The 230,686-nt window shown below is 70.7% G+C and carries 206 protein-coding genes, 4 tRNA genes, 3 pseudogenes and 1 riboswitch (2 of these 214 cut by a window edge); of the genes and pseudogenes, 61 read left to right on the top strand and 152 right to left on the bottom strand.

The features are described 5' to 3' along the window. From O7608_RS07975 to O7608_RS07965, 3 genes are all read right to left on the bottom strand, one after another. Positions 1 to 720, bottom strand: the 5' portion of a protein-coding gene (locus tag O7608_RS07975; protein WP_289210822.1) for an aldo/keto reductase. It extends 261 nt beyond the left edge of the window; only the first 720 of its 981 coding nucleotides appear in the window; its start codon is at positions 718 to 720; its stop codon lies beyond the left edge, outside the window. Positions 721 to 748: 28 nt separating this feature from the next. Further along, positions 749 to 2,419 (bottom strand): ABC-F family ATP-binding cassette domain-containing protein, encoded by a 1,671-nt coding sequence (locus tag O7608_RS07970; RefSeq protein ID WP_289209331.1) that lies wholly within the window; start codon positions 2,417 to 2,419, stop codon positions 749 to 751. 69 nt (positions 2,420 to 2,488) lie between these two features. Then, a complete protein-coding gene (locus O7608_RS07965; protein ID WP_289209330.1) occupies positions 2,489 to 3,103 on the bottom strand; it encodes a class I SAM-dependent methyltransferase in 615 nt (204 codons plus the stop codon). Between the two features lie 75 nt (positions 3,104 to 3,178). Between O7608_RS07965 and O7608_RS07960 the strand changes: the two genes are divergently transcribed. Next, positions 3,179 to 4,198 (top strand): hypothetical protein, encoded by a 1,020-nt coding sequence (locus tag O7608_RS07960; protein ID WP_289209329.1) that lies wholly within the window; start codon positions 3,179 to 3,181, stop codon positions 4,196 to 4,198. Positions 4,199 to 4,207: 9 nt separating this feature from the next. Here O7608_RS07960 and truA read toward each other — a convergent pair whose 3' ends face one another. The 56 genes from truA to O7608_RS07680 form a co-directional block, all read right to left on the bottom strand. Then, a complete protein-coding gene (truA, locus tag O7608_RS07955) occupies positions 4,208 to 5,044 on the bottom strand; it encodes a tRNA pseudouridine(38-40) synthase TruA (protein WP_289209328.1) in 837 nt (278 codons plus the stop codon). Positions 5,045 to 5,211: 167 nt separating this feature from the next. Then, complete coding sequence (rplQ, locus tag O7608_RS07950) at positions 5,212 to 5,736, bottom strand: 50S ribosomal protein L17 (RefSeq protein WP_289209327.1); 525 nt, start codon at positions 5,734 to 5,736, stop codon at positions 5,212 to 5,214. A gap of 34 nt (positions 5,737 to 5,770) precedes the next feature. Then, positions 5,771 to 6,793, bottom strand: coding sequence for a DNA-directed RNA polymerase subunit alpha (locus O7608_RS07945; RefSeq protein WP_282224021.1), 1,023 nt, complete (start codon positions 6,791 to 6,793; stop codon positions 5,771 to 5,773). Positions 6,794 to 6,905: 112 nt separating this feature from the next. Next, positions 6,906 to 7,532 (bottom strand): 30S ribosomal protein S4, encoded by a 627-nt coding sequence (rpsD, locus tag O7608_RS07940; RefSeq protein ID WP_282224022.1) that lies wholly within the window; start codon positions 7,530 to 7,532, stop codon positions 6,906 to 6,908. A gap of 14 nt (positions 7,533 to 7,546) precedes the next feature. Next, entirely contained in the window at positions 7,547 to 7,954 is a 408-nt protein-coding gene (gene rpsK / locus O7608_RS07935) for a 30S ribosomal protein S11 (protein WP_007073011.1), read from the bottom strand. A 61-nt stretch (positions 7,955 to 8,015) separates the two neighbouring features. Continuing rightward, complete coding sequence (gene rpsM / locus O7608_RS07930) at positions 8,016 to 8,396, bottom strand: 30S ribosomal protein S13 (RefSeq protein ID WP_282224023.1); 381 nt, start codon at positions 8,394 to 8,396, stop codon at positions 8,016 to 8,018. Positions 8,397 to 8,642: 246 nt separating this feature from the next. Next, positions 8,643 to 8,756 carry a 50S ribosomal protein L36 gene (gene rpmJ, locus O7608_RS07925; protein WP_012184307.1) on the bottom strand — a complete coding sequence of 38 codons (114 nt, stop codon included), beginning with the start codon at positions 8,754 to 8,756 and terminating at the stop codon, positions 8,643 to 8,645. 88 nt (positions 8,757 to 8,844) lie between these two features. Continuing rightward, the gene (gene infA / locus O7608_RS07920) at positions 8,845 to 9,066 is read right to left on the bottom strand and encodes a translation initiation factor IF-1 (RefSeq protein WP_007073013.1); all 222 of its coding nucleotides are present in this window, start codon (positions 9,064 to 9,066) and stop codon (positions 8,845 to 8,847) included. Between the two features lie 409 nt (positions 9,067 to 9,475). Next, positions 9,476 to 10,036 carry a DUF1707 SHOCT-like domain-containing protein gene (locus O7608_RS07915; protein WP_289209326.1) on the bottom strand — a complete coding sequence of 187 codons (561 nt, stop codon included), beginning with the start codon at positions 10,034 to 10,036 and terminating at the stop codon, positions 9,476 to 9,478. A gap of 84 nt (positions 10,037 to 10,120) precedes the next feature. Next, on the bottom strand, positions 10,121 to 10,969 hold the full coding sequence (gene map / locus O7608_RS07910) for a type I methionyl aminopeptidase (RefSeq protein WP_289209325.1): 849 nt from the start codon (positions 10,967 to 10,969) through the stop codon (positions 10,121 to 10,123). 6 nt (positions 10,970 to 10,975) lie between these two features. After that, the gene (locus O7608_RS07905) at positions 10,976 to 11,629 is read right to left on the bottom strand and encodes an adenylate kinase (RefSeq protein WP_289209324.1); all 654 of its coding nucleotides are present in this window, start codon (positions 11,627 to 11,629) and stop codon (positions 10,976 to 10,978) included. Further along, positions 11,630 to 12,961: a preprotein translocase subunit SecY gene (gene secY, locus O7608_RS07900; protein ID WP_289209323.1), complete on the bottom strand. Its 1,332-nt coding sequence runs from the start codon at positions 12,959 to 12,961 to the stop codon at positions 11,630 to 11,632. It abuts the gene before it with no gap. A gap of 235 nt (positions 12,962 to 13,196) precedes the next feature. Then, a complete protein-coding gene (gene rplO, locus O7608_RS07895) occupies positions 13,197 to 13,640 on the bottom strand; it encodes a 50S ribosomal protein L15 (RefSeq protein WP_282224028.1) in 444 nt (147 codons plus the stop codon). Beyond that, complete coding sequence (gene rpmD / locus O7608_RS07890) at positions 13,640 to 13,822, bottom strand: 50S ribosomal protein L30 (protein ID WP_289209322.1); 183 nt, start codon at positions 13,820 to 13,822, stop codon at positions 13,640 to 13,642. Before rpmD ends, rplO begins: the two co-directional genes overlap by 1 nt. A gap of 28 nt (positions 13,823 to 13,850) precedes the next feature. Continuing rightward, positions 13,851 to 14,465, bottom strand: coding sequence for a 30S ribosomal protein S5 (rpsE, locus tag O7608_RS07885; RefSeq protein ID WP_289209321.1), 615 nt, complete (start codon positions 14,463 to 14,465; stop codon positions 13,851 to 13,853). Between the two features lie 72 nt (positions 14,466 to 14,537). Beyond that, entirely contained in the window at positions 14,538 to 14,933 is a 396-nt protein-coding gene (gene rplR, locus O7608_RS07880) for a 50S ribosomal protein L18 (protein WP_289209320.1), read from the bottom strand. Then, a complete protein-coding gene (gene rplF, locus O7608_RS07875; protein ID WP_282224031.1) occupies positions 14,930 to 15,472 on the bottom strand; it encodes a 50S ribosomal protein L6 in 543 nt (180 codons plus the stop codon). Before rplF ends, rplR begins: the two co-directional genes overlap by 4 nt. 17 nt (positions 15,473 to 15,489) lie before the next feature. Continuing rightward, positions 15,490 to 15,897, bottom strand: coding sequence for a 30S ribosomal protein S8 (gene rpsH / locus O7608_RS07870; RefSeq protein WP_282224032.1), 408 nt, complete (start codon positions 15,895 to 15,897; stop codon positions 15,490 to 15,492). A 77-nt stretch (positions 15,898 to 15,974) separates the two neighbouring features. Next, complete coding sequence (locus O7608_RS07865) at positions 15,975 to 16,160, bottom strand: type Z 30S ribosomal protein S14 (RefSeq protein WP_007465272.1); 186 nt, start codon at positions 16,158 to 16,160, stop codon at positions 15,975 to 15,977. A 3-nt stretch (positions 16,161 to 16,163) separates the two neighbouring features. Beyond that, complete coding sequence (gene rplE, locus O7608_RS07860; protein ID WP_282224033.1) at positions 16,164 to 16,733, bottom strand: 50S ribosomal protein L5; 570 nt, start codon at positions 16,731 to 16,733, stop codon at positions 16,164 to 16,166. Next, positions 16,733 to 17,047, bottom strand: a complete 315-nt coding sequence (gene rplX, locus O7608_RS07855; RefSeq protein WP_289209319.1) for a 50S ribosomal protein L24 — start codon at positions 17,045 to 17,047, stop codon at positions 16,733 to 16,735. Before rplX ends, rplE begins: the two co-directional genes overlap by 1 nt. A 3-nt stretch (positions 17,048 to 17,050) precedes the next feature. Beyond that, positions 17,051 to 17,419, bottom strand: a complete 369-nt coding sequence (rplN, locus tag O7608_RS07850; RefSeq protein WP_123606139.1) for a 50S ribosomal protein L14 — start codon at positions 17,417 to 17,419, stop codon at positions 17,051 to 17,053. Positions 17,420 to 17,552: 133 nt separating this feature from the next. Next, positions 17,553 to 17,843, bottom strand: coding sequence for a 30S ribosomal protein S17 (rpsQ, locus tag O7608_RS07845; protein ID WP_278112100.1), 291 nt, complete (start codon positions 17,841 to 17,843; stop codon positions 17,553 to 17,555). Continuing rightward, positions 17,840 to 18,076, bottom strand: a complete 237-nt coding sequence (gene rpmC / locus O7608_RS07840) for a 50S ribosomal protein L29 (protein ID WP_278112098.1) — start codon at positions 18,074 to 18,076, stop codon at positions 17,840 to 17,842. Before rpmC ends, rpsQ begins: the two co-directional genes overlap by 4 nt. Further along, positions 18,076 to 18,501, bottom strand: a complete 426-nt coding sequence (gene rplP / locus O7608_RS07835; protein WP_123606142.1) for a 50S ribosomal protein L16 — start codon at positions 18,499 to 18,501, stop codon at positions 18,076 to 18,078. Before rplP ends, rpmC begins: the two co-directional genes overlap by 1 nt. Positions 18,502 to 18,504: 3 nt before the next feature. Further along, the gene (gene rpsC / locus O7608_RS07830; RefSeq protein WP_282224035.1) at positions 18,505 to 19,371 is read right to left on the bottom strand and encodes a 30S ribosomal protein S3; all 867 of its coding nucleotides are present in this window, start codon (positions 19,369 to 19,371) and stop codon (positions 18,505 to 18,507) included. Then, a complete protein-coding gene (gene rplV, locus O7608_RS07825; RefSeq protein ID WP_282224036.1) occupies positions 19,371 to 19,889 on the bottom strand; it encodes a 50S ribosomal protein L22 in 519 nt (172 codons plus the stop codon). Before rplV ends, rpsC begins: the two co-directional genes overlap by 1 nt. 37 nt (positions 19,890 to 19,926) lie before the next feature. Then, positions 19,927 to 20,208, bottom strand: coding sequence for a 30S ribosomal protein S19 (gene rpsS, locus O7608_RS07820; RefSeq protein ID WP_278112094.1), 282 nt, complete (start codon positions 20,206 to 20,208; stop codon positions 19,927 to 19,929). A gap of 17 nt (positions 20,209 to 20,225) precedes the next feature. Next, positions 20,226 to 21,065 (bottom strand): 50S ribosomal protein L2, encoded by an 840-nt coding sequence (gene rplB, locus O7608_RS07815; protein WP_289209318.1) that lies wholly within the window; start codon positions 21,063 to 21,065, stop codon positions 20,226 to 20,228. 12 nt (positions 21,066 to 21,077) lie between these two features. Then, positions 21,078 to 21,380: a 50S ribosomal protein L23 gene (gene rplW, locus O7608_RS07810; protein ID WP_278173680.1), complete on the bottom strand. Its 303-nt coding sequence runs from the start codon at positions 21,378 to 21,380 to the stop codon at positions 21,078 to 21,080. Continuing rightward, on the bottom strand, positions 21,377 to 22,036 hold the full coding sequence (gene rplD / locus O7608_RS07805; RefSeq protein ID WP_289209317.1) for a 50S ribosomal protein L4: 660 nt from the start codon (positions 22,034 to 22,036) through the stop codon (positions 21,377 to 21,379). Before rplD ends, rplW begins: the two co-directional genes overlap by 4 nt. Continuing rightward, entirely contained in the window at positions 22,033 to 22,698 is a 666-nt protein-coding gene (rplC, locus tag O7608_RS07800; protein ID WP_282224039.1) for a 50S ribosomal protein L3, read from the bottom strand. The genes rplD and rplC overlap by 4 nt, the downstream gene beginning before the upstream one ends. Positions 22,699 to 22,708: 10 nt before the next feature. Further along, positions 22,709 to 23,017, bottom strand: a complete 309-nt coding sequence (gene rpsJ / locus O7608_RS07795; protein WP_007073037.1) for a 30S ribosomal protein S10 — start codon at positions 23,015 to 23,017, stop codon at positions 22,709 to 22,711. A gap of 404 nt (positions 23,018 to 23,421) precedes the next feature. Further along, entirely contained in the window at positions 23,422 to 24,615 is a 1,194-nt protein-coding gene (gene tuf / locus O7608_RS07790) for an elongation factor Tu (RefSeq protein ID WP_282224040.1), read from the bottom strand. 187 nt (positions 24,616 to 24,802) lie between these two features. Continuing rightward, positions 24,803 to 26,899, bottom strand: a complete 2,097-nt coding sequence (fusA, locus tag O7608_RS07785) for an elongation factor G (RefSeq protein ID WP_289209316.1) — start codon at positions 26,897 to 26,899, stop codon at positions 24,803 to 24,805. A 70-nt stretch (positions 26,900 to 26,969) separates the two neighbouring features. Next, complete coding sequence (rpsG, locus tag O7608_RS07780; RefSeq protein WP_278112081.1) at positions 26,970 to 27,440, bottom strand: 30S ribosomal protein S7; 471 nt, start codon at positions 27,438 to 27,440, stop codon at positions 26,970 to 26,972. 1 nt (position 27,441) lies between these two features. Next, positions 27,442 to 27,816 carry a 30S ribosomal protein S12 gene (gene rpsL, locus O7608_RS07775; protein WP_014440718.1) on the bottom strand — a complete coding sequence of 125 codons (375 nt, stop codon included), beginning with the start codon at positions 27,814 to 27,816 and terminating at the stop codon, positions 27,442 to 27,444. Positions 27,817 to 28,268: 452 nt separating this feature from the next. Next, positions 28,269 to 28,697: a hypothetical protein gene (locus O7608_RS07770; RefSeq protein ID WP_289210821.1), complete on the bottom strand. Its 429-nt coding sequence runs from the start codon at positions 28,695 to 28,697 to the stop codon at positions 28,269 to 28,271. Positions 28,698 to 28,847: 150 nt separating this feature from the next. Then, positions 28,848 to 29,213, bottom strand: a complete 366-nt coding sequence (locus tag O7608_RS07765) for a hypothetical protein (RefSeq protein WP_289209315.1) — start codon at positions 29,211 to 29,213, stop codon at positions 28,848 to 28,850. Positions 29,214 to 29,296: 83 nt separating this feature from the next. Then, positions 29,297 to 33,184, bottom strand: a complete 3,888-nt coding sequence (locus O7608_RS07760; RefSeq protein ID WP_289209314.1) for a DNA-directed RNA polymerase subunit beta' — start codon at positions 33,182 to 33,184, stop codon at positions 29,297 to 29,299. Positions 33,185 to 33,269: 85 nt separating this feature from the next. After that, positions 33,270 to 36,701, bottom strand: coding sequence for a DNA-directed RNA polymerase subunit beta (gene rpoB / locus O7608_RS07755; RefSeq protein ID WP_289209313.1), 3,432 nt, complete (start codon positions 36,699 to 36,701; stop codon positions 33,270 to 33,272). A 623-nt stretch (positions 36,702 to 37,324) separates the two neighbouring features. Further along, on the bottom strand, positions 37,325 to 37,708 hold the full coding sequence (gene rplL / locus O7608_RS07750; protein WP_282224047.1) for a 50S ribosomal protein L7/L12: 384 nt from the start codon (positions 37,706 to 37,708) through the stop codon (positions 37,325 to 37,327). A gap of 46 nt (positions 37,709 to 37,754) precedes the next feature. Further along, positions 37,755 to 38,297 (bottom strand): 50S ribosomal protein L10, encoded by a 543-nt coding sequence (rplJ, locus tag O7608_RS07745; protein ID WP_289209312.1) that lies wholly within the window; start codon positions 38,295 to 38,297, stop codon positions 37,755 to 37,757. A gap of 364 nt (positions 38,298 to 38,661) precedes the next feature. Then, positions 38,662 to 39,378 (bottom strand): 50S ribosomal protein L1, encoded by a 717-nt coding sequence (gene rplA / locus O7608_RS07740; RefSeq protein ID WP_289209311.1) that lies wholly within the window; start codon positions 39,376 to 39,378, stop codon positions 38,662 to 38,664. 130 nt (positions 39,379 to 39,508) lie between these two features. Beyond that, positions 39,509 to 39,940, bottom strand: coding sequence for a 50S ribosomal protein L11 (rplK, locus tag O7608_RS07735; RefSeq protein ID WP_282224050.1), 432 nt, complete (start codon positions 39,938 to 39,940; stop codon positions 39,509 to 39,511). 200 nt (positions 39,941 to 40,140) lie between these two features. Further along, positions 40,141 to 40,902, bottom strand: coding sequence for a transcription termination/antitermination protein NusG (gene nusG / locus O7608_RS07730; RefSeq protein ID WP_289209310.1), 762 nt, complete (start codon positions 40,900 to 40,902; stop codon positions 40,141 to 40,143). A gap of 21 nt (positions 40,903 to 40,923) precedes the next feature. After that, positions 40,924 to 41,316 carry a preprotein translocase subunit SecE gene (gene secE / locus O7608_RS07725; protein WP_289210820.1) on the bottom strand — a complete coding sequence of 131 codons (393 nt, stop codon included), beginning with the start codon at positions 41,314 to 41,316 and terminating at the stop codon, positions 40,924 to 40,926. 137 nt (positions 41,317 to 41,453) lie between these two features. Further along, a tRNA-Trp gene (locus O7608_RS07720) sits at positions 41,454 to 41,526 on the bottom strand. A 168-nt stretch (positions 41,527 to 41,694) separates the two neighbouring features. Then, a complete protein-coding gene (locus tag O7608_RS07715; RefSeq protein WP_289209309.1) occupies positions 41,695 to 42,087 on the bottom strand; it encodes a MaoC/PaaZ C-terminal domain-containing protein in 393 nt (130 codons plus the stop codon). A 1-nt stretch (position 42,088) separates the two neighbouring features. After that, a complete protein-coding gene (locus O7608_RS07710) occupies positions 42,089 to 42,535 on the bottom strand; it encodes a MaoC family dehydratase N-terminal domain-containing protein (RefSeq protein WP_289209308.1) in 447 nt (148 codons plus the stop codon). Between the two features lie 57 nt (positions 42,536 to 42,592). Further along, positions 42,593 to 42,760: a 50S ribosomal protein L33 gene (gene rpmG, locus O7608_RS07705; RefSeq protein ID WP_046567246.1), complete on the bottom strand. Its 168-nt coding sequence runs from the start codon at positions 42,758 to 42,760 to the stop codon at positions 42,593 to 42,595. A 131-nt stretch (positions 42,761 to 42,891) separates the two neighbouring features. Continuing rightward, positions 42,892 to 42,964: transfer RNA gene (locus O7608_RS07700), tRNA-Met, on the bottom strand. A 25-nt stretch (positions 42,965 to 42,989) separates the two neighbouring features. Next, positions 42,990 to 43,062: transfer RNA gene (locus O7608_RS07695), tRNA-Thr, on the bottom strand. A gap of 98 nt (positions 43,063 to 43,160) precedes the next feature. Then, complete coding sequence (locus O7608_RS07690) at positions 43,161 to 45,686, bottom strand: putative bifunctional diguanylate cyclase/phosphodiesterase (RefSeq protein WP_421359041.1); 2,526 nt, start codon at positions 45,684 to 45,686, stop codon at positions 43,161 to 43,163. A gap of 26 nt (positions 45,687 to 45,712) precedes the next feature. Beyond that, entirely contained in the window at positions 45,713 to 45,913 is a 201-nt protein-coding gene (locus O7608_RS07685) for a hypothetical protein (protein ID WP_289209306.1), read from the bottom strand. Positions 45,914 to 47,228: 1,315 nt separating this feature from the next. Next, positions 47,229 to 47,312 (bottom strand) — tRNA-Tyr (locus tag O7608_RS07680). A gap of 148 nt (positions 47,313 to 47,460) precedes the next feature. Here O7608_RS07680 and O7608_RS07675 point away from each other — a divergent pair. Continuing rightward, positions 47,461 to 47,955 (top strand): YajQ family cyclic di-GMP-binding protein, encoded by a 495-nt coding sequence (locus tag O7608_RS07675; RefSeq protein WP_282224057.1) that lies wholly within the window; start codon positions 47,461 to 47,463, stop codon positions 47,953 to 47,955. A 91-nt stretch (positions 47,956 to 48,046) separates the two neighbouring features. Here O7608_RS07675 and O7608_RS07670 read toward each other — a convergent pair whose 3' ends face one another. The 13 genes and pseudogenes from O7608_RS07670 to O7608_RS07610 form a co-directional block, all read right to left on the bottom strand. Then, on the bottom strand, positions 48,047 to 49,351 hold the full coding sequence (locus tag O7608_RS07670; RefSeq protein WP_289209305.1) for an MFS transporter: 1,305 nt from the start codon (positions 49,349 to 49,351) through the stop codon (positions 48,047 to 48,049). Positions 49,352 to 49,553: 202 nt separating this feature from the next. Further along, positions 49,554 to 50,429, bottom strand: a complete 876-nt coding sequence (htpX, locus tag O7608_RS07665; protein ID WP_289209304.1) for a zinc metalloprotease HtpX — start codon at positions 50,427 to 50,429, stop codon at positions 49,554 to 49,556. A 126-nt stretch (positions 50,430 to 50,555) separates the two neighbouring features. Further along, positions 50,556 to 52,106 carry an NADH-quinone oxidoreductase subunit N gene (locus O7608_RS07660; protein WP_289209303.1) on the bottom strand — a complete coding sequence of 517 codons (1,551 nt, stop codon included), beginning with the start codon at positions 52,104 to 52,106 and terminating at the stop codon, positions 50,556 to 50,558. After that, complete coding sequence (locus O7608_RS07655) at positions 52,103 to 53,656, bottom strand: complex I subunit 4 family protein (protein ID WP_289210819.1); 1,554 nt, start codon at positions 53,654 to 53,656, stop codon at positions 52,103 to 52,105. The genes O7608_RS07660 and O7608_RS07655 overlap by 4 nt, the downstream gene beginning before the upstream one ends. A gap of 137 nt (positions 53,657 to 53,793) precedes the next feature. Then, positions 53,794 to 55,560: pseudogene (locus O7608_RS07650) on the bottom strand (NADH-quinone oxidoreductase subunit 5 family protein); the annotation flags it as partial. Positions 55,561 to 55,574: 14 nt separating this feature from the next. Then, on the bottom strand, positions 55,575 to 55,949 hold the full coding sequence (gene nuoK / locus O7608_RS07645) for an NADH-quinone oxidoreductase subunit NuoK (protein ID WP_289209302.1): 375 nt from the start codon (positions 55,947 to 55,949) through the stop codon (positions 55,575 to 55,577). Then, complete coding sequence (locus O7608_RS07640) at positions 55,949 to 56,470, bottom strand: NADH-quinone oxidoreductase subunit J family protein (RefSeq protein ID WP_289209301.1); 522 nt, start codon at positions 56,468 to 56,470, stop codon at positions 55,949 to 55,951. Before O7608_RS07640 ends, nuoK begins: the two co-directional genes overlap by 1 nt. Further along, on the bottom strand, positions 56,467 to 57,033 hold the full coding sequence (locus tag O7608_RS07635; RefSeq protein ID WP_289209300.1) for a NuoI/complex I 23 kDa subunit family protein: 567 nt from the start codon (positions 57,031 to 57,033) through the stop codon (positions 56,467 to 56,469). The genes O7608_RS07640 and O7608_RS07635 overlap by 4 nt, the downstream gene beginning before the upstream one ends. Positions 57,034 to 57,276: 243 nt before the next feature. After that, positions 57,277 to 58,938, bottom strand: coding sequence for a hypothetical protein (locus O7608_RS07630; protein ID WP_289209299.1), 1,662 nt, complete (start codon positions 58,936 to 58,938; stop codon positions 57,277 to 57,279). Then, the gene (nuoH, locus tag O7608_RS07625) at positions 58,935 to 59,900 is read right to left on the bottom strand and encodes an NADH-quinone oxidoreductase subunit NuoH (protein ID WP_289209298.1); all 966 of its coding nucleotides are present in this window, start codon (positions 59,898 to 59,900) and stop codon (positions 58,935 to 58,937) included. The genes O7608_RS07630 and nuoH overlap by 4 nt, the downstream gene beginning before the upstream one ends. Next, positions 59,900 to 60,526, bottom strand: a complete 627-nt coding sequence (locus tag O7608_RS07620; protein ID WP_289209297.1) for an NADH-quinone oxidoreductase subunit C — start codon at positions 60,524 to 60,526, stop codon at positions 59,900 to 59,902. Before O7608_RS07620 ends, nuoH begins: the two co-directional genes overlap by 1 nt. A gap of 10 nt (positions 60,527 to 60,536) precedes the next feature. Next, positions 60,537 to 61,805: an RNA polymerase sigma factor gene (locus O7608_RS07615; RefSeq protein WP_289209296.1), complete on the bottom strand. Its 1,269-nt coding sequence runs from the start codon at positions 61,803 to 61,805 to the stop codon at positions 60,537 to 60,539. A gap of 34 nt (positions 61,806 to 61,839) precedes the next feature. Then, positions 61,840 to 62,190 carry a YciI family protein gene (locus tag O7608_RS07610; RefSeq protein ID WP_289209295.1) on the bottom strand — a complete coding sequence of 117 codons (351 nt, stop codon included), beginning with the start codon at positions 62,188 to 62,190 and terminating at the stop codon, positions 61,840 to 61,842. A 149-nt stretch (positions 62,191 to 62,339) separates the two neighbouring features. On the opposite strand from O7608_RS07610, the gene O7608_RS07605 reads away from it, so the two are divergent. Further along, positions 62,340 to 63,377 (top strand): glucose 1-dehydrogenase, encoded by a 1,038-nt coding sequence (locus tag O7608_RS07605; protein WP_289209294.1) that lies wholly within the window; start codon positions 62,340 to 62,342, stop codon positions 63,375 to 63,377. 133 nt (positions 63,378 to 63,510) lie between these two features. Here the strand turns inward: O7608_RS07605 and O7608_RS07600 are convergent, their stop codons facing one another. Further along, the gene (locus tag O7608_RS07600; RefSeq protein WP_289209293.1) at positions 63,511 to 64,380 is read right to left on the bottom strand and encodes an NmrA family NAD(P)-binding protein; all 870 of its coding nucleotides are present in this window, start codon (positions 64,378 to 64,380) and stop codon (positions 63,511 to 63,513) included. Further along, entirely contained in the window at positions 64,373 to 64,555 is a 183-nt protein-coding gene (locus O7608_RS07595; protein ID WP_289209292.1) for a nuclear transport factor 2-like protein, read from the bottom strand. Before O7608_RS07595 ends, O7608_RS07600 begins: the two co-directional genes overlap by 8 nt. Before the next feature lie 92 nt (positions 64,556 to 64,647). On the opposite strand from O7608_RS07595, the gene O7608_RS07590 reads away from it, so the two are divergent. Continuing rightward, positions 64,648 to 65,214 (top strand): TetR/AcrR family transcriptional regulator, encoded by a 567-nt coding sequence (locus O7608_RS07590; protein WP_289209291.1) that lies wholly within the window; start codon positions 64,648 to 64,650, stop codon positions 65,212 to 65,214. 3 nt (positions 65,215 to 65,217) lie between these two features. Here O7608_RS07590 and O7608_RS07585 read toward each other — a convergent pair whose 3' ends face one another. Beyond that, complete coding sequence (locus O7608_RS07585; protein ID WP_421361448.1) at positions 65,218 to 66,474, bottom strand: DUF2252 domain-containing protein; 1,257 nt, start codon at positions 66,472 to 66,474, stop codon at positions 65,218 to 65,220. A 398-nt stretch (positions 66,475 to 66,872) separates the two neighbouring features. Here O7608_RS07585 and O7608_RS07580 point away from each other — a divergent pair, with 398 nt between their 5' ends. Continuing rightward, complete coding sequence (locus O7608_RS07580) at positions 66,873 to 67,268, top strand: hypothetical protein (RefSeq protein ID WP_289209289.1); 396 nt, start codon at positions 66,873 to 66,875, stop codon at positions 67,266 to 67,268. An 18-nt stretch (positions 67,269 to 67,286) separates the two neighbouring features. On the opposite strand, the gene O7608_RS07575 is transcribed toward O7608_RS07580, so the two are convergent. Further along, complete coding sequence (locus O7608_RS07575; protein WP_289210818.1) at positions 67,287 to 67,898, bottom strand: NADH-quinone oxidoreductase subunit B; 612 nt, start codon at positions 67,896 to 67,898, stop codon at positions 67,287 to 67,289. A 229-nt stretch (positions 67,899 to 68,127) separates the two neighbouring features. After that, a complete protein-coding gene (locus O7608_RS07570; RefSeq protein ID WP_289209288.1) occupies positions 68,128 to 68,805 on the bottom strand; it encodes a hypothetical protein in 678 nt (225 codons plus the stop codon). Between the two features lie 127 nt (positions 68,806 to 68,932). Here O7608_RS07570 and O7608_RS07565 point away from each other — a divergent pair, with 127 nt between their 5' ends. Further along, complete coding sequence (locus tag O7608_RS07565; RefSeq protein WP_289209287.1) at positions 68,933 to 69,589, top strand: hypothetical protein; 657 nt, start codon at positions 68,933 to 68,935, stop codon at positions 69,587 to 69,589. A 9-nt stretch (positions 69,590 to 69,598) separates the two neighbouring features. On the opposite strand, the gene O7608_RS07560 is transcribed toward O7608_RS07565, so the two are convergent. After that, positions 69,599 to 70,767 (bottom strand): IS3 family transposase gene (locus O7608_RS07560; protein WP_421357131.1). Its coding sequence is split into 2 segments (ribosomal slippage): positions 69,599 to 70,512 and positions 70,512 to 70,767, totalling 1,170 coding nucleotides; the frame shifts between segments, so codons are not numbered across the junction. Between the two features lie 64 nt (positions 70,768 to 70,831). Here O7608_RS07560 and O7608_RS07555 point away from each other — a divergent pair. Further along, entirely contained in the window at positions 70,832 to 71,005 is a 174-nt protein-coding gene (locus tag O7608_RS07555; protein ID WP_289209285.1) for a hypothetical protein, read from the top strand. On the opposite strand, the gene O7608_RS07550 is transcribed toward O7608_RS07555, so the two are convergent. The 4 genes from O7608_RS07550 to O7608_RS07535 are packed head-to-tail and all read right to left on the bottom strand — an operon-like array spanning position 70,994 to position 87,079. Then, positions 70,994 to 73,135: a UvrD-helicase domain-containing protein gene (locus tag O7608_RS07550; protein WP_289209284.1), complete on the bottom strand. Its 2,142-nt coding sequence runs from the start codon at positions 73,133 to 73,135 to the stop codon at positions 70,994 to 70,996. The two genes, O7608_RS07555 and O7608_RS07550, sit on opposite strands and share 12 nt — an antisense overlap. Beyond that, entirely contained in the window at positions 73,135 to 79,476 is a 6,342-nt protein-coding gene (locus O7608_RS07545; protein ID WP_289209283.1) for a DEAD/DEAH box helicase, read from the bottom strand. Before O7608_RS07545 ends, O7608_RS07550 begins: the two co-directional genes overlap by 1 nt. Next, complete coding sequence (locus O7608_RS07540) at positions 79,473 to 84,203, bottom strand: class I SAM-dependent DNA methyltransferase (protein WP_289209282.1); 4,731 nt, start codon at positions 84,201 to 84,203, stop codon at positions 79,473 to 79,475. Before O7608_RS07540 ends, O7608_RS07545 begins: the two co-directional genes overlap by 4 nt. Next, complete coding sequence (locus O7608_RS07535; protein WP_289209281.1) at positions 84,200 to 87,079, bottom strand: helicase-related protein; 2,880 nt, start codon at positions 87,077 to 87,079, stop codon at positions 84,200 to 84,202. Before O7608_RS07535 ends, O7608_RS07540 begins: the two co-directional genes overlap by 4 nt. 121 nt (positions 87,080 to 87,200) lie before the next feature. On the opposite strand from O7608_RS07535, the gene O7608_RS07530 reads away from it, so the two are divergent. Beyond that, positions 87,201 to 87,695 (top strand): very short patch repair endonuclease, encoded by a 495-nt coding sequence (locus O7608_RS07530; RefSeq protein ID WP_289209280.1) that lies wholly within the window; start codon positions 87,201 to 87,203, stop codon positions 87,693 to 87,695. Here the strand turns inward: O7608_RS07530 and O7608_RS07525 are convergent. Genes O7608_RS07525 through O7608_RS07515 form a run of 3 tightly spaced genes read right to left on the bottom strand, consistent with a single transcriptional unit; the run spans position 87,622 to position 94,027 of the window. Continuing rightward, complete coding sequence (locus O7608_RS07525; protein WP_289209279.1) at positions 87,622 to 89,370, bottom strand: DUF8724 domain-containing protein; 1,749 nt, start codon at positions 89,368 to 89,370, stop codon at positions 87,622 to 87,624. The genes O7608_RS07530 and O7608_RS07525 overlap by 74 nt on opposite strands. After that, positions 89,370 to 92,438 carry a helicase-related protein gene (locus O7608_RS07520; RefSeq protein ID WP_289209278.1) on the bottom strand — a complete coding sequence of 1,023 codons (3,069 nt, stop codon included), beginning with the start codon at positions 92,436 to 92,438 and terminating at the stop codon, positions 89,370 to 89,372. The genes O7608_RS07525 and O7608_RS07520 overlap by 1 nt, the downstream gene beginning before the upstream one ends. Beyond that, a complete protein-coding gene (locus tag O7608_RS07515) occupies positions 92,435 to 94,027 on the bottom strand; it encodes a sigma-70 family RNA polymerase sigma factor (protein WP_289209277.1) in 1,593 nt (530 codons plus the stop codon). Before O7608_RS07515 ends, O7608_RS07520 begins: the two co-directional genes overlap by 4 nt. Positions 94,028 to 94,394: 367 nt before the next feature. Here O7608_RS07515 and O7608_RS07510 point away from each other — a divergent pair, with 367 nt between their 5' ends. Continuing rightward, positions 94,395 to 95,504 (top strand): DNA cytosine methyltransferase, encoded by a 1,110-nt coding sequence (locus O7608_RS07510; RefSeq protein ID WP_289209276.1) that lies wholly within the window; start codon positions 94,395 to 94,397, stop codon positions 95,502 to 95,504. Between the two features lie 2 nt (positions 95,505 to 95,506). Here the strand turns inward: O7608_RS07510 and O7608_RS07505 are convergent, their stop codons facing one another. The 7 genes from O7608_RS07505 to O7608_RS07475 all read right to left on the bottom strand — a co-directional run bounded on the left by O7608_RS07505 (position 95,507) and on the right by O7608_RS07475 (position 98,877). Next, positions 95,507 to 96,502 (bottom strand): HNH endonuclease, encoded by a 996-nt coding sequence (locus O7608_RS07505; RefSeq protein ID WP_289209275.1) that lies wholly within the window; start codon positions 96,500 to 96,502, stop codon positions 95,507 to 95,509. Positions 96,503 to 96,532: 30 nt separating this feature from the next. After that, on the bottom strand, positions 96,533 to 96,796 hold the full coding sequence (locus O7608_RS07500) for a hypothetical protein (RefSeq protein ID WP_289209274.1): 264 nt from the start codon (positions 96,794 to 96,796) through the stop codon (positions 96,533 to 96,535). 45 nt (positions 96,797 to 96,841) lie between these two features. After that, the gene (locus O7608_RS07495; protein WP_289209273.1) at positions 96,842 to 97,267 is read right to left on the bottom strand and encodes a hypothetical protein; all 426 of its coding nucleotides are present in this window, start codon (positions 97,265 to 97,267) and stop codon (positions 96,842 to 96,844) included. Continuing rightward, entirely contained in the window at positions 97,242 to 97,886 is a 645-nt protein-coding gene (locus O7608_RS07490; RefSeq protein ID WP_289209272.1) for a hypothetical protein, read from the bottom strand. The genes O7608_RS07495 and O7608_RS07490 overlap by 26 nt, the downstream gene beginning before the upstream one ends. Positions 97,887 to 97,897: 11 nt before the next feature. Further along, a complete protein-coding gene (locus O7608_RS07485; RefSeq protein ID WP_289209271.1) occupies positions 97,898 to 98,155 on the bottom strand; it encodes a hypothetical protein in 258 nt (85 codons plus the stop codon). A 10-nt stretch (positions 98,156 to 98,165) separates the two neighbouring features. Then, entirely contained in the window at positions 98,166 to 98,429 is a 264-nt protein-coding gene (locus O7608_RS07480; protein WP_289209270.1) for a hypothetical protein, read from the bottom strand. Positions 98,430 to 98,592: 163 nt separating this feature from the next. Then, positions 98,593 to 98,877 carry a winged helix-turn-helix domain-containing protein gene (locus O7608_RS07475; protein ID WP_289209269.1) on the bottom strand — a complete coding sequence of 95 codons (285 nt, stop codon included), beginning with the start codon at positions 98,875 to 98,877 and terminating at the stop codon, positions 98,593 to 98,595. Between the two features lie 458 nt (positions 98,878 to 99,335). Here O7608_RS07475 and O7608_RS07470 point away from each other — a divergent pair, with 458 nt between their 5' ends. From O7608_RS07470 to O7608_RS07435, 8 genes are all read left to right on the top strand, one after another. Further along, positions 99,336 to 99,764 carry a DivIVA domain-containing protein gene (locus O7608_RS07470; protein ID WP_289209268.1) on the top strand — a complete coding sequence of 143 codons (429 nt, stop codon included), beginning with the start codon at positions 99,336 to 99,338 and terminating at the stop codon, positions 99,762 to 99,764. After that, positions 99,761 to 101,728, top strand: a complete 1,968-nt coding sequence (locus O7608_RS07465; RefSeq protein ID WP_289209267.1) for a hypothetical protein — start codon at positions 99,761 to 99,763, stop codon at positions 101,726 to 101,728. The genes O7608_RS07470 and O7608_RS07465 overlap by 4 nt, the downstream gene beginning before the upstream one ends. Beyond that, on the top strand, positions 101,721 to 103,628 hold the full coding sequence (locus O7608_RS07460) for a hypothetical protein (RefSeq protein WP_289209266.1): 1,908 nt from the start codon (positions 101,721 to 101,723) through the stop codon (positions 103,626 to 103,628). Before O7608_RS07465 ends, O7608_RS07460 begins: the two co-directional genes overlap by 8 nt. 142 nt (positions 103,629 to 103,770) lie before the next feature. Then, a complete protein-coding gene (locus O7608_RS07455) occupies positions 103,771 to 104,721 on the top strand; it encodes an endonuclease domain-containing protein (RefSeq protein WP_289209265.1) in 951 nt (316 codons plus the stop codon). 400 nt (positions 104,722 to 105,121) lie between these two features. After that, positions 105,122 to 105,712, top strand: coding sequence for a hypothetical protein (locus O7608_RS07450; protein WP_289209264.1), 591 nt, complete (start codon positions 105,122 to 105,124; stop codon positions 105,710 to 105,712). Positions 105,713 to 105,798: 86 nt separating this feature from the next. Beyond that, the gene (locus O7608_RS07445) at positions 105,799 to 106,146 is read left to right on the top strand and encodes a hypothetical protein (RefSeq protein ID WP_289209263.1); all 348 of its coding nucleotides are present in this window, start codon (positions 105,799 to 105,801) and stop codon (positions 106,144 to 106,146) included. Next, positions 106,143 to 107,096, top strand: coding sequence for a hypothetical protein (locus O7608_RS07440; RefSeq protein ID WP_289209262.1), 954 nt, complete (start codon positions 106,143 to 106,145; stop codon positions 107,094 to 107,096). The genes O7608_RS07445 and O7608_RS07440 overlap by 4 nt, the downstream gene beginning before the upstream one ends. Before the next feature lie 33 nt (positions 107,097 to 107,129). After that, complete coding sequence (locus tag O7608_RS07435; protein WP_289209261.1) at positions 107,130 to 107,633, top strand: hypothetical protein; 504 nt, start codon at positions 107,130 to 107,132, stop codon at positions 107,631 to 107,633. Here the strand turns inward: O7608_RS07435 and O7608_RS07430 are convergent. Next, positions 107,624 to 107,944 carry an MGMT family protein gene (locus O7608_RS07430; protein ID WP_289209260.1) on the bottom strand — a complete coding sequence of 107 codons (321 nt, stop codon included), beginning with the start codon at positions 107,942 to 107,944 and terminating at the stop codon, positions 107,624 to 107,626. The genes O7608_RS07435 and O7608_RS07430 overlap by 10 nt on opposite strands. Positions 107,945 to 108,004: 60 nt before the next feature. Between O7608_RS07430 and proB the strand changes: the two genes are divergently transcribed. From proB to O7608_RS07410, 4 genes are all read left to right on the top strand, one after another. Beyond that, entirely contained in the window at positions 108,005 to 109,114 is a 1,110-nt protein-coding gene (gene proB / locus O7608_RS07425; protein ID WP_289209259.1) for a glutamate 5-kinase, read from the top strand. 26 nt (positions 109,115 to 109,140) lie between these two features. Further along, positions 109,141 to 110,385, top strand: coding sequence for a glutamate-5-semialdehyde dehydrogenase (locus tag O7608_RS07420; protein WP_289209258.1), 1,245 nt, complete (start codon positions 109,141 to 109,143; stop codon positions 110,383 to 110,385). Between the two features lie 141 nt (positions 110,386 to 110,526). Next, the gene (locus O7608_RS07415; RefSeq protein ID WP_289209257.1) at positions 110,527 to 111,366 is read left to right on the top strand and encodes a helix-turn-helix domain-containing protein; all 840 of its coding nucleotides are present in this window, start codon (positions 110,527 to 110,529) and stop codon (positions 111,364 to 111,366) included. 63 nt (positions 111,367 to 111,429) lie between these two features. Then, the gene (locus O7608_RS07410) at positions 111,430 to 112,011 is read left to right on the top strand and encodes a dihydrofolate reductase family protein (RefSeq protein WP_289209256.1); all 582 of its coding nucleotides are present in this window, start codon (positions 111,430 to 111,432) and stop codon (positions 112,009 to 112,011) included. Positions 112,012 to 112,077: 66 nt separating this feature from the next. On the opposite strand, the gene O7608_RS07405 is transcribed toward O7608_RS07410, so the two are convergent. The 5 genes from O7608_RS07405 to O7608_RS32120 all read right to left on the bottom strand — a co-directional run bounded on the left by O7608_RS07405 (position 112,078) and on the right by O7608_RS32120 (position 119,200). Next, positions 112,078 to 112,851, bottom strand: coding sequence for a prenyltransferase/squalene oxidase repeat-containing protein (locus O7608_RS07405; protein ID WP_289210817.1), 774 nt, complete (start codon positions 112,849 to 112,851; stop codon positions 112,078 to 112,080). A 153-nt stretch (positions 112,852 to 113,004) separates the two neighbouring features. After that, entirely contained in the window at positions 113,005 to 114,165 is a 1,161-nt protein-coding gene (moeZ, locus tag O7608_RS07400; protein WP_289209255.1) for an adenylyltransferase/sulfurtransferase MoeZ, read from the bottom strand. 133 nt (positions 114,166 to 114,298) lie between these two features. Beyond that, the gene (locus tag O7608_RS07395) at positions 114,299 to 115,291 is read right to left on the bottom strand and encodes a DUF3152 domain-containing protein (protein WP_289209254.1); all 993 of its coding nucleotides are present in this window, start codon (positions 115,289 to 115,291) and stop codon (positions 114,299 to 114,301) included. Between the two features lie 150 nt (positions 115,292 to 115,441). Next, complete coding sequence (locus O7608_RS07390) at positions 115,442 to 116,392, bottom strand: DUF3152 domain-containing protein (RefSeq protein WP_289209253.1); 951 nt, start codon at positions 116,390 to 116,392, stop codon at positions 115,442 to 115,444. A gap of 45 nt (positions 116,393 to 116,437) precedes the next feature. Beyond that, a complete protein-coding gene (locus O7608_RS32120) occupies positions 116,438 to 119,200 on the bottom strand; it encodes a hypothetical protein (RefSeq protein ID WP_289209252.1) in 2,763 nt (920 codons plus the stop codon). Positions 119,201 to 119,436: 236 nt separating this feature from the next. On the opposite strand from O7608_RS32120, the gene O7608_RS07380 reads away from it, so the two are divergent. From O7608_RS07380 to O7608_RS07365, 4 genes are all read left to right on the top strand, one after another. Then, positions 119,437 to 120,075 carry a TetR/AcrR family transcriptional regulator gene (locus O7608_RS07380; RefSeq protein ID WP_282224088.1) on the top strand — a complete coding sequence of 213 codons (639 nt, stop codon included), beginning with the start codon at positions 119,437 to 119,439 and terminating at the stop codon, positions 120,073 to 120,075. Between the two features lie 66 nt (positions 120,076 to 120,141). Beyond that, complete coding sequence (locus tag O7608_RS07375) at positions 120,142 to 120,366, top strand: DUF3107 domain-containing protein (protein ID WP_282224089.1); 225 nt, start codon at positions 120,142 to 120,144, stop codon at positions 120,364 to 120,366. Between the two features lie 608 nt (positions 120,367 to 120,974). After that, complete coding sequence (locus O7608_RS07370) at positions 120,975 to 122,771, top strand: DEAD/DEAH box helicase (protein ID WP_289209251.1); 1,797 nt, start codon at positions 120,975 to 120,977, stop codon at positions 122,769 to 122,771. Positions 122,772 to 122,836: 65 nt separating this feature from the next. Beyond that, entirely contained in the window at positions 122,837 to 124,003 is a 1,167-nt protein-coding gene (locus O7608_RS07365) for a class I SAM-dependent methyltransferase (protein ID WP_289209250.1), read from the top strand. Between the two features lie 16 nt (positions 124,004 to 124,019). Here the strand turns inward: O7608_RS07365 and O7608_RS07360 are convergent, their stop codons facing one another. Continuing rightward, positions 124,020 to 124,940: a DUF8832 domain-containing protein gene (locus O7608_RS07360; RefSeq protein ID WP_289209249.1), complete on the bottom strand. Its 921-nt coding sequence runs from the start codon at positions 124,938 to 124,940 to the stop codon at positions 124,020 to 124,022. Between the two features lie 145 nt (positions 124,941 to 125,085). On the opposite strand from O7608_RS07360, the gene O7608_RS07355 reads away from it, so the two are divergent. After that, complete coding sequence (locus O7608_RS07355; protein WP_289209248.1) at positions 125,086 to 126,054, top strand: C40 family peptidase; 969 nt, start codon at positions 125,086 to 125,088, stop codon at positions 126,052 to 126,054. Positions 126,055 to 126,133: 79 nt separating this feature from the next. On the opposite strand, the gene O7608_RS07350 is transcribed toward O7608_RS07355, so the two are convergent. Then, positions 126,134 to 128,452 carry a DEAD/DEAH box helicase gene (locus O7608_RS07350; RefSeq protein ID WP_289209247.1) on the bottom strand — a complete coding sequence of 773 codons (2,319 nt, stop codon included), beginning with the start codon at positions 128,450 to 128,452 and terminating at the stop codon, positions 126,134 to 126,136. A gap of 131 nt (positions 128,453 to 128,583) precedes the next feature. Next, positions 128,584 to 129,732 carry a glycerophosphodiester phosphodiesterase gene (locus tag O7608_RS07345; RefSeq protein ID WP_289209246.1) on the bottom strand — a complete coding sequence of 383 codons (1,149 nt, stop codon included), beginning with the start codon at positions 129,730 to 129,732 and terminating at the stop codon, positions 128,584 to 128,586. A gap of 262 nt (positions 129,733 to 129,994) precedes the next feature. Between O7608_RS07345 and O7608_RS07340 the strand changes: the two genes are divergently transcribed. Next, entirely contained in the window at positions 129,995 to 131,329 is a 1,335-nt protein-coding gene (locus O7608_RS07340) for a TrkH family potassium uptake protein (protein WP_289210816.1), read from the top strand. Then, a complete protein-coding gene (locus O7608_RS07335) occupies positions 131,322 to 131,996 on the top strand; it encodes a potassium channel family protein (protein ID WP_289209245.1) in 675 nt (224 codons plus the stop codon). The genes O7608_RS07340 and O7608_RS07335 overlap by 8 nt, the downstream gene beginning before the upstream one ends. A gap of 60 nt (positions 131,997 to 132,056) precedes the next feature. Here O7608_RS07335 and O7608_RS07330 read toward each other — a convergent pair whose 3' ends face one another. The 3 genes from O7608_RS07330 to O7608_RS07320 form a co-directional block, all read right to left on the bottom strand. Continuing rightward, complete coding sequence (locus O7608_RS07330) at positions 132,057 to 133,853, bottom strand: protein kinase domain-containing protein (protein ID WP_502959184.1); 1,797 nt, start codon at positions 133,851 to 133,853, stop codon at positions 132,057 to 132,059. A 39-nt stretch (positions 133,854 to 133,892) separates the two neighbouring features. Then, positions 133,893 to 135,473, bottom strand: coding sequence for a fused MFS/spermidine synthase (locus O7608_RS07325; RefSeq protein ID WP_289209243.1), 1,581 nt, complete (start codon positions 135,471 to 135,473; stop codon positions 133,893 to 133,895). Between the two features lie 220 nt (positions 135,474 to 135,693). Next, positions 135,694 to 136,755, bottom strand: coding sequence for a coiled-coil domain-containing protein (locus tag O7608_RS07320; protein WP_502959183.1), 1,062 nt, complete (start codon positions 136,753 to 136,755; stop codon positions 135,694 to 135,696). 272 nt (positions 136,756 to 137,027) lie between these two features. Here O7608_RS07320 and O7608_RS07315 point away from each other — a divergent pair, with 272 nt between their 5' ends. Further along, the gene (locus O7608_RS07315) at positions 137,028 to 137,429 is read left to right on the top strand and encodes a DUF2218 domain-containing protein (protein ID WP_289209241.1); all 402 of its coding nucleotides are present in this window, start codon (positions 137,028 to 137,030) and stop codon (positions 137,427 to 137,429) included. Here O7608_RS07315 and O7608_RS07310 read toward each other — a convergent pair. Then, positions 137,426 to 138,130 (bottom strand): TetR/AcrR family transcriptional regulator, encoded by a 705-nt coding sequence (locus tag O7608_RS07310; RefSeq protein WP_289209240.1) that lies wholly within the window; start codon positions 138,128 to 138,130, stop codon positions 137,426 to 137,428. The two genes, O7608_RS07315 and O7608_RS07310, sit on opposite strands and share 4 nt — an antisense overlap. Before the next feature lie 97 nt (positions 138,131 to 138,227). Between O7608_RS07310 and O7608_RS07305 the strand changes: the two genes are divergently transcribed. Further along, positions 138,228 to 138,938 (top strand): NAD(P)-dependent oxidoreductase, encoded by a 711-nt coding sequence (locus O7608_RS07305; RefSeq protein ID WP_289209239.1) that lies wholly within the window; start codon positions 138,228 to 138,230, stop codon positions 138,936 to 138,938. Between the two features lie 16 nt (positions 138,939 to 138,954). On the opposite strand, the gene O7608_RS07300 is transcribed toward O7608_RS07305, so the two are convergent. Genes O7608_RS07300 through O7608_RS07285 form a run of 4 tightly spaced genes read right to left on the bottom strand, consistent with a single transcriptional unit; the run spans position 138,955 to position 143,068 of the window. Continuing rightward, a complete protein-coding gene (locus O7608_RS07300; RefSeq protein ID WP_289209238.1) occupies positions 138,955 to 139,755 on the bottom strand; it encodes an inositol monophosphatase family protein in 801 nt (266 codons plus the stop codon). Positions 139,756 to 139,758: 3 nt separating this feature from the next. After that, positions 139,759 to 140,208: a response regulator gene (locus O7608_RS07295; protein WP_289209237.1), complete on the bottom strand. Its 450-nt coding sequence runs from the start codon at positions 140,206 to 140,208 to the stop codon at positions 139,759 to 139,761. Positions 140,209 to 140,222: 14 nt separating this feature from the next. Further along, entirely contained in the window at positions 140,223 to 141,833 is a 1,611-nt protein-coding gene (locus tag O7608_RS07290) for a sensor histidine kinase (RefSeq protein WP_289209236.1), read from the bottom strand. Beyond that, positions 141,830 to 143,068, bottom strand: coding sequence for a PP2C family protein-serine/threonine phosphatase (locus O7608_RS07285; protein WP_289209235.1), 1,239 nt, complete (start codon positions 143,066 to 143,068; stop codon positions 141,830 to 141,832). Before O7608_RS07285 ends, O7608_RS07290 begins: the two co-directional genes overlap by 4 nt. 258 nt (positions 143,069 to 143,326) lie before the next feature. On the opposite strand from O7608_RS07285, the gene O7608_RS07280 reads away from it, so the two are divergent. After that, positions 143,327 to 145,735: a M28 family peptidase gene (locus O7608_RS07280; RefSeq protein WP_289209234.1), complete on the top strand. Its 2,409-nt coding sequence runs from the start codon at positions 143,327 to 143,329 to the stop codon at positions 145,733 to 145,735. 169 nt (positions 145,736 to 145,904) lie between these two features. Here the strand turns inward: O7608_RS07280 and O7608_RS07275 are convergent, their stop codons facing one another. From O7608_RS07275 to O7608_RS07250, 6 genes are all read right to left on the bottom strand, one after another. Then, positions 145,905 to 148,169, bottom strand: coding sequence for a glycoside hydrolase family 9 protein (locus O7608_RS07275; protein ID WP_502959182.1), 2,265 nt, complete (start codon positions 148,167 to 148,169; stop codon positions 145,905 to 145,907). Positions 148,170 to 148,323: 154 nt separating this feature from the next. Then, positions 148,324 to 149,235, bottom strand: a complete 912-nt coding sequence (rsmI, locus tag O7608_RS07270; protein ID WP_289209233.1) for a 16S rRNA (cytidine(1402)-2'-O)-methyltransferase — start codon at positions 149,233 to 149,235, stop codon at positions 148,324 to 148,326. A 29-nt stretch (positions 149,236 to 149,264) separates the two neighbouring features. Beyond that, positions 149,265 to 150,464, bottom strand: coding sequence for a helix-turn-helix domain-containing protein (locus tag O7608_RS07265; RefSeq protein WP_289209232.1), 1,200 nt, complete (start codon positions 150,462 to 150,464; stop codon positions 149,265 to 149,267). Further along, positions 150,461 to 150,622 (bottom strand): hypothetical protein, encoded by a 162-nt coding sequence (locus tag O7608_RS07260; RefSeq protein ID WP_289209231.1) that lies wholly within the window; start codon positions 150,620 to 150,622, stop codon positions 150,461 to 150,463. Before O7608_RS07260 ends, O7608_RS07265 begins: the two co-directional genes overlap by 4 nt. Before the next feature lie 516 nt (positions 150,623 to 151,138). Continuing rightward, positions 151,139 to 152,293, bottom strand: a complete 1,155-nt coding sequence (locus O7608_RS07255) for a helix-turn-helix domain-containing protein (RefSeq protein ID WP_289209230.1) — start codon at positions 152,291 to 152,293, stop codon at positions 151,139 to 151,141. Positions 152,294 to 152,537: 244 nt separating this feature from the next. Continuing rightward, on the bottom strand, positions 152,538 to 152,906 hold the full coding sequence (locus tag O7608_RS07250; protein WP_289209229.1) for a nuclear transport factor 2 family protein: 369 nt from the start codon (positions 152,904 to 152,906) through the stop codon (positions 152,538 to 152,540). 136 nt (positions 152,907 to 153,042) lie between these two features. On the opposite strand from O7608_RS07250, the gene O7608_RS07245 reads away from it, so the two are divergent. Beyond that, positions 153,043 to 153,483 carry a hypothetical protein gene (locus O7608_RS07245; protein ID WP_289209228.1) on the top strand — a complete coding sequence of 147 codons (441 nt, stop codon included), beginning with the start codon at positions 153,043 to 153,045 and terminating at the stop codon, positions 153,481 to 153,483. 26 nt (positions 153,484 to 153,509) lie between these two features. Here the strand turns inward: O7608_RS07245 and O7608_RS07240 are convergent, their stop codons facing one another. Continuing rightward, positions 153,510 to 154,352: a class I SAM-dependent methyltransferase gene (locus O7608_RS07240; protein WP_289209227.1), complete on the bottom strand. Its 843-nt coding sequence runs from the start codon at positions 154,350 to 154,352 to the stop codon at positions 153,510 to 153,512. Positions 154,353 to 154,415: 63 nt separating this feature from the next. Between O7608_RS07240 and O7608_RS07235 the strand changes: the two genes are divergently transcribed. Genes O7608_RS07235 through O7608_RS07225 form a run of 3 tightly spaced genes read left to right on the top strand, consistent with a single transcriptional unit; the run spans position 154,416 to position 156,537 of the window. Continuing rightward, the gene (locus tag O7608_RS07235; RefSeq protein WP_289209226.1) at positions 154,416 to 155,018 is read left to right on the top strand and encodes a TetR/AcrR family transcriptional regulator; all 603 of its coding nucleotides are present in this window, start codon (positions 154,416 to 154,418) and stop codon (positions 155,016 to 155,018) included. 47 nt (positions 155,019 to 155,065) lie between these two features. Next, positions 155,066 to 155,830, top strand: a complete 765-nt coding sequence (locus O7608_RS07230; RefSeq protein ID WP_289209225.1) for a MerR family transcriptional regulator — start codon at positions 155,066 to 155,068, stop codon at positions 155,828 to 155,830. After that, a complete protein-coding gene (locus O7608_RS07225) occupies positions 155,827 to 156,537 on the top strand; it encodes a hypothetical protein (RefSeq protein WP_289209224.1) in 711 nt (236 codons plus the stop codon). The genes O7608_RS07230 and O7608_RS07225 overlap by 4 nt, the downstream gene beginning before the upstream one ends. On the opposite strand, the gene O7608_RS07220 is transcribed toward O7608_RS07225, so the two are convergent. Then, a complete protein-coding gene (locus tag O7608_RS07220; RefSeq protein ID WP_289209223.1) occupies positions 156,467 to 157,291 on the bottom strand; it encodes an SDR family NAD(P)-dependent oxidoreductase in 825 nt (274 codons plus the stop codon). The two genes, O7608_RS07225 and O7608_RS07220, sit on opposite strands and share 71 nt — an antisense overlap. An 87-nt stretch (positions 157,292 to 157,378) precedes the next feature. On the opposite strand from O7608_RS07220, the gene O7608_RS07215 reads away from it, so the two are divergent. Beyond that, entirely contained in the window at positions 157,379 to 157,975 is a 597-nt protein-coding gene (locus O7608_RS07215) for a TetR/AcrR family transcriptional regulator (RefSeq protein ID WP_289209222.1), read from the top strand. Positions 157,976 to 158,008: 33 nt separating this feature from the next. Here the strand turns inward: O7608_RS07215 and O7608_RS07210 are convergent, their stop codons facing one another. From O7608_RS07210 to O7608_RS07200, 3 genes are all read right to left on the bottom strand, one after another. Then, positions 158,009 to 158,263: a Smr/MutS family protein gene (locus O7608_RS07210; protein WP_278111949.1), complete on the bottom strand. Its 255-nt coding sequence runs from the start codon at positions 158,261 to 158,263 to the stop codon at positions 158,009 to 158,011. Further along, the gene (locus O7608_RS07205; protein ID WP_282224119.1) at positions 158,260 to 158,631 is read right to left on the bottom strand and encodes a tetratricopeptide repeat protein; all 372 of its coding nucleotides are present in this window, start codon (positions 158,629 to 158,631) and stop codon (positions 158,260 to 158,262) included. Before O7608_RS07205 ends, O7608_RS07210 begins: the two co-directional genes overlap by 4 nt. A 134-nt stretch (positions 158,632 to 158,765) precedes the next feature. Beyond that, complete coding sequence (locus O7608_RS07200) at positions 158,766 to 159,518, bottom strand: ROK family protein (protein WP_289209221.1); 753 nt, start codon at positions 159,516 to 159,518, stop codon at positions 158,766 to 158,768. Between the two features lie 39 nt (positions 159,519 to 159,557). On the opposite strand from O7608_RS07200, the gene O7608_RS07195 reads away from it, so the two are divergent. After that, positions 159,558 to 161,219 carry an ABC-F family ATP-binding cassette domain-containing protein gene (locus tag O7608_RS07195; protein ID WP_289209220.1) on the top strand — a complete coding sequence of 554 codons (1,662 nt, stop codon included), beginning with the start codon at positions 159,558 to 159,560 and terminating at the stop codon, positions 161,217 to 161,219. A gap of 158 nt (positions 161,220 to 161,377) precedes the next feature. On the opposite strand, the pseudogene nhaA reads toward O7608_RS07195, so the two are convergent. After that, positions 161,378 to 162,709, bottom strand: a pseudogene (gene nhaA / locus O7608_RS07190) (Na+/H+ antiporter NhaA); the annotation flags it as partial. A 258-nt stretch (positions 162,710 to 162,967) separates the two neighbouring features. After that, complete coding sequence (locus tag O7608_RS07185) at positions 162,968 to 164,929, bottom strand: asparagine synthetase B family protein (RefSeq protein WP_289209219.1); 1,962 nt, start codon at positions 164,927 to 164,929, stop codon at positions 162,968 to 162,970. Positions 164,930 to 165,089: 160 nt separating this feature from the next. Here O7608_RS07185 and O7608_RS07180 point away from each other — a divergent pair, with 160 nt between their 5' ends. The 3 genes from O7608_RS07180 to O7608_RS07170 all read left to right on the top strand — a co-directional run bounded on the left by O7608_RS07180 (position 165,090) and on the right by O7608_RS07170 (position 167,136). Further along, on the top strand, positions 165,090 to 166,454 hold the full coding sequence (locus O7608_RS07180; RefSeq protein WP_289209218.1) for an LCP family protein: 1,365 nt from the start codon (positions 165,090 to 165,092) through the stop codon (positions 166,452 to 166,454). Between the two features lie 127 nt (positions 166,455 to 166,581). After that, positions 166,582 to 166,962: a hypothetical protein gene (locus tag O7608_RS07175; RefSeq protein WP_289209217.1), complete on the top strand. Its 381-nt coding sequence runs from the start codon at positions 166,582 to 166,584 to the stop codon at positions 166,960 to 166,962. 24 nt (positions 166,963 to 166,986) lie between these two features. Beyond that, positions 166,987 to 167,136 (top strand): hypothetical protein, encoded by a 150-nt coding sequence (locus tag O7608_RS07170; RefSeq protein ID WP_289209216.1) that lies wholly within the window; start codon positions 166,987 to 166,989, stop codon positions 167,134 to 167,136. Positions 167,137 to 168,034: 898 nt separating this feature from the next. Here O7608_RS07170 and O7608_RS07165 read toward each other — a convergent pair. After that, entirely contained in the window at positions 168,035 to 169,084 is a 1,050-nt protein-coding gene (locus O7608_RS07165) for a bile acid:sodium symporter family protein (protein WP_289209215.1), read from the bottom strand. Positions 169,085 to 169,198: 114 nt separating this feature from the next. On the opposite strand from O7608_RS07165, the gene O7608_RS07160 reads away from it, so the two are divergent. The 5 genes from O7608_RS07160 (at position 169,199) to O7608_RS07140 (ending at position 176,800) form a co-directional block, all read left to right on the top strand. After that, complete coding sequence (locus tag O7608_RS07160; protein WP_289209214.1) at positions 169,199 to 170,074, top strand: LysR family transcriptional regulator; 876 nt, start codon at positions 169,199 to 169,201, stop codon at positions 170,072 to 170,074. A 100-nt stretch (positions 170,075 to 170,174) separates the two neighbouring features. Further along, entirely contained in the window at positions 170,175 to 171,110 is a 936-nt protein-coding gene (locus O7608_RS07155) for a glycosyltransferase family 2 protein (RefSeq protein WP_289209213.1), read from the top strand. Positions 171,111 to 171,223: 113 nt separating this feature from the next. Then, positions 171,224 to 174,556, top strand: a complete 3,333-nt coding sequence (locus O7608_RS07150; protein WP_289209212.1) for a glycosyltransferase family protein — start codon at positions 171,224 to 171,226, stop codon at positions 174,554 to 174,556. Positions 174,557 to 174,565: 9 nt separating this feature from the next. Further along, entirely contained in the window at positions 174,566 to 175,900 is a 1,335-nt protein-coding gene (locus O7608_RS07145) for a VWA domain-containing protein (RefSeq protein WP_289209211.1), read from the top strand. Then, positions 175,901 to 176,800: a peptidase gene (locus O7608_RS07140; RefSeq protein ID WP_289209210.1), complete on the top strand. Its 900-nt coding sequence runs from the start codon at positions 175,901 to 175,903 to the stop codon at positions 176,798 to 176,800. A gap of 22 nt (positions 176,801 to 176,822) precedes the next feature. Here O7608_RS07140 and O7608_RS07135 read toward each other — a convergent pair whose 3' ends face one another. Then, the gene (locus O7608_RS07135; protein ID WP_289209209.1) at positions 176,823 to 177,551 is read right to left on the bottom strand and encodes a hypothetical protein; all 729 of its coding nucleotides are present in this window, start codon (positions 177,549 to 177,551) and stop codon (positions 176,823 to 176,825) included. Positions 177,552 to 177,599: 48 nt separating this feature from the next. Then, the gene (locus tag O7608_RS07130; RefSeq protein ID WP_289209208.1) at positions 177,600 to 178,742 is read right to left on the bottom strand and encodes a branched-chain amino acid ABC transporter substrate-binding protein; all 1,143 of its coding nucleotides are present in this window, start codon (positions 178,740 to 178,742) and stop codon (positions 177,600 to 177,602) included. A 59-nt stretch (positions 178,743 to 178,801) separates the two neighbouring features. On the opposite strand from O7608_RS07130, the gene O7608_RS07125 reads away from it, so the two are divergent. Beyond that, on the top strand, positions 178,802 to 179,272 hold the full coding sequence (locus O7608_RS07125; RefSeq protein ID WP_289209207.1) for a hypothetical protein: 471 nt from the start codon (positions 178,802 to 178,804) through the stop codon (positions 179,270 to 179,272). Here the strand turns inward: O7608_RS07125 and O7608_RS07120 are convergent. The 4 genes and pseudogenes from O7608_RS07120 to O7608_RS07105 form a co-directional block, all read right to left on the bottom strand. After that, on the bottom strand, positions 179,260 to 180,549 hold the full coding sequence (locus O7608_RS07120) for a sensor histidine kinase (RefSeq protein ID WP_289209206.1): 1,290 nt from the start codon (positions 180,547 to 180,549) through the stop codon (positions 179,260 to 179,262). The genes O7608_RS07125 and O7608_RS07120 overlap by 13 nt on opposite strands. A 22-nt stretch (positions 180,550 to 180,571) precedes the next feature. Then, positions 180,572 to 181,240 (bottom strand): winged helix-turn-helix domain-containing protein, encoded by a 669-nt coding sequence (locus O7608_RS07115; protein WP_289209205.1) that lies wholly within the window; start codon positions 181,238 to 181,240, stop codon positions 180,572 to 180,574. Between the two features lie 55 nt (positions 181,241 to 181,295). Further along, positions 181,296 to 182,360 (bottom strand): annotated as a pseudogene (locus O7608_RS07110) (fibronectin type III domain-containing protein). A gap of 732 nt (positions 182,361 to 183,092) precedes the next feature. After that, on the bottom strand, positions 183,093 to 183,806 hold the full coding sequence (locus tag O7608_RS07105; RefSeq protein WP_289209204.1) for a potassium channel family protein: 714 nt from the start codon (positions 183,804 to 183,806) through the stop codon (positions 183,093 to 183,095). A gap of 261 nt (positions 183,807 to 184,067) precedes the next feature. Beyond that, positions 184,068 to 184,205, top strand: a riboswitch (cyclic di-AMP (ydaO/yuaA leader). Positions 184,206 to 184,207: 2 nt separating this feature from the next. Between O7608_RS07105 and O7608_RS07100 the strand changes: the two genes are divergently transcribed. Further along, positions 184,208 to 185,224 carry a coiled-coil domain-containing protein gene (locus O7608_RS07100; RefSeq protein ID WP_289209203.1) on the top strand — a complete coding sequence of 339 codons (1,017 nt, stop codon included), beginning with the start codon at positions 184,208 to 184,210 and terminating at the stop codon, positions 185,222 to 185,224. A 105-nt stretch (positions 185,225 to 185,329) separates the two neighbouring features. On the opposite strand, the gene O7608_RS07095 is transcribed toward O7608_RS07100, so the two are convergent. The 4 genes from O7608_RS07095 to O7608_RS07080 all read right to left on the bottom strand — a co-directional run bounded on the left by O7608_RS07095 (position 185,330) and on the right by O7608_RS07080 (position 191,881). Then, positions 185,330 to 187,699: a glycoside hydrolase family 65 protein gene (locus O7608_RS07095; RefSeq protein ID WP_289209202.1), complete on the bottom strand. Its 2,370-nt coding sequence runs from the start codon at positions 187,697 to 187,699 to the stop codon at positions 185,330 to 185,332. Beyond that, positions 187,696 to 188,445: an HAD family hydrolase gene (locus O7608_RS07090; RefSeq protein ID WP_289209201.1), complete on the bottom strand. Its 750-nt coding sequence runs from the start codon at positions 188,443 to 188,445 to the stop codon at positions 187,696 to 187,698. The genes O7608_RS07095 and O7608_RS07090 overlap by 4 nt, the downstream gene beginning before the upstream one ends. A gap of 90 nt (positions 188,446 to 188,535) precedes the next feature. Then, the gene (locus O7608_RS07085; protein WP_289209200.1) at positions 188,536 to 189,852 is read right to left on the bottom strand and encodes an ABC transporter ATP-binding protein; all 1,317 of its coding nucleotides are present in this window, start codon (positions 189,850 to 189,852) and stop codon (positions 188,536 to 188,538) included. A gap of 127 nt (positions 189,853 to 189,979) precedes the next feature. Continuing rightward, positions 189,980 to 191,881, bottom strand: coding sequence for a hypothetical protein (locus tag O7608_RS07080; RefSeq protein WP_289209199.1), 1,902 nt, complete (start codon positions 191,879 to 191,881; stop codon positions 189,980 to 189,982). 112 nt (positions 191,882 to 191,993) lie between these two features. Here O7608_RS07080 and O7608_RS07075 point away from each other — a divergent pair, with 112 nt between their 5' ends. From O7608_RS07075 to O7608_RS07065, 3 genes are all read left to right on the top strand, one after another. After that, positions 191,994 to 193,445, top strand: a complete 1,452-nt coding sequence (locus tag O7608_RS07075) for a hypothetical protein (protein ID WP_289209198.1) — start codon at positions 191,994 to 191,996, stop codon at positions 193,443 to 193,445. Between the two features lie 242 nt (positions 193,446 to 193,687). Then, positions 193,688 to 194,674: an anti-sigma factor RsbA family regulatory protein gene (locus tag O7608_RS07070; RefSeq protein WP_289209197.1), complete on the top strand. Its 987-nt coding sequence runs from the start codon at positions 193,688 to 193,690 to the stop codon at positions 194,672 to 194,674. Positions 194,675 to 194,895: 221 nt separating this feature from the next. Beyond that, positions 194,896 to 196,752 (top strand): S8 family peptidase, encoded by a 1,857-nt coding sequence (locus tag O7608_RS07065; RefSeq protein WP_289209196.1) that lies wholly within the window; start codon positions 194,896 to 194,898, stop codon positions 196,750 to 196,752. Positions 196,753 to 196,812: 60 nt separating this feature from the next. On the opposite strand, the gene O7608_RS07060 is transcribed toward O7608_RS07065, so the two are convergent. After that, a complete protein-coding gene (locus O7608_RS07060) occupies positions 196,813 to 197,487 on the bottom strand; it encodes an alpha/beta hydrolase (RefSeq protein ID WP_289209195.1) in 675 nt (224 codons plus the stop codon). A gap of 227 nt (positions 197,488 to 197,714) precedes the next feature. On the opposite strand from O7608_RS07060, the gene O7608_RS07055 reads away from it, so the two are divergent. Further along, complete coding sequence (locus O7608_RS07055) at positions 197,715 to 198,332, top strand: GNAT family N-acetyltransferase (RefSeq protein ID WP_282224147.1); 618 nt, start codon at positions 197,715 to 197,717, stop codon at positions 198,330 to 198,332. A gap of 93 nt (positions 198,333 to 198,425) precedes the next feature. Continuing rightward, the gene (locus O7608_RS07050; protein WP_289209194.1) at positions 198,426 to 199,334 is read left to right on the top strand and encodes an AraC family transcriptional regulator; all 909 of its coding nucleotides are present in this window, start codon (positions 198,426 to 198,428) and stop codon (positions 199,332 to 199,334) included. Here O7608_RS07050 and O7608_RS07045 read toward each other — a convergent pair. The 3 genes from O7608_RS07045 to O7608_RS07035 are packed head-to-tail and all read right to left on the bottom strand — an operon-like array spanning position 199,314 to position 201,624. Next, positions 199,314 to 199,967, bottom strand: coding sequence for a hypothetical protein (locus tag O7608_RS07045; RefSeq protein ID WP_289209193.1), 654 nt, complete (start codon positions 199,965 to 199,967; stop codon positions 199,314 to 199,316). The genes O7608_RS07050 and O7608_RS07045 overlap by 21 nt on opposite strands. A 53-nt stretch (positions 199,968 to 200,020) precedes the next feature. Then, on the bottom strand, positions 200,021 to 201,202 hold the full coding sequence (locus O7608_RS07040) for a glycosyltransferase (RefSeq protein WP_289209192.1): 1,182 nt from the start codon (positions 201,200 to 201,202) through the stop codon (positions 200,021 to 200,023). Continuing rightward, entirely contained in the window at positions 201,199 to 201,624 is a 426-nt protein-coding gene (locus O7608_RS07035; RefSeq protein WP_289209191.1) for a hypothetical protein, read from the bottom strand. The genes O7608_RS07040 and O7608_RS07035 overlap by 4 nt, the downstream gene beginning before the upstream one ends. Before the next feature lie 205 nt (positions 201,625 to 201,829). Here O7608_RS07035 and O7608_RS07030 point away from each other — a divergent pair, with 205 nt between their 5' ends. Continuing rightward, a complete protein-coding gene (locus tag O7608_RS07030) occupies positions 201,830 to 203,476 on the top strand; it encodes a glycosyltransferase family 2 protein (protein ID WP_289209190.1) in 1,647 nt (548 codons plus the stop codon). A gap of 17 nt (positions 203,477 to 203,493) precedes the next feature. Here O7608_RS07030 and O7608_RS07025 read toward each other — a convergent pair whose 3' ends face one another. Genes O7608_RS07025 through O7608_RS07015 form a run of 3 tightly spaced genes read right to left on the bottom strand, consistent with a single transcriptional unit; the run spans position 203,494 to position 210,163 of the window. Then, positions 203,494 to 205,803: a glycosyltransferase family 2 protein gene (locus O7608_RS07025; protein ID WP_289209189.1), complete on the bottom strand. Its 2,310-nt coding sequence runs from the start codon at positions 205,801 to 205,803 to the stop codon at positions 203,494 to 203,496. An 8-nt stretch (positions 205,804 to 205,811) separates the two neighbouring features. Further along, positions 205,812 to 208,010 carry a bifunctional glycosyltransferase/CDP-glycerol:glycerophosphate glycerophosphotransferase gene (locus O7608_RS07020; protein WP_289209188.1) on the bottom strand — a complete coding sequence of 733 codons (2,199 nt, stop codon included), beginning with the start codon at positions 208,008 to 208,010 and terminating at the stop codon, positions 205,812 to 205,814. Continuing rightward, positions 208,007 to 210,163: a DUF5941 domain-containing protein gene (locus tag O7608_RS07015; protein ID WP_289209187.1), complete on the bottom strand. Its 2,157-nt coding sequence runs from the start codon at positions 210,161 to 210,163 to the stop codon at positions 208,007 to 208,009. Before O7608_RS07015 ends, O7608_RS07020 begins: the two co-directional genes overlap by 4 nt. 390 nt (positions 210,164 to 210,553) lie before the next feature. Here O7608_RS07015 and O7608_RS07010 point away from each other — a divergent pair, with 390 nt between their 5' ends. Beyond that, on the top strand, positions 210,554 to 210,760 hold the full coding sequence (locus tag O7608_RS07010; protein WP_282224156.1) for a PspC domain-containing protein: 207 nt from the start codon (positions 210,554 to 210,556) through the stop codon (positions 210,758 to 210,760). A 34-nt stretch (positions 210,761 to 210,794) separates the two neighbouring features. On the opposite strand, the gene O7608_RS07005 is transcribed toward O7608_RS07010, so the two are convergent. From O7608_RS07005 to pdxH, 7 genes are all read right to left on the bottom strand, one after another. Then, a complete protein-coding gene (locus O7608_RS07005) occupies positions 210,795 to 212,747 on the bottom strand; it encodes an arabinofuranosyltransferase (RefSeq protein ID WP_289209186.1) in 1,953 nt (650 codons plus the stop codon). A gap of 63 nt (positions 212,748 to 212,810) precedes the next feature. Beyond that, entirely contained in the window at positions 212,811 to 214,025 is a 1,215-nt protein-coding gene (locus tag O7608_RS07000) for a glycosyltransferase family 2 protein (protein WP_289209185.1), read from the bottom strand. 295 nt (positions 214,026 to 214,320) lie between these two features. Further along, positions 214,321 to 214,908 carry a DUF4230 domain-containing protein gene (locus O7608_RS06995; protein ID WP_289209184.1) on the bottom strand — a complete coding sequence of 196 codons (588 nt, stop codon included), beginning with the start codon at positions 214,906 to 214,908 and terminating at the stop codon, positions 214,321 to 214,323. Between the two features lie 305 nt (positions 214,909 to 215,213). After that, positions 215,214 to 215,525, bottom strand: coding sequence for a type II toxin-antitoxin system VapB family antitoxin (locus O7608_RS06990; RefSeq protein ID WP_282224159.1), 312 nt, complete (start codon positions 215,523 to 215,525; stop codon positions 215,214 to 215,216). 189 nt (positions 215,526 to 215,714) lie between these two features. Continuing rightward, on the bottom strand, positions 215,715 to 216,335 hold the full coding sequence (locus O7608_RS06985; protein WP_289209183.1) for a nitroreductase family protein: 621 nt from the start codon (positions 216,333 to 216,335) through the stop codon (positions 215,715 to 215,717). Further along, positions 216,335 to 217,285 carry an aldose 1-epimerase family protein gene (locus O7608_RS06980; protein ID WP_289209182.1) on the bottom strand — a complete coding sequence of 317 codons (951 nt, stop codon included), beginning with the start codon at positions 217,283 to 217,285 and terminating at the stop codon, positions 216,335 to 216,337. The genes O7608_RS06985 and O7608_RS06980 overlap by 1 nt, the downstream gene beginning before the upstream one ends. An 85-nt stretch (positions 217,286 to 217,370) precedes the next feature. After that, positions 217,371 to 218,030: a pyridoxamine 5'-phosphate oxidase gene (gene pdxH, locus O7608_RS06975; protein WP_289209181.1), complete on the bottom strand. Its 660-nt coding sequence runs from the start codon at positions 218,028 to 218,030 to the stop codon at positions 217,371 to 217,373. A gap of 226 nt (positions 218,031 to 218,256) precedes the next feature. Here pdxH and O7608_RS06970 point away from each other — a divergent pair, with 226 nt between their 5' ends. The 3 genes from O7608_RS06970 to sepH all read left to right on the top strand — a co-directional run bounded on the left by O7608_RS06970 (position 218,257) and on the right by sepH (position 222,058). Then, positions 218,257 to 219,363 carry a citrate synthase 2 gene (locus O7608_RS06970; RefSeq protein WP_289209180.1) on the top strand — a complete coding sequence of 369 codons (1,107 nt, stop codon included), beginning with the start codon at positions 218,257 to 218,259 and terminating at the stop codon, positions 219,361 to 219,363. 220 nt (positions 219,364 to 219,583) lie between these two features. Beyond that, positions 219,584 to 220,711, top strand: coding sequence for a phosphoserine transaminase (gene serC / locus O7608_RS06965; RefSeq protein WP_289209179.1), 1,128 nt, complete (start codon positions 219,584 to 219,586; stop codon positions 220,709 to 220,711). 279 nt (positions 220,712 to 220,990) lie between these two features. Next, positions 220,991 to 222,058, top strand: coding sequence for a septation protein SepH (gene sepH / locus O7608_RS06960; RefSeq protein ID WP_289209178.1), 1,068 nt, complete (start codon positions 220,991 to 220,993; stop codon positions 222,056 to 222,058). 31 nt (positions 222,059 to 222,089) lie between these two features. Here sepH and O7608_RS06955 read toward each other — a convergent pair whose 3' ends face one another. From O7608_RS06955 to O7608_RS06945, 3 genes are all read right to left on the bottom strand, one after another. Next, entirely contained in the window at positions 222,090 to 223,421 is a 1,332-nt protein-coding gene (locus O7608_RS06955) for an MFS transporter (RefSeq protein ID WP_289209177.1), read from the bottom strand. Positions 223,422 to 223,496: 75 nt separating this feature from the next. Next, on the bottom strand, positions 223,497 to 223,928 hold the full coding sequence (locus O7608_RS06950; RefSeq protein WP_289210814.1) for a MarR family winged helix-turn-helix transcriptional regulator: 432 nt from the start codon (positions 223,926 to 223,928) through the stop codon (positions 223,497 to 223,499). Positions 223,929 to 224,120: 192 nt separating this feature from the next. After that, positions 224,121 to 225,584, bottom strand: a complete 1,464-nt coding sequence (locus tag O7608_RS06945) for an NCS2 family permease (RefSeq protein ID WP_289209176.1) — start codon at positions 225,582 to 225,584, stop codon at positions 224,121 to 224,123. Between the two features lie 279 nt (positions 225,585 to 225,863). Here O7608_RS06945 and O7608_RS06940 point away from each other — a divergent pair, with 279 nt between their 5' ends. Next, entirely contained in the window at positions 225,864 to 226,091 is a 228-nt protein-coding gene (locus O7608_RS06940) for a DUF2530 domain-containing protein (RefSeq protein ID WP_289210813.1), read from the top strand. Here O7608_RS06940 and O7608_RS06935 read toward each other — a convergent pair. Continuing rightward, positions 226,060 to 226,851 (bottom strand): DUF3027 domain-containing protein, encoded by a 792-nt coding sequence (locus O7608_RS06935; protein WP_289209175.1) that lies wholly within the window; start codon positions 226,849 to 226,851, stop codon positions 226,060 to 226,062. The two genes, O7608_RS06940 and O7608_RS06935, sit on opposite strands and share 32 nt — an antisense overlap. A gap of 139 nt (positions 226,852 to 226,990) precedes the next feature. Here O7608_RS06935 and O7608_RS06930 point away from each other — a divergent pair, with 139 nt between their 5' ends. Genes O7608_RS06930 through O7608_RS06920 form a run of 3 tightly spaced genes read left to right on the top strand, consistent with a single transcriptional unit; the run spans position 226,991 to position 230,364 of the window. Further along, entirely contained in the window at positions 226,991 to 228,823 is a 1,833-nt protein-coding gene (locus tag O7608_RS06930) for an MFS transporter (RefSeq protein WP_289210812.1), read from the top strand. A 19-nt stretch (positions 228,824 to 228,842) separates the two neighbouring features. After that, complete coding sequence (locus tag O7608_RS06925; protein ID WP_289209174.1) at positions 228,843 to 229,505, top strand: futalosine hydrolase; 663 nt, start codon at positions 228,843 to 228,845, stop codon at positions 229,503 to 229,505. Position 229,506: 1 nt separating this feature from the next. Further along, on the top strand, positions 229,507 to 230,364 hold the full coding sequence (locus tag O7608_RS06920; protein WP_289209173.1) for a 1,4-dihydroxy-6-naphtoate synthase: 858 nt from the start codon (positions 229,507 to 229,509) through the stop codon (positions 230,362 to 230,364). A 46-nt stretch (positions 230,365 to 230,410) separates the two neighbouring features. Here O7608_RS06920 and O7608_RS06915 read toward each other — a convergent pair whose 3' ends face one another. Then, positions 230,411 to 230,686 carry the 3' portion of a cold-shock protein gene (locus tag O7608_RS06915; protein ID WP_282224171.1) on the bottom strand. It continues 111 nt past the right edge of the window, so 276 of the gene's 387 nt are visible here — the last part of the coding sequence; its start codon lies beyond the right edge, outside the window; it ends in the stop codon at positions 230,411 to 230,413.

Genomic DNA, 230,686 nt, shown 5'->3' with positions numbered 1-230,686 from the left:
GACGTACCGGCTGCCCTCGCCCGCCAACCGGCTGCCCGCCGGCGGCGCCTCGGCCCGGCGGTACTTGCCGGTCAGCAGCCCGTCGGCGAGCGGGAAGTACGGCAGCAGCCCCAGGCCGAAGCGCCGACAGGCCGGCACCACTTCCTGCTCCACCCGCCGGTCCAGCAGGTTGTACTCGTTCTGCGCGCTGACGAACGGTGACAACCCACCGGTACGCGCGGTCCACGCGGCGTCGGCGATCTGCCAGCCGGCGAAGTTGGAGCAGCCGACGTAGCGGACCTTGCCGCCGCGTACCAGGTCGTCCAGGGCCTGCAGGGTCTCCTCGACCGGGGTGACCGGGTCCGGCTCGTGGAACTGGTACAGGTCGATGTGGTCGGTGCCGAGTCGGCGCAGCGACGCCTCGACGGCCCGCACGATGTAGCGCCGGGAGCCGCGTACCCCGTGGTCGACGCCGTTGCGGCCGGCCATGTCCATGCCGAACTTGGTGGCCAGCACCACGTCGTCACGGCGGCCGCGCAGCGCCGCCCCGAGCTGCTCCTCGGAACCGCCGGGCGGGGTGCCGTAGATGTCGGCGGTGTCGAACAGGGTGATCCCGGCGTCGATGGCGGCGTCGACGACCGCCCGGGTGCCGGCGGCGTCCAGCTTGCGGCCGAAGTTGTTGCAACCGACCCCGACCGCCGACACCATCAGCCCCGAGTCGCCCAACCGGCGGTAGATCATCTCAGTCACACCGGCCAGCCTACGACGGTCAGCGGACGTCCCAGACCGGCTCGGGGACCTCGACCACCTCGCCGTCACCCTGGAACAGCACGAACCGGTCGAACGACCGGGTGAACCAGCGGTCGTGGGTGACCGCGATCACCGTACCTTCGAAGGCCTTGAGCCCTTCCTCCAGCGCCTCGGCCGAGGCCAGGTCCAGGTTGTCGGTCGGCTCGTCGAGCAGCAGCAGGGTCGCGCCGGACAGCTCCAGCAGCAGCACCAGGAACCGGGCCTGCTGGCCACCGGAGAGGGTGCCGAACCGCTGGTCGCCCTGGCCGGCCAGGTCGTAGCGGGACAGCACACCCATCGCCGCGTGCCGGTCCATCCCGGCCCGGTGGTCGTCGCCGCGCCACAGCACGTCGGCGAGGGTCTGGTCGAGCAGTTCCGGCCGGTCGTGGGTCTGCGAGAAGTGGCCGGGCCGGACCCGGGCACCGAGCCGCACCATGCCGTCGTGGACCACCGGGGCAAGCGCCGCGCCGGCGATCGGTCCGGCCGCCGGGTCCGGGTCGGTGCCGCCCCGGGCCAGCAGCCGCAGAAAGTGCGACTTGCCGGTGCCGTTGGCGCCGAGCACCGCGACCCGGTCGCCGTACCAGATCTCCAGGTCGAACGGGTACGTCAGCCCGTCGAGCTCCAGCTGCTCGCAGATCACCGCCCGCTTGCCGGTCCGGCCGCCGGACAGGCGCATCCGCAGCGACTGGTCCTTCGGCGGCAGCGGCGGCGGGCCGGCCTCCTCGAACTTGCGCAGCCGGGTCTGCGCCGCCTGGTAGCGCGAGGCCAACCCGTCGTTGTACGCCGCCTTCTGTTTGTACATCAGCATCAGTTCGCGCAGCTTCTCGTGCTCCTCGTCCCAGCGCCGACGCTGCTCCTCCAACCGGGCGTGCCGGGCCGTGCGAGCCTCGTGCCAGCTGGCGAAGCCACCCGGATGGGTCCACGCCGAGCCGCCTTCGACGGCAACCACCCGGTCGGCGGTCTGGGCCAGCAGCTCCCGGTCGTGCGATACGTAGAGCACCGACTTGCCCGACTCGCGCAGCCGCTGCTCCAGCCACCGTTTACCCGGTACGTCAAGGAAGTTGTCCGGCTCGTCGAGCAGCAGCACCTCGTCGGTGCCGCGCAGCAGCAGCTCCAACGCGAACCGTTTCTGCTGTCCACCGGACAGCGTCCGGACCGGACGGTCCCGGACCCGTTCCCAGGGCAGGTCCAGCACGGTGGTGGCGACGGTGTCGAAGACGACCTCGGCCTCGTAGCCGCCGGCTTCACCCCAGGCGGCGAGGGCGTTGGCGTACCCGATCTGGATCTTCTCGGCGGCTGCGGAGTTCGCGGCCGCCGCGGCGTGCACGGCCCGTTCGGCGGCGGCGAGCCGCTCCCCGGCGGCCCGCAGCGGCGGTGGCGCGAGCGACAACGCCAGGTCGGCAAGGGTACGGTCGTCGCCGATCATGCCGATGAACTGCCGCATCACGCCGAGCCCACCGGAGCGGGCAACCGATCCGGTGGCCACCGGCAGGTCACCGGCGACCATCCGCAGCAGCGTCGTCTTGCCGGCGCCGTTCGGGCCGACCAGGGCGACCTTGGCCCCCTCACCGACCCGGAACGACACATCGGCGAACAGTTGCCGGCCGTCCGGCAGGGTGTGCCCCACTGCGGCCACGTCCACGTATCCCACCCCGGCATGGTGCCTGATCGCAGCAGCTGTCGGCAGCTGAGATTCGCGCCGCCGGCCGCCGGGTGGTCGTCAGTGCGTACGGTGGGTGACCCGCAGCACCCGGTAGCCCTTCTGGCTGGCGTGCCGTTCGACCTGCCAGCCCTGCTCGCGCAGCCACTGCTGCACCGAGTCGCCGCCCAGGTAGCGGGCGATGACCAGCCAGCCGACGCCGTCCGGGGCGAGCCGGGGCAGCCAGCGGGCCAGCAGGGCGTGCAGTTCCGCCTTGCCGACCCGGATCGGCGGGTTGGACCACAGCTGGGTGAAGCTGATCTCCGGAGGTACGGAGTCGGGGTCGGCGACCCGGACCCGGTCGGCGACGCCGAGCCGGTCGGCGTTGGCCAGGGTGAGTTCCCGGGCACGGGCGTTGACGTCCACCGCGTGGACCGTGGCGGTCGGCGCGTGATCGGCCAGCACACAGGTGATCGGGCCGTACCCGCAGCCGAGGTCGAGAAACGGCCCGGGGTCGGTCGGCACGGGCAGGTCGGCCTTGCGCAGCAGGACGGCGGTGCCCGGGTCGAGCCGGCCGGCGGAGAAGACTCCGGCGGCGGCGGTCAGCGTGTAGTCGCGCCCGGCCACCGAGAAGTCGATTTCCGCCCGGACGTCGGCGGTGGTGGGCTGCGGGCTGAAGTAGTGGTCGCCGGTCACCGCCGCATTGTCCCAATCGCGACCCGGCGGTCCGACGGCAGCGTGTTACCCGCCCGGTCCGTTACCCTGTGCGACATGACGTACGGGTACGAATCCGGCGCGGGGCATCGACCACCCCGACCGGTCGGCCCGCCCCGGACCCCGTACGCCGGCCCGCCCGGCAACCCACCCGCCGGCCCGCCCAGGACCCCGTCGGGTGATCCGCCGACCGAGTTGATTCCGGCCATGCCGCCGGCCGGTCCGGGCCGGCCGACCCGGCTGCGCAACCAGCCCGGACGGCGACGATCCACCCGTACGTCGACGGCGGTCGACCGCCTGCCGCCCGGTGGCCGTCGGCCCCGGCCCGCCCCGGCTCCCGCCCGCCCCGGTCTGTGGTCGTCGACCACGGTGTGGCAGGTGGTGATCAGCGGACTGTCCGTCCTGCTGATGCTCGGCGTCTGCGGCCTCAGTTCGTTCTTCATCGTGGCCGACGAACGCAACGGCCGGGTCTCCGCCGGGGTCGCCGAGCCCGGCGAACCGACCCCGGCGCCCCGTGACATCAGCTCCCGCGAGGTCGACCCCGAACCGTTGACGGTGGAGGAGGTCTTCCCGACCGGCGACATCGTGATCGACCCGGCCGAACCGCCGTACCAGCTGTTGAAGACCCAGGTCGAGGCGCGCTGCCGGGCGGCGGTCGCCGGCGACATCGGCCCGATGCTCGACGAACTCGGCTGCAACCAGGTCGTCCGGGGCACCCTGCGCTCCCCCACCGGGGAGTACCTGATCACGACGGGCGTGTTCAACCTGGCCGACGCGACCGGTGCCGAATGGGCCCACACCCGGATCAAGCCGCTGGTCGACGAGGAGAAGGGACGCTTCCAGGGCATGATCGCCGACGAGGGTACGGAGGCCGTCGCGCTCTCCTCGGCCCAGGTCGGCTGGCACTCCCTCGGCCACTTCCTGATGTACTGCGTGATCGCCCGCGCCGACGGCCAACCGGTGCCCGCCGACGACCCGTACGCCCGGCAGATCCTCTTCGACATGCTGCAGCTGCACCTGCAGGCGGGTGTCCTGGAGAAACGGGCGGTGCAGCCGGCGGGTGACGGCGGTCGGTAGCCGCAGCCGTCACTCGACGGCGGTCGGTAGCCGCAGCCGGCGGGTGACGGCGGCCCGATCGGCGTAGCCGGCCGGATCGGCCGGGTAGCCGACCTCGACCAGGGTGAGCCCGTGTGGTGGGGCGACGGTGACCTCACTGGACCGTTCCCGCCGGCTCAGCAGCGCACCCGGCCAGTCGGTCGGCCGCCGGCCGTCACCGACGAAGAGCATCGCGCCGACGAGGCTGCGCACCATCGCCTGGCAGAAGGCGTCCGCCATCACGGTGCCGATCAGGGTGCCGGTGTCGTCGCGCTGCCAGTCCAGCCGGGTGATCTGCCGGATCGTGGTGGCGTGTTCCTTACGGCGGCAGTACGCGGCGAAGTCGTGCTCGCCGACCAGGTGGGCGGCGGCGGCGTTGAGCGCGGCCAGATCCAGCGGACGCGGCCAGGCGAGGGTGTCGTGGCGGCGCAGCGGCTCGGCACCGTACGGGGCGTCGGTGACCCGGTAGGCGTACCGCCGGAAGGTCGCCGAGAAGCGGGCGTCGAAGTCGGCCGGCACCTCGGCGACCGCCCGCACCCGTACGTCGCGGGGCAGCGTGCCGGCGAACCGACGCAGCAGGGTGCCGGACCGTTCGGCCCAGACCTCGGCCGGTACGTCGAGGTGGCAGACCTGGCCGCTGGCGTGCACCCCGGCGTCGGTGCGCCCGGCCACCGTCAGCCCGACCGCGACGGCCGGCCCGAACGCCCGGTCGAGCGCGGTGGTCAGCTCGCCGGCGACGGTACGCCGCTGCGGCTGTACCGCCCAGCCGGAGAAGTCGGTGCCGTCGTAGCTGACGTCGAGCCGGAGACGGACGTACCCCTGCCGCACCTGGACCTCCTGCTGCGCTGCGCGGATGTGGACAAGACAGCGGGACCCGGCGCTGCTGTCGCAGCGCCGGGTCCCGCCGGGTGTGCTCGTCGTCGGACGACTCAGGCCTTGTTGTCGCCTGCGGCGACCGCTCAGGCCTTGCTGTCGCCCTCGCCGGCCGGAGCGTCCTAGGTGGCACCGGTGTCGGTGTCACCGGAGGCCGACACCGGCGGCTCGGCGTCCTGGTCGTCGCTGCGCGCGGCCGGGGTCTCGTCGGCTCCGGCGAGTGCCTCGACCTTGTCCTGCTGGGCGGCGGCCTTACGGTCGGCCTTGGCCGGCGTCGGGGCGGCCACCACCAGCTCCTCGACCAGCTCGATGATCGCCATCGGGGCGTTGTCGCCCTTGCGCGGGCCGGTCTTGACGATCCGGGTGTAGCCACCCGGACGGTTGGCGAACCGCGGCGCGATCTGGTCGAACAGCTCGAAGACCACGTCCTTGTCCCGCACGACGGTCAGCACCCGACGACGCGAGTGCAGGTCGCCCCGCTTGGCCTTGGTGATCAGCTGCTCCGCGAGGGGGCGCAGCCGCTTCGCCTTGGTCTCGGTGGTCTTGATCTTGCCGTGCCGGAACAGCGACGTGGCCAGGTTCGCCAGCATCATCCGCTCGTGCGCGGGGCTGCCGCCGAGGCGGGGGCCCTTGGTGGGCGTGGGCATGGTTGGTGCTCCTCAGTGGTGGCGGCAGCCGGTGTTACAGCTGCTCGGTCTCGCGGTAGTCGTCGGTGTCGTAGTCGGCTTCGCTGAAGGCGTCCACGACGTGTGCCGGGTCGAAGTTGGGCGCCGAGTCCTTCAGGCCCAGCCCCATCCCGGCGAGCTTCATCTTGACCTCGTCGATCGACTTCTGACCGAAATTCCTTATATCGAGGAGGTCCGCCTCGGTCCGCCCGATCAGCTCGCCGACGCTGTTGATGCCCTCGCGCTTGAGGCAGTTGTACGACCGTACGGTCAGGTCCAGCTCCTCGATCGGCAGCGCCAGATCGGCGGCCAGCTGGGCGTCCTGCGGCGACGGCCCGATGTCGATGCCCTCGGCGGTCTCGTCCAGCTCACGGGCCAGGCCGAAGAGCTCGACCAGGGTGGAGCCGGCCGAGGCCAGCGCGGTACGCGGCCCGATCGACGGCTTGGTCTCGACGTCGATGATCAGCCGGTCGAAGTCGGTCCGCTGCTCGACCCGGGTCGCCTCGACCCGGTAGGTGACCTTGAGCACCGGCGAGTAGATCGAGTCGACCGGGATCCGGCCGATCTCGGCACCGGCCTGCTTGTTCTGCGCGGCGGTGACGTAGCCACGGCCCCGCTCGACGGTCAGCTCCATGTCGAGCCGGCCCTTGCCGTTGAGGGTGGCCAGCTTCAGATCGGGGTTGTGCACCGAGACACCGGCCGGCGGCTGAATGTCCCCGGCGGTGACGTCGCCGGGGCCCTGCTTGCGCAGGTACATGCTGACCGGCTCGTCGTGCTCGGAGCTGACGCAGAGCTCCTTGACGTTCATGACCAGCTCGACCACGTCCTCCTTGACACCGGGGATCGTGGTGAACTCGTGCAGCACGCCGTCGATCTTGATGCTGGTGACCGCCGCACCCGGGATGGAGCTGAGCAGGGTACGCCGCAGCGAGTTGCCGAGCGTGTAGCCGAAACCCGGCTCCAACGGCTCGATGGTGAACAGGGACCTGGTCTCGCTGATCGACTCCTCGGACAGAGTCGGCCGCTGGCTGATGAGCACGTACTTCTCCTTGGGTCGGGGCGACCGCTATATGACGCCCGTCGGTGGTGCACCCGTCGGTGGGGGTCGCGGTCGGCCGGTGCCGGCCGCGACCCCCACCGACGGGGGTGGCTCACTTCGAGTAGAGCTCGACGATCAGCTGCTCCTGCACCTGCGTGTCGATGACCTGACGCGCCGGCATCGAGTGCACGAGGATCTTCATCTGGCTGGGGATCGCCTCCAGCCAGGCCGGGACGGTCTTCGAGCCGGCCTCGCCCTGGGCGACCAGGAACGGGGTCAGCTCCTTCGACTTCGTCCGCACCTCGACGATGTCGTGCTCCTTGACGCGGTACGAGGGGATGTCGACCTTCTTGCCGTTCACCGTGAAGTGCCCGTGCTTGACCAGCTGGCGCGCCATGTCCCGGGACTTGGCGTAGCCGGCGCGGTACACGACGTTGTCGAGCCGGGACTCCAGGATCTGCAGCAGGACCTCACCGGTCTTGGCCTGCTTGGCCACTGCTTCCTCGTAGTAGCCGCGGAACTGCTTCTCCAGCACGCCGTACACCCGGCGGGCCTTCTGCTTCTCCCGCAGCTGCAGGAGGTACTCGGTCTCCTTGGTCCGACCACGGCCGTGCTGGCCGGGCGGGAAGGGCCGGGATTCGAACGGGCACTTCGGCCCGTCGCACTTGCTGCCCTTGAGGAACAGCTTCATCTTCTCGCGCCGGCAACGGCGGCAGTCGGCACCCGTGTAACGAGCCATCTTTTCCTAACCTCTCAGACCCGGCGACGCTTCGGCGGACGGCACCCGTTGTGCGGCTGTGGCGTGACGTCGGAGATCTGCCCGACCTCCAGGCCGACTGCCTGCAGCGAACGGATGGCGGTCTCCCGGCCGGAGCCGGGGCCCTTGACGAAGACGTCGACCTTGCGCATGCCGTGCTCCATCGCCCGACGGGCGGCTGCCTCGGCGGCCAGCTGCGCGGCGAACGGAGTCGACTTGCGGGAGCCCTTGAAACCGACCTGGCCGGCGGAGGCCCAGGAGATCACCGCGCCGGTCGGGTCGGTGATCGAAACGATGGTGTTGTTGAAGGTGCTCTTGATGTGCGCCTGCCCGTGGGCGACGTTCTTGCGTTCCTTGCGCCGGACCTTCTTGACAGCGGCTCCAGCGCGAGCCTTCGGTGGCATGAGTTTTCTGCGCTCCTATTGGACGATCGAGGTATCCGGTCGGACCCGGTGACGGCCAGTACTACTTCTTGCCCGGCTTCTTCTTGCCGGCGACGGTCCGCTTCGGGCCCTTGCGGGTCCGGGCGTTGGTCCGGGTGCGCTGGCCGCGCACGGGCAGTCCGCGGCGGTGCCGGATGCCCTCGTAGCAGCCGATCTCCACCTTGCGGCGGATGTCTGCGGCGACCTCACGACGCAGATCACCTTCGACCTTGAAGCTGGCCTCGATGTGATCGCGGAGCTGGACCAGCTCCTCGTCGGTGAGGTCGCGGACCCGCTTGTTCGGGTCGATGCCAGTCGCGGCGAGCGTGGCGATCGAACGGGTCCGGCCGATCCCGAAAATGTAGGTGAGCGCGATCTCCATCCGCTTTTCGCGGGGCAGATCGACGCCGACTAGACGTGCCATGTGCGGGCGTACTCCTCAGGTGGTGTGCGCGGAGGTCTGAGCCCGCCCCACCCCGGCTGCCCAGGTCGGCCGACCCGTACGGGCCGTCGACGTGCCGGGCCCCGGCCTCCGACCGGGGGTTGGGCCGCGTCGCACAGCGACGTGTCGCGCTGTGGCTCGCGGCTGGGACGAGCATGTGCTGTTGTGCGGATCGGCCGCCTGAGCCGCCCCGTCGCCGGCCCGGCGGTTGCCGGTCGGCCCCTGGGGTCAGCCCTGGCGCTGCTTGTGCCGGGGGTCGGTGCAGATCACCATCACCCGGCCGTGCCGGCGGATAACCCGGCACTTGTTGCAGATCCTCTTGACGCTCGGCTTGACCTTCACGGTGTGCCTTACTTCCAGTGACGCCCTGTCCGCAGGCGCGGACCGGGCTTGAGGACGGACACGGGACGCCCCGGCCGCCGTCAGGTGGTTACTTGTAGCGATAGACGATCCGCCCGCGGGTGAGGTCGTACGGCGAGAGCTCGACGACGACCCGGTCCTCGGGCAGGATGCGGATGTAGTGCTGCCGCATCTTGCCGCTGATGTGAGCCAGCACCTTGTGGCCGTTGGCGAGCTCCACCCGGAACATGGCGTTCGGGAGTGGCTCGATCACTCGGCCCTCGATCTCGATGGCCCCGTCTTTTTTCGGCATGTCCTCCGCTGTCCTGACGTCGGTTGCTCGGGATCGGCTCACAACACCATTCGCGGACCGTCGCCTGGGCCCGCCGACCGGGAACCGGTCCGCCGACCTTGCGACACGCCCGCGCCAGCCGCGGCTCCAGACATCTGCCGGGTGCGACACGGATCGTGAAACCCGCCCGCCACTCGATCAGAAACGGCCTGCCGAAGCGCAGAGCAGGCACGCTGGAGAGGACGCTGTGCGCCGACCTATCAGTGTACGCGGGTTGTCACGCGGACAGCAAACCGCGCGTCGCCGGGGGTCAGTGTATCCGACAAACCCCGACACCATGGGTGATTACCACCCTCAGCCGTACGGGTGTCGTCGCCCGCAGCCCTCGTGCGGCACCTGCGCCGCGCGGGCGGGCGCGTCGGCGTCGTCGCTACGCGGCGCTCGGGCCCTGCTCCCGTTCGATCCGTTTCCGCTCGGACCTCGCCTGCTTGTCCAGTTCCCGCTGCGCCTGCTTGGCGGTCCACCGCTGCGGCTCACCGTTCATCAGGCCAAGCACCGTGGTGACGATCAGCACCGCACCCCACGGGCCGGCCACCCAGCCCGGCCAGAAGTAGAGCAGATCCTGGGACATGACACAGATCACCGCCCAGATCGCGGTGGTGATGCCCACCGCGGTGCCGTACCCCTCCCACTGTTTGGTGACCCAGCGGCGGGTGGCATGCGGGTAACGACCGTCCGGGCCCGGGGTCAGCTCCGCCGGCAGCCCGGCACCGATGATCGGTGCCAACTGCGCTGATCCGGCGGCGGCCACCGGCGGGAGATCGGTCAACAGGCCGCCCAGGTCGCCGTACGTCTTCGCCGCGTACACCCGCTGGAGGCGCTCGTCGAACTCGGCCAGGTCCAGCCGGCCCTCGTTCAGGGCCGTCCGCAACCGCTCAGCCACCGCTTCACGGTCGGCGTCGCTCGCCCGCATCCCGTCCCGCCGATCCATGGGTACGAGCATGACACCCCGCCGCCACCGCTGGCCAACGCGGGTCGGCCGCGACGGCCAACGCGGGTCGGCCGCAACGCGACCTCAGCTCCGCGACTGCGCGGGCTGCCGGGCGGTGACCAGGTCACCCAGCCGGGACCGGCCGCCGTCGGGCTCGGTCAACACCCAGACACCGTCGGGCAGCAACGCCATCGAGTGCTCGACGTGCACCGCCATCGACCCGTCCCGGGTCACCACCGTCCAGCCGTCGGCCAGCTCCTCGGTACGGGCCGACCCCTCGGTGATCATCGGCTCGATCGCCAACGCCATCCCCGGGACCAGCTTCGGCCCCTTGCCGGGCCGGCCGTAGTTGAGCACGTGCGGGTCCTGGTGCATCTCGGTGCCGATGCCGTGCCCGCCGTACCCCTCGACGATGCCGTAGCGGCCACCCGCCCGGATGGCCCGCTCGATCGCGTACGAGATGTCGGTGAGCCGGCCCCGGCCGCTGGCCGCGCCGCGCGCCGCGGCGGCGATCCCTGCCCAGAGCGCGTCCTCGGCGACCGTGACCATCCGCAGCAGTTCGGGCCGGACCTCGCCGACCGTCGCCGTGAACGCGGCGTCGCCGTGCCAGCCGTCCAGGATCGCCCCGCAGTCGACCGAGATCACGTCCCCGTCGCGCAGCACCTGGTCGGCAGCCGGGATGGCGTGCACCACCTGGGCGTTGACCGACGAGCAGATCGTCGCCGGAAACCCGTGGTAGCCCTTGAACGACGGCACCGCGCCGGCGTCCCGGATGGTCTGCTCGGCGATCGCGTCCAGGTCGGCGGTGGTGACACCGGGTGCGATCGCGGCCCGCATCCGGGCCAGCGCGTCGGCCACCACCAGGCCGGCGGCCCGCATCAGGTCGATCTGCTCGGGGGACTTCAGCTGGATGTCCAGCTGTTGGCGGCGCATCGGGCGTTACCCGCCGTACGAGCGCAGGGCGTCGATCGCGCGTACCGTGACGTCCTCGACCGGGCCGGTGGCGTCGATCCCCACCAGCTTGCCCTGGGCTCCGTAGTAGTCGACCAGCGGCGCGGTCTTGTCGGCGTACTCCACCAGCCGACGGGCGATGGTCTCCGACTTGTCGTCGTCGCGCTGGAACAGCTCCGCCCCGCACCGGTCGCAGCGGCCCTCGGTGGCCGGCGCGTCGAACTCGACGTGCCAGATCTTGCCGCAGCCGCGGCAGGTACGGCGGCCCGACAGCCGCCGGATCACCTCGTCGTCGTCGACGACCAGCTCCAGCACCAGGTCCAACGCGGTACCGAGGTCAGCCAGCAGCTTGTCCAACGCGGCGGCCTGCGGAGTGGTCCGCGGGAAGCCGTCGAGCAGGAAACCGTCGGCCGCGTCCGGCTCGGCCAGCCGGTCCCGGACCATGTTGATGGTCACTTCGTCCGGGACCAGCTTGCCGGCATCCATGTACCGCTTCGCCTCGACGCCCAGCGGCGTTCCCTGGGTGACGTTGGCACGGAAGATGTCCCCGGTCGAGATCTTGGGCACGGCCAGGTGAGCGGCGATGAACTCGGCCTGGGTCCCCTTCCCCGCCCCGGGGGGACCGACCAGTACCAGCCTCATCTACCGGAGGAACCCTTCGTAGTTGCGCTGCATGAGTTGGCTCTCGATCTGCTTCACGGTCTCCAGTCCGACGCCGACCATGATCAGCACGGCGGTGCCACCGAACGGGAAGTTCACGTACTGGTCGCTGTCCAGCCAGATGAAGAAGAAGTTCGGCAGGACGGAGATGATGCCCAGGTAGAGCGCACCCGGCAGGGTGATCCGGCTGAGGATGAAGTCGAGGTACTCGGCGGTGGGCCGGCCAGGCCGGATACCAGGGACGAAGCCACCGTACTTCTTCATGTTCTCCGCGACCTCGGTCGGGTTGAACGTGATCGACACGTAGAAGTACGTGAAGAAGATGATCATGAAGAAATAGGTGACGATGTAGATCGGGCTGGTCGGGTTCGCCAGGTTGTTCTGGATCCAGGCCTGCACCTGGCCAGGGTCGTTCGGATCGAAGAACTGTAGCCCGAGCTGCGGGAGGTAGAGCACCGAGGAGGCGAAGATCACCGGGATGACACCGGCCTGGTTGACCTTCAGCGGGATGTAGGTGGAGGTACCGCCGTACATCCGCCGGCCGATCATCCGCTTGGCGTACTGCACCGGGATGCGCCGCTGCGCCTGCTCGATGAAGACCACTGCGGTGATGACCATCAGGACCAGCAGCAGCACCAGGGCGAACATCCCCCAGCCGTGGGTGTTCTTGATGGCCCAGCCCTCGCTCGGCAGCCGCGCCGCGATCGAGGTGAAGATCAGGACGGACATGCCGTTGCCGACGCCCCGGTCGGTGATCAGCTCGCCGAGCCACATCACCACGCCGGTGCCGGCGGTCATCGTGATGACCAGGACGCTGAGCGTCAGCCAGGTCGGCAGGCCGGTGCCGTCCGGGATGATCGGCCACTGGTCGCACATGTTGTTGAACAGCTGACCGGAGCGGGCGAGCGCGACGAAGGCCGAGGCCTGCAGGACGCCCAGGCCCAGCGTCAGGTACCGGGTGTACTGGGTGATCTTCGCCTGACCGGACTGGCCCTCCTTGCGCAGCTGCTCCAGCCGGGGGATGACCACGGTGAGCAGCTGCAGGATGATCGACGCGGTGATGTAGGGCATGATGCCCAGCGCGAAGACCGACAGCGACAGCAGCGCGCCACCAGAGAAGAGGTTCAGCAGGGTGAAGACCCCGCTGGTGTCGCTGTTCTCCATCGTGTTGATGCACTGCTGCACGTTCCCGTACGACACACCGGGGCTGGGCAGCGTGGCCCCGAGCCGGTAGATCGCGACGATGAAGACCGTGAACAGCAGCTTCTTGCGCAGGTCAGGCGTTCGGAACGCACTGAGAAAGGCGGAGAGCAACTTCTTCCTCCTGCTGCGCGAGGTGGCCGCCGGATGTCCTGGCGGGTCGGGGCGGGTACGGGGCGCCCGATATCCATGGCTGGCATCGGACTCTAACAGTCCGGCGTCGGTCTGGGCAGGCGTGCCCTAGAACATACACCGATCCCGATGTTAACGGGATGAAAGCTTTCCCAGTAGGCCGTGGCGCCCGTCAGTCGTGAAGAACTGAGCGAGCGCCACGTCCAGGCTGAGGTGTTCAGAGCTCGGTGACCGAGCCACCAGCAGCGGTGATCTTCTCCTTGGCGGCACCGCTGAACGCGTGCGCCGACACCTGGAGCGCCACACCGCCCAGCTCGCCGCTGCCGAGGACCTTGACCGGTTGACCCTTACGGACCGCGCCCGCCTCGGTCAACTGCTCCGGACCGACCGCTCCACCGTTGGGGAAGAGTTCAGCCAGCCGGTCCAGGTTGACCACCTGGTAGACGACCTTGAACCGGTTCTTGAAGCCCTTGAGCTTCGGCAGCCGCATGTGGATGGGCATCTGCCCACCCTCGAACGCGGCAGGGATGTTCTTCCGGGCCTTCGAGCCCTTGGTGCCCCGACCGGCCGTCTTGCCCTTGGAGCCCTCACCGCGACCCACCCGGGTCTTCGCGGTCTTGGACCCCGGCGCCGGCCGGAGGTGATGGACCTTGATCGTCATTACTCGACCTCCTCGACCTGCACGAGGTGGTTCACGGTGAAGATCATGCCCCGGATCTCGGGCCGGTCCTCCTTGACCACCACGTCGTTGATCCGCTTGAGACCGAGCGACCGCAGCGACTCCCGCTGGTTGCGCTTGGTCCCGATCCCGGATCGGACCTGGGTCACCTTCAGACGTGCCATTGCAGCCGCCCTCCGTTCATTGTCGCTGTCACGCCCCTGCGCCCGCGCGGGAGGCGAGCATCGCGGCCGGGGCCACGTCCTCGACCGGCAGACCACGCCGGGCAGCCACCGCCTCCGGCGACTCCAGGCCCTTCAGCGCGGCCACCGTGGCGTGCACGATGTTGATCGGGTTGGACGAGCCGAGGCTCTTGGAGAGCACGTCGTGGATGCCCGCGCACTCCAGCACCGCACGCACCGGTCCACCCGCGATGACACCCGTACCGGCGCTCGCCGGCTTCAGCAGGACCACGCCGGCGGCGTCCTCGCCCTGCACCGGGTGCGGGATCGACGCGGCGATCCGGGGCACCTTGAAGAAGTGCTTCTTGGCCTCCTCGACACCCTTGGCGATCGCCGCGGGCACCTCCTTGGCCTTGCCGTAGCCCACGCCCACCGTGCCGTCGCCGTCGCCCACGATCACCAGGGCGGTGAAGCTGAACCGCCGACCGCCCTTGACGACCTTGGCGACCCGGTTGATCGCGACGACCCGCTCCAGGTGTGGGGTCTTCTCGACGGGCGCGTTGCCGCGACCGCCCTCACGGCGGTTGTCGCGGCGACCACCTTCGCTGCCACCGGACCCGCCGCCACGACGCTGTTGACCTGGCATCAGCAGTCTTCCTTCCTACTCGTGACGGGGTTTGCTTCGATTCGACTCGTCTGGATACGCATCAGACGGCCGTCAGAACTCGAGTCCGGCTTCGCGGGCGGCGTCGGCCAGCGCGGCGATCCGCCCCGCGTACCGGTTGCCCCCACGGTCGAACACGACCTTGGAAACGCCTGCCGCCCTGGCCCGCTCGGCGAGCAGCGTGCCCACCTTGCCGGCCAGCTCGCTCTTGGCACCGGCGGTGCCGCGCAGCGAAGCGTCCATCGTCGAGGCCGACGCCAGGGTGTGGCCCTTGGTGTCGTCGACGATCTGGGCGACGATGTGCTTCAGGGAACGGGTGACCACCAGGCGGGGCCGCTGGGCGGTCCCGCTGACGCTCTTGCGGACCCGGAAGTGCCGGCGCGCCCGCCCGATGGCACGCCGCGCGGAGACGCTGCCGCCCGCCCGGCGCTTCAGCAGTGTGGCGCTCACTTCTTACCTGCCTTTCCGGCCTTACGGCGGATGACCTCGCCCTGGTACTTCACGCCCTTGCCCTTGTACGGCTCCGGCGGACGGATCTTCCGGATGTTGGCGGCCACCTCGCCGACCTGCCACTTGTTGATCCCGGCGACGTGGAACAGCGTCGGCCGCTCCACGGTGAAGGTGATCCCTTCCGGGGCCTGCACCAGCACCGGGTGCGAGAACCCGAGCGCGAACTCGAGGTCCTTGCCCTTGGCGGTGACCCGGTAACCCGTACCGGCGATCTCCAAGGTCTTGCGGTAGCCGTCGGTCACCCCGACGATCATGTTCGCCACCAGCGTGCGGCTCAGGCCGTGCAGCTCCTTGGCCCGACGCTCGTCGTTGGCGCGGGAGATCTGCAGCTGGCCGTCCTCGCTGCGGTCGACCGTGATCAGCTCGGGCAGCACGTGGGCGAGCTCGCCCTTGGGCCCCTTCACCGTGACGGTCTGGCCGTCGATCTTGACATCGACGCCGGACGGCACCGGGATCGACTTACGTCCAATACGCGACATTGTTACCAGTCTCCCGATTACCAGACGAAGGCGAGGACTTCCCCGCCAACGCTCCGCTTACGGGCCTGCCGGTCGGTGAGCAGTCCCTGGGACGTCGAAATGATCGCCACGCCCAGGCCACCGAGCACCCGCGGCAGTTCGTCCGACTTGGCGTACACCCGCAGACCCGGCTTGGACACGCGCTTGATCCCGGCGAGGCTGCGCTCCCGGTTCTGGCCGTACTTCAAATCGACCACCAGCCGCCGGCCGACGGCGCCCTCGGCGGGCTCCTCGACCTGCCAGGTCGAGATGTAACCCTCGGCCTTGAGGACCTCGGCGATGTTCGCCTTGATCTTCGAGTACGGCATCGTCACCCGGTCGTGGTACGCCTGGTTGGCGTTGCGCAGACGGGTCAGCATGTCTGCGATCGGGTCGGTCATCGTCATGGGTCTCGTCAACCTTTCTCGCCGGGGTTCCCGACGGCTGTGCCGTCGGGCCTACGGCGAAGACCTGTCAAGGTGGGTTACCAGGAAGCCTTGGACACGCCGGGCAGCTCACCGCGGTGCGCCATCTCCCGGATGCACACCCGGCAGAGGCCGAACTTGCGGTACACCGCCTTCGGACGTCCGCACCGCTGGCAACGGGTGTACGCGCGTACCGAGAACTTCGGCTTCGCGGCGGCCTTGATGATCAACGCCTTCTTGGCCATTGCTCAGTTCTCCTTGAACGGGAAGCCCAGGAGCTTGAGCAGCGCCCGGCCCTCGTCGTCGGTCTTGGCGGTGGTCACCACGGTGATGTCCATGCCCCGGGTGCGATCGATCCGGTCCTGGTCGATCTCGTGGAACACCGACTGCTCGGTGAGCCCGAACGTGTAGTTGCCGTGCCCGTCGAGCTTGCGGCCGTCGAGCCCGCGGAAGTCACGGATACGCGGCAGCGCGATGGACAGCAGCCGGTCCAGGAACTCCCACATCCGGTCGCCCCGCAGCGTGACCTTGGCGCCGATCGGCATTCCCTCGCGGAGCTTGAACTGCGCGATGGACTTGGTGGCCCGCCGGACCTGCGGCTTCTGGCCGGTGATGGTGGCCAGGTCGCGGACGGCGCCGTCGATCAGCTTGGCGTCCCGGGCCGCCTCACCGACGCCCATGTTCACCACGATCTTGACGAGCCCGGGAACCTGCATCGGGTTGCCGTACTGGAACTGCTCACGCAGCTGCGCGGCGATCTCCTCGCGGTACCGCTGCTTGAGGCGCGGTGCCGGCCTGGTCTGGGTAGCGGTGGTCATCACAGGTCCTTACCGTTGCTACGCGCGATCCGGACCTTCTGGCCGCTGTCGTCGACGCGGTACCCGACCCGGGTCGGCTTGCCGTCGGCGTCGAGCACCTGCACGTTCGAGACGTGGATCGGAGCTTCCTGGGTGACGATGCCACCGGTCTTGCCGCCGCGCTGGGTGGTCTGGATGCGGGTGTGCTTCTTGATCCGGTTCACGCCTTCGACGAGGACCTTGTCCTGCCGAGGGTAGGCCGCGATGACCTTGCCCTTGGCACCCTTGTCCTTACCGGCGATGACGACGACCGTGTCGCCCTTCTTCACCTTCACGGTCTACAGCACCTCCGGCGCCAAAGAAATGATCTTCATGAACCGCTTGTCCCGCAGCTCACGACCGACCGGGCCGAAGATGCGGGTACCGCGCGGGTCTCCACCGTCCTTGATGATGACGGCAGCGTTCTCGTCGAAGCGGATGTACGACCCGTCCGGCCGCCGCTTCTCCTTCGCGGTCCGGACGACGACGGCCTTGACCACGTCGCCCTTCTTCACACCGGCGCCGGGGATCGCGTCCTTGACCGTCCCGACGATCACGTCACCGATGCCTGCGTAGCGCCGACCGGAGCCGCCGAGAACGCGGATGCACAGGATCTCCCGGGCACCCGTGTTGTCGGCGACACGCAGTCGCGACTCCTGCTGGATCACGTCTATCTCCTATGTCTGCCAGTCCTCCGGTCGCCCGGAGCTTGGAAGAACCTGGTCCGCGCGACGCGCGGGCTGCCATCCGGACCCGATCGACCGCCTCCGCCGCCGGTGGGCGGCGGACGCGGTCTTTCGGCTACTTCGCCTTTTCGAGGATCTCCACGACGCGCCAGCGCTTGGTGGCCGACAGCGGGCGGGTCTCCATCAGCAGCACCCGGTCGCCGATGCCACACGCGTTCTGCTCGTCGTGCGCCTTCAGCTTGCTGGTACGGCGCATGACCTTGCCGTACAGCCGGTGCTTGACCCGGTCCTCGACCTCGACGACGACGGTCTTTTCCATCTTGTCGCTGACCACGAGCCCTTCACGCACCTTACGGCGCGGCCGGGCCACGGTCGTGCCCTGCTCGGGGGCGGTGTTCTCACTCATGATGCAGCCACCTCAGTCGGCGCGGCGGAGAGTCCCAACTCACGCTCACGCATGATCGTGTAGATCCGGGCAATCTCCCGACGGATGACCTGCAGCCGACGGTTGTTGTCCAGCTGACCGGTCGCGGCCTGCACGCGGAGGTTGAACAGCTCCGCCTTGGCCTCCCGCAGCTTCGTGACCAGCTCCTCTTCGGAGAGTTCACGCAGCTCGGCGGCCGGAACGCCCGCTGCCATCAGCTTTCACCCACTTCGCGCGTCACGATGCGGCACTTCATCGGGAGCTTGTGAATCGCACGACGCATCGCCTCACGCGCGATCTGCTCGTTCGGGAAGGACATCTCGAAGAGCACCCGTCCCGGCTTGATGTTGGCGACCCACCACTCGGGTGAGCCCTTACCGGAACCCATCCGGGTCTCGGCCGGCTTCTTGGTCAGCGCCTGGTCCGGGAAGACCGTGATCCAGACCTTGCCGCCACGCTTGATGTGGCGGGTCATGGCGATACGGGCCGACTCGATCTGCCGGTTGGTCACGTACGCCGGCTCGAGCGCCTGGATACCGAACTCGCCGAACACCACCCGGGTACCGCCCTTGGCGGCGCCAGTACGGCTCGGGTGATGCGGCTTGCGGAAGCCCTTCGGGGGCTTGCGCGGGATCAGCATCTGTCAGCCCTCCTGCGCTGAGCTGTCCGCTCCGGCCGCAGCGGCCGGAGTGGCCGGCGCGGCGTCAGCCGGCGCGGCACTGCTGGTGGTGGTCGACGGTCCGCCGGAGATCTCGGCGGCGGCCGCCCGGCCGGCCTCGGTCCCACCGGCGGTCGTGCCGCTGGAACCGGAACGGCCGCGGCGCGGCCGGTCCGGCCGGTCACGGCGGGGCCGGCTCGGCGCCTCGGCCGGGGCCTCCCGGCCCGCGACCGCGTCGCCCTTGTAGATCCAGACCTTGACGCCGATCCGACCGAAGGTGGTACGGGCCTCGAAGAAGCCGTACTCGATGTTGGCGCGCAGCGTGTGCAGCGGCACCCGACCCTCACGGTAGAACTCGGTACGGCTCATCTCGGCACCGCCGAGGCGGCCGGAGACCTGTACCCGGATGCCCTTGACGATCGGGTTCTTCATCGCCGACTGCATGGCCTTGCGCATCGCCCGCCGGAAGCTGACCCGGCTGGCGAGCTGCTCGGCCACGCCCTGGGCGACCAGCTGCGCGTCCGACTCGGGGCTCTTCACCTCGAGGATGTTGAGCTGGACCTGCTTGCCGGTGAGCTTCTCCAGGTTGCCCCGGATCCGGTCCGCCTCGGCACCCTTACGGCCGATGACGATACCCGGACGGGCGGTGTGGATGTCGACCCGGACCCGGTCCCGGGTCCGCTCGATGTCCACCTTGGAGATACCGGCCCGCTCCAGACCCTTGGACATCATGCGCCGGATCTTGACGTCCTCGGCGATGTAGTCCTTGTAGAGCTTGTCCGCGTACCAGCGCGACTTCCAGTCGGTCGAGATGCCGAGCCGGAACCCGTGCGGGTGAACTTTCTGACCCATTACTCGGCACCCTCCGTGCTGCTCTGCTGGCCGCCGGCCGGCTCGTTCGCCGACGCGCTCTGCGCCGTGGTCTCCTGCTCGGCCGCGGCCGGCTGAGCCTTCTTCGCCGCCTTCGCCGGCTGGGCCTTGCCCGCCCGACGCGCCGGCGTCGCCGGGGCGACGGCCTCCACCGCGACGGTGATGTGGCAGGTCCGCTTGCGGATCCGGTACGCCCGGCCCTGCGCCCGCGGCCGGAACCGCTTCAGCGTCGGACCCTCGTCGACGAACGCCTCGCTGACCAGCAGGGCATCGGGGTCCAGCTGCTCGTTGTTCTCCGCGTTGGCGATCGCGCTGGCCAGGACCTTGTACACCTGCTCACTTGCCGCCTGCGGCGCGAACTGCAGGACGGTGAGCGCCTCCTTCGCGGGCAGACCGCGGACGAGGTCGACCACCCGACGCGCCTTCATCGGCGAGATGCGCACGTACCGCGCAACCGCCCGCGCGCCCGGAAGCACCGGAGCGTCGCCCTTTACTGGCATCGCTGTAACCCCTTGATCCTCTATCCGTGCCCGCGACTCAGCGCCGACGGCTCTTGCGGTCGTCCTTCTCGTGACCCTTGAAGGTGCGGGTCAGGGCAAACTCGCCGAGCTTGTGCCCGACCATCGACTCGGTGACGAACACCGGGACGTGCTTGCGCCCGTCGTGCACGGCGATCGTGTGCCCGAGCATCTCCGGGGTGATCGTCGAGCGCCGCGACCAGGTCTTGATGACGTTCTTCGAGCCCTTGTCGTTCTGCGTCTCCACCTTCTTCATCAGGTGGTCGTCGACGAACGGGCCCTTCTTCAGGCTGCGAGGCATGTTGTCCCAGACTCCTTCTAGCCGCGCTTGCGGGTCGCGTAGCGGCGGCGGACGATCAGCCGGTCACTCGGCTGGCCCTTACGGCGGGTCCGGCCCTCCGGCTTACCCTGCGGGTTCACCGGGTGGCGACCACCGGAGGTCTTGCCTTCACCACCACCGTGCGGGTGGTCGACCGGGTTCATCGCGACGCCACGGACGGTCGGGCGCTTGCCCTTCCACCGCATGCGGCCGGCCTTGCCCCAGTTGATGTTTGACTGGTCGGCGTTGCCGATCTCACCGACGGTGGCCCGGCAGCGCACGTCGACCCGACGGATCTCACCGGAGGGCATCCGCAGCGTGGCGTACGCACCTTCCCGGCCGAGCAGCTGGATGCCGACGCCGGCCGAGCGGGCCAGCTTGGCGCCGCCACCCGGCCGCAGCTCCACCGCGTGGATCGTGGAACCGACCGGGATGTTGCGCAGCGGCAGGTTGTTGCCGGGCTTGATGTCGGCACCGGGGCCGGACTCGACGGCGTCGCCCTGCTTGAGGTCCTTCGGCGCGATGATGTAGCGCTTCTCGCCGTCGGCGTAGTGCAGCAGCGCGATCCGGGCGGTCCGGTTCGGGTCGTACTCGATGTGCGCGACCTTGGCCGGTACGCCGTCCTTGTCCACCCGCTTGAAGTCGATCAGCCGGTACTGGCGCTTGTGGCCACCACCGTGGTGCCGCGCGGTGATCCGGCCGTGCGCGTTGCGCCCGCCCTTCTTCGGCAGCGGCACCAGCAGGGACTTCTCCGGCGTGGACCGGGTGATCTCAGCGAAGTCGGCGACGGACGAACCACGGCGGCCCGGCGTCGTCGGCTTGTACTTACGGATTGGCATTGTCTACACCCCTCAGCTGACCGGGCCGCCGAAGGCCTCGATACGGTCACCGTCAGCCAGCTTCACCATCGCCCGCTTGGTCGCCTTGCGCTGACCGAACCCGGTACGGGTCCGCTTACGCTTGCCCTCACGGTTGAGCGTGTTCACGGTCAGCACCCGGACGTCGAAAATCTGCTGGATAGCGATCTTGATCTGGGTCTTGTTGGCGTCCGGGTGGACCAGGAACGTGTACCAGTTCCGGTTCAGCTCGGCGTAGCTCTTCTCCGAGACCACCGGCGCCACGATGATGTCGCGCGGGTCGGCAATCGTGCTCACTTGTCGCCCTCCTCGGTCTGCGCCGGCGTGCCCAGGAACTGGTCGAGGGCCTCCTTGGTGAAGACCACGTCGTCGGCGACCAGCACGTCGTAGGTGTTGAGCTGGCCCACCTCGATGAGGTGCACGAGCGTCGAGCTGTTACGCAGGTTGCGCAGCGACAACCAGTTCAGCTCGTCGGTCGCACTGAGCACGACCAGCACCCGCTTGGCGGAGCTGACCTTGCGCAGGGTGGCGAGCGCCGCCTTGGTCGACGGGGTCTCGCCGCTGACGAACGCCTCGACGACGTGCACCTGGCCGGCGCGCGCCCGGTCGGAGAGGGCGCCACGCAGCGCGGCCGCCTTCATCTTCTTCGGGGTGCGCTGGCTGTAGTCGCGCGGCACCGGGCCGTGCACCACGCCACCGCCGGCGAACTGCGGGGCCCGGATCGAGCCCTGCCGGGCCCGGCCGGTGCCCTTCTGCTTGTACGGCTTCTTGCCGCCGCCGGCGACCTCGCCCCGGGTCTTGGTCTTGTGCGTGCCCTGCCGCGCGGCGGCGAGCTGGGCGACCACGACCTGGTGCATCAGGGCGATGTTGGCCTGTACGTCGAAGACCTCGCCGGGCAGGTCGACGGTGCCGCTCTTGGTGCCCTCGGCGTTGATCACGTCAACGGTGGTCATTTGGCGACACCGCCCTTCTTCGCCTGTGCCTTCGCCGCGCTGCGGACCAGGATCAACGCGCCGGCCGGGCCCGGGATCGCTCCCTTGACCAGCAGCAGGTTGTTCTCCGGGTCGACCGCCTGCACGGTGAGGTTCTGCACGGTGTAGCGCACGCTGCCCATGCGGCCGGCCATCCGGACGCCCTTGAAGACGCGACCGGGGGTCGCGCAGGCGCCGATCGAGCCGGGCGAGCGGTGCTTGCGCTCGACACCGTGGCTGGCCCGCAGGCCGTGGAAGCCGTGCCGCTTCATGACGCCGGCGAAGCCCTTGCCCTTGGTCCGGCCGGTCACGTCGATGCGAGCACCCGGCTCGAACGTCTCGACGGTGACCTCCTGACCCAGCTCGTACTCGCTGGCGTCAGTGGTGCGCAGCTCGACGATGTGCCGCCGCGGTGCCACGCCGGACTTGGCGAAGTGGCCGGATTCCGGCTTGTTCACCTTGCGCGGGTCGATCGCGCCGAACGCGAGCTGGACCGCGGCGTAGCCGTCCTTGTCGGCGGTACGCACCTGGGTCACCACACACGGGCCGGCCTGCACCACCGTCACCGGGACGACCCGGTTGTTGTCCCAGACCTGGGTCATGCCGAGCTTGGCGCCCAGGATGCCCTTCACTTGCCTGTCCATTGTCCGGTCCCTACAGCTTGATCTCGATGTCGACGCCAGCCGGCAGGTCGAGGCGCATCAGCGAATCGACCGTCTTCGGGGTCGGGTCGATGATGTCGATCAGACGCTTGTGTGTGCGCATCTCGAAGTGCTCGCGCGAGTCCTTGTACTTGTGCGGCGAACGGATGACGCAGAAACGGTTGATCTCAGTGGGCAGCGGCACCGGGCCTGCGACCTGAGCGCCGGTGCGCGTCACCGTCTCGACGATCTTCCGCGCCGAGGAGTCCACGACCTCGTGGTCATAGGCCTTGAGCCGGATGCGGATCTTTTGTCCCGCCATGGTGGCTTCTGTTCCTTCTCTCTCCGCCCGCAATGGAGCCCGCTCGCCGAGCGGATGCCGCCGGTCGGACCCCGGCGCTGCCGTTTCTTCTCGTGTCCGACCCCCGCGGTCGGGCGTGTCGCAACCGCTGGCCAGGCTCCGCCCCGGGACTCCGGAACGATCTGGACCGTGCGGCGGCAGACCCTGCCGCTGAGGCCGTGAGCACCGGGCCAGGCCGACCACGCCGACACCCTCACGACGACGCGACGACGAGCGACGCTGTCGATCGGGTGCGACGCCGTGGCGGGATCTGCCCCGGACGCCGTGCGAGGGTGGCTGACTGCCGGGCAGCCAGCCACCCTACGCGGACGCAACCTGACCAGTATGCCGTACCGGAGTACGACAAGGCCAATCGGGTTACCAGTTCACTTGATGATCTTGGTGACCCGACCGGCGCCGACGGTCCGGCCACCCTCACGGATCGCGAACTTGAGGTTCTCCTCCATCGCGATCGGCTGGATCAGCTTGACCGTCATGGAGGTGTTGTCACCCGGCATGACCATCTCGGTGCCCTCCGGCAACGTGACCACGCCGGTCACGTCGGTGGTCCGGAAGTAGAACTGCGGCCGGTAGTTCTGGAAGAACGGCGTGTGCCGGCCACCTTCCTCCTTGGAGAGGATGTAGACCGTCGCCTCGAACTCGGTGTGCGGGGTGGTGGTACCCGGCTTGATGACCACCATGCCGCGCTCGACGTCCTCGCGCTTGATGCCACGCAGCAGCAGACCGACGTTCTCACCGGCCCGTGCCTCGTCCAGCAGCTTGCGGAACATCTCGATGCCGGTGCAGGTGGTCTTCATCGACTTCTCGCGGATGCCGACGATCTCCACCTCCTCGTTCGGCTTGAGGATGCCCCGCTCGGCGCGGCCGGTCACCACGGTGCCCCGACCGGTGATCGTGAAGACGTCCTCGATCGGCATGAGGAACGGCTTCTCGGTCTCCCGCTCCGGCTGCGGAATCGCGGTGTCGACCGCGTTCATCAGGTCCATGAGCTTGTCGGACCACTCCGGGTCGCCCTCGAGCGCCTTGAGCGCGGAGACCCGCACGACCGGCAGGTCGTCACCCGGGTACTCCTGCGCCGACAGCAGCTCGCGGACCTCGAGCTCGACCAGCTCGAGCAGCTCCTCGTCGTCGACCATGTCGCTCTTGTTGAGCGCCACGACGATGTACGGGACGCCGACCTGGCGGGCCAGCAGCACGTGCTCGCGGGTCTGCGGCATCGGGCCGTCGGTCGCCGCGACCACCAGGATCGCGCCGTCCATCTGCGCGGCACCGGTGATCATGTTCTTGATGTAGTCGGCGTGACCGGGGCAGTCGACGTGTGCGTAGTGCCGCGCCTCGGTCTGGTACTCGACGTGTGCGATCGAGATCGTGATGCCGCGGGCCTTCTCCTCCGGCGCCTTGTCGATCTCGTCGAACGGCGTGTACGGGTTGAGGTCCGGCATCCTGTCGTGCAGGACCTTGGTGATGGCCGCCGTCAGCGTCGTCTTACCGTGGTCGATGTGACCAATGGTGCCGATGTTGACGTGCGGCTTAGTCCGCTCGAACTTCGCCTTCGCCACTGGTGTCCTCCTGTGGACTTCTTGGTTCGTACGCCCGGCGCGCCGTTCGGCGCTTAGGACTCTGTCGACAGCCTTTCCGGTCCGATGTCGGCGACCGGAAGTGCTTGGGTCTTGCGGCGGTCACGCCTTCAGGCCCGGTACGCAGCTCGCCCGAGACGGGCCGGGGAAGCGACGCTCCCCCGGACCGTTACTCGCCCGTCGCCTTCGCGATGATCTCCTTCGCCACGCTCTGCGGCACTTCGGCGTAGGAGTCGAACTGCATGCTGTAGCTCGCCCGGCCCTGGGTCTTCGACCGCAGGTCGCCGACGTAGCCGAACATCTCCGACAGCGGCACCAGGGCCCGGACGACGCGGGCTCCGCCGCGCTCCTCCATCGCCTGGATGATGCCACGCCGGGAGTTGAGGTCGCCGATGACGTCACCCATGTTCTCCTCGGGAGTGGTGACTTCAACGGCCATCATCGGCTCGAGCAGCGCCGGGTCCGCCCGGCGGGCGGCCTCCTTGAGCGCCATCGAACCGGCGATCTTGAACGCCATCTCGGACGAGTCCACCTCGTGGTACTGCCCGTCGACCAGGGTCAGCTTGACCCCGACCAGCGGGTAGCCGGCGAGGATGCCGTACTGCATGGCGTCCTGGGCACCGGCGTCGACCGACGGGATGAACTCCCGCGGCACCCGGCCACCGGTGACCGCGTTGGCGAACTCGTACGTCGGCGCCTCGTTGTCCAGCGGCAGCGGCTCCAGGCTGATGATCACCCGGGCGTACTGGCCGGACCCACCGGTCTGCTTCTTGTGGGTGTACTCGACCTTCTCCACCTTGCGGCGGATGGTCTCCCGGTACGCCACCTGCGGCTTGCCGATGTTCGCCTCGACGTTGAACTCGCGGCGCATCCGGTCGACCAGGATGTCCAGGTGCAGCTCGCCCATGCCGGCGATGACCGTCTGCCCGGTCTCCTCGTCGTTCTTGACGCGGAAGGTCGGGTCCTCCTCGGCCAGCCGCTGGATCGCGGTGCTGAGCTTCTCCTGGTCGGCCTTGGTCTTGGGCTCGATCGCCACCTCGATGACCGGCTCCGGGAACGTCATCGACTCCAGGATGACCGGGTTCGCCGGGTCACACAGGGTGTCCCCGGTGGTGGTCTGCTTCAGGCCCTGCACGGCGATGATGTCACCGGCGACCGCGGCCGGCCGCTCCTCACGCTTGTTCGCGTGCATCTGGTAGATCTTGCCGATCCGCTCCTTGCGGTCCTTGGTGGAGTTCACCACCTGGGACCCGGACTCCAGCTTGCCGGAGTAGACCCGTACGTAGGTCAGCTTGCCGAGGTGCCGGTCGGTCTGGATCTTGAAGGCCAGACCGGAGAACGGCTCGCTCGGCGACGGCTTACGCAGCATCGGGGTCTCGCCGTCGGTCGCGGTGCCCTCGATCGCCGGGATGTCCAGCGGCGACGGCAGGTAGTCGACGACGGCGTCCAGCATCGGCTGCACGCCCTTGTTCTTGAAGGCCGAACCGCACAGCACCGGGTTGCCCTTGTCGGCGAGGGTGGCCCGCCGGATGGCGGCCTTGATCTCGGCGACGGAGAGTTCCTCACCTTCGAGGTACTTCTCCATGATGGCGTCGTCGACGTCGGCGAGGGTCTCCACCAGCTTCTCGCGCCACTCGGCGGCGGCGTCGGCGAGGTCGGCCGGGATCTCCTCGATCGCGTAGTCCTCGCCCTTCTGGGTCTCCCCGCGCCAGGTCAGCGCACGCATCTCGACCAGGTCGACGACACCGATGTGGTCGCCTTCCAGGCCGATCGGGATCTGCAGCACCAGCGGGGTGGCGTTGAGCCGGTCCACCATCATCTGCACGCAGCGGAAGAAGTCGGCCCCGGTCCGGTCGAGCTTGTTGACGAAGCACATCCGGGGGACCTTGTACTTGTCCGCCTGCCGCCAGACGTTCTCGGTCTGCGGCTCCACGCCGGCAACGCCGTCGTAGACCGCCACCGCGCCGTCGAGCACGCGCAGCGACCGCTCGACCTCGACCGTGAAGTCGACGTGGCCGGGCGTGTCGATGATCTGGATGGTGTGGCCCTTCCACTCACACTTGGTGGCGGCGGAGGTGATGGTGATCCCCCGCTCCTGCTCCTGCTCCATCCAGTCCATGACGGCAGCGCCCTCGTGGACCTCACCGATCTTGTACGTGATACCGGTGTAGAACAGGATCCGCTCAGTGGTCGTGGTCTTACCGGCATCGATGTGCGCCATGATGCCGATGTTGCGAACCTTGGCGAGCGCGTCTGCGGCGGCCACTTCAATCCCTACTTCGTCTCGTCGTCGACTGTGTCTGCGCGGCTGTGCCGGGAGGCATGACAGCTGCCGCTTACCAGCGGTAGTGCGCGAAGGCCTTGTTGGACTCCGCCATCTTGTGGGTGTCCTCGCGACGCTTGACCGCGGCGCCCAGACCGTTGCTCGCGTCCAGCAGCTCGTTCATCAGGCGCTCGATCATGGTCTTCTCCCGGCGGGCCTTCGAGTACTGGACCAGCCAGCGCAGCCCCAGGGTGGTCGCCCGCGACGGGCGGACCTCGACCGGCACCTGGTAGGTCGCGCCACCGACCCGGCGGCTGCGCACCTCCAGGGTGGGCTTGACGTTGTCCATGGCGCGCTTGAGCGTGACGACCGGGTCGGTGCCGGACTTCTCCCGGCAGCCCTCCAGGGCGCCGTAGACGATGCGCTCGGCGAGCTGACGCTTGCCACGCAGGAGGATCTTGTTCACCAGCTGGGTGACCAGCGGGGAGTTGTACACCGGGTCCGCGACCAGTGGCCGACGCGGTGCTGGGCCCTTACGCGGCATGTCAGCTCTTCTCCTTCTTCGCGCCGTAGCGGCTGCGAGCCTGCTTGCGGTTGCGGACACCCTGGGTGTCCAGCGAACCGCGGACGATCTTGTAGCGGACGCCCGGCAGGTCCTTCACCCGGCCGCCACGCACCAGCACGATCGAGTGTTCCTGCAGGTTGTGGCCGACGCCGGGGATGTAGGCGGTGACCTCGATCTGGCTGCTGAGCTTCACCCGGGCGACCTTGCGCAGTGCGGAGTTCGGCTTCTTGGGGGTGGTGGTGTACACGCGGGTGCACACGCCACGACGCTGAGGGCTGCCCTTCAACGCTGGCGTCTTGGTCTTGCTCGTCTTCGCCTGGCGGCCCTTTCGGACCAGCTGCTGGATCGTTGGCACCGGGTTTCTTTGCTCCCTCCGGCCGCAGGCGGCCGCACTGTTCCTCAGCCGCCCGTGGACGGCTCTCCTACATTCCGACCGGCCGCCCCGGCTGGGGCCCCGGCACCCGCGGTCGGGCGTGTCGCCCGCACGCGGACCCGGCACGCTACTGTCACCCACCGGGATCTGCATCCGTCGTGACGTCACTCGATGGCCGCTGGCCAGGTCGAGCGCACGCACGACTTGCCCGGTCACGCCGGGCACGAGAGGAAAGAGTACCCACCCCACACGCGCAGGTCAAAACGGCTTCCGCAGCGGTCGCGTCAGCCGCCACCACCTGCCCGCCTGCGGCGGACGACTCCAGTGACCCAGTGTACCGGCTCGCCAGTCCGTCGGCCGGCCGGCCCGGACCTTGCCCCCGCACCAGGCCCATCGGGACCCGGCTGGCGGCCCGGCGTCCGGCACCGCTGCGGTCAGACGAGCGCCAGCAGCATGGTCAGCACCAGCCCGAGCAGGGTGATGACCAGCCCGACGGCCCCGCAGCTGATCCCGGCGACCGCCACCCCACGCCCGGTGAACCGGACGGCCGGCGGCGGCGCGACCCGGCGGACCTGACGCAACCCGAGGATGCCCAGCGTCACCGCCGCGACCCCGAAGGAGCCGCTGAGCAAGGTGAACGCACCGGCCACCCAGCCGCCCCAACCGCTGTCGGCACCGCCTGCCCCGAGGCAGCCGACCGCGAACGACACCAGCACCGAGACCACCCCGGCGATCAACGCGGCGACCGCCAGCCCGGACACCACCGGCGCCACCTCCAGGTGGACCAGGCCGTACTCCGTACCGGGGACCGGATCGACCCGGCGCGGTCGCAGCCGACCCTCCGGCGGCGGTGGCGGCGCCATCGGCCCGGCGACGGGCGGACCGCCCGCCGGCCCCGCGGCCGGGTAGCCCGGGAACTGGGTCACCTGATCGTCCTCCTCGTCCGTCGCCGGTCGGTCGCCGCCGGCGGGGTCCGTCACCGCCCCGGTCGACCCGGGCCGGTGGATCGTCGGTCAGTCGACCCCGGGGGCGAAGTCCTGGCCGACCGGACCGGTCGCCCAGGTGAAGATGCCGAGCACCAGCGCCAGGGTCAGTACCGCGCCGGCGAGGAACAGGCCCGTCCAGGCCAGGCGCTCACCGCGCCGCAGCCAGATCGCTCCGGTCAGGTAACCCCGGGAGTCGTACGCCTCACGGCGCGCCTGCCGACCCAGCAGCAGCGCCACGGTGGCGGGCACCGCCCCGCCGACCAGCAGACCGGTGATCGCGGCGATCAGCCCGAGCGCGAAGACCGCCGTCGCCTTGCTGGACCGGACCGGATCCGGATCCGCCGGATGCCGGGGTCTCGGATACGTGGCCGAGGGCACCGGGGTCGCCTGCACGGTGTCAGCCTACAAGCTGACGGCGCCTGCCCCGCCGCGCTCGCGGTGGGACAGGCGCCGTCACAGCTGTACCGGACCGGTGGTCAGCGGTAGGAACCGAAGTCGAAGTCGTCCAGCGGGACAGCCTGCCCACTGGCCGGCCCGAACCCGTAGTCGGTCTCCGGGTACCCGGTCATCGAGTAGACCTTGGCCTTCGCTTCCTCGGTCGGCTCGACCCGGACGTTGCGGTACTTGCTGATGCCGGTACCCGCCGGGATGAGCTTTCCGATGATCACGTTCTCCTTGAGGCCGATCAGCGAGTCGCTGCGCGCGTTGATCGCCGCGTCGGTCAGCACCCGGGTGGTCTCCTGGAAGGAGGCCGCCGAGAGCCAGGAGTCGGTGGCCAGCGACGCCTTGGTGATACCCATCAGCATCGGCCGGCCGGCGGCGGGCTCGCCGCCCTCGGCGACGAGTCGACGGTTCTCCGACTCGAACACCGCCCGGTCCACCAGCACGCCCGGTAGCAGCTCGGTGCCGCCGGAGTCGATGACCGTCACCCGCTTGAGCATCTGCCGGATGATGATCTCGATGTGCTTGTCGTGGATCAGCACACCCTGCGAGCGGTAGACCTCCTGGACCTCCTGGGTCAGGTGGACCTGCACCGCCCGGGGGCCGAGGATCCGCAGCAGCTCGTGCGGGTCGATGGTGCCCTCGGTCAGCTTCTCGCCGACGGTGACGTGGTCCCCGTCGTGCACCCGCAGCCGGACCCGCTTGGAGATCTTGTCGTAGGTGATCTCGTCGCTGCCGTCGTCCGGCACCACGATGATCTTCCGGGACCGCTCGCCGTCCTCGATCCGCACCCGGCCCGGGGTGTCGGCGATCGGCGCCTTGCCCTTGGGCACCCGCGCCTCGAAGATCTCCTGCACCCGGGGCAGACCCTGGGTGATGTCCTCACCCGCGACACCACCGGTGTGGAAGGTCCGCATCGTCAGCTGGGTGCCCGGCTCACCGATCGACTGGGCGGCGATGATGCCGACCGCCTCGCCGATGTCCACGGTCTTGCCGGTCGGCAGCGACCGGCCGTAGCAGGCACCGCAGACACCGAGCTTCGACTCGCAGGTGAGCACGCTGCGTACCCGGACCATCTCGACCCCGGCGGCGACCAGCTTGTCGACCAGGATCGAGTTGAGGTCCGCGCCGCGCTCGACCACGACCTCGCCGTCGGCGCCCTTGATGTCCTCCGCGAGGGTTCGGGCGTGTACGCCGGTCTCCGCGAACTCGTGCACCATCAGCTTGCCGTCGAGGCGCTCACCGACCTGCATGGTGATCGCCCGGTCGGTGCCGCAGTCCTCCTCGCGGATGATGACGTCCTGCGAGACGTCGACCAGACGACGGGTCAGGTAACCCGAGTCGGCGGTCCGCAGCGCCGTGTCGGCCAGACCCTTACGGGCACCGTGCGTGGAGATGAAGTACTCCAGCACGGACAGACCTTCCCGGTAGCTCGACTTGATCGGCCGCGGGATGATCTCGCCCTTCGGGTTGGCCACCAGGCCACGGATCGCGGCGATCTGCCGCAGCTGCAGCAGGTTGCCTCGGGCGCCCGAGTGGATCATCTTCCACAGCGGGTTCTCCTGGGGCAGCGCCGTCTCCAGGTCCTTGGCGATCTCGTTGGTCGCCTTGGTCCAGATCTCGATCAGCTCACCGCGCCGCTCTTCGCCGGTCATCAGACCACGCTGGTACTGCTTGTCGATCCGGTCGGCTTCCTTCTCGTACCGCTCCAGGGTCTCCTGCTTGTGCGGCGGTGCGATGACGTCCTGCATGCCGATCGTCACCCCGGACCAGGTGGCCCAGTGGTAGCCGGCCTCCTTGAGCCCGTCGAGGGTCGCCGCGAGGGCGACCTTCGGGAACCGCTCGGCCAGGTCGTTGACGATCGCCGACAGCTGGCTCTTGCGGACCTCGTAGTTGACGAAGCGGTAGCCGACCGGCATGACCTCGTTGAACAGCACCCGGCCCAGGGTGGTGTCGACGATCAGCGGCTCACCCGGCTGCCACTGCTCCGGAGCGGTCCACCGCGCCGCGCCGGCCCCGTTGTCGACGTCGACGACGCCGCGCAGCCGGATCCGCACCGGCGACTGCAGGTGCAGCTCGCCGTTGTCGAAGGCCATCCGCGCCTCGGCGTCGGAGCTGAACACCCGGCCTTCGCCGAGCAGCCCCTCGGTCCGGTGGGTCAGGTGGTACAGCCCGATGATCATGTCCTGGGTGGGCATGGTCACCGGCTTGCCGTCGGACGGCTTGAGGATGTTGTTCGACGACAGCATCAGGATCCGGGCCTCGGCCTGCGCCTCGGCCGACAGCGGTACGTGCACCGCCATCTGGTCACCGTCGAAGTCGGCGTTGAAGGCGGTGCAGACCAGCGGGTGGATCTGGATCGCCTTGCCCTCGACCAGCTGCGGCTCGAACGCCTGGATGCCGAGGCGGTGCAGGGTCGGTGCCCGGTTGAGCAGCACCGGGTGCTCGGAGATGACCTCTTCGAGCACGTCCCACACGACCGGCCGCTGCCGCTCGACCATCCGCTTGGCCGACTTGATGTTCTGCGCGTGGTTGAGATCAACCAGACGCTTCATCACGAACGGCTTGAACAGCTCCAGCGCCATCTGCTTGGGCAGACCGCACTGGTGCAGCTTGAGCTTGGGGCCGACGACGATGACCGACCGGCCGGAGTAGTCGACCCGCTTGCCGAGCAGGTTCTGCCGGAACCGGCCCTGCTTGCCCTTGAGCATGTCGGACAGCGACTTCAGCGGACGGTTACCCGGGCCGGTGACCGGCCGGCCGCGGCGGCCGTTGTCGAACAGCGCGTCGACGGCCTCCTGCAGCATCCGCTTCTCGTTGTTGACGATGATCTCGGGTGCGCCGAGGTCGATCAGCCGCTTCAACCGGTTGTTCCGGTTGATCACCCGGCGGTACAGGTCGTTGAGGTCGCTGGTCGCGAACCGGCCACCGTCGAGCTGCACCATCGGGCGCAGGTCCGGCGGGATCACCGGTACGCAGTCGAGCACCATGCCCTGCGGCGAGTTGCGGGTGCTGAGGAACGCGGCGACCACCTTGAGCCGCTTGAGCGCGCGGATCTTGCGCTGGCCCTTGCCGCTGCGGATGATCTCGCGCAGGTTGTCGGCCTCGGCGTCCAGATCCATGTTGTGCAGCAGGGTCTTGATCGCCTCGGCGCCCATGCCACCGGTGAAGTACGGGTCGAACCGGTCCCGCAGCTCGCGGTAGAGCAGCTCGTCGGTGACCAGCTGCTTCGGCTCCAGCTTGCGGAAGGTGTCGAGCACCTCGTCGAGCCGGTCGATCTCCCGCTGCGCCCGGTCCCGGATCTGGCGCATCTCGCGCTCGCCGGACTCCTTGACCTTGCGGCGAACGTCGGCCTTGGCGCCCTCGGCCTCCAGCTCGGCCAGGTCGGCCTCCAGCTTGGCGGCCCGCTTCTCGATCTCCGAGTCGCGGCTGTTCTCCGACTGGCGCTTCTCGGCGAAGATCTCGTTCTCGATCGTCGACATGTCGCGGTGGCGCGCCTCGGCGTCCACCCCGGTGATCACGTACGACGCGAAGTAGATGATCTTCTCGAGGTCCTTGGGAGCCAGGTCCAGCAGGTAGCCGAGCCGGCTCGGGACGCCCTTGAAGTACCAGATGTGGGTGACCGGCGCGGCGAGCTCGATGTGCCCCATCCGCTCACGACGGACCTTGGAGCGGGTCACCTCGACGCCGCAGCGCTCACAGATGATGCCCTTGAAGCGGACCCGCTTGTACTTGCCGCAGTAGCACTCCCAGTCCCGCTGCGGACCGAAGATCTTCTCGCAGAAGAGCCCGTCCTTTTCCGGCTTCAGGGTGCGGTAGTTGATCGTCTCGGGCTTCTTGACCTCGCCGTGGGACCACTGACGGATGTCGTCGGCGGTGGCGAGACCGATGCGCAACTCGTCGAAGAAGTTGACGTCGAGCACGTTACGTGTCCCCTATGTCGTCGTCTCTACTGCTGGTTCGTGGGCAGGTCGGCGGCCCTGTCGCGACAGGGCCGCCGACCGCACCTCAGACTTCCTCGACCGAGCTCGGCTCCCGCCGGGACAGGTCGATACCGAGTTCCTCCGCCGCCCGGAACACCTCGTCGTCGGTCTCGCGCATCTCCAGGGCCACGCCGTCGCTGGAGAGCACCTCGACGTTGAGGCACAGCGACTGCAGCTCCTTGAGCAGCACCTTGAACGACTCGGGGATGCCCGGCTCGGGGATGTTCTCGCCCTTGACGATCGCCTCGTAGACCTTGACCCGGCCCAGGACGTCGTCGGACTTGATGGTCAGCAGTTCCTGCAGGGCGTAGGCGGCGCCGTACGCCTGCATCGCCCAGCACTCCATCTCACCGAAGCGCTGGCCACCGAACTGGGCCTTACCGCCGAGCGGCTGCTGGGTGATCATCGAGTACGGGCCGGTCGACCGCGCGTGGATCTTGTCGTCGACCAGGTGGTTGAGCTTGAGGATGTAGATGTAGCCGACCGCGATCGCGTCCGGCAACGGCTCCCCGGAGCGCCCGTCGAACAGCTGGGCCTTGCCGGAGTTGCCGATCAACTGCACACCGTCACGGTTCGGCAGGGTGCTGCCGAGCAGGCCGGTGATCTCCTCCTCGCGGACACCGTCGAAGACCGGGGTCGCGACGTTGGTGTCCGGCTCGGCCTCGTCGGACCCGATGGCCCGCAGCGCGGCCTTCCACTCGGCGTCGTCGCCCTCGACCTTCCAACCGGTCTTGGCCACCCAACCGAGGTGGGTCTCCAGGATCTGACCGATGTTCATCCGGCCCGGCACACCGAGCGGGTTGAGCACGATGTCGACCGGCGTACCGTCGGAGAGGAACGGCATGTCCTCCACCGGCAGGATCTTGGAGATGACACCCTTGTTGCCGTGCCGGCCGGCGAGCTTGTCGCCGTCCTGGATCTTCCGCTTCTGGGCGACGTAGACCCGGACCAGCTCGTTGACGCCCGGCGGCAACTCGTCGCCGTCGTCGCGGGAGAAGGTCCGTACGCCGATCACCGTGCCGGTCTCACCGTGCGGCACCTTCAGCGAGGTGTCCCGGACCTCCCGGGCCTTCTCACCGAAGATCGCCCGCAGCAGCCGCTCCTCCGGGGTCAGCTCGGTCTCGCCCTTCGGGGTGACCTTGCCGACCAGGATGTCGCCGGGGACGACCTCGGCGCCGATCCGGATGATGCCGCGCTCGTCGAGGTCGGCGAGCATCTCCTCGCTGACGTTCGGGATGTCGCGGGTGATCTCCTCCGGGCCGAGCTTGGTGTCCCGGGCGTCGACCTCGTGCTCCTCGATGTGGATCGAGGTGAGCACGTCCTGCTGCACCAGCCGCTGGGACAGGATGATCGCGTCCTCGTAGTTGTAGCCCTCCCACGGCATGAACGCCACGAGCAGGTTACGGCCGAGGGCCATCTCGCCTTCGTCGGTGCACGGACCGTCCGCGATGACCTGGCCGGCCTCGACCCGGTCGCCCTCGAAGACGGTCGGCTTCTGGTTGACGCAGGAGCCGGCGTTGGAACGGCGGAACTTGTGCAGCAGGTAGGTCCGGCGGTGGCCGTCGTCCTGGTGCACCGTGACGTAGTCGGCGCAGAGGTCCTCGACCACGCCGCCGGCCTCGGCCAGCACCACGTCGCCGGCGTCGACCGCCGCGCGGTACTCCATGCCGGTGCCGACCAGCGGGGACTCCGCCTTGACCAGCGGAACCGCCTGACGCTGCATGTTCGCGCCCATCAGGGCCCGGTTGGCGTCGTCGTGCTCCAGGAACGGGATCATCGCGGTGGCCACGGAGACCATCTGCCGCGGTGAGACGTCCATGTAGTCGACGGCGGCCGGCGTGACGAAGTCGACCTCACCGCCCTTGCGTCGGACCAGGACGCGGTCCTCGGCGAAGGTGCCATCGGCCATCAGCGGCGCGTTGGCCTGCGCCTTGACGAAGCGGTCCTCCTCGTCGGCGGTCAGGTAGTCGATCTGGTCGGTGACCCGGCCGTCGACAACCTTGCGGTACGGCGTCTCGATGAAGCCGAACGGGTTGACCCGCCCGAAGGTGGACAACGCCCCGATCAGACCGATGTTCGGCCCTTCCGGGGTCTCGATCGGGCACATCCGGCCGTAGTGCGACGGGTGCACGTCGCGGACCTCGAAGCCGGCCCGCTCCCGGGACAGACCACCCGGGCCGAGGGCGCTGAGCCGCCGACGGTGGGTCAACCCGGCGAGCGGGTTGGTCTGGTCCATGAACTGGGACAGCTGCGACGTACCGAAGAACTCCTTGATCGCCGCCACCACCGGGCGGATGTTGATCAGGGTCTGCGGCGTGATCGCCTCGACGTCCTGGGTGGTCATCCGCTCGCGGACGACCCGCTCCATCCGGGACAGGCCGACCCGTACCTGGTTCTGGATCAGCTCGCCGACGGTACGCAGCCGCCGGTTGCCGAAGTGGTCGATGTCGTCGGCCTCGTAGCCCTCCTCACCGGCGTGCAGCCGGCAGAGGTACTCGACGGTGGCGACGATGTCGTCCTCGGTCAGCGTCCCCTTGTTGATCGGGACGTCCAGCTCGAGCTTCTTGTTGAACTTGTACCGGCCGACCTTGGCGACGTCGTACCGCTTCGGGTTGAAGAAGAGGTTGTCGAGCAGGGTCTGCGCGTTCTCGCGGGTCGGCGGCTCGCCAGGGCGCAGCTTGCGGTAGATGTCGAGCAGCGCCTCGTCCACCCCGGCGATGTGGTCCTTTTCCAGGGTGGTCATCATCAGCTCGGACCAGCCGAACCGCTCACGGATCCGGTCGGCGGACCAACCGATGGCCTTGAGCAGGACGGTCACGGCCTGGCGCCGCTTACGGTCGATGCGGACACCGACGGTGTCGCGCTTGTCGATGTCGAACTCCAGCCAGGCACCCCGGCTCGGGATCACCTTGACGCTGGACAGATCGCGGTCGGAGGTCTTGTCCGGCTGCTTGTCGAAGTACACGCCCGGCGAGCGGACGAGCTGACTGACCACGACGCGCTCGGTGCCGTTGATGATGAAGGTGCCCTTCGGCGTCATCATCGGGAAGTCACCCATGAACACCGTCTGGCTCTTGATCTCGCCAGTGGTGTTGTTGGTGAACTCCGCGGTCACGAAGAGCGGTGCGCAGTAGGTCAGATCCTTCTCCTTGCACTCCTCGATCGAGGCCTTGACCTCGTCGAAGCGCGGGCTGGAGAAGGAAAGCGACATAGTGCCGGAAAAGTCCTCAATGGGACTGATCTCGTCGAGAATCTCCGCGAGGCCTGATCGTGCGTGCGGGTCGTCAGCCGACCGGCCCTGCCAAGCCTCGTTGCCCACCAGCCAGTCGAAGGATTCGGTCTGGATGGAGAGAAGGTTGGGGACCTCGAGGTGTTCGGTGATCCGGCCGAATGAGATTCGGCGAGGAGCGAAAGCGCTCGACGTACGACTGGTCTTCGCAGGGCGGGAAGCTGCCAAGATGCGTCCTTCCGAGGACCGGTGCTGCAGACGGCTGTTTCGCGCGCACTCCAAGGAACCTCGGTCAAAATATCCAGGATCGGACATTCCGGGCGCGAGGCAAGTCGGAAGGCAGCGCAAACTAGCAGTGTAGCCGAGCGGCTAACCGCTGTCCAGCCCGACCCCGAAGGAACGTCGCGGAGCCGGCCGGGGCGTCGTCTCGGACGCCTCCCGGACCGCTCGGAACGCGGCGCTTTCCCACGGGGCCTCGTGGGGCTGGCGGACAACGGGACGCCGATCCCCGGATCACCCGGAGCCGGCGGCCCGCCGCTGGTGCCATTACCCAGCTTTGGCCGTCGCAAGCCTGGATCCGTCAACCGCCTCGGCACACCGGGCCCGATGCGACACCTGAAGGATCAGTCCTGCAGTAGTCAGCGTGCCTGCCGTCACCGGCCGCGTCAAGGCCTGTCGTACCGGCAGATCACCTTTCCCCCAGCGGGTTGCCAGGCAGCCATCGACCACCGCGCCCACCCAAAAGGTGAAATTCCCTGATCATTGGGCAGTCGCACCCGGTGTGCGAACGGAGACGGGCGGCGACCCTCGCTGAGGATCGCCGCCCGTCCCGTGGCCCGGTGTGGGTCAGGTCACTTGAGGGTGACCTTGGCGCCTTCCGCCTCCAGCTTGGCCTTGGCCTTGTCGGCGGCCTCCTTGTTGGCCTTCTCCAGGACCGGCTTCGGCGCGGCCTCGACCAGGTCCTTGGCCTCCTTGAGGCCCAGCCCGGTCAGCTCACGCACGACCTTGATGACCTGGATCTTCTTGCCGCCGTCAGCCTCGAGGATGACGTCGAACTCGTCCTTCTCCGGCTCGGCTTCCGCCGCGGCGGCGGCCGGGCCGGCGGCCGCGACGGCGACCGGAGCGGCGGCGGTGACCTCGAAGGTCTCCTCGAACTGCTTCACGAACTCCGAGAGCTCGATCAGCGTCATCTCCTTGAACGCGTCGAGCAGCTCGTCGGTGCTGAGCTTCGCCATGGTCGGCTTCCTTTCGGTGTGGTGACGTTAGGAGGGCACGGGCCGGTCAGGCCGGCGTACCCTCGGATTCGCGCTTGTCCTGCAGCGCTGCCGCCAGGCGGGCGGTCTTCGACAACGGCGCCTGCAGCACGGCCGCGGCCTTGCTCAGGTTCGCCTTCATGGCGCCGGCCAGCTTGGCCAGCAGCACCTCACGGGACTCGAGGTCGGCCAGCTTGGTGACCTCGGCCGCGGTGATCGCGCGTCCTTCGAAGACCCCGCCCTTGATGACGAGCATCGGGTTGGCCTTGGCGAAGTCGCGCAGGCCCTTGGCAGCCTCCACCACGTCGCCGGAGACGAAGGTGAGCGCGGTAGGACCGGTGAACAGCTCGTCGAGTCCGTCGATGCCCGCGTCCGACGCGGCCCGCTTGGCCAGGGTGTTCTTCGCCACCGAGTAGGTCGCGCTCTGCCCCAGCGAACGGCGCAGCTGGGTCAGCTGGGCGACGGTGAGACCACGGTACTCGGTGAGCACCGCCGCTCCCGACTCCCGGAAGCGCTCGGTCAGCTCGGCGACCGCAGTGGCCTTGTCGGCACGAACCGGCTTGTCCGCCATGTCCCTCCTCTCTGGTGCTCAGGGCTGGCGACCGACCGGCGCACGGCCGGACGGTCGGTGAAGATCCCGCGCCCACGAAAAACGCCCCGGCGCGAGGCGCACGGGGCGGGCAGCCGTCGAAATCGACGGGAGATGCTCGGCTTCCGTTCCGCCCCTGCGCGGGCCGCCCGTGGAAACGGGACCTTCAACCGTGCCGAGGCACGGTGACCAGCGGTCTTTGGGTGTGGATACGACCAGCGTACGGCACAGCCGACGCGGGGCCAAATCGACGTCGCCGGGGTGGGGCGGCCGTCCGTCCGGTCGTAGTCGCCGGGCCGGGCCGACGTACCCGTCGGCCCGGCCCGGCGATCACGCCGGCGGGCGCTCAGCTCTCGCTGGTCGCCTCGTTGAGGTTCTTCACCACGTTCGGGTCCACCGGCACGCCGGGGCCCATCGTGGTGGTCAGCACGACCTTGCGCAGGTACTTGCCCTTGGCGGCGGACGGCTTGGCCCGCAGCACCTCGTCCAGTACGGCGGCGTAGTTGTCGATCAGCTGCGCCTCACCGAACGAGGCCTTGCCGATGATCAGGTGCAGGTTGGAGTGCTTGTCCACCCGGAAGGTGATCTTGCCGCCCTTGATGTCGGCGACGGCCTTGGTCACGTCCATCGTGACGGTGCCGGTCTTCGGGTTCGGCATCAGGCCGCGCGGGCCCAGGATCCGCGCGATCCGGCCGATCTTCGCCATCTGGTCCGGAGTGGCGATCGCCGCGTCGAAGTCCAGCCAGCCACCCTGGATCCGGGCGACCAGCTCATCCGTACCGACCTCGTCGGCACCGGCCGCGACGGCCTCCTCCGCCTTCGCGCCGGCGGCGAAGACGATCACCCGGGCGGTCTTGCCCGTGCCGTGCGGCAGGTTGACCGTGCCGCGCACCATCTGGTCCGCCTTACGCGGGTCGACGCCGAGGCGCATGGCGACCTCGACCGTGGCGTCGAACTTGACGGCGCTCGTCTCCTTGGCCAACTTGACCGCCTCGGCCGGGGTGTACAGCTTCGTCCGGTCGATCTGCTCGGTGGCCTTGCGGTAGCTCTTGCTGCGCTGCATGTGTTTCTGCTCCTGTGGTCACTGGCGGGCCGCGCGTCGCGCGCACCCTCCCACGATGGTGACGGCCGGTGTCCGGCCGTTCGATTCCGGTTTCAGCGTCGGTGACCCGCGTCGGCGCGGGTCGGCCGGATCATTCCTTGACGGTGATGCCCATCGACCGGGCGGTCCCGGCGATGATCTTCTCCGCCTGCTCGACGCTGTTGGCGTTTAGGTCGGCCATCTTCTTCTCGGCGATCTCGCGCAACTGCGCGCCGGTCACCGAGCCGACCTTGGTGGTGTGCGGCACCCCGGAGCCCTTCGGGATACCGGCGGCCTTGAGCAGCAGCCGGGCCGCCGGCGGGGTCTTCAGCACGAAGGTGAAGGTCCGGTCCTCGTACACGCTGATCTCAGCCGGAACGATGTCGCCCCGCTGCGATTCGGTCTGCGCGTTGTAGGACTTGCAGAACTCCATGATGTTCACGCCGTGCTGGCCGAGCGCCGGACCGACCGGCGGCGCCGGGGTGGCCTGACCCGCCGGCAACTGCAGCGTGAACGTCTTGACGAGCTTCTTCTTCGGAGGCATGTCACTTCCTGGGGCTTGATCCGGTGGTCCGCACCGGATCTGCTGGACGTCACCGGAGGTGACAACCCCTCCGGCGCGGGCTGGCGAACCCCCGGCACGCGCGCACGGTCAGGCGCGGCCCGGGGCCGACGTTATACGGTAGCGCAAACGACGCGGCAACCCCACGTCGGGTCGCCGCGTCGGCGGACAGCGATGGTGGATCAGATCTTGGCGACCTGGTTGAAGTTCAGCTCCACCGGGGTCTCCCGGCCGAAGATGGAGACCAGCACCTTCAGCTTCTGCTGATCGGCGTTGATCTCGCTGATCGTGGCCGGCAGCGAGGCGAACGCGCCGTCGGTGACGGTGACCGAGTCGCCGACCTCGAAGTCCAGCACCTTGATCTCGGCCTTGGCCTTCTTCGGCTCGGCGGCGACCGCCGGGGCCAGCCACTTGAGCACCTCGTTGAGCGACAGCGGCGCCGGTCGGTCGGCCCGGTCGGTCGCCCCGACGAAGCCGGTGACCCCCGGGGTGTTGCGCACACAGGAGTACGACTCCGGCGTCAGGTCCATCCGGACCAGGATGTAGCCGGGGAAGACCTTGTTCTGCACCTGGAGGCGCTTGCCGTTCTTGACCTCGACCTCTTCGCGGGTGGGCACCTCCACCTGGAAGATGAACTCCTCCATGTCGAGGCTGCTGATCCGGGTCTCGAGGTTGGTCTTGACCTTGTTCTCGTAGCCGGCGTAGGAGTGGACCACGTACCAGTCGCCCGGGGCGTAGCGCAGCTTCTGCCGCAGCTCGGCCACCGCGTCGAACTCTTCGTCGTCCGCCTCGACAGCAGGCTCGTCAGCCGCGGCGGCGGGCTCGTCCGCCTCGGCGGCGGGGACCGATGGTGCGCTGGCGGCCTCAACCGACTCATCAGCCGCCGCCGTTGCCACCGTCGACTGGTCGTCGGTAACGCCGGCGGTCTCGTCGTACTCAGGCACGCTTGCTCACTTCCGTCACTCTCAGCTGGGGTTACCGAATACCCACAGCACACCCTTGGCGAACGCGAAGTCCAGCCCGGCCACGATGGTCAGCATGACCGCGATGAACACGACGACGACGGCGGTGTAGGTCAGCAGCTCTTTCCGAGTCGGCCAGATGACCTTACGCAGTTCGGCGACCACTTCGCGGATGAACCGGATGATCCGGCCAAAAAAGCCCACACGGGCCTCGGACCTGGCCTTCGGACGGCCGTCGGCCGACTCGGCCTTCGCCTTGGACCGGGTGGCCGTGCCACCCCGCGCTACCGGCTCGTCGTCATCGACGTCGTCGTCCGTAGCGGACGTCTCGTCGAACGCCTCGTCCTCGGGGCGGTCGTCCGCGGCGTCATCGCCACGCCGGTACCTCTCGGCCATCTCGCCCTCCGTCGCGGTGGTGGGGGTCACGCGCCAGGTCAAGCACGTGATGCATCGTGCACGCCGGCCATTCCCCTTGCGGGACGGCCGCCAACGGGGACGGCAGCCGACCCACCGGGTCGGTCAGGCCTTAGGCGCAGGGGTGACAGGACTTGAACCTGCAGCCTGCGGTTTTGGAGACCGCTGCTCTGCCAATTGAGCTACACCCCTGTGCGGGTCGGGAAACCCTGGCCGATCCTGCCTGGTGAACCACCCATGCAGGACTGAACAGGGGTCACGAACCCCACGGCGGACCAGTGTACGGGTAGAGCGACCACTTTCCCAACCGGTACCGCACCGCAAGGTGCGCGAGCCGTCGCCGGCCGCACACCACCGGCCTCATTCCCGGGTACGGACCAGCGCCCGCGCCTGGCTCAGCACCTTCTCGCCGGCGCACACCGCAGTGACATCGATCCTGGTCAGACCCGCCTCGGTGGCACCCTTGACCACCCCGGTCACCTCGATCTCGGTGCCGTCGTCGGTGTCCGGCACCACCACCGGGCGGGTGAACCGCACGTTGAACTCGACCACCGCGTCCGGGCCACCGGCCCACGTCGCCACCGCCCGGGCCGCCAACGCCATGGTGAACATGCCATGGCCGATCACCCCGGGCAGACCCACCCCGGTGGCGAACCGGTCGCTCCAGTGGATCGGGTTGAAGTCACCGGAGGCACCCGCGTACCGCACCAGGTCGGCCCGGGTCACCGTGAACCGCTGTGCCGGCAGTTGCATGTCAGCTCTCCCCCCGCACGACCAGCTTCATCCACGCGGTGACCACCGGATCGCCGGCCACCGTCGCCACCTCGGTCCGGACGGTGAGGAAGTCGTGACCACCACGCGACATGACCTCCTCGATCACGTCGGTGCAGACCAGTTCGTCCCCGGCGACCACTGGGCGGACGTACTGGAAGCGCTGGTCGCCGTGCACCACGCGGCTGTAGTCCATCCCCAGGTCGGGATCGGAAACGACCCGCTCGGCGGACGACATCGTGATCACGATCGGGAACGTCGGCGGCGCGACCACGTCCGGATAGCCGGCCGCACGCCCGGCAGCCGGATCGTGATGGATCGGATCGGCGGCACCGACAGCGGTGGCGAACTCGCGGATCTTCTCCCGGCCCACCAGGTAGGAGGAGCCGGGCGGATAGCTACGGCCGACGACGGACGGGTCCATGGGCATGGCCAGAACCTACCCGGTGGACCCGCCGTGACGACGTGCGGCCCGAACGGGACCGGGTCAGCGGGTCTCGCGGTGCAGCGTGTGCTTGCCGTCCCGGGGGCAGAACTTCTTCAGCTCGATGCGGTCCGGGTCGTTACGGCGGTTCTTCCGCGTGATGTAGTTGCGCTCCTTGCACTCCACACACGCCAAAGTGATCTTCGGACGGACGTCGGTCGCCTTGGCCACGGCGGGGTGCCTTCCTCGCTATCGGAACAACTACAACGTGCCAGCGTAGCCGGAGCGAACGCAGACATGCAAAGCGGGCGCCAACGGCGCCCCCTGTACTTCACGCACCGGCCTCACCGGGAAGCCGACCGTAGCGGTGGCCGGACTTGAACCGGCGACACAACGATTATGAGCCGTTTGCTCTACCACCTGAGCTACACCGCCGTGACGGGTCCAACGGAACCCACTGAGCCCCCTTACGGAATCGAACCGTAGACCTTCTCCTTACCATGGAGACGCTCTGCCGACTGAGCTAAGGGGGCCTGCCACACACCGCCCCAGGGGGCGGATGCGCACGGGTAAGAGTACACGTACCCGACCGCCAGGTGAAATCAGCTCCCCCCGTACCCGGATCTGCAGGTCAGGGCACGGCCCGCAGCCGACGGACCTCGCTGGACTGCAGCGTCTCCGGGTCCGCCTGGGCCTCGTACCAGGCGGCCAACCGCTCGTACGGCAGCGGCCGGCTGAACAGGAACCCCTGGCCGACCTGGCAGCCGATGTCCTGCAGCAGCTCCAGCGTCAGCTCGCTCTCCACACCCTCGGCGACCACGGTCAGCCCGAACTGCTGCGACAGGGTCACCACCGCGTTCACGATGGCCAGGTCGCCGGGGTCGGTCGCCATCCCCTGGACGAACGAACGGTCGACCTTGACCTCGTGCACCGGCAGCCGCCGCAGATGCGCCAACGACGTGTAGCCGGTGCCGAAGTCGTCCACCGACAGGCGTACCCCCAGGTCACGCAGCCGACGCAGGGAAGGCATCGGACGGTCGGTGCCGTCGAGCACCCCCGCCTCGGCGATCTCCAGGGTCAACAGCTCCGGCGAGACCTGCTGCTCCTCGAGCAACGCCCGGACCAGCTCCGGGAACTCCGGATCGGTCAGGGTCCGGGCAGAGAGGTTCACCGCCACCGGCAGTGGCTGCTGGCCGATCTGCCACTCCCGGCTGCGCCGCAGCCCTTCCCGCAGCACGAACTCGGTCAGCCGGCCGAGCTGGCCGGTGTGTTCGGCGACCGCCACGAAATCCTCCGGCGCGACCGACCCGTGCGTCGGATGCTCCCAGCGGGTCAGACACTCGACGCCGACCAACCGGCGGCCGTGCAGCGTCACCTTCGGCTGGTAGTAGACCTCCAGCTGCGCCTCGTCCAGCGCCGTCCGAAGGTCGCCGGCGAGCCCGAGCCGGCGGACCGACCGGGACTCCAGTGCCGGGTTGAACAGCTGGACCCCGCCGGGGATGGACTTCGCCGCCGTCGCCGCCAGGTCCGCCCGCTGCAGCAGCGTCGCCGCGTCACTGCCGTGGTCCGGATGCACCGCCACCCCGGCGACGGTGTCGACGTCCAGGGTCAGGGCGCCGAAGACCATCTGGTCGCGGATCTGGTCACGCAGCTCGGTGGCCAGCTGTACGGCCGCCTCGATGCTCTCCATCCGGAGCGTGACGACGAACTCGTCGCCGCCGCTGCGGCCGATCAGAGCCGACGACGGCACGTGTGCCCGCAGCCGACGGGCGACCTCGACGAGGACCTTGTCCCCGGCGGCGTGCCCGAGGGACTCGTTGACCTGGCGCAGACCGTCGACGTCGAAGAGCAGGACCGCGACGACCTCACCCGGTGCGCGGATGGCCACCGACTCGTCGAGGGCCGCGGTCAGCCGACGACGGTTGGCCAGCCGGGTCAACCCGTCGTGGGCCGCGTCGTAGCGCAGCCGGTCGACCAGCCGGGAGTTCTCCACCGCGACCGCGGCGTGCCCGGCGATGGCCTCCAGCAGCGTCACGTCGCCCGGCAGGAAATGCGCGGAGTCGCCGAGCCGGCCACTGACCTCGAGGCAGCCGATCACCAACGAACCGGCCCGCAATGGCACGACGACCGCGTTCCTGGTCCCCCATTCCCGCAGCGCGTCACCGAACTGACTGTCGCCGAACTTCCCGCCGACGGCGAGCGACGCGCCGGTGGCGAACACGTGTTCCCGCAGGACGTGCGGCGCGCCGGCCGTGTCGACCAGCCCCTGCCCGTCCGCGGTCGCGGAGAGCAGCACCTCCGGATAGCGGCCCTGTTTCGGCAACCACAGCGTCGCGTACTCGGCCTGCAGGACCTCGCGGACCCGTTTGAGCAGGACATCGGAGATGGTGCCATCGTGCGGAGTGTCGGCGATCGCCCTGGTCAACGCATAGATCTCGGACAGGGTCCGATTCTGGCGCAGCGACTGGGCATAGGAGCGGTACGCCAGCACGAAGGAGGTGATCAGGGCGACCAGCAGCACCAGCGCCCACTGGCTCTGGGCGAGCAGGATCAGGACCACCAGGCCGAACGTGGTGTTGATGAACGCGACGATGAGGCCGGGGACACTGGTGGTGGTGATCTCCCTTGTGGAGAGCCGCCCCTGCACCAGCGTGATGACCACGAGGACGGCCACCAGCGTGATGACCTGGTTGGCCGCCATCGCGCCCACCAGCGTCAGCCAGGTGTGCGGCTGCGCCGCTTCGAGCACTCTGGCGTTCACGACAATCGCCGTGGCGATCGATGTTCCCGCAGCGACGTTCGCCACGTTGAACCACAACTTGACGGGCGGCTGCCGGCGCATCATGTGGCCAATGACCGCCGCGATGACGCGCCCGATAATCAAGGTCAGTGGCGGGAGAAAGAACAGCCCCAGAAGAAACGGAATCTCACCGATGTTCAGGGTGAACGACTGCCGACGCACCTCGAAGAGAACGAGTGTCGCGTGCGCAGCGACGAACAGCCCGAGAAAAAGGAGCCCGAGAAGCCAGTCACCGGTTGGGGCCGGGTGACTGAGGCCTATGGCCACAGAAATAAGGACCGCCGTCAGAGCGAGCGGGCCGGTTACGTACCACGCCCGCTCCGACGAATGCCGCCCCGCAGCCTGTGGCCTAGGCACTCGACTCCCTCGATGTCAGGTCCAGTTCAGTTCCAACTGAAGTCGTAGAGCGAGACCGGCGCATCGATCGAGTCGTTGTAGTCAGGCTTGTCCACCGGCAAGACCACCGGCACTTCGTCACCGACCGTGACCCAGGCGTAAGCGGCCTGGGCGGCGGTCCCCGTGGTGAACGAGACAGCAATCCCTAGTGCGACGACCGCGACGACCCTGCCGAGCCGGCGGCCCATCGTGTGTCCACGCATGTTACAGACTCCCGTCCAGGAGGCGAATGACTTACGCGATTGAGGGGGCAGAGACTGATGGTGCCACACCGGACGGCACCAAGGGTAGGTTGACGCGGTCGGCCTGCACCTTCAGCACCGCCCATCCTAGCCAATCGGACGAGGAGAACCTTAGCGGCGGCTTTCCTCGGGGGCATTCGTCCCGTCGCAGGTCAGGCCGGCCGCTGGTAGATAACTCCGGGTTGGCGTGGACGTCACGGCATTGCCACGATCAGTACCGTAAACGGTGGCAGAGTCAAGGGAAGTGAGCACTTTGCGTCGACCGACATGTCGGATTTAATCCGATTCAGTAAAAGAAGTATTTATCACGTAATTTATACGACTATTAACTGAGATGCAGGTACGCAGCCCGGACCAGTGGCACCATCGACACGCCCCGTCGCCAGTTCTCGACGCTAAGCCCTAGGGGCAACTCAGCAGGGGCTCTTTCGGTTACAGCTCGGTGACGGCGGCTACTCGTCGGTTCGGAAATCGCAGCCCGAACGGCACGATGAGCCCGAAACCGGCACTCCGCCCCCAGCATCCCAGCGGATTACGTGGACCTGCCACGCCGCGCTGGCACCAGCCAGGTCCCCAGCTCACCGGCCAGGTCCCCAGCTCACCGGGAGGCCCCCAGGGTCACGACCTGGTGCTCCGCCTCCCCGCCGGGCCGACCTGTGCAGTCCTTGCAGTCTCGCCCACCATCCGCCCACGGCGGACGACCCACCCGAGCCGGTCACCCGCCGATAGTGAATCTGCGACGTAGCAAATTGCTAGGTCTTTTTTTGAGACGACCCGACGTACCGCCGCCCGTGGCGGTCCTCGTTCGAGCCACTGAACCAGTGCACCCAACCTGCCAGGAGGGCGGCAAGCACCGACATACCGCCCTGATAGAGCGACGGCACCTCGGAGAAGCCGGCGAAGGTTGCGCTCCAGGTGGCACACGCGACGACAGCGGCCGGGATCAGGCCGCCGCGATACCGAGCGTTGCGGGCCCAACCGGAGTGTGACACGGCGACGCACGCGCATCATCCGAGCACGTTGGCGATCTTGTCGTTCATGCCGTCGTCCCCGCCGTCGACGCAGTCCGCGTACACCCGGGCCAGGACCCGCGACGCCATCCATGGCCTTCCGGCTGCCTCGCCGGTCCAAGAACGGGACCGACTTGCACCCGTGAACGCCGCTGACGGCTGGAAGTGGCGAGACCGGGCGGGACGGGACTCCTGCCCGTACGACAACAGCCCTTGACCTGTTGGTGCAGGTCAAGGGCTGTTGGTGCGCCTGGTGGCGGGTAGAGGATTCGAACCTCTGTAGCTTTCGCGACGGATTTACAGTCCGCTCCCATTGGCCGCTCGGGCAACCCGCCAGGGCGTGCCGCCTCGGCGCGCGAGGCAACGCAGGAAAGGATAGCGGCATCACCGGGCGTTCCCGCAACCGGGTACGGTCGGCGGGAGTCCACCGCTCGGCCACGTCCGAGCCACCGTCCAGACCCGCACTGGCAGGAGCAGATCATCATGGCAGCCAACCCGTCGTTCGACATCGTCAGCAAGGTCGACCGGCAGGAGATCGACAACGCCCTCCGGCAGACCGAGAAGGAGCTGGCCACCCGCTTCGACTTCCGTGGCACCGGGGCGGAGATCGCCTGGGCCGGCGAGGAGGCGGTCTCCCTGCAGGCGGAGACCGAGGAGCGGGTCAAGGCCAGCCTGGAGGTCTTCAAGGAGAAGCTGGTCAAGCGGAACATCTCGCTGAAGTCGCTGGACGCCGGTGACGCACGGTCGTCCGGCAAGGTCTACAAGATCGACTGCAAGATCATCCAGGGTATCGAGTCCGACAAGGCCAAGGCGATCAGCAAGAAGATCCGCGACGAGGGGCCCAAGGGCGTCCAGGCGCAGATCCAGGGCGACCAGCTGCGGGTGACCGGCAAGAAGCGCGACGACCTGCAGGCCGTGATCGCGCTGCTCAAGGCGGAGGACTTCGGCATCGCCCTGCAGTTCACCAACTACCGGTGAGCTGAGGCCGGCTGACGACGGGCCGGGCCGCTGCCCGGGGCCGCATCCGGCCGGGGCCGCATCCGGCCGGGGCCGCATCAGACCGGGATGGTCAGACCGTCTCGCTCAGCAGCACCCGGTCGGGGTCGGCCGCCGAGCGTGTTTCAGCCCGGCGGATCGGCCCGGCCGGCCAGGCGGCGACCGCCGCCGCCACCGCGACGGCGGCGCCGGCGAACAGGAACGCCGCTGGCGGCCCGCCTCGCCCGTCGACGAGCACCCCGGCGACCGCGCCGCCGGCCGCGCTGAACCCGACCGCCATCGTGGCGACCCAGGTGTACGCCTCGTTCAGCATGCCGACCGGGGCGATCCGGCCGACCATCGTGTTCTCGACGGTCAGGGCCGGGGCGATCACCGCGCCGCCGAGCACCAGTGCCACGCCCAACGCCAACGGGTGCGGCATCACGGCGTACACGATGAAGCTGGCAGCGACGGCAGCGAGCAACCAGGCGAACTGGCGGGTGGCGTCGAGGGCCGGCCGGCGGGTGCCGAAGTAGATGCCCCCGGAGGCGCTGCCGATCGCCCAGATGGCCAGCAGGATCCCGGCCAGCCGGCCACCGTCGTCAGCTGAGGCGGCAGCGGCAGCGGAGGACGCCGCAGATGCGGCGTGCGCGGTCACGTACGCCGGTACGGCGACCCCGGCGGTGCCGAACGCGATGCCGAGACCGGCGACACAGAGCAGCAGCGCCGGAAAGCCGGGTACCCGCAGCGGGCCGAGCCCTCGGGTGTGGGTGCCGGTGGGCTGCGGCCGCCAGGAGCGCATGGCGGTGCCGAGGGCCACGGCGGTGGTGCCGGCCAGGGTCAGTACGGCGGCGGCGAGCAGCGCGGCGGAGGCGTCGGCGAGCACCACCGAGGCGGCGACCAGCAGTGGGCCGATCACGAAGACGAACTCGAAGATGGTCGTCTCGGCGGCGAGCGCGGTGTTACGCAGTGCGTACCGGCCGCTGGCCGGGTCGGTCAGGTGGGTCCAGGCGCCCCGGATGGCGGCGCTCAGCGGCGGATAGCTGGCGCCGGCGAGGCCGGCCATCGCGTACAGCAGCAGGATCGGGGCGTCGGCACGGATGGTGAACAGCAGGCCGACCAGGGCAACTGGGTGCGCGATGCCGGTGGTCAGCAGCACCGGGGTGGGGCCGAACCGGTCGGCGAGGCGTCCGGCGACCGGGCTGACGACCGCACCGGCGACGGCATAGATGCCGCCGGCGACGGCGGCGAGGGAGTATTTTCCGGTGACGTCGCTGATCGCCAGGAGCAGGGCGAGCGGGGTCATGCCGATGCTGAGTCGGCCGATGACGCCGGCCAGCAGCAGGGTGGGGCCGCCGGGGATCCGCCAGACTTCGGCGTATTTACGTAGCCCGCCCACCGGGCCTCCTCAGTGTTGCGGGTGGCACCGACGGCGGTGAAACCTGTGGTCGGCGGGCCGACCACAGGTAACGGGTGGTCGACCTGCCGACCCTAACGCCGAACCGGTCGCACCCCCAGCCGATTTCCTCGGCCAGGGGTGCGAATCCGATCACAGAGAGCGGTCAGCGACCGGCTCGACCAGGCCGGCGCGTGGGGCGGTGTCAGCGGCGCGACACCGGACCGGCGTACGCCAGCTGCTCCAGCCGGGCAACCCGCTGCTCCATCGGCGGGTGGGTGGAGAACAGCGCGGCGAACCCGCCCTTGCGCAGCGGGTTGTCGATCATCAGGTGGGCCGAGCTGGCGAGCTGGCCCTCGGCCGGCAACGGCATCCGTTGCGTACCCATGTGAATCTTGCGCAGGGCGCTGGCCAGCGCGAGCGGGTCGCGGGTCAGGGCGGCGCCGGACGCGTCCGCCTGGTACTCGCGGTTGCGGCTGATCGCCAGCTGGATGATCGACGCGGCCAGGGGGCCGAGGATCAGCATGCCGAGCAGCGCCAACGGGTTGGCGCCCTCCTCGTCGTCCCCGCCACCGAACGGCAGGAACCACGCCAGGTGCGCCAGCATGGTGACGATGCCGGCGAGCGACGCCGCGACGCTGGAGATCAGAATGTCGCGGTTGTAGACGTGGGACAGTTCGTGACCGATGACGCCGCGCAGTTCGCGGTAGTCGAGGATCTGCACGATCCCCTGGGTGACGCAGACCGCGGCGTTGGCCGGGTTGCGGCCGGTCGCGAAGGCGTTCGGCTGCATGGTCGGGCTGACGTACAGCCGGGGCATCGGCTGGCCGGCCTCGACCGCCAGCTCGCGGACCATCTGGTAGAGCGCCGGGAACTCCGCTTCGCTGACGGGCCGGGCCCGCATCGACCGCAGCGCGATCTTGTCGGACCAGAAGTAGGTGCCGGCGTTCATCGCCAGCGAGACGCCGACGGCGATGATCAGGCCGCCGCTGCCGCCGAACCAGTAGCCCACGCCGAGGATCATGGCGGTGAGCAGGCCGAGCAGGGCTGCCGTCTTGAGACCGTTGTGGTGGCTGTGCACGTTGACTCCTTCTCCACCGGGTCGTCGGTAAGACCCCACGGCAGGTGCAACGTCCAGATACCCGCGATCCATCCGCCAATAGCTGAGAGTTGACTGGGAATCAAGAGTCGGCGGCAAAGTTTTCGGTCAGCCTGCGACGACGTCAAACACCACTTGCGGGGCGAAACCGATCACTACCGCCACAATCGTCGCCACCGCCAGGGCCACCGCGACCGGCCACGCCGGCGCGCCGTCGTCGCTCGGCATCACTGCCGGTCGGGCGTACAGCGTGGCACTGACCCGCAGGTAGTAGACCAGGCCGAGCACCGCGTTCGCCGCCACCACCAACGCCAACACTCCGGCCCCGCCGACCAGCAGCGACCGGACCACCGCCACCTTCGCGAACAGGCCGGCCAGGCCGGGCGGCAGACCCGCCAGCCCGATCAGCGCGAACACCAGCGCCGCACCGACCCACGGCCGCCGCCGGGCAGCGCCCGCGTACTCGGCGATCGTGCCGCCGTCGCCGGCCGCCGGCCGCAACGCCACCACCGCCGCGAACGCCGCCAGCTCCAACACCACGAAGAAAACGGTGTACGCGAAGACCGCCGCGACCGCCACCGCCCGCTCCTCGACGCCCCGCCCGGCCAGCCCGGCGGCCGCCGCCAGCGGCACCAGGATGTAGCCGGCCTGCGCGATCGACGACCAGGCCAGCAGCCGCACCATCCGCCGCTGCCGCAGCGCCACCAGGTTGCCGACCGTCATCGTCGCCACCGCCAGCACCGCCAGCACCGGCCCGGAGGTGGCCAGCTGCGGGGTGAGCCCCTCGGCGACGACGGCGACGATCGCCACGACACCGCCGAGCTTCGACGCGGTCGACAGGTACGCGGCGACCGGCAAGGGCGCACCGTCGTAGGTCTTCGGCGCCCAGGCGTGCAGCGGCACCGCCGCCACCTTGAACGCCAGCCCGGTCAGCAGCAGCACCAGGCCGACCCGGGCCAGCCGGGCCTGCCCGTCGGCCGAGCCGCCGACGACCGTACCGGCCGGACCCGCCGGCTCGGCCAGGCCGCTGGCGCCGGCGAGCAGGTCCAGGTGCACCGCGCCGTACGCGGCGTACAGCAGTGCCGCGCCGAGCAGCGCCACCGCCGTGGCGACCACACTGACGACGAAGAAACTCACCGCCGACTCGGCCGAGGCGACCCGCTGCCGGTGCAGCCCGACCAGGACGTACAGCGGCAGGGTCAGCGTCTCCACCGCCACGATCAGGGTGATCAGGTCGCCGGCGGCGCCGAGCACCACACCGCCGGTCATCGAACAGGCCAGCAGGAAGCAGTACTCCCCGACCGGCACCGCGCGGGCCCGCAGCGTCGGCGCCGACAGGGCCAGCACCCCGACGGTCAGCGCGGCGAACAGCAGCGCGACCAGGGCGGCCCGGTGGTCGGCTACGTACGAGCAGGCGAAGCCGTCCTCGCCGGGCACCCCGGACGGCGTACCGCAGAAGGTGGCCCGGGTCGGTCGGCCCAGCGCCACCGACGCGGCGACGCCGACCGCGACGGCCCCCGCCGTCGCCGTCGCCACGGTGGCCGCCCGGCGGGCGGCGAACAGGTCGACCAGCAGGACGGCGACGGCGGTCAGCGCCGCCACGTACGCCGGCAGCAGCGCCACATGGTCGACCGACTGTGCTGCGGGTTCGCCGATCACCGGATCACCTCCAGCAGCACGTCCACCGGCACCTCGGCGACGCCGAGCACCAGCGTCGGCACCAGTCCGATGGCCAGTGCCGCCACCACCAGCGGCGCCCAGACCAGCGCCTCGGCGCGGCTGATCGCCGCCGCCGGGCCGGCGGCCCGCAGCGCCGGGCCGGCCGGGCCGTGGGTGACCCGGCGCAGCATCCGCAGCAGGTACGCGGCGGTCAGCGCCGCCCCGATCGCCGCCACCACCGCCAGGGTGATCCACAGTGGTCCGCCGCGCTGCCAGGCGGCGACGACGGCGAACGCCTCACCCCAGAAGCCGGCCAGGCCGGGCAGGCCGAGCGAGGCGAGCGCGGCGTAGCCGAGCAGCCCGGACAGTGCCGGTGCCTGTTCCCGCAGTCCGCCGAGGTCGGCCAGTTCACCGGTGTGGTAGCGGTCCTTGACCGCCCCGGCGAGGAAGAACAGCAGCCCGGTGATGACGCCGTGGGCGATGTTGCCGATCAGGGCGGCCTGGATGCCGGTGGCGCTGAGCGTGGCGACGCCGAGCAGCACGAACCCCATGTGACCGACGCTGGAGTAGGCGATCAGCCGTTTCAGTTCGGTCTGCGCCAGGCACACCAGGGATCCGACGATGATCGCGGCGACGGCGAGGGTCCCGAGCACCGGGGCGGCCCACCTGGCACCTTCCGGGGCGACGCCGACGGCGACCCGAATCAGCCCGTACGTGCCCATTTTGAGCAGTACCCCGGCGAGGATCACGCTGCCGACGGTGGGTGCCTGGCTGTGCGCGTCGGGCAGCCAGCTGTGCAGCGGCCAGAGCGGGGCCTTGACCGCGAAGGCCAGCGCCAGCAGCGTGAACGCCGCCAACTGGGTGCGCCTGGTGAGGTCGGCGCCGCCGGTGAGCACAGTCAGGTCGGCGGTGCCGGCGGCGGTCACCACGGTCACCACGCCGACGAGCAGCAGCACCGACCCGGCCAGGGTGTAGACGGCGAACTTCGTCGCCGCCCGCCGGTGCGCGCCCCCGTCGGCCTGGTCCTTTGTGCCGCCCCAGCCGGCGATGATCGCGTACATCGGCAGCAGCACGACCTCGAAGAAGACGAAGAACAGCACCAGGTCGAGGGCGAGGAAGGTGCCGATGATGCCGACCTCGACGACCAGCAGCAACGCGACCAACGTCCGCCCGTTGCGGGAGTGCGGCACCCGCCAGACGGTGTACGCGCAGCAGAGCAGCGTCAGCACGGTGGTGAGCAGCACCAGCGGGTACGAGATGCCGTCGACACCAATGTGGAACCGTAGGTCCAGGGCCGGCACCCAGGGCAGGTCCAGCTGGTGCCAGGGCAGCACCCCGGGTGGGCCGTCCAGCGGTGACCCGTACGCGAACCAGCCCGCCCCGGCCGGATCTCCCAGTAGCGGCAGGCTGGCCAGCACTGTCACCGCCGCGACGCCGGTGCCCAGCAGCCTCGCTGCTCTGTCGCCCCATAGCGGCAGGGCCACCACCAGCAGCGCCCCCAGCGCCGGCAGGATCAGTACGGCCAGCAGGGCGAGCTGCCCCGCCGTCATCGCGTCATCGGCGTACACGGCAGCGCCCGCCTCCCCTCAAGATCCCGACGATCTTGCAGTTATCGTTGGACAAAGTAGACAAATCCTCTCGATAACTGCAAGATCGTCGAGGAGGTGGGCGGGGAGGTGAGCAGGGTGAGGGCGGCGGTGACGAGGGCGAGCAGCAGGACACCAGCCAACACCAGGGTCACCGCCAACGGCAGCGGGCCGGCGAACCGGCGGCCCAGGATCCCCCCCAGCCCCAGTACACCCTTACCTACGCCGTTCACCGCCCCGCCCACGCCCCTTTCGTCGCCGACCCTGGCCATCCCCGCCAACGCCACGACGGGGCGGACCACCAAAGCCCGCTGCACCGCGTCCAGCCAGAACGCCGCCACAAACGCCGGCCGCAGCGGCCCCAGCGCCACCGTGGCCGGATCGGCGGCGGGATCGCGCCGGTGCAGCCACACCGCCGCGCCGACACCCACTGCCAGCAGCAGCAGCGGCAGCACCAGGTCGACGCCGCCATGGACCAGGTAACCCGGGGTGGTGGCCCTAAGCCAGCCGGCGACGGTAGGGCTGAACGCGGCCAGGCCGAGCAGCGCCGCCGGCACCGTCAACGCCAGCACCGGCCAACGCATCAACGCCGGCGGGTCGTGCGGGTGGGCGCCGGCGGGCAGCCGAGACGGCCCGAAGAAGGTACGCAGCAGCAGCCGGGTGGCGTACCAGGCGGTGACCGCCACCCCGACCAGCCCGGCGGTCCAGACCAGCCAGCCCAGCCACGCTGGAGCCGGCCCGTCACCGGGATGCCTGGCCGCATGGGAGGCCGCGTACAGAACGCTCTCCTTGCTCCAGAAGCCGGCCAGCGGCGGCAGCCCGGCAAGTGCCCCCAGCCCGACCGCCGTGGCGGCGAAGGTGACCGGCATCGGCCGACGCAGCCCGCCCATCGCCGACATCAGGTTGCTGCCGACGGCGTGGATGACGCAGCCGGCGGCGAGGAACAGCAGCGCCTTGAACGCGGCGTGGGTGAGCAGGTGGAACAGGGCGGCCGGCGGGGAGCCGACGGCCAACGCGCCGGTCATGTAGCCCAGCTGGGAGACCGTCGACCAGGCCAGGACCCGTTTGATGTCGTCGGCGGCGGTCGCCGCGAACGCGCCGAGCAGCAGGGTGACGACGCCGAGTACGCCGAGCACCACCAACGCGGCCGGGGCGGCGACGAAGATCGGGTAGAGCCGGACGGTCACGTACACCCCGGCGGCGACCATCGTCGCGGCGTGGATCAGCGCGGAGATCGGCGTCGGGCCGGCCATCGCGTCCGGCAGCCAGGTGTGCAGCGGGAACTGGGCGCTCTTGCCGGCCACCCCGGCGAGCAGCAGCAGCGCCGCCGTGGTGACCGTCGCCGGCGGGTAGTCGTGGGCGAGCACGTCGGCGATCCGGAAGCTGCCGGCACCGACGCCGAGCACCGCGACGCCGAGCAGGAATCCGACGTCGCCGACGCGGGTGACCAGGAACGCCTTCATGGCCGCCGCCGGGGCCTCGGGCAGCCGTCGGTCGTGGGCGATCAGCAGGTACGAGCAGGCGCCCATCACCTCCCAGCCGATCAGCAGCATGATCAGGTCACCGGCGACGACGACCAGCAGCATCGCGGCGGTGAAGAGGCTGACCTGGGCGACGTACGTCGGGTAGCGCTCGTCGTCGGCCAGGTAGGCGACGGAGTACAGCTGGACGGCCAACGCGACCGCGGCGACCGCGACGGCGAGCAGGGCGGCGGGGCCGTCGAGCCGTACGCCGAGCGTGACGGCGAGCCCGCCGAAGTCGATCCACGACCGGGACACGTCCACGGTCGGCGCGCCGGCGGCCAGCAGGGTGACGGCGGCGGCCAGGGCCAGTGCTGCCCCGCCGACGCCGAGGACGGCAGCGACCCGGTGGCGGGTGGTGGTCACCGTCGCACCTCCCGCACGGCGTCGTCGGCAGCGCTACCGTCGTCGGCAGCGCTACGGTCGTCGGTGTCGTCGCCGAGTGGGACGTCGTCGACGACGACGCTGGCCCGTAGCCGGTACAGGTGCAGCACGATGGCCAGCCCGACGCCGATCTCGGCGGCGGCGATCACGATGATGAACAGGGCGAACGTCTGCCCGGTGTGTGGCAACGCGGCGCGGACCGTGCTGTCGGCGGTGACCAGCACCAGGTTGACGGCGTTGAGCATCAACTCGACCGACATCAGCAGCAGGACGGCGTTGCGGCGGCGCAGCACGCCGTACACGCCGAGGCCGAACAGCGCGGCGGCGACGACGTACGGGATGACCGGGCGCATCAGCTGCCGCCACCTGATCGGGGTGCCGCGCCGACGTCGGGGCGCGACAGCACGATCGCGCCGATCAGCGCGGACAGCAGCAGCACCGACAGCACCTCGAACGGCAGCACCCAGCTGCCGAAGATCACCGTACCGAGGCGGTCGGCGGTGCCGGCGGCCGGCAGTTCCACGCTGGACCAGCGGTACGCGTCGACGAACAACGCGGCCAGGCCCAGCCCGGCACCGCCGCCGATCAGCGCGGCCGGCCAGCCGGGCCGGTCCAGGTCGGTGGCGGCCCCGATCGGTGCCCGGGTCAGCATCACCGCGAACAGCAGCAGTACGACGACCGCGCCGACGTAGATCAGCACCTGCACCCAGGCGACGAGTTCGGCGGCGAGCACCAGGTAGAGACCGGCGACCGCGCCGAGGCAGGCGACCAGGTACAGCCCGGCGCGGACGATGTGCCGGGTGCTCACCACCAGGGCACCGGCGCCGACGGCGACCGCGCCGAGGGCGAGCAGCAGGACGTCCGTACCGGTCACGCGCGGGCCCTGCCAGGTCCGGGGCCGGCGGCGCGGCCGGGGCCAGCGCCAGCGCCGGGGCCGGCGGTCTTGCGGGCGGCGGCCGTCTCCTCCTTGGCCGGTTCGCCGTTCGGGTCGTGCGCCGGTGGCGGCGGTACGCTGGCCAGCCACTCGCCGAGGTGCTCCTTGTCGTGCAGCAGGTCACGGATGTCGTACTCGGCGTACTCGAACTCCGGTGACCAGTAGAGCGCGTCGAACGGGCACACTTCGATGCAGATGCCGCAGTACATGCAGAGCGAGAAGTCGATGTCGAACCGGTCCAGGACGTTGCGCTGCCGGGCCCGGGCCGCGCCCGGCACCGACACCTCCTCCTTGTGCGAGTCGATGTAGATGCACCAGTCGGGGCATTCCCGGGCGCAGAGCATGCAGACGGTGCAGTTCTCGGCGAGCAGCGCGATCACGCCACGGGTGCGCGGCGGCAACTCCGGCGCGACGTCCGGGTACTGCTGGGTGTGCGTCGGGCTGACCATCGTCTTGAACGTGGTCGCCAGACCTTTCAGCAGTCCCTCGCCGTGTCCGTCCATGTGCTCATCCTGCCGAATCCGGCCCGCCCACGCGAGCACCTGATCTCACCGATCGACGATGGGGACCGGCGCCCCGCCCCGCACGGCACGGCACGGCACCGGAGGCAGGCACGTTTCTGAGCGGCATTCCTCAGAGGAATAATTATTCCTCTGAGGAATACTCGCGATGCGCAATACCTGTCCGCCGCACCGCACCGCGCCGCGCTACGTGGAGCCACTCGAGGTGCCGCGCGGGTGGGCGCGTCACCAGCGGCCGAGGCAGTGGAAGTCGGCGCTGGGTTCGACGGCCGGCGGGTGCGGGTCGGGTCCGGCTGTCAGGTCGACCAGCACCCACGCCGCCGTGGAGCCGGAGTTGCGGTCGGCGGGGAATCGGCGTACCGCCGCGACGGTGCCCTGCGCGGCGAGCGCGGCGGCGACGCGGTCCGGGTAGTCGCGGGGCTCGCCGCTGAGGTTGCGCCCGTGCACGTACCAGACGCGGCGGGCGTCGCCGAGCCATTCGGCGAGCCGCTGCGGGTCGCAGCTGTCGTGGCCGGGCGGGTAGAGCCGGACGGTGCGCGGCGCGATCCCGTACTGCGGCCCGTACCACTGGACCATCCGGTAGCTGAACCAGTAGACCAGCACCACGTCGCCGGGTCGGACCTGCCGGGCGACGTCGACGAGCGCGCCCGGCCCGGCGTCCTTGACCCGGGGTTCGCGCACCTGCCGGTACGCGGCCTGGGCCGCCGGTGCGGCGACCACCGGCAGCACCGCGACCGGCACCAGCACCGCGACGACCAGCAGCGCTGCCCCGACGGCCGGGGCCAGGACGAGCCGGCGGCCGGCCCGCCGGAGCGCCTCCCGGAGCGCCCGTACGCAGCCGTCCGCGCCGGCGACGACCAGGATCACCGTGGGGGCGATCAGCCAGGTGGCGACCCGGTCGGCCAACGGCAGGCCGCGGACCGCCGCCGCCAGCACCGCCATCAGCAGTACGCCGCCGAGCATGGCGGCCCACTGTGGCCGGCCCCGCCGCACCAGTGCCGCGACCCCGGCCAGGGTGAGCGCCAGGATCAGCAGCGGGTACCGCCACTGCAGGGTGACGGTGACGAATCCGGTCCACATCTGCGGCAGCCAGGTGAGGATCTCGGCCGGTCCGGACCCGGCCTGCGGGGTGCCGCCGACGAAGTAGTCGGCCTGGCCGGGCATGAACGGGTACTGGCGGCGGCGGTGGATCAGCCAGGCGGCGAACGCGGCGGCCGGCAGCGCGCCGACGGCGAGCAGCAGCGTGTCGCGCCAGCGGCGGCGTACCGCTGTCACCAGGGTGGCTCCGGCGACGGCACCGGCCAGGGCGAGTACGGCGGTCAGGCTGACGAAGACCGCGACGAGGGTGGCCGCCACCCAGCCGACCAGCGGCAGCACGGTACGCACCCGGCGGGTGCGGGCCGCCGCGTCGGTGGCCAGGAGCACCGCCAGGGCGACGGCGGCTTCGACGGCGTACTGCTTGAGTTCGCCGACGTAGGTCAGGATCATCGGCGCGACGGCGATCGACGCGGTCGCGGCGAGGGCCGCCCACCGGCCGACCGCCCGGTGGGTGATGACCGCCGTCAACGCCAGGACGGTGAGCATGCCGAGCAGGGACGGCAGCCGCAGGACGCGTTCGTCGGCGCCGAAGGCGTACAGCAGGGATTTTTCCAGCCAGAGCCAGCCGACCGGGGCGACCTGCTGGAACTCCAGGCCCCGGGTGAGGGCGAGGAAGCCGCGCCGCAGGTTGATGGCGATGGCGGTCTCGTCGTTCCACAGCCAGGTGCCGGCGGCCCAGACGCGGACCTGGCCGGCCGCGCCGACGGCGAGCGCCACGGCGAGCAGGGCGTTGGGGACGAGCCCGGGGGCGACGCGCGGGAGGGTGAACCCGGACGTCTGCCGGGTCATCCGATGGCGACCTTGACCCCGGCGGTCAGCACCAGTTGGGCCAGGGCGAGCGGAACCAGTCCGAGCCAGCACAACCGTTGTAACTGGTCTTCCCGTAGTCGAGGAAACGACACCCGGATCCAGATGATGACGAACGCGACGGCGAAGACCTTCAGCAGCGTCCACAGCCAGCCGAGCTGGTCGACGCCGAACGGCCCGTGCCAGCCGCCGAGGAACAGCACGGTGGTCAGCGCGGCGATGACGACGATGCCGGCGTACTCGGCGAGCAGGAAGAACGCGAACCGCAGCCCGGTGTACTCGGTGAGGTAGCCGAAGACGAGTTCGCTGTCGGCGATCGGCATGTCGAACGGGGGGCGGCGGATCTCGGCCATCCCGGCGAGGAAGAACACGACCAGGGCGGGGGCCTGCCAGATCAGCCACCACGGCTGCCACGCCTCGACGATGCCGGACAGGGACAGGGTGCCGGCGGCCATGGCGACGCTGGCGGCGGCGAGCACCAGCGGCAGTTCGTAGGCGAGCAGTTGGGCGGCGCCGCGTAGCCCGCCGAGCAGGCTGTACTTGTTGGCCGACGCCCAGGCGGCCATCAGCACGGCGACGACGCCGACGCCCATCACGGCCAGGACGAAGAACAGGCCGACGTCGAGCGGCTGGCCGACGAGGTCGTTCGGCCCGAGTGGGATGACGAGCAGGACCAGCAGGTACGGCACGAGGGCGATCGCCGGGGCGAGCCGGAACACCGGCCGGTCAGCGGCGCGTGGGGTGATGTCCTCTTTCTGCACGAACTTGACGCCGTCGGCGACGAGTTGCGCCCAGCCGTGGAACCCACCGGCGTACATCGGGCCGAGCCGGCCCTGCATGTGGGCCATCGCCTTGTGTTCCATCTGTCCGACGAGCAGCGGCAGGGTGAGGAACGCGACGACGACGGCACCGACCCGGATCGTCAACTCCAGCCAGAGCGGCATCAGGCCGTACCTCCGTCGGGGTTGGCTTTGGCGGCCTGCGGACCCCATTCGGTCGGCAGCGGTACGCCCGGTGGCCGCATCGGGGCACGTTTGGCCCCGCCGCCGCCGGGCTCGCCGGGTTCTTTCGCGCCCGGCCACGGCTTGGCGACCCGGGAGGCGAGGACGAACTCCTTGCGCAGCGGGTGGCCTTCGAACTGTGGTGGCAGCAGCAGCGGGGTCAGGTTGGGGTGGCCGGTGAAGTCGATGCCGAACATTTCGTGGGTTTCCCGCTCGTGCCAGTCGGCGCCGGGGAAGACGTCAACGACGCTGGGCAGCTGCGGGTTGTCGCGGGGGACGCGGGTGCGCAGCAGTACGCCGTGCCGGTGCCGGACCGACCACAGGTGGGCGACGATGGCGAACCCGGCGTCGAGTTCGTCGACGGCGGACAGCCAGTCGAAGAAGTCGCAGCTCAGGTCGGTGTCGTCGCGGGCGGTGCGCAGCGCGGCCGGCCACCTGTCGACCGGTACGTCGATGGTGGCCCGCGCGTAGGCGCCCCCGCCTGCGGAGACCGTTGCGGTGACACCGTGGGTCAGGCCCGACTGTTCCAGCAGGGTGACCAGATGTGCGCCGATCTCCTCCGGGGTCATGCCACTGATCCTAAGGCTGGTCGCGGCGCCGGGTGAGGTACGCCGTCTCGGCGGTGTTGCCGGCCAGCGCGATGGCCTGGTCGTACGCGGCCCGCGCCGCTTCGCCCCGGCCCAGCCGGCGCAGCAGCTCGGCGCGGGTGGCGTGGAAGGCGTGGTAGCCCTGCAGCGGCAGAGTGTCCACCTGGGCCAGGGCGACCTGTGGGCCGTCGAGTTCGGCGACGGCGATCGCCCGGTTGAGCCGTACGATCGGCGACGGGTCGAGGCGGGTCAACTGGTCGTAGAGGGCGACGATCTGCGACCAGTCGGTGTCCCGGGCATCGCGGGCGTCGGTGTGGACGGCGTTGATCGCGGCGAGAATCTGGTAGCGCCCCGGTGGCTGGCCGCTGGCGAGGCGGGCGCGGACCAGGGCGTGACCTTCGGCGATCAGCTCGCGGCCCCAGGCGCGACGGTCCTGCTGGTCGAGGGGGACGAGCGCACCGTTGGCCGACACCCTGGCGGCCCGGCGGGCCTCGGTGAGCAGCATCAACGCCAGCAGTCCGGCGGCCTCACCAGCAGCCTCGCCGTCGGCCGCACGGTCGGTCGGCCCGTCGGCTGGCAGCAGGGCATGGACCAGCCGGGTCAGCCGGATCGCCTCGGCGGTCAGGTCGCCGCGGATCGCGTCCTGCTCCGGGTTGGAGCTCAGGTAGCCCTCGTTGAAGATCAGGTAGAGGACGGCGAGCACGCCGGTGACCCGGGCCGGCACGTCCGCCGGCGACGGCACGCCGTACGGAATCTTCGCGGCTTTGATTTTCTCTTTCGCCCGGGTGATCCGCCGGCCCATCGCGGCCTCGCCGACCAGGAAGGCGCGGGCGATCTCGGGCACGGTGAGCCCGCCGACCATCCGCAGCGTCAACGCGACCCGGGCCGGCATGGCGAGAGCCGGATGGCAGCAGGTGAAAACGAGGCGGAGCCGGTCGTCGTCGATGGCACCGCCGGGCGGGGCAGCGGTGCCGAACAGGTCAGTGGGATCGGACAGCATCAGCGCCTCCCGGTGTTTCGCCGCGCGCCGGGCCTCGCGCCGTAACCGGTCGATGGCCTTGCGGTGGGCGGTGGTGGTGAGCCACCCGCCCAGGTTCGGCGGGACGCCGTCGACCGGCCAGCGCTCGACGGCGGTCGCGAACGCCTCGGCGGCCATCTCTTCGGCGATGTCGAGGTCACCGAAGCGCGCGACCAGGGTGGCGACGACCCGGGCCCACTGTGCACGATGGACCCGGGTGATCACCTCGTCGACGTCACTCATCCGGCTGCGTCACTCATCCGGCTGACCCGCCCGCTCATCCGCCCAGCAACGGCCGGAGCTCGACCCGGCGGTTGCAGTGCTTCGAGCCCAGGGCGGCGAGCCGCAACGCCACGTCCAGGTGCGGGGCTTCGATGATCCAGAAGCCGGCGATCCACTCCTTCGACTCCAGGTAGGGCCCGTCGCTGAACACCGGCTCGGTGTCCGGCCCCGCCGACCCGGCCCGGCCGTCGACGACCGTTGCCGTGTCAGGTGCGGCGAGGCCGCCGGCGAAGACCCAGTGGCCGTCGGTCTTGAGCTGCTCGTTGAAGGCACCGATCGCGGCCATCTCCGGCTCGGTGGCGAGGTCGGTCGAATCAGTCAGAACGGACATCAGGTACTGCACCATCGGGATCGTCTCCTGTCGTCGGGTGGCCGCCCCTCGGGCCGGCGCTCACCCCTACTACGAACGCTGCCGTCTCGATCCGACACGCTCCACCGAGATTTCGGGCTCGTCTTTCGCGGTGTAGCTTCCGCCGGGCGGGGAACTCTCCGCGTATGCGCGCATTGACTGTCACCCCGGGCAAGGCCGATTCGCTGCGGCTCGTCGACGACGCGCCGGAGCCGTCGCGCGACGAGGGCGAGGTGCTGGTCGAGGCGGTCGCGGTCGGCATCTGCGGTACGGATTCGGAAATCCTTGCCGGTGACTACGGCGAGCCGCCGGACGGGCGGGACGATCTGGTGATCGGCCACGAGTCGCTGGGGCGGGTGATCGAGGACCCGACCGGCACGATGCAGCCGGGTGACCTGGTCGCCGGGATCGTCCGGCACCGCGATCCGGTGCCGTGCCCGTACTGCGCGGCCGGCGAGTGGGATCTGTGCAGCAACGGCCGGTACACCGAGTGTGGGATCAAGGGCGTCGACGGGTTCGGCCGGCAACGCTGGCGGGCTCCCGCCGAGTACGTGGTGGCGTTGCGCCCGGAGCTGGGGCTGGCGGGGGTGCTGCTGGAGCCGACGAGTGTGGTGGCGAAGGCGTGGGACCACGTCGACCGGATCGGTGCGCGGGGGTTCTGGGCGCCGCAGCGGGTGCTGGTCACCGGGGCCGGCCCGATCGGCCTGCTGGCGGCGCTGCTGAGTGTGCAACGTGGCCTGGAGACGCACGTGTTGGCGCGCGGCACGTCCGGGCCGAAGCCGGAGCTGGCCCGGCGGCTGGGTGCGACGTACCACACGGTGCCGGTGGCGGAGCTGGACTTCGACCCGGACGTGATCATCGAGTGCACGGGTGCGCCGCCGGTGGTGCACGACGTATTCGGCAAGCTGGCCCCGAACGGCGTCGGCTGCCTGACCGGGATCAACGCGAGTGCCCACCACGTCGAGTTGGATCTCAACGAGCTGAACCGCTGCCTGGTGTTGAAGAACAACGTCATTTTCGGCACGGTCAACGCCAACCGGCGGCACTGGCGGCAGGCGGCGGATGCGCTGGCCCGCGCCGACCACGACTGGCTGATGGGCATGATCACCCACCGGTACGGCCTGGACGACTACGCCCAGGCGTACGCCGAGCAGGGCGGCATCAAGACCGTCATCGAGTTCTGACAGCAGCGCCCGCAGCGCCGGGCTGGTCTTGCTGGGGTGATCCACTCTCGCCGTTTCCTACACCACACACGTTAAGCGTCGACCATAAGGTATGTGGTGTAGAAAACGGCGATCCGCACCGCGGGCCGACAGCTCAGATCGGCCGCCAGTGGGCGGCGTGGGCGGTGCAGAAGTCGCGCAGGCTGGTCGGTGCCCGGCCGGTGACGTCGGCGACCGTACTGGTGGTCCGGTCCTCGGAGCCGGCGGCGATGGCAGCGTCCATACCGGCCAGCAGGGCGGCGAAGCCGTGCGGGATGCCGAGGTCGGCGAGCCGGTGGCGCATCGTGTCGGCGTCGACCGTACGGTGGCGGACCGGCCGGCCGCTGACCTCGCTGATCATCGCGGCGACGTCGGCGTAGCTGTGCGTCTGCGGGCCGGTGAGCAGGTGCTCGGCGTTGTGCGGGGTCGGGTCGGTCAGGGCCCGTACGGCGACGGCGGCGATGTCGGCGGCGTCGATGAAGCCGACCCGGCCGTCGCCGGTGGCGGTGACGATCTCGCCGTCGCGCAGGATGCTGTGCGCGTGCGGGTGCGCGCCGACGAAGTTATGCATGAACCAGGACGGGCGCAGCACCGTCCACTGCGGGAGCCGGTCGGCGATGGTGGCGTGCAGTTGGCCGGGGCCGGGGTCGCCGGTGCGGACCGCCGATGAGCTGAGCAGCACGATCCGGCGTACGCCGGCGTCCTGGGCCAGGTCGAGGAACGCGCCGACCTGGCCGACTGGGTCGGCGCTGGCCGGCGGCGGCATCAGGTAGACGGCGTGGACGCCGTCGACGGCAGGCTGGTGGGTGGCCGGGTCGTGCCAGTCGAAGGGGACGTGGCTGGTGGCGGCGGCCGGGTCGGTGGGGCGGTGCCGGCTGGCGGCCCGCACCGGGTGGCCGGCTGCGGCGAGGGTGGCGACGATGTGCCGGCCGATGTTGCCGGTCGCCCCGGTGACCAGGACGGTCCGCTGATCAGCGTCAGACATCGGTGCCCGCCGGGATCACGGCGGCGGGGCCGGGTGGAGGGAACGGGAACTCGGCGACCGCATCGTCGTGCCAGTGTGCGAGGAAGCCGGGCATGTCCTTGGCGAGCAGGTGGTCGAGGCAGCGGTGCAGCAGTTGGACGGCGGGGCTGCCGATGGGGATGGGTGCTTCGGTCATGGTGCCTCCTCTAGGATTCGGACCAGCGGTCCGGATCAACTATACGGACCGTCGGTCCGGATAAGCGAGGCGGGGCGAGAGGACGGTCAACCGTGCCGGCGGCAGCACGCAAGGAACGGGCCGACGCCGCCCGCAACCGGGAAACCGTGCTGGCCGCAGCCGGCCGGCTGCTCGACGCCGCCGACGACCCGGACGAGGTCACCATGGACGCCATCGCCCAGGCGGCCGGCGTCGGCAAGGGCACCCTGTTCCGTGGCTTCGGCGACCGCACCGGCCTGCTGCAGGCCCTCGCCGCCCAGCGCGGCACCGCCCTGCAGGCCACCCTGCACGATCCTGGACAGGGAGCAGACCGGGACCCGACGGCCCAGGTCATCGCGATCTTCGACGCGATCCTCGACTACAAACACACCAACCGGGCACTGGCGCTCGCGCTGGAAAGCGCCGGCCGGGGCAGCCCGTACCTCAACCCGGCGTACGACGAACTGCACCGCCACCTGGCCGCCATCATCACTGGCGTGCGCGGCTCGGAACACGCCGACTTCCTGGCGCACGCCCTGCTCGCCGCCGTCCGCAGCGACCTGCTGCACCAACTGCGCGACGAGCCGCCGGAGCGGATCAGGGCCGGCGTCGTCGCCCTGATCCGCTCCGTCCTCGGCTAACGGTCAGACCCAGGGCAGCTGGCCGTTGCGGAACAGGTCGACGAAGATCCGGTGGTCGGTGCGGGCGCGGGCACCGTACCGGTGGGCGAAGTCGACCAGGCCCTCGACGAAGCCGGCCTCGTCGGCGTCGACCGCCGCGACGATCGCCTCCTCGGTGGAGAAGTCGACCAGGTCGTGGCTGGACTCGTCGTCGGCGACCGAGTGCATCCTCGCGACCGAGTGGGCCAGGTCGGCGACGACGCCGGTCAGGTCGGCCAGTTCGTTGACGTCGGCCCAGTCCAGGTCGGCGGCGTACGGCGACACCTCGGCGACCAGCTGCCCGACGCCGCCGAGTTCGGTGTAGCCGAGCCACGGGTCGGCGTGGGCCTGCAACGCCCGCTGCGATTCGGCGGTCCGGTGGCCCTGGTGGCGAAAGTAGGAGCGGACGCCGTCGTCGTCGATGTGCCGGGCGACGGCCGGCACCTGGGCCTGCTTCAGGTAGACGATGACGTCGTTCTCCAACGCCTGGGTGTGGCCTTCGAGCAGGATGCTGTACGACGGCAGCCCGGCGGAGCCGATGCCGACGCCCTTGCGCAGCACGATGTCCTTGATGTGGGCGGGGTCGGTGCGGCTGCCGTCGGCCCGCTGCGGCAGCGTGGTCAGGTAGTCGGCGAACGCGGCGGTGACCGCGGCCCGGGTGTCGTCGTCGATGGCGTACACGCCGTCGCGGTGGATGAACCGCCGCTCGTAGTCGTTGATGGTGGTGAGGTTCTCGAGCAGACCGACACGGGTGTTGAGCCGGGCTTCCTGCAGCACGTGGCGCAGCACGCCGGTGGCGTTGGCGAGGGTGATCGAGCCGATCGCTTCCTCGCCGCCGGCGACGATGGCGCGCAGTTCCGCCAGGTAGGCGGTGGCGAACGTGCGTACGAGGGTGCTGATGACGTCGTCGGAGAGCGCCTTGGCGTAGCCGATGAGGGCGACGCTGGCGGCGAAGCGCCGCAGGTCCCAGATGAACGGCCCGACATACGCCTCGTCGAAGTCGTTGACGTTGAAGACCAGCTCGCCGGAGCCGTTCATGTAGGTGCCGAAGTTCTCGGCGTGCAGGTCACCATGGATCCAGACGCGGCTGGTCCGCTTGTCGCAGAAGCTGTCGTCGTTGAACGGCCCGCCGGGGTCGGTCTGGTCGGCGTAGAACAGGCAGGCGGTGCCCCGGTAGAACGCGAACGGGCTGGCGGCCATCTTGCGGAACTTGCGCTGGAAGGCGGCCGGGTCGATGGCCATCAGTTCACCGAACTCGGCGGTCAGGATGTCGACGATCTGCGTCGCGCGCTGCGTCTCACTCACGTCCGGGCACGCTACCGCGCGTGGGCAACAGCTCCGCTGAGCGCCGGGTCAGAATCAGCTGTACGCCGAGACAGCTCGGCCGTTCAGCGGGGTCGACTCTCGGCCGGGTCAGCCCAGCGGGACGGTGCGTGACGACGACGCACCGACGTCGGTGGCGATCCGATCCAGGTTTCCATGTCTCCATCGAATCCGGCGCGGGGCATGTCGCGCCATTCAAGAAGCCATTCGTTGCCGAGACGGTTGATTGATATCTGTCAGATCTGGAAGAACTCGGAAGGATGGTTCTGCCGGTAGGATGCCGGCGAGCTCGGTCATCGTCTACAACGGAGGCTGTGGTGGCAGGATCGTGGGCAAGGCTCAGTGCCCTCGTCGGGGTCATGCTCGTTGTTGCGGGCACAGTCGGCTGCGGGGTCGACGAGGCCGCCAGCGTCGAGGTGCAGCTGCGGGTCAGCGTCTGCGCTGACGGCGACGGTGGCTGCTTCGCGCTCGGGGTGCCGGACGCGGAAGTGTCGATGGTGGACCCAGGTGGTCAGGTCCTGGCGACGGGAAGGTCGGACGCCGCCGGAAAGACTCTGCTGCCGAGAAACGATGCGACCGGCGAGGTGCGCATCATCGCGGTCTCGCCACTAATTGAAGGCGGGCGCAAAGAGTCGCCGTTGGTGCTGCCAGGCGAGGGCGGGGCCAATATTACGATTGGAGCCGGCAGGACCTACTCCCCGGCAGGTGATTGAGACGCTGGGCGGGGCGGCTCAGCTCGGCCGCCGGACCATCGGCGCACCGAGGGCGTCGACGCTGCGGGGCCGGGCAGGCTGCGTGCCGGGTCCAGGGTTGTCTGGGCCGGTGGCCGGGTCGGCGGCCAGGTCGACCGGGGAGGCGAGCGGGTCGGGCCGGTGCACGCCGCCGATGCCGGAGCGCTCGGCGGCGATCTTCTCCTGCAGCCGCAGGATGCCGTGGAGCAGCGCTTCGGGCCGGGGCGGGCAGCCGGGCACGTACACGTCGACGGGGATCAGCTGGTCGACGCCCTTGGTCACCGAGTACGAGTCCCAGTAGGGGCCGCCGCAGTTGGAGCAGGCACCGAACGAGATGACGTACTTGGGTTCGGGCATCTGGTCGTAGAGCCGCTTGATCGCCGGCGCCATCTTGTCGGTGACGGTGCCGGAGACGACCATCAGGTCGGCCTGGCGCGGCCCGTGGGCGAACGGGATGACGCCGAGGCGGATGAAGTCGTGCCGGCCCATGCTGGTGGCGATGAACTCGATCGCGCAGCAGGCCAGGCCGAAGTTGAACACCCAGAGCGAGTAGCGGCGACCCCAGTTCAGCACGAACCGGATCGGCTCACCGAGCACCGCCGGCAACTGCACCACCGCGCCGCCACCTCCTCCGGCCCCGCTCCCCCACACGTACGTACCACCCAGTCAACCACAACAGCGGTACGGACCGGTCCCATGGAGCCTCCGCGCTGGTGGTGGTTGACCAGCAAACTTTTAGCGGGGCAGGTAGATCGCTCGATCGGCAGAAGACAACCCGCCTGCTGCCTCGGCCACTGGGAGTCCGTTTGATGCTCGCACGCCAGTGACGTACGACGTTCCGTCAGGCTGACGGCGGAGTGGCCGTACCGGCCTCGACGGCCAGCTCATCGCGCGCGGCTAGGAGCCCACGGATCGACGCCTTGAGCTTGTCTGCCTCGTCGATGTACTTGCGCAGCCGGGCTGCGTCGGACTCAACGATCGCTGCGTTGAGTTCACGGAGCACCTCCTCGGCCCGCTCCGAGAACGTCACCACGCTTGTGGCCAGCGCGTCGGCGTTGATCAAGGCGGGCTGGTCGGCAATCTGCTTGGCCAGGCCAAATGGAATACGCCGCAGCTGCGACCGGGTCGTCTTGAGCACCACGTTGACGTCGTGAGAGTGCTTGTACACCACGGACTGCAACATCAATCCCAGCTGCGCGGCTGAGACTGCCGCCTCCTGCAGCTCATTGATCAACTCCTCGTTGCTGACCACCGCCCGGCGGGCTCGATCGATGGGCCGGATCTCCTTGACGTAGAAGAAATAGCAGGGGACGAGAACAAGCACGATGCCCACGCTGAGCAGCACGTAGGTGACCAGCCCGCGACCAGCAATTCCGGCACCAGTCAGGATCAACGCGCCTAGCAGCAGAAACGCCAACCCAAACCCGCCGGCACGGTAGGCGCTCAGCAGAGGTGCAGCGAGAGCGTCAGCAAGCGGACGGGGGGCGGGCTCATCCGTAGGCGCTCCGTCGACTGCCATCCATGGCCTCCCTGACTCGAATCGACATCATTGTCCATAGCCGCAGCCACATCGGGCAACGTCAGCATTAGGACAAAGCGTTAGGTGCCTCGTTGAACTGGATGGTTGAGTTGGAGCCGTGATAGGGGTGGCGATGAACAGCGAAACCGTCGTAGGCGCGATCTTGCGCGCGGTCAACGACCACAGCGTCACCCAGCCGTACGGCGACAGCCTGCTCCTCGACCTGCCCCTCACCTACGGCGACGGCGACGCGGTACGCCTGCTCGTCGAGCCGATCGGCGAGGGCTACCGCGTTTCCGACCGCGCCACCGCGACGACCTTGCTGTCGATGTCCGGCGTCAACTTCGATCATGGGCGTCCGGCGGAAGCGATCGCCGAGGCCGCGCGCCTGTCCGGTCTGAACGGCTTCAACGCCGTGCCCGGCGAGTTGGCCACCTACGGCTCCAAGGAGTCGCTGGGCGAGCTGGTGCTGGCCGTAGCCCAGGCGTCGATGCGGGTCGACCAGTTGCGGTGGCTGGCGGTGAAGCAACCATTGGTTCGGTTCCCCGATCAAGTCGTCGACCGGGTCAAGGAGTGGGCAACCAAGGATGGTCGACGGGTACGGCGCGAGGCGCCGATGCGACTGAGCTCGGGTCGCGAGCGACAGGTCACCCTGCAGGTGTCGTCCGCTAACAAGGCCGCGTACGTGCAGGCGGTCAGCGGACGCGACCAGGAGCAGGCCGCCGAGCACTGCTACCACATCTTCAGCTGGGCTGTGTCAAGGATCTTGGACAGGTCTTCGTAGGTTTGCTGGTCAGGCGGCTATCAGGGCCTGGTAGCCGGTGAGGGCTTCGGCCGGGGTGCGGTAGTCAAGGCTGGAGTGCAGCCGTTGTCTGTTGTAGAACACCTCGATGTACTCGGCGACGGCGAACCGGGCGCGGGCACGGGTGTCGAAGCGTTCCCGGTGGTACATCTCGTTCTTCATGGTGGCGAAGAACGATTCGGCGGCGGCGTTGTCCCAGCAGACACCGGTACGTCCCACGCTCACCCGCACCTGGTTGTCGGCGCAGTGGCGGGCGAACCTGGCCGAGGTGTACTGCGCGCCCCGGTCGGAATGGAACACCGCATCCGGGCGGACGTGGCCGTGTCGGATGGCCATGGCCAGGGCGTCGACCACCAGGCTCGTGCGCATGTGCTCGGCGGTCTGCCAGCCCACGACCATCCGGGTGGCCAGGTCGATGACGGTGGCCAGGTACAGCCAGCCCTCACCCGTCCTCAGGTAGGTGATGTCGCCGACCAGGCGGGTGCCCGGGGTGTCGGCGGTGAAGTCCCTGTCGATCAGATCCTTCGCGGTGACCGGGTCCCGGCCGGGCACCGTGGTCCGCTTGTACGCCCTGGGTTGACAGGCCCGCAGGCCGAGCTCGCGCATCAGGTCGGCGACGAGCCCGACGCTGCACGCGACACCCTTGCGGTTGAGCGCGGCGGTCACCCGCCGGCAGCCGTAGGTGCCCCGGGAGGCGTCGAAGACCCGCCGCACGTGGTCGGCGAGGGTCCGACGTCGGGCGGCGGTGACCGTCTCGGCGCGTTCCCGCCAGGCGTAGTAGGTGGAGCGGGGCACGCCCAGCAGGCGGCACATCCAGGCGATCGGGTAGGTGGCCTTCTCCGCGTCGATCACCGCGCACCGCAGGGCTACGGGTGCGTCCGGGCGAAGAAGGCCGCGGCTTTTTTCAGGAACTCGTTCTCCATCCGCAGGCGGCGGATCTCGTCTTCCATCTCCTTCACACGGGTGTCCTCGGTCCGGTCGGTGTGCGGCGGTACGGGCGTGGCGTGTTCACGGCGCCAGGTGTTGACCCAGTTGCCCAGGGTGGCTTCGTGGACCTCCAGATCACGGGCCACCGCGGCGATCGGTCTACCGGTCTCGACGACCATCTGCACAGCCTCGGCCTTGAACTGCGGACTGTATCGACGACGTTGCTCGGACATGGATCCATCCTCTCAACTCGGAGGACATGTCCAAGATCCTTGGTACACCTCAAGCCTGTCCGAGGTGCCGAAGCAGCAGCGCATCGCAGCTCTTGACGGGACACAGGACGACTGGTCACCGGCAATCGTCCGCGAGTTGGAGTCGGTGAGCGACGTGGAGTTCTTCGCCACCCCCCACAAGCTGGAGCAGCGCATCGACGCCATCGTGCCGCCCCCACACGCACCGCTACTGACCTGACCCCGGTCGTCGGACCACCATCAGCTCGTCACGTGCCCGGGTCGCCGCGACATAGCGCAGCGATCGGGCTCGCAGTTCCGCGTCGGCCCGGTCTGCGGGGTCCAGCGATTCCATCCTGGCGAGTTCGGCCGGCGACGGTTTGCCGAGCGCGAGTACGACCTTGGAGAATTCGGTGCCCTTGGCTCGGTGCATGGTCAGCACCGGCACTCGGCCTGCCGGCGGCCGGTCACGGTCGACGGCGCGGGCGTCGATGCCCTCATCGGTGAGGGCGGTCACGACGCGGTCCCGGTGGAATCGGTCCTGGACGAGGACTGCGATCGTGTCGGGGGCGGCACCCTCGTCGAGCCAGCGGCGCACGGTGCCGACGATCGCGGCCAGTTCGTCGGTGATGGAGTCGACCGATTCCACCACCGGCGTCGGTCCGGTTCGGGCGGAGCGGTAGCCGGTGGCTTCACGGTCGCCGTCGAGGTCGACGAACTCGGCGCCGTCGAGGATCGCCAACGCGTACTTCAGATTCTGTGCGGTGGTGCGGTAGTTGAGGGTCAGCCGGTGGGATCGGCCGACAACGGCGACGCCGTACCGGGACAGGACGGTGCGGGCGCCGTAGATGCGCTGGTGGGAGTCTTCGGCGATGAACATGTCGTCGGGTCCGGCGACGACGAGGGCACGCAGCAGCTGCCAATGGGTCGGCGACAGGTCCTGGCCCTCGTCGACCAGCACGTGGTCGGCGGGTCGGTCGGGCTGGCTGGTCAGGTGCGCGGCGGCGACCGCTGCGGCTTCAGCGAAGTCGAGGCTGCCGTCGATCCGGCTCTGCGCGCGGTAGGCAGCGATCAACTCCCACACCGCCGCGCGCTTGGCGCGGTCGAGTGCCACGCCTCGGCCGGGGCGGCGGACCCGCAGGTAGCCGGCCTCGTCGTGGATCTTGTTTGGCAGTACGACGTGGGCGTACTCGGTGGCGAGGAAGGTCTCGTTGGCCAGCTCGGGTGGCAGCGTCGTCCCGGTCGATTCGATGGTTTCCCGCCAACGCGTGCCTGCGGTCCTGGCGACCGGGGTGGCCCGTTCTTCGCCGAGCACGTCACGCATGGCGGCGGCGAGCCCGCCGCCGGGACCGCGCAGCACGGCGGCGGCCAACGCGTCCACTCCGGCCACGTACACGCCGGGCTGGCCGAGCGCCTTCGTCTGCGGCACCTGGGGGTCGAGTCGGGTGAGGTTGTCGCCGAGGGCTTCGGCCAGGTTGGTGGTGAAGGTGGTCAGCACGATCCGCGCCTGCGGATCACGGCGGGCCAGCGCGCGGGCGCGGTGGACCAGGACGACGGTCTTGCCGGTGCCGGCGCCACCGGAGACCCGGTACGGGCCGTTGTAGCGGCGTTCGACGTACCGGCGCTGCTCAGGGTGCAGGAAGATCCGCCAGGCGCCGAAGTCGCCGTCTTCGATGACGCGGCGCAGCTCTTCCTGGTCGCCGATGAAGGCGTACTGGAGGGCGGCTGCCGGGCGCTTGAGCGACTGCAGCACGTCGGCGTCGGCGTCGGCGGCAGGGTCGGTCTTCTCCAGTTGCATCCGGGCGACGATTGCATCGACGGTGTCGCCGGCGGCGAGGTCGACGAGGATGGTGCCGACCCAGCCGTCGTGCCGTTGCGCCAGTTCGAGCATGGCGTCCTCGTCGGAGACGGCCATCGCGTCGGCGACGACGTCGGCGGGCAGACCGAGAACGTCGATCAGGTCCGCCTGATGGTGACCGAGCCGCAGCAGCAGTGGTTCGGCGACGGGCCGCACCGGCGGCGGTGGGGGCGGGGGCGGCGTCGGGTCGATCTCCTCGATCTGCGGCAGGCCGTTGATCGGGTTGACCTTGAGTCGTACGCGCTGGGCCACGGCGATCGCGTCGTCGTGCGGCCAGATCCCGTGGATGACGTAGTGCGTTTCGCCGTCTCCGTCGAGGCGGAACATGACGGCCCGCCAGAATTCGTCGACCCGGCCGGTGCGTACTCGCGGGTCGGCGGACTTCTGGATCGGTTCCACGTGCAGGCCAGGCGTGGCGTCGTCGGTGCACAGCTTCTGCAGGAAGGCCATGGCCTTGCCGCGCACGGAGCCGTCGATTTTGTTGGCGGGCTTGCCCATGATGATCGTCGGCATCAGCGTTCTCCGGCGGGGTCGAGGACGTGGGTGACGGTTTCGGCGACGAGTTCGGGAGTGGGCTCGACGAGTCGCCAGCCTGCTTCGGCGAGGTCGGCGCGATCCTGTGCCGACATGTGGGCGAAGGCGACGGCCACTCGCAGAGTGGGCCAGGAAAGGTCGAGCGGAATGCCGTCGGGGCCTTCCGCACCGACCACCGGCGGGGCGATTCCGTCGTGTGCGGCGAGCGCGGCGACGAGTCGCCGTTCCTCGCCGGGTGCGGCGGCGTCGTAGACGTCGGCCCAGGCGCCGACGGGGCGGCCGAGACCGGATCCGGTCTGCTCGTCGGCGGGGTCGCCGGCAGCGGTGTGGACGAGGCTCGTGGTGGTCACGACGGTCGGCCAGTCCCGCAGCGCCAGCGCGTTGGACAGCCGCAGCCATGCTCGCCACGCTTCGGCGTGGGCGTCGTCGAGTGCTTCGTCGCGGTCGTCGAGGACCACGGCGACTTCGACGACCGTTTCGGCGAGGATCTCGACGACGACCGCGAGGGCTCCTCGACGGTTCAGGTAGAGCTTTCGCTCGCCGGTCGGCAGGTGCTCGTCGAGCAGGGCTGCGCGGGCCAGCTCTGCTGGGGTGAACGGGTCGGCGACGGACATCGTGTGCGCCCCGGCCGACAGGAACATCGGTACGGCACGGGCAACGGCCCGTACCGCAGCCGGTTGGGGGTTCGACACCCAGTCGACGAGCCAGTCGACGGGTCCTCGGCCGAGGCTGCGGTACACCTCGGGTGGCGCCTGCAGCTGCGGGATGGTCATCAGGCTGCCGGCCATCGCGGCGTTGTACCACCAGGGCGGGGCGGGGCCCTGGTCGCCGGGTTCGACGTCGGCGACGGTGACTGCGAGCACCACGAATCCGGCGTCGCGTAGGTTGGCCCGTTTCGCGGCGTCGTCGGCGAGCCGGTTCGCGGCAGCGGTGGCGTGGTACGCCCGCCCGTCGGTGAAGATCGCGACCGCGGGCACGTTCATGTCGTTGGTTTCCAGCAGGAAGTCGGGCCGGGAATCGAGAACGTTGGCCTGCGGGGTGAGGGTCCACTGCCGGTGCATGCCGGGCAGGGTGAACCGTACGACGTTGCCGGTCGGCCCGGGCGCTTCGGAGACGGCGGCGCCGGCTCGCCGCAGTCGGCCGACGAAGACCCGGTGGAAGGCGCGTTCCAGATGCGACTCGGGCTCCTCGTGCGGTGCCACCTCGGTCACGGTCCAGGTCGTCCCTTCTGCGGTGTCGGCGTCAGGTGTGAGCCCGAGCAGGGCACGCAGGTGCCGCTCGGCCGATGCCCGGGACACTCGCCGCACGATGTTGGGGTCGATGAACGGCAGGAGGCACCGGTGGCAGGCGAGTCGGTCCTCGTGGCGGCATTCGCAGTCACGGACCCGTTCCCAGGCGAGGACGAGCAGTTCGCGTAGCCGCTCGGGGGTGGCGGTCTCGGCGAGGTAGCCGGTGCCGGCGGGCACCGCGTCGTGCAGCAGGATGGCGTCGTGGTTGTCGGTGCCGTCGGACAGGGTGGGGTCGACGACGTGTTCGACCCGGATGTGGTCGGGGTGGCCGCCCATCTGTTCCCGGAGCCCGAGCAGGAGCGCGGCGGAGAGGCTGGGCACGGCGAAGTCGTCGCCGATGCTGACCGCGTGCGGCAGCCGGAGCAGCAACCCTTGGGTACGCAGGGTCCGGGACAGCGCGATGGTGCTGGCCTTCTCGGTGGGTGACATCCGATGCGGGCACCACGGCCGGTGCTCGTGCGGCCGGTTGCGGCCGGTTTCGGTGTCTTTCTTGCCGCAGCCGGAGCAGACGCGAAACAGGTTGCCCTGCCGGTCTTCGCCGGCGATGGTCCGGGTCGTGCCGTGTCCGCGTAGCCCCAGGTTGATCCAGCGTAGGTCGACGACACGCAGGTAGGTGCAGCCGAGTCCGGTGCCTTCGACGAACCAGCGGCGGGCGACGTTGGCGGGGTCGACGTCGGCGGCGGCGACGATCAGAAATCCGGTACGGGTTCGGTCGTCCTTGCGGTCGGAGATCGCGGCTTCGTCGCGGCGTACTTCGGCGGAGACCCGGGTCAGCTCGACCACGTCGAGACGTTGCCCGGTGTCGCCGATGCCGGTGCTGCCGCAGCGCGGGCAGGCCGGGACCGGCACTTCGCGACCGGTCAGCGCGACGTCGACGGCGTATCCGCAGGCGGGGCAGAACGCCCATCTGCGGATCGCCGAGCCGTCCATGCCGAGGTCGACGGCGTCGATGTCGATTTCCCAGCCGCGGGCGTAGAAGGTGGCGCCGGGGGCGAACTCGCGCAGCGCTTGCGCGGAGCCGCGCGCGAAGTGCGCCCGGCCGTAGGTGTACGTGAGGGTGTCGGGATCCATCCAGGACAGCCCGACGTCGAGGGTGACGGTGTCGTCGAGCAGCGTGTAGTTGGGCAGCAGTCCGTATTCTTCGAGGACGCTGATCCAGTAGCCGCCGCGCAGGTCGGCCAGCTGACCGCCGGTCAGTCTGAGAGCGGATCGCGCCGACCGCAGCGCCTGCTTGTCGTCGTCGGTGGCGGCCGGCGACGCGGTCTTCGCTTCGAGCTCGGGCAGCAGTTCGGCGATCTTCGTCCGCCGTCGTTCCAGCGTCTCGACGTTGTCCCGCCAGCGGCGGCTGGCGTCCTGCACGTGCGCGGCGAAGCCGCTGGTCCGTGGCCCGCTGACCGGCCGCAGCCAGTCACGCAGCCGCTCGACGACGTCTTCGGGCAGGTCGAAGGTGGCGACGAATCGGGGCAACTGCTCGGCGGCGCTGGTCTCGGCGTGCGACACCAGGTCGCCGAGGAAGGTGCCCGGATTGGTCGAGGCGATCGCCCCGACGGCGGACCTCGGGTGGCGGCGGCCGACGTCGCGGGCGAAGCCGTCGGCCAGGTACGCCGTGTACTGCCGGCGCAGGATCTCCTCCGCCGCCAGGTAGGTCGCCGGCGGCCGCACCTCTCCGTCGATGACCGACAGCGGGTCGCCGAGTTTCGGCAGGTGCTCGCCGCGCCCGGTGACGAAGGCCAGGTTGAGCGCGTTGCCGGTGAGCCGGCCGGCGCGGCCGACCCGCTGCAGGTAGGAGGCGACGGTCCGGGGCAGCGACGCGAGGAGCACCGCCGACAGGTCGCCGATGTCGATACCCATCTCCAGGGTGGGGGTGGCGACGAGGACGTTCGGGGCCTGCGGACTGGTCGCGGCGTCGCGGAATCCGTCTTCGTACGCCAGGCGGGTCTCGTCGTCGAGGAGACTGGTGTGTTCCCGGGAGACGACGCGGCGCATGTCCGGGGATCCGTACAGCCGTCGGTAGAAGTTGTCTTTCAGCCGGTCGGGCTGCAGGTGCCCACGGCAGCGCACGTGCAGGCAGGGTGCGCCGGTGAGCTGGGTGACGACGTCGACGGTGCCCGGGGTGATGGCCCGGCAGGTGTCGCAGACCAGCAGGTGCCGGCCGGCGGCCAGGTCGGCTTCGTCGACGGGCGCGACGACGACCGCAGACGGGGGGATCGCGAAGACGGTGGCACCGGATTCGCTGGTCGTCGTGCTGAGGATCCCGTCGCGGGCGAGCCGGTCGAGCAGCTGCCGGGCGAGCCGGCCGCCGTCGAGCGGGGAGACGTCGAGCACGCGGGACGTCCACCGGGCGTACCAGGATTGTGGCGTGGTCACCGGGTCCAGTCCGCTGTTGGCCGGTCCGGCGCCGCCGCCGACCTTCGGGTACGCGGGCCGGGGCCGGTCCCGGGGGAACGCCGGCATGCCGTCGCTGCGCGGCCGCCCACCCCAGATCGACCAGTCGCGGCCGTCTTCGGCCCGGTAGCGGTCGAACCACGGGTGGTCGATGGCGCCTTGCGCGCGCATCCGGTCCAGCAGGCCACGGACCCACCGCACCAGGGTCGCGTCGTCGGGCCCGGTCGAGCCGAGCGCGGCCTGCCAGGACGTGCCGTCGAGCACGGCACGGGCCGTCCCGGCCATCCGGGCCGGTTCACCGGCGTTGACTCCGACGGCGACCGTGCCGGTGAGCTCCAGGGTCCGGCCGGTGCGGGAGTTCAGCCCGAACTCCAACGCGGCGTCGAGCGCGAGCCGTTTGCGCACCCGCGCCTGCACCTTCGCGGGCACCGCACGCAGCTTCCCGGCCTTCCAGAACTCCACGAAGGACTCCCGGTCGGCGCAGTCCGGGGCGAGGACCCGGTAGCGCGCGAACGGGTCGTCGCCGGCCTGCCGGATCACTTCCTCGACGAGTGCGTCGAGGGTCAGCTCCCCGTCGGCGACGGCGTGCCGCAACACGGACCGCAGCGTCAACGTGTGCGACCGGGCCTGGACGAACCCGGCCCGGTGCGCGGCGTCCTGCACCGAGTCGGTGAAGACCAGCGCCTTCTTCTCTCGAGCGTCGAGGGTCGGCGAGCCGAACAGCGTCGACAGCGACACCGACAGCAGCGTGGCGACCGCGCTGCCGAGGAACCGGATGCCGTCTTCCTGCCCGCACGACGGGCAGGTGTCCTTGCGGCTCTGCTGGTCGGCGTCGGTGCCGAGGTTGGTCAGCACCGGCAGGATCCAGCCGTCGCGCAGCTCCCGGTCGTCGTCGGCGACGCTGGTGAGCAGTTCCCGGCTGCGGATCGAAAACCACACCAGTCCGTCGATCTGCTCGCCGCTGTCGATGCTGGCGGCGGCTTCGGCTGGCGCGTACAGCAGTGGCCGGAACCGGCCCTCCTTGACGGCGTGGTCGCGACGGATGTGGTCGTCGTCAGGGGTCAGGCTGTTGCCGACCGGGGCGAGGCCGATCCCCCAGCCGGATCTGCCGCAGTGCCGGCAGAAGATGGCCGGGAAGGACGGCCTGGTGTCTTCGGCGTCGCCGCCGGGGATCGGCGGGCCGTCGTCGCTCCACCGGAACCGGGCGGCGGTCGCGGCGGCCCGGTCGATGCGGGTCAGCTCCCGGATCCACAGATGCACGTCGACGGCGAGCGCGTCGCGTCCGGCGACCGCGCGGACGTGCCCGAGCATGGCGATCACGTGCGTCAGCAGCGCCTGGGCGCGGGCCGGGTGGCCGACGCCGAAGACCCGTTCGGCGAGGTCGTCCAGGGCGACGGCGTGTGCAGCCTCGCGGGCCAGAGTGTGCACCAGCGGATGCGCCTGGCAGAGCGCGAGCAGCAGTTGCGGGTCAGCGCCGACGAACCGCTCCGGTTCGACGCCGTAGAGCTGGCTGAGGACGAGGCGGGCGAGCTGTTCCCCGGTCGGGTCGTGGCCGAGATCGGCGACGGCGTCGAGCGCGGCCGCCACGTCCAGCGTGCCGACCTCGACCGGGTGAAGGTCGGCGGCGGCGATCTGCTCGGCCGCGCCGTCGGACCACTCGTCGAGGTCGAGCCGGGTCTCGGTGACGATCGAGTCGGCGCCGAAGCGCTCCCCGAACACGGTGTGGGCGAAGTCGAGCATCACCAGCGGGTCGCCCTTGTCGCCGAGGGTCGCCGAGGTCGCCACCGGGGTCGCCAACCCCAGCGGCCGGCTGCGCGCGGCGTCGTCGATGGCCGGGTCGTCGTCGCGCCAGTGGCTCTTGAGGGCCAGGCCGAGCCGGCGCAGCAGCATCGCCACGTCGGTGCCTTGCGCGCCGTCGTAGGTGTGAAATTCGTCGAGTACGAGGTACCGCAGGCTGGTCGCCGACTGCCGCCACAGCTCCTGGTCCTCGACTCGCAGCAGCAGCTGGTCGAGCATCTTGTAGTTGGTCAGCAGGATGTCCGGCGCGGTGTCCCGGATGATCCCCCGGTCGGTGATCAGCCCGTCGGCGCTCACCGCCGGCCGGGTCTCCCCGGCCTGCCCGGTGTAGAGCGCGGCGGTCACCTCGGCCAGGTCGGGCTGCTCGACCAGCAGCTTCGTCAACCGGGCCGCTTGGTCGTTGGCGAGCGCGTTCATCGGGTAGAGGATCAACGCCTTGATTCCGGTGACCCCGTCGCGGCGAGCCCGCAGCACGTGGTCCAGGATCGGCGCCAGGAACGCCTCGGTCTTGCCGGAGCCGGTGCCGGTGGTGACCAGGGTCGGCAGCGGCCGGCGCGGCTGCCCGCCGGCAGCCGAGGCGAGCCGGGCGAACGCGGCGGCCTGATGGCCGTACGGCGGTGGGAAGCCTTCGTACCACTCCAGGGTGTCCCGCCAGCCGGCGTCGGCGGGCCGGTACGGCAGTCGCAGCCGCACGTAGGGGCCTTTGAACATGCCGGTGTCCGGGTCGGACAAAAAGCGGTCCAGGCCGTCGCGGGCGTCGCCGTCGGTGAGTCCGAACGTCGTCGTCAGGTAGTCGACGAGGCTGTGCCGGATCCGGTCCGCCTGGTGGGTGGGGAGCAGCTCGCTCACGTGCGCTCCCGCATCAGCTGCTCGAAGTGGGCGTACGCCTGCCGCATGTCCGCCTCCCGGTCCAGGGTCACGAACGGCAGCTCGTACGTGTACGTGTTGCCCGCCTGGTTGATCGCGGTCCGCTCCTCCTCGGTGATCCGGTCACCCTTCTTCCGCCACACGCTCAACACCGAGTTCGGAACGAGTCGCCCGTTGGCGTCGTAGTAGTAGACGTTGCGATCGTGACCATAGAGGACGGAAAACTGTGTCCGGTAGATCGTGCACAGCTCGTCGGCGGTCAGCCCAAGCATGAACGCAGCTAAGGCATCGATCTCAATGAGCGCCTGTCTCCGATCAGTAGCGACACGCAGCGGGACCCCAGGACTCCAATCAGCATTGACGTCACCGAGAGGTTCATGCCGGTTGCGCACGAAGCCACCGGCCCATCTCGCTTCACGAAATCCATCAACGTAGCAATTAATCCATAGTTCAGCGTAGGCGTCCGTTAAACAATTAAGCCTAAGCACGCGCAAGGCAAGCTCATCGTACAAAAGATGATCTGCAAACATTGGCAATCGAGCGACCGTAGAAAAACGGATATTAGCCTTAGGTGCCGCTCGAACAATCACATCCGAGACCAACGAAGAAGCAAACCCAGCAACCGACACTAGCGACCGAAATCCGTCGTCGAGAAATGCGAATGACAGAACGCTATCGACATGAGCCGCACCAGGTGGGATGATTGCGGGAATCAGTGTCCGCTCACCTGTATTCGACGCCATCTTTCGCCATGCGACACGGTAGAACTCACGCGCAGAACGCGAGGTAGCCTCGCCCCAACGCGTGTAGTTTTGGTCGTACCGGAGCAGGTCACCTCTCGGCTTATAGGATGTGACAGGAACCGCCGAAGAATGGAGCCCCTCGAAGTCCACGGCAGACCAGTCCTGGTGATGAAGCATCGTACGGTTCGGCACCTTGTAGAACGGAGTGGAGACAAAAATATGTGGCCCTTGCAGGATAACATCATCCCATTTCTTTGGCTCACCCCACTCCGATTCGAAAAACCCCCCGCTTCTCCCATTCTTCTCATGCCACCCCGCAGAATATGCCGGACCAAGACTACCAATTCTCCTCGCTCGGGACAGCTTGTCTAGAGCCGACGCAGTCGAACGATTGACCACATACACCATTCGAGTTTGTCGAATCGGCACCTCCGGCAGCTCAAGGATCGCATGCCAGGTTGCCAGCGTTTCATCTGTGACGTAGGTAATCCGGTCGCGCTGCGGACGCAGATCCCATTTACCTCCAAGGTCTTTAAGCCCAGGCTCCGGACCCGATCCATCATGGTCAAATGAGCGCAGAACAGTATCCGGATGGTAAAGCCATGCAGCCTGATAGAAACCGACTTCATCTCGACGCGACCCAAAAACCGACAGCCCATAATGGTTATTATGCAGAATTTCAAAGAGCTGCAACTCGTTCACAAAATGCCAATGACGCCTAAGTCGCAAGTACACCTCAGATCGGAAGGCGCCAGCCCTTTCGTCAGTGAAATGACTCTCATAGTGAATCAGACCCACGGCACCATGGGAAGATGAATTCCGCCACATTTGCTCAATGAAACAACGATAGAGATCCGGCTGAAGTCCTCGCAGTTGAGGATATTGCTCGAGAGATCCAACAAACTCGGCGATACAGGAAATATCCGATACCCCGTCAACCACCAAGTTCTGGATTCCCGGCAAGCTGAGGGTGGTTTCTCGTCGGGCCACTAATTGAGCTTGCTTCGGCTTGACGGCAAGTTGCCACCACGGATCGCCCTCGGCCAGTAGGGCAGGAATGTCGACAATAGGTCGGACCCAGGGTGGGTTACCGACTTGAAGGTCGAAGCCGCCGCGCGCGAAGACGGTGGCGAAGTCGAGGTTCCAGTGGAAGAAGCCTTGCTGGTCGGCGACCCGCTCGCACACCACCAGCCACGGGTGCTTCCGCAGCACGTCGACCATGGGAAGGGCGTTCGCGAAGCCGAGGTCGATCTTCTCGCCCTCGTTCAGCTCGTCCCAGCTTGCGCTGGCGGCGAGCGTCTCGCGTGGCATGGAAGTCTTGCGCAGCTCAGGGCTGCGCCCGAGCAAATCACGCAACCCGGCAATCCATTCCGTCATGGTGGGTGGCGCGACCCGTGCCCCGTCAACCGTGGTGATCTCGTCGGTCAGCGGCCAGAACCACAGCGCGGTCCAGGCGTCCATCACCCGACGCAACCGCTGGTAGGCGCCGTCGGGGTCGGCGAGTGCGGCCTCGATCTGCTCCCGCTGCACGCCGCCACCCGCCGGCAGGTCGCCCGCTTCCCAGACCGGGATCGCCCGCCGAATCTCCCGTTCGGCGATGCTCAGCCGACGGTAGGCGATCTGCCAGAGCACCTCGACCCGGTGCGCCAGCTCGACCAGCGTGTTGACCTGCTGCTGGCTGGGCTTCGACTTGACGCTGCTGCGCCACGACTTCAGCCGCTTCGCGGCCACGGGGGCGAGTGCAGCGGCTTCCTTGGCGTCGGCAGCGGCTCCCCAGCCGTCAGCTGGCAGCAGGAAGTGGTGGATGCCGCCGCTGGCAACACGTCCGGCGTCCATGTCTTCGACCAGGGAGGTCAGTGGCACGTCGGTCGGCACCGCGCCGAGCCACGACTTGTCACTGACCTGGTTGCGCCGGTACACGGCCCGGCGGGCGCCGACGAGGGAATTGCCACGTCGCAGGTGCAGGCCGAACCACGGTGCGGCCAGGCCTTCGACCATGGTGTCCAGCCAGAGCGAGATCTCGGCCAGCTCGACGGCGGTGGCGTTGAGGTCTACGCCGTAGACGTTGTGCAGCGCCAGGTACGCCTTGACTTCCTGCAACCGACGCGGGTACTCGTCGGGGTCGATCCGGATGCCCAGCTCGGCTTGGCGACGCTTGAGGTACTGGTCGGCGAGCTGCCGGACGGCTTCGATGGCGAACGCACCGGAGCCGAGCGCCGGCTCGCAGACGGTCATCTCCAGGATTTCGGCGGCCTTGGTGGTGCGGCCGTCCTGGTCGAGCAGCTCCTCCAGGGCCTGGCCGACGGTGAAGCGGGTCAGCACCTCGGGGGTGTAGTACGACGCGGATTGCTGGCGTTCACGGCCGGCGAGCCGGAAGACGAACGAGCCTTCCGGGTGCAGCACCGGCTTCCGCTCGCCGGTCTGCGGGTCGGTTGCCTTGACGAAGTCGGCGGCGGAGATGCCGTCCACCCGGTCGGTGGGCACCACCCAGGAGCCCTTGGACGAGTCGCCGTTCTTGGCGACCTCGTACAGGTCGGTTTCGGCGAAGAAGCCGGTGTATGACATCAGCCCCTCGTAGACCGCGCCGAGCTGGTTGATGCCCAGTTCGGCGTACGAGATGAAACCTCGGTCCTTGCCGCGTGACTCCTTGCTGAGCAGCAGGTGGGTGAGGACCTGCTGCAGGGCGACGTTGCCCAGGCCGACGGCGTCGATGTGGACGGTGGCCTCTGGGCGGAACAGATCGGCGCGCAGCGCGTTGAAGGTCAGTCCTTCGGCGGCCAACGGAGCGTCGTCATCGGCGGCGTCGGCCTCCAGGGCAGCGACTGCGTCCGGCTGGTGCCCCTTGTCGACCAGGCGGAACAGCACACCGAGCGATTCGTAGAGGTGGGTGCCGCTGCGGGCGCGTGGGGTGGCCAACTCCACCTGGACCAGGTCCCGCAGTCGGTCCAGGCTGTAGCCCTGGTCGTATTCGCCGGCACCGACCGGCAGCACGCCCAACTCGGGGGACGCCTCGGCGTACAGCAGGAACAGGATGCGGTAGAGGAACCGCAGCGACTGCTTGGCCAGCGGCTGGGCTTCGCTGGCCGGCAGCGGTGGGAGCCCCTTGGCGCGGCGACGGTCGACGACCTCGTTGGCGATGATCTCGATCGAGAGCCGGACACCGTCGCGCAGGTCCTTGGAGACGCCGACGGTGTGCTTGACCGAGGCGGCGAGGATGTCGTGCCACCACAGCTTGCCGTCGGCGTCCGGGGCGATCGACTGTGCGGAGAGGCAGGTCAACGCCCGGTCGATCTCCCCGCCCTTCTTCGTGTCGTTGCGTTCGCAGACCAGCTGCACGTCGACGGCGAGGTAGCGGCCTTCGGCCCAGCGTTCCCGCTCGGCGAGCAGCGCCCATCGGCCGGCGAGCACCAGGACCAGGTCGGGGGCGTCGTCGGCGACGAACAACGCGGACACCAACCGGGCGGCGGACTTCAGCTCCTCGGTGTCCTCGGTGAGGCTCACCGGTTCGGGCAGCGTGGCCGCGTCACGGGCCAGCAGCTCCTCGACGGCGGCCACCGGGCGGGCCGAGACGACGACCAGCGGCGCCCGGTCGGTGATGCCGGGTGAGGAGACCCGCAGCAGCGGCCCGTCGCGGTGCAGGACCAGGCCGTGGCCGGTCAGCTCCAACACGTCGATCAGTCGCTCGCGGACGGTGATAGCGACGTCGTCAGCCGTACGGCCGTCTCGCAGGTCGGCGCTGGCGGCCGGGTCGAGCAGCTCGGCCAGGGTCGCCAGCTCGGTTTCCAGGGTCTGCCGGGCCTCGGTGAAGCGAGACCTCGGGGTCGGTCGGCCTTCCTTGGCTTCAGCGTCCCAGGCGTCGCGGCGCTTCTTGACCTCGGCGCGGAACGATTCGCCCTTGGCCTCGGTGGTGAAGTAGTGCTCCGAGATCCATCCTTCGCCGACGAGGATCGCGTCCGAGCCGCTCACCGCTTGCCACCTTCCATGTCGGGGACGACCATCAGCAGCGGTCGTACGAGCTGTCGATCGGGCGCCATCGCCTGCACCATGTCGCGTTCCTGTTCGACGCTGGCCCGGCGCTGCTTGATGTCGCTGCGTTGGATGAGTGCGTCTGCTTCCACGTCCCAGCGGTCCAGCCGCTGAGACCACTGTTCGACCCGTTGGGCGACGTCCTTCTTCGACGCCTCGAACACGGTGCGCAGGTGCCGTTCGGCTTCGTGCACCGCCGGGGCGACGAGTCGCTGCAGAGTTTCGACGTCGGCGACCGGACCGGGGTTGTTGCGGGCCGTGCCCCAGCCGAGGGCGTGCAGCGCGTCGCGGGCGGACTCGTGCGGGGAGACCAGCGAGAACGACGGCTCGTCCGGCGACGGGAACTCGGCGGTCAGCCAGGCCGCCGAGACGATCTGCCCACGCCGGTTGGTGAGCGTGCCGAGCAGCAGCACCGTGGGCGCGTCGACGGCGCCTCGGACGGCGAAGACCTCGTTGCGGCCGAGCGCCGCCAACGCCCGGTCCGACGCCCAGTCCAGCACCGGATGCAGTGGGCTGAGGAAGTGCGCGTCCGGCCAGGTCGAGTCGCTGTCGTCGCGCAACGCCGCCGCGAGCCGGTCCTTTCCTCGGGCCGTGGTGGTGGCCAACACGAGTCGTTCGGTGACCTTCCGGTCGGCGAGGTACGACTGTGGCAGCACGTCGAGGCGCTGCGCGAGGTCCGGTGGTGGGGTCAGCTCGACGGTGCCGAACGCGGCGTCGCGGCGCCAGCCGACGCCCCCGTTCTTCGGCGGGGCCGCCGGCTCGATGAACGCCTCCTGCAGCGCGTCCTCCAGGTAGGACACGTCGTCGGGGTAGAGGCCGGAGTCGAGATCGGCGACGTCGGCCACAGGGCCCGTCGACTGCGGGCCCGGGGCGGCGGGGGCGTCGAAGAGCTGGCTGAACATCGCGGCCAGGTCGTTGCCGGTGGCGACCTTCTCGACCGGGCGTACGACGTCGTCGAGGGTCTTCTTCCCGGCGAGCACCGCCCGGATCTCGTCCTCCTCCCCCTTGACGTCGTAGCAGCCCATCAGCGAGGCGGCGTCACCGAGCGCGGTGTGCGCCTGGTCTTCCTTCTCCACCAGCTTCGCGAGGATCCGTACGTCGCCGGCGAAGCGTTCGCTCGACGGGTCCAGCAGCAGCGCGGTGACCCGGGGTGGGTGCTTCTGCCCGTACCGGTCGATCCGGCCGTTGCGCTGCTCGATGCGGATCAGGCTCCACGGGATGTCGTAGTGGACCAGCTCGTGGCACTGCGCGTGCAGGTTGACACCTTCGGAGGCGACGTCGCCGGTGACGAGCACCCGTACCGCCGTCTTCTCTTGCTTGAATGCCTCGACGATGCGCTGCTGCTCGTCGTCGGCGAGGCCGCCGTGCATGATCTCGACGGCGTCGGCGGGCAGACCGAGGTCCTTCGGCAGGCTGCGATGCAGCCAGCGCAGCGTCTCCAGCCGTTCGGCGAAGACCACCGCGCGGGCCGGCGATCCCCGGCCGACGCCGATCTCCTTCAGGTGGGCGACCAGGCGCGTGTACTTCGCCGACGGTTGGCGCAGGGTCTGCTCGTTGAGCGCGGCGAGCCGCCGCAGCGCCTGACGCTCGACGTCGGCCCGGTCGTCGTGCCCGAGCCGGCCCAGCCGGCCCTCGATGGTTTCCCGCAGCGCGGCCGGGGACGACAGGAACGCTTTGGCCAGCGTCCACGGAAACAGCGACGCGTTCTGCCCCGAGTACGGGCTGCCGCCCTTGCCTGGCCACAGCCAGACTTCCTCCAGCTCGCGGGCGACGGCGTCCTCGGCGGGCGTGGCCGGCACGAGCACGTTGTTGGGTTCCTGCCGTTTCGCCCAGTCCGCGCCGACGACCTGCGCGACCTCCGGGCTGTGCCGGTGTCTGCGCACCACCAGCCGCCGCACTTCCTCGCGGTCGAGGGTGCCGTCGGGTGGCACCGCCGACGGGTCCAGCAGCCGCAGCAGCTCGGCGAAGGAATCCGCCCGGCCGTTGTGCGGCGTCGCCGACGCGAGGATCAGGGCCTCCGCGTTGCGGGCGAGCAGCCGCGCCAGCCGGTTGTTCAGCGTCGCGGTGTTCGACAGGTTGTGCGACTCGTCGATGACCACCGCGTCCCACCGCTGCTTGCGCAGGCTGGCGACGTACCGATCGGACTTGAGCGTGTCGATCGAGATGATCGCCCGCTTGTAGTAGGTGAACGGGTTGCGGGTCGCTGGCAGCTTCTGCCGCACCCGCTGGATGCCGGCGGAGTCCAGCCGGACGAACGGCAACGCGAAACGGGTCCACAGCTCGTGCTGCATCTGCTCCAGGACGTGCCGGGGCGTCACCACCAGGATCCGGTCACCGCGCCCCCGGCGGACCAACTCCGACAAGATCATGCCGATTTCGAGGGTCTTGCCGAGGCCGACCGCGTCGGCGAGCAGGATCCTGGGTCTCAGGTTCTCCGGAGCCAGCGCCTTGCGCACCGCCGACTGCTGGTAGCTGAGCGCGTCGGCCAGGCCACGGGTGGCAACCGACAACGCCCGGGTGCCGAGCGGTACGGCCGTCTTGCGGATCGTCGATTCCAGCCACAGCCGCGCGGTGCGGTAGCGCGGGCTGTCGTCGGCCACGACCGTGGCCTCCGCCGGCTCCAGCGGCATGATCGTGTCGAGGGAGTCATAGAACGAGGCGGTGGTGTCGCGGACCAGATCGCCGAGGCCCTGGACGTGCACCAAGGTGCGGTCGGCGGTTTCCTCGGTCGCGACGACGAGCCACTCTTCGTCGCGGATCACGACGACCGACCCCGGCGCGATCGACCTGCGGACGTCTTGCTTCGATCCCGTCACAGGTGTTTTCTCCGTTTTCGAATCGTTACAAATGAGACGTTCGCCGACAAGTCGCGTTGTCGCCAGTTCACAAGCCTAACTGCCTGTGATCTAACGGAACGTCCCCAGATAGGTTGGAGAGATGGGCCGAAAGTCCCCCTTGCCCGTACCGCTCGATGCCGCCACGTCGGCCCGACTCCGCCGTCAACCCCGCACCTCCACCAAGCCCGAGCTGTTGTTGCGCCGCGAACTGCACCGCCGGGGGCTGCGCTTCCGCATCCACGACGCGCGGCTGCCGGGCCGGCCCGACGTGGTCTTCACCCGAGCGCGGCTGGCGGTCTTCGTCGACGGCTGCTTCTGGCACCGCTGCCCCGAACACGGCACCCTGCCGCGCAACAACCGGGACTGGTGGCAGGCGAAGCTGGACCGCAACGTCGCCCGCGACCGTGCGAAGGACGCGGCACTGGCCGACCTGAGCTGGACCGTGCTGCACGTGTGGGAACACGAGGCCACCGCAGCCGCCGCCGACCGGGTCGAAGCGCAGTGGCGGCGACTGCTGGCCGTCACTCCTCGGGCCGCCGGATCCGCAGGTAGCCGCCCTGTCCGAACAACACCCCCCGATCGAGGAACCGGTTGAAGAACCGGCACGACGGCTCACCCAGATGTACGCAGGCACTGCACGCCCCGCTGCCTCGACTGCAGCCCGGATCCAGCGGGCACCGGTGCTCCGCGTCGACGAAGGTGTGCATCAGGTCGTCGAGGTTGGACTCGAACACCGCCTGCATGCCGCCGAGCACGAAGTCGCCCTTGGCGCCGGCGTAGACGAAGAACGCCAGATGTCCAGGCAACAGGTACTCGCTGAGCGCATCGCGTTCGATGCCGGAGAAGACCGCTGTCTGGCGAATGAACCGGTGAGCGTAGGTGTGCACCAGCTTGAGAAGGTCGGTGCCGGGCGAGCCGTCGGACGGATCGTCGCGCTTCGACGGCACCACCGCCGACTCCAGGATCGCGACCCGCGCCGCAACCTCGTCCTGGTCTCCGACTTTCCAACCGGAAAGCCGGTGGCCGCGCCCGGAGAGCCAGGTCGCCACCCGCAGCGGATCCAGCCGGATCAGGAACGCCTCCGTCTCGGCAAGATTGCCGTACAGCCGGTAGCCACCTCGTCTGCGGCGGAACGGCATCAACCGGCACTTCGCCGGGTCGTCGTCGCCACGGGTGTAGCCGTACATGGCACTGAGCACTGGGAACTTGTCGACCAGGTCCAGCCCGGCCACGCCGGCGCGGGCCAGCGCCGCCGGGTAGCTGTCGCGGTAGCGAGCGGCGAGGGCACCACCGGCCCCCGATCCGCCCAGCTTGGTCGTCGGCAACCGGCTCTCGGCCAGCGCCATCGCGATGTCGGCGGCTTCGCGTTCGGCCGTTTCACGCCGATGCCCCGACAGCCGGTCGATCGGATGCGCGCCCGGCTTGGCAAGCTGGCCACCCTGCTCCGCCATCGCCGTCATCTGCTCGGCAAACGATGGATCCATACCGTCGGCTACGAGCTTCGCCAGGAACTCTTCCCGGGTCTGCTTCGACGACACGTCGGCAGGGCGGTCGGCGGTCAGCCCTTCGACGACCCAGACGAGCGCCTTGCGGGCGCCACCGGCAAGCTTCAGGCCCTCCCGATGCTCCGGCCTTGGAGGATTGATGAGGACCATGCCGCGCGGGGTGTAGACGGTGCGCGCCTTGTGGACGTTCCACCGAATGTTGCCTTCACCGCAGTCGCAGGTCCGGTTGAAACCAAGGCCTGGCATTGTCTTGGTTTCGCATGTGGGGCAGATAAATCTGATGTCGGCCGCTTTGGCGCTCTTCGGGATGACGACCTTGACGTCGTCGTGCTCCTTGCAGCGTCGAATCCACGGCTCGTAGATCCTTCCGCAGTCGTGGATGCCCACGAAGTGCAGCTGACCCCACTTTCCGCCCTTCCGACACTTGCAGGGCCGGTCCGGCGATTTACCAATTCGCTTGCAGACCCGGCACAGCCAGACCTTGGGATAACGTTCGACTGTAACGCCGCGTCGGTCGTCCAGCTCCACGACTTCGACGGGCGCCCGGCGAAGCAGTTCGCCGCTCATCCCGCTGTCGTTGTCCTTGACCGCCCACGCGGCGATCTCCCCGAGCAGATGCCGGCGCACCAGATCGGTATCGACCTCGATCGGGACGGGCGCCGACCATTCAGTGACCTGGTAGATGTCGCCACGTAAGTCCACCGTCTGCTCCGGCAGGAAAGTCCGCAGGATCTGGCTGCCACTGCGAGATGCGAGAGGCTTCATCACGACCGCCTGTCTTCGTGGATCGGTGCGCTGGCCTCGACGTCGCGGAGGCTCCTCATCGGTTGCCGGGGACCTAGTTCACTGGTGAACCTTGCCCGAGTGCTCGGGTCGTCGAGGTCTGCGAACCACTCTCTCATCCACTGCGCGATCTGCTCACAATGCAGCGGATCCGTTACGTCGTCGAACCCGAGCAGCGCCGCGATCTCGGCGGCCTCGCCAGCGGGTGACATACCGGAGTCACGGGCATAACCGCGCAGGTTCGCCGGTGTGCTGAGCCTCTGCTTGCTCGCCGGCTCGCGGATCATCAACGTTCGCGCACCGACGACACCCGGAATCGTCAGATCCAGCACTCGCCGGCTGCGTCGCGTGATCGGAATCGCGTCGACGAAACGGTCGCCCTGTCGGACGTAGGGGCCGAAGTGCCGGAAGGTCTGGGCATCCCGTTCCCGGCCGATCTTGTGCAGCACGTAGACCAAACCGGGGTGCCGGCGGCCGACTCGGGCCGTCGTCTGGATGAACTCGGCTGTGGTCAGCGGCAGCCCCAGCATCACCATCGTGTTGAGCCGGTCGACGTCGACGCCGTGCGACAGCATCGAGCTGGCGGCGATCACGTGAATGCGGTCGTCGAAGTTCGGCTCCGGGTGATCCAGCCGATCGAGGATCGCTCGCACCTCGTCGAAGTCGGTCTGACCGGTGAGCTGCTCGACGTTGATGCCCGACACGGTGTTGTTGCTGCCCAGGCTCCGCCCGGCGGCCTCCACGTCGTAGAGAGTGGTGCCGTACACGACATCCGTGCCGTACAGGCTCACGAGCTTTTCGACGTGCTGTAGGTCGATCCCGGCGTCCGCGCAAACCCTTGCCGGTTCGTCCTTGAGTTCGCGAATGCAGCGCTGCAGTGTGTCCAAGGTCCGGTCGCTGACGTGCTCCAGCGTGACGCCGCGCGGCGCGACCGCCACGAAACGCCGCAGCGGCTCGTCGGTCGGCATCGTCCAGAACGATTCGCCAGCACGCGGACCGGGCTGCGGAAACACGCGGCCGCGCCGGCGATAGAGCACGTCGACCTGATGCTCGTAGCCGGTCAACGTCGCGCTACTGGCGACGATCTTCGCCCGAGAGCCGCACAACCTCTGCTGCAGATGATCCAGCAGGCTCTCGTAATGGGAGTCGACCGCCCCAAGGCTGTCACGCAGCAGGTGCAGCTCGTCCTGCAGCCGCAGCGACGGCCCGAACCGCTCGCCGTCCATCGGCAGGTCCCTGAGAGCCGGCCCGCCTTGGCAGTCCGGCACCAGGCACCCGTTGGGCGAGGAGGATCGCTGGGCGTAGGTGAACCCGTGCCAGGGCACCGAGCACACCTTCTGCGGCGGACCCACCAACCCGCGCATCGCCTGCTGCATGCCGATGGACGCAGCCTTGTCCAAGGTCCCCACGACAACCGTTGGCAGGAAGCGGAACACCTCTTGGTCGACCACGTACATCGGAAGCGGACGACTGCCATTGGTGCAGTCGGGGTTGGTGCAGCGGTGTTCTAGCATCCACCGTTTGCGGTCGAACCGCATCGTCAGCTTCTCCGCCCGACAGAACGGGCAGTGCAGCAAGACCTGGTACTTGTCCGGCATACCAGGGCTGTCCGGAGTGATCTCGTCCTTCTCCGCCTTCGGGACCACCTTGTTCGGTGTGCCCGCTTGACCGACGAGGAAGCCCAGGCTGAACGGCGTACCTCCCACGTTCTCTTCCTGGCGGACCATTTCGGCGCCGGCGAGCGCGTCAGCGAACCGCTGGGTCTGCTGCAGGCTGAGCAACCGCAGCGGGAACCGCGACCAGGCTGTCACACCCATCGTCTTGCCCGTCAGCCGGTCGAAGAAGGCCGCCGTGAGCAGCAGACCGAGGTACGTCTCGGTCTTGCCGCCACCCGTGGCGAACCAGACGGTGTCGACGTACTCGGCTTCCTCGTCCCGCTCGACCAGGAACCGAACCGTAGCCAGCAGGAAGCCGATCTGGAATGGCCGCCACGTGTCGTATCCACGAGCGCTGCGGGCGATCGCCTTGTTCATCAGTTGGAAGGCACGGCACAGCTCCGGTCGGGCGCGCAGCAGCTCGAGCCCGGTGCGGAGACGATCCAGCTCACCGAAGACCTCCCCGGCCGAGCGATTCGCCTCCGCCCGCATCGCCGGGGTCCAGCCTTCGGCCGCCTGCCGGGCGTCGAGCACCGACGGCGACCAGTGCGCCTCGTCGTAAGCCGCCAGCGCCTCCACGAGCGCGGTCAGCTGCGGGATCGGATCGGCCGCCAGCGTCGCGAACGACAGGTCCGGCGGCGCGTCGGCGCCGTTCCAGTACGTCGGCCGAAACGTCTGCACCGTGACCGTGTCGGTCGTACGGAAGACGTCGGGCGCCAACACCTCGACGCCGACGTTCACGCCGTAGGCAGGCACCTGGCGGTCGTAGCGGAAGCTGTCGGGCAGCGCCTCCAACTGAAACGGCACGGTCGACAAGCCGCGCACTTCGATCTGTGTCTCGAACAGATGAGAGTCGGCCAAGCCGGGCGCCTTGATCGGGCTGGTGTTGACCAGCTGCACGACCAACTCGGTCTGCTTGTGCCAGTCCTCGACGTCGACCTTGACCTTCGCCGACAGACCGGGCACGCCGACGGCGGCGAAGGCATCCTCGAGCTGTTTCGATCCGGCCTCTGTACCGGCGCCGTCGACCAACACCGAGACGACTTCTTCGACCAGGTCGCTGCGCCACCAGCGGCCCCTCGGATCCGGGTCCTTCGGCTCGTCCTTGCCCCAGGCGCGTGCCCGCACCGTGACGGACATCGACCATGGCGGCCCGCCTGCCGGACGCAGTCTGATCCCGATCGCACACGGATCCAGCCGCTCCGAACGGTCGTCGTTGAGTCCGTCCTTGACCTCGTCCTCGCAGGACAGCCGCCCCAGCCAGAAGGTGCCCGACGGAGCGACCTCCAAGCGGTCCAGGCCGTCCCCACGGCCTGCCGCGATCACCCGGCGGTCGAGCCAGGCAACGAACGCCTCGCACGCCTGCTCCAAGCTCTGAACTCCTGAGCTGGTCACGAAGCCCACCTTCCCACAGCAGGGGTAGCCGCAACCGCTCGGGAATCATCTATCAGATAGGAACGGAGGTCCCGGATTCCGCCGCTCGCGCGAAGCTTGGACATTGACTTCTTCTCGATCTGGCGAATACGTTCACGAGATAGCCCGAGCCTGACACCGATTTGCTCTAGCGTCTCCTCGTCGCCGTCATCAAAACCAAACCTCCGCTTGATGACCTCCAGGTCGCGATCAGGGAGCGCCGACGGCAAAGTATAGGTCACGTCCCGGCGGAAAATATCATGCAAAACTATATCGGCCGGATCGGCTAGGCAGTCACGCTCCCCTCCATGCGCGAGCAGGTCAGAAAGTCGCAGATCACCTTCCTCGCCGAGCATCTCGTCGAGACTACGCAGGGGCCGCATGAGGTCAAGCGCCGCCTGCACCAAGCCCGGCTCGTAACAGGTGCGCTCGCAGATCTCCGACAGCGCCGGCTCTCGGCCCAGCAAGGCAGCCAACCTCAACCTCTCCCTCCGAACCCTTGCCATCTTCTCGTGGACATGCACTGGAATTCTGATTGCCCTGCCTCGGTCGGCGATGCCTCGCTCGATCGCCTGCCGGATCCACCACGTCGCATAGGTGGAGAACTTGAATCCCTTCGAACCGTCGAACTTGTTCGCGGCGTGCATGAGGCCGAGGTTTCCATCCTGTATCCGGTCCAGGAACTCGACTCCGCAGACTTCGTCCTGTCTCGTCTTGGCGATGGAGACGACCAGGCGCAGGTTGGCGCAGACAAGCTCGCTGTGCGCGCGCTTACCTTCAGCGATCTGCTCCTGCAAGCTCCGCATCAGCTCGGGCGCCGCCTCGGCCGAGTCTGCCGACTTCAGTCGCTCCTCGGCGGCCAAACCCTGCTGGATCGACGCCCAGAGTTCCACTTCCCGGGCTGCGCCGATGAGCGGGTAGCGGGCGACCTGACGCAGGTACTGCCGGATGCCATCGCCGTTGAACTCGTAGCCCTCCGGTAGGACTCGGCTCGGCCGGGCGGCTGCGACGGCTGGCAATTGGACGCCTGCCTCGACGAGCTGGTCCAGCAGGTCGGCGCGCTGCTCCGGAGTCAGCTTCCGGTGCGTGGCGACGAGCGACACTTCTTCGCGCGTCAGCTGCCCGCCCTTCCTCTCCCAGTCTCCCAGGAGATCGTCGAGCGCGCGCCCGACGACGTCGCTGGCTGATCGCGGAGCTGGCAGGGGTGGCTCGTCCGCGAACATCCAATCCAAGGCGTCGTCGTCGGTCGACATCTCGGCGACGTCGACCGTCACTGCCGGGCCATCATCGAGATCAAGGTCGACGCCGGCAACAGGTCCGTCCGGCTCTCCACCGGCCGCCTGCTCCTCCGGGCTGCCGGCCAGCCCGTTCAAAAGTGCATCCACGTCGTGGTGGCTGATCTGGTAGCGATTCAAGAAGTTGCCCACTAGATTGCGGGCTTGTTCAGCTTCGTGCTGGTCGAGGATCGCACGCAGCTCTTCAACGTGCGCCTTGTTTACGCTGGTCGATCGATGCTTCGTCCGTCGTGCTGCCGACCGCGCCATCACCATGACGATTGCCTCCTCGATCACGAGTGGCACCATGATAGGTACGAACACCGACAAGAAAACGATTCTCATACATATGTTCGAGTGTCGACGAGGGTCGTTGCCCACTCGAATGGCAGCCGGTTTGACCCTTTCACGCAGGTAAGGCCACGTGTCACCCGCCGCGACCGGCGCGTCGGCCGAGGCCGACCGAGACGAACGTACGAGATTCACAGTCGAAATCACGACGGTACGTCATCCAGCTGGCAAGTCGACCCCGAGAATGTTCCGAACATCCTGGTCGACACACAGTCCACTACGGATCTTGAGTCTGTCGAGGATCGGACGCAGCACCGCACAGGCGACGGCCCGGGGCGTACGCTCTCCTGGTTTGATCCACTAGGATCCCAGCATGGCCGCCCGACCTATCAAGATCTCCGCTGTCGACCTGTTCTGCGGAGTCGGCGGGCTTTCGTACGGTCTCTTGAAGGCCGGCATCCACGTCGCCGCCGGGGTGGACGTCGACGACAGCTGCGACTACCCGTTCCGCGCGAACATCGATGCGCCGTTCCACCGCCGCGACGTCCGTGAGATCACCGCCGACGAGCTGGCCGCGATGTGGCCCGGTAAGTCCGTCCGGGTCCTCGCCGGGTGCGCGCCATGCCAGCCTTTCTCCTCGTACCGTCGTGGCGTCGACACCTCGCAGGAGGCCCAGTGGCCCCTCGTTGACGAGATGCTCCGCCTAATCGCGGGCACCCTGCCCGAGATCGTCACGATGGAGAACGTGCCACGGATCGTCAGCACCGCGATCTTCCGCAAGTTCGTAGTCGGGCTGCGTGAGCTCGGCTACTCGGTCGATCACTCGTCGTGCTTCTGCCCCGCGTACGGGGTGCCGCAGCGCCGGCGGCGCATGGTCCTGGTCGCCTCGTTGCTCGGCCCGATCGCGGTTCCGAAGGGCACGGTCCCTAGCTCGGAGTACGTCACTGTCCGCCAACGGATCGAGGGCCTCACTCCGGTCGAGCACGGGCAGGCCGCGGCCGACGACCCGCTGCACAAGTGCCGCAGTCTGAGCGACACGAACCTCAAGCGGATCAGGCAGTCCAAGCCGGGCGGTACGTGGGAGCAGTGGGACGAAGAGCTGCGTGCGCCCTGCCATCGCAAGGCGTCCGGGTCGACCTTCCGCAACGTGTACGCCCGGATGGCATGGGACGAGCCCGCGCCGACGATCACGACGCTCGCGTACAACTACGGCGCCGGCCGATTCGGGCACCCGGAGCAGGACCGGGCCCTCACGCTGCGGGAGGCCGCGATCTTGCAGAGCTTCCCGGAGGAGTACGAGTTCGTGGCCCCCGATCAGCCCGTCCAGTTCGCGCCGCTCGGCCGTCTGATCGGCAACGCCGTCCCGCCTCGGCTGGCGGAGGCCGTCGGGACGGCCATCGTCGACCACGTCGCGGATCACACGAAGCAGAAGCGGTCACGCCCCCGAGCGATCGTTCAGCAACTGCCGTTGCCGGCCGTCTGAGGTCAGTGCGTCGCTTCCTCGAAGATGTGCTGGCGATGCCACGCCAGATACTTGGTGTGCGGAGGCTGGGCGCCATCCGGTAGCAGCAGCCGCTCGGCCAGCGGTGGCCGCCCGAAGGCCGCTCGCGTCGCCGGATCCGTCTCGACCGCTGCGACGAGCGCGGGCTTGACATGGATGCGCAAACCACCGTTGACGGTCAACAGCCCGGTGTCGAACGCGACATCGTGCGTCGGACAGGCCGTCAGCCCGTTGCGCGCGTCGAGCCGCTCGGCGTTACTGCACGCCCGCCACGGCTTGATGTGACTGGCGACGAGCATCCGCGCCGCTCGCTTCTCCGGCAGCGAGACCGAGAGGCCACAGAAGACGCACTGATGCCCGTGGTTGCGCAGCACTTCGCTGGCGAACCGGTGCTGGCCGACGCGAACGGCCGCCATCAGGAGACGCTCCGTGGTCCGCTCGTCCAGGTCGGCCCGGGAAGCGCGCCACACATCCACGGCCGGGCGAACAGCGGCGGCGACGTCCGACTCGTCCAACTCACGCTGGCCGATCAGGAGCAGATCGCCGTCGTCGTCGGCCAGGCCGAGAAAGTCAGGCAAAGCCTCCGGCCCAATGCCGACGCTGCGAGCGGCGGCGAGCAGGAGCCGATAGACGGCGCCGAGCTGTCCGGGCTCGGCGAGCAGCTGGGCAGCGACCTGGACCTCGTGCTTGGCGCCGTTACGCAAACTGCCATCGAGGTTGGCCATCTTAGCCAGAATGCTTCCGTTCGGCCGGCAGAACAGCCGCGCGATCGTCGGTATGGGCTCGGCGGCGTTGTCTGCCGTGCCGCCGCCATACCGACGACGATCGACAACTAGGCCCACGGCAAGGCAGATGAGAGTCTCGACCGGCAGGAAGTCGACTTGCCGCTTGCCGGGAACCGGAACGCGAGAGGCGATCGATCTCCACTGCTCGCGCGCCGAGCCGAGCTGGATATCGACGTAATCTCGCAGGTCAGGCATCTGGCCCTCTATTTCTCTTCAACCTGGGAATCAGCCGAGGAGCCCTCGGTACTCAGATGCAGCCGAGCGAGTTTCCCGCACCAGGGTTGCAGCTTCCACGAGACGCTGTTTGCCCTGCTCGCAGCGGGTGATCGCTGCTTGGACCAAGGGATGACCGGCACTGGAGGAGACGTATCGCAATACCGCAAGCATTTTGTCGATCTCTTCAATTGCGTTCTTGATACGGGACATGACCTTGTCAGCCTTTTCGACAGACACGGAAAGCCCAGTTTTGACTTCCTGAATGTTGGCCAACCGTCAACCTCCGATAGATGTGATTGCACCGCCGTGAGCGACTACTTATCGGGACGCCAGGCGCTCGGCCTTGCCCAGTAGATCGTCGAGATCGCTGTCGGTCATATCTAGTTCGGCAACGGCCCGATGAATGGCAAACGTCTGCATCTTGGTGAGTTCCTCCAAGGGAACATCCAGGCCAGCCGCTGGATCGAGTGCAGCACGAATACCCGCCTCGGCGACACTCGGATCCACTCCGGCCGCAGCAGAGTTAGCGGCTCGCATGTCCGCAACGAACTGGATTACCGAACCTTGATCCCAGATGCCTCCAAATCTGCGATCGATAACGAAGTAGAAGACTGCTGCCAGGTATGACGCAAAGCCATCACCCCATCCCTGTTCATCAAGAATGCGTTCGATTCGATCGTTCTCGTCATACTCGTCGCGAACAAAGGTACGGATGTAATCAACTATCTCCGGCTTGATTTTCATTCTTTCCCCTTGACCTCGAACTTCTAATGTTCTTAACCCACACACGACCAACCATTGCGATACCAACCAATGCGATAGTCGCGTCCGCAAGTGGATGTTGAGAATCTTGCATCCTCGGCTGGGCCGTCGGGTTCCCGCTCGGCGCAACGGTTCCAGCTTGGGTGCCCCCAGGTCGCACCAGGTCCTTGATGACACCGATCGACTCCCGGGTGACCTGCTCGACTTGCCTGATCTCCCCCTCGTTCTCAGCAACCAGGTTGGTAAACTTGCGATGCATCTGCTCGATGTAGGATTCCTGAGCCAACGCTTCCTCGCTCAGTCGTTCACCGCTCGGCATGCCGTCAGCGCCACTAAACCGCCAGCCAGGTGCGACAATCTGAAAGTAGGCTTCGTACCGACCCCGGACAGCATCCAGAAGGTTCGCGTATCGCCCACACTTATCAAATGCAACTTGCGCTTCAGCCAAAGCCCGACGAACTTTTGGGTCCTCAGCACCTTGCGCAACCTGACGATAAATATCTCGGGCTTGCTTTGCGTCAGACGCCGCACGTCTTGCACGCACCGACGCTTCGGCAAGCTTATCGAATGCCGCCTGAATCTGGGCAAGCACAGGTTCCATGCTTGCGGCCACTAGAGTTGACCTCGATATTCGTCGGCCAACTCGATGGCGCTATCAAATCTGCGGACAGCCCGCTCGATCTCCTGCACTGCCGAGTTGAATGCTCTTACCGCCGCGACAACTTCACCTTTACCACTGTCGTGACAGGCACTATCAGCTAAGCTTCTGCCTTCCTCAGCAACCTCGGTTGCACCCAGAAATATCCCGCGGGCTCCGGCCATCAGGCTGTTCGCCTCAACAAGCGATGCTTTGATGTCGTCGACACTCATCGCCTGCGCCTCAGCCGAGCCGATTCCCGTAGTTGCGGGTTGCCTCAGTCGCTCCGTAGATCAGGTTGGTCGCTTCATGTAGCTGCTCCATACCCCGCTTACAGGCGTTGAGTGCCGCGTCGATGTGAGGATGCCCTGTGCCAGCCCCCAGCACTCGGACGTCACCCGCGACCCCTTCGAGTATCTCCCGCGCGGCCCGGATCTCCCGGATCGTTGCACCGCCGTGTGCGGCGGCCTGGGCGAGGCCGGCCTGCACCTCGTGGATGCTGGCCATCCGTTCCTCCTGTCGACAGAGACACGGCGGGGGACTCGTCACGGCTCCCTGGCCGTTGGTCCACAGTATCGGAGCTTGCTTCCCGGTGCCGTCCCCGCTACGAGCGGTCCGACAACCCGGAAGGATCTACCACTGGGATGGCCAGGCCAGCATCGCGACAACCTCACTGCTCCGATTCGGGGTCCTCGACGGGCCGTAGCGACACGTGCTTGCGCGGGCTTTCGTCGCCATCGGCTGGGTCACGAACGTAGACGCCACGTCCGGGCTGTCCGTAGACGAGACTCTGCGCCTTGAGCTGGATCATCACGAAGCGGATGACGGTCTCGCTCACGTCGTAGTTCGCCATCAGCTGCCGGGTCGACGGCAGGCGGTCACCCGGCTTGAGTACCCCGGCGCGGATCTGCTCCGCAATGTCGTCGGCGATCTGCTGGTAGAGCGGCGTGGCCATCGGCACTCCCTCGGTCGGCAAGTCCAAGAAACCACACGCCGGGGAGAACATGCGTTACGGGGTACTGAATCGTTACTGGGTAACGCAGGCTGCTCAGCACTCGTCCGCAGCCTGCGTCAGACGCCTCCACTTACCGCCTGGTCGATGAGGTTCGGTGACGATGGCCAAGAAACCAGCGTTACGGGGTAGCGCCAGGGTACCCAGTAACGTAGGTTCTAGGCGGAACTACTCGGTCGGCAACTGAGTGGATCCACCCGGTCGGGGCGTGTAGCGAGTCATGCCGTTGGGCGTCCCGGCCCCGAAGGTTTGCCCTGGTCGCCGTACTGCCAAGGAGGGCTGCGGCGATTGGGGTGGGGTGGCCCCGCCGGGATCGGCAAGCGGCAGGGCCACCCCCGTCCAGACACACCCACGACACCGCCCGATCGGCACCAGCAGCGAAAAATGGGGAGGAACACGTGATGCGAGAGCTCTGGCGACGCTGGCGACTGCGCTGGCAACGCCGCAAGATGGCCACCACCCCGCCACGTGACTGGCCGGAGGGCAGCGGCGTCTACCGCGTACCCGCTGGTCGCAGCCGCAACCAGCGACCCACCGCGTACCGGCCGATCCGCCCTTGGCAGATCCGCAGCCACCGCTTCCCGACGGCCCCCCGGCGCGGCGGCGGCCGGGGCCTCGACCCCGGCGAAGTCGCCGCCTTCCTCGAACGGATCGCCCACGACCTCGGCATCGTCTACGCCGAACTCGACCGCACCTACGAACAGAACGACCGCATCAAGGACGCGCTCCGTCGCTGGCAGACCAGCCAGGCCCTCGCCGCGCAGACCACCATGCACCTGCCCGCCTGGACCGGCACCAGCGCCACCACCCGGTACGCGGGGCAGTCGTGACCGACCAGCCCCCGACCGGCGTCACCGTCGTCGCCTGCCCCTGGTGCCACGGCAGCGGGCAGGACACCAACTACTACGACAGCCCCGACCGGGAATGTGACAGCTGCGGCGGGGTCGGCAAACGCCGCGCCCAGCTCGTCCTCACCGTCGTCAACATCGACACCGGGGCGATCGCCTCCGCCAACGTACTGCCCGGCGGCACCACCGCCACCCCCACCGACGCTGGCCCGTTCTGGTGCCTCGACCTGGCGCCGGTCCTCGTCGGCCTGGCCCGCCAGGTCGCCGCCGTCGACCTCTACGACCCGGAAATCCCCGGCCAGCCGGTCCTCGCCCCCTGGGTGCAGCTCGCCCGACGGTGGCAGCCCGACCTGCCCGCCGACCAGCGGCACGCCCTCGAATCCGAAGCGATCGCCGCCGAAGCGTACGACCCGTGGCGGATCTGGCTCGGCCGCAGCACCCCTGAACTGCCCACCGACCCCGCCCACCGGCTCGCCACCCTCTGCGAACTCGCCGAACTGCTCTGCCTCGACCTGGTCGTCGAAGCCCTCCGCAGCTCACTCGCCCCCGACAGCGGCCTCTTCCACTGGGACATCCGCTTCGAACTGCCCGGCAGCCCCACCACCGCCAGCGTCGGCCGCTACGACAGCTTCACCGACGCCGCCACCTGGATCGACGTCGCCCGCGCCAGCTACGCGCTGGTCGACCGCAGCCGACACGCCCCCGCCCACTACGTCACCCCACGCCCCGCCAGCCGCATCACCCACCGCCCGCCACCCGTCGACCCCGACCAGCTCGAACGCCGCATCGTCGCCGACTGCCTCGCCGCACTTCTCACCGACGTGCCGGCCCCCGGCGCGCAGGCCATCTGGCGCAACGGCCGCTGGTGGCACACCACCCTGCGCGCCGACTCCGACTCCGGCGCTGGCGCTGGCCCCGGCGGGCGGCTGGTCCGCACCTGGCAGCCGCCCCCGCCGACCTGGCAGGGCCCGCCCATCCCGTACCGGCCCTGCCCCGACTGCGCCCACTGGCCAAGCTGGGAACACTGCGACTGCGCCCGGATCAACGGCTGCGCCACCTGCGGCGGCACCCACCGCATCTACCACGGTGCGACCGTCACCATCGCCGTCGGTCGCCGCCAGGTCCGCCACCTCAACTGGCCACCCCACAGCGGTACGCCGCCAACCCCACCGCCCCGCATCGGCTACCACCCGGGCGGCAAACCGATCCACCAACTCCCGCCGGAATACCAGCTCACCCACCAGCTGACCGCACTCGGCCTCGACCCCACCGAGCTGACCACCCTCGACGGGCTCACCATGCACCTGCGCGACCACGAACTGCTGCACGGCTACGCCACCGTGCCCCGCACCGGCAGCGACCCGGTCACCGCGTACCTCGAAAATGTCACCAACGGGCACCCCGGCGGGCGGATCCTGCTGCACGCCACCCCACCGAAAGTGCCACCACTGGCCACAGTGGTCAAGATGGCGTACGCCCTCGGCCTGGCCCTGGTCGTCAGCGTCGCCGACCACCGCCGCAACGACGGCATCCCGTACCAGATCCAGGGCCTGCGCTGGGGAGTCCGCTTCGCCCCACCCGACACCACCAGCCCACTCGGCCGCTGGTACCCCGGCGCGTACGAGCCCAGCCTGCCGAAAGCAATCGCCCAGGCCCTGGAGTACGTCCGCAACGCCAGCAACACGATCGTGCCGACCGACCCCACCACCCCGATCCCCGCCCCCACCAACGTCGACGACGGTACGGGTGACACCGGCGGCGACCCAGTTGACCCGGTGCCGACGCTCACCGCAATCGCCACCCACCACCCCGGCACCGTCGTCACCATCGTGCTCAGCCCGCAGCGGTACGACGTACACCTGCCCGACGGCCCGCACCACACCACGGTGGTCGCCACCGCCGCCACCCTCACCGAAGCAGCCGCCGAGGTGATGGCGGATGTCTGAACCGACCCCGCCGACCCCGCCGCCGACGCCGCCGACCTGGCCGGCTCCATCCGACGGCAGCGGGCGACGCGCCCAGCTCGTCCTCACCGTCGCGAACATCGACACCGCCGCCGTCGCCTCCGCCAGCATCACCCCCGGCACCGTCACGCCGACCCGCGACGCCGACGACCTGTTCTGGTGCCTCGACCTCGCCCCGGTCGTCGCCCGCCTCGCCGCACAGGTCGGCGCCACCCACCTCTACGAACCCGACCTGCCCGACGACCCGGTCATCGCCCCCTGGACCGACCTGCCGAAAGGGTGGCAACCCGACCTGCCCGCCGCGCAACGCCTCGCCTACGAAGCCCAGGTGATCGCCGACGAAGCCCGCGACCCGTGGCACATCTGGCTCGGCCGCAGCAGCCCACCACCGACCACCGACCCGTCCCGCCGGCTCGCCCACCTCTGCCACGTCGCCGAACAGCTCTGCCTCGACCTGGTCATCGAAGCCCGCCGGCTCACCCCCGGCGACGGCACCCTCGGCTGGGACATCCGCTTCGAACTCCCCGACGGCCCGGTCGGCGACCGCCTCGCCCCCTGGTCCGACCTGGCCGAAGCCGCCGTCATGACCACCGTCGGCCGGGCCGCCGCCGGCCTCGCCGAACACGGCCGGCACGCCCCCGCCCACCACATCGCCCCGGCACGCGACGCCGGCCGCGCCGGCCTGCCCCGCGTCGACGTCGACCAGCTCGAACGCCGCATCCTCGCCGACTGCACCGCCCTGCTCACCGGCGAACCCACCGCCGGCGGGCACGCCATCTGGCGCGACAACCGCTGGTGGCACACCACACTGCGTACCGCCGGGGAGGTCACCGTCCGCGCCTGGCAGCCGCCGCCGCCGTCGTGGCAGGGCCCACCGATCCCGTACGCCGCCTGCCCGACCTGCCCGCCCGTGCCGGACCTGGCCCGCTGCCGGTGCCCCCGGCTCGGCGGCTGCCGCACCTGCCATGGCACCCACCGCATCTTCCACGCCGCCAGCGTCACCATCGTGGACGGCGCACACCGCGCCCGGCACCTCAACTGGCCGACCCCGGCCGCCGGTCCTGCCCCGCCCGCCGATGCCGGCCCGCCCGCCGACCGAGCTGCTGATCCGGCCTCGCCCGCGCCGGCCGTCAGCTCGTTGGTCCGCCAGCTGCCGCCGGAGTACCGGCTCCGGCCCCAGCTCACCGCGCTCAGCCTCGACCCGGACGACTGCGCGCCGCTCATCGACGCCCACTACCTGCCGGAGTCGGCGCTGCTCGACGGCTACGTCACCCTGCCCCACCCCGACGCCGACCCGTTGCAGGTCTACCTGCGGCAGGTCGCCCACGGGCAGCCCGCCGGCCGGGTCTTCGTCCAGGCCGCGCCACCGTACGCCCCACCACTGTCCACCATGGTCACAATCGTGCACACCCTGGGCCTGCACGTCGTGCTCTGCGTCGCCGACCACCGCGGCAACACCGGTACGCCGTACCTCGTCCAGGGCCTGCGCTGGGGTGCCAAAGTTGCCCCGCCACATGCAAGCATCGACGTGCCCTGTTGGACGCCGGGCGCACACCACCGTACGGTCGCCCAGGCCGTCGACCAGGCGCTGCGCTACCTGCGCAACGCCAGCGACCAGGCCGTACCCGCCGAACCCGCCACCCCGATCCTCGCCCCGGCCGGCGACGGCTCCCGCCCCTCCACCGTCCTCGCCGGCCCGGAGTCTCCGGAAGCCCTGCTCAGCATGCTCGCGAGCAGGCATCCCGGGGTCACGGTGGCCGTGGTCCTGACCCCGGACCGCTGCACCGTCCACCTCCCGAAGACAGCGACGCCCCCTGATCGGCAGGTCGTCGTCTCCGCCGCCACCCTCGCCGAAGCAGTCGCTCGAACGTTGTCGAGGTGAGGCTGGTCCACGTCATCCTTGCGACTTGACGTGGACCAGCCTCACCTCGGTGCGGATTGCCGGGTGGGTCAGTCAGTCGGATCGGCGACTCGACCGGCGTTCCGGGCAGAAACGACGCCACCCGACCGGCAAGCTCTGCCAAATGTCCCGCCCCGCCAAGGTCCCCCGCGAGTTGAGCTTCGAGCCGTTCTCCGGCAGCCGCGCTGTCGCCGCCGGCCTGCTCACCTGGCGGATGCTCGACGGACCCGCCTGGCGCCGACTGTTCCGCGACGTCTACGTCCACGCCGACTCGTACGATCCCGACGACCATCGCATGTGGTGCATCGCCGCCACTCTCCGCCTGCCCCGAGGTGCGGCCGTCTACGGCCTCAGCGCCGCGTACCTGTGGGGAGTCGATCTTCTCCCCCGGCGGGCCGGCAGCAGGCCGACGCCAGTGCACGTGGCGCTACCGAAGACAGCCCGTCCTGAACCGCACGAAAGGGTCAGCTACGTCTACCGGGCGCTCGAAAGGCAGGACATCACGACGTTCACCGGTGTGCCATTGACCACCGAGGTCCGGACCGCCTTCGACCTCGGCCGATCGCTGCCTCGCGCCGAAGCACTCGGCGCCCTCGACGCGCTCCTCCGACACCGGGCCACCACCCGGGAGAAGCTCACCGCGTACGTCGACGCCCACCCGGGGCGGAGGAAAATCAAGCAGCTGCGGGAGTTGCTGATGCTCGCCGAGCCGTTGAGCGAGTCACCGATGGAGAGCCGACTCCGTCTGCTACCGCACGACGCCGGCCTGCCGAAGCCCACCCCGCAGTACGAAGTACGCACACCAGCGCCGGGCTCAACCGGCTCAGTCGGCTCGGCAAGCGGCGGGAAGTTCCTCGCCCGAGTCGACCTTGCCTATCCGCAGTGGCGCATTGCCATCGAGTACGAAGGTGACCACCACCGGGAACGGGCCACTTTCCGGCGCGACGTACACCGATTCAACGCCCTGCGGGCCGCCGGCTGGCTGGCACTGCGCTTCACTGCCGACGACGTACTCCGGCGCAGCGAACAACTCGTCCGCACCGTACGACAGGCGATCGCCGAACGGGCCGACTGACCGCGGCGGCACACCTTCACGCATTGTGTCCAGGTAGTACATTGGCGTGACGCCGAAAGCCAACCTCACAAGGTAGGGATGACGGACCTTGACCACACCGAGTGAGCCTGACCGCCGATCACCGCACCGGCGACAGTTGGGGCGACGCCGAGCGCTCACCCCGGTGGCGCTGGTCGCCCTCTTGACTGCCGGGGCATTGCCCGCCTGCGCACCCTTCGGCAGAAGCGAGCCGGCACCTGACCCGAGCGCCTCCTGCGTCGAGGCACCGAATCAGCCGCTGCCCGGCACTGCCGGCTCCGGCGAGTCCGCCCCGGACGGCGGCGGCCTGCGCGTCACCGAGTCCGGCGTGTCGCTCGTCCCGTCAGGCGCAGGGTCGCTTCACACCGCCAGCGTCGGTGTCATGGTCGAGAACACCAGCGAGTACGCCGCCTACCGCACCCTGATCCGGTTCGAGGTGACCGACGAGAGCGGAGCTGCCGTCACCACCAGCGAGACGCTCGTGCTGGAGATACCGCTGATCCTGCCCGGCGCCCAGGTCGGCGTCGGCACGGGCAGCTACCTCGACGACGGCAAGACGGTCACCGAAGCCACCCAGGTGACCACCCACTTCGACGCCACCACCTGGGTAGCGGCCGACGACGCGCCGACCGTTGCCATCGAGACGCAGCACGACAGCATCAGGATGTCGGACAGGGAGGGCGTGAACTGGAGCGGTCGCATCAACTGGCAGATGACGTCGCCCTACTGCCAGGGTCTGGTCAGCCGAGGAGTGAGCAGCATCTTCCGGGACAGCTCCGGGAAGATCGTCGGCGGCGCCATCGCTGCCGTCCGGGGCCCGATCTACTGCGCCGCTGGGACCACCGATCAGGGCGTGCACATGATGAGCACCATCCCCGACGGCATCGACGAGTCGGCGACGTCGACCTATCCGTACTGCGATTTCAGCATGGAGCCGACCACGCCCCAGCCGACGATGGTCCCTTTCAACTGATCGAACCGGTGGTCAACTACCCCCGATCGACCCCCTCGGAGGTTCCTGTGACGCACAGTGCAGGCCATCACGGCGAAGAGCTGGGCGTGGATCTCTACGCCCTCTGGTGCGCGGGCCGGGACAACCTGCCGACCGTGGCCAACGCCTACTCCCGGGCCGCCAATGCCCTCGACGACGCGACCGTCGGCCTCCCCGGGGCGTTCCGGCGGACCGGTGACCTCGCCGGTGCCCCGTACGGCCCGGCCTACGAGCCGTGGCTGCTGCTGCGCGACACCATTGCCCAGATCTGCCGGGACACCGCCGACAACATCGAGATGACCGCGGACGCGCTCTGCCTCGCCACGGTCGAGTACGCCCGGACCGACTACGAGGCAGCCAGCGAGTTCGCCCGGCTGTTGCAGGTCAACGGCGAGCCGAAGGTCGGTGACGAATGAGTTTCGACGAGCTCATGCAGCACGCGTACGAGATCCAGCAGCAGGCGACGCTGAAGGCGTTCACCCAGCACGGGGTGCGCCCCGCAACCCCGGACGGGCTGCCGCAGCCGGCACCCCGGCACAACGAGCTGGAGACCCGGCGGAGCATCGAAGGACAGTTCGCCGACATCCCGGATCTCTTCCGCGCCTTCGCCGAGATACCCGACCCACAGGCATTCGCGCCTCGCCTCGAAGCCCTCGATGCTGCAATCGGCGAACTGTCGTCGGGGTGGTCGTCCGACGATCCGTTCAATGACCGGCACTACTCGGCCAACAGGGATCTCGACAAGATGATCGACGCGACGAACCACATCGTGCGGTGGACCGGTCGGGCGGCGATGGAGTTCCGAGGCAACTTCATCGCGCCGTTCCGGTCGATCGTCGCCAACCAGTTCATCGCGACGGTGATCCTGCGCTCCGCGCTCGAAGCGGAGCAGGAGATCTGGGTACGGGCGAGAAACGACATCGACAAGATCGCCCACGACACGCTCGTCGCGTTGGGCCGGATGGACGACTGCGGCAAGAACTCCTGGGTGATGACCTTCACCGTGCTCTCCTCGGTCGCGGCGGTCTCCGGGGCGGCGCTCGCCCCGTTCAGCGGCGGGGCCTCGCTCAGCTTGACCGCCGTCGCGGCGGGCTCGCAGGTGGCGGCGGCCGGCGTGCCGGACGACCCGCCCAAGGTCAACTTCCAGGGGGAGACCGCGATCGCCGTCATCGCGTCGATGCGGGACGCCATCGGGCTGCTGCGCGGCTACATCGACGAGCAGGAACGCAAGATCGCCAACGCGCTCAACCACAGCTACCAGGAGATCATGCAGGACCGGGACAGCTTCGTCGCCAAGCGGCCGGCGCTCGCCGACGCCACGGCGGCCGACGTCACCGGCCCGCTGTTCATGGGCTACTCGAGATAACGACGACGTAGAAGACGAGACCGAGGGCGGATCGTGGGACTGCTGGCGCAGCGACTGGACGAGATGCACGTACGGGTGACTGCACCGGGGGGTGACATCTCTGGTGAGCTGCGGGGCCGGGATTCCGTCCGCCTCGCCTTCGCCGCCGGCCGCTACCAGTGGCTGTCCGAGCAGTACGTCGAGCAGCAGCTCGCCGCCGTCGGCCGGCTGCTCTGGGCGGCCAGGATGAAGGCGTACCACGCGGCCGTCAGCGACGCGCTGCAGATGCCGGTCGACCGCGACGAGCCGCCGGTCAGCCAGCAGGACGTCGACTTCACCGCCGCCCGGGACAACCTGGTCGCGCAGGGCGCGTGCGCGGACAACTCCGTGCACATCGCGGTCCGGGGGATGCGGAGCTGGACGGTGGCCATCGCGCCGGGCAGCCTGCGCCGGTTCCGGGAGGGCGAGTTCACCGTACGGGTGCAGGAAGCCGCCACCGCGCTGATCCGTGACCAGTTCGCGCAGATCCGCAGCCTGAAGGACCAGATCTACGGCTGAGGGTCGAGCCTCGGGTACCAGGCGGCGGCTTTCATGTCGACGCCGTCGCCGCGCAACGGGCAGCCGTCGGCGCGCAGCAGGGCCCGCGCCCGCTCCTCGTGACCGGGCGGCAGCCGGCCGGACGACGACACCACCCGGTGCCACGGGACCCCGCCGCCGTGCCGGGCCATGATGGTGCCGACCAGCCGGGCGGACGTACGCCCGGAAAGCTCAGACAGCGCGTCGGCGATCGCGCCGTACGACATGACCCGGCCGGGCGGGATGCGTTCGACGAGGGCGAGCACTTCCTCGACGTACTCCTGCGGGGTCACGCACGCCACGATATGAGATCTCGTGCCGACGCCGCGCACGGCGGCGCGCAGAATGGGCGGGTGCGTGCAGCAGTCACCGAGGCGAAACGGGTCGTCGTCAAGATCGGCTCGTCGTCGCTGACGACAGCGACCGGCGGGCTCGACGGCGACCGGGTGGACGCCCTGGCCGACGTCCTCGCTTCGCTGGTTGCCCAGAAGAAGGAAGTCGTGCTGGTCTCCTCCGGGGCGATCGCGGCCGGGCTCGCGCCGCTCGGGCTGACCCGACGCCCGCGTGACCTGGCCACCCAGCAGGCGGCGGCCAGCGTCGGGCAGGGGCTGCTGATCGGCCGGTACGCCGCCAGCCTGGCCCGGCACGGACTGACCACCGGTCAGGTGCTGCTCACCGTCGACGACGTGACCCGCCGCGCGCACTACCGCAATGCGTACCGCACGCTGCGCAAACTACTGGACCTCGGGGCGGTCCCGATCGTCAACGAGAACGACACGGTCGCCACCGACGAGATCCGCTTCGGCGACAACGACCGGTTGGCCGCGCTGGTCGCCGCTCTGGTCCACGCCGACCTGCTGGTGCTGCTCTCCGACGTCGACGCCCTCTACACCGGCGACCCGGCGAAGCCGGCCAGTGAACGGATCACCGAGGTACGCGACGCCGCCGACCTGGCCGGGGTGGCGATCGGCAAGGCCGGGCGCGCCGGAGTCGGCACCGGCGGCATGGTCACCAAGGTCGAGGCGGCCCGGATCGCCACCGGCTTCGGCATCCCGGTGATTCTCACCGCCGCCCCGCTGGCCGCCCAGGCGCTGGCCGGCGACACCGTCGGGACCTTCTTCCACCGGGTGGCGCACCGGCCGACCGCCCGGCTGTTCTGGCTGGCGCACGCCACCGCCCCCCGGGGCCGGCTGCACCTGGACGCCGGGGCGGTGCAGGCGATCGTGGCCCGCCGCAAGTCGCTGCTGCCGGCCGGGATCACCGCCGTCGACGGGGCGTTCACCGCCGGCGACCCGGTCGACCTGGTCGACACCGCCGGTGCGCCGGTGGCCCGAGGGCTGGTCAACTATGACGCGGTGGAGTTGCCGGGTCTGCTCGGCCGCTCCACCGGTGAGCTGGCCGCCACTCTCGGCCCGGCGTACGAGCGGGAAGTCGTGCACCGCGACGATCTGGTACTGCTGTAACTCAACCGAACGAGGAGACGTCGACGATGAGCGTGATCGAGCAGGCCCGCCGGGCGCGGGTGGCCGCCGACGAGCTGGTCACCGCCACCCGGGCGACCAAGGACGCCGGGTTGCTGGCGATGGCCGATGCGCTCGTCGCCCGTACCGCTGAGATCGTGGCCGCGAACGCGGCCGACCTGGACGCGGGACGGGCCGGCGGCCTGTCGACGGCGATCCTGGACCGACTGGCCCTGAACGAGGGTCGTATCGCCGACATGGCGCAGGCGTTGCGGGAGATGGCCGGGCTGGCCGACCCGGTCGGTGAGGTGGTCCGCGGCTCCACGCTGCCGAACGGGCTGGAGCTGCGGCAGGTGCGGGTGCCGTTCGGGGTGGTCGGCATCATCTACGAGGCGCGGCCGAACGTGACCGTCGACGCCGCCGGGATCTGCCTGAAGTCGGGCAACGCGGCGCTGCTGCGCGGCTCGTCGTCGGCGGCGCATTCCAACGCGATTCTGGTCGAGGTGCTGCGGGACGCGCTGGTCGGGGCCGGGTTGCCGGCCGACGCGGTGCAGCTGCTCGACGCGTCGTCGCGGGACTCGGTGAAGGAGCTGATGCGGGCGCGGGGCCTGGTCGACGTGCTGATTCCGCGCGGCGGCGCGGATCTGATCCGTACGGTCGTGGAGGAGTCGACGGTGCCGGTGATCGAGACCGGGGTCGGCAACTGCCACGTGTACGTCGACGCGGCCGCCGACCTGGACAAGGCCCTCGCGGTGGCGGTGAACTCGAAGACGCAGCGGCTGTCGACCTGCAACACGGCCGAGTCGCTGCTGGTGCATGTGGACGTCGCGGCGGCGTTCCTGCCGAAAATGCTGAAGGAACTGCGTAACGCGAACGTGACGGTGCACGGCACCCCGGAGGTGGTGGCGTTCTCGGCCGACGTGGTGCCGGCGACCGACGACGACTTCGCCACCGAGTACTTGTCGGCGGACCTGTCGGTCGCCGTGGTCGACTCGCTCGACGCGGCGGTGGCGCACATCAAGCGGTACGGCACCGGACACACCGAGGCGATCGTCACAGACTCGGCCAGCGCGGCCCGGGAGTTCGTCGCCCGGGTCGACGCGGCCGCGGTGATGGTCAACGCGTCCACCCGGTTCACCGACGGCGGGCAGTTCGGCTTCGGCGCGGAGATCGGCATCTCGACGCAGAAGCTGCACGCCCGTGGCCCGATGGGGCTGCCGGAGCTGACCTCGACGAAGTACGTCGTCACCGGCGACGGCCACCTGCGCGGATAACCGGCCCTTCACAACCCGGGTGTAGCGGGGACCGGACTGCGCCGGGGCGCCCGTCAGGATCGGCGCCGGCTCGATGCTGGCCGGCTCGATGCTGGGTCGGCGGCGCGTGATGCCGAATGGGTTGTCGGCGATGATGTCGGCGTGGAGTATGTGGCCAGGGTGCCCGGTCCGCCGTTGGACGGGCTGATCGTCGACCTCTATTACCTGGAGGGCGCTCCGCCGTACTCCCGGTTGATGCTGCCGGCGGCGCCCGCGCCACTGCTCATCGTCAACCTCGGGGCGCCGTTTCTCATCCGCGCCGGCACCGACGTAGACGCCGTGGAGTACGCCGACGGCTGCGCGGTCGCCACGCCCACGCGTGCGTGGGAGTTCAGCTACCCAACCCCGACCCGGTCCGTGGGCGTCCACTTCAGGCCGTGGGGCCTGGCACCGTTCCTTCCGGTGCCCGCGGCCGAGTTGTGCGACCGACCTGCGACGGTAGGGCAGATCTGGGGCCAGCCCGCCATCGCTGAATTGCGACACCGGCTGACCTTGGCGGACGCACCGCACGAAATGCTGATGTTGCTCGAGGAGGAACTGGTGCGACGGCTGCGGGTGATCGACGGCCTTGAGCTGGTCCGCCAAATGAGCAGCGCCGTCGCGGCGGCCGGCGGGACAGTGCCGATCAGCGACATCGGTGTGGCGGCCCGCGCCAGCAGCACGTACTTGGCGAAGCGGTTCAAGGCCGTAGTCGGCGTCACGCCAAAACGGCTGGCTCGCAGCTACCGCTTCAGCTCCACCGTGCTGGCGCTCGACGTCGCTGCACCGATCGACTGGGGAAACGTTGCCGCTGGCGCGGGCTACTTCGACCAGGCCCACTTCGTGCGCGAGTTCCGGGAGTTCACCGGGCTCACGCCGACCCGGTACGCCGAAGTCCGGCGGCGATTCCTGCGCGATCATCCCGACCACGTCCTGGCCGGCTGGCCGCTCCCGGCCGATTGATTTCGTACAAGGGCGACAGGTCACGCCGCGCAAGACTTGGGACTCCGAACAGAGGAGGAATCCATGGGGAAAGTGGTCATGAACGCGTCGGTTTCGGTCGATGGTTTCATCGCGGCTGAGAACGACGATCCCGGTCCGATCTTCGAGTGGCTGGTCAGCGGTGACGTGCCGTTGGACGACGGTGGCGTTCTGAAGGTGTCGCAGGCTTCGTTCGACTACGTCCGGCCGTACTGGGACGAGGTCGGGGTGACCATCGCCGGTCGTCGCTCCTTCGACATCACCGACGGCTGGGATGGGACGCCTCCGAGTGGGATCGACCATGTGGTCGTGGTGAGTCACCGTGGTGCGCCCGAGGGCTGGGACCTCCAGGCGCCGTTCCATTTTGTCGACGGCATCGAGGCGGCCGTAGCCAGGGCGCGGGAGCTTGCGGGTGACCGCACTGTCGAGTTCGCTGCCGGCGACGTCGGCGGCCAGGCGCTCGCCGCAGGTTGGGTCGACGAGGTACGCATGGACGTCGCACCCGTGGTGCTTGGGTCCGGTAAGCGTTACTTCGGCTCCGTCGACGCGCAGCACCTGCTGGAAGGCCCAGACGTAGTTGTTCAGGGCAACCGGGTGCTTCACCTGCGCTATCGGGTGCGCCGCTGACCGATCTGAGTGCGTACCCGAAGAAGACCCCTGCGACGGTGACAGGGCTCACACAGAGGTGGGTGCTCAGCGGCAGGCGCGGATGGCGGCCAGGGCGGCGTGCACCTCGAAGGCGTCGCCGGAGTCGCTGTCCCAGCCGCCGTCGCTGCGTTGGGTGGCCGCCAGCCGGCGGCGGGCGTTGACCAGCAGCCAGTCGTCGTCGGCGAGGCCGGCGCGGCGCAGGGCGGCGGCGAGCTGGGCGACGTCGCCGGGGGTCATGGTGGCGAGCCGGTCGTTGAGCACCACCTGCATCCGGGCCGACTCGTAGAACATGGTCTGCCGGTAGAGGGTGGCGGCGGCCAGCCAGCCGGCCAGCAGGTACGACGGCCAGGTGCCGTCCGGGCGCATCTGGGCGGCCAGGTAGCCGGCGGCGCGCTGCGCGGCGTCCCGATAGGCGGGGTCGTCGGCGACGCTGAGCCAGTAGCCGGCGTTGGCGGTCAGGTAGTAGGTGGCTTCCGGGTCGCCGGGGCGGGCCCATTCGGGTGCCTCGGCGGCCAGTGACTCGTCCTCTTCCCAGCTGCCGTCGTCGCGTTGCCGGCTGACCAGCCAGTCGAGGGCCTTGCGGGCCGGTGGCCGGTGCAGCGCGCCGAGGTCGTCCAGCTCGGCGAGGCGGAAGCAGGTGGCGTCGACCGAGGCGACGTCACCGGCCCAGAAGGCGGGCCAGCCCCCGTCTGAGGCCTGCCCGATCTCGGCGCTGGTGAGCACATCCGGCTGCGGGGCGGCACCGGTACGCAGCCACGACAGCCGGGCCCGATCGACGGTGTCCCCGTGCGCCACGACGAACCCGATGGCGGCATCCATATCGACCACGGACGACAGGCTACCGGCGGGTCCGGATTCCTGCCTCGGTAAGTCAGTCAAGGTCAACTAGCCGGCCAGGGACCTGGATGAACCAGATCCCCGGGGGCGTCGTCCGGTCAGTGGCCTGGCGGTGTCAGTAGCTGGGCAGCGGCGTCAGTAGCTGGGCAACGACGGGTCGATCTGCTTGACCCAGGAGACCACGCCGCCCTGCAGGTGGACGGCGTCGGCGAACCCGGCGGCCTTGACCGCGGCGAGGGCTTCGGCCGACCGTACGCCGGACTTGCAGTGCAGCACGATCTGCCGGCCCTGCGGCAGCTTCGCCAGGGCCTCCCCGGTGAGGAACTCACCCTTGGGGATCAGCGTCGAGCCGGGGATCTTCACGATCTCGTACTCGGCGGGCTCCCGGACGTCGACCAGGAAGAAGTCCTTGCCGGCGTCCTGCCACTCCTTCAGCTCGCGGGGGGTGATCGTCGAGTCGACGGCCGCCTCCTCGGCCTCGGCGGAGACCGCGCCGCAGAAGTCGTCGTAGTCGATCAGGCCGGTGATCGGCTCGCCGTTCGGGTCCTTGCGGATCTTGATGACCCGGTAGGACATCTCCAGGGCGTCGTAGACCATCAGCCGGCCGAGCAGCGGCTCGCCGATGCCGGTGATCAGCTTGATCGCCTCGGTCACCATGACCGACCCGATCGAGGCGCAGAGCACGCCGAGCACGCCACCTTCGGCGCAGGACGGCACCATGCCGGGCGGCGGCGGCTCCGGGTAGAGGTCCCGGTAGTTCGGGCCGTGCTGGTCCCAGAAGACACTGACCTGGCCGTCGAACCGGTAGATCGAGCCCCACACGTACGGCTTGCCGAGCAGCACGCAGGCGTCGTTGACCAGGTAACGGGTGGCGAAGTTGTCGGTGCCGTCGAGGATCAGGTCGTACTGGCCGAAGATGTCGAAGACGTTGTCGTTGTCCAGGGTCACGTTGTGGATCCGTACGTCGACGTACGGGTTGATCTCCCGGACCGACGCGGCGGCGGACTCGGCCTTGGGCCGGCCGATGTCGGACTGGCCGTGGATGACCTGACGCTGCAGGTTCGACTCGTCGACGGTGTCGAAGTCGATGATGCCCAGCGTGCCGACGCCGGCGGCGGCCAGGTACATCAGCGCCGGCGAGCCGAGGCCACCCGCGCCGACGCAGAGGACCTTGGCGTTCTTGAGGCGTTTCTGGCCGTCGACGCCGACGTCCGGGATGATGAGGTGCCGCGAGTAGCGGCGGATCTCATCGACGGTCAGCTCGGCGGCGGGTTCGACGAGCGGGGGCAACGACACGGTGAACTCCCCGGGATCGGCAATGGTGGCTGCGCTATTGTTGCTCGCTTCGCGGCCGGCCGGCCATGAGCAGCGACACCGCCCGCCATCCGGGATCCGGGAATACCGGGCTGCCCCGCTGCGATCAGCTGTCTCAGACCATCGGTGGCCCGGTGTACCGCTTGCCGTCGAGGTACGGCCAGCCGTTGGCGACGCAGCCCTGCATCCCGTACGTCTGCTGCTGCATGACCGGGGCGGGCCGCCCGGGTGCCGGGCAGACCTCGTGGAACATGCCGAACTGGTGCCCGACCTCGTGGTTGATCGCGTAGGCCCGGTACTCGGCGAGCGGGGCGTCGAAGTGCGGTACGGCCTCCAGCCACCGGGCCACGTTGATGATCACCTGGCCGGGGAGTCGGCAGGAGGTGTACTGCTCGGTCGACAGGCCGCCGAGTGCGCACATCTGCTCGGAGGTGGCCGGCGAGGCGAGGTAGATGGTGAACTCGGCGGCGTCGGCGCGGGAGACCCGCTGCAGCCGGAACTGCCGGGAGGCGACCCAGCTGCGCTGGTCGCCGAGGGTGGCGTCGACGATCCCGGCGAACTCGTCGGCCCGCTGGCCGATGCCGTCCTCGACGGCGATGCGGAACCGGCGCAGTTCACCGGCCCAGCCCAGCACCGGCCCGGAGCCGGTGAGGTAGCCGAAGGTGCCGGTCCCGGCCTGTGGGTAGCTGGCCGGCGGTGCCTGCGGCCCGCCGCGCGCGTCGGGCGCGTCGGGCGCGTCGGCGCCGCCGGTTGCGTCGGGGTCGGGGGTGCCGTTCGGGGCGGGTGCGATCACCGGTGGCAGCGCGGCGGCGCCGTCGGGGCTGCCGCTGTCCGGGGCGTCGGCGTCGGCAGCGCCGCCGGGGCCGGGCTCGCGGACGGCGGCCGGTAGTCGGCCCTCGGCGTCGGCACCGGCGTGCAGCAGGTCGACCCCGATCAGCGTCGCCGCGACCGTGACCAACGCGAGTACGCCGACCCGTCGGCGGCGGCCGTGCAGCTCACGGCGACGCGCCGGGTCGGGGGCCGACCGTCGACCATCGTCGCGGACCGACCGTCGACCGCTGGCGGAGGCCGACGTCCGGATGTTCGCAGTTGACTGGATCTTGCGCACGGTGACCGCCCCTCCTGACAGCTCGCCTGATGCGCACAGATTGTCATGACATATGCACCTGACCGTGGCGACGCGCGGGCGTCACCGACTTAGCAGGTCAATCTGACCAAATGCCCCGTATCCTCCGACGTTTCGTCAGTCGGGCAGGGTCTAAAGCGGCGGACCGGCGTACCGCTCCCCGGCCAGGAACGGCCACGGGTTGGCCACACATCCGTTGAGGAACAGCGTCTGCTGCATCATCACCGGTGCCGGCTCGCCGTCACCCGGGCAGCGCTCGTGACCGTGCCCGAGCTCGTGCCCGACCTCGTGGTTGAGCACGTACGTCCGGTAGACGTCCAGCGGTACCTGCGCCTGCACGTAGTGGTCGACCGACCGCCGCCACCGGTCCAGATTGATGATCACCTTGCCCTGCGCGCGGCAGGACGTGTACGGCACCCCGTCGATGCGGATGTCCACCCAGCCCGCCTGGCACATCCGGTACGCCGTCTGCGCCGTCGCCAGGTAGACGGTGAAGTCGTGCCCGGCCCGGTCCGGGACCCGCTGCAACCGCCACTGGCCGCCGCCGGTCCAGCTGCCCGGGTCGGCCAACGTCCGGTCGACGATCTCGCCGAACGCCTCGACGTCCTCGTCCGCGCCGACCTCCACCGCCACCCGGTAGCGACGCAGCGTGCCGGACCGGCCGGCGATGTCGCCCTGGGTGGCACCGAAGGCGAAGTCGCCGGTGCCGACCGACGGCACCGCACCCGGCACCTGCAACACCGGCGGCGGGGGCGCCGTCGTCGGCGGCGGGGCGGCGCTCGTCGGTGCGGCACTCGGCGCCGGGGTCGGCGACTGCGACCCCGGCGGTACGGCGGTCGACCGCCCGACACCCACCGGTGCGGCCAGCACGTCCCAGCCGCCGACCCGGGGCAGCGCGACCCCGATCACGCCCAACCCGATCGCGGCGACCAGCGCCGCCGTCAGCACCGGCCAGCGCAGCCGCTGCCACCGCGACCGGGGCCGGCCGGTCCGGGAGCGCGCAGCCCGCGACCGCGCGGGCTGGAAGCGCGCGGCCCGGCGGTGGCCGGGACGACGGGCGCGACGGGCATCACTGGCGGACATCGCCGTCCACCTTGCCACAACCCACACCCGGTACGGCGTGTCGGATCAGGCCAGCAGGGCGTCCAACCTGCGGTTGACCGCCGCCAACGTGGCGCGCACCACAGCCTGCCGGGGGTCACCGGAGACCACCGCCGAACCGGCGAGCTGCTCCACCCAGCCACCACAGGCCAGCAGTACGACGACGACCGCCACCTCGCAGCCGCCCATCGGCACCACGGCCGCGTGCTCCACGAAGCACCGCCCCCGGTCGAACGCCCCGGCCGGGCCGGTGAGCAGCTCCTCGATCGCGGACGCGGCGGCGACCGCACACAGCCGCAGCACGTAGCCGTCGACCGCCGGCCCGGTCGCGACACCGGAGGTGGTACGCGGCCCGGCGGTCAGCCGTACCTCGACGGTGGCGTCCACGCCGAACGTGGAGACCTGCACGTGGTCCAGCACCACCCGGGGACCTGGGCGGCCACCGGGGTTCAGCGGGCGCGGCGGCCCGCTCGCCGGTGCGGTGGAGGTGTCCGGGCAGCTCACTGCCGCCGGCTCCGCCGGTGCGGTCGGCGGCGGGTCGCCGTACTCCGGTTGGGGTCGCTGACCGGGGCGGCGCCGGCGCGGCACGTCCGCCGGCTCCGGGTGCGACCAGCCCGGCGCGGCGGCCGGCGGCGGCGCCGGTGGCAGCGGAGCGGACGCCCGGCCCCGGGTCGGCAACGCGGGCAACCCGCCGCCGAGATCGGCACCGGGCAGGTTCTGTGGTGCCGCCGCCAGCCCCATGCGTTCCTGCAGCAGCCGCGCCACCATCCGGCTCACCTCGGCCGGGTCGGCACCTTCGGACAGGTCCAGGCGCAGGCTGTGCGCACCGGCCTCGGTGGTCCGCAAGGAGGCGTCCCGCACCCCGCCGACGCCCCGTACGGCGGCCAGGATGGCGTTGACGTCGAAGCCTTCCGGCCGCTCCTGCGGCTGCCCGGCGGAGTCGCCCCGACGCAGGTGGGAGGCGATCCGGGCAAGTTCCGGCGTTTCCGCCGAGGGTTCCACCGCGGGAGGTTGCGGCACAGTTGGCACGTCCGGGTCGGCTGGGACCCGCTGCGGCAGCGAGTCCAGCGCGGCAGCGGCGATCGGGGTGGACAGGTCGGCGTCGGGTGCGGGCGGTGGTGCCGAATCGTCGGGTCCGAAGCCGCCGGGCCCGGCCGGTCCGAAGTCGGTGGCCGACGGCCAGGGCCGGTCGGTCCCGGACTCGGCCGGCGGCCAGGGCGGGGACTCGGCGGTGGGTCCGCTCGACTGCCAGCGCGGCTGTTCCGGCGGCGACCAGCCACGGTCGGCGTCGTCGGACCAGTGCTGCGCCGACGGACCGTGCTGCGCGGTCGGCCCGTGCGGTGACGATGGGCCGGTCGGTGACGTCGGACCATGCTGTGGCGTCGGACCGTGCGGCGACGCTGGAGCGGTCTGCGACGTCGGACCGGACCAGTCGGGTGCCGGGCCGTCGGACCAGGGCCGCGGCCCGGCCGACTCCTGAGATGTCCACTGTTGATCGGCGTCCGGGCCGGCCCACTCCGGCTGTGTCGGCGCCCAGCTCTGCCCGTACGACCAGTCCGGTCCGACGTCGCCGGTCGGCCCGCCGGAGGTGGGCGCGCCACCGCCGTACGGCTCGGATCCGACCTGCGGCGACCCGGCCTGCGGCTGGTCGGCGTCGCCGGCACGCGGATGGTCCCAGTCGTCGGCACCGGACCGGCCGGGCCAGTCGCCGGCGTCGCCGCGCCGGTCCCAGTCCCCGGTCGGTTGTTGCGGCCAGGCACCGGTGCTGCTCTGCCGGGGCCATTCGCCGGTGGGCTGGCGGATCGCGCCGACGCTGGTCGACGGCCGCGCCCAGGCCGGGGCCCCGCTGACCGGTGGCGCGGACGTGGGTCCGGCGGTGCCGGGCTGGCCGGTGCCGGGCCCACCCGGGTCGGGTCGGGTCACCCGGTCGGTGGACCGGTCGGCCCGCGCCGCACCGTAGTCGGCCGGGTCGGGGCCGGACTGACGGTCGTCGGCCGACGCGGTGGTTTCCTGGCGCATCGGGGCACCGTCGGCGCGACGGCTGTCGCCGCCGCCCGGCCGTCGGGGCGACCGGTCGTCCTCGATTGCCGGGCCGGCCCCCGTCGGGCCCTGGAAACCGGGTGGTGTGCCGGGGCGGACCGGGCGCGGCGCGGCCGGCGACACCGGCGTCGCCGAGGCGACCGGCACGGGCCGCAGCGGCGTCGACGGCACCACGCGGGCGGTCTCCTGCCACCGGGGCGGCGAGTTCACCGGGGTCGGCACCGGTCGGGCGGGTTCGGCCGGGCGACGCGGGGCGTCGCCACCGGTGTCCCGGCTGGCGCTCGGCGCGGTCCGGTCGTCGTCGGAGCCGGGACGGTCCGGACGGTGGCCGTCGGCGCGGTCCGGACGGTGGCCGTCGGCGCGGTCCGGCCGCTGGCCGTCGGCGCGCTCCGGACGGTAGCCGTCGGTGCGCTGGACGGACCCGTCGACCGTCTCGCCGGCCGGCGCCGGACGCGGGGTCGGCACCACGGCCTGCTCGCGGGCGGCACCCTGGCCCGTCGGGTACGGGCTGGCGCTCACCGGCTCGGACAGCACCCGCCCCGTGTCGGCGCCCAGCCGGCCCCGGGTGGATCCGCTGCGCGGGGTACGGGTGAACGGCAGCACCTCGGCGTACCGCGACGGCGGATCGGCCCAGTTGGCCGCGCTGCCCGGGGCACCGGACGACGTCCAGCCGGTCCCGGACCGCTCTCCTTCCGGCTCGATGCCGGACCCGTCCGACCACCTCGTCGGCGACCCCGCCCAACTGCCCATTCCCTGGTCACGACGGCCTCGCGAGTCCGCTCCGCCATCGTCTGGTCCCGGTGCGGCCCCGCGGGGTTCACCTGATTCGTCCACCGTGCGCTCCTCGGTCGCCCCCGCTGAGGCTACCGTGTGCTGACAGTGGCGATAAGTTGCAACGTCGGGCTAATTGACCGGCCAGGTGATATGCACTGATCGTTTCGTTCATACGCCGACCAGATCGTTCCACCCGGACTCGGAGGTTCGACATGACCGCTGCGTCGAGCGGCGCACAGACGGCCGGCCGGCCGGCGAGGATGCCGCGCTCCGCACGCCGTAAGCAACTGCTCGCCGCCGCACAGGAGGTGTTTGTAGCACAGGGTTACCACGCGGCGGCGATGGATGACATCGCGGAGCGTGCCGGGGTGTCCAAGCCAGTGCTGTACCAACATTTTCCGGGCAAATTGGAGTTGTATCTGGCGCTTCTCGACACGCACTGCGACTCGATCATCGCCAAAGTCGCGGCGGCGATGGCCGCCACCAGTGACAACAAGGAACGGGTCAGCGGCGCGGTCCAGGCGTACTTCGACTTCGTCGACGAGGAGAGCGGCGCGTTCCGGCTGGTCTTCGATTCCGACCTGCGCAACGAGCCGGCCGTACGGGCCCGGGTCGAACGGGTCGAGCGGGAGTGCATCGCCGCCATCACCGACACCATCATCTCCGACACCGGGGTGAGCCGGTCCCGCGCCGAGCTGCTCGCCTCCGGACTGGTCGGGGCGGCGGAGACCGCCGCCCAGTTCTGGCTCGCCGGTGGCCGGCAGGTACCCAAGGGCGAGGCGGAGTCGTTGCTCGCCGCGCTGTCCTGGCGTGGGATCGCCGGATTTCCACTACAGGGCGAGGCATCCTGAACGCAGTGCGCGCGCATCGGCTAACCTTCGCGATGGCGCTGTTTTCGCCCACCTCAAGGAGGACCCGTGGAGGTCAAGATCGGCGTGCAGTACGCGCCGCGTGAGCTCGTTCTGGAGAGTTCCCAGTCTCCGGCGGAGATCGAGCAGATCGTGACCCAGGCAATCGCGACCGAGGGGACTCTGTCACTGACCGACGAGCGTGGCCGACGGGTCATCGTTCCGGTGGCCAAGATCGCCTACGTCGAGATCGCCGAGGCCGCACCCCGATCGGTCGGCTTCACCGTACGTTGACGTCGCCGTGACCCGCTGAGCGGCTGCTCGTCAGCGGGTGCCGACACCGTCGGCGGATGCGTGGCCGCGCATCCGCCGTACGCTGTCGGCAGCATCCGGCGACACGCAGGCATGTGTCGTCCATCACGATGGACCCGCCTGCTGCCACCACTCCCGGTGACTCGAATCACACCATCGCGCTCCGGTCACCCGGTCAGCCGCCGAGGTTTTTCCACGTCGACGCTGGCGGTGGGCTACGATGGTCAGCAAATGCTGCGGCCGTCGAGATTGCTCGCGCGGGGTTCGCGGCGCGCGTGCGGCCCGCGACCTGTCGATCGCGTGTGGCCAGCGCCGTCAGTTGACGCACCGCCGCATCCACACACCCGGCCGCGTCGACGTCACCCGGACCATCCGCGCCGACCCGGCACCGCTACTCGCCGGTGCCGTACCGGCACTGAACCACGACGGTGCCGTACCGGCACTGAACCCAAACGGTGCCGTACCGGCACTGAACCCAAACGGTGCCGTACCGGCACTGGACACCAGCGGCGCCCTGGCGGCGCCGACATCCGATTCGCGCCCTCACGACGCATGCGGGGCGCACCACGAGAGGGCACCCCCGACACCAGATGACTGACTTCACCGATATCCCCACCGACGACGAGCCGGCGAAACGTCCTCCGGTCCGCCCGGACAGCCCCACCTTCGCCCAGCTGGGCGCGCGGCCGGAAACGGTCGCCGCGCTGGCCGAGGTCGGGATCGTGCACACCTTCGCGATCCAGGAGTACGCGCTGCCGATCGCGCTGCGCGGCACCGACCTGATCGGGCAGGCACCCACCGGCACCGGCAAGACCCTCGGCTTCGGCGTACCGCTTGTCGACCGGGTCTTCGCCCCCGGCGAGGGCGCCGACGGCGTACCGCAGGCCCTGGTCGTCGTCCCCACCCGCGAACTCGGCCTGCAGGTCGCCAAGGACCTCGCCGCCGCCGGCAGTACGCGCGGCGTCCGGGTCCTGCCGATCTACGGCGGCGTCGCCTACGAGACGCAGATCGAGACGCTCAAGGCCGGCGTCGAGATCCTCGTCGGCACCCCGGGCCGGCTGATGGACCTGGCCAAGCAGAAGAAGCTGCGGCTGGACCGGATCCGGGCCCTGGTGCTCGACGAGGCCGACCGGATGCTCGACCTGGGCTTCCTCGACGACGTCGAGCGGATCCTGGCGATGCTGCCCGAGGACCGGCAGACGATGCTCTTCTCGGCCACCATGCCGGACCCGATCGTCGCGCTGTCCCGGCGCTTCCTGCGCCAGCCGGTGACGATCCACGCCGGGCACGCCACGATCGCCGGTACGGCACCGCTGACCCGCCAGGTGGTCTACCGCACCCACCCGATGAACAAGATCGAGATCGTCGCCCGGATCCTGCAGGCCGAGGAGCGTGGCCTGACGATGATCTTCACCCGGACCAAGCGGGCCGCCGACCGGGTCAGCGAGGACCTCGACTTCCGTGGCTTCGCGGTCGCCGCCGTACACGGTGACCTCGGCCAGGGAGCCCGGGAACGGGCGCTGCGCGCCTTCCGTACCGGCAAGATCGACATCCTGGTGGCGACCGACGTCGCCGCCCGCGGCCTGGACGTCTCCGGCGTCACCCACGTGATCAACTACGACTGCCCGGAAGACCAGGACACCTACACCCACCGGATCGGGCGGACCGGCCGCGCCGGCGCCACCGGAGTGGCGGTCACCTTCGTCGACTGGGAGGACACCACCCGCTGGCGGATCATCGACAAGACCCTCGGGCTGGACATGCCCGAACCGCCGGAGACGTACCACACCTCCGACCACCTCTACGCCGACCTCGACATCTCCCGGGAGGTCTCCGGCACGCTGCCCAGCGCCGAACGGACCCGCGCGGGGCTCGGTGCCGAAGTCGAAGAGGACCTCGGCGGCCGCTCTCCCGGTGGCCGGCGACGCGGCGACTCCAGCGCCCGGTCCGACCGGGGCCCGCGCGGCGAAGGCCGCTCCCGGCGCGGCTCCGGCGACCGGTCCCGCTCCAGCGACCGTTCCGGTGACCGGTCCCGGGCCGGTGGCCGGTCACGCACCGGCGCAGCCGACGGCGACACCGACCTGACCGCCGGTACGCCGACCGACGCCAGCGAGGACGCCGGCGGCACCCGCGCGCGGCGGCCCCGCCGCCGTCGCCGCGCCGGTCAGCTCGTCGACGGTGGCACCGACACCGCCGGCAGCACCGCCGCAGCCGTCCCGGCCGCCCGTACCGCCACCGACACCCAGGTCACGGCCGACCAACACCTCACCGGCGCGGCCGACACCGGCGGCGCCGCGCCGCGCCGACGTCGCCGGCGTACCCGCAGCGGCAGCGCCCAGGCCGGCGGCGGCAGCGCCAGCCAGGACAGCGGCGGCAGCGAGAACTGACCAGTTTCCGGGGTCCGACCGGGCCGGGCGACGCCCGCCGGGACGGACCCCGGATCATGACAACCATGTCGCAGTCCCTCACCGACGCACTCGCCGACATCCGGGCACTGCTGCTCAGCCCGCAGCTGACCCGGGCCGTCGCCGCCGGCCGGCAACGCGGCCGGACCCCGTCGGTGACCCGCGCCCAACTCCGGCCGGTCACCCTGCGCGCCGGCACCCACCTGCAGATCGTCACCACCGACGGCACCCGGCCGCTGACCCGCAACGTCGCACCCGGCCCACCAGCCGAAGCCGCCGTCGACGAACTGCTCGCCGAACCGTTCGGCAACTGGCACGTCGAGACCACCGACAGCACCGTGCAGCTGCGGGTCACCAAGAAGGGCGCCGCCCAGCTGCACCGGTCGACGGCGGACCGGGCCGCCACCGCACCCGCCGGACACGACCGGGCCAAGCAGTACCTGCTCGACCCCGACGACCCGCTGTTCACCGCGATCGGGGCCAGCGCGGCGAAACGCCGCCAGGTCGACGCCTTCCTGCGGGCCCTCGCCGCCACCCTGCCCGACCCGCTGCCCACCGGGCCGCTGCGCGTCGTCGACCTGGGCTGCGGCAACGCGTACCTGACCTTCGCCGCCTACCGGTACCTCGTCGACGCCGGCGCCGAACCGGTCGTCACCGGCGTCGACGTCCGCACCGACCAGCGCCGCCGCAACACCGCGCTCGCCGCCGAACTCGGCTACGCCGACCAGGTCACCTTCGTCGCCGGCACGATCGAACAGGCCGTCGTCGACCCGCCACCGGACCTGGTGCTCGCCCTGCACGCCTGCGACACCGCCACCGACGACGCGCTCGCCCGCGCCGTCGCCTGGCAGGCCCGCTGGGTCCTGGCTGCCCCGTGCTGCCACCACGACATCGCCGCACAGCTGCGCCGCCAACCGGCACCCCACCCGTACGGGCCGCTGGTCTCCGCCGGCATCCTGCGCGAACGCTTCGCCGACGTGCTCACCGACACGCTGCGCGCCACCCTGCTCCGGGCCGCCGGCTACCGGGTCGACGTCGTCGAGTTCATCGACTCCCAGCACACCCCGCGCAACCTGCTGCTGCGGGCCCGCCGGGGCGGCGTACCGGACTCCCCGGCCCACCAGCGGGCCTACGCCGAACTGGTCGACCAGTGGAACGTGACGCCCCGGCTGCAGACCCTGCTCGCCGCCGGCACGACCTCCGGCGACGCATGACCTCCGGCGACAGCGGTCAGCTGACCGTCACGGTGAACTCGGCGGTGTGCACCACCCCGGCCACCTGGAAATCCAGGAACAGCCGGTAGTCGCCGGCGCTCGGCGCGGTCAGCCAGAACTTCACCGCCCCGTCGACCAGCTCGGCCTCCGGGTGCACGTGCAGATAGCCGAGGTCACCGGCGCGCAACGCCACCAGGTGCCCGTACGCACCCAGGTAGGGCTCCAGCGTCGGCGCCGCGCCGTCGGCGGCGCTCACCTGGAACAGCAGCGGCGCGACGACCCCGCGCTGCGGGACACCCTGCATCCGTACGGTGAACTCACCGGCCTGGGCGGTGTCCGACGCCGCCGGCAACGCGACCGGCTGGTAGTCCCCGGCCGCGACCAGGTCGACGCCGAGCGTCAACGCCACCGGCGTACCGGCCGGGTCGGTGACGGTGAAGTCGCCGTACATCCGCCAGACGCCCGGCGCGGTCAGCCGCAGCGGAATGCTCCAGGTGCCGTCCGACGCCAGCTCCGGATGCAGATGCTGGAAGCCGGTCAGGTCCCGGCGGGCCACGATCAGGTGCATCGGCTTGTCGTGCACCACCGCGAAGTCGGTCACCGCTCGCTGATCCGGGCCGACGATCCGGAACCGCAGATCGACCTCGTCGCCGACGGGCAGCTGGGTCTGCTCCGGCACCAGCGTGTAGCCGGCGAGGCTCACCGACAGCCCGGAGACCTGGCCGTCGGCACCGGAGCCGGTGCCCGTACCGGTGTCGGAGCCATGCACGTGCGGCGCGGTGCCGGCCGGGTGGGTGTGGTCCGCGGAGCCGGCGGCGACCTGCGTACCGAGGCTGGTCGGGGCGTCGACGGCACGACCCAGCGCGTACCCGGCGAACAGCGTCAACACGACGCCGCCGACCATCGCGGCCAGGCGCATCGTCGGTGTCTCCGTCACGGTGCCCGCCCCTTCACATTCACCGTCGCAGGTCGCGCCCGGCCCGTCTGACGGTAGCCGTTCAGCGGCCGCCGGACACCAGCCGGGTGGATGACCGTGGCTTTCGTAACGTTCGGTCGTTGTACCCCCTGTGACCGTTAATAGCTTGGCAGTAAGGGCAGCCGCCCTCGTCACCGCTGTAACCGCCACGCTGCTGCCGGCCCAGGCGCAGGCGCAGGCTTCGCTTGCCGAACTGGACCGGCGGATCGACCAGGCGGCCCACCAGTTGGAGACGGTGGTCGAGCAGTACAACGAAACCAGGGTGGTGCTGCACGCCAACCAGGAGCGGCTCGACCGGCTCCGTGCCACCATCGTCGAACTGGACCAGCAACTCGCGGACCGCCACGACCAGGTCGGCCAGCTGCTCGCCAGCACCTACCGGGTCAACGGCAGCCGGCCGGTCGTCACGTTGCTCTCCACCGCCTCGGCGGAACACTTCGTCGACCAGCTGCTGATGGCCGACGTGATCAACCGTGACCACGAGCGGAGCATCGCCGGCCTGCGCGACGTGCGCGACCGCAGCGAATCGGCCCGCCGCGCCGCGACCACCCTGGTCGAGCAGCAGCAACTGCAGGAGCAGCAGCTGGCGGCGAAACGCCAGCAGATCGAGAACGACATCCGGCACCTCACCGAGCTGCGCAACCGCCAGCAGGCCCTGCTCAACCGCTCGGGCGCGTCAGCGGCCAGCCGCAGCCCGGCGCACACCCGGCTGCCCGCCGCCGCCACCGGGGCGGCAGCGGCGGCGGTGGCGTTCGCGCACGCCCAGCTCGGCAAGCCGTACCGGTGGGGGTCGGCCGGGCCGAACTCGTACGACTGCTCCGGGTTGACCTCGGCTGCCTGGGCGAAGGCCGGGGTACGGTTGCCGCACAACGCCCGCCGCCAGTTCGGCGCGATCCCCCGGGTCGGCCGCGACCAGCTCCGCCCCGGCGACCTGGTCTTCTTCTACAGCAACATCCAGCACGTCGGGATCTACATCGGTGCCGGGCAGATGATCCACTCGCCTCGGCACGGCGAGGTCGTCCGGGTCGACCGGATCGACTACATGCCGATCCGGGGCTACGGCCGGCCCGGCTGACCGACCACACCGCCGCACACCGACCCCGCCGGGTGATCGCCCGGCGGGGTCGGTTCGTGGTGGCCGGTCCCCGGCCGGGTCAGTTGGTCGTCGCCAGCGCCAGCGGCAGCACCGCCGGGGCGCCGGCCTGCCGCAGCAGCCGCGCCACCACCGTCATCGTCCACCCGGAATCGACCAGGTCGTCCACCAACAGCACCGGGCCGGTCAGCCCGGACAGCGCCGCGGCCAGCTCCGGCGGCGCGGTGAAGGCGTCATGCAGGGTACGGACCCGCTGCGCACTGTTGCCCCGGCCGGCAGCCGACGGCGGCTGCGCCCAGCCCGGTTCGACCGCGCCGAGCAGCGGCAACCGGCCCACCTCGGCGATCCGCCCGGCGGTGCTGGCCACCAACTGCGGGCGGGTCCGCGACGCCACCGCCACGATCCCCACCGGCCGGGCCGGCCACGGCTGGCTGCCCCGCGCCCAGTCCCGCAACACGTCGATCACCCCGGCGGCGACGTCCGGCGGCAGCGCCGCGTCCGGCCGGCCCGGCCCGAGCAGGTCCCGCAGCCGGGAACCCCAGCCCAGGTCGGACAGCCGGCCCACGGCCCGGCCAGGCAGTGCCTGCTCGTCGGGGCCGATCCGGCCCCGCAGCGGTACGCCGACCGCCTCCAGCCCGGTCGGCCAGAGCTTCTTCGGGGCGATCTCGACCCCGGCCCGGCCGAGGAACGTCTCGGCGGCACGCAACGCCTCCGGGCTCACCTCGGTCGGTAGCCACCCACCGGCGCAGCGGTCACAGCGCCCGCACGGCTGCGCCTGCGGGTCGTCGAGGCAGTGCCGGAGGAACTCCATCCGGCAGTCCGGCCGGCCGGCCACGGTCTCGGCGGCCGGTACGGCGTACTGGCGCATGATCTGCTGCTCGGCGGCGCGCGCCTGCGCGACCCGCTCCAGCCGGGCGGCGTCGTAGTGCCATGGCTGCCCGGTGGCGACCCAGCCGCCGCGGACCCGGCGGACCGCGCCGTCGACGTCGAGCACCTTGAGCATCAGCTCCAGCCGGGTCCGCCGCAGGTCGACCAGCGGCTCCAGGGCCTGGGTGGACAGCGGTCGGCCGGCCTGCTCCAGAGCGGCCAGCACCGACCGCACCTGCTCCTCACGGGGAAAGGCGAGGGAGGCGAAGTACCGCCAGATCGCCTGGTCCTCGGGACCGGGCAGCAGCACCACGTCGGCGTACCGGTCGCCGTCGAGCGCCCGGCCGGCCCGGCCCACCTGCTGGTAGTAGGCGATCGGCGACGGCGGAGCGCCCAGGTGCACCACGAAGCCGAGGTCCGGCTTGTCGAAGCCCATACCGAGCGCGGAGGTCGCCACCAACGCCTTGATCTTGTTGTCCAGCAGGTCCTGCTCGGCGGCGCGGCGCTGCGCGTCGTCGGACTGACCGCTGTACGCGGCGACGGCGTAACCACGCGAGCGCAGGAACTCGGCGGTCTCGGCGGCGGCCGCCACGGTGAGGGTGTAAACGATGCCGGAGCCGGGCAGCGTGTCGAGGTGCTCGGCGAGCCAGCCGAGCCGGTGCGCGGCACCGGGCAGGTCCAGCACGGCCAGCCGCAGCGACTGGCGGTCCAGCGGGCCGCGCAGCACCAGCGTGTCCGCGAGCGTCCCGGCCCCGCCATCACCGCCGTCGCTGCCTGCGGTGGCATTGCTGGTGGCGGCATTGTTGGTGGCGCTGGTGGCGCTGCTGGTGGCGTCGAGTTGCTCGGCGACGTCGTCGGTGACCCGGGTGTTGGCGGTGGCCGTGGTGGCCAGCACCGGCGTACCGGGGCGCAGGTCGTGCAGGAAGGTACGGATCCGCCGGTAGTCGGGGCGGAAGTCGTGCCCCCAGTCCGACACGCAGTGCGCCTCGTCGATGACCAGCAGCCCGGTGGTGGCGGCCAGGCTGGGCAGGACGTTGTCCCGGAAGTCCGGGTTGTTCAGCCGTTCCGGGCTGATCAGCAGCACGTCGACGGCGCTGTCACGGATCTCCGCGCTGATCGTGTCCCACTCCTCCAGGTTCGCGGAGTTGATCGTGCGCGCCTGGATCCCGGCCCGCTCAGCCGCCGCCACCTGGTTGCGCATCAACGCCAGCAGCGGCGAGACGATCACCGTCGGACCGGCCCCGGCCGCCGACGACCCGGCCGGGGCCGGGTCGTCGGCGGCCGGGCTGGCGGTGCCTGCGGCACCCGTGCGCAGCAGGGCGGTGGCGACGAAGTAGACCGCCGACTTTCCCCAGCCGGTGCGCTGCACACAGAGCACCCGCCGCCGGTCGACGACCAGCGCTTCGATCGCCCGCCACTGGTCGTCGCGCAGCCGCGCGCCCGGCCCGGCGAGGCGCTGCAGCACCTGTTCGGCACGCTCACGCAACGCTTCCCGGTCCACGGTGACGCTCATGCCGCCGACGGTAGCAAGGCCCGCCGGTCCCGCCCGCCCACGCCGCCCATGATCACGACGATCTTGCAGTTATCGTTGGACGAGTCGGACAAATCTTCGCGATAACCGCAAGATCGTCGGGACCAGCCGGGTCATGGCATGGCGGTACGGGCGGCCACGGCGGTGTCCGGGTGGTCGGCGAAGAGCCCGTCCAGCCCGAGGCCGAAGAAGAGTTCGTACTCGCTGGTGATGTCGCCGCGCGCGGCCGGGTCGGTGCCGATGCGGTGGTCGGCCGCCAGGAACTGGTTCTCGGCCCGGAACGTCCAGGCGTGCACGACCAGCCGTACCCGGTGGGCGTCGCGGATCAGCGTGGACGGCGGGCGCAGCGCACCGGTGGCGTCCCGCGGGACGATCAGGTCCTTGTTGGGGCCGATCCCGTCGGCGTAGCCGGCGATCCAGCGCAGCCCTTCCGGGGTGGCCAGGTCGGCGTAGGTACGTCGGTCACCGGCGACGGTGAAGTCGTACGGGCGGCCGGTCGAGTTGAGCAGCTGCACCAGCCGTACGTCGATCATCGTGTCGAGTGCCCGCAGGTTGGCCGTCTCGAACGACTGGATGAACACGGCGTCGGACCGGCTGGTCAACTTGTTGCGTCGCAGGGTGGCGACCAGCGGCTCCTCCAGCGGCAGCCCGATCGACCGGAAGTAGGTCGGGTGCTTGGTCTCCGGATAGATGCCGATGGTCCGACCCAGTCGCCGGCTCTCGCTGCGGGCCAGGTCGATGACCTCCTGCAGGGTCGGCACCAGGAACTGGCCGTCGAAGGCCGTGTTGGTCGGCCGGACCTGCGGCAGTCGTTCGACGGCCCGCAGGGTACGCAGCTCGGCGAGGGTGAAGTCCTCGGTGAACCAGCCGGTGACGCTAACCCCGTCGATGGTCTTGGTGGTCCGCCGGTCGGCGAACTCGGGCCGGGTCGCCACGTCGGTGGTGCCGGAGATCTCGTTCTCGTGCCGGGCGACCAGCACGCCGTCGGCGGTCGGCACCAGGTCGGGTTCGATGTAGTCGGCGCCCTGGCGGATGGCCAGCCGGTACGCCTCCAGGGTGTGCTCGGGGCGATAGCCGCTGGCCCCCCGGTGGGCGATGACCAGCGGCTTCGGCTCGGCTTTCGACCCGTGGCGCGACGCGGCACCAGCGGCGTCGGTGGCTGCGGTCATGCCGGTGGTGCCGGTGGCACTTACAGCGGACGGGATCGCCATGGCGGCCAGCAGGGTGCCGGCGAGCATCATGACCGGCAGGGTACGCGACAACACCGTCTCCTTCAGATGAGCGGGATGGAGTCCGTCAGGGCATCAGTCGGGATCAGTCCCGCAGGGGCATCAGTCGGGATCGGTCCCGACGGGACATCAGTCGGGATCAGTCCCAACGGGACATCGGTCGGGATCAGTGAAGCCGGGGCGGGCGACGCTCGGGCGTCCGGAACGCGACGGCCGGCGGAGCGTGGGCTGGCCGGCGGATGAATGCGGGGCAACTGACTGAAAGATCCAGGTTCGCGGTGGTATGACAACTCTGATGCGCCGGCCGCTGCGAAACCCCGCCCGGATCGTGCCGATCGCGTTCCTCGGGGCGATAGTCGTCGGCACCGTACTGATGATGCTGCCGGCCAGCCGGCAGGGACCCGATCCGGCACCGTTCGTCACGGCCCTGTTCACCGCCACCTCGGCGGTCTGTGTGACCGGGCTGGCGGTCACCGACACCTCGACCTACTGGACTCCGTTCGGCCTGGTCCTGATCACCGTGCTCACCCAGGCCGGGGGCTTCGGCATCATGTCGATGGCCACCCTGCTCGGCCTGCTGGTCTCCCGGCGGCTCGGGCTGCGCAGCCGGCTCACCGCGCAGGCGGAGACGAGCAGCCTCGGCCTGTCCGACGTCCGGCAGGTGCTGCTGCGGATCGCGCTCACCATGCTGGCGGTCGAGGCGACCGTCACCGTGCTCCTGGCGGCCCGGCTGTGGCTGCACTACGACTACCCGCCCGGCCGTGCCCTCTGGTACGGGCTGTTCCACGCGGTCCAGGCGTTCAACAACGGCGGGTTCGCGCTCTACTCCGACGGGCTGGTCCAGTTCGTCAGCGACTGGTGGATCTGCGTACCGCTGATCGTCGCCGTGGTGATCGGTGGCCTCGGCTTCCCCGCCCTGTTCGAGCTGGTCCGGGAACGCCGCCGGCCCCGACGCTGGTCGGTGCACACCCGGCTGACCGTCTGGGGCACCCTGTCACTGATCGGCGTCGGCTTCGTCGCGATGTTGACGTTCGAATGGGCCAACCCGCGCACCCTGGGGCCGTTGGACCTGCCCGGCAAGGTGCTGGCCGCGCTCTTCCAGGACGTGATGACCCGCTCCGGCGGCTTCAACACCGTCGACGTCGGCGCGCTCAACCAGGAGACGACCCTGGTCTCCATCGGCATGATGTTCATCGGCGGCGGTAGCGCCAGCACCGCCGGCGGCATCAAGGTGACCACGTTCTTCCTGCTCGCATTCGTGATCTGGTCCGAGCTGCGCGGTGAACACGACGTGGTGATCGGGCAGCGCCGGATCGCGTCGGCGAGCCAGCGGCAGGCCCTCACCGTGGCGCTGATCGGCGTCGCCCTGGTCGGTGCCGGCACCCTGGCGCTGATCGGCCTGACCGACGGCGTCGGCGCCGACCAGGCACTGTACGAGGTGACCTCGGCGTTCGGCACCGCCGGCCTGTCCACCGGGATCACCGGTGAGCTGCCGGCGACCGCCCAGGTGCTGCTCGCCGTACTGATGTTCGTCGGCCGGATCGGCAGCGTCACGTTGGGTTCGGCGATCGCGTTGAACACCAGACGGAAACGATTCCACTATCCAGAGGAGCGACCCATCGTTGGCTGACCGCACCGCAACCAGGTCCGCCAGGACCGTCGTCATCATCGGGCTCGGCCGGTTCGGCGGCCAGGTCGCCGATTCGATGCTCCGGTTGGGCTTCGAGGTGCTCGGCGTGGACACCAACCAGTCCATCGTGCAACGGTGGGCGGACCGGTTGACGTACGTGGTCCAGGCCGACTCGACCGACACCGAGACGCTGCGGCAACTCGGGCTGCGCGACTTCCAACGGGTGGTGGTCGGCATCGGTTCGGACGTCGAAGCGAGCGTGCTGACCGTGCTCAGCCTCGCCGAGATCGGCGTCACCGACGTGTGGGCCAAGGCGGTCTCCGGCAAGCATGGCAAGATCCTGCGGTCGGTCGGCGCCAGTCAGGTGATCTATCCGGAGGCCGCCATGGGCGACCGGGTCGCGCACCTGATCACCAGCAAGATGCTCGACTTCATCGAGTTCGACGACGGATTCTCGATCGCCGAGACCCGGCTGCCGACCGACACGGTGGGTCGCCGTCTCGCCGACGCCGGCATCCGTTCCCGGTACGGGGTGACCGTGATCGGGGTCAAGATGCCCGGCGAACGGTTCAGCTACGCCGACGGGGAGACGGAGTTGCGCGAAGGTGCGCTGCTCATCGTTTCCGGCACCACCGAACAGGTGCAGCGTTTCGCCGCCGCCACCTGAGCCGCCGCCACCTGAGCCGCCGCCACCTGAGCCGCCGCGCGGGAGTCAGGCGGTCGGGATTCAGTCGGTCGGGGTGTCGACGGCGGCGTGCAGCAGATCGGGCGCACCTGCCGACTGCCCGGCGATCGCGGCGACCGTCACGCCGCAGTGCTGTTCGTCGAGGTGGAACTCCAACGGCAGCGTGTTGACGCCGTGGTAGTCGCCGGTCAGCCGTACCGCCGTCGACGCCCCGGCAGCCAGCGGCGCGCCGTCGCTGACCGGTCGCAGCACGACGTCCGGACCCTGCTGGTGCCACTGGGCCGAGGCCACGGCGGTGAGCCGCTGGGTGCCGGGGAAGGCGAACCGCACCGACCAGTCGGTCAGGGCCGCCGACCCGGTGTTGGTGACGGTCGCGACGGCGACGAAGCGCCGACCGTCGTCGGCGTGCACCGCGTAGTCGACCTGGCAGGGCGCCGGCGACTGGGCGGCCAGTGTCGGAGTCTGGGCGGCGAGCCCCAACCGGGGTGGCGCGGCGAGGGCCTCCCTGGCCCGGTCGGTGGCGGGCGTCGCGCCGGCACCGGCCCAGACCAGGGCGCTCACCATCATCAGCCCGATGCCGATCACGACGGCTTCGGCCCGGCGCTGAACCCAGGAGGTACGTAGTCTGCGGCGCCGGCCGGCGCCGCCCGCCGGCCCGGTGGCGGCAGCGGATCCCGGGGCGGGTGCCGGGGCGGGTCCTGCGGCGGCGACCGGGCCCGATGCCGAAAGGGCGACCGGGCCCGACGCCGCGCGGCCGACTGCTCCGGTCACCACCAGGTCGCCGTCGGTCCTTGCCGGGTCGGCACCGGTCGTCGACAGGTAGGCGTCGGTCGCCGACAGGTCGAGACCGGTGACCTCCAGTCCGCAGGTGACGTCGACCAGCGGCGGGAGCCCGTCGGTCCCGGCATCGGGGCCGGCACCAGGGCCGGCATCGGCGTCGGCTGCGTCGACACCCGGCGCCTGGACCGGCAGCGCCATGGTCGACGACGACCGGCCTGCCGCCACCCCGACGGCGGCGGCCAGGGTCTTCGCCACCTCCTCGCTGGTGGGCCGGTCCGCCGGGCGTTTCGCCAGGCACCGTACGGTCAGCCCGATCACCTCCGCCGGCAGCCCGGCGACCGGCGGCATCGGATCCGGCGCGGTGTGCAGGTGCGCCCGCAGCATCTCGGTGACGTTCGCCGCCGGCCAGGGCAGCCGGCCGGTGAGCGACCGGTAGAGCAGCAGCCCGACCGCGTACACGTCGGTGGCCGGCGAGACCTGCCCGCCGTTGAGCCGCTCCGGAGCCAGGTACGCCGGGGTGCCGAGCAGGTTGCCGTCCGGGCCGACGTCGCTCTCCCCGGTCAACGCGGAGATGCCGAAGTCGACGACTTTCGCTCCGGTGCTGGTCAGCATCACGTTCGCCGGGGTGACGTCGCGGTGCACCACGCCGGTGGCGTGCGCGGCGGCCAGCGCCGACGCGACCTCGGCGCAGACGGCCACCGCCACCCGCCAGGGCAGGACGTGGTCGCGGCGCAGCCGGTCGGCCAGCGACTCGCCGTCGACGAGTTCCATCACGACGTACGGCAGGGTGGCGTCGTCGCGCCGCGCCTCACCGTAGTCGTAGACGTTGGTGATGTGCGGGTGGCACAGCCGGGCGGCGGCCTGGGCCTCGACCCGGATCCGGGTGCGGAATGCCTGATCAGGGGCATACTGGGGAGCCAGTACCTTGACCGCCACCTGGCGGTCGAGAATCTCGTCGTAACCGCGCCACACCACCGACGTGCCGCCGGCGCCGAGCCGTTCGATCAGCCGGTACCGGTCGCCGAGCAGTTGCCCGCGATCGTTCGCCACCCCACCCATGGTTCGCAAGATGCCCGATCTGCGCCGGCCTACACCTGGTCAGGGGGCAACCAGCAGTTGATCGACCGGGGCGTAGTCGTCGGTCAACGGCAGGGCATCGCCCACGAAACCAGTCAGATCGTCACCGGTCAGGAGCAAATACTCAGTTCCCACCGTAGCGGTCAGCCTGGCCTCGATCTCGTCCAGCGGCAACGGCCGGTCCGCCGCGAGGATCACGAAGTTGCTCCCGGTCGGCAGCGTCAACCCGTCCGGCCGGGTGACCAGCGCCACCTCGGGGAACTCGGCGGCCACAGTCGCCACCTCGGCCTGGATGAACCGCAGCGGCGGATAGTCGATCACGTTCTGCGCGTAGATGCCGTCCGGGCGCAGCACCCGACGGACCTGCGCCGCCATCTCCCGGGTGGCCAGGTGCCACGGCACCACCAGGTGCCCGAACGCGTCGCCGACCACCAGGTCGACGCTGTCGCCGGGCAGGTCGGTGACCAGCACCCGGGCGTCTCCGACCGCGACGGTCAGGTCCGGGCCGGGCCGCACGTCGAGCTCCCGGACACCCAGGTCGACCAGACCACCGTCGATCTCGTACACGGTGTTGCGGGTGCCCGGCCGGGTGGCGGTGAGGTAGCGGGGCATGGTGAACCCGCCGCCGCCGATGTGCAGGGCGTCGAGCGGCTCGCCGGGCGGCGCGACGACGTCGGTGACCGCTCCGATCCACTTGGTGTAGGCGAACTCCAGGTGGGTGGGGTCGTCAAGGTCCACGTACGAGTGCCGGGCCGAGTTGAGCAGCAGCAGCCGGCCGCCGTCGCGGTCCGGGTCGGCCTGCACGGTCGCGCAGTGGTACTCGGTCTCCACGTCGCACGGGTCCGGCGCGACGACGGCCAGGCCGGCGACGGTGAGCCCGATCACGGCGAGCGTCGCCCGGGTCGAGGCGGACAGCGGACCGCCGGCGGCCGGTGGCGCGTCGCCCGCCGGCAGGTCACCGCCCGTCGCGGGCGGCCGGCTCCGATGCAGGTGTACGCCGAGGGCCACGCCGCCGACACCGAGCAGCACCGCCAACCCGATCATGATCACACTGCTGGGCAGGGTCGCGACGAGGAAGAAGCCGGTGCCGAGGGTGGCGGTGATCGCACCGAGCGTACCGATGCTGGACAGTTTGCCGACGACCTCGCCGGTGCGGCTCAGGTCACCCAGCTGCAGCTTGATCACCAGCGGGGTGACCGCCGACAGCAGCGCCGCAGGCAGCACCACGGCGACCATGGTGAGCAGCAGGATGCCGACGATCGCGCTGCCCCGCAGCAGTTCGCCGGCGTAGCGCACCAGCGGCAGGGTGACCGCGGTGGTGATCGCCGCCAGGACGAGTGCGGCCGGCAGCAGCGGTCGCGGGTCGCGGCGGTCGGCGATGCGGCCGCCGGCCCAGGTGCCGTACGCGATCGCGGCCAGCGCGACGCCGATGACCGCACTGTTGGTCTGCAGGGTGACCCCGACGTACGGGCCGACCAGCCGCAACGCGACGATCTCCAGCACGAGCACGGCTCCGCTGGAGACGAAGACCAGTGCGGCGGCGAGTCCGGGGCGTAATGGCGGTGGCGGCGCGTCGGCGCGCTGCGGCGGTGGCGATTCCATCACCTGCGATCGTACGCAGGTCCCGACCCGCCGGGCCGGCGGTCAGCAGTCACCAGTCAGCGCGTCGGAGCATCGACAGATGCACGGGGATTTGGTTCAGAGCATCGACAGATGCACGTGGATTGGTTCAGAGCATCGACAGATGCACGTGGATTGGTTCAGAGCATCGACAGATGCACGTGGATTGGTTCAGAGCATCGACAGATGCACGTGGATTGGTTCAGAGCATCGACAGATGCACGTGGTTGGTATGGTCGCCGGCCGGGCTGCCACCGCCGTTGTACGAGCTCCACCCGTTGCCGGGCATCCAGATCTGCCGGTACCAGATGACGTACAGCACGCCGAGCCGATCGGCGTTGTTGACGTAGTACGCGGCGAGGTTGTTGCCGTACGTACGGTTGTCGCCGGTCGCGTCCCGGTCCTTGAAGCCGCCGGCTTCGGCGGAGAAGTCGCAGGCCCGACCCTTCGGGTGCTCGCCGCTGCCACCGCTGCGGAAGCAGGAGACGTAGCGGGTGAAGCCGGCCGCCTTTGCCTGGTTCATGGCGTGCAGGGTGCGCGGGGTGATGCACCCGGAGGTGGTCGGGTCGTCGACGTTGCAGGACTCCGAGGGCCAGGAGCCGTTGGAGTTTCGGGGGGCCGGCTGCGCGGCGGCCGAGGTGGTGCTGATGAAACCGCCGCTTGCCTGGCTGCCGACAGCAGCCAGGGCGCGCTGGGCGTCCTGTTTCTTGCGCGCCATGATGGCGACTTGTTTCTCCTGCTCGCGGACCTCGTTGTCGATGGCGGCCTTGGCTCGGGCGGCCTGTTCGTGGGCTTCGTTGAGGGCCCGCAGGTTGCGGCCTTCGCGTTGGGCCATCACTTCGAGGCCGGCCGCACGCTCCAGCATGTTCTCCGGGGAGGCGCTGTTGAGCAGCATGGTGACCGAGGTCAATCGGCCCAGCCGGTACGACTCGGCAGCCATCGTCCCCACCTCGTCGGTGAGGGCGACTAGTTGCTGCTGGAGGGCGTCGTACTGGGCGGCCAGCTCGCCCTGACGCTTCTTCGAGTTGTCGAGCTTGGCCTTGGCCTCGATGTGGCCTTTGGAGGCGGCCTCCAGGACTTCCCGCAGGCTCTTGTCGTCACCTTCGTCCGGCGCGTTGGGCGCGGCGTTCGCCGCCGACGCACCGAACAGGAGTGCGAATGCGGTGATCAGCGTGACGATCGATGCCAACGCGCTGCGGCGCCGTTGTGCTGTAGTCGTGCCGACCACAGTCCGGTCCTCCTGGGTCACTCGCCGGTGGGGCATATCGAAACCGCGCGTAGCTTACCGGATTTCGCCGCCGGGTCCGGTGCACGCGGGGCGCTCGCGCATTACCACATCGTGCAGATGGCGCGCAGCAAACTCCGCACAATTACGTGCCGCAGTGAACCAGTCACAGAAAATTGTGACACCGGGTCTCTCGGCGCGTCGCGTCGCAGTGTCGTAGTCGAATGGACACCGTCCGTCCCGACGTCTCGCCTTTTCTGGCCGCTATTTAAGATAGCCTAACCTTATTATCAACGGTGAGGAACGACCCGGTGCCACGATCCGAGGCCCACGTGCGGAGCCTTGCGGCACGCAACCACCTGACGCAGCTCTGCGCACACTTCGCCGTCGCGATCCCGGTGACGGAATCGGCCGATACCGCGGAAATCGACTTCACCTTCGGCACCTGTCGGCTGACGGTCGTCGACGACAGCCTGGCGCTGACCGCCGACGCGGTCGACACCATCAGCCTTGCCCGCGTCGAATACCTGGTCGGGGACCATCTGGAGCGCCTCGGTGCCCGGGACGGTCTGACCGTCGACTGGCAGCCGGCGGCGGACGACACCAACGGCGCCCCGCCGGCGGCCGACGACACCAACGGCGCCCCGCCGGCGGCGGACGTCGCCGGGTCCGGCACCGTCGCCGACCGGGAGAAGGCGCTGGACCAGCCCTAGACCGCCCCGCCTACCCGACCACCGGTTTCCTGCTCGTCCGGACCCAGCGCGTCGAGGATGAGGTCGAGGCCGAACTCGAACTCGGCGGTGTGGTCGTAGCCGGCGACACGAAGCTGCTCCGCCACCACCTCGGCGAGGTACGGGTGGCTGCCCGCCGGCAGGCCCTGCAGGATCCCGCCGGCGACCACACCGGCGTCGGCGGCGTCAGCGAAGGGCAGGCTCCGCTCCTGGAGCACGAAGCCGTACAGGTAGCTGTCGAGCACCGACATGGCGTGCACCGCCATCTGGACGGAGAAGCCACCGGTCCGCAGGCAGCCGAGAACCGCGTCGTGGTGGCGCAGGGTCGCCGGGCCGGGTGCGGCACGGGAGTCCAGCAGGCCGACCGCCCACGGGTGCCGCCACAGCGCCGCACGCACCGCCACCGCCCGGTCCCGCAGGGCTGCCCGCCAGGGCACCGCCGTCGGCGGAGTACCGATCTCGGCGAACACCGCGTCGACCATGCCGTCGAGGATGCCGTCCCGGCCGGACACGTGGTGGTAGAGCGACATGGCCTCGACGCCGAGCCGGGCGGCGACCGCCCGCATGGTGACCCCGGCCGCGCCCTTCTCGTCGGCCAGCGCCACTGCGGCCGCGATCACCCGGTCGCGGGTCAGCGACGCCCGTTCGGCCCGGGCACGCCGGACACCGGACCGCTCCGTCACCGCCGGTCACCTCCCACCACCCTTGACTGCCTTACGTCGTAAGCCTACGCTGCCTTACAGCGTAAGGTTAACCCCGACACGAACCGGAAGGCTGATCATGAGCAACAAACGGATCCGGCGCGTCTGCGTCGTCGGTGCCTCGGGCAAACTCGGCCAGTACCTGGTGCAGCACTGCCTGGACCGCGGCTACGAGGTCGTCGGCGTGTGCCGCGAACGCAGCGTCCCGAAACTCGCCGCCGTCGCGGACCGGATCACCATCGTGCCGGCACCCACCAACGACCGGGCCGCGATCCGTACGGCGGTCGCCGGCTGCGACGCGGTCCTGACCGTGCTCGCCCCCTGGGGTGTGCAGCAGTACTCGTCCGGCACCGCGCAGGCCGTACTCGATCACAGCGAACCCGACGCCCGGCTGGTCTTCTCGTGCGGCTGGCACGTCAGCCGCGACGGGCAGGACCGCTACTCGTGGCGGTTCCGGGCCACCGTACGGCTCGTCACCTGGCTGGCCCGCGCGATCCGGGCCGTCGAGGTCGACGACCAGGTGGAGGCGTGCCGGCGGATCTTCGCCAGCGACCGCCGGTGGACGGTCGTGCGCGGCAGCGACCTCGAAGAGGGCGAAAGCCAGGGGCTACCCGTGTGGAGCCGGCACGTCGGTGACCCGGTCCTCGCCAGCAACCTGACCCGGCGGACCGACTTCGCCCTGTTCATGGTGGCGGCGCTGACCGACGACTCCCTCGTACACGAGGCACCGGCGATCGTCGGACGGCGCTCGGCCAGCGCCCTCGCCCACGCCGGCACCAGCCCGCGCTGACGGCGCAGTGCCGGCGTCAGCCCAGCAGCGCCCGCTGCAGCTCCTGCCAGGCCGCCTCCGACCGGGCCACCAACAGACCGGCCCGGTCGTCGGTGAAGTCGTACGGTCCGCCGTCGAGGCGCCGCGCCACCCCACCCGACTCCTCGACCAGCAGCGTCCCCGGCACGTGGTCCCACGGCAAGGTCCGCCAGAACAGGGCGAAGTCCTGCGTACCGGCGGCGATGTCCCAGTGCTCCCGACCCGCGCAGTGCTGCCCCGGCAGCACCGCACCCACCTGGCCCCCGCCGGCCTGCACGGTGACCCGGACCCGGTCCGGCAGATACTTCAACGGCACCGCGCCACGCAAGGTCCGCAGCGGCGGTGCCGCGCCGTTTCCCCCGACACCCAGCGGTACGCCGTCCACCGCGCTGCCGGCACCCCGGCGCGCCACCGCCAACGAGTCGGCGACCGGATCGTAGATCCAGCTCGCCACCGGCTGGCCGGCGTCGAGCAGCGCCACCATCATCACGAACGGTCGACGGCCGGCGGCGAAGTTCGCCGTACCGTCGATCGGGTCCACCAGCCAGACCCGGCCGGCGTCGCGCAGCCGGTGCAGCAGGTCGGCGTCGGCCGAGACCGCTTCCTCGCCGACCACGACCGAATCCGGGGCCAGCCGCAGCAGCCCGGCGGTGATGATCTCCTCGGACCGCCGGTCGGCGACGGTCACCAGGTCACCGGGGCCCTTCTCGTCGATGTGCTCCGCGGACAACCGGCGGAACCAGGGCAGCACCGCCTGCTCCGCCGCGTCCCGCAGCAGCTTCCCTACCTCGTCGATCATGCGTCAGCCACGCGGTGGCAGCTTCACCACGCTGACGAAGAACTCGTCGATCTGGCGGATCACCGCGATGAACCGCTCGAAGTCCACCGGCTTGGTCACGTACGCGTTGGCGTGCAGCTGGTAGGAGCGCAGAATGTCCTCGTCGGCCTGCGACGTGGTCAGCACCACCACCGGGATCCGGCCCAGCTCGTCGTCCTTCTTGATCTCCTCCAGCACCTCCCGGCCGTCCCGGCGGGGCAGGTTCAGGTCGAGCAGGATCAGGTCGGGCACCACCGCGTCGGCGTACTTACCTTCCCGGCGCAGGTACGCCAGGGCCTCGGCTCCGTCGGACACGACGTTGAGCCGGTTACGGACCTTGTGCTCCTCGAACGCCTCCTGGGTCATCAACACGTCGCCCGGGTCGTCCTCGACGAGCAGCACCTCGATCGGGCTCTTGCCGTCCGGTTCGGTCATTGCCGCCTCCATCATCACACCGCCGCCTGCGTGGCAGCGGCCGGTGCACCGTCGTTTTCCGCCGCCTCGGCCTGGCGTGGGGTCACCGGAAGAGTAAAACTGATCGCCGTACCCTGCTCGACCTGGGTGTCGACCCAGATCCGGCCGCCGTGGTACTCGACGATCTTCTTGCCGATCGCCAACCCGATCCCGGTGCCCGGGTAGGCGTCCTTCGAGTGCAGCCGCTGGAAGATCACGAAGATCTTGTCGGCGAACTCTGCTTCGATCCCGATGCCGTTGTCCCGGCAGGTGATCTCCCACTCGCCGTCGATCTGGCGGGCGGAGACCTCCACCTTCGGGGCGATCTCCGGCTGGCGGAACTTGAACGAGTTGCTGACCAGGTTGACCAGCAGGTTCGTCAGCAACGGCTCCTCACCGGAGACCACCGGCAGGTCCGACCAGGTCAGCTCGCCGCCGACGTACTCGCGGGTCGACTCGGTCTGGCTGGCCACGTCGGTCATCACCTTGTTCAGGTCGACATCGGTGAACCCGCTGGTCAGCCGGCCGATCCGGGAGAACGCCAGCAGGTCGTTGATCAGCCGCTGCATCCGCTGCGCCCCGTCCACCGCGAACCCGATGTACTGGTCGGCGCGGGCGTCGAGCTGGCCGGCGTACCGGCGCTGCAGCAGCTGACAGAAGCTGGCCACCTTGCGCAGCGGCTCCTGCAGGTCGTGCGAGGCCACGTAGGCGAACTGCTCCAGGTCACGGTTGGAGCGCACCAGCTCCTCCGCCTGCTTCTGCAGCTGGCTGTTGACCCATTCGACGCGTTCCCGGGCGTCGCGCACCTCGTCCAGATCGGCGGCGATCTTGCGGCGCATCCCGTCCACGTCGCTGGCCAGCGCCGCCAGCTCCGGCGGCCCGACCCCGGCGATGTCGCGTTCGTACTCGCCGTTGGCCACCTGCCGCACCTGGGCGGCCAGCCCGGTGACCGGGCCGATGACCAGGCGGTTCAACGACACCATCAGGACGATCCCGGCCGCCACCACGACGAGCGCCGCGACGATCAGCAGGACCACCAGGGTGCCGCTGGTGCTCCGGGCGTCGCCGGCGACCTGGTTGCGCACCACCAGGATGTCCGCCTGCAACTGGTCGACGTCGGCGCGCAGCCCGTCGAACTGCTGCCGGGCCGCGTCGGTCAGCAGCGCCTGGGCGGCCGCCGTCCCCTCGGCGGCCACGGCGGCGATCACCGGTTCGGCGACGGTGTCGCGCCACCGCTGTGCGGCGATCGCCACCTCGTCGATCTGCGGCCGCAGCGGATCGTCCGGATCGATCAGCGCCACCATGTGACCGATCAGCTGCCGCTCCTGCTCCACCCCGGCCCGGTAGGGGGCGAGATCCGCCGGGTCCCCGGAGACGGCATAGCCGCGTACCCCGGTCTCCTGGTCGACCAGCGTGGTGAGCAGACTCTCCGCGTCGGTGCGGAGTGGGCCGATCTCGCTCAGGATGGTGTCGATGTGGTCGCGGTTGGCGTTGGCGACCACCGCCGCGCCCGCGGCCAGCGCGGCGAGCAGACCGCCGACGACCGCACAGAGCAGCACCACCCGGGCCCGCAGGGTCAGCCGGCTGGCCTGCATGACCGCGCTCATCGGCCGCCGCCCCGGCTGACCAGCAGCATCGCGACGTCGTCGGCGAGCGGACCACCGTTGATCTCCTCGGCCCGGCCGACCAGCCAGCCCGGCAACGCCGGCAACGGCACCGCGCGGGCCGCCGGCTCGGCCACCAGCCGCTGCAGACCGGCGACGTCGAGGCGCTCGTTGGAGTCGCCGAGGCGCCCCTCGATCAGACCGTCGGTGTACATCAACAGGGACCACTCATCGGTGTCGAACTCCACATCGAAAGCGCGGGGTGGGCGGGGTCGGACACCGAGCAGCAGGCCCCCCGGCGCGGGCACCGGCCGGACCTGGCCGCCGCTGAACAGCAGCGGAGGTGGATGTCCCGCCAACCGTACCGTGGCCCGGTTCGCCTGCAGATCCAGCCGGACCGCAGCCACCGTGGCGAAGATCTCCCGGAGCCGGCGTTCGCTCATCAGCACCTGCTCCAACGCCGGCAGTACGGCGTCGTCGGCCACCCCGGCCAGCACCAGCGCCCGCCAGGCGACCCGCAGCTCGACGCCGAGCGCCGCCTCGTCGGCGCCGTGCCCGCAGACGTCACCGACGATCAGGTCGACCCGCTCCGGCGAGGTCTGCACCACGTCGAAGAAATCGCCGCCGATCAGTGCCGCGTGCCGGCCCGGCCGGTAGAACGTGTGCACCGAGATCTCGTCGGTCTCCATCAGCGGCTGCGGCAGCAGACCCCGCTCCAGCCGGGCCGACTCGGCCTGCCGCAGCTCCACCTCCCGCAGCCGGCGGGCGTTCTCGTCGGCCCGCTTGCGTTCCACCGCGTACCGCAGTGCCCGGCTCAGCAGCACCCCGTCGACCTGGCCCTTGACCAGGTAGTCCTGGGCGCCTTCGGCGACGGCGTCCACCCCGAGGTGCTCGTCCTGACGGCCGGTCAGGACGCAGACCGCCGCCCGACCGGCCACGCCCAGCACCCGACGCAGGCCGTCCAGCCCCTGCGCGTCCGGCAGCCCCAGATCGAGCAGTACGCAGTCGACCCCGGCGATACGTTCCCGCGCCTGGTTGAGGCTGTTCGCCACCACCAGATCGACCGCCGCCTGCGCCTCGGCCAGCAGCTCGCCGACGAGGAAGGCGTCGCCTTCGTCGTCCTCGACCAGCAGCACCCGCAGCCGCCGCGTCGGCGGCAGGGGCGTCAGCCCGTCGGTCGACTCACCGGTCTGCGCACAGGGCTGGGAGCGGGGCGGCACCACCGACGAACCGGTCATGCCGGCCCGCCATGCAGGCACCGGCGTCGCGGTCGGTGAATGTCGATGGCCGGCTCCTTGAAAGTGACCCGCCGATCGTCTCCCACCCTGACCCGACACACAACCGCAGCCACCGTGTTGGTGGCGCGGTCGGTCGGACCGTCGGATGCGAGGGCGGGCATGTTCACAAACTAGGCCACCGGACCGTCGGCCGGTGACCCGGCCGGCCCAGGTCCGGCAGGATGGGTCCACCCGACCCCGCTCCAGCAGGAGAGCCACATGGGCGCACCCCTCGCCGCCGCCGCGTACCGGGCGTTCACCCGGCCCCGCCGCCGCCCGGCCGCCATGCTCGCCGCGTTCGCCGCGCTCGGGCTGGTCGCTGCCGGCGCCCTGGTCGACCTGCGTCCACCCACGCCCCTCGGCGCCGACGCGCCGGCCACCGCGTTCAGCGCGGCCCGCGCGTACCGGCACGTCGAACAGGTCGCGCGGCAGCCGCACCCGGTCGGCAGCCCCGCCAACGACGCCGTCCGCGACCACCTCGTCGACACGTTGACCGGGCTGGGTCTGGTGCCGGAGGTGCAGGAGACCATCGGCGGCGAGGCCGGGCAGCTCAGCGGGGCCGCCGCCGGAGCCACCCTGGCCCGGGTCCGCAACGTGATCGCCCAGATCCCCGGTACCGATCCCACCGGCCAGGTCCTGCTGGTCACCCACTACGACTCGGCGCAGGTCAGTCCCGGCGGCAACGACGACGGGGCAGGCGTCGGCACGCTGCTCGAGGTGGCCCGCGCGCTGATCGAGGGCGACCGGCCACGCAACGACGTCGTACTGCTGTTCACCGACGCCGAGGAAGCCTGCCTGTGCGGCGCGTCGGCGTTCGTCGCCGGGCACGCGCTCGCCGTGGACCGCGACGCCGTGGTGCTCAACCTGGAGGCGCGGGGCAGCAGCGGCCCGGTGGTCACCTTCGAGACCTCCCGGGGCAACGCCGCGCTGATCGACGTCTTCGGCCGCGCCGCGCCGCACCCGGTCGGTACGTCGTTCGCGGTCGAGGTGTACCGGGCGCTGCCCAACGACACCGACTTCACGCCGTTCCTCGACGCCGGATTCGCCGGGCTGAACTCGGCGTACATCGACGGCTCGGCGGTCTACCACACCCCGCAGGACACCGCGGCGTCGATGAGTCTGGCCAGCCTGCAGCACCACGGCGACAACACCCTCGGCCTGGCGCGCGGGTTCGGCGCGGTCGACCTGTCGGCACCGGCCGCCGACACCGACGCCACCTATTTCCCCACCCCGGCCGGGCTGGTGCACTACTCGGGCACGCTGACCTGGCCGTTGGCGGTGCTGGCCGCCGTGGCCGTCGGGGCGCTGGCCTGGCTGACCCGCCGCCGGGGTCGGGCCAGCTGGCCGCAGCTGGCCGCCGGCGTCGGGCTGGCCGGCGTACCGCTGGTCGCCGCGCCGGCCGCCGGGCAGGCGCTCTGGGCCGTCGTGGTCGGGCTCCGGCCGCAGTACGCCGACCTGCTCGACCCGTACCGGCCGGTGCCGTACCGGCTGGCGGTGCTGGCGCTGACCGCGGCCGTGGTCTTCACCTGGTACGCCCTGCTGCGCCGGCGGGTCGGCCCGGCGGCGCTCGCCGTCGGCGGCCTGGCCTGGCTGGCGTTGCTCGGTCTGCTGCTCGCCGGGTTCGCCCCCGGCGGGTCGTACCTGGCGGTGCTGCCGGCGTTGGCGGGTGCCGCCGGGTGTCTGGTGGCGCTGTCGGTGCGGCCCACCGGGGCGTGGCCGGTGGTCGCGGTGACCGCCGGGGCGTCGGTCGGCGTACTGATCCTGCTGCCCACGGTGGTGCTGCTCTTCCCGGCGCTGGGCCTGGGGTTGGGCGGGGTCGCCGCGTTCGTCGCGGTGCTGCTGGCGTTCGCGGCGCTGCCGGTGCTGGATCTGGCCCTGCCACAGGCCGGCGGTCAGCGGGGGCTGGCGGCGGTCCGGGCCCGTCGCGCCGGGCCAGTGCCCGCGGTCGCCACCGCGCTGGCGGCGCTGGTGCTGGTCGGGGTCGGCCTGGCGGTGGACCGGTTCGACGCCGACCATCCGGTGCCGACCCATCTGATGTACGCGTTGGACACCGACACCGGGCAGGCCAGATGGTTGACCGAGGAGACCCGGCCGCAGCCCTGGACCGCCGGGTACGTCGCCACGACCACCACGGTGGACGCCGAGTTCCCGCTGCTGGGCGGCGAGTCGCTGCGTGCCGGGCCGGCCCCGGCGGCGGACCTGCCGGCCCCGGCACTGGACCTGCTCGACGACACCGGCGTCGACGCCGACGGGCAGCGCACGGTGCGGCTGCGGCTGCTGCCGCAGCGCCCGGTACGGCTGGTGACGTTGCACGTCGCGGCCGGGTCGACGACGGTGGTGTCGGCGCGGGTCGCCGGGAAGGACCTGCCGGTGGGTACCGCCGCTGGCACTTACCAGGCTGGGCTGTGGAGCTTCGGTACGGTGTTCCACGCCCCGCCGCCGCAAGGGCTGGAGATCGCCCTGGTACTGCAGGCCGGCTCCGGCGACGGTTCGGTGCGGATCCGGGTCACCGACGGCAGCGACGGCCTCCAGGACCTGCCCGGTTTCACGCCCCGCCCCCTCGGGGTGGGGATCGCCGGCTCGCACACCAGTGAGCTGGTCACCGTCGCCCGCACCTACCCGTTCTGACCCCCACCCACTCCGCCCCGCCCCGCCCCGCCCCGCGACGATCTTGCCCCGCGACGCGACGCGACGATCTTGCACTTATCGAGAACTTTTGTCCGTTTCGTCCAACGATAAGCGCAAGATCGTCGCGATCATGGGAGGGGAGGGGCGGGAAGGGGCAGCGGACGGTGGATCAGCCGCGACCCTGGTCGACGATGAAGGCCGCGATCCAGGCCAACGGCGCGTTCCAGTTGATGGTCAACTCGTTGGTGGACCAGGACTCGATGTCGTCGACGTAGCAGAACTGCGGCGCGCAACCGGCCAGCAGGCGCTGCGCCACCGGGTCCTGGATCGACGAGTTCGGGCCGCCGGCGAGCGTGCCACGCGGCGGGTTCGGCAGCTCAGGGTTGAGCTGCCGGGCGTACCAGCGGGAGTGCTGGTTCTGCGACGACACCGTTCCGTAGCCGGTGACGTAGGAGATGTTGAGCGCGTTGCGGCCGAAGATGTAGTCCATCGACTGCAGCACCCCGTCGCGGTACTTCTCCTTGCCGGTCAGGTCGTACGCGGTGGCGATCACGATCGCGTTGTTGACGATGACACTGTTCGAACCCCAGTCGTAGATGTTGCCGACCGGGGTGTACGGGATGCCGTACGGGTGGGCCTTGAGCGTGGCCAGGTAGCGGTCCGCCGCCTCGATCACCGACGCCCGTACCTGCCACCAGCCCGGCAGGCTGTTCGGCACCGTGGCCAGCGCCATCCGGCCCAGCGGCGCGGTCCACTGCCAGCCGAACGCACCCTCCTTGAAGATGTCACCGGTGTGGTGCGGCGAGGCGAGCACGAAGTCGCGGAACTCCCGCTCACCGGTGGTCAGGTACAGCTCGGCCGCCGCCCAGTAGAACTCGTCGGTGACGTCGACGTCGTCGTAGGGACCGCCGCCGATGGCGTCGGCCGGGTCGGCGTACATCTCGGGGTTGGCCTTGGCCGCCGCCCACGCGGTCCGGGCCGCGCGCAGGTTGCGCTCGGCGAAGGCCGGATCGTACGGCGTGAAGACCCGCGCCGCCTGGGCGGCGGTCGCCGCCAGGTTGAGGGTGGCTGCGGTCGACGGCGGGTGCAGCTCCCGCAGCTGGGCGTCCAGGTGCGGCAGCAGCGGCAGACCGGTCCACGCGGCGTCGTGGATCTTGTGGTGGGCCATGCCGGCCAGCGGCTGCCCGGCCGGGACCTGCATCTTCAGCAGGAACTCCTGCTGCCAGCGAACCTCGTCGAGGATGTCCGGCAGGTTGTTGCCGCTCTCCGGCAGGTCCAGCACGCCGTCGCGCTGCAGCCACGAGTTGCCCTGGCCGACCCGCAGACTCCGCTCGTACTCGTTCATCAGCTGGTAGACGGAGATGCCGCCGTTGACGACGTACTTGCCGTGGTCACCGGCGTCGTACCAGCCACCGGAGACGTCCAGGGTGTAGTCACAGACGCCGGGCTGGCAGGGCACCTCCAGGTCACCCTGGTTGGGGGCGACGCCGACGTGCCCGGCCGGGCGGCCGTAGCCGGGCCGCAGCTCGTCGCGAATCTCGATGCCGCTGCGCTGGGTGTAGTAGAACTTCAGCGCGTCGGCGCGCAGCTGGGTGTAGAAGGTGGTGCCGATCTCGAACGGGTAGCTGGTCTCGCCGTCGGCGACCAGGGTGTAGCCGGTGCCGGGCCGGACGAAGCGGCTGAACGTGATCGAGTGGACATTCTGGCCGGAGGATTCGTCCAGCCCGTGCGGCTTCGTCTTGCCGTTGACGACGACCTTGCCGCCTGAGTCGTACAGCTTCCAGGGCAGCGGGTCGGTGGCGTCGGCGACGAGGGTGGCGTTCTTCGGCCCCTTCGGAAGGTAGCCGACCTGGTTGACCCGTACCCGGGGTCCGGTGTCCGGCACGTACTCCTCCGGTTCCGCCCCGCCGCGCAGCGAGACGTTGTCGAGGCAGAGCCGCCACGGGTCGGTGCTGCCGCCGACCTGGAAGGCGACCTGCGCGTTGGGCAGGTCCACCGGGGCGGTGAAGGTGTACGTGTAGTTGTTGCCGGAGACGCTGACCTCGGGGTTGGCCGCCATGAACTGGGTCCACGGGTCGACCGGCAGCTGGATCAACGCCCGGATCACCTTGTTCGGGGTGGCGGTGGCGAAGAACTTGTACTCGTACGTCTCACCGGCGACCAGCGGGACGTTGTCCTGGCCGATGATGACGTCCCACGGGTTGACGGTGCCACCGGGGATGTCGGCACAGAGCTGCTGGCTGCTGGAGTCGAGGGTGATGTTGGGAGTGCCCCACCAGGGTTCGTGGCCGTCGTCGAAGGTGCCGTTGACGATCTGTTCGGGTGCCTCGTCCTGCGCGTGGGCGGGAACGGCGGCGGTGAGGGCGGTGGCGGTCAGCGCCGTCACCGCGGTAACGGCGAGCGGAACGGTCCGCCGCCGGGAGAGTATCGACACGCCGGGTCCTTTCGATGGTCGTGCGGCGCCGCCGTGGGGCCGGACGCCGCGTCAGCGGTCGTGCATCGAAAGCAGCGGATGGGAGCGCTCCCACCCGCAGTACTCGAATATTCGCAGCGTGTTTCGAGCATGTCAATAGATCTATTCGACCCCTTCACCGGGGGCGCAGCGCCGATACCCGGTCGTAGACCTCGTTGCGGTGCAGACCGGTCAGCTCACCCGCGAGCGACCGGACCGTACGGGTGTCCAGGCCCGCGCCGAGCAACAGCTCGATCACCCGGTCCGGGTCGAGCGCACCGGCACCGCCGCCGGTCGCCGACTCGCGACGCCGGGCACCCTCCACCACCACGGTCACCTCACCCCTGACCTCGTCGCGGGCCGCCAGGTCGGCGTACACCTGGGACAGCGGCCCGCGCAGCCACTCCTCGTACGACTTGGTCAGGTTGCGCACCAGCGCCACCGACCGGTCGCCGAGCACCTCGCGCACGTCGGCCAGCATCTCCACCACCCGGTGCGGCGCCTCGAAGAAGATCAACGTGGCGGCCACCGGGGCGACCTCGGTCAACGCGGTCCGGCGGGCGGCCGACTTGCGGGGCAGGAACCCGACGTACAGGAATCGGTTGGCCGGCAGGCCGGAGCCGACCAGCGCGCTCACCGCAGCGCTCGCCCCCGGCAGCGGGTCGACCCGTAGCCCGTCGGCGAGCGCCGCCCCGACCACCAGGTAGCCGGGATCGTTGACCAGCGGCGTACCGGCGTCGGAGATCAACGCGACGTCGGTGCCAGCGTTCAGCGCGGCGACCAGCTCCTTGGTCCGGGCCTGCTCGTTGTGGTCGTAGCAGCTGACCACCCGCACGTCGATGTCGTGCGCGTCGAGTAGCCGCCGGGCCCGCCGGGTGTCCTCGGCGGCGACCAGCCCGGCGGTCCGCAGCACGTCCAGCGCCCGCAGCGTGATGTCGCGTGGGTTGCCGATCGGCGTCGGCACCACCGACAGCGTGCCGCGCCGCTGCTCGCCCTGGTCGCCGCCCTGCTGCCCGCCGTGGTCGCTCCCCCGCTGCCCCTCACTCACCCGGCGATGGTAGCCATCCCGGTCCGGCGTCAGCGGGTGAGCCCGAGGGCCGTGGCCAGTCGGGCGACGCCGGCCGATTGCGGTCCGGTGCGGGCGATCTCAGCGACGAGGGTACGGGCGGAGGGTCGGGCGCGGATTTCAGCCGGTGCGACGCGGTCGGCGTCGACGAGCCACCGTGCCGCTCCGGCGGTGTCGCCGGTGTCGAGGTGGGCGCGGGCGGCGTCGAGCAGGTACGCGGCCCGGTGTTCGGCGGGTAGTCCTTGCCAGGGTTGTCGGCTGGTGGCGGTGTCGTGTCGGCGTACGGCCTGTCGGGCGTCGCCTGACTCGACGGCCGCCACGACGTGCGCCAGTTCGACGGCCGCCGGGCCGAACGTGGAGGTGCGGTAGTCCTGCCCGTCACCGACCTGCCCGGCGACGGTGGCGGCTTGGGTGAGGAGTTCGCTGGCGCTGTGGGTGTCGCCACAACTGGCAGCGGCAAGGGCCGCCTGCAGCAGCAGCGTCCCGTACACCGCCCGCCGTTCGGGCCCGGTCGACGCGGCTTGTTCGGTCGACGCGGCTACCCGGTCGGCGGCGGTGATCGTCGCCGCCATGGCGAGTCGGGGCTGGTCGAGGGCCCGTAGGGCCTGGGCGAGTGGCACCACCGCCGACCCGGCCGACACCACGTCGCCACCGGCTGCGGCGAGCGCCCGGTCGGCGGCCAGCCACGCCAGGTCCGGCTCGCCGACCTTGATCAGCACCAGCGCGGTGACCCGGTACGCCGACGCCAACAGGTCCGCCCCCTGCTCCGGCCGGGCGGAACGCAACCGGCGGGCGGTGTCCAGCAACTCGGGTGCCGCCCGCAGCAGTCGGGGATAGTCGCCGTGCCGGTACGTCGCCCACCCGTGCTCCACCCGCCGCACCGTCTCCCCCGACAGCTGCGGCGGCACGTTGCCGGCGGTGCCGAATACGTCGTAGCTGGCCAGTGCTGCCCGGACCGCGTCGACACCGGCCGTCGCCTCACCGGTCTGCGGCCGACCCTCGCCGCCGTCGAGCAACTCCGCCGGGTCGACCCGCAGCACCTCGGCGACCTGCCGGATCACCGAAAACCTGTCCAACGACCGGACGCCGCGTTCGACCTTGTCGACCCAGCTCTTCGACCGGCCGATCCGATCGGCGAACACCTGCTGCGTCATCTGACGCCGTACCCGCCACAGCGCGACCCGACGACCCACACCCACGGTCACGGTCACCGGCGGCCTCCCGCGTCGATCCACGTCCACGCCACGAACCGTTCATACAACTCGACCACATCGGTGATGCCGGCCTCCCGCGCCGCCACCGGCAACAGTTCACCGACGTCCACCGACAACGCGACCGGCTCACCCACGTAGGCCTGCGCCAACTGCACCCGACCCGGCGGACACGGCCACGGCGTACCGTCCGGACACACCGCACACCACCACGACGGCCGCACCGGCTCATGCACCGGCCCCCTACCGGCTGCGGGTGTCCTCACGGCAGGAAGTGCCGGCCGGCGTTACCACCCCGCCGCGACGCCCGATCCGACCGCGTCGCCGGCCGCCGATCCGGCGGCGAAGCGCTCACCTCGGCGAACCGCCGCCGGCCCGGCACCGGATACACCACATCCACCGGCACGTCCGCACGCTGAAACCACTTCCCGAACACGATGCCCCCCTCGGCGAGAGTTGGAAGGGCGGCGACCCCGAGGTGGCTCTCCACGACAACCCCGAAGCCGCCGCCGTAGGCGGGCCCGACGCGCGAAAAGGGCGATCACGGGATGCGACGCCGGGCCCAGCTTGCAGATCGCGAACCGAACGGCAATGCGACCTACCTGTAGCCTGCCCGCGACACCCAGCGGCGGTCTACAGTGCTGCTGTCCGCCAGCGCCGGCTGCTGTCCGCCATCACGGAAGGGGCTGATGTGTCTCGCACAGCTCATCCAGCTCGGGTGCCGGCACCCGAATCCGCGCCAAGCCTCGGCGTACGCGGTCGACCCGCCACCAGTTCGACGCCGCGACCCGCCCCGACACCACCGCCGCAGCGACCTGCGCTACCGCTTCGTGCGGGTCCACCGGCAGCAGGGACTGGCCGAGATCCAGCCTGGCCGAGGCGATCCGCCGTGGCCGGCTTCCCTGCGTGAGAAGGCCGGCCAGGACGTCGCTGGACTCGGTGGCCGCTGCCGGGTCGCCGACCCACGCCAGGGTGGTTGCCACGTAGGCTCGCGCTTTGCCCGGGTCGTAGCGGTAGTGGTGCTCAGGTCGGTCGGGCTGGCTCAACGGCGACACCATCCGCTCCAGCCGGACCAGTGTGTCTCCAGTCGCCTTACGGTCGCCGAGCAGCGCCAGCGCCCGGCCGGTCTGCGCCGTCGACTGCAGATAGGCGCTGCTGCCGGCTGGGGCCATAGCCCGAGCACCACGAGCCAGGTCGAGGGCCGCAGTTGGATTGCCAGCGATCAATTCACTCCATGCCCGGGTTTCCAGGCACCAGGCGCGGATCTCGTCATGCTCCGTGTGCGCGCCCATCGCCTCGGCGGTGCGCAGATGCGCGATCGCACTGTCACTGCGACGCAGGTCGATCAGAACGGTGGCGGTGAGCAGCGACAGCCACCCTCCGGCTACCAGAATCCGTCGGTGCTGATTGAGCGTCATCCGGCGACCAGAACCGACGAGGGTGGTGATGTACGTCAGGTGCCGACGGACGCGCGGAAGTAGCGCGTGCGGGGAGGCAGTCGGATAGGCCATGGCGAGTTCATCAACGGCCGCCTCAAGACCGGTGACCGTGGTACTGCCGATGTCGGTGGCAGCGACCCGACGGGCGAGCTCGGCAGAATCATGCTCACCTCCATCGGTGAGCATCTCGGTGAGAACACCGCCGGAGCCCAACACCTCATCGAGCCGACCGGCCACATCGACAGTTGCCGTCTTGCGGCCGGTTTCCAGATCATGCAAGTACGACTTCGCGTAGTGAGCCTTCCCAGCAAGATCGCGCAGCGACAGACCGGCCCCCTGGCGAAGCGCACGCAGGGTCGACGGCCAGCGCGGATCGATGATTCGGGCCATTCAGGTCACCACCCAAGAGCTGTCCGGGCACCGGCCAGGCGCTTGTCACACCCCACCAACACATCAGACGGTACCTTCGGTCTCCGACAGCCTACGTACAGTCGCGAGCTGGATGGTTCCTCGGCAGCTTGTGACGATGAACGACGACAGCCGGACTGACCGGCAACCGCCATCGCCGACCTCCGCGCCGGAGGCGTACGGGTCATCTCCGGCCCAGCCGTCGACGTTGTCCGTGATCGGCCAGCTAGGTCTGGGTCGGGACGGGCGTCTGCTGGTAGAGGGCGAGTCGCCAGTCGCCCCCTTGCCGGGTGTAGACGCTGGACATCAGCGCGACGAACGCGGGTTCAGGCTCCTCGCGGTAGGCGCGGCCTCTGTAGAGGACGATCGCCTGATCGCCGTCGAGGGCAATGAGCCGTTCGTCGGCGATGTCGTAGGCCCGCCACGGCGGTGCCTCGTTCAGGGAGTCGATGACTGCCTGTCGATCGAAGACCTGACCGTTGGCCAGGACCATGACGCCGTCGTCCGTCATGATCCGTCCGTAGAAGTCCGCGCCGGTGCTGTCGCAGAGCGACGCCCACCCCTGGTGTTCGAGGTCGAGCAGCACGTCGAGCACGGTGTGGGCTCCTTGGCTAGGTGGATTTCCAGGCTACTTCGACAGCGACGGCACCGCCGAGAGTCTGGGCATCGACGTGCCACCGCTACGCCGGCGAAGCTCTGGGCCGGTTGGCCAGATCTGTGATCATGCTGGGGTGATCGCCGTGCAGTTCGACGCGCCCGTCGACGCGCCTGGGCAGGTGACCGGGTTCGAGCTGGGGCACGTCAGTCTGTGCTGGGACGGCGGGGCCCACAGTTCCCGCCAGCTCGGGTCTCGCGGTTTGTCGATGGTGTATCTCGTCGCCGCAGACATGCTCAGCGGTGTCGTGACCCTGTTGGCGCACCCGGACGCCAGCTACGTGTTGACCAGCGCCGCCAGCGGATGGAGTTTCGCCGTACGCCGTACCCGCCGTCATGGTCTGCGGTTGAGCACGCCCGCTGGCAGGCCGCTGTGCCAGGTGCCCGAGGCCGACTACGCGGTGGCGGTCTGGCGCGGCACCGACGCGTTGCTGGCCGCCCGTACGCCGATCGACGGCGGACCCCTGGCCGACCTGCAGACCGCCCTCGCCGCATTCCCGGACGTCTACCGCCGCTGACGGTCACGGACGACCACTCGCCCGGCTCACTCCGCCGACGTGGCCGCTGTTGCGGCGGCGCCGCTGGTCCATACCGCGACGACGGCAACGGTCGTACCGGACATCGTCACGCTGCCGCCGGCCTTGTCGACAGCGGGTCCGACACTGTCCAGCACCGCTGCCTGTTCCTCCGGTGCGAGCCGGGTGAGGAGGCCCTGGGTCAGCATGAGATCGAACAGCTCGTCGCGGGTGTACGGCTGCGTCCAGTCGAAGCGCAGCTGCTCGGGGGTGCTGAATCCGCCGACCTCGTGCATGCCGTCGGCGGCTCTGGTCAACAGCGGCTGGTACGCGTCGACACCCTGCTTGTCCGGCTCGAAGGTGACCGGCGAGTCGGGCACCACCCGCTGGTAGGTGGCGGCGAAGGCTTCCGCCACGAGCGGCGGGAGCTGGAACACGTGCCAGAACGGTGCCAGCAGACCACCGGCGCGCAGGACCCGGGCGGCTTTGGTCGCCCCGGCGACCGGGTCGACCCAGTGCCAGGCCGTTCCGGCGATGACAGCGTCGAAGGTCCGGCCGGCGGCCTGCCACTTCTCGAATGTCGCCACCTCGACCTCGACGCCGGCGCGCCGCGCGAAGTCCGCCATTCGCAGGTCGGGTTCGACCCCGAGCACCGTGCAGCCGGCCTGCTGGAACTGTCGGGCTTCGATGCCGGTGCCGCAGCCGACGTTCAACATCCCGGAACCGGGACTGGCGGCGACGATCCGCCGTACCAGCGAATCGGGGTAGCGAGGTCTGGCCCGGTCGTAGCGCGGTGCGTCGACGCCGAACGATTCGGCGACGCCCCTGGCAAGATGAGGATCCGGTGGCCTACCGGACGATGAAGTGGGCATGCGCCCACTCTAGTGGGCAATCGCCCACTCCGGTGGCCCGACAGGCGAGCGGAGGAGCCCACAGTGCCGACCGGTGTGGCCATCCGCGACGCGCGCGAGCAGTTGTTCGACGCCGCCGAACGGGTCCTGCTCCAAGCTGGGCCAAGTGGTCTGACCAGCCGGGCGGTCACCACCGAGGCGGGGGTCGCCAAGGGCGTCCTGCACCGCTACTTCGCCGACTTCGACACCTTCCTCACCGAGTTCGTGCTGGACCGGATGGCTCGGATCGATACCCAGGCCGCCGTCCTGCAGCAGGCAGCCGGGACCGGCACCGTCGCCGACAATCTGACCGGGCTGCTCACCGAGCTGTTCGGATCGGTGACCTTGGCTCTGATCAGTCTCATCGTCTCCCGCGACGAGCTGCGCGGACGGTTGCGGCAAGCCAGACCGGACCCGCGACTGCCGATCCTCTCGGACGCCACGGCCATGATCGCGTCCTACCTGGCCGCCGAGCGCGACCTCGGTCGGATCGCGGTCGACGCCGACATCGACGCGCTCGCGCCGATGCTGGTAGGGACCGGACATCTGCTCTTCGCTGACCGGGAGACCGACCCGCCGGACGCACCGGCGGTGCGCAAGGTCGTGACCATCGCCCTCGACAGCGCCGCACCGGGCCCATCGCGTTGACGATCGTTGCTTGACCTTGTCGTAGCGGCAACGTTTCTACTGGTGGCATGCGGATCGGCGAGCTTGCCGCGCTGGTCGGGGTCTCCACCCGGACCGTGCGCCACTACCACCACCTGGGGCTGCTACCCGAGCCCGAACGGCTGTCCAACGGCTACCGGGAGTACCTCCTGCGGGACGCGGTCGCGCTGGCCCGGGTACGCCGGTTGAGCGAGCTGGGGCTCTCGCTCGACGAGATCCGCGACGTACTCGCCGACGATCGGGGCCGGGAGCTGCGCGAGGTGCTCACCGAACTGGACGCCGACCTGGCCCGCCAGCAGGCGGCGATCGCCCAGCGGCGGCAGCGGCTCGCCGTACTGCTGGCCGCCGGCGAGTCGGTCGACGAGCTGGACGCCGATGCCACCGTCTCCGAGGAGATGGCGGCGGTGCTGCGCCAGCTGCCGACCGACGGCTCGGCGTTCGCCGCCCTGGACCGGGAGATGCTGGCGCTGCTGGACACCGGGGTGGCACCGGAGCAGCGGGGCGAGTTCAGCGCGCTGTTCCAGCCGTTGACCGAGCCGGCGATGCTGGCCCGTACGCAGGAGTTCTACCGCCGGCTCGACGAGATCGCCGACGCCGACCCGGCCGACGTACGGGTGGCGTCGCTCGCCGCCGACCTGGAGGGCTTCCTGCCAACCGAGATGACCGAGGCGATCGCTGCGAACGCCGACGACGCGACAGGGGTCCAGTGGCTGACCACTATCGCCGGTGAGTTCTCCCCCGCCCAGGCCGAGGTGTTCCGGCTGCTGGTCGCCCGGTTGCGAGGTCACCGGTGACCGCGCGTCGGGTCGGGGTGGCGCTGCGCCGGCTGGCCGGCTTCGAGGGTGCCGGCCTGGTCAGCCTCTGGCTGTGGGTACGCCGTCGCCGCCACGGCGTACCGGAGTCGGCGACGGCGGTGCCCTACGCCGGGGCGGTGGCGTTGACGATGGTGATGTTCCTGGTGGTGTCGGTCGTGGAGCTGGTCGCGGTGGAGATTCTGCTGCGAGCGATCGGTGCGCCGGCCCCGCTGCGGCACGGGATCCTGATCGTCGACGCGTACGGCGTACTGATCGCGCTGGCCGTGATCGCCGCGACCGTGACCCGACCGCATGTGATCGGGCCCGACGAGATCCGGGTCCGGTCCGCCGCGTTCCTGGACGTGCGGGTGCCCCGCCGGCTGGTCACCGAGGTACGGATGGTGCGCAACTACAACGAGCAGGGCACCATCCTCGTCGACGGTGACACGCTGATCGTGTCGGCGATCGCGCAGACGAACCTGGTGGTCGAGCTGGCCGAACCGGTCCGGGTGGTCCGCCCGCTGGGCCGTGTCGCACACGTACGGACGATCCGGTTCTTCGCCGACGACCCGACGTCCGCGCTGGCGGCCTGGTCGACCGGGCCGGCCGCGACCGACCGGCCCGGGCCGTCGCCGGTCAGCCCAGCAACTGCTCCGAGCGCTCCCACAGCCGGCGGGCGAGATCAGGGTCGTACGCCTGGGAGTTGACTCGTCGGGCGGGTCGGCGCCTCTCGTAGTACAAGCCGGGCTCCCAGTCGATGTCGGGCTTGCTGGTGGCCAGCCAGACCAGCTGGTCGGCGCCCTTTTCCGGGGTGGTCAGCATGGCCCGGGTGACCGGGTTGGTGGTGATGAACCGCATGAGCCGGCTTGCCGACCTGGTCCCGAAGCTGGTCGCGACGTTGCCCGGGTGGAAGGCGGCGGCGGCGATGCCCTCGGTGTGGTATCGGCGGTGCAGTTCGGTGGTGAACAGGATGTTCTCCAGTTTGGCGGCGCTGTAGGCGCGGACCGGGTCAAAGTTGCGGTCGAGGTTGAGGTCGTCGATGTCGAGCTTGCCGGCCAGCCGCGCCCCGACGCTGGAGGTCTGGATGACGGTGGCCCGCGAGGCGGTCAGCTTGTCGATCAGCAGCCGGGTCAGCAGGAACGGGGCCAGGTGGTTGATCTGGAAGGTCTGTTCGAAGCCGTCGACTGTCCTGGTCGGATCGCCGAAGACGCCGCCGGCGTTGTTGGCGAGCACGTCGATGCGCGGGTACGCGGCGTCGAGTTCGGCGGCGAGTTTACGTACCTCGTCGAGGCGGGTGAAGTCGGCGAGGAAGTGGTCCGCGCCGATCGCGCGGGCGACGGCCTCGGTCTTGCCGGGGGATCGACCGACGATGACGACGCGGCGGCCGTCGTCGTGGAGTTGGCGGGCGGCCGCAGCGCCAATGCCGTCGCTGGAGCCGGTGATGACGATCGTCCTGGTCATGGTGACAGCATACGCCGAACATGTCAGTGACTGACAACTTCGGCGGCGGGTGACCAACTTGGCGGCGGGTGCTAACGTGGCGGCATCATGAGCGGCAAGCAACCCACCAGCCTGCGGGAGCGCACCCGCCGAGCGGTACAGCGCGACATCGCCGAAGCGGCGCTGCAGCTGTTCGTGTCCCACGGCTACGACGCCACGACCATCGACGACATCGCGGCGGCCGTCGGCATGTCCCAACGCAGCGTCTTCCGGTACTTCGCTACGAAGGAGGACATCGTCGTCGGCAAGTTCGACCTCGGCACCGACGGCATGCTCGACAACCTGCGGACCCGACCCGGCGACGAACCGGTCTGGACGTCGCTGCGTCGGCTGTTCGACATCGTGGAGTCGCCAGCCCAGCAGGTCACCAAGCCGGTCCAGCAGGTGATCCTGGAGACACCGGCGCTGCTCGCCGTCTACCTGGGCAAACTGCAGAGCATGCAGAACGCCGTCGTCGCGGTGCTGCACGAACGCGCCGAGGCGGCCGGCACCCCGTACGCCGTCGACGACCCGACGCCGCGCGCCCTCACCGCCGCCGCCTTCGGCTGCCTGATCGCGGCACAGCACGCCTGGCTGGCATCGACGACGGCCGACCCACTGGCCGCGTACGTCGACCGCGCGATGGCGACGCTCAGCCCACGATGAGTGGTTGCGCCGCTTCCCACGACGTTGGCGGAGTCACTTCCAGCGGAAGTGGACGAACAGCCGGCCGAAGTTCTTCGAGTCCTTCTCCACCCGGTGGTAGAGCTGCTTGATCTCCTTCTGGTCGAGAAACCGCAGCACCCGCTTCTTCAGCTGGCCGGAGCCCTTGCCGGGAATGATCTCGACGAGGGTGGCCTTCTTGGCCACCGCCTCGTCGATGATCCCCTTCAACGCCCGGTCGATGTCCTGCCCACGGTTGAAGATGTCGTGCAGGTCCAGTTTGAGCTTCACGACGCCCTTCCGTTGACCTTCTCCTCGACCCGGTGCAGCGCGGCCAGGTAGTCCGAGTGCTCGGACCGCATGGCGGCGGCCAGCCGCAGGTGCCGCAGCGCCTGCGCCGGCCGACCGAGCCGTTCCAGGGTACGGCCCAGCACGTGGTGGGCGTAGTGGTCGCTCGGGTCCCGGGCGATCAGCTCCCGCAGCTGCTCCTCGGCCCGGCCCAGCTGCGCGGACTGGAAGTAGGAGCGGGCCAGCAGTTGGCGGACGGCCGAGTTGTCGGGCTCGGCGGCGATGATCGGCTCCAGCAGCCGGGCCGCCCCGGACGGGTCACCGGAGTCGAAGTACAGGTTCGCCCGGCGGTACTCCTCCAACAGATCCATGGCCGCCCCACCTTTCAGGTTCGCGATCACCGACAACCCTGACGCTGGCACAACCACGGACGGAATGCGACTGTTCCCGTACCGGACATCCGCCGGTCACCCGGTCAGCTTCGTCGGTTTCCGCCACGAACCGGTCACGGCCCGACCAGGGTCCAGGCCCGGACGCCGCCGACGATGCCGGCGGTGTTCGGCACCACCACCACGTCGTCACCCATTCTGGCCAGCTGTTCGGGGCGGATCAGCCGCGAATTGCCGCCGCCGAGGTAGAGCCGGTCCCAGCAGAACACCGGACGCAGGCCGTCGACGATGCCACGTACCCGTCGGGACCAGAACGCGTCGCCGAGCCGGCGGCGTTCGTGCTCGCCGACGTAGGTGTCGTAGCTCTGCCCCCAGCGCACCGGCGCCTGGGACAGCTCCAGGTGCGGGGCGAGCAGGCCGCCGTCGAACAACGCGCAGCCGAGTCCGGTGCCGAGAGTCAGGACCAGTTCGCAGCCGGTCCCGGCGACCACGCCGGCACCGTGCACCTCGGCATCGTTGAGCACCAGGGCCGGCTTGTCGAAGGCGGCCTGCAACGCCGTACGGGCGTCGAAGCCGGACCATGCGGCGAGCAGCGCCGGGTCGACCTTGCTCCGCGGCCCGGCCTTCGTCACGTAGTGCGGGGTGGCGACCACGACGCCGTGGCGGATCATGCCGGGCATCCCGACGGTGACCCGGTCGGCGGCCGGCAGCTTGTCACCCAGGCCGCGCAGGGTCTCGACGAAACGTTCCGGCGGCAGCGGGTACGGCGTCGGCACCCGCAGCGGCCGGGCCCGCATGGTGCCGGCCTCGTCGAGTACGGACGCCTTGATGCCGCCGCCGCCGCAGTCGATCGCCAGCGTGGAAATCATCAGCACAGTTTGCCGGTCGGCGGCTACGATCGCCGGGCCATGAGCGCCACACTGATCGCCAGGGACCTGTCCGCCGGACACGGTGACCGGCAACTCTTCGCCGGGCTGGACCTCGTCGTCGCGCCGGGGGACGTGATCGGGCTGGTCGGCGCGAACGGTGCCGGCAAGTCGACGCTGCTGCGGATCCTCGCCGGCGTGGAGCCGCCCGAGTCGGGCACGGTCACCCTCAGCCCGCCGACCGCCACCGTCGGGCTGCTGCCGCAGGAGCCGCAGCGCCGGCCGGGCGAGTCGGTGCGCGACTTTCTGGCCCGCCGGACCGGGGTGGCGGCAGCGCAGCGCGACCTGGACGCGTCGACGCAGGCGTTGGCCGACGGTCGGGCCGGTGCCGACGACGACTACGCGGTGGCGTTGGAACGCTGGCTGGATCTCGGCGGCGCCGACCTGACCGAACGTGCCGAGCAGGTGGTGGCCGACCTGGGTCTGGCGGTGGCGTTGGACCAGCCGATGACGGCGCTCTCCGGCGGCCAGGCGGCCCGCGCCCAGCTCGCGTCGCTGCTGCTCAGCCGCTACGACGTGGTGCTGCTCGACGAGCCGACGAACGATCTGGACCTGGCCGGGCTGGCCCGGCTGGAGCAGTTCGTCACCGGGCTGCGCGCCGGCACCGTACTGGTGTCGCACGACCGCGAGTTCCTGACCCGCACGGTCGACCGGATCGTCGAGCTGGACCTGGCCCAGCAGCAGGTCAACCACTACGGCGGCGGGTACGCCGGCTACCTGGCCGAGCGGGAGGTGGCCCGCCGGCACGCCCGCGAGGCGTACGAGGAGTACGCCGACACCCGGGCCGGGTTGGAGGCGCGGGCGCGCACCCAGCGGGCCTGGATGGAGAAGGGCGTCCGCAACGCCCGACGCAAGGCCACCGACAACGACAAGTTCATCCCGCATTTTCGCGGTGAGACGTCGGAGAAGCAGGCGGCGAAGGCCCGGCAGACCGAACGGCTGATCGAACGGCTGGAGGTCGTCGAGGAGCCACGCAAGGAGTGGGAGCTGCGGATGGAGATCGCCGCCGCGCCCCGGGCCGGCGCGGTGGTCGCGGTGCTGCGACAAGCGGTGGTACGCCGTGGCGGGTTCACCCTCGGTCCGCTGGACCTGCAGATCGACTGGGCGGACCGGGTGGCGATCACCGGGCCGAACGGTTCGGGCAAGTCGACGCTGCTCGGCGCGCTGCTGGGCCGGTTGCCGCTGGCCTCGGGTGAGTCGTGGCTCGGCCCGGGGGTGGTGGTCGGCGAGATCGACCAGGCCCGGGGCTTGTTCCTGCGCGACGAGCCGGTGCTGGAGGCGTTCCGGGCGGCGGCCGATCTGGCCCCGGCGCAGGCCCGTACGGTGCTGGCGAAGTTCGGCCTGCGGGCCGGGCACGTGCTGCGGCCGGCGGCCACCCTGTCACCGGGTGAGCGGACCCGGGCGGCGTTGGCGTTGCTGCAGGCACGTGGGGTGAACCTGCTGGTGCTCGACGAGCCGACCAACCATCTGGACCTGCCGGCGATCGAGCAGTTGGAGTCGGCGTTGGAGTCGTTCACCGGCACGCTGCTGCTGGTGACCCACGACCGTCGGATGCTGGAGTCGGTCCGGCTGACCCGCCGGCTCACCCTCGGCGGTGGCGGCGGCCCCGCGTTCCAGTCGTTGCTGGACCTGTCCCTGGACTGAGTGGGACTACGGGGCCGCCGGCACCGCCGCGCGGGTCAGCGGCTGTCGTCGGGTGCCGCTGTGGGCGTACCGGCGGGTCCGCCCACCGGAGGTCGCCCGGACGCTGTCGGGTCGGCGGACGCTGTCGGATCGTCGGCCGCCTCGGTGACGTCCGGCGGGTCCTGCTGCTGGTAGATGTCGGGAATCCCGTCGCCGTCGGCGTCGTGCCGTTCCTGTGCGGAGATCCGCCGGTAGACCTTGTTGCGCTGGATCAGGATGACGGCGGCGAGCAGGGCGGCGGTCAGCGAACCGATGAGTACGGCCGCCTTGACGTGGGCGTCGCGGTCGCTGCCGGCGCCGAACGCCAACTCACCGATCAGCAGCGACACGGTGAAGCCGATGCCGGCCAGCAGTGACACCCCGAGCAGGTCGACCCATTTCAGGCCGCCCAGGTCGGCCCGGGTGAACCGGGTCATCAGCGCGGTGGCGCCGAGGATACCGATGGTCTTGCCCAGGACCAGGCCGGCAATGACGCCGATGGCCACCGGGTCGGTCAGCACCGAGCCGATGCCGCCCTCGCGCAGCGACACCCCGGCGGCGAAGAACGCGAAGACGGGTACGGCGAAGCCGGCCGAGACCGGTCGCCACAGATGCTCGAAGTGCTCGGCGAGGCCGTGCTGCTCGCCCTTGCGGGGCAGTACCGGGACCATGAAGCCGAGCAGCACCCCGGCGATGGTGGCGTGCACCCCGGATGCATGCATCAGCGTCCAGGTGACGGCGGCCAGTGGGATGAGCGCCCACCACCAGGTCTTTCCGGCCCGCAGCAGCAGCGCGAAGATCAGCAGCGGCAGCAGTGAGCCGCCGAGGGCGAGGAAGTTGACCTGCTCGGTGTAGAAGAAGGCGATGATGGTGATCGCCAGCAGGTCGTCGACGACGGCCAGGGTGAGCAGGAATGCGCGCAGGCCCTGCGGCAGGTGGGAGCCGATCACGGCCAGGACGGCCAGGGCGAAGGCGATGTCGGTGGCGGTCGGGATCGCCCAGCCGCGCAGCGCGCTGTCGCCGGTGTTCAGGTTGATCAGCACGTAGATGAGCGCGGGGATCGCCATGCCGCCGATCGCGGCGACCACCGGCAGCGCGGCGCGGCGCGGGCTGCGCAGTTCACCGGCGACGAATTCCCGTTTGAGTTCGAGACCGACCACGAAGAAGAAGATCGCCAGCAGTCCGTCGGCCGCCCAGTGGGCGAGGTTGACGTCGAGGTGCAGCGGTTCCCCGCCGGGCCAGGGCACGAACTGCCCGAGACTTTCGTAGCTGTCGCCCCAGGCCGAGTTCGCCCAGATCAGCGCGATGACCGCGCCGAGCAGCAACAGCCCGCCGCCGACGGTCTCGGTGCGCAGCACGTCGCCGATGAACTTGGCCTCCGCCCAGGAGGAGAGCTGGAACGGCCGGCGGGACTCGGGCGGCGTGGGGTTCTTGTCGGGTTTGGACGCCTTGGTGGGGGTCGGGTCGGCCATGTTGTAGGTCTCCACCTCCACTGTCACATCGGGCACCGCTGGCGTGGGTCACCGGCGCACTGGCTGGTCACCACACTATCCGTTTCGCCCCGATCACTGAAGGTCGGCACATGGTGAACATGATCATGGGCGGCACGTGCTCCCCCGGTACCCGAATTCTTCCAAGGTCATGTTCGTCCGACCAGGCACTGCGCGACTGGCGGGCGGCCCGAGCGGCCACCGTACGAGCGACGCCACTCACCGCGCCGACCCGACCGCCTACCGCAGCGGTGGAGCAGCCGCCGCACCGGCCCGGTGCCCGGTCGGCGCCGGTGCCACCACCCCGGCCCAGTGCCGGATCCACAGTTCCAGTTGCAGCAGCGTGAACAGGGTGTAGGCGTGGTCCAGGCCCGCGTCGTGCTCGTCCAGCAGCCGGCGTACCGCCGCCGGCCGCCACAGACCACGGTCCCGGCAGGTCTGGTCGGTCAGCACGTCGCGGGCCAGGTCCCGCAGCTCGACGCGCAGCCAGCCGGCCAGCGGCAACCGGTCGGACACCGGCGCCGGCCAGGTCAGCCGCGCCGGCAGCCAGCCGGACGCCGCCTGCCGGGCCAGCTGCCGCCGACCGCCCGGCACCTTGCACCGCGCCGGCAGGCCGGCCGCCCAGTCCAGCAACCGGTGGTCCAGCAGCGGCGCCCGCAGCCGCAGCCCGGCCCCGGCCGTCACCGCCGACCACCGGTAGAGCACGCCGCCGGGCAGGTAGCCGCGCCGGTCGGCGTCGATCATCCGGGACAGCGTGGAGCCACCCTCGCCGGCCAGATAGGCGGCCTCGGCGAGCCGACCACTGTCCACATCGGCAAGTTCGGTACGCAGTGCCTCGGTGTACAGGTCGTCCTTCTGTTCACCACTGCACTGCCCGACGATCCGGGCGTAGCGCTGCGGCGGGGCACAGCCTGCCACCTCCAGCAGCCGACCCAGTCGACGTACCGGCGTACCGGGGGCGGTGCGGTCGACCAGCGCGGCTCCGATCCGTTGCACCCGGGGCAGCCCGCCGGCCCGGTCCGGCCAGCGGCTGAGCCAGCCCAGCAGCAGGTGGTGCGGGAACCCGCCGTACACGGCCGGGCCGCCGAGTCCGCTGAGGACGTCGGTGGAACGCACCGCCGCGTACCGGGCGACCAGGAAGGAACCGAACGCCGCCGGATCGCCGAACGGTTCGTCGCACCAGCGGACCAGCTCCTGCGCGACGGCCGGGTCGATCCCCGACGCCGGGTACTCCTGGTGCTCGGCGCCGAGATGCCCGGCGATCTGGCGGGCGGTCGCCCGCTGGTCCAGACGCGGATCGTCGAAGGTCACCGTGCAGGTCCGGATCGGCCGGCCGGTGCAGGTCGCCGCCGCCGCCGCGACCAGGGACGCGCCGATTCCGCCGGAGAGCAGCACCTGCGCAGGCCCGTCGGCAGGCAGTTGGGAACGGACCGCGGCGACGAGTCGCTGCCGGAACTGCCCGGCGACGTCGGCGGTCGCGCCGGCCGACGGGTCGCCGGTCGCCGCCGTGGCGCCGGTCACGGCGGTCGACAGGTCGCCGGTCGCGGCGGCAGGCGCGGCGTCGGCGTGGGCCGGCGCGGCCGGGCTCCAGTAGCGGTCGACGACGACCCGCCCGTCCTGCCAGATCAGCCGGCTGCCCGGCGCCAGCTTGCGGACCCCGGCCACGATCGACCAGGGGGCCGGGACGTACCGGTAGGTCAGGTAGTGGTGCAGCGCGACGAGGTCCAGGTCGCGGCCGGTACGGGGATCGGCGAGCAGGGCGCGCAGTTGGGAGGCGAAGACGAGCCGACCGCCGCGCAGCTGCCAGTAGATCGTCTGCTGGCCGGTATGGTCGCCGGCCAGCAGCAGTCGACGTCGACTGCTGTCCCAGACCGCGACGGCGAACCCGCCGACGAGGTGCCGGACAAGGTCGTCGCCGTGGCGGCGGTAGCGCTCGGCCAGGTCCGGGTGGGCTGCGGTGCCGACCGCGACGATGCCGTCCCCGGCCCCGCGACCGGGGTCGGGTCCGCGCCCGGCACCGGTTGCGGAGCGCGGTCCGGGTCCGCCGCCGCCGTACGGCGAGGAGCGGGCAACGAGGGTCGCCCAGTCGTCGCCGTACCAACCGGCGTCGGCCAGGTCCGCCGGCGTGCAGGCGGCAGCGAGGCGCCGGGCCAGCTCACCGTCACCGCCAGCATCACCGACAATTCCGACTATTGCTGACATACCATGACGCTAGCCGTCCCGATCACCCCAGTGGCCCCAGTCGCCGAAACCGCCCACCCGAACAGCCCGAGATCCGTTCCAGCTATTGATTAGTTCTCCTGATAGACACCTAATGTCTGGTTAGTCTGATCTCGAATCGACCGAGGTCAGAGGTGACGAAATGACCGGACGACCGGATGACCGGGACCAATTCCCGGAGTACCCGCAGGAACCCGACCAGTCCCAGCAGCAGGCATGGCCGGCCGACCAGACCCAGTGGACGGCCGACCAGTCCTCCTGGTCGGCCGAGCAGGCGCAGTGGTCGACGGACCATGCGCAGTGGTCAGGTGAGCAGGCGCAGTGGTCAGGTGAGCAGGCGCAGTGGTCAGGTGAGCAGGCGCAGTGGTCGGGCGACCATGCGCAGTGGTCGGGCGAGCACGCCGTACCTGACGCACCGGCGCCGGCGGGCCCGGCGCCGGAGCCGGTGGTCACCGTCTCGCCGACCGGCGGCGGCGCGCACCGCCGCCCGGAGCCCACCCGTCGGCCCCGCCGACGACTGCGCCGGATCGCCCTGCTCGGCATCACCGGCCTGGTGGTCACCGCACTCGCGGCGGCCGGCGCGGTCACCCTCGTCGGCCACCACTACCTCGGTGAGATCGAGCGGATTCCCGACCCGTTCGCGGCCATCCCCGCCGAGCAGCGCCCCGCGCCGACACCGGAGGGCATGACGTTCCTGTTCGCCGGGATCGACAGCCAGGCACCCGGCGCGACCGGAGCGGACGCTGCGGACACCCCGTACGGGCGCACCGACTCGCTGATGGTCGTCCGGATCACCGCCGACCACGAGCAGGCGTACGTCGTGTCGATCCCCCGCGACGCCTGGGTGCCGATCCCCGGCCACGACAATTTCAAGATCAATTCGGCGTACGCCCTCGGCGGGGTCAGCCTGGCCGTCCAGACCGTCGAGAACGCGACCGGCCTACGGATCGACCACGTCGCGGTGATCGATCTCGCCGGTCTGCGCGACCTGACCGACGCGGTCGGCGGAGTCACCGTCGACATCCCGGCCGGCACGCCGGGGCTGAGCCTCAACGCCAGTTGGCCGGCCGGCCCGCAGCGGCTCACCGGCGAGCAGGCCGTCCAGTACGTGCGGCAGCGCCACGGCCTGCCCGAGGGCGACTTCGACCGAATGCGCCGGCACCAGAACTACCTGCGGGCGCTGCTCACCGAGACCCTGGACCGGGACACCCTGACCAGCCCGCACCAGCTCAGCGCCCTGCTCGACGCGATCACCGGCACGGTCACCGTCGACGACGGGCTGACCAACGACAAGCTCCGCCAGCTCACCTTCGACCTGCGCAAGATCCGCAACGATGTCCGGTTCGTCACTGCTCCGGTCGCCTCCACCGGCTTCGTCGGCGACCAGTGGGTGATGTGGCTCGACACCGAACGCGGCGTGGACTTCTGGAGCGCGGTCCGCAACGACGACCTCGACAGCTACATCGACCGGTACGGCGCCGACCAGCTCGACACCGTCGTGCGCTGACCCGGCCCGCCGCGAGCGCCCCCGGGTAGCGGACCACCGGAGCCCGGGGGCACTGGTCCCGGCGTGGACCACCACCACCGTGCGGCGACAGGCGCCGCACCCGATTGATCAGGAGGCAGGAAACATCGTGCGTAACCACCACAAGGTAGGCATTGTCGCGACGGCGGCGGTCGCCACGCTCACGCTGACCGCCATGCCGGCCCTCGCTCAGGAGAACACCACGACGACGTTCGACGTCGACGCCGGAACGCTGGACCTCTCCGTGCCCGCGACCGCCGACCTCGGCTCGGGCGACGGCGGTACCACCATCACCGCGCAGCTCGGCGCGATCACCGTCGACGACACCCGCGCGGCGGCGGACGCCTCCTGGGACGCCACCGTCGAGGCGACCGACTTCGAGACCGACGACGGCGGGGACCCGAGCGAGATCATCGACGTGACCAGCATCGACTACTGGTCCGGTACGGCGACCGCGACCACCGGCAACGGGACGTTCAACCCCGGCTAGGAGGCAGCGGAGAATGCCGTCGCGTTGAGCGACGTCACACCGGTCACCGCGTTCAGCCACGACGGCGGCACCGGCAACAACTCGGCCACCTGGAACCCGACGCTGGACGTCAACGTGCCGCTCGCCAACATCGCCGGCACCTACACCGGGACGGTGACCCATTCGGTCGCCTGACCGCTACCGGCACCGGCTCGCCGTCGCCGGCGTCGCCGCACTGTGCCTCGTCGCCGGTCCAGGCCTCACCGCCCGGGCCGGCGCCGGCCAGCAGCCCGCGCAGGGCGGCATCGGCATCCAGCAGGGGCGGTTCCGGTTCGCGGCCGGCCGGACCGGCAACGAACTGACCTCCTGGACCACCGTCGACGAATCCACGGTGGAACTGGCACCGTACGGGCAGATCGAGGTCGAGGTCGCGATCGCCGTACCGGCGGAGGCCTCGGAGGGCGAGCGGTACGCGGTGGTCTGGGCCGCGACCGGCGCACCGGTCGACGGCACCGATACCGCCGAGATCCGCCAGGTGCACCGCACCGGTGTCCGGGTCTATCTGGACGTCGGGATGGGCGGTGAGCCGCGCTCGGACTTCTCGATCGACGGCCTGACGCCGGCCCGCGACGACACCGGGACACCGTCGCTCACGGTCGGGGTACGCAACACCGGCGGCCGGGCGGTCGACCTGACCGGAGAGGTCGAGATGGCCGACGGCCCGGCCGGCGTCCGGGCCGGGCCGTTCGACATCGCCACCGCCACCACGTTGCTACCCGGGGAGTCCGGCGAGGTCCGGGTCGAGCTGCCGGCGGATCTGCCGGCCGGGCCGTGGACGGTCACCGTACGGCTGCGCAGTGGACGGATCGAGCACAGCGCCACCGGCCGGGTTGCTTTCCCCGCACCAGGTGAAACCGGCACGCCGGCGACGCTGGCCGCGCAGATGGTGACCACCCCGACGGTCGTCGGCGCGTCGTTGCTGGTCGGGCTGGTGCTGCTGACCGGGGTCGGGCTGGTCGCCCGGCGGGTCAGGTCCGCCTGTCCCGTCGGGGCCTGCGGGACCGGGCTCGACCGGCCCCGGCGGGCGCGCCGGTCAGCCGGCGGCGGTCGGCCGACCGGCGGCTACCTCGGCACCGGCGGCTACCTCGGCACCGGCGGCCACCTCGGCCTCGGCGGCGGTCGCCCGGCCCGACCACCAGCGGGCCAGCGCCGCGCAGACGATCAACTGGATCTGGTGGAAGATCATCAGCGGGAGGACCAGCAGGCCGAGCAGTTGCGGGCTGAACAGTACGGCGGCCATCGGCAGCCCGGTGGCGAGGCTCTTCTTCGCCCCGCAGAAGACCGTGGCCACCCGGTCGGCGTGATCGAAACCGAGCAGTCGACTCGCCCCGAACAGCAGGCCCATGACGACGGCGAGCAGCGCGCTCACGGTGGCCGCCAGGATCAGCAGCTGCCCGACGGAGATCTGCTGCCAGATCCCGGCGACGATGCCGGCGCTGAACGCCGTGTAGACCACCAGCAGGATCGAGCCGCGGTCGACCATCGAGGTGAGACTCTTGTGCCGGGTGATCCACCCGGCGGTCCACCGGCGTGACAGCTGGCCGGCGACGAACGGCAGCAGCAGCTGGCCGACGATCGACCCGATCGAGCCGGCGGTGAGGCGCAGATCCCCGGTGTCGGCCATCAGCAGCACCGCGAGCAGCGGAGTCAGTGCGATCCCGGCGATGTTGGAGAAGGACGCGCTGAACACCGCGGCGGGGACGTTGCCGCGGGCGAGCGAGGTGAAGGCAATCGACGACTGCACGGTCGACGGCACCACGCAGAGGAAGAGCACGCCCTGGTAGAGGTCGGCCGGCAGCAGTTGCGGACTGATCAGCCCGATGACGAGGCCGAGCAGCGGGAACACCACGAACGTGGTGCTCAGCACGACCGTGTGCAGGCGCCAGTGGCGGGCCCCGGCGAGCGCCGCCGCCGGGGCGATCCGGGCCCCGTGCAGGAAGAACAGCAGCGCGATGCCGATGCTGGCGACGACGCCGGCGACCGAGGCGGCGGTGCCGCGTACCGGTAGCAGGGCCGCCAGGGTCACGACGCCGAGCAGCATCGCGATGAACGGGTCGATGATCAGCCAACGGGGCCAGCGCATCCGGGTCGCTCCAGGTCAGGGGTGGGTGCACCGCCATTCTGAGCCGATCCGGGATCAGCGGGAAAGCCGATCGCCACGCTCACTGTGATCGGATTCCGCGATAACATGGGTACGGTGTACGACCCCACTCACCTGCGCAGCTTCCTGGCGGTCGCCCAGTCGCTCAGCTTCACCCGCGCCGCCGGTCGCCTCGACGTCGGCCAGTCGACGGTCAGCGCCCACGTTCGCCGGCTGGAGGAGGCCGTCGGTCGGCCGTTGCTGCTGCGCGACACCCACACCGTCGAGCTGACCGTCGACGGCGAGGCCATGATCGGGTTCGCCCGCGAGATCCTCGACGCCCACGACCGGGCCCAGCGCCACTTCGGCGCCAGCACGGTACGCGGCAAACTGCGCCTCGGCGTCTCCGAGGACCTGATCTCCACCTACCTGCCGGCGGTGCTGCAGACGTTGCGGCGGCGCAACCCGCTGGTCGACGTCGAGTTGACGGTCGCGCTGAGCGGGACCCTGCACCAACTGCTCGACGCCCGCAGCCTCGACCTGGTCTTCGCCAAACGGTTGACCGGCCAGACCCGGGGCAGCGTGATCTGGCGGGACCGGCTGATCTGGCTCGGCACGGCCGAGCCCGGCGGGCAGCCGGCGGGGCGGCGGCGGCCGGGCGACCCCGTACCCCTGGTGGTCTACCCGCCGCCGAGCATCTCCCGGGCGCAGGCCCTCGCCGCGCTGTCCGCCGCCGGCCAGCCCTGGCAGGTCGCCTGCACCAGCGGCAGCCTCGGCGGCCTGGTGGCGGCCACCCGCGCCGGGCTCGGACTGCTGCCGCACTCGGCCCGGCTGGTGCCCGCCGGGCTGACCCCGGTGGCGGCGACGGAGCTGCCGCCGCTGGGCGAGGTGGCGTTCATCCTGCTGTCCCGGCCGGACACCGACCCGGCGGTCCGCGACGCGGTGAGCAGCGCGATCGCGGCGGTCGGGCCGCCCTCGGAGGCCCTCGGGTGACGATCTGCCGGAACCGCCTCGGCCATTGTCTGCCCTGATAACCTCGGGCACGGGCCGACGACCTGGCCAGCGTCCACCCGTCTAGCGGAAGAGGTTGTCTGTGCGGATCGGGCCCCGGATAGCGACCGTCGTCGTCAACTACCGCAACGACGACGACACGGTCCGGTGCCTCACGTCGTTGCAGGCCAGCGAGCACGCCGATCAGCGGATCATCGTGGTCGACAACACCGAGCCGGAGCATTCCGACGTGGTCCTCGCCGACCTGCTGGACCCCGCCGTCGAGGTGATCACCGTCGGCGACAACGTCGGCTTCGCCGCAGGCTGCAACATCGGCATCCAGGCGGCACTGCGCTCCGGCGTCGACTTCGTCTGGCTGGTCAACCCGGACGCGGTGGTCGGTCAGGAGACGCTGGGCCGGCTGCTGGCCACGGCAGCGGACGAGCCGGACGCCGGCATCGTCGGCTGCCGCATCCTCGACGACGGGCATCCGGCCCGGATCCTGTTCAACGGCGGGGTCATCACCGGCAAAGGGTCCACGTTCCACGCCAACGCCGGCGAGTTCGACCCGGCCGTCCCCGACAGCACGGTCCGGGACGTCGACTACGTGACCGGCGCGTGCTTCCTGGTCCGGCGGGACACTCTGCACCAGGTCGGCCCGCTGTCCGAGGACTACTTCCTGTACTACGAGGAGACCGACTACTGTCTGCGGGCCCAACGGGCCGGATGGCGTACCGTCCTCGCGCCCCGGGCCCGGACCTGGCACTACAAGCGGTCGGCCGGGAAACCCCCGCCGCCGCACTACGTCTACTACATGTGCCGCAACCGGGTGCACTTCAGCCGACGCTTCTTCGCCGCCGCGATCGCGGAGATCGAGGCCGAGTTGGCGCCGTTCATCTCGGGCTGGCGCAAGCAGGTCGCCACCCACGCGCCCGCGCTCGTCGACGCGTACGAGAAGATCATTGAGATCGCGCTCGCCGACGGCCGGGAGGGTCGCCTCGGCCGGCGTGACGACATCAGCGACCTCGTGCCCAGCTAGTCGGACCAAAGTCACCCTGGTCGGACCGGACCGGCGTCGGTCGGACCAGACCGGAGCCGGGCGAGCGGCCCCCCGGCTGCCCCGTGTTCACCAGCGCACCTGTGGAGGCGGACATGAGCAGGTACTCGTACAGCTTCGACCCCGACGACACCAACAACACCGCCGCCGCGGTCTACCGGTTGGCGTCGACCGGCGGTCAGCGGGTGCTCGACCTCGGTTCCGGCCCGGGCATCGTCGCCGGCGCCCTCGCCACAGCTGCCGGCCGCACCGTCACCTGCGCCGACGTCGACGCCGAGGCGCTCGCCGAGGCCCGCGCCGCCGGCGTCACCGAGACCGTCCTGGTCGACCTGCGGGAACCCGGGTGGACGCGGCAGCTCACCGGACGCGACTACGACGTGGTGATCCTGGCCGACGTGCTGGAGCACCTGGTCGAACCGGAACTCGTCCTGCGCGCCCTGCGCACCGAGGGCATCCTCGCGGCGGACGGCGTCCTGGTCGTCAGCTTCCCGAACATGGCACACGAGTCGGTGATCCTCGAGCTGATGACCGGCAACTTCGAGTACACCCGCACCGGGCTGCTGGACTCGACCCACCTACGGTTCTTCACCCGGACCAGCATGCAGACCCTGCTGGAGTCCACCGGCTACCTGGTCACCGAGCTGCACCGGACGGTCCGTACCGCCGAACAGACCGCCCAGCGCGCGCGGGCCGTCGAGATCGACCCCGAGCTGCGCAAGGTCGTGGCGAAGCTCGGCGAGGACGCCGAGACCTACCAGTACGTCATCGGGGCCCGGCCCTCGACCGAGGCGGTACGGATCAACCTCGCCGAGCGGCGGCTCACCGCCGAACATTCGGCGCATCTGAACGTCCTGACCGACAACCAGCGCCTGGCCACCCAGCTGCAGCAACTGCAGCACCGGCACCAGCAGCTGGACGCCCAGCTGCGCAAAGCCCAGGACACCGTCGCCCAGGAACGGCTCGACGCGCTGCAGGCCCGCGAGATGCAGCGCCGGGCCGAGCAGGAGCGCCTCGACTTCCAGGCCAAGCTCAAGGAGAGCCAGGCCAGGCTCAAGGAGACCCAGGACAAGGCACGGGCGCTGCAGGACAAGGCCAACAAGCTCCAGGCCCGGGTGCAGCAGCTGACCACCAGCAACACGTACCGGGCCGGAAAGGTGGTCCGCTACGTCCTGCGGCCGGCCGAAGGCATGCGGGCCGTCAAACGGCGGCGGGGGCGGGCCGCCGGCCGCGCCGCCGGCGGCGGTGCCAGCGCCGACGGCGCCGACGGTCGCGGGGCACCGGTCACGCCGGTCCCCGACCACTTCCGGACGCTGACCGCCGACCCGGCGGTCCGCCAGGCGTACGAGACGGCCTGCCGGCAGGACCGGTTCCACACCACCGGGGCGGTACGGGTGGCGCTCTGCGTCTCCACGACCGACCTGGACTCCGGTCGCGGCGACCTCTACGTCGCGGTCGGCATCGGCCGCCACCTGCAACGGCGCGGCTACGAGGTGGCGTACCTGCCGGCCGACCGGTGGACCGATCTGCCACCGGACACCGACATCGCTGTCGCGATGATCCCCACGTTCGATCCGTTGGCCGTACCGGACGACTGCCGGACCATCGCCTGGGTCCGCAACGAGACCGACACCTGGCAGCAGCACCCGCACCTGGCACTGTTCGACATGGTCGTCGCATCGTCATCGGTGTCGCTGCACCGGCTACGGGACCGTTACGACGGGCCGACCGGCGTGCTGCCGCTCGGGGTGGACACCGAGCTGTTCACCCCGCCGGCCGACGACCGGAACCGGGTCGGTGCGGTGACCACGGTGAACAACTGGGGCCGGCAACGGCATCTGTACCAGTGCCTGCGCGGGCTGGACCTCGACCTGCCGTTCGTCATCTTCGGTGAACGGCGCGGCCTCGACTCCTGGTTCTCCCGCTACGGAGCCGGTCCCACCAGCTACTTCAACCTGCCGGAGATCTACCGGCGGTCGCTGCTGGTGCTCGACGACCTGAACCACACCACCCGCCCGTACGGCAACGTCAACTCCCGGCTGCTGGAGAGCCTCGCGGCGGGCGCGCTGCCGGTGACGAACAGCCGGGTCGGCCTGGCCGAACTCGGGCTCGACGAGCTGCCGGCCTACCACGACACGACGAGCCTGGGCGAGGCGCTGAGCCGGTTGACCGCCGACCCGGCCGCCACGACGGCGCTGGCGCGGCGGCTGGCCGACGTGGTCCACGAACGGCATTCCTACGACCGCCGGGCCGAGGAGCTCGACGCGCTGATCGGCGACCTCGACCGGCGGCCCCGGCGGGCCCGTGACCGGTTCGTCGGCGTGTACCCGTACTACGTGGACAACCCGTACCAGACGCTACTGATGTCGGGTCTGCGCGACGCCGGGGTGCGGTGGTACCCGGTCCCGGACGTCGTCGACGCCGCGCCAGCACCACACCAGGCCGGCGGGCGGTTGGACAACTACATCCTGCACGTGCACTGGACCGACCCGGTCGTGCATCCGGCGACCGACGCCGGGCAGGCGGCCGCCCGGCTGGCCGGTTTCCGGGAGCGGATCCGCGACCTGCGTCGCCGGGGCGGGCGGCTGATCTGGACGATCCACAACGTCTTCCCCCATGAATGGAAGTACCCGGAAGTGGAACGGGAGCTGGCGGCGTTCCTGGCCGCCGAGGCCGACGTGGTGCACGTGCTCTGCCCGGAGACGGCCGCCGCGGTCGCACCGCACTACGTGCTGCCGTCCGAGCGGACCCGGGTGATCCGGCACTGCAGCTACCTCGGGGTGTACCCGGACGCGGTGAGCCGGCTCGCCGCCCGACGCCGGTTCGGCTTCGACGCCGACGATCACGTCCTGCTGTTCTTCGGCGGGATCCGCCCGTACAAGGGGGTCGGGGAACTGCTGGACGCGTTCGACGCGGCCGCCGCGCGCGATCCCCGGCTGCGGCTGGTCGTCGCCGGTGCCGCCAAGCGGCTCGACCCCCGCGACGACCTGCCGCAGCGGTGCGCCGGCGACCCACGGATCACCGCGGTGTTCGACCCCGTCGCCGACGAGGAGATCCAGTTCTACTTCAAGGCGGCGGACTCCGTGGTGCTGCCGTACCGGTCGGTGCTCAACTCGGGCAGTTTCCACCTGGCGGTGTCGTACGGGCGGCCGGTCGTGGCACCCCGGGTGGGTGCCCTGCGGTCGTTGCTGGATCCGGCGTACACCGTCGGGTACGACCCGGCCGACCCCGACGGGCTGACCGAGGCGTTGCTGGCCGCGACCGCGCTGCGGGGCCGGCAGGTGGAGCTGGCCGCGCGGGCCGCCGCCGGCACCTACCGGTACGGCGAGATGGCCCGCGACTACGCCGCGCTGGTGACCGAGATGTTCGCCGCACCGGTCGGCACCGGACCGGGCACCGCCACTGTGGATGGCACTATGGATGATCATTAAGATCGCCCGGTGATCAACCGACGTACGGCCCAAGCAGTCCTGATCGGACTGCTAGCCGCCATCATCCTGCCAGGAATACCGCCCGCCCGGGCCGACGAGACCAGACCAACCGAGAACCTGCGGATGGAACTGGTCCTGGACGTCAGCGGCTCGATGCGGGAAGCCGACATCGACGGGCAGACCCGGATGGCCGTCGCCCAGCGCGCGTTCAACGAGGTCGTCGACGCGGTGCCGGCCGGCACCCACCTCGGCATCCGGGTCCTGGGTGCCACCTACCCCGGCGACGACCAGGCGCTCGGCTGTCGCGACACCCAGCAGATCGTGCCGGTCGGTCCGGTCGACCGCGACCAGGCCAAGGCGGCGATCGCCAGCCTGCGCCCGACCGGGTACACCCCGATCGGGCTCGCCCTGCGGGAGGCCGCCAAGGACCTCGGCACCGGCGAGACCGCCCGCCGGATCGTACTGATCACCGACGGCGAGGACACCTGCGCGCCACCGGACCCGTGCGACGTCGCCCGGGAGCTCGCCGCCCAGGGCACCCGGCTGATCGTCGACACGCTCGGCCTGATCGCCGACGACAAGGTCCGCCAGCAGCTGGTCTGCATCGCCGGTGCCACCGGCGGCACCTACACCGCCGCGCAGAGCGCCGACCAGCTCGCCGACCGGATCAACCAACTGGTCGACCGGGCCCAGGACACCTACACCCAGACCCCGGAACTGGTCACCGGCAGCACGGACTGTGCCGAGGCGCCACTGCTCACCGCCGGTGTCTACACCGACCGGGAACGCTTCTCGGAGCACCGTTGGTACCGCGTACCGGTCCGCACCGACCAGGAACTGCGCGCCTCGGTCAGCATCGCGCTGGACCGGCCGGTCAACCGCGACTACGGGGTGCTGCTGCGCGCGGTCCACCCGAACGGTCGGGAACTGGTCCGGGGCACCGACGCCGGCAGTGGCCGCACCGACGTGCTCTCCACCGGTCTGCGCTGGTCCGCCGACCCGGACACCGACCGCGATCCACCGGACGACGGCGACATAGACGCCGACGCCGACCGTGCCGGTGCGCCGTCGGACCCGCCGGCGGTCGCCGCCACCGAGGCCCCACCCACCGAGGTCTGCCTGGTGGTGAGCAACTCGTTCGCCGCCCCCGGCGGCCCCGGCGACGCCCCCGGCATGCCGATCGAACTCACCGTGGACGTGGTCGACGCCTCCCCGACCCCGGACAGCCCCGGCCTCGGACGTGGCTGGCTGCTGCTCGTCGTACTCGGGCTCGCCGGCCTGCTGACCGGGCTCCTCGCCGGCTGGCTGACCCGCTGGTGGGGCACCGTCTGGAAGGAGAGCTGAATGACCCGGCACATTCTCGACCAGGTCCGGACCGGCCTCGCCGCCAGCGCCACGGTGCTGCTCGCCGCCGGTGCCGTCACGCTGCTCGACCCGCGACCGGCCGCGGCCGACGGGCCGACGCCGCTGCCAGTCGACGCGACCCTCACCAAGGCCGGTACGTCGTTCCTCACCGCGGCGGCGGTCAACATCGACCAGCCGGTCCGGGTCGCCGCCGCCACCGGCGAGTACCTGTACTGGTCGTTCCCGGCGGTCGCCGGCCAGACCAGCACGATCTCCGCGACGGTCACCCTGGCCGACCCGGCCGACCGAAGCGGTCCGTCCACCTGGTCGGTCGACGTCTTCGACGGGCTCCGCCGCCGACAGCCCTGCACGGCCGGCATGCAGGCACCGACCGGTGCCGCCACCGACCGTGCGGTCCGGGCCGGCTGCGTGCTCCGGCAGGTACGCGGCTGGGCCGAGCCGTGGTCGGCCGACCCGCTGCCCGGCACGTACTTCGTCCGGATCGCCGTCACCGACCTGCCCGAGTCCGACCTCGGGCTGCCGGTGCAGGTCGAGTTGCGGATCAGCGCCGAGGTCTCCGACGACGTCACCCCGGAAGGTGGCCGGCTCGACGCCCCGCTCACCCCGACGGCCCGGCAGGGTGCGGTGCTGACCACGGTCGCGGACGACACCACGACCGACGACACCACGACCGACGGCGCCGCCGCTGCCGGGACGGACACCGTTGACACCGACGACGGGCAGTGGTGGTGGGAACGGCTGGCCGGCTGGTTCGCCGACCGGCTGCCCGCGTTCTCCAGCCGGTGGGTCTGGACCACCATCGGCGGGGTGCTCGCCGCCGTCGGTGGCGTCGTCGGCTTCGGCCTGACCCGGCGACCCCGGCGGCCGGCTGTCAGCTGACCGTCGGCCGGTCGACCGACGGTCAGCCGGCGACGGCTACCGGCGCTCGCCGGCCGGTCAGGGACCCGCCTGGCCGGCCGGCGAGCGCCGGCGGGTCGAGGTCGGCCAGCAGCCGCCGGAACAGCGCCGGTCGGTCCACCCGCACGACAGTGCTACGGGCACCGCGTTCCAGGACGGTGTGCGGCAACGCGAGCACCGGCGCGGCGCTGCGCAGCAGGGCCGCCGCCGGGGTGCTCACCGCGAAGGTGAGCACCCCGGCGGTCTGGTCGGTCGGGGCGAGCAGCGCCGCCATCCGCCAGACCGCCAGCGCCGCCGGGTAGTGGGCCGCCGCGGTCTCCGGGCAGGCCAGCATCCGCCGCCCGTCGCGCCACGCACCGGCCAGCGCCCGCAGCACCCGGTGGTACGCCTCTGCGGTCACGTCGACCCGGGTCAGCACCGCCGAGCCGCCGACCGGCGTGCTGACCGCCCAGGTCATCGTGGTCAGCAGCCGGGTCAGCCGGGCGGCGGCAGCCGGCTGCCCGGTCTGGGCGACCGGCAGCTGCCGCTGCGGCGTGGTCGGTGCCGGGCCGAGCCGTCGCCAGCCGACCGGTCGCCGCTCGTTCCAGCAGAACGCCGCCTCCAACATCGGATACGGCCCGAGTGGCCCCTCCGCGACGACCCGCAGGACCTTGTCGACCCCGGTGCCCGTACGGTGGTCGGGACGGGCGTCGGCCAGGCCGATGGTGCCACCGTTCGTCATCGATACGGTCATTTCGCACTCCCTCGCCGCGTTCATGGATGCGCCCCGGTGGGCGCGTGGTCAACTCGCCGGAACGGCCCGCTCCGCCACGAACAGGCCCTGTCGGACCCGGAACGCCCACACCGAGACGGACGGGCTGACCAGCTCGCCGCTGGACGTCCAGGCGATCCGGGTGGTCACGCCGGGACCGTCGTACGCGTCGACGAACGCCTCCATCCCGGCCCGGTCGCCGTGACCGGCCCGGATCCCGGCCAGGAACACCTGGGCAGCGTCGTACGACTCGGCGCTGTTGGTGCCGGGTTCCCGCCCGAAGCTGTCCCGGTAGTGCTGGGGGAACTGCTCCCCGGCCCGCTCCGGCGGCAGGCACGGGCAGGTGATCACGACGTCGTCGTCGGCGGCGTCGCCGGCGGCCCGCAGGAACCCGTCGGCCTTCACCCCGTCCCCGGCGACGAACGTCGCCTGGACCGCGCCGGCGCGCAGCTGCCGCAGCAGCCGACCCGCCTCCGCGTAGTAGCCGCCGTAGAAGACGACGTCGGCGTCGGCCGAGCGGACCTGGCCGACGACCGCGCCGAAGTCGGTGGCCCGCGCGGACACCGTCGCCCGCTGCACCACCTTGGCACCGAGCCGGTCCACCACCTCGTCGGCGAGCCCCCGGCCGTACGCGCTGTCGTCGTCGACGACGAACACGGCGGTGCCGCCGAGCACCCGGTCGATGTACCAGCCGGCGGCGCGGCCCTGCGCCGCGTCGTTGCCGACCAGCCGGTGGAAGGTCGGCCAGCCCCGTGCGCTCAGCTCGGTACGGGTGGCCGAGGTGGTGATCGTGGTGACACCGCCCTGGTCGAGGATCGGCAGGGCGGCCTCCGCCTCGCCGGAGAACCCCGGTCCGATGACGCCGACGATGCGCGGATCGTCCACGATCCGCTGGGCCAGCGCCGGCGCCTGCTTCGGGTCGCCCTGGGAGTCGAAGTCGACCAGGTCGACCGGGCAGTCCGGATGCGCCGCCGCGTACTGGTCGAACGCCAGGCGGGCACCGTCGTAGACGTTGCCGCCGAAATCCGCCGAGTCGCCGCTGAGTGGTCCCAGCACCGCGATCCGACTGCCGCAGGCATCGACCGGTGACGGCTCGTCGTCACCGGCCGCGGAGCACCCCGCGAGTACGGTGACGAGGGCGAGCGACACCGTGCGGGCCCGTAACGTCAGCACGTCCACCTCCTGCACCCGGCCGGATCGGCATATCCTGCGCCTGGGAGCGTGAGGTTTTGATGAGACGGATCCTGTGGATCGCGGCGGTGCTCGCGGTGACCGGTTGCGACCGGCCGGCGGCCCCCGGCCCGACCGGCGCGCCGCCGACCCCGGTCGCCACCGCCGCCGGCACCGCGCTGTTCGCGGTGGAGTCCGCGACGCTGGACGAGATCGTCATCGACGCGCAGGGCTTCGTGCTCTACCGCTCCGACCGGGACACCGCCGGTGTGAGCGACTCCGCCTGCACCGGGCAGTGCCTGCAGTCCTGGCTGCCGGTGCCGTGCCAGGGCGAGGTCCGGGTCGAGGGCATCGACCGGCAGCTGGTCACCTGTTTCACCCGGTCCGACGGCCGGCGGCAGTTGTCGTTGGCGGGTTGGCCGCTGTACGGCTACACCGGTGACCGGATGCCTGGCGACACGAACGGTCACGGGCAGTCCGACGAGTGGTTCGCCATCAGCCCGAACGGGCTGCGGGCGGGTCAGGGGCCCTGACCGGGCAGCCGCAGCCGGGCCTCGGTGCCGCCGCCCTCGGCGTTGCCCAGCCGCAGCTGGCCGCCGTGCAGTTGCGCCACCCAGCTGGCGATCGCCAGGCCGAGCCCGGTGCCGTCGGCGGCACCGGTGCGGAACCGCTGTTCCGGGGTGGCCGCCACCGCTTCGCTGAGCCCCGCCCCCCGGTCGCGGACCCGTACGGTCGGCGGTTCGGCGCTGACCTGCAGCCGTACCTCGGCCGGCCGGTCGGCGATCCGTCCATGTTGGACGGCGTTCTGGATCAGGTTGCGCAGCGCGATACGCACCAGTGCCGGATCCCCGACGGCGACCACCGGCACGGTGTCCGGTACGGCGACGTGCGGCGGCTGCACCGTGTCGGCGAGCACCTCCTCCGCCAGCTGGTCCAGCCGGAACGGTTCGCGGCGCAGGTCCCGCAGGCCGGCGACCAGTTGCGCCCGGGTGAGCAGGACGGAGACCGAGTCGGCGAGCCGGTCGGCGGAGCGCACCACCTGGCGCAGCGCCGCCGGCCGCCGGTCCGGTTCGGCCAGCGCGTCCTCAGAGACCGCCCGGATCACCGTGAGCGGGGTACGCAGCTCGTGCGCGGCGTCGGCGACGAACCGCTCCTGCTGGTTGAGCGCGTCGGCGATCGGCTCGGTGCCGCGCCGGGCGAGCAGGTAGCCGCCGGCGCAGGCGAGGACGGTGAAGGCGACGCCGCCGGCGGTCAACGCGAGCGCGAGCCGCTGGTTGGCCGCCTGCGCCGGGCCGGTGTCGCCGAGGACGACGACGGCACCGGCGACGGTGCCGGTGACCGCGTGTTCGAACGGTACGGCGAGCAGCGGGGTCTGCGTACCGGCGCGGTCGGCGAGCGGGTCGACGATCTCGGTGCCGGACGACCAGACCTGCCGGGCGGGGGCGAGCAGTTGCGCGGGCGGGACCACCGGCAGCCGCGCAGGGTACGCGAAGACCAGGCTGAGCTCGGCCCGGCCGGCTTCGTAGACGTAGACGGCGGTCGGTCCGTTGGCCACCGCGTTGTCGAACAGCTTGTCGAGTTGCAGTGCACCGGAGTCGTAGTAGAGCAGGGCGGCGGCGGTGCTGGCGGTGCGCCGTAGTTCGGCGGCGACCACTTCGTCGCGTTGCCGTTCGTCGACCAGCAGGGCGACCGCACCCATCCCGGCCAGCCCGACCACGTTGATCGCCATGACCAGGACGGTGATCCGGATCCGCAGGCCGCGCAGCCGCTCCGCGGTCTGCAGCGGTTTGCCCGCCTGTCGTCCGCTCACGGTGTCGGTGCCTGTCGTCCGGTCACGGCTGGGACGCCGCGATCTGGTAGCCGAAGCCGCGTACGGTGTGGATCAGTTGCGGCTCGCCGAGTTTGCGGCGCAGTTGGGCGACCACCGCGTCGACCACGTTCGAGCTGGGGTCGGCGAGCTCGTCCCAGCAGTGTTCGAACAGGTCGCTGCGGCTGACGGCGGCCGGGCAGCGGACCAGGAGCATCTCCAGGACGGCGAACTCCTTGCGGGTCAGGGTCAGCAGGATGCCGGCCCGGCGGACCTCCCGGCGGGCCGCGTCGACCTCCAGGTCGGCGATGCGCAGCAGCGGCGGGCTGGTGACGCCCCGGCGCCGGCACAGCGCCCGGACCCGCAGCACGAGTTCGGCGGTGACGAACGGTTTCACCACGTAGTCGTCGACGCCGGCCTGGAAACCGGCGATCCGGTCCCCGGCGCTGTCGAGGGCGGTCAGCACCAGTGCCGGTACGGTCAGGCCGGCGCGGCGGCGGTGGCCGAGCTGGTTCAGCGAGTCGCCTTCCGGAAGGATCCGGTCGAGCACCAGGCAGTCGTAGTCGTTGACGCTCATGTTCAGGTCGGCCTGGCTCCAGTCGGCCGCCTGGTCGACCGCGAAGCCACCGGTACGCAGCGCGGTCACGACGGCGCCCCGTACCTCGGGGTCGTCCTCGACCACCAGCACCCGCATGCGGGCGAGGCTAGCAAGTTGTCGTCACCGGGACATTTCGCCGGCCGTTTCCGGGTCAGCGTACCGCCGTGCACTTCGCGCCGTTGAGGGTGAAGCCGGTCGGCGCGGTGGTCGTGCTGGCGCCGGTGACCACGAAGCCGAGCTGGACGCTGCCGCCGGGCGCGATCAGGCGGTTCCACTTCTAGTTGCGGACCGTGACGTCGGGTGGGGTGAGGTCGACCGGCTCGGCACCCCACAGGTACGCGATCTGCTGGTCGTCGGGCGTGGTCCAGCTCAGCGTCCAGCCGTCGATCGGCTCCGCTGCGAGGTTGCGGACGTCCAACTGCGCCTGGAAGGCACCCGGCCAGTGGTTGATCACCTGGTGGGCGACCTCGCAGGTCGGGGCGACCGGGGTGGTGGTCACGGTCAGCGGCGCGGACAGCGGCGAGCTGTTGCCGGCGTCGTCGTGGGCCCGTACCGCGAAGGTGTAGCTGGTGCCGGGCTGCAGGCCGCCGACCCGGGCGGTCGGACCGGTCGGCGGGTGCTGCGGAGCAGTGGCCACCCGGGTGGTCGAGCCGTCGGGGTGCACCCGCAGCACCTCGTACCAGGCGACGTAGACGTTGTCGGTGGACGGCTGCCAGCGCAGGGTGACCGCGTCGGTGCCGGTCTGGGTGGCGGTCAGGCCGGTGGGGGCGGTGGGTGCCTGGTCGTCGCCGGGCGGCATGGTCAGTCGCAGGGCGGGGCTCGTCGGCGACCGGTTGCCGGCGGCGTCGCGCGCGGCCACCCAGAACTGGTACGTCCGTGACGGCTGCAGGCCGACGATGGTGATCTCGTTGACCGGGCTGGTCTTGATGATGATGTAGTCGGCCTGCATCTGGGCGATCTCGTAGCCGGTGACCGCGACGTCGTCGGTGGCGGCGGTCCAGGTGAGGGTGACCTGGTCCGTGCTGATGGCGGCGACGGTCGGGACACCGGGGGTGGTGGGCGCCTCGGTGTCGGCGCCGGTCGCGGCGCTTGCGCTCGCCGCCGGCAGGGCGGGACCGAGCAGTACGGCGGCGAGCAGGACGCCCAGCCGTCGGGCGGCCCGGGGGCGACGGCTGCCGTCGCGGTGGGCTGCGCGATCCGACGGCGGCGGTGGCACAGTGGTCACGGGTGACTCGCTTTCGGTGCGGGCACCGGCGGACGAACCAGCGCCAGGACATCCATGGTCAACGATGCATGTCGCGGGGCGCCATCCGCCGTCCGGTGACAGTTCCGCCGTGCGGGCCCCGGCCGGACCACTGTGAGCTGGGACACCGTCGACCGGCGGCCCCGGACGATTGTCGATGCCCGCACGGCGCTGCCGCCGATCCCGACCGCGACCGGGCCAGGCAGCCACGACAGCTCCATACACAACGAAGCCTGCCGATGCATCGGCAGGCTGCGCAGGACAGTTGGACGCAGCGGCGTCGCGGTCCTGACTTGTCGGCGATTCCACGTCGTAACAATCGAGGACTAGCGTGGGGACGGGGAGGGCAACCCCCGTCCCCACCATCAGTTACTGACACGCACGAGCGGTTTGGCGTCCAGGTCGTGCGTGACGCGCGGGAGCCGGGCCACGCGAGTGGCTCTGGTTCCACCTCCTCTCGACAGGCGGTGCGTGGCTGGCGGCGGAGTCCGGGCTGGCCCGCCGCCAGCCCAAGGGCTGAGCGGTCGGCGAAGCGCTGCGAACAGCGCCACGCCGCGCGTCGGTACAGTGTTCTGGTGCACATCCATCAATGGAAGCGCTCCCATGGGAGGACTGTAGCCTGAGTCACGAGTTTGCGAAAGTCCAGAGGCTGATCAGCTCACGAAATGAAGGCGTGACGAGACGGTTACGCCCAGGATCCCTGGGTCAACCGCCGAACCGCTGCACGTCCGCGGTCGGCCCGGCGACGATCAGCAGCGCGTCCGGCGGGATCACCGAGTCCGGTACGGCGTACCGCAGATGCTGGTCACGCTCCTTGATGCCGACGACGGTGATGCCGTACCGCTGCCGCAGCCGGGCCTGCGCCAGGGTCTGACCCGCGCTGTCCGCCGGGGCGCACACCTTGGCGATCGCGAAGCCGTCGTCGAACTCGATGAAGTCGAGCATCCGGCTGGCCAGCAGGTGCGCGACCCGGTCCCCCATGGTGGCCTCCGGAAAGATCACGTGGTGGGCACCGACCGAGGCGAGGATCCGGCCGTGCTTGGCGGTGATCGCCTTCGCCCAGATCTCCGGCACGCCGATCTCGGTCAGCGACACGACGGTCAGGATGCTGGCCTCGATGTCGGCGCCGATGCCGACGACCGCGCACGGGTAGTCGGCGACCCCGAGGTGCCGCAGCGACTCTTCGTCGGTGGGATCCGCCTCCACCGTCCGGGGCAGCCGGTCGGACCAGCGCTGCACCCGGCGGGGATCGCCGTCGATGCCGAGCACCCGGTGACCGAGCCGGCACAGCGACAGCGCCACCTGCCCACCGAATCGACCCAGGCCGATGACGGCCACGCTGTCGTCGTCAGTGACGCCGTCGCCGGCCGCACCGACCGGGGACGGATCGGCAGCCGTCAGGAACGGGTCGTCTGTCATCAGGGAATCCATCCGGAGGTTATTTCCTACTTTCGGCTTCTATGGCATTTTAGGCAGTTCCATCCCCCGACCACGGCACTATCGACCCAGCCGGTCGCGACATGCCGTAGGCCCGCCGACGCAGAAAGTGGACATTACCTAAAGTCGTTGTCCAGTAACGGAATTCTCCCTGGTCAACGACGGTCGTCGAGGTGTTGTCGCCGGTCACCGATCCGGTAAGCTTGCCGGCGGTCTCCGCCAGGCGGCACCCACCGGTGCCGGCGGTGACCGCCGCCTAATCGTCCTTCGGGGTGAGCCGGGGAACCACGTTTCCACCGGGGTGAATCCGCGACGTCGCGGTAGGGATCGTTCCGTCCCGAACCCGTCAGCTAACTCGGTCGGCGGCCAAGGAAAGGAACAGGATGACCGCACCCCTATACCGGCGGGTTCCGTTCACCGCCGCACTGGCCGCCGTGACCACCTTGCTCGCCGGCCTCGTCGTCGCCACCCCGGCCGCCGCCCAGGACCCCTCGGACGAGGGCGCGCAGCCACTGCTCAGCGACGTCATCGAGTCGACCAACCGAGGCTTCGTCGAAGCAAAGGCCGCCGTCGAGGAGTCCCGCAAGCGGCAACTTCAGCTCAACCTCGAACTGGAGAAGGTGGAGGAACGACTGGAGGCACTCACCCCGCAGATCGGCGAGGTCGCCTCCAATTCGTACCGTCTCGGCCGGATCACCCCGGTGATGGTGCTGCTCAACAGCGCCAGCCCGGACGACCTGCTGGACCGGGCCGAAGGCCTGGACATGATCGCCATGCACGACAACAAGCGGGTCCGCGAGCTCAACGAGGCCCGTGAACAGGCCGCCCGGGCCGTCGCGGCGATCGAGGCCGAGGTGACCCGCGAGGAACAGCAGCTCGAGGTGATGTCCCGCCAGAAGAAGGAGTCGGAGAAGGCCCTGCAGCTGGTCGGCGCGGTCGCCACCAACGGGTTCGTCTCGGCCACCTCGCCGGTCGCCGCGCAGGCACCCCGCAACGCGAACGGTTCCTGGCCGTCCGAGTCGTGCAGCCTGGACGACCCCACCACGAGCGGCTGCATCACCCCCCGCACCATGCACGCGCTCAACGAGGCCAAGAAGGCCGGCTTCACCCGCTTCGTCTCCTGCTTCCGACCCGGTGGCCCGTTCGAGCACCCGAAGGGCCGGGCCTGTGACTTCTCCATGCAGTCCAGCGGCTTCGGCGGCGACGCCACCGGCGACGCCCGGCTCTACGGCAACAACCTGACCGCGTTCCTGGTCCGCAACGCCGACAAACTCGGCATCCTCTACGTGATCTGGTACCGCCAGTTCTGGTCACCGACGACAGGCTGGAGCTCCTACAGCGGCGCCGGCGGCGACCCGAGCAGCGACCACACCAACCACGTGCACCTGTCCCTGCTCTGAGTGCCCGCGCGCCGGTCAGTCAGGACGGCTGGCCGGCGCGCGAAGCGTCGGGCCCCGCGGCCCGGTGCGGGGTCGCGTCGGACCCCGCGGCCGGTGCGGGGTCAGTCAGTCGGTACGGGCCGACCGGCGCACCGGGGAGCGGCCCGCCGGCTGCTGCGGCGGCGGGCCCGCCGCCCCGGCCGGCGCGATCGCCCGGGTGACCGGCTTGTCGGCGGCGACGGTGATCGCCTCACCGTGGTGCGTCAGCTCGATCGTCGCGTTCGGATCCACGTCGCGTAGCGCATAGGTCACCTCGTCGCGCCCGACGGACACCCGCAGCCGCATGCCCCGCCACATCATGGCGAACTCGAGCCGGTTGATCCGCTGCGGCAACCGGGGGGCGAAGGAGAGCTCCCCGGCGTGGTCGCGCATCCCGCCGAACCCGGCCACCAACGCCAGCCACGCCCCGGCCAGCGCCGCGACGTGGATGCCGTCACGGGTGTTGCGGTTGATGTCGTGCAGGTCCATCAACGCGGCCTCGCCCAGGTAGTCGTGGGCGAGCTCCAGGTGACCGGTCTCGGCCGCGATCACCGCCTGGGTGCAGGCCGACAACGAGGAGTCCCGCACCGTACGCCGCTCGTAGTAGGCGAAGTTGCGGGCCTTCTCCTCGTCGGTGAAGGCGTCGCCCCGCCAGTGCATCGCCAGCGCCAGGTCGGCCTGCTTGACCACCTGCTTGCGGTACAGATCGAAGTACGGGTAGTGCAGCAGCAGCGGATAGTGGTCCTGCGAGGTGCCCGCGAAGTCCCACTCCTGGTGCCGGGTGAACCCGGCCGACTGCGGGTGCACGCCGAGCTCGTCGTCGTACGGAACGTGCATGGACAGCGCCGCGTCCCGCCAGGCCGCGGTCTCCTCGTCGTCGACACCGAGCACCCAGGCCCGGTCGGCGTAGCGCAGCGCGCAGTCGGCCGCCGTCAGCAGGTTCCGCTGCGCCATCAGGTTGGTGTAGATGTTGTCGTCGACCACCGCCGTGTACTCGTCCGGCCCGGTCACCCCGTCGATGTGGAACCGGCCGTGCCGGTCGTGGTGGCCGAGCGAGCGCCACAGTCTGGCCGTCTCCACCAGCAGCTCGAGGCCGATCTCCCGCTCGAACTCGACGTCACCGGTGGCGTGCACGTAGCGCCGGACCGCGTCGGCGATGTCCGCCGCCACGTGGAAGGCGGCGGTGCCGGCCGGCCAGTACGCCGAACACTCCTGCCCCCGGATGGTGCGCCACGGGAAGGCCGCCCCGTTGAGCCCGAGCATCCGGGCCCGTTCCCGCGCCTGGTCCAGCGTCGAGTGCCGCCAGCGCAGCACCGAGGCGACCGCCGCCGGCTGGGTGTAGGTCAGCACCGGCAGTACGAACATCTCGGTGTCCCAGAAGGCGTGTCCGTCGTACCCCGGTCCGGTCAGGCCCTTCGCGGCGATCGGCCGCTGCTCGGCGCGGGCCCCGGCCTGCAGCACGTGGAACAGGCCGAACCGGACCGCCTGCTGGATCTCCGGGTCGCCGTCGACCCGCACGTCGGAGTGGTCCCAGAAGTCGTCGAGGTACTTGCGCTGCTCGGCGCAGAGCCCTTCCCAGCCGGAGATTCGGGCGCCGGCCAACGCCGCCCCGACCTGGTCGCGCAGCGCCGGCAACGAGCGCTGACTGGACCAGCCGTACGTCAACAGCTTGACCACCCGCAGCCGCTGCCCCGGCTGCAGCAGGCAGGAGACGGTGGTCCGGACCCAGTCGTCGAACCCTTCGGTGCTCACCGCCACGTCACCGGGGCCGTCGATCTCGTGCCCCATCGCCGCCGCCATCCGCAGCCCGCTGGCCTTGGTCCGGTGGATCAGCAGCCCGCCGTCGGACTGCACCAACCGCTCCTCGGCCTGCAGCGGCTGGTCCAGTACGGCGGCCACCCGGGGGTCCTTGCTCTGCGCCGGCAACTCCTCGTTGGCGACCAGCTCGGACTGCACGATGATCCGCAGCGGCTCGTCGACCGCCTCGACCTCGAAGCAGACCGCGGCGACCGCCCGCTGGGTGAACGACACCAGCCGGGTACTGCGGACCCGGCAGGTCCGACCGGCCGGCGACCGCCACTCCAGGCGCCGGTCCAGCAGCCCGGCCCGCAGGTCGAGCACCCGCTCGTGGGAGAGCAGGTCGCCGTAGCGCACATCGAACGGTTCGTCGTCGACCAGCAGCCGGATCGGCTTGCCGTTGGTGACGTTCACCAGGGTCTGCCCGGACTCGGGGAAGCCGTACCCGGCCTCGGCGTAGGGCAGCGGCCGCAACTCGTAGAACGAGTTGAGGTAGGTGCCCGGCAAGCCGTGCGGCTCCCCCTCGTCCAGGTTGCCACGGAATCCGATGTGCCCGTTGGCCAGTGCGAAGACCGACTCCGACTGCGCCAGGATGTCGAAGTCCAGCCGGGTCTCCCGGACATGCCAGGGCTCGACCGGGTAGGCCCGCTCGCGGATCACCGTTCGGCTCCGACCAGCAGCTCCCCCAGGTCGTTCACCACGATGTCGGCACCATGGGCGAGCAGTTCGTCGCCGATACCGACCCGGTCGACGCCCACCACGCAGCCGAAGTCACCGGCCCGTGCCGCCGTCACCCCGGCCAGCGCGTCCTCGAAGACCGCCGCGTTCGCCGGCTCCACCCCCAACTGCGCGGCGGCGGCCAGGAACGTGTCCGGTTCCGGCTTGCCGCGCAGGCCCTTCTCTCTCGCGATCACCCCGTCTACCCGCACCTCGACCAACTCCTCAATCCCCGCCGCGATCAGCACGTCCCGGCAGTTGGCGCTGGCCGACACGACGGCCCGGTGCAGCCCGATCCAGCGGGCAGCATGAAGGTAGGCCAGCGAACCGTCGTAGACCTGCACGCCGTCTTCGGCGATACGTCGCAGCAGGACCTCGTTCTTCCGGTTGCCGATGCCGTTGACGGTGTCGGCAGCCGGGGGGTCGTCCACCGACCCCTCGGGAAGCTCAACGCCTCGCGAGGCAAGGAAGGAACGCACCCCGTCGGCCCGTGGTCGGCCGTCGACGTACCGGCTGTAGTCGGCGCCGGGATCGAACGGAAGGAAGGGGTGGCCGGCGGCCAGGGCACGGGCGCGGAGGAAGTCGTTGAAGGTCTCCTCCCACGCCCTGTTGTGTACTTTCGCGGTCTGGGTCAACACCCCGTCGAGGTCGAAAAGGCAGGCGGTCACATGAGTGGGTAGACCGAGCACCCCGCCAATCTAACCCGATCTCCACGGTGCCGGCCCGGTTTCCGCCGCCCGCCGGCGGCGCGCGGCGGGTGAACACGGCGGGTGAGCCGGTCACCGCCACCCGACGTCGATGCGGTCACCCCGCTCGTCGAAGAAGTGCAGCGCGTCCATCCGGACCGAAACCGCCAACGGGTGCCCTGCGGTGACCGCCGGGTACGGGGCGAGCCGTACCGCCAGCTCGGCGGGGCGACGGTGGTGCCGACCGCCGTCGCTGAGCACGCTCTCCCGGGCACCGCCGGGCCGGGGCGAGGCCGGGTCGGCGGCCGCCGGCTCTGCGGTCCGCCCGGTGAGGCGTTGCATCACGCTGCCGAGACGACGCAGCCGCTGACCGGAGCCGCCGGTCGGCTCCACCGGCGTACCGCCGAGGTCGTCGACCACGATCGCGGTCGCGCCGATGTCGAGGTAGGCCAGGGACTCGTGGCCGTGGTGTTCGAGGAAGCGGATCCGGCCCTGCAGGACGTCGCCGGGGGTGTCCGGGGCGACCGGGGTGAGTGCCTCGGCGCGCATGCCGACCACGATGCGTTCGCCGTGGTAGTGCGAGACGGCGCGGGCCCGGATGTCGTTCCAGGGCAGGTAGAGGGCCTGGTCGCCCAGGCTGAGCGTGACGTACCGGTCGAGGTGTACGTAGACCGAGGCTTCCAGCAGGTTCATCCGGGGGCTGCCGAGGAACGCGGCGACGTAGAGGGTGGCCGGTCGGCCGTACACCTCGGTCGGGGTGCCGACGTCCTGGAGCACGCCCTTGCGCATGATCGCCACCCGGTCGGCCATGGTGAGCGCCTCGGCCTGGTCGTGGGTGACGTAGATGGTGCTGACGCCGAGCTCGCGGACCAGGCCGGAGATCTCGGCGCGCAGCTCGGCCCGCAACCCGCTGTCCAGGTTGGACAACGGCTCGTCCATCAGGAACAGCCCGGGCCGACGGACGATCGCGCGGCCCATCGCCACCCGTTGCCGCTGGCCGCCGGAGAGCTGGCTCGGCCGACGGGCGAGCACGTCACCGATGCCCAGCGCGCTGGCGACGTCGGCGACCCGTTCGGACCGGGCCTCGGTGTCGACCCCGGCCAGCCGCAGCGGGAAGGCGATGTTGTCGCCGACGGTCATGTGCGGGTAGAGCGCGAAGTCCTGGAAGACCATGGCGACCCGCCGGTCGCGCGGCGGGACGTCGTTGGCCAGCTCGCCGTCGAGCATGATGGCGCCGCTGCTGGGGTCCTCGAGACCGGCGACCATCCGCAGCACGGTCGACTTGCCGCAGCCGGAAGGGCCGAGCAGCACCATGAACTCGCCGTCGTTGACGTCGAGATTGACGTTGTCGACGGCAACGGTCCCGTCGGTGAAGACCTTGGTCACGTCCTTGAGCGCGACGGTGGTCACCGTCACCTCCCCGCAGCATCGATTGCCCGCCCCGCATTGACTGTGACGAGCACCATGCGCCTGGCACATCGGGTAAACGTGCCATGTTCGCATTGTGACAGTGCGATTACCGATGATGCCGACGAGATTACCGAGCGGTTACTTCCGCAGGGTGGGGCACCGGGGCCGGGGCGGTGCCGAACTCCGCGTACCGGGGGACGCCGTCCCACTGCTGGCCGGAGCGGCGCAGGAAGTAGTCGAGCCCGGCGTCCCAGGTGTGCCCGGTCGCCCGCCGCTCGTACAGGTACCCGAGCGGATGGGTCCGGTAGATCAGCCCACCGGCGCGCAGCACCCGGTCCATCAGACCACGGTCCACCGACCGGGGCACCGGCCGCCAGCCGCCGACCGCCTCCAGGTCGCCCCGGGCCATCAGCATGGTGCCGCCGGCGACCGGAGCGCCGTACGTCTCCGGCGGTACGGCGGCCCGCCGTACCGTCACGCCCAACGTCTGCAGCACCACGAACTCGGCCGCCTTGCCGACCAGCATCGCGCCGGAGAACTCGCGGGCCAGCACCAGGTCCCAGACGTGCTCCGGGCCGTACACGTCGTCGTCGTCGACCTTGGTGACCAGACTCCCCCGGGCCCGTGCGGTCGCCGCCCCCATCACCTCACCGAAGCTCAACCCGTCCGGCGCACTGAAGATCTGAATCGGCCGGCCGCAGTCGGCCAGCTGCGACCGGACGTCCGCCGCCAGCTCGATGCCGTGCAGGCAGAGCACGATCTCCAGCTCCGGGTAGGTCTGCCCGGCGAGTTGGCGCACCACGTCCGGCAGGTACTCGGGCCGGCGGGTGACCAGCACCGCGCTCACCGACGGCGGGGCGGCCAACGCCGGGAACGTACCGCCGGTGACGTCGCCGGCGGCGAACGCCGCGCCGTGCCCGCGCAGCGCCGCCGACCGCTGCCGTACGCTGCGGATCTCCCACTCCAACGGGTCCGCGCCCACCCCGGGCAGCTCGGTACGCAGCACCTCGAGCAGCCCTTCGGCGAGCCGGTCGGCGACCGACGGCGGCAGCTGCGGCACCCGCAGCACCGCCCCGCCCGCCGCCACCTGCGCCAGCAGCGTCGCCTCCGCCGCCGGATCCGCCGCCGGCAGCTCGGAGCAGGTCAGCTGGGCGAACCGGCGGGTCGCGGCCAGCTGGTCGCCGGTCAGCGGCAGCGCGTCGAGACGGCCGGACGCGACCGCTGGCGCGTCGGCAGCACCGGACGGACGGATCCGCCATCGCAGCACCGGCTCGTTGGTCAGCAGTTCCAGCACCCCGGACGGTTCCTCCGGCCCGTACCGGCGGCCGCGCCCGATCGGGTTCGCCGCCGCCGCGTCGATCAGCACCAGCGGCTGCCGGTTCGTCACCCGGGCACCGGTCCCACCGGCCGTCACCGCCACCCCGACCAGGTCGGGCCCGGCGGTCAGCGCCGCCGCGTCCGGCGCGAGCACCACGTCGTACGCCCGGATCTCCGGGTTGACCGTCAGCTGGTCGACGACCGTGACGGTGCCGGCCGGCGCCTGCCAGGCAGGGACCGGGCCGACCACGGTGACGTCGGCGCTCGCCGGGCGCGGCAACGGCCGCACCGGCGCCAGCACCGCCCAGACCGCAGCCAGTACGTCGTGCAGCGCGACCGGCGCGGCCAGTTCGACGGTGACCCGCGCGGCACCGCCGCCGGCGGGCAGCTCCACCCGGTGCCCCCGGATGCCGGGCACCGGGCCGAGCCGGCCCGACCAGCCAGGCGTCGGCGGGCGCCAGCGACGCACCCGGACGGTGAGCCGACGCACCGGGGTACGGGCGGCCGGCGCGCTGAACAGCGTGCGCAGCGCGGCCAGCGATTCGGCGTCGACCAGCAGGTGACGCAGTGGGCCCGCCATCGCGGGCAACGCCCGTTCGGGGCCCTGTTCGGACAACCGGATCCGCCGCCACCAGCGGCGGGAGCCGACACCGCCGGCCCGCACCCGGTCCGCTTCCGTCAAGGAGGACTGCACCGCCGCCTGCTCCGTCACCCTGCTGCCACCCTGCCCTCGGATCAGATCCTGCGACGGGGGCCGACGCACGTCAGCGTCCGACCCACGTCACGCCAGAGGCTACCGGTCGGCGTTGCGGTACGCTGCACGCGTGTCCCAGCCCGGCGCCGTGTCCTCCGCTGCCTCACCACACAACGACTGGTCGCGGATCCGGCCCGCTGAGCCGGGGCAGTCGACGCCCCCCGCCCAGGTCACCGTCTGCGTGGTCGGCGGCGGCGACCCGAGCGCGGCCGCCCGGACCACGGCGGCGCTCGCGCAGCAGCGCCACCCCGCCGAGCTGCTGCAGGTCGTCACCTGCGCCGACGACAACGGATTCGTCGACCTGGTCGCGGCGGCCACGAGCGAGATCATCGTCCGGATCCCGGCCGGCGCGGTGCCCGGGCCGGATCTCGTCGGCGCCCTCGCCCGCTGGCCACAGGCCGACCCGGACGCGGTCGGCCTGGCCGTACCGGCGCGCTTCGGTGGCACCGTGCCGGAGCCGGAGATGGTCGCCGCGCACGCCAGCGCCGGCACCCTCGGGCAGCTCTTCGCCGGCAGCGCCGTCGACGCCGGGCTGACCCGTCGCCTCGAGGCGACCCATCAGCTGCGCACCGCCGACCACACCGCCTTCCTGACCGCCGCCGGCACCGCCTTCGCCTTCCACCGCAGCCGCTACCGGCCCGGCACCGATCCGTACCAGGGCGCCGACGTCGAGGTCGCCTACCGGCTGGCGCAGGCCGGTGCCGTGTTCGTGCCGGAGCCGACGGCCAGCCTGTGGACGCTCGTCCCGACCGATCCGGCCGGGGACGACCGGCAGGCCCGCGCCGCGCTGACCGATCTGCTGCCGTACCCGCGCCAGCACCGTGACCGGCCCGGTCGGACCTGGCAGGTGCCGCTGATCTGCGCCATGGTGCCGGTGGACCAGCCGTACGAGGTGGTTCGCGCCTGCGTCGACCGACTGCTGGCCAGCGACGAGCGGGACCTGCAGGTCGCCCTGGTCGCCGACTGGGCCGCCGCCGGGCCGACCGGGGGTGGCGACCAGCCTGACGACCTGCGGTTGCTGGCTGCCGAGTACCGCCACGAGCCACGGGTCCGGCTGGTCGACACCGCGCCGGCCAGCGCCTACCCGTCGCCGTACCTGCTGCGGGTGCCGGCCCGGCTGGGCGTCGGGCGCCGGACCGTGGGTGCGGTGACCGCCGCCATGGAGAAGTGGCGCTGCGGTCTGCTGCGGGTGCTGCCCGCCGGTGCCGGCTCCGCGACGTACGCCGTCGAACTGTGGTCCACCGCCGCCCGCTGCCGGGCCACCAACGCCGGGACGGCGGAGGATGCCCTGGTCGAGGCGGTCGCGGCAAGTCACGGTCAACGGTGGGAGACCGGCAGCGAGTTCGACGTCGTCGACCTGGCCACCGCCGGGCCCGGTGCCGCCGACGCCACCACGACGGCGGCCCCCCGACGGGCGGCGAAGACCGTACCCGTCGGTGGTGCCCGCAGCCTCGGCCGGGCCACCGTCTTCGTCGCCCGGCAGTACGCCCGTGGAGTGCGTCGACGGCTGGTGTCCCGCTGAGCGTGGCGCACCCGCGCACGTCCCGGAGACCGCCAGGCAAGACCAGGCAGCGCCGCTGGCCTGACCGGGCCGCCGGCCAGGCGGCGCCGCTGGCCTGACCGAGCCTCGATGGCCGGGTTTCCGCGAGCCCGTTACCGTGGGAGTGGGACGCCCCACGTGGGCGGTGACGTGCGACGGTCCGAAGGTGGTGGATCGATGGCCGGCAGCGGCAGGTCGAGCCGGATGACACCGGCGGGCCGGCCATGAGCACGACGGTCGACGCCCTGGACCCGGTCGACCGGCTCCGCCCGGGTTTCGACCACATCGGTCTGCTGTACGGCGACGAACAGGCGTACCTCACCACGGTCACCCGGTTCGCCCGCGACGCGGTCCGCGCGTCGGCCCCGCTGCTGATCGCCGTACCGTCGGAGAAGCTGGCGGCGCTGCGCGGCGCCCTGGGTGAGGACCCGGCGGTCGACACCGCCGAGGTCGACTTCGTCGACATGACGGTGGTCGGCCGTAATCCCGGCCGGATCATCCCCAAGGTGCTGCTCGCCTTCGCGCAGCGGTACCCGGACCGGCAGGTCTGGATCGTCGACGAGCCGGTCTGGTCGGGCCGCCACCCGGACGAGCACCCGGCCTGCATCGAGCACGAGATCCTGGTCAACGTGGCGTTCGCCGGTCGTCCGGCGGTGCTGCTGTGCCCGTACGACGCCCGGTCGCTGCCCGCCGAGGTGGTGGCCGACGCGCAGCGTACCCATCCGGTCGTGACCGACGGTGCCGGCCGCCGGCCGAGCGCCCGGTACCTGCCGCCGACCTCCGCGCTGCACCGGGTCCGCCGGCCGTTGCCGGCACCACCGGGGCGGGCGGCGACCATCGGGTTCGCCGACACCCCGGCCCTGGCCGGGGTCCGCCGGTTCGTCACCGGGCAGGCGCGCGCGGCCGGGCTCGACCGCGACCGGGTCGACGATCTCGCCCTGGCCGTCAACGAGCTCGCCACCAACACCGTGCGGCACACCGCAGCCGGCGGCCGGGTATGGCTGTGGGTCACCTCGGAGTCGGTGGTCTGCCAGGTCGAGGACTCCGGCCATCTGGCCGACCCGCTGGCCGGGCGGATTCCCCGGCCACCGGACCAGCCGGGCGGCCGGGGACTGCTGCTGGTGCACGACCTGTGCGATCTGGTCCGGGTGTACACCCGGCCCGGACGGACCACGGTCCGGGTGTACGTGGACCGACCGCCAGCCCGGTGAATCATGAAAACTTCTCGTTTCGCAGCCGGCGAACCGCAGCTCTTGCGACGGGTGAACCCGCTGGCCGGAGGTCCTTCCAGAGGTTCCATCCCGCCGACGGTATGAGCGATCCGGAATACATCTTTCAGTATCGACTCAGATTACTCTCAGCTAGATCGGCGTTCACTGATCCGCTGTGACCGTCAGCGGACGGACCCGCCGGTGGAATGGGAGGACGGGAGATGCATCTCCCCCACAGAGTCGTCATCGTCGGTGCCACCGCGCTGGCCATGGTGGCCGCTGCCGCCGTACCGGTCAGCGCGGCCCCACCGGAAGGCACCATCCGGCACGCCGGCGGCGCCACCGCCGTACCGGACAGCTACATCGTGGTGTTCAAGGACAGTGCCGTGGCCCCCGGGCAGGTCAGCGACACCGCGCAGGCCCTGGCCCGGCAGCACGGACGCACCGTGGCCCGCACCTACAGCGCGGCGCTGCGCGGCTTCGAGATCAGCGCGACCGCCCGTCAGGCCGCCCGGATCGCGGCCCACCCGTCGGTCGACTACGTCGAGCAGAACCACACCGTGACGCTCGCCGACACCCAGCTGAACCCGCCGTCGTGGGGCCTGGACCGCATCGACCAGCGCGCCCTGCCGTTGGACGACTCCTACACGTACCCGAACACCGCGTCGAACGTGCACGCATACATCATCGACACCGGAATCCGGTTCAGCCACAACGACTTCGGCGGCCGCGCGATCAGCGGGTTCGACGCCGTCGACGGCGGCTCCGCCGACGACTGCAACGGCCACGGCACGCACGTCGCGGGCACCGTCGGTGGCACCGCGTACGGCGTCGCCAAGGGCGCCACCCTGGTCGGCGTGCGGGTGCTCAACTGCTCCGGCAGCGGCACCAACGCCGGCGTCATCGGCGGCGTCGACTGGGTCACCGCCAACGCCGTGAAGCCGGCCGTGGCGAACATGAGCCTCGGTGGCGGCGCGAACACCTCGCTCGACACCGCCGTGCGCAACTCGATCAGTGCCGGCATCACCTACAGCCTGGCCGCCGGCAACAGCTCCGCGAACGCCTGCAACACGTCGCCGGCGCGGGTCACCGAGGCCATCACCGTCGGCTCCACCACCAGCACCGACGCCCGGTCCAGCTTCTCCAACTTCGGCACCTGCCTGGACATCTTCGCGCCCGGCTCGTCGATCACCGCGCCGTGGCACACCAGCAACACCGCCACCAACACCATCAGCGGTACGTCGATGGCCGCCCCGCACGTCGCCGGCGCGGCCGCCCTGGTCGCCTCCGCCAACCCCGGCTGGAGCCCGCAGCAGGTCCGCGACTACCTCTACGACAACGCCACCGTCGGCGCGGTCGGCAACCCGGGCAACGGATCGCCGAACCGGCTGCTGTACGTCGTCAACGACGGCACCCCGCCGGCGGACGACTTCGCCGTCTCGGTCACGCCGACCGCCGGCTCGACCGCCCCGGGCGGCACGGTGTCGGCGACGGTCGCGACCAGCACCACCTCCGGTACGCCGCAGTCGGTCAGCTTCTCGGCCAGCGGTCTGCCGAGCGGCGCGACGGCCAGCTTCAGCCCGGCCACCGTCACCTCCGGCGGCAGCGCCAGCCTCACCATCGCCACGTCGGGCGGCACCGCCCCCGGCAGCTACCCGGTGACCGTCACCGGCACCGGCACCTCGGCGACCCGGACCGCATCGTTCACCCTGACGGTGACCGGTTCCGGCGGCGGCTGCTCCGGCACCAACGGCACCGACGTGGCGCTGCCCGACCCCGGCACGGCGGCCAGCAGTATCGTGATCGCCGGCTGCGGGCGTAGCGCGTCGTCGTCGTCGAGCGTGGACGTCGACATCAAGCACACCTACCGGGGCGACCTGATCATCGACCTGATCGCGCCGGACGGCTCGTCGTACCGGCTGAAGAGCTGGGCGCTGTTCGACGGCACCGACAACGTGATCACCACGTACTCGGTGAACCTCTCCTCCGAGGCGGCCGACGGCACCTGGCAGTTGCGGGTCCGTGACGTCTTCAGCGGCGACACCGGCTACATCGACACCTGGACGCTGACGCTGTAACGCACCGTCCGGTCGGTGGGTGTGGTCGGTCGGCGACGGCCGGCCACACCCACCGCCACGTCACCTCAGATAGGCCGTCAACTGGTCGGCCAGCTCCCGTGGATGGGTCAGCGCCGCCAGATGTCCGCCATCGATCCCGTCCGGGACGATACCGAGCCGGTCGTCGACGAACCGACGGACGAACTCGGCCGGGAAGAACCGGTCGTCGCGGCAGAGCACGAACCGGGTCGGCACATCCGGCCAGGCCGGCAGCGGCCATGGTTGCCCGAACGGCGTACCGGACTGTGCCCGGTCGTGCCGCAGCACCTGCGCGGCCAACTCGTCCGGCACGCCGTCGAGAAACAGCGCGAGCACGTCCTCGCCCGCCGGCCGCCCGTCCCGTACGGCCTGGGCGGCCAGCGCGGCGGCGTGCCCGGTGTTCGCCCACCAGTCGCCGCCGGTCTCGCCCGGCACCGGCACCATCGCCGTCAGCAGGACCAGCAGACGGACCGGCAGCCGGTCGGCGACCAGCGGGGCGGTGAATCCCGCGAGCGAATGCGCGACCAGCACGACATCGGTGCGGCCGCCGATCGCCGTCACCACCGCGTCGGCGTACTCGGCCCAGCCGGCCCCGTCGTCCTCGCACGGCAGATCGACCGGCACCGCCTCGTGGCCCCGCCGCCGCAGTTCGTCGACGAGCCGGTGCCAGTACCAGGGGTCGGTGCCGCCGCCGGGAATCAGAACGAACGTGGCCACAACTGCCCCCTCCGCGCGCGCCTTCCTCGACGGTCGCGCCGATTACATCAGGCAGCGGTGACATTCTGGGCGTCTCGGCAGCGTCACGCTGCCGAAAGCCGCCACTGTCGGGCATCTGACCAGCGGGTTCGTGCTCCGGTCCGGCGCTGTGTGCGTCTAGCGGGTACCTCGGCCACCAGCCGTGGCCCGCTGTGCACCGCGTACCGCCCGACCGGCAGGAGCCCACGATGACCGCGATCCATCCCGCCGCCGTGACGATCCGTACCGCTGGGATGGACGACATCCCGCAGGCCGCGACCCTGCTCACCGAGGCGTTCCTGATCGCCCCGGTGTCGCAGTGGCTGATCGGTGACCTCGACGCACGGGCCGACGTCTTCCGGACCCTGTTCACCCTCGAACTCGACCACGCGATCCGGTCCGGCGGCGCGGTGCACGTCGCCGGCCAGTTCAGCGGCGTCGCCGTCTGGCATCCCCGGGGCCGACGGATCGCCACCGATCCGGAGACGGTCAGCGAACACGAGTTGCGCCTGCTGAGCGCCGCCGGGCGCTGGCAGCCGCGGTTCGCCGCCCTCGCCCGGATGCTGTCGGCGCACCACCCGTGGCAGCCGCACTGGCATCTGGCGTACCTGGCGGTGGCACCCTGGCGTCAGGGCGGCGGCCTGGGCAGCGCGCTGCTGCGCCACCACCACCGCCATCTCGACGGTCACGGCACGCCGGGCTACCTGGAGGCGACCACGCCGCGCAACCGGGACCTGTATCTGCGGCACGGCTACCGGGCACACGGGCCGATGCGCCTGCCCGACGGCCCACCGATCTGGCCGATGTGGCGGGAGCCGCGCCAGTAGCTCGACGGTCCCGAGCCGTGATCGGATCGGACCGCAGATGTCGGGCGCGAGCCAGGGGTGGTCGACCAGGCTGGTCGGTGAAGGGAGGCCATCGTGATCTCGGCACTCAATCACCTCGTCGACCTGGTCGAAGCACACCTCGCCGACCCGGTCGAGGCACACCTCGTCGGGGAACCTCCGATCGGGGAGTTCGACGTCGAGTCGGTGGCGGGCAGGCACGGCACGACCGGGTACCACCTGCGCCGGATGTTCTCGTCGTTGGCCGGAATGCCGCTGTCGGAGTACGTACGCCGGCGGCGGATGACCGTGGCGGCCGCCGCCGTGGTCCGGGGCGAGGACGACCTGCTGACCATCGCCGTCCGCTCCGGGTACGGCTCGACCGAGGCGTTCGGGCGGGCGTTCCGGGCGGTCCACGGTGCCGGTCCAGGTGAGGTACGCCGTGACGGTGGCCCCCTTCGCAGCCAACCACAGCTCAGGTTCCGCCTGACCGTCGAAGGGAACACCCGCATGGACACCCGCATCGTCGACCGCCCCGCGTTCACGCTGGTCGGCCACGCCACCCGGGTCCCGCTGATCCACCACGGCGTGAATCCGCACATCCAGCAGCACATCGCCGCTCTGCCGGCGGCGGAGCATCAGCGGCTGAAGACCCTCAGTGACACCGAGCCGGCCGGCATCCTGCAGGTCAGCGACGACCTGGCGCCGGACGACCCCGAGGGCAGCGAGTTGACCTACCTGCACGGGGTCGCCATCGCGGCGACCGGGACCGCCCCCGACGACCTCGATGTGATCGAGGTGCCGGCCGGCAGGTGGGCGGTCTTCCGTACCGCCGGACCGTACCCGCAGGCGCTGCAGGCCACCTGGGCGGCGACCGCCGCCGAATGGTTCCCGTCGAACCCGTGGCGGCTGCGGCCCGGCCCGTCGATCGTCGCCGTCGTCGAGCGGGCGGCCGATTTCAGCACCGCGACCTGCGAGCTGTGGCTACCCGTCGAGCCCGGCTGACGTCGCGGCCGGCGGCGGGGCGGGCTCGCTGGCGGGACGCTCGGTCGGCCGCCCGACCGGCTGTCCGGCGAGACGCTCGGCCGGCTCGCCGACAGGGTCGGCTCGGCGACCGCGCGTCAGCAGCCGGAACGCCAGCATCGGCAGCAGATGCAGGACGACGGCGACCGCGCCGGCCAGCGCCGCGACCTGGCCGGGGGCGAGCCCCGCCAGTGCCAGCACCACCGCCGCGAGCGCCCCGGTCCGCGCCGCGTTGCCGGCCAGGCGCAGCAGCAGTCGCGATCGGCTCAGGACTTCGGGGTCCGCCGACTCGGTAGCGGCCCGCCGGTGCGACATCAGCGCAGACACGGCGGCCCACAGCGCGATCAAGGTGGCGATCTGCAGCGCCCAACCGGCGGTCGCGCCGACGCTGGCCGCATCGGTCAGCGTCGGCGCGGCCACGGTCGCGGCAGCGAGGACGCCGAAGGCCGGCGGCCAGGTGAAGACGTACGCGAGCAGCACCGACCGGATGATCGTGGTCCGCAACCGTTCGCGGGCCTGCAGCGGCTCGATCTGCCCGGCGATGCCGGTCAGCACCTCGGCGGGTGCCCACACCAGCTGACGGTCCGGGCGGCGGTCCGACGCAGGGCTCGACATGCGGCCAGGGTAGCGCGCCGGCACCATCGACGATGGACCAAGAACGGCGCAGGTCAGGTCGTCGGGTCCAGGTGGCGGCGCAGTTCGGTGGCGAGCAGGTCGCTGACCTGTGCCGGGGCGAGCGGTCCGAGGTGGTCGCGCAGCGCCGTACGGACCGTGTCGGCGGCCGCCCAGCCGCTCCCGGTCGCCTCGGTGATCACCTCGGCAGCCTTGTCGGGGTCGGCGAGGTCGAACCGGCGCAGCGCGGCGTCGGGCATCAACCCGCCGACGGTGGTGCCGGTCGAGACGAACGCCGGCAACCCGAACCCGGCCGTCAGAGCCAACGCCCCGGAGTTCAGCGACGACCGGTACGGGTAGACGGCGGCGTCCGCCGCGCGCAGGAAGTACTGCACGTCGGAGTCGGGGGCGAAGCCGGGGTGGAAGACGACCGCCGGGTGTTCGGCGGCGCGGCGCATGAACTCGGGCCCGCCGGTCTCCTCCCGGACCTTGCCGGCGACCAGCCAGCGCAGTCGCGGGTCGTGGCGGGTCGCGACGTCGAGCACGTCGAGGAAGTCGGTGTGTCCCTTGTACGGTCGGACCTGGCCGAAGGTGACCAGTAGCCGGGCACCGAGCGGGATCCCCAGGTGGCTGCGGGCCGTCGCCCGGTCCACCCAGTCCGGGTACGCCCCGACGAAGGTCGGGTGCCGGGCGACGACCACCTGCCGGGGCGAGGTGCCGAACGCCTCCTGCAGGATCTCCAGGTGGCTGTCGTGCATCAGGTGGACGACGTCGGCGGCGGCCAGCATCACCTGCCGCAGCCGGGTCTCGGTCTGCCGGTGCACGGTTTCGTGCGGCAGCAGATTGTGCACCGTCCAGACCAGCCGTACGCCGTCGGCCCGTAGCGCGTCCAGTGTGGCCGCGAAGGCGTCGACGGCGGCCTCGGCCCGCGCGGTGGTGGTGCAACCGGCGGTGACGTCGTACAGCCAGTGGACGTGCAGCACCCGGGTGACGCCGTCCGGCAGCGCGGGCAACAGGCGGTCGAGCTGGTCGAGGCGCCGGATCCGGATCGGCACCAGGTTGTGCCGGGGGAACCGGCTGTAGATCAACGACTGGTACGGGTTGGCCGAGTCGACCGGCCAGTGCAGCCAGGCGATCGGCGGGCGGGCGCGGTCCGCCCAGTCGGCGGCGGCGAGGGCGGACAACGCATCGTCGACGAGGTGGCCGGCGGAGGTGCCCCGACGCCAGGGAACGATCACGGTTGACCACCGTACCGGGCACCGATACCGGCGGCGACCGCCCGGGCGACCGGGGCGCTGGCGGCGTCCGCCGCGTGCACGGCGCTGACCCGGCGGTCGGCCGCGAGCCGGGTCAGTACGCCGGTGGTGAGCTGGTCGACGAGGGCGGGCGGCAGCTCCGCCCAGGCGGCCCGCCAGTACGCCAGCGGCTCACCCTCGTCACCGACGGTGACCTGCAGCGGTGCTGCCGCATCCGGCCGCCGTACGGTCAGCCGGGTGGCCGCCTGGTCGGCGATGGGCGGTTCTCCCTGGTCCGTCGGATCCGCTGGGCGGTGACCTACCGCCGGTGCCGGTGCCCCGGCGCCGATCAGTCGCGCCGCACGCTGTTCACCCTCATTGGCAACGCCTCGCTGCACCATGCGCAGCAACACCGCGTTCACCATCGCCCGATCACCCTTGTCGTTGGCAATCTTGGCGAGTATCCGAATCTCGTTCGGGGTAATGTTCGGGCTGTACAGTAGCGCCGCTGGTTGCATGATCCGCGCCCGGGAGCGACGAAGCACATTCCTGACCGGACGCAGCAGGCGACGTACCCTAGGCAAATAGGTCACTGATCCAGATTACCCAGTCGTGACACGAGGTGAGCGCGTGCCATCCCCGACGGTCAGCGTCGTCGTGCCGGTCTACAACACCGAGAAGTGGCTCGAAGAGGCACTCGACTCGATCGAACGACAGCCCGCCCGGGACGACATCGAGGTAGTCGTCATCGACGATGGCTCCACCGACGGTTCGGCCGACATCGCCCGCCGGTACGCCGACCGGGCCACCGGGGTGCGCTACGTCCGCCAGGACAACGCCGGCCTCGGCGCGGCCCGCAATCACGGGGTACGCCTTGCCACCGGCCGCTACCTGGCCTTTCTTGACTCCGACGACCTCTACCCGGACGGGGCGCTGAGCTACCTCGTCGAGCTCGCCGACCGCCAGCAGGCGGCGGTGGCCGTCGGTGACATGCAGGGGCTGCCGCCCCGGCCCAACCCGGCGTGGCGCCGGGAGCTGCTCGTCGGGGAACGGGTCGTGGAGCGGATCGCCCAGGCACCCGGCCTGGTCGGCAACCCGTCGGCGTGCAACAAGGTCTTCCGGCGTGACCTGGTCGACTCGACCGGTGTCCGGTTCACCGAGAACACCGCCTTCGAAGACGTGCTGTTCACCGTACCGCTGCTGGCCCGTTCCCCACGGACGGCGCTGACCCCCCGGCTGAGCTATCTGTACCGGCAACGCGGGGACAACTCCTCACTGATGGACACCCGCAGTCAACCGCTACGGATCATGCAACACGTCGCCATCGTCGAGCAGCTCGCCGACGAGTGCCGCGATCTGCCGTCCGACGACCGCGACGCGGTGTACCGGTGGATCGCCTACATGCAGTTGCACTATGCGTGGCGGGCCGCGAACGGCTGTGACGACGAGCAGCTCGACGAATTCGCGGTCCGGATGCACACCCTGTTCAAGGACATCCCGGTGCGGCTGGCGACCGAATTCGTCAGCAACGCCGGCGCCGGGCTGCGCGCCGCCGCGATCTACGAACAGGATCCGGCGACCATCCGGGAGCCCCGGTCCGCGCTGCCACTGCGGGTGTACGCCGGGCAGGCCTACCTCGGGCACACCGACTTCGACGCCTACCGCGACCTGCTGCTCATCCGGGAGATCACCGCGACCCTGCACCGGATGCGCGGTAGCGGGCCGGCCATCGCGCTCGAAGGCAGTGTCCGCGCCAAGGGTATCGACGGCGAACCCGGTCAGGTCCGCCACGACCTGCTGGTGGAGATCGGCGACGGGCTGGCCCGGCAGCCGGTCACGGTGCTCCGGCGGACCGGCAACGACCTGCGCTGGTCCTGCACGATCCCGGTCGACCAGCTGCCCGCTGGGCGCTACGACGTGCGGGTCGTGGTGCGCGACAACGACCGGGAGTACGCCGTACCGCCGGGTCCTCAGCAGGGCGGCCGGGGCACCCGCGGCACCCGACCGACACGCATCGGCGACCGGGTCGGCTGGCTGACCCCGGGGCCGGACGGCGCACGGTTGATCATCACCGACACGGCCGGTGCCGTGGCCCGCAGCCCGCAGTGGCTGTCCCAGATGGGTGCCCGGCAGGGCCGGTCGTTGTGGGGCCGGGCGTGGGGCACCGCCCGCCGTACCGCCCGCAACCGGCTGCGGCCGACCCCGCCAGCCGCAGCACCGTCGTCGACCGCACCGCCGGCGTCGCCGCCGGCAGCGTCGCCGCCGCCGGCGGGCTGATCAGGCCGGCCCTGGCCTCAGTTCGCCACCAGCGCCACCCGGTACAGCCGCTCCGGCTCCAACCGCAACCGGGGCAGCCCCGCCGGCCCCACCTGACCCGCCCCGTCCCGGATCCGCAGCGACATCGACAGCTCATGGACCCGGTCGTCGTCCGCCGGCCGGTAGCCGAACCACCAGCGCCCCGGCTCCGGCCGATCGGGGCCGTCCGCCGGTATCCGCACCAGCCAACCTTCGTCGACGGCTTCGACCGGCAGCTCCCGGTCCGCCGGGGCCGCCGGGTCCCGCAGGTCGTCGGCGTGGCGCAGCACCACCGACGACGGCGCCGCACCGACCGGACAGGCACCGCCCAGGGTGACTCCGGCCTCCTCGACGGTGGCCCAGGTCGCCAGTGGCCCGGCCGGTAGCACCCGGATCGACAGCTGCCCCTGGTCGGCCGACTCGGCCAGCAGCCCCGGCCCGCCGGGCAGCGGACGCAGCTCGGTGAAGTCGGCGCCGACCGGCAACCCGTGCCCGGCGGAGGCGTCGGCACCGCCGTCGACGTCCCAGCCGACCAGCCAGCCGGCCACCGGGTCGCCGACCGCCGCCGGTCGCGCGGACACCGGACCGGTCACCAGGTCGCCGAGCGGGATCCGGCAGCTGAACCCGGTGCCGCCCGACGAGGACCCGACGGTGCCGTCGGGCCGGCTCGGATAACGGCGGGCCACGATCATCGGGGTCCGGGCCAGGGTCAACGCCGACGGCACCGGAGCACCCGCGACGGCCGTACCGCTGATCACCAGATCGTCGCCGACCAGCCGGGCCGCCGTCGCCCACACCGAGGGATGTTCCACCCTCAGCCGCAGCGCTCCGTCGTGCAGCAGCGGCACCACCCGTACCCCTGGTCCCACCCAGACCGCCGGCAACGCCGGCACCACCTCGCCGACCTTGACCGGCCCGCTCTCCGGGCCGCCTGCCACGTCGACCAGGCCCGCCATCACCAGCCAGGTCCCCGGCGGCCAGCCGGCGGCGGAGCGCAGTGCCGTCACCGGCAACGACGTGGCGAACCCGGACCAGGCCGGCAGGTCGCCCGTCGCCGGGTCCGCCGCGACGGACCGGCGACGCAACAGCCGCGACCGGGTCGGCGCCGGCCCGAACCGGCGGCGGCGGCCCTGCTCACTCAGCCACAGGGCGCGCAGCTGCGGCCCCGGCGGTGTGTCCGGTTCCGCCGGAGTCCGCAGCGCGTATCCGGCGATCCGCAGCTGCCCGCCCGAGAAGGAGATCGCCCGTAGCGCCGTACGCAGCCGGGGCGTCGGGCGGTACAGCGCCGCCGGGACGCCGTCGACCCTCGGCGGTACGCCACCGGACCGGGTCGCGTCGACCACGCGCAGCAGCTCCGGCAGCCGGCCGTCGCGGGCCAGCCGCCACGCCACCCGCAACCGGGGATCGAGCCGGTCCGGCACCGCCGGATCCACCTCGGCGAGGAACTCCGCCGCCAGCTCGCAGAACCGCCGCCGGTACGTCCCGTCCGGCACCTGGGGCAGCAGGTGCAGGAACATCCGCAGGTCGCTGCGCAGGGCGGTGGCGTCGTAGTGGTTCTTCAACGACCGGTCACCGATCCCGGCCAGTGACCGGCTGGCGCTGCGTACCGCCGCGAAGCGGTCCACCAGGTTGGCGACCTCGGCCTGCCGCTGGCTGATCGACTCTTCGGCACCCGCCTCGCGCTGCCGCCAGTGGTAGACCACCGTGGGCAGCACGTCGATCGACTCGGCCAGCGCGTACGCCGGGATCGTCACCGGAATGTCCTCGTAGCGCACCCCTTCGGGAAACCACAGGTCGTGACCGGTCCAGAAGTCCCGCCGGAACACCTTGTTGCAGGCCAGCCGGTCGTAGACGAGGTTGCGGCGACGGCGCAGCCGGGTGCCGAGCCAGGTCTGCCGATGGGTGCCGCGGTGCAGCGGCGACTGCCACAGCCCACGGGAGTTGAACAACGCCACGTTGCCGGAGGCGATCTGCGAACCGGTCGACTCCACCGCACCGACCAGCACTTCGAAGGCGTACGGCGGCAGCACGTCGTCGCTGTCGACGAACGCCAGGTAGTCGCCGGTGGCCGCGCGGATACCGGTGTTGCGGGCCGCGCCGAGGCCCTGGTTCGACTGACGGATCAGCTGGAACCGGGTATCGGCGGCGACCCGGGCGGCCGCGATGTCGCCGCTGTCGTCGGTCGACCCGTCGTCGACCAGGACGACCTGGACGTCGGGGTGGGTCTGCGCAGCCAGCGAATCAAGACATTCGGTCAGGTAGCGGGCCACGTTGTAGATCGGAACGACGACGCTGAGCAGGGCACCCATCGGGCGGTTCAGCCCTGCTCCCCGAGCAACGCCCGGCGGACCACCCGCTCGGCCGCGTGCCCGTCGTCGAGATGGCAGAACCGGGCGCGGAACTGGGTCCGGGCCTTGACCGCGGCGTCGTCGCCGACCGCACCGGTACGGAAGACGTCGAGCAGGTGCCCGAAGGTGGTGGCGACGGCGCCCGGCGGCTCGGCGGTGATGTCGAAGTAGACGCCACGGGCCATCGCGTACGCCTCGGCGTCCGGCGCGTAGATCACGATCGGCCGGTCCAGGACCGCGTAGTCGAACATCGCCGAAGAATAGTCGGTGACGAGTACGTCGGCCGCGAGGTACAGGTCCTCGACGACCGGATGGCTGGACATGTCCCGGATCCGGCCGCTGGCCGGGGCATCCGGGGCCCGGCCGGTGCGCTGCCGGTCGTGGAAGTAGTGGCTGCGGATGAGCAGCCAGGCGTCCGGGCCGAGCACTTCGGCCAGGGCGTCGGCGTCGAAGTCGGGCTGCCAGCCGGGCTGGTGTTCCCGGTGGGTCGGCAGGTAGAGCACGACCCGCTCGTCGGGGCCGATACCGAGCGCCGCGCGGGCCGCCGCCACGTCGGCGTCGGTGGCCAGCGCCAGCCGGTCGTTACGCGGGTAGCCGGTGTCGAGCGAGACGAAGTCGCCCGGGTAGGCCCGCTCCCACATCTGGGTGGAGAAGTGGTTCGCGCTGACGCTGAAGTCCCACCGGTCGATGCGGCGCAGCAGATGGGGGAAGTTCATCGACGCGGCGCCGACCGGGTGCCGCTGCTGGTCGAGCCCCATCACCTTGACCGGAGTGCCATGGTGGGTCTGGATGTGCACTGATCCGGGCCGTTTACGCACGTAGTCGGGGAAGTTCACGTTGTTGATCAGCCACTTGGCACGGGCCAGCGCCCGGTAGTAGCGCCAGGTGCCGGCGACGACGTACGGCACGCCGGCCGGCATGCTGGCGGCCCGGTCCCGGCGGACCACCCAGACCCCGTTGACGTGTGGGGCCAGCTCGGCCGCCTTGGCGTGGATCGCGGCCGGGTTGCAGCTGTAGCCGCGGTACCAGTAAGCGGCGTACAGCGCCATCGACTGGTCCATCGGCAGGCGCAGCTGGATCCGGTAGTAGCCGAGCAGCGCGGTCCGCCGGCCGGTGCGGGCCAGTTCGCGCAGACCGCGCTTGACCGGACGACCGATCCGCTTGACCGTGGAGATCGCCTTCTTGCGGGCGCGTTGGACGACCCGCAGCGCGGCGAAGGTCCGCCAGCGGTTGGCGGCGAGCAGCCGACGCTTGAGCCCTTCGACACCGCCGGGCACCGGGTACCCGCCGGGCGGGAGCCGACGCTGGTAGTCGGCGTGGGCGCGGGCGAAGAACTGCTGGTGCAGCTGCGGGGGCAGCCGGCCACTGTGGCCGAGCACCATCAGGTAGTGCGAGATCATCAGAGCGAACAACTGCGGCCGTACGGCGTCGACCTGCGGCCCGCGCTGGTCCAGCCAGTCGAAGGTGTGTCCCCAGTGGTCGAACATCTCGAAGTGCCGGGGGCTGCGGGTCCGGGTGATCGCACCGGTACGCCGTTGCCGGTAGTTGACGCACACCCGGTCGAGTACGGTGACCCGCTCGGCGGCGACCAGCAGCGGGAAGGTGAACGAGACGTCCTCGTACCAGCCGTCGGCGAACCGCAGCCCCAGGTCCACCAGGAACTCTCGCCGGGTGACCTTGTTCCAGGCGGTGTGCAGCACCTTGAGCGTCTCGGGCCGGGTCCGTACGTCGAACACCTCGGCACCGGGTGACGTGGGGAACGCCTGCCGCAGCGCACTGGCCGATTCGTGGAAGTTCCAGAACACCCTCGCGTGGTCGACGATCAGCACGTCCGGGGTGGTGTCGCGGAGCCGGTTGGCGACCGCGCGCAGCGATCCGTCGGTCAGCCAGTCGTCGCTGTCGAGGAACCAGACGTACTCACCGGTCGCCACGTCCAGCCCGGCGTTGCGGGCACCGCCGAGCCCGGCGTTGACCGGCAGGGACAGCACCCGCAGCCGGGGGTCGCGGGCGGCGTACTCGGCGAGGATCTGCCCGGAGCTGTCCGGGGAGCAGTCGTCGACCGCGATCACCTCGACGTCGGTGAACGACTGGTCGAGGATCGAGTCGAGGCATTCCCGCAGGTAACCCTGCACCTTGTAGACCGGCACAACGATGCTGAGCAATGTCATCCGAGGTCACCTGTGGTCGGGCCGGCGGGGCGGCCGGCGGAGCTGAGGGGTGCTGCCGGGTCGACCGGCAAGTCGGTGGGGCGGCGGGGAGCCGGCACCGACACCCCGGCCGACGGCCGGTGGTCGGGGTGCGCCGGTGTCGGCCGGTGGTCGAGTACTGCGGTGGCCACGAAGTGCACCGCCAGGTAGCCGGCGAGCGCGCCGGTGGCGCCGGTGGCCAGGGTCGTCGGGGCGGCCGCGCCCGACCCGGTGGCGGCGGCCAGAGTCGCCCCGGCGCTGGTCAGCGTGATCAGCAGGACCCGGCTGTCCCAGCCGAGGCTCCACCGGTGCAGCGGCGGCGCACCGAGCCGCTTCTCCAGCCGCGCGGTCAGGTCGTAGTGCCCCAGGGCGAGGACGAACAGCAGTCCGTAGGTGACGAGCGCAGGCACGTCGGCGACCGCGCCGGCGGCGACGACGATCAGGAACTCGACGGCCCGCAGTCCGGCCGGCACCAACCAGTCCAGCGACCCCACGGCCGGCCGGGCCGCACTGGCGATCCCCGCCACCAGCGCCGCACCCGCACCTACCAGCAGCGCCGCGGCACTGAGCCCGCCGGCGACGCCGAACGCCGGCAGCAGCAGCGCCGCGGTGGCCGCGGCCACCGCGGCGCCGACGAGCGGCAACTGGCCGGACCCGGCGACGACCACCGCACCGACCCGGTGGGCGAGCAGCCGGGTGAGCGGTCCGTCGTCGCGGTACCGGGCGGTGTCGACCGCCGCGAGGACCGGAACCCGCATGGACCGTGACCGCAGCGACCGCAGCGCCAGCGTGTAGCAGAACGCGAGCACCCCCCAGCCGAGCACGGCGAGCAGGGCGGCCCGTTGGCCGAGGACGGCGGCGGTGACGGCGATCAACGCCCACCGCTCGCCGATCGGGAAGACCACCGTGCGCTTCGCCCAGTAGACCGGTGACCCGGGGGCGGCCAGGACCCGGTCGGAGACCTGGCTGAGCCGGCTGCCGACGCCCGCCGCCGCGCCCGAGTCGGCCGACGCCACCGGGATGCGGCGGGCGGCCTCGTCGTGCAGCGCCCCGTACCAGGCGTCGGTCATGTGCCGGACGGTCTGCAACACGATCGCGGCGGTGGCCAGCAGCCAGCCGTCGGCGGCACCGGACAGCTGCACGCCGGCACCCAGTCCGGCGTACACCAGGTATTCCTTGCCCCGGTCGGCGATGGTGTCGAGCCAGCCGCCGAAGGCGCTGTACCGCCCGGTGTAGCGGGCGAGCTGACCGTCGACGCAGTCGAGGACGAAGCCCAGGTAGAGCAGGACCGCGCCGAGCAGCAGCACCGGCGGCCGGTCACCGACCGCGAACAGCAGCGCGGCCGCGCCGGCGAACAGCACCGAGATGGCGGTGACCCCGCTCGGACTCAGCCCGAGCCGCGCCGCACCCCTGGTGACCAGCGGCGACCAACTGCTGACGCAGTACGTGGCGAACAGGTCGTCGTGTTCCTTGACCGCCAGCCGCAGCCGGGCCCGGTCCGGGTCGACGGCCCGCACCTGCGCCTCGGCAGCGGCCACCCCGGCCTGGTCGGCGACCCGGACGGCGACCAGTTGGCGCAGCGGGTACGCGCCGACGGTGGTGCCGGCGGCCATCAGCTCGGCGAGGATCGCGTCGAGCGGTTGGCGGGTAGCGTCGCCGGGACGGTCGGCGACCCGGCGGGCGGCGGTGGCCAACGCCGGCAGATCGCCGACGCCGACCCGCAGCACCCCGCCGAAGACCGGCCCGCCGACGGCCGTACCGGCCGGGGCGGCACCGTCGGCGGTCGGTGCCGGGGCGACGACGAGGTTCCCGCGCCGGGCCCCGACCGCGAGGGCACCGGTGCCCTCGGCGGCGGGCAGCAGCAACGCTCGCGTGATGCCTGCCGGGCCCGAGTCGAGCAGGCGGAACAGCTCGGTGTGGGCGACCACGTCGGCGGCGCACAGCAGCACCGGCCCGGTCGCCTGCTCGGCAAGGTCCGCCAGCTGGGCCGGCCCGGCGGTGCGCACCTCGTCGGCACCGGTTTCGGCGAGCTGGGCCCGGATCCGATCGGGCAGGGTCAGCCCGCCCGCGCTCAGCAGTCCGCCCTGGTCCGCGGCGGGGGCTCGGGTGGCCGGGGTGAGGATCGCCAGTGTCACATCCGCGCTTCCGTCGTACGAGCCGGGAGCGACCGGGCGCTCCGAGGGGTGGCGTCGCCCAGCGGCGGCCCGTGACGACACCACCTGTCCGACGGTTGGGGACACCGCCGGGCGGACGACGCGGGCAAGGTTAGCAGTCGGTGAACAAGGCGGGTAGCGCACACATCCGGCAGGTGACGCGGACGGGAGCCGACCCGATCGACCGGCTGCGATGATCTTGATCGGATCAGGGTAGGACCCGTACGGGAGGCACCGTCGCCGATCCGTCGCAGGACTGATGGAGCCGGGCGACGGCGCCCCTACCGTTGAAGATGGCTGGCGGTCACGACCGTGACGACAGCCGTCGGCAGCCGACAGGGCAGCCGAGACTAGTGGACAAGGAGCGTGGCGATGAGCCGCAAACTGGTACGACCCCGCGACGGACGGATGATCGCCGGTGTCTGCGCCGGCCTGGGCCGGCGGTTCGGCATCTCGGCCGGGATGGTCCGGTTGCTGTTCCTGCTCTCCCTACTGCTGCCCGGCACCCAGGTGATCATCTACCTGGCGCTCTGGATCATCATGCCGAACGAGGACCGGTACCTCGCCACCTCGCACTGACCATGGTCACCGGCGGGCGGAACCCTGGGCCCGGTCACCGCCGGACGAAGACCGCCACCTGTGCCGGCAGATCCTCGCGGACCGCCCAGTACCGCTCGTCGAACTGGGCGCGCTGGAACCGCAGATCCTCCCAGATCAGGTCGTCGCCGTCGCGGGTGAGCACGAAGACGTCGATCGGCCCGTACGCCGTGGCGGCGGACTCGGCGGCGAAGGCCGCCGGGTCCCGCTGCGCGGCCAGGGCCGTCAGCTCGGCCTTGCGCTCGTCCCAATGGGTGAGCGTGCCGCCGGCGGTACGGTCGTTGCTGAGGTACCCGGGCCACGGCAGGTAGGAGAAGAGCCGTTCGTCGACGCTCACCGTCACCCGTTCGGGGTCCGGCCCGGTGACCTCCTCGACGGCCAGGCGGACCGGCTCGACCGGGAACCAGGCCGGGCGCCCGCTGGCCGGCGCGTACCGGGGGTAGCCGCCGCCGGGCAGCGGTTCGGCGTGAGCGGCGGTCGCGTAGGACGAGCCGGACCCGTTGCTCGGCGGCATCCACGCCCCGGTGTAGGCGGTCACACCCCAGGCGAGCAGTACCGCGAGCGGTGCGCCGACCAGCCCGACCGGTGGCGCCACCCGCAGCCGACGCAGCACCAGCGGTACGACGTGCACCAGGGTCAGCACCCCGGCGATCGCCAGCACCACGCCGTACAGCCGCACGGTGTAGTGGGCGAAGGCGGTGTGCCCGGTCAGCAGGAAACGGACCATCGACAACAGTCGGTACGCGAACGCGGCCCCGGCGATCAGCAGCAGCGGAGGCGCCCACCAGGCGCGGCGCAGCAGCCACACGAGGCCGATCATGCCGACCAGTTGCAGGGCCCGCAGCAGGATGTTGCTGCCGTCGGAGGACTGGATGTCCAGGAACGGCAGCAGGCCGGAGAGGTAGTACGGCGAGGTGTACAGGTCGGAGACCAGCTGCCCACCGCCGTCGGTGAGCAGGGTCCAGCCGTACGGCAGCACGTACCAGGACGAGGTGACGGTGGCGACGAGGGCGACGCCCGCCAGCCGGCGGACGTACGCCCAGCGGTCCGGCTCCGCCCGCCACGCCAGCACGATGATCACCATCAGCCCGAGCGCGGCGTAGACCAGCCAGGCCTGGTAGAGCACGACCAGCAGACCCCCGAGCAACCCGGAGCTCAGCCAGTGCAGGCGGTTGCGCGGCGGGCGGGCGAAGGTCTCCAGCACCCAGGGGATGAAGATCACCAACGCCAGGACCTCGTACGCCTTGCGCGGGTCGGACCAGGCGAGCACCGCGACACAGGAGATCGCGAACGCGGTCCAGGCCCCCGCCTGCCGACGCCACAGCAGGAAGCCGGCCAGCAGTGACGCGGAGATGAACAGCACCTCGGCGTCGGCCAGCAACCGCCAGGCGGGCTGGTCGAGCAGCACCGAGGCCCGGCCGACCAGCCAGGCGTACAGCGGCGGGTACTCCGACGGCAGCCCGACGATGTTGGTGTCCGCGCTGGCGGTGGTGACCGTGTAGCGGGTCACCGACGCGCTCATCCGCAGCATGTCGCCGCTGAGGCCACCGAAGCCGAACGGGGTGCCGTACAGCGCGGACCGTAGCACCAGCACCAGCCAGGCACCGGCCAGTCCGGCGGCGGCACCGGCCAGGGCGTCCAGCGCCGCAGGCACCCAGCGACGGGCGACCGCCGCCGCGGCCAGCACCGCCGACACCAGCAGCAGGCCACCGGCCACCGGCAACGCGCGGCCGGCGACGGTGAACGGGTCCTTGCCGACGATGCCGGGCAGTACGAATGCCACCGGGGTGGCGAGCAGCCAGACCAGCACCGCGACGAGGCTGGGATGGCGCAGGGCCGCGCCCAGCTGTCGAGGTCCGCGCCGGGTCGCAGCCGTACGGTCGGCGGCAGCGGTGGCCACGACGCCCGGCGCAGGCCGGGCCCCGTCCGGCGCCTCGCCGAGATCGGCGGGGGTTGTCTCGACAGTCATCGTGCTCCGTCAGCTGTCGCCGTTGTCAGGTTCGGTCGCCGCGCCCGGCCCGGGCCGCCTCGCTCAGTTGGCGCTCGCGGCCAGCGTGTTCGGCGACGGGGTCTCCTGGTCGGCGACTGCGGCGGAGACCCGTCGCAGGCTGAGCAGGCTGGAGAAGAGCCCGGCGAAGATGAGTGTGGCACCCAGGCCGATCGCCGTCGAGGAGGGCAGCACCACCCGCATCGTGGCGCTCACGTCCTGGGCACCGAACCCGGTCGCGCCCCAGGTCGCGACGGCGACGATGGTACCGACGAGGCCGAGCAGGATCAGCGCGACGCCGCCGGCGGTGCAGGTCTCGAACCGGATGTAGCGACCCCAGCGATCGGCCTGCTGCAGGTTGGTGATGCCCTCGTACCTGCCGTAGATCAGCGCGAACGCCCCGAACAGCAGCAGTTGTGCGCCGACCAGCATCGCGAGACAGGTGTAGACGAGGGTGCTCACGTCGAAGCCGATGCCGGCGACGACGAGCGGGCCGAGAACGAGGGTCGCGGTGCCGATCAGGCCGAGGATGAACAGCGCCGAACCTGGCCAGATCAGCGTCTTGCGCGGCGCGAAGACCAGCAGGAAACGCAGGTGCCGCCAGCCGTCGCGCCAGGTCCGCAGGTGCGGTGGGCGGCTGCGACCGTCCGGGCTGAGCGTGGTCGGCACCTCGACGATGTCGTATCCGTTGAGCGCCGCCCGGACCACCAGCTCGGAGGCGAACTCCATGCCCGGCATGCACAGCTGCAGCTGCCGGATCCGGTCCCGGTTGAACCCCCGGATGCCGCAGTGGAAGTCGCCGACCTTCAGGTTGAACAGCCGCCGGCCGAGCCAGGAGAGCACCGGGTTGCCGAGGTAGCGGTGCAGGAACGGCATGGCTCCTGGGGCGATGCCGCCCCGGAAGCGGTTGCCCATGACGACGTCGTGACCGGAACGCAGCGCCTGAATGAACGGCTCAAGCGTGGACAGGTCATAGGAGTCGTCGGCGTCCGCCATGATCACGTATTGACCGCGGGCCTGCTCGATTCCGTTGATCAGGGCACCGCCGTAGCCGCGGATCGGGGCATGCGAGACCCGGGCGCCGGCCCGCACCGCGATCTCCTGGGATCCGTCGGTGGAACCGTTGTCGCTGACCAGCACCTCACCCTGGACGCCCAACTCGTCGAGCGCCTGGCGGGCCTTGCGGATGCAGACCTCCAGGGTCTCCGCCTCGTTGAGGCAGGGAAGCAGGACGGTGACCTCGACCTGGTCGCTGCGCACGGGTGATACCCCCGAAAACTAGTGATCCCACGATCAGGCCAGCCGCGCGACGGAAGACGGTCCAGCCGGCGCGCCGTTACGACAATGGCCTTCGGCTGCACTCTAACGTGGCCGCCATCCGACACGCGCTCGGACCCGGTGAAGAAACGCGGGCCCAGCGGATGATTCGGATCGCGGAGCCGCCACCCTTTCAGGGTGTCACCCAGTTGTGCGGAAGTTTCGCACCACGTTGGCCGATCATCGCGCAGCTCACGGCGCTACTACCGCACCAGTGACCGTCGGTCGACGTCACCACTCAGGGCGACACGAACGTTACAGTAACCGTTTCATAACCCAGAGAACGCAACAGCCCGGCCAACATCTTGCGGGTGTTGTTCTCGGCCCGCTCGGCGATCCCACTGTCCCGTGCGGCCGCCGCGATCCGCTCCTCGGCGAGCTGATACACCTGTCGCTGCCGGTTCGGGTCCCCACCGAACACCTCACCGAGTCGGTTGAGCAGACCGCGCTGTTCGGCGAAGACGTAACTGTTGGCGAGGTCCAGGTCGGCATCGGTCAACTGCGGTGCCGGCAACCGAATTTCTGCGGAAAGACCGTCTTCAGCGACAATGATCGCATCTTCGCCGATCTGCCCGAAATCAACATATGCCTCGACTGCGCCGACACCGACAAAAAGGGTACGTTCGTTGAGCAGAAAGTCCGGAACGTACCGTCGGTCCTGTTCCAGGTCCACGACGACCTGGAAGGTGCCCTCCGCCGCGACGAACCGACTCAGATCCTGGATCGACTGCAGCACCGGCGGCTGGGTGCGGTCGGTCTCCTCCTGCGCGAAGGGGTTACGCCAGCTGGGCAACATGCCGGCGGCCTGGGTGGTCAGCGCCAGCACCGCTACCAGGCCGGCAGCGACCGCCGCCCAGAACATCCCCCGGCGCCAACCGCCCGAGCGGGGCTCGGCAGGAGGTCCACCGGCGGTCTGCGGATCCGCTCCACCGCCCGAATACTCCGGAAACTCCCGGGTCGCTGCGTGGCCATCGCCGTCACGGGGCATCTGGATCACCGTCCTCACCAGACGACGGCCCACGGTCGGGTCGTCTGGGCACACCGTACGACCCCGGTACGACACGCGCATCCGCAAGCCGCCCCGCACCGGGTCAGCCGGCGACCCGGTCGCGCCGACCGGCGCGACCACGCTCAGCCGGCGAGCCGCTCGGCGGCGAGCAGGTAGACCCGGGCGTGGATCTGGTTGCGCTGCTGCAGCGCGGCCCGCAACGCCCGGTGCAGGCCGTCCTCCAGGTAGAGCGCGCCGTTCCACTGCACGACGTGCGGAAAGAGATCCCCGTAGAAGGTCGAATCCTCGGCGAGGAGCTTGTCCAGTGCCAGTTCACGCTTGGTGGTGATCAACTGATCCAGCCGTAACGGCCGGGGTGGAATCTCGGCCCACTGCTTGAGCGTCAGCCCGTGCTCCGGGTAGGGACGGCCGTCCCGCACCGCTTTGAAGATCACGACGGCGCGCTCCTCCCATGTCGCCTACCGAACGATGTGCCCACTCACAACCCCTCGCCACTGCCGCCGTCACCCGGCGCGACCCGTCGGACACCACCGGGCCGGACCGCCACCGTACGTCGGCGCGACTGCCAGACTAGCGAGTTCGTCCGACCGACCGGGCCGATCCTCGCTGTCGGCTTCACCGCACTAGGCACCCCACCGCCCCCGGTGGACCACCTCGTCGACCGGGCGTCGCCCTCGGCGCAGCGACGCCGACCGGGTGTCCGGTGCCCGGTAGCCGACGGTCACCGCGCCGATCGGGATGAAGTCCTCCGGTACGCCGAACGCCGCCCGGTAGTGGTCCGTGCGTTCCGGCGGGATTCCGAAGAAACACGCGCCCAGCCCTTCGTCGACCGCGGTCAGCAGCATCAGCAACGCGGCGAAGCCGGTGTCGATGTGCCAGTACGGCACCGGCCAGCGGGCCTCGTCCCGATCGGTCCAGCCCTTGTCCGGTTGGGCGTACCGGTCGAGATAGGCCGACCGGTTGGCGTGCGGGACGATGATCAGCGGGGCCCGGCTCATCCCGGTCAACCAGCGACTGCGCCGCACGGTGTCCGGATCCCCGGCGACCGGCGTCGTCGCCGTCCAGAACAGCTCCCGGTCGGCCGCGGTCTCCAGCACCAGGAAGCCCCAGCCCTGGGAGAACCCGGCGGACGGGGCCCGGATCGCGTGCTCCAACAGCCGCTGCACGACCTCGGGTGGGACCGGACGGTCCGGATCGTAGTTGCGCACCATCCGCCGGCGGCGGATCACCTCCCGCAGCTGCATCAGCGCGCGCCCGGCCCAGCCTCGGGGCGGATGCCCCAGCTGGCCTGCCAGGTCTCGGCCGGCGCCAGCACGATCAGGTCGCGGCCGGACCGGAACGCGTCCGGCGGGCAGGTCATCGGCTCCACCGCGATCGACCGGCGGTAGCGCGGCGGTGCGAACGTGTCGCCGCTGAACAGTTGCCACCAGCCGAAGGCCGGATCGGCCCAGATCGACACGGCCGCCGAACCGTCCGTCGTGGACAGCCGGGCCGCCGATCCGCCGGACGGATCGCGGTCCAGGTCGCCGAAGGCGGTGTCCAGCACGGTGGCGCCGACCCGCCGACCGGCGGTGAAGTCGAACTCGCTGCCGGCCACCTTCGCCGTACCGATCGGCAGCAACCGGCCGTCGACCAGGACCCGACTGCGGGCCGGCAACCGCACGACGGTGTCGTCGGCGTCGGTGTCCGGCAACCGCAGGTACGGATGGACCCCGAGGCCGAACGGTGCCGGCTCGGCACTCGCGTTGGTCGCCTGGTGGGTCACCCGCAGGCCGTCCGCGCCGACCTGCCACCTGGTACGCAGCACCAACGTCCACGGGTACCCGGGTGTGGCGGGCAGCGTCACTCCGACCACCACCTCGTCGGCCGCCTTGGACACCAGCTGCCAGGGCAACCAGCAGACCAGGCCGTGCAGAGCGGTGTGCCGGGATGGCTCCGACAGGTGCAACTGCCGGTCGACGCCGTCGAAGGTGTAGCGGCCGTCCCGGATCCGGTTCGGCCAGGGGATCAGCACCTGGCCGGCGCCGCCCACGCAGAGCTCGTCCTCGGCGTAGGAGTCGACGTAGTCGAATCCACCGGCCCGGTAGGCCCGCAGGCCGCCACCCACCTCGACCACGACGGCCTCGTGTCCGTGTGCCGTGATCGTCCACTGCGCTCCGGACGGTGGGCCCGGACGTGCATCGACGTTGTCCATGCGGCGACGATAACGGGTCGATCCACGCACCGTCGCACCCGCGACCCCATGATCCACAACAGCTAAGCGTAAATTAAAGGTCGCTCTACGGCGCGAGCCGCTCGATCGACCAGCCGCCGGTCGGCTCCCGACGGTAGCGGAACCGGTCGTGCAGTCGACCGGCCCGGCCCTGCCAGAACTCGACCGTCCCGGGCACCACCCGGAACCCGCCCCAATGTGGCGGCGGGGGCACCGCCGACGGTCCGGGAAACCGACGGTCCGCTTCGACCAGACCAGCCTCGACCGCCGCGCGGTCCGCCACCACCTGCGACTGCGGGCTGGCCCACGCTCCCAGTTGGGAGCCGCGCGGCCGGGTCGCGAAGTACGCCTCGGTCTGCTCCCGGGGCACCTGGACCACCGATCCGCACACCTCGACCTGCCGCGACATCGGGTACCAGGGAAACAGCAGACTCGCCGCGGGATTGGCGACGAGCTGCCCACCCTTTCGGGACCGGTAGTTCGTGAAGAAGATCAGTCCGGTCTCGTCGTACCCTTTCAGCAGCACCGTCCGGGTACTCGGCCGGCCATCGGCGTCCGCCGTCGCGAGCACCATCGCGTTCGGCTCGGCGATTCCGGCCGCGACCGCCTCGGCGAACCAGCGTGCGAACTGGGTGTGCCAGTCGGCGGCGAGAACGCTGCGACGCAGCTCGGGAGCGTCGCGGTAGTCCCGACGCATCGGGGCCGGTCGTGGTGTGTCTCCCGTCACGTCGCTCTCCTGGTCTAGGGCTACCCCGGCACTCGAACCTAGGCTGGTTACCCACCGGACACGAGGCCGAGCCACCACATCACCGAAACGGCACGGCCGGACACCAGACAGGCAACAACGCGGGCACCATAAAGGCAACACGTACGTAGCAGCCGTCAGGGCCGCCTGAAGCAGTTCTACCGGGCGTTCGGGCCGGACCACCAAAATCCCCACCCAGGAGAGCCATATGTCCGACTTCAAGCCAGGACTCGAAGGTGTGATCGCATTCGAGACGGAGATCGCCGAACCTGACAAAGAAGGCGGTGCGCTGCGGTACCGCGGGGTCGACATCGAAGACCTGATCGGACAGGTCTCCTTCGGCAACGTCTGGGCGCTGCTGGTCGACGGCCGGTTCGGGCCGGGTCTGCCGCCGGCCGAGCCGTTCCCGGTGCCGGTGCACTCCGGCGACATCCGGGTCGACGTGCAGTCCGCGGTCGCCATGCTCGCCCCGTACTGGGGGTTGTCGCAGCTGCTGGACATCTCCGACGAGCAGGCCCGCGCGGACCTGGCCCGGGTGTCGGTCACCGCGTTGTCGTTCGTCGCCCAGTCGGCACGCGGGCTCGGGCTGCCGGCCGTGCCGCAGAAGGAGATCGACAAGGCGCAGACCATCGTCGAACGCTTCATGCGCCGGTGGCGGGGCGAGCCGGATCCACGGCACGTCAAGGCGGTCGACGCGTACTTCATCTCCGCCGCCGAGCACGGCATGAACGCCTCCACCTTCACCGCCCGGGTCGTCGCCTCCACCGGGGCCGACGCCGCCGCCTGCATCTCGTCGGGCATCGGCGCGCTCTCCGGGCCGCTGCACGGCGGCGCGCCGTCGCGGGTGCTGCACATGATCGAGGGCGTGGAGCGCAGCGGCGACGCCGAGGCGTACGTCAAGGGCGTGCTCGACCGCGGCGAACGGCTGATGGGCTTCGGACACCGGGTGTACCGGGCGGAGGACCCCCGCGCCCGGGTGCTGCGACGCACCGCCAAGGAGCTGGGCGCGCCCCGCTACGAGGTGGCCGAGGCACTGGAGAAGGCCGCCCTGGAGGAGCTGCACAACCGCAAGCCGGACCGGGTGCTGGCCACCAACGTCGAGTTCTGGTCGGCGGTGGTGCTCGACTTCGCCGAGGTGCCGGCGCACATGTTCACCTCAATGTTCACCTGCGCCCGGATGGGCGGCTGGAGCGCGCACATCCTGGAGCAGAAGCGGCTCAAGCGGCTGGTCCGCCCGTCGGCGCGCTACGTCGGCCCGGCCCCGCGCAAGCCGCACGACGTCGCCGGTTGGGACGCCGTACCGCACGACGTCTGACCCACGCACGCTGCCCGGTCAGCCGCACGCACGACGCTGCCCGGTCGGCCGGCGCTCCTCGGCCGGCGCTCCTCGGCCGGCCCCACGTCCCGAGGCCCGGACGACGGGCCCGGGATGTGGGGCACGCCTCAGTCGCAGGCGTGAGACCACGCCCCGGGCCCGGTGCCCCGGGTGCGAGGATGGGAGACCCATAGCGCACCCGGAAGGACTTCTGGTAACCGTGGCTGACGTTGCGACCATCCGCATCCCCGACGAGATCAAGCCCGCCGACGGCCGGTTCGGCTGCGGCCCGTCGAAGGTCCGTCCGGCGGCCGTCTCCGCGCTCGCCGAGGTCGCGACCAGCTACCTGGGCACCTCGCACCGGCAGAAGACGGTCCGCGACGAGGTGGCCCGGCTGCGCCGGGGCATCGCCGAGTTCTTCGCCCTGCCCGAGGGTTACGAGGTGATCCTCGGCAACGGCGGCACCACCGCGTTCTGGGAGGTCGCCACGTTCGGCCTGGTCCGCGACCGGGCGCAGTTCGCCAGCTTCGGCGAGTTCGGGGCGAAGTTCGCCAAGGCGGTACGCGACGCGCCGTTCCTCGGCGAGCCGACGGTCCACAAGGCCGACCCGGGCTCGGCACCCGCGCTGGTCGCCGAGGCGGGGGTGGACGTCTACGCCACCCCGCACAACGAGACCTCGACCGGCGTGGCGGTGCCGATCCGGCGGGTGGCTGGCGCCGACGACGGCGCCCTGATGCTGATCGACGCCACGTCCGGTGCCGGCGGGCTGGAGGTCGACCCGGCCGAGACCGACGTCTACTACTTCGCCCCGCAGAAGTGCTTCGGCTCCGACGGCGGGATCTGGCTGGCCCTGATGTCCCCGGCCGCGCTGGAGCGGGCCGCCCAGGTCAAGGCGTCGGGCCGGTACATCCCGGCGTTCCTGGACCTGGTCACCGCGATCGACAACTCACGGCTGGAGCAGACCTACAACACCCCGGCGCTGGCAACGATCTTCCTGGCCGCCGAACAGACCGACTGGATGAACGCCCAGGGTGGGCTGGCCTGGGCGGCGAAACGGACGGCGGAGAGCGCGGCGGCGGTCTACGGCTGGGCGGAGCGTTCGACGGTGGCGACGCCGTTCGTCACCGACCCGGCGCTGCGCTCGAACGTGGTCGCGACGATCGACTTCGCCGACGGGGTGGATGCTTCGGCGATCGCCAAGGCGCTGCGCGCCAACGGCATCGTGGACACCGAGCCGTACCGCAAGCTCGGCCGCAACCAGCTGCGGGTGGCGCTGTTCCCGGCGGTCGACCCGGCCGACGTCGAGGCGCTGACCGCCTGCGTCGACTACGTCATCGAGCGGCTCTGAGCGAAATCGGGTGACACGGTCGGTTCAGTCACTGATTGTGGCTGAACCGACCGATTTGCCGTATAATCTGGTCGGCGGTCTCACCATCCGTGATCGCCGGTCCTCGATCACTGTCGACCACCCGACTCGCCGGCCGGAGCGGATCCGGGCAGCTCACTCGACATGCCCGGCGTGGCCTACTCCCATCGGGTGACTTATCGGCGTACCGTGTGCCTGAGGACGCCGGGGGGCGAGGTCGGCCTACGGCGTGGGGCAGCTCGGCGGGACGGAGGCAACGCGATGCGCCCAGTACGCTTCGTCGCCCTCTCCGAGGACGGACAGGCCCTGGTCCTCGCTGACGAGGTCGGCCGACTGCTCGCCCTGCCCATCGACGACCGGGTCTCCACCGCCGTACAGGCCGATCCCGGCACCAGCCCCGCCACGCTGGCGGTCGCCGGCGCGCCGGGTGACCCGAAGCCGTCGCTGTCGCCGCGGGACATCCAGGCCCGGATCCGGGCCGGCGAGTCCGCCGACGACGTCGCCCGCATCGCCGGGGTACCGGTCGACCGGGTCCTGCGGTACGCCGGCCCGGTGCTGCAGGAGCGGGCGATGCTCGCCCAGCACGCCCGCCGGACCCGGCTGAAGAACTCCGAGAAGGGCGCCCCGCTGGCCGAGGTCGTGGACGGGCGACTGGCCCAGCACGGCATCGACGCGGAGAAGATCTCCTGGGACGCGTACCGGCGTGACGACGGCACCTGGCGGATCATCGCCACCTGGCCGTCCGGCAAGGCCACCGCCCAGGCCATCTGGGAGCTCGACAAGAGCCGTCAGGTGATCTCACCGCACGACGACATGGCGCAGTACCTCTGCACCGAGCGGCCCACTCAGATCCTCGGCCAGGAGCCGACGGCGGAGCGTGGCGGGCACGCCCTGCCCGGGCCGTCCCGGGGTGAGCTGGGTCGCGGGCACGCGTTGCCCGCCGCCCCCGGCGACCAGCCCCGGCCCTCCCGGGACCCGATCCGCGCCGGGCGGGACGCGCTGCTCGCGTCGCTGGACCGTCCGCTGGGTTCGGCGGCCGGTCGCGGTCTGGAGCCGGCGGCCAACGCCGAGACGCCCCGGCAGCGGCCGGTGGCCGGCGGCGCGGCCGCGTTGCTCGGCGGCGGTGCCGGGTCGGCCTTCGACGACGACGCCGACGCGCCCAAGGAGGTCCCAGCCGTGCCGTCGCTGGCGGTGCTGCGGCCCCGTCGTGCCGCCACCGGCACCGGCGGTGAGACCCCAGCCGATGGCACCGGCAAGCCCCGCAAGCGGCTGCCCAGCTGGGACGACGTGCTGTTCGGCAGCGGCCCGGCCGACCGCGCCAGCTCCTGACCCCCCCCGCCCGTCGCCGACGATCTTGCAGTTATCGTTGGACAAACTCGACATTTCCTCGCGATAACTGCAAGATCGTCGCGGGTGGGGCGGGGAGGACGTAGAACCTCGGCAGTGGCGCCCAGCGCAGCCGCAGCCGACCGCCGGTACGACGTAGCTGCCACAGCAGCGCGGCGGCGGCGGTCAGGAACGACAGGGCACCGCCGAGCCAGATACTCGCCCCGGCGCCTAGGTGCTCGGCGACCCAGCCGATGGCCGGAGCACCGACCGGGTTGGTGCCCAGGAAGACCAGCACCCACAGCGCCATCACCCGGCCGCGGAACGCGGCGTCGACGCCGAGCTGGACCCGCTGGTTGGACGCCTGCGCGAAGTAGACCATGAAGAATCCGGTCGGCACCAGCAACGCCACCACCAGCCAGTACGTCGGTGCCAGCCCAACCATGGTGGCGAGGCCGGCGAAGGCCAGCGCGCTGCCGAGCACCACGTAGACCGACGGGCGGCCACGCCGGCCGCTGGCGGCGAGCGCGCCGGCCAACGCGCCGGTGGCCAACGCGGTGGTGAACAGACCGAACGACGCCGCCCCGGTGTCGAACACCGTCTTGGCCAACGCGGCGAGGGTGATCTGGAAGTTGAACAGCAGCAGCCCCATGACGGCCATCAGACCCATCGGCAGCATCAGGTCGGGCCGGCGGGCGACGTAGCGCAGCCCGTCGGCGACCTTTGCGCTGTCGCGGGCCCCGCCGACGGGCAGGTCGGCACGGTACAGCTCGCTGGCGCGCATCTGGATCAGGCCCACCAGCGGGGCGGCCGACGCGATCGCGCTGATCAGGAAGACCGGGCCGACGTCGAACGCGGCGATCGCCAGGCCGGCGACGGCCGGGCCGACGATCCGCGCGGTGTTGAACGTCGCCGAGGACAGGCCGAGGGCGTTGGGCAGCAGCGGGGTGCCGACCAGCTCGGAGACGAAGGCCTGCCGGACCGGGGTCTCCAGGGCGTTGCCGACGCCGAGCAGTCCGGCGAAGACGAACACGTGCCACAGTTGCACGGCGCCGGTCAGCACCAGCACGCTCATGCCGAGGGCGAGCACGAACCACATCGCGTTCGCGACGAACAGCAGCATCCGCTTGTCGTAGCGGTCGGCGAGCCGGCCGAAGACCAGGGTGAACAGCAGCACCGGGGTGAACTGCAGGGCGACGACGACGCCGAGCGCGGTGGCGGAGTCGTCGGACAGTTGCAGGACGAGCCAGTCCTGCGCGATGAACATCATCCACACGCCGATCAGCTTGATCAGCTGACCGGTGGCGAAGATCCGGTAGTTCCGGACCCGCAGGGACTGGAAAGTGGTGGTCAGTTTCGCCCGCACTCGGGGTGCGCCTCCTCGGATCGTACGCGTCATCCACGTGGGACGAAGCGGACCCGGTGGCCGACGAGCGGCGCGTCAGCCGCGCGACACCTGCTGCAGGATCTCCGCGGCCTGGCGCAACGTGTCGCGTTGGTCGGGGCTCAGCGCGTCGAGCCGGCTGGCCAACCACTCGTCACGTATCCGCTCGAACGCGGCGAGCACCTCGCGGCCCGATTCGGTGGCCGACAGGATCACCTGCCGACCGTCGGTCGGGTGCGGGGTACGCCTGACCAGTCCGCGCTCTTCGAGCTTCGCGACGATCTTGGTCATCGTCGGCGGCTGGACCCGCTCGATCTCGGACAGCTCCCGCGGGGTCAGCGCACCAGCCAGTTGCAGGCTGGTGAGCGCGGAGAGCTGGGTGACCGTCAGGTCGCCGACCGGGCGGGCCTGTCGGACCCGTCGGTTGAGTCGGGTGATGGCGTCGCGCAACGACACGGCCAGTTGCGCGGCTGAGACCTGCTCTCCCATCACCGCCCACTCCGTCACGTTCGTTAGCCTAACTAACGAACCACTGATCGCCCAGCCGTTATGACCACCGTCACCGGCGGCCCCCAGGGTACCGCCGGTGCCGGGGCCCGGGCGGGCCCCGGCTGGTCAGCCGATCAGCGAGCAGGCCGGCCCGGCCGGTCAGCCGGTCCCCGAGCAGGCCGGCCCGGGCGGTCAGCCGATCAGCAGCTCCAACGGGTGACGCAGGAAGTAGAGGGTGAACAGCACGGCCACCCCGTACAGCAGCGGGTGCACCGCCGCCGCGCGGCCCTTCACCAGCTTGATCAGTACGAAGGTGATCACCCCGGCACCGATGCCGTTGGAGATCGAGTAGGTGAACGGCATCAGCACGATCGTCAGGAACGCCGGGATGGCGATCTCGTAGTCGGTCCAGTCGATGGTGCGCACCGCGGTCAGCATCAGGAACCCGACCACCACCAGCGCGGTCGACGCCGCCTCGAACGGCACCACCTCGACCAGCGGCGACAGGAAGACCGCGAGCAGGAACAACCCGCCGGTGACCAGGTTGGCCACCCCGGTGCGGGCACCCTCCGCGACCCCGGCGGCACTTTCGATGTACGAGGTGTTGCTCGACGTACTGGCCATGCCGCCCGCCGCCGCGGCGATTGAGTCGACGACCAGGATCTCCTTGGTCCTCGGCGGCATCCCCTCGTCGTCGAGCAGACCGCCTTCCTGGCCGACGGCCACCATGGTGCCCATCGTGTCGAAGAAGTCGGTCAGCAGCAGCGTGAAGACGAACATCAGGGCTACCAGCCAGGTCGCCGACTCCCAGGCACCGAGCACGCTGAAGTTGCCCAGCAGCGACAGGTCCGGCATCCCGAAGACCTGGTCCGGCAGGCTCGGCACGGTCAACGCCCAGCCGCCGGGCCGGCCGTCCGGGCCACCGGCCGGGCCGAATCGGCCGATCGCCTCGACGACGATCGCCAGCACCGTGGAGCCGAGGATGCCGATCAGGATCGCGCCGCGTACCTTGCGGACCACCAGCACCAGGGTGAGCAGCAGGCCGAGCACGAAGACGAACGCCGGCCAGGTGGCGATCATGCCGTTGACGCCCAGGCCGAGCGGCGGCGACGCGGTGCCGCCGGTGACGAACCCGGCGTTGACGAAGCCGATCAGCGCCAGGAAGAGTCCGATGCCGACCCCGATCGCGGTCTTGAGCTGGGTCGGTACCGCCCGGAAGACGGCGGTACGCAGCCCGGTCAGCACCAGCACCAGGATGATCACGCCTTCGATGACCACCAGCCCCATGGCGTCGGCCCAGGTCATCTGCGGCGCGATCTCGAAGGCGACCAGGGCGTTCACGCCGAGACCGGCGGCCAGCGCCAACGGGAACCGGGCGACCACCCCCATCAGCAGGGTCATCAATCCGGCGACCAGGGCGGTCGCCGCAGCGATCGCCGGGATCGCCAACGCGGCCCCGTCGCCGTCCACGGCGCTGCCCAGGATCAACGGGTTGAGCACCACGATGTAGGCCATCGTGAAGAAGGTGGCCAGCCCGCCGCGTACCTCCCGGCCCGGGGTCGAGCCCCGGGCGGTGATCTCGAAGAACCGGTCGAACGCGTTACGCGGGGTGCGGTCCGGGGTCGGCCCGGTCGTCTCCGCCGGTACTGTCGCCATGGGTCCTCACAGCTGATCATAAGGATGGATGGGCGCATCGTCTCAGATCAACTGTTACCGAGGAAGGTCATCCTGGTTACGTCCAGCAACAGCGGCAGCGGTGGGCCGGCCGACGACACCGTGACGACGGACTCATCCGTACCCCCGAGGTGATCAACCAGGACGTACGCTGGCCTGGTGCCCGAATCGCCGTCGCTGAACCCGCCGGAGCCCGGCGGCGGCCGTGTCCTACCGCTACCGCTGCGGTCGGCGCCCCGGCCGGAGCCGCTCGACCCGCCGATGGTGCCGATCGCCGCCGGCGGCCTGATCGCCTGGGCGCTCGCCGGGCTGGTCTGTCTGCTGGCCCGCGACTGGCTGGCCGATACCGGGCGGACCGACTGGCTGTGGACCTGCCTCGCCGGACTGCTGGTCGGGCTGCCCGGTCTGGCGGTGATGCTGCGGCACGACGCCCACCGACGCCGCCGCCGGGAGCGGGTCAGTCCTGCGGAGCCGCCGACCGCGTCGTGACGTCGACCGTCTCCACCTCGCCGTCGTCGTAGATGGTCGGCAACTCGTCGACCGGCGTCTCGACCGGGCCGGACAACGCCTCGGAGTGCGCCCCACAGCCGTGGTCCACGCTCACCACCCGGCCGTCGTCGGGCGCGTACACGTTGCCGCACACCCCGAACGCCTGCCGCAACGCCCCGGCCAGTTGCAGGTAGAAGCCGCAGGTACCGCAGCGGGCAGTGGCCGGGGCAGCGGTCGAGATGGGTGCCTGCGGCCCGTGCTCACCGTCGTACCAACGCTGCGCCGTGTCGGCCCGCCCCTGCCGGGACATCACCCGGCTGCGCCCGAGGCCCAGCTCCCAACTGACCTCCTCCACGGCGGGGTCGTCGGACTGCAGGTAGCCGGGGGCCAGCCGGTCGTCGTCGAACGACGTCGGCAGCAGATCGCCGACGCCGAGGTCGCCCGGCTGCAGACGCTCGTGCCAGGGCAGCCAGCCAGGGGCGAGCAGCGCGTCCGGGCCGGGCAGCAGCACCGTCTCGCAGACAGTCACCTGGCGACTGCGCGACACCCGGGTGACGGTGACCGCCCAGCGCCAACCCTGATAGCCGGACAACCGACACTCGAACAGATGGGTGACCAATCTCTCACCCTCCGCAACCGCCTGTAGGTGGTCGCCGATCTCGGCCGGGTCCACCGCCTCGGCAAGCGCCGCGTAGGCGACGTCGACAGCCTTGGCACAGACCGCATCGAGGCGGGAGGCGCGAGCGGTGCTCCTGGTCACCCTCCCATTGTTGCCTACCGGCCGGCGTCGGCGACAGGCACTCCCCGACCGGTCCGTACCGCCGCCGCGTCCGCCCTCTCGTGCCGGATTTCCGGTACAGCCCGAGACGGGACGTGTGCGGATGGGTGAGGATGAGCACATGGGGCTGTTCCGCTCGATCGGGCGCACCACCGGGACCGCGGTCCGCTGCACCCGCGCCGTGCTGCGCGGCACCGCGTACAGCAGTCGCTGGGCGGGGCGCAAGGTCCTGCAGGTACGCCAGCGCGGCGCCGGCGGCGAACCCGGCATGACCCGGCTGTTCGACCTGCACGCCACCTCCTGCGCCGGCGACACGCTGATCACCATCGGGCTCGCCGGCACGATCTTCTTCAGCGCCCCGCTGGGCGAGGCCCGCAGCAGCGTCGCGCTCTACCTGCTGGTCACCATGGTCCCGTTCGCCCTGCTGGCACCGGTCGTCGGCCCGGTGCTCGACCATTTCCGGCACGGCCGGCGGTACGCCCTGGCCACCACCATGCTGGGCCGGGCGTTCCTGGCCTGGCTGATCGCCGACCACCTCAACGGCTTCGGCCTGTACCCGGCGGCGTTCGGGGTGCTGGCCCTGTCCCGCGCGTACGGCGTCGGCCGCTCGGCCGCCGTACCCCGGCTGCTCCCACCCGGCCTGGGACTGTCCCAGGCCGGTGCCCGGGCCAGCGTCTACGGCACGATCGCCGGTGCCGTGGTGGCTCCGCTGGGGTTGGCGGCGTTCTGGTTCGGACCGCAGTGGCCGCTGCGGGTCGCCTCGGTGATCTTCCTGGTCGGCATGGTCATCGCGTTGCGCCTGCCGCCACGCGCCGACTCGGATCCACCCGAGCGGGTCCCGCGGGCGTTGCGCGTGTTCGGGCTGCGTCGCGAGGCACACCGGCAGCGGATTCTCACCGGCCGGCTGGTGATCGCGACCCTGATCGGCAGCGCCACGCTGCGCTGCCTCTACGGTTTCCTGCTGCTCTACCTCGCCTTCGCGATCAAGGCCGGCGACCTGACCACCGTCGTGCTGGGCCGCGACCTCGGCGACGAGGGCGCGCTCGGGGTGGTCGGCGCCGCGTTGGCCGCCGGCAGCTTCATCGCCACCGCGATCGGCAGCCGGATGCGCATCCACCGACCGCTGGCGCTGCAGTCCAGCGGGCTGGTGATCGTCGCCGGCGTCGGGGTGCTCGCCATCGTGCAGTTCTCCCTGCCGATGGTGGCACTGTTCTGCTTCGTCACCGCCGTGATCAGCGGGATAGCGAAACTCGCCGTGGACGCCACGATCCAGGAACGGATCGCCGAACGACAGCGGGCCAGCGCCTTCGCCCACTCCGAGACGATCCTGATGCTGGCCTTCGTGGCCGGTGGGGCGCTCGGTCTCATCCCGATGGACGGCCGGATCGGGGTCGCGGCGGCGGCCGGGTTCGCCGTACTCGCGGCGGCGCGGGCCGCGTTCGTCGCCAGCCGGCACCGGCGGGAGCGGCTCAACGGTCGCCCGGCCCACGACAGCCCGGCCGACGACGGCCCGGCCCACGACAGCCCAGCAAACGACAGCGCGACCGACGACGGCCCTTCCCACGACAGCGCGGACGGCCCGGCGGCCGCCCCGGCGCAAGCGGTCGGGCCGGGCCCCGTGCCGCCACGGGCCCGCCGGTCCATTTTTCCGGCCCGGCCCCGGCCCCGCTCCCGGTCCGCGCCACCGGCACCGGTCCCCGCCGGTCCGGCCGGCACCTCAGCCACCGGGGCCGAGCCGGCGACATCGGCAGCCACCGCCGGGCCAGCGGCCGGAGCCACCCCCGGGCCAGCCGCCACCGGCGGCGCGCCGACCGCCGCACCGGCCGGCACCGACGTCGGGCAGGATGACCCCGACGACGCCACCCCACCCGGCTTCCACATCTACCGACCGTCGACGGCCCGGCCACGCCCCGACGGAGCGGGCCCGACCAGCGGGCCGCCACCGGGCCGGTGACCCCCGGAAGGACCACCGCGTGCCACTGCTGATCGTGACGGCGGTCGACGCCGAGGCCGCCGCCGTACGCCACGGGCTGACCGCGACACCCGGTACGCCGCCGGAGGTGGTCGCCGTCGGTGTCGGTGCCGCCGTGGCGGCAGCCGCGACCAGCCGGCAACTGGCGCTCGCGGCCAGCGCCGGACGGCCGTACCAGGGGGTGCTCAGCGTCGGGATCGGCGGCGGCTTCGCCGGCCGGATCGACCTGGGACAGACCACCGTCGCGACCCGCAGCGTCGCCGCCGACCTCGGCGCACAGTCCCCGGACGGCTTCCTCAGCCTGGACGAACTCGGCTTCGGCAGCGCGGTCGCGGGCACCGACGAGCGGCTCACCAGCTGGCTGCGCGCCGCCCTGCCGCAGGCCGTGCCGGGGGTGGTGCTGACCGTCAACACCGTCACCGGCAGTGCCGCGACAGCCGCCACCCTCGCCGACCGCTACCCGGACGCCACCGCCGAAGCCATGGAAGGTTTCGGGGTGGCCGTCGCGGCCCGGCTGTTCGGCCTGCCCTTCGCGGAACTGCGGACCATCTCCAACCCGGTCGGCCCACGCGACCGCGCGGCGTGGCGCATCCCACCTGCGCTGGCCGCGCTGACCGACGCCGCCGCCGCGCTCACCGGCCGGTACGCCGACTACCGTGGCTGACGTGGCTCTGCACCTGGCGTTCTCCCCCTGCCCCAACGACACGTTCGTGTTCCACGCCCTGGCGCACGGCCAGGTGCCGGGCGCGCCACCGGTGACCGTCACCTACGCCGACGTGGACGTCACCAACACCGCCGCCGCGCGCGGCGAGTTCGACCTGGTGAAGGTCAGCTACGCGGCGCTGCCGTGGCTGCTCGACCAGTACGAACTGCTGCCCTGCGGTGGGGCGCTCGGCCGGGGCTGCGGCCCGCTGCTGCTCACCGCCGGCAAGCAGGCCGGCAAGCAGGCCGGCGATGCCCGAGCTGACAGCGGCCTGGCCACCGGTGACCTGACCGGGGCGACGGTCGCCGTACCCGGTGAACGGACCACCGCGTACCTGCTGCTGCGGCTCTGGTCGGCGGACCGTCCGCCGGCCCGGATCGAGGTCGTGCCGTTCCACGAGATCATGCCCGGGGTGGCCGCCGGCCGCTACGACGCCGGACTGGTGATCCACGAGGCCCGGTTCACCTACCCCCGGTACGGGCTGACCGAACTGGTCGACCTCGGCGCCTGGTGGGAGGCCGACACCGGACTGCCGATCCCGCTCGGGGCGATCCTGGCCCGCCGCTCGACGGTCGACGCGCGGCAGGCCGCCGACTGGGTGCGCGACTCGGTCCGCCGGGCCTGGGCCGACCCGGCCGCCTCCCGGGACTACGTGCTGCGGCACGCCCAGGAGATGGAGCCGGAGGTGGCGGACCGGCACATCGGGCTGTACGTCAACGAGTTCACCGAGGACCTCGGCACCGACGGGCGGGCTGCGGTGACCGCCCTACTGGAACGGGCGGCAGCGCAGGGGCTGACCCCGCGGCTGCTGCCCGGCTGATCGGGCTGCCGCCCGCGTCCGGCTGCGTTGCCTGTCCTGCTGTGGCTCAGGTCTCCAGCTCGCGGGCGACCGCGTGCACCAACTGAGCGACCGTCTGCGCGGTCCGGCGGTCCGGGAACCGACCCCGGCGCAGGTCCGGCTGGACCTTCGCCTCCAACACCTTGATCATGTCCTCGACCAGTCCATGCAGCTCCTCCGGCGGCCGGCGTCGCAGCTCAGCGACGGACGGTGGCGCCTCGAGCAGCTTCACACCGAGCGCCTGGGCACCGCGCCGGCTGTCGACCACGCCGAACTCCAGCCGTTGACCGGACTTGAGGTCGGT

This window comes from Solwaraspora sp. WMMA2056 (assembly GCF_030345095.1).
Taxonomy (GTDB): Bacteria; Actinomycetota; Actinomycetes; order Mycobacteriales; family Micromonosporaceae; genus Micromonospora_E.
Note: the sequence above shows the minus strand (reverse complement) of the source record. Positions and strands in the feature narration are given on the sequence as shown.

What these genes read in the sequence shown, in the direction of transcription:
- O7608_RS07960 (WP_289209329.1), top strand. Translation starts at nt 3,179, where the DNA reads ATGACGTACGGGTACGAATCCGGCGCGGGGCATCGACCACCCCGACCG.
- rplQ (WP_289209327.1), bottom strand. Translation starts at nt 5,736, where the DNA reads ATGCCCACGCCCACCAAGGGCCCCCGCCTCGGCGGCAGCCCCGCGCAC.
- rpsD (WP_282224022.1), bottom strand. Translation starts at nt 7,532, where the DNA reads ATGGCTCGTTACACGGGTGCCGACTGCCGCCGTTGCCGGCGCGAGAAG.
- rpsK (WP_007073011.1), bottom strand. Translation starts at nt 7,954, where the DNA reads ATGCCACCGAAGGCTCGCGCTGGAGCCGCTGTCAAGAAGGTCCGGCGC.
- rpsM (WP_282224023.1), bottom strand. Translation starts at nt 8,396, where the DNA reads ATGGCACGTCTAGTCGGCGTCGATCTGCCCCGCGAAAAGCGGATGGAG.
- infA (WP_007073013.1), bottom strand. Translation starts at nt 9,066, where the DNA reads ATGCCGAAAAAAGACGGGGCCATCGAGATCGAGGGCCGAGTGATCGAG.
- O7608_RS07915 (WP_289209326.1), bottom strand. Translation starts at nt 10,036, where the DNA reads ATGGATCGGCGGGACGGGATGCGGGCGAGCGACGCCGACCGTGAAGCG.
- map (WP_289209325.1), bottom strand. Translation starts at nt 10,969, where the DNA reads ATGCGCCGCCAACAGCTGGACATCCAGCTGAAGTCCCCCGAGCAGATC.
- O7608_RS07905 (WP_289209324.1), bottom strand. Translation starts at nt 11,629, where the DNA reads ATGAGGCTGGTACTGGTCGGTCCCCCCGGGGCGGGGAAGGGGACCCAG.
- rplO (WP_282224028.1), bottom strand. Translation starts at nt 13,640, where the DNA reads ATGACGATCAAGGTCCATCACCTCCGGCCGGCGCCGGGGTCCAAGACC.
- rpmD (WP_289209322.1), bottom strand. Translation starts at nt 13,822, where the DNA reads ATGGCACGTCTGAAGGTGACCCAGGTCCGATCCGGGATCGGGACCAAG.
- rpsE (WP_289209321.1), bottom strand. Translation starts at nt 14,465, where the DNA reads ATGCCAGGTCAACAGCGTCGTGGCGGCGGGTCCGGTGGCAGCGAAGGT.
- rplF (WP_282224031.1), bottom strand. Translation starts at nt 15,472, where the DNA reads ATGTCGCGTATTGGACGTAAGTCGATCCCGGTGCCGTCCGGCGTCGAT.
- rpsH (WP_282224032.1), bottom strand. Translation starts at nt 15,897, where the DNA reads ATGACGATGACCGACCCGATCGCAGACATGCTGACCCGTCTGCGCAAC.
- O7608_RS07865 (WP_007465272.1), bottom strand. Translation starts at nt 16,160, where the DNA reads ATGGCCAAGAAGGCGTTGATCATCAAGGCCGCCGCGAAGCCGAAGTTC.
- rplE (WP_282224033.1), bottom strand. Translation starts at nt 16,733, where the DNA reads ATGACCACCGCTACCCAGACCAGGCCGGCACCGCGCCTCAAGCAGCGG.
- rpsQ (WP_278112100.1), bottom strand. Translation starts at nt 17,843, where the DNA reads ATGAGTGAGAACACCGCCCCCGAGCAGGGCACGACCGTGGCCCGGCCG.
- rpmC (WP_278112098.1), bottom strand. Translation starts at nt 18,076, where the DNA reads ATGGCAGCGGGCGTTCCGGCCGCCGAGCTGCGTGAACTCTCCGAAGAG.
- rplP (WP_123606142.1), bottom strand. Translation starts at nt 18,501, where the DNA reads ATGCTGATCCCGCGCAAGCCCCCGAAGGGCTTCCGCAAGCCGCATCAC.
- rpsC (WP_282224035.1), bottom strand. Translation starts at nt 19,371, where the DNA reads ATGGGTCAGAAAGTTCACCCGCACGGGTTCCGGCTCGGCATCTCGACC.
- rplV (WP_282224036.1), bottom strand. Translation starts at nt 19,889, where the DNA reads ATGCCAGTAAAGGGCGACGCTCCGGTGCTTCCGGGCGCGCGGGCGGTT.
- rpsS (WP_278112094.1), bottom strand. Translation starts at nt 20,208, where the DNA reads ATGCCTCGCAGCCTGAAGAAGGGCCCGTTCGTCGACGACCACCTGATG.
- rplB (WP_289209318.1), bottom strand. Translation starts at nt 21,065, where the DNA reads ATGCCAATCCGTAAGTACAAGCCGACGACGCCGGGCCGCCGTGGTTCG.
- rplD (WP_289209317.1), bottom strand. Translation starts at nt 22,036, where the DNA reads ATGACCACCGTTGACGTGATCAACGCCGAGGGCACCAAGAGCGGCACC.
- rplC (WP_282224039.1), bottom strand. Translation starts at nt 22,698, where the DNA reads ATGGACAGGCAAGTGAAGGGCATCCTGGGCGCCAAGCTCGGCATGACC.
- rpsJ (WP_007073037.1), bottom strand. Translation starts at nt 23,017, where the DNA reads ATGGCGGGACAAAAGATCCGCATCCGGCTCAAGGCCTATGACCACGAG.
- rpsG (WP_278112081.1), bottom strand. Translation starts at nt 27,440, where the DNA reads ATGCCGCGTAAGGGCCCAGCACCGCGTCGGCCACTGGTCGCGGACCCG.
- O7608_RS07770 (WP_289210821.1), bottom strand. Translation starts at nt 28,697, where the DNA reads ATGGCGCCGCCACCGCCGCCGGAGGGTCGGCTGCGACCGCGCCGGGTC.
- rplL (WP_282224047.1), bottom strand. Translation starts at nt 37,708, where the DNA reads ATGGCGAAGCTCAGCACCGACGAGCTGCTCGACGCGTTCAAGGAGATG.
- rplJ (WP_289209312.1), bottom strand. Translation starts at nt 38,297, where the DNA reads ATGGCGGACAAGCCGGTTCGTGCCGACAAGGCCACTGCGGTCGCCGAG.
- rplA (WP_289209311.1), bottom strand. Translation starts at nt 39,378, where the DNA reads ATGCAGCGCAGCAAGAGCTACCGCAAGGCCACCGAGCAGATCGACCGG.
- rplK (WP_282224050.1), bottom strand. Translation starts at nt 39,940, where the DNA reads ATGCCTCCGAAGAAGAAGCTCGTCAAGACGTTCACGCTGCAGTTGCCG.
- secE (WP_289210820.1), bottom strand. Translation starts at nt 41,316, where the DNA reads ATGGCCGAGAGGTACCGGCGTGGCGATGACGCCGCGGACGACCGCCCC.
- O7608_RS07715 (WP_289209309.1), bottom strand. Translation starts at nt 42,087, where the DNA reads ATGCAACTGCCGGCACAGCGGTTCACGGTGACCCGGGCCGACCTGGTG.
- O7608_RS07710 (WP_289209308.1), bottom strand. Translation starts at nt 42,535, where the DNA reads ATGCCCATGGACCCGTCCGTCGTCGGCCGTAGCTATCCGCCCGGCTCC.
- O7608_RS07685 (WP_289209306.1), bottom strand. Translation starts at nt 45,913, where the DNA reads ATGGGCCGCCGGCTCGGCAGGGTCGTCGCGGTCGTCGCACTAGGGATT.
- O7608_RS07675 (WP_282224057.1), top strand. Translation starts at nt 47,461, where the DNA reads ATGGCAGCCAACCCGTCGTTCGACATCGTCAGCAAGGTCGACCGGCAG.
- O7608_RS07655 (WP_289210819.1), bottom strand. Translation starts at nt 53,656, where the DNA reads ATGACGGCGGGGCAGCTCGCCCTGCTGGCCGTACTGATCCTGCCGGCG.
- nuoK (WP_289209302.1), bottom strand. Translation starts at nt 55,949, where the DNA reads ATGCGCCCGGTCATCCCGTACGTCGTCGCCGCCGCGCTGTTCGGCCTC.
- O7608_RS07635 (WP_289209300.1), bottom strand. Translation starts at nt 57,033, where the DNA reads ATGGACGGACACGGCGAGGGACTGCTGAAAGGTCTGGCGACCACGTTC.
- O7608_RS07630 (WP_289209299.1), bottom strand. Translation starts at nt 58,938, where the DNA reads ATGACCCGGCAGACGTCCGGGTTCACCCTCCCGCGCGTCGCCCCCGGG.
- nuoH (WP_289209298.1), bottom strand. Translation starts at nt 59,900, where the DNA reads ATGCCGCTCTGGCTGGAGTTGACGATCCGGGTCGGTGCCGTCGTCGTC.
- O7608_RS07620 (WP_289209297.1), bottom strand. Translation starts at nt 60,526, where the DNA reads ATGACCCCGGAGGAGATCGGCGCACATCTGGTCACCCTGCTGGAACAG.
- O7608_RS07615 (WP_289209296.1), bottom strand. Translation starts at nt 61,805, where the DNA reads ATGAGTGACGTCGACGAGGTGATCACCCGGGTCCATCGTGCACAGTGG.
- O7608_RS07610 (WP_289209295.1), bottom strand. Translation starts at nt 62,190, where the DNA reads ATGGTGCAGTACCTGATGTCCGTTCTGACTGATTCGACCGACCTCGCC.
- O7608_RS07605 (WP_289209294.1), top strand. Translation starts at nt 62,340, where the DNA reads ATGCGCGCATTGACTGTCACCCCGGGCAAGGCCGATTCGCTGCGGCTC.
- O7608_RS07600 (WP_289209293.1), bottom strand. Translation starts at nt 64,380, where the DNA reads ATGTCTGACGCTGATCAGCGGACCGTCCTGGTCACCGGGGCGACCGGC.
- O7608_RS07595 (WP_289209292.1), bottom strand. Translation starts at nt 64,555, where the DNA reads ATGACCGAAGCACCCATCCCCATCGGCAGCCCCGCCGTCCAACTGCTG.
- O7608_RS07585 (WP_421361448.1), bottom strand. Translation starts at nt 66,474, where the DNA reads ATGGCCATCGACCCGGCCGCCTTCCAGCGCAAGTTCCGCAAGATGGCC.
- O7608_RS07570 (WP_289209288.1), bottom strand. Translation starts at nt 68,805, where the DNA reads ATGGCAGTCGACGGAGCGCCTACGGATGAGCCCGCCCCCCGTCCGCTT.
- O7608_RS07550 (WP_289209284.1), bottom strand. Translation starts at nt 73,135, where the DNA reads ATGCCGACGATCATCATGGGCAAGCCCGCCAACAAAATCGACGGCTCC.
- O7608_RS07530 (WP_289209280.1), top strand. Translation starts at nt 87,201, where the DNA reads ATGGGCCGAAAGTCCCCCTTGCCCGTACCGCTCGATGCCGCCACGTCG.
- O7608_RS07525 (WP_289209279.1), bottom strand. Translation starts at nt 89,370, where the DNA reads ATGAAGCCTCTCGCATCTCGCAGTGGCAGCCAGATCCTGCGGACTTTC.
- O7608_RS07510 (WP_289209276.1), top strand. Translation starts at nt 94,395, where the DNA reads ATGGCCGCCCGACCTATCAAGATCTCCGCTGTCGACCTGTTCTGCGGA.
- O7608_RS07505 (WP_289209275.1), bottom strand. Translation starts at nt 96,502, where the DNA reads ATGCCTGACCTGCGAGATTACGTCGATATCCAGCTCGGCTCGGCGCGC.
- O7608_RS07495 (WP_289209273.1), bottom strand. Translation starts at nt 97,267, where the DNA reads ATGAAAATCAAGCCGGAGATAGTTGATTACATCCGTACCTTTGTTCGC.
- O7608_RS07490 (WP_289209272.1), bottom strand. Translation starts at nt 97,886, where the DNA reads ATGGAACCTGTGCTTGCCCAGATTCAGGCGGCATTCGATAAGCTTGCC.
- O7608_RS07485 (WP_289209271.1), bottom strand. Translation starts at nt 98,155, where the DNA reads ATGAGTGTCGACGACATCAAAGCATCGCTTGTTGAGGCGAACAGCCTG.
- O7608_RS07480 (WP_289209270.1), bottom strand. Translation starts at nt 98,429, where the DNA reads ATGGCCAGCATCCACGAGGTGCAGGCCGGCCTCGCCCAGGCCGCCGCA.
- O7608_RS07475 (WP_289209269.1), bottom strand. Translation starts at nt 98,877, where the DNA reads ATGGCCACGCCGCTCTACCAGCAGATCGCCGACGACATTGCGGAGCAG.
- O7608_RS07470 (WP_289209268.1), top strand. Translation starts at nt 99,336, where the DNA reads ATGCGAGAGCTCTGGCGACGCTGGCGACTGCGCTGGCAACGCCGCAAG.
- O7608_RS07460 (WP_289209266.1), top strand. Translation starts at nt 101,721, where the DNA reads ATGTCTGAACCGACCCCGCCGACCCCGCCGCCGACGCCGCCGACCTGG.
- O7608_RS07455 (WP_289209265.1), top strand. Translation starts at nt 103,771, where the DNA reads ATGTCCCGCCCCGCCAAGGTCCCCCGCGAGTTGAGCTTCGAGCCGTTC.
- O7608_RS07450 (WP_289209264.1), top strand. Translation starts at nt 105,122, where the DNA reads ATGGTCGAGAACACCAGCGAGTACGCCGCCTACCGCACCCTGATCCGG.
- O7608_RS07440 (WP_289209262.1), top strand. Translation starts at nt 106,143, where the DNA reads ATGAGTTTCGACGAGCTCATGCAGCACGCGTACGAGATCCAGCAGCAG.
- O7608_RS07420 (WP_289209258.1), top strand. Translation starts at nt 109,141, where the DNA reads ATGAGCGTGATCGAGCAGGCCCGCCGGGCGCGGGTGGCCGCCGACGAG.
- O7608_RS07410 (WP_289209256.1), top strand. Translation starts at nt 111,430, where the DNA reads ATGGGGAAAGTGGTCATGAACGCGTCGGTTTCGGTCGATGGTTTCATC.
- O7608_RS07405 (WP_289210817.1), bottom strand. Translation starts at nt 112,851, where the DNA reads ATGGATGCCGCCATCGGGTTCGTCGTGGCGCACGGGGACACCGTCGAT.
- O7608_RS07390 (WP_289209253.1), bottom strand. Translation starts at nt 116,392, where the DNA reads ATGTCCGCCAGTGATGCCCGTCGCGCCCGTCGTCCCGGCCACCGCCGG.
- O7608_RS32120 (WP_289209252.1), bottom strand. Translation starts at nt 119,200, where the DNA reads ATGGGCAGTTGGGCGGGGTCGCCGACGAGGTGGTCGGACGGGTCCGGC.
- O7608_RS07380 (WP_282224088.1), top strand. Translation starts at nt 119,437, where the DNA reads ATGACCGCTGCGTCGAGCGGCGCACAGACGGCCGGCCGGCCGGCGAGG.
- O7608_RS07370 (WP_289209251.1), top strand. Translation starts at nt 120,975, where the DNA reads ATGACTGACTTCACCGATATCCCCACCGACGACGAGCCGGCGAAACGT.
- O7608_RS07365 (WP_289209250.1), top strand. Translation starts at nt 122,837, where the DNA reads ATGTCGCAGTCCCTCACCGACGCACTCGCCGACATCCGGGCACTGCTG.
- O7608_RS07350 (WP_289209247.1), bottom strand. Translation starts at nt 128,452, where the DNA reads ATGAGCGTCACCGTGGACCGGGAAGCGTTGCGTGAGCGTGCCGAACAG.
- O7608_RS07340 (WP_289210816.1), top strand. Translation starts at nt 129,995, where the DNA reads ATGCGCCGGCCGCTGCGAAACCCCGCCCGGATCGTGCCGATCGCGTTC.
- O7608_RS07330 (WP_502959184.1), bottom strand. Translation starts at nt 133,853, where the DNA reads ATGGGTGGGGTGGCGAACGATCGCGGGCAACTGCTCGGCGACCGGTAC.
- O7608_RS07325 (WP_289209243.1), bottom strand. Translation starts at nt 135,473, where the DNA reads ATGGAATCGCCACCGCCGCAGCGCGCCGACGCGCCGCCACCGCCATTA.
- O7608_RS07320 (WP_502959183.1), bottom strand. Translation starts at nt 136,755, where the DNA reads ATGCCCCACCGGCGAGTGACCCAGGAGGACCGGACTGTGGTCGGCACG.
- O7608_RS07305 (WP_289209239.1), top strand. Translation starts at nt 138,228, where the DNA reads ATGAGCAACAAACGGATCCGGCGCGTCTGCGTCGTCGGTGCCTCGGGC.
- O7608_RS07300 (WP_289209238.1), bottom strand. Translation starts at nt 139,755, where the DNA reads ATGATCGACGAGGTAGGGAAGCTGCTGCGGGACGCGGCGGAGCAGGCG.
- O7608_RS07295 (WP_289209237.1), bottom strand. Translation starts at nt 140,208, where the DNA reads ATGACCGAACCGGACGGCAAGAGCCCGATCGAGGTGCTGCTCGTCGAG.
- O7608_RS07290 (WP_289209236.1), bottom strand. Translation starts at nt 141,833, where the DNA reads ATGAGCGCGGTCATGCAGGCCAGCCGGCTGACCCTGCGGGCCCGGGTG.
- O7608_RS07285 (WP_289209235.1), bottom strand. Translation starts at nt 143,068, where the DNA reads ATGACCGGTTCGTCGGTGGTGCCGCCCCGCTCCCAGCCCTGTGCGCAG.
- O7608_RS07280 (WP_289209234.1), top strand. Translation starts at nt 143,327, where the DNA reads ATGGGCGCACCCCTCGCCGCCGCCGCGTACCGGGCGTTCACCCGGCCC.
- O7608_RS07255 (WP_289209230.1), bottom strand. Translation starts at nt 152,293, where the DNA reads ATGGCCCGAATCATCGATCCGCGCTGGCCGTCGACCCTGCGTGCGCTT.
- O7608_RS07240 (WP_289209227.1), bottom strand. Translation starts at nt 154,352, where the DNA reads ATGCCCACTTCATCGTCCGGTAGGCCACCGGATCCTCATCTTGCCAGG.
- O7608_RS07230 (WP_289209225.1), top strand. Translation starts at nt 155,066, where the DNA reads ATGCGGATCGGCGAGCTTGCCGCGCTGGTCGGGGTCTCCACCCGGACC.
- O7608_RS07220 (WP_289209223.1), bottom strand. Translation starts at nt 157,291, where the DNA reads ATGACCAGGACGATCGTCATCACCGGCTCCAGCGACGGCATTGGCGCT.
- O7608_RS07215 (WP_289209222.1), top strand. Translation starts at nt 157,379, where the DNA reads ATGAGCGGCAAGCAACCCACCAGCCTGCGGGAGCGCACCCGCCGAGCG.
- O7608_RS07205 (WP_282224119.1), bottom strand. Translation starts at nt 158,631, where the DNA reads ATGGATCTGTTGGAGGAGTACCGCCGGGCGAACCTGTACTTCGACTCC.
- O7608_RS07200 (WP_289209221.1), bottom strand. Translation starts at nt 159,518, where the DNA reads ATGATTTCCACGCTGGCGATCGACTGCGGCGGCGGCGGCATCAAGGCG.
- O7608_RS07195 (WP_289209220.1), top strand. Translation starts at nt 159,558, where the DNA reads ATGAGCGCCACACTGATCGCCAGGGACCTGTCCGCCGGACACGGTGAC.
- O7608_RS07185 (WP_289209219.1), bottom strand. Translation starts at nt 164,929, where the DNA reads ATGTCAGCAATAGTCGGAATTGTCGGTGATGCTGGCGGTGACGGTGAG.
- O7608_RS07180 (WP_289209218.1), top strand. Translation starts at nt 165,090, where the DNA reads ATGACCGGACGACCGGATGACCGGGACCAATTCCCGGAGTACCCGCAG.
- O7608_RS07165 (WP_289209215.1), bottom strand. Translation starts at nt 169,084, where the DNA reads ATGCGCTGGCCCCGTTGGCTGATCATCGACCCGTTCATCGCGATGCTG.
- O7608_RS07150 (WP_289209212.1), top strand. Translation starts at nt 171,224, where the DNA reads ATGAGCAGGTACTCGTACAGCTTCGACCCCGACGACACCAACAACACC.
- O7608_RS07140 (WP_289209210.1), top strand. Translation starts at nt 175,901, where the DNA reads ATGACCCGGCACATTCTCGACCAGGTCCGGACCGGCCTCGCCGCCAGC.
- O7608_RS07135 (WP_289209209.1), bottom strand. Translation starts at nt 177,551, where the DNA reads ATGACCGTATCGATGACGAACGGTGGCACCATCGGCCTGGCCGACGCC.
- O7608_RS07125 (WP_289209207.1), top strand. Translation starts at nt 178,802, where the DNA reads ATGAGACGGATCCTGTGGATCGCGGCGGTGCTCGCGGTGACCGGTTGC.
- O7608_RS07115 (WP_289209205.1), bottom strand. Translation starts at nt 181,240, where the DNA reads ATGCGGGTGCTGGTGGTCGAGGACGACCCCGAGGTACGGGGCGCCGTC.
- O7608_RS07105 (WP_289209204.1), bottom strand. Translation starts at nt 183,806, where the DNA reads ATGACAGACGACCCGTTCCTGACGGCTGCCGATCCGTCCCCGGTCGGT.
- O7608_RS07100 (WP_289209203.1), top strand. Translation starts at nt 184,208, where the DNA reads ATGACCGCACCCCTATACCGGCGGGTTCCGTTCACCGCCGCACTGGCC.
- O7608_RS07070 (WP_289209197.1), top strand. Translation starts at nt 193,688, where the DNA reads ATGAGCACGACGGTCGACGCCCTGGACCCGGTCGACCGGCTCCGCCCG.
- O7608_RS07065 (WP_289209196.1), top strand. Translation starts at nt 194,896, where the DNA reads ATGCATCTCCCCCACAGAGTCGTCATCGTCGGTGCCACCGCGCTGGCC.
- O7608_RS07055 (WP_282224147.1), top strand. Translation starts at nt 197,715, where the DNA reads ATGACCGCGATCCATCCCGCCGCCGTGACGATCCGTACCGCTGGGATG.
- O7608_RS07045 (WP_289209193.1), bottom strand. Translation starts at nt 199,967, where the DNA reads ATGTCGAGCCCTGCGTCGGACCGCCGCCCGGACCGTCAGCTGGTGTGG.
- O7608_RS07035 (WP_289209191.1), bottom strand. Translation starts at nt 201,624, where the DNA reads ATGGTGAACGCGGTGTTGCTGCGCATGGTGCAGCGAGGCGTTGCCAAT.
- O7608_RS07025 (WP_289209189.1), bottom strand. Translation starts at nt 205,803, where the DNA reads ATGGGTGCCCTGCTCAGCGTCGTCGTTCCGATCTACAACGTGGCCCGC.
- O7608_RS07020 (WP_289209188.1), bottom strand. Translation starts at nt 208,010, where the DNA reads ATGACATTGCTCAGCATCGTTGTGCCGGTCTACAAGGTGCAGGGTTAC.
- O7608_RS07010 (WP_282224156.1), top strand. Translation starts at nt 210,554, where the DNA reads ATGAGCCGCAAACTGGTACGACCCCGCGACGGACGGATGATCGCCGGT.
- O7608_RS07005 (WP_289209186.1), bottom strand. Translation starts at nt 212,747, where the DNA reads ATGACTGTCGAGACAACCCCCGCCGATCTCGGCGAGGCGCCGGACGGG.
- O7608_RS06985 (WP_289209183.1), bottom strand. Translation starts at nt 216,335, where the DNA reads ATGCAGCTGCGGGAGGTGATCCGCCGCCGGCGGATGGTGCGCAACTAC.
- O7608_RS06980 (WP_289209182.1), bottom strand. Translation starts at nt 217,285, where the DNA reads ATGGACAACGTCGATGCACGTCCGGGCCCACCGTCCGGAGCGCAGTGG.
- O7608_RS06970 (WP_289209180.1), top strand. Translation starts at nt 218,257, where the DNA reads ATGTCCGACTTCAAGCCAGGACTCGAAGGTGTGATCGCATTCGAGACG.
- sepH (WP_289209178.1), top strand. Translation starts at nt 220,991, where the DNA reads ATGCGCCCAGTACGCTTCGTCGCCCTCTCCGAGGACGGACAGGCCCTG.
- O7608_RS06950 (WP_289210814.1), bottom strand. Translation starts at nt 223,928, where the DNA reads ATGGGAGAGCAGGTCTCAGCCGCGCAACTGGCCGTGTCGTTGCGCGAC.
- O7608_RS06945 (WP_289209176.1), bottom strand. Translation starts at nt 225,584, where the DNA reads ATGGCGACAGTACCGGCGGAGACGACCGGGCCGACCCCGGACCGCACC.
- O7608_RS06940 (WP_289210813.1), top strand. Translation starts at nt 225,864, where the DNA reads ATGGTGCCGATCGCCGCCGGCGGCCTGATCGCCTGGGCGCTCGCCGGG.
- O7608_RS06930 (WP_289210812.1), top strand. Translation starts at nt 226,991, where the DNA reads ATGGGGCTGTTCCGCTCGATCGGGCGCACCACCGGGACCGCGGTCCGC.